The 230,084-nt window shown below is 72.5% G+C and carries 192 protein-coding genes, 1 tRNA gene and 10 pseudogenes (2 of these 203 only partly in view); 115 read left to right on the forward strand and 88 right to left on the reverse strand.

Going from position 1 to position 230,084, the window contains the following annotated elements; genetic code table 11:
* From O7599_RS04260 to O7599_RS04300, 9 genes are all read right to left on the reverse strand, one after another.
* A protein-coding gene (locus O7599_RS04260) for an ABC transporter permease (protein ID WP_281620733.1) crosses the window boundary here: on the reverse strand, window positions 1-1,087 show its 5' portion. The gene continues 17 nt to the left of window position 1, outside the view; the window shows 1,087 of its 1,104 coding nt (coding positions 1-1,087); the start codon lies at window positions 1,085-1,087; the stop codon falls past the left edge of the window.
* A 9-nt stretch (window positions 1,088-1,096) separates the two neighbouring features.
* Complete coding sequence (locus tag O7599_RS04265) at window positions 1,097-2,089, reverse strand: ABC transporter permease (protein WP_281620734.1); 993 nt, start codon at window positions 2,087-2,089, stop codon at window positions 1,097-1,099.
* A gap of 30 nt (window positions 2,090-2,119) precedes the next feature.
* Entirely contained in the window at window positions 2,120-4,174 is a 2,055-nt protein-coding gene (locus tag O7599_RS04270) for an ABC transporter substrate-binding protein (RefSeq protein ID WP_281620735.1), read from the reverse strand.
* A gap of 24 nt (window positions 4,175-4,198) precedes the next feature.
* Window positions 4,199-5,791, reverse strand: a complete 1,593-nt coding sequence (locus O7599_RS04275) for an FAD-dependent oxidoreductase (protein WP_281623277.1) — start codon at window positions 5,789-5,791, stop codon at window positions 4,199-4,201.
* A 5-nt stretch (window positions 5,792-5,796) separates the two neighbouring features.
* Window positions 5,797-6,864, reverse strand: a complete 1,068-nt coding sequence (locus O7599_RS04280; protein WP_281620736.1) for a LacI family DNA-binding transcriptional regulator — start codon at window positions 6,862-6,864, stop codon at window positions 5,797-5,799.
* A gap of 146 nt (window positions 6,865-7,010) precedes the next feature.
* Window positions 7,011-8,189 (reverse strand): GntR family transcriptional regulator, encoded by a 1,179-nt coding sequence (locus O7599_RS04285; RefSeq protein WP_281620737.1) that lies wholly within the window; start codon window positions 8,187-8,189, stop codon window positions 7,011-7,013.
* An 84-nt stretch (window positions 8,190-8,273) separates the two neighbouring features.
* A complete protein-coding gene (locus O7599_RS04290; protein ID WP_281620738.1) occupies window positions 8,274-9,170 on the reverse strand; it encodes a carbohydrate ABC transporter permease in 897 nt (298 codons plus the stop codon).
* Complete coding sequence (locus O7599_RS04295; protein WP_281620739.1) at window positions 9,167-10,132, reverse strand: sugar ABC transporter permease; 966 nt, start codon at window positions 10,130-10,132, stop codon at window positions 9,167-9,169. Before O7599_RS04295 ends, O7599_RS04290 begins: the two co-directional genes overlap by 4 nt.
* A 2-nt stretch (window positions 10,133-10,134) precedes the next feature.
* Window positions 10,135-11,520 carry an extracellular solute-binding protein gene (locus O7599_RS04300; RefSeq protein WP_281620740.1) on the reverse strand — a complete coding sequence of 462 codons (1,386 nt, stop codon included), beginning with the start codon at window positions 11,518-11,520 and terminating at the stop codon, window positions 10,135-10,137.
* A gap of 163 nt (window positions 11,521-11,683) precedes the next feature.
* Here O7599_RS04300 and O7599_RS04305 point away from each other — a divergent pair, with 163 nt between their 5' ends.
* Together O7599_RS04305 and O7599_RS04310 are read left to right on the forward strand one after the other, a co-directional pair.
* The gene (locus O7599_RS04305; protein ID WP_281620741.1) at window positions 11,684-14,701 is read left to right on the forward strand and encodes a glycoside hydrolase family 38 C-terminal domain-containing protein; all 3,018 of its coding nucleotides are present in this window, start codon (window positions 11,684-11,686) and stop codon (window positions 14,699-14,701) included.
* 55 nt (window positions 14,702-14,756) lie between these two features.
* Window positions 14,757-17,996, forward strand: coding sequence for a sugar-binding protein (locus O7599_RS04310; protein WP_281620742.1), 3,240 nt, complete (start codon window positions 14,757-14,759; stop codon window positions 17,994-17,996).
* 67 nt (window positions 17,997-18,063) lie between these two features.
* On the opposite strand, the gene O7599_RS04315 is transcribed toward O7599_RS04310, so the two are convergent.
* Window positions 18,064-19,632 carry a glycoside hydrolase family 32 protein gene (locus O7599_RS04315; protein ID WP_281620743.1) on the reverse strand — a complete coding sequence of 523 codons (1,569 nt, stop codon included), beginning with the start codon at window positions 19,630-19,632 and terminating at the stop codon, window positions 18,064-18,066.
* Window positions 19,633-19,795: 163 nt separating this feature from the next.
* Between O7599_RS04315 and O7599_RS04320 the strand changes: the two genes are divergently transcribed.
* From O7599_RS04320 to O7599_RS04335, 4 genes are read left to right on the forward strand one after another with little or no spacing between them, the layout of a single operon-like run.
* Entirely contained in the window at window positions 19,796-21,205 is a 1,410-nt protein-coding gene (locus O7599_RS04320) for an extracellular solute-binding protein (RefSeq protein WP_281620744.1), read from the forward strand.
* Entirely contained in the window at window positions 21,202-22,218 is a 1,017-nt protein-coding gene (locus tag O7599_RS04325) for an ABC transporter permease subunit (protein WP_281620745.1), read from the forward strand. The genes O7599_RS04320 and O7599_RS04325 overlap by 4 nt, the downstream gene beginning before the upstream one ends.
* Before the next feature lie 13 nt (window positions 22,219-22,231).
* Window positions 22,232-23,083 (forward strand): carbohydrate ABC transporter permease, encoded by an 852-nt coding sequence (locus O7599_RS04330; protein ID WP_281620746.1) that lies wholly within the window; start codon window positions 22,232-22,234, stop codon window positions 23,081-23,083.
* The gene (locus tag O7599_RS04335) at window positions 23,080-24,573 is read left to right on the forward strand and encodes a glycoside hydrolase family 32 protein (protein ID WP_281620747.1); all 1,494 of its coding nucleotides are present in this window, start codon (window positions 23,080-23,082) and stop codon (window positions 24,571-24,573) included. The genes O7599_RS04330 and O7599_RS04335 overlap by 4 nt, the downstream gene beginning before the upstream one ends.
* On the opposite strand, the gene O7599_RS04340 is transcribed toward O7599_RS04335, so the two are convergent.
* Window positions 24,536-25,600, reverse strand: coding sequence for a LacI family DNA-binding transcriptional regulator (locus O7599_RS04340; protein ID WP_281620748.1), 1,065 nt, complete (start codon window positions 25,598-25,600; stop codon window positions 24,536-24,538). The genes O7599_RS04335 and O7599_RS04340 overlap by 38 nt on opposite strands.
* 227 nt (window positions 25,601-25,827) lie before the next feature.
* Between O7599_RS04340 and O7599_RS04345 the strand changes: the two genes are divergently transcribed.
* Complete coding sequence (locus tag O7599_RS04345) at window positions 25,828-26,811, forward strand: acetylxylan esterase (protein WP_281620749.1); 984 nt, start codon at window positions 25,828-25,830, stop codon at window positions 26,809-26,811.
* On the opposite strand, the gene O7599_RS04350 is transcribed toward O7599_RS04345, so the two are convergent.
* On the reverse strand, window positions 26,808-27,383 hold the full coding sequence (locus O7599_RS04350; protein ID WP_281620750.1) for a TetR/AcrR family transcriptional regulator: 576 nt from the start codon (window positions 27,381-27,383) through the stop codon (window positions 26,808-26,810). The genes O7599_RS04345 and O7599_RS04350 overlap by 4 nt on opposite strands.
* Before the next feature lie 101 nt (window positions 27,384-27,484).
* Between O7599_RS04350 and O7599_RS04355 the strand changes: the two genes are divergently transcribed.
* Window positions 27,485-28,087: a DUF2867 domain-containing protein gene (locus O7599_RS04355; RefSeq protein WP_281620751.1), complete on the forward strand. Its 603-nt coding sequence runs from the start codon at window positions 27,485-27,487 to the stop codon at window positions 28,085-28,087.
* A gap of 75 nt (window positions 28,088-28,162) precedes the next feature.
* On the opposite strand, the gene O7599_RS04360 is transcribed toward O7599_RS04355, so the two are convergent.
* Window positions 28,163-29,668, reverse strand: coding sequence for a sulfatase (locus tag O7599_RS04360; protein ID WP_281620752.1), 1,506 nt, complete (start codon window positions 29,666-29,668; stop codon window positions 28,163-28,165).
* Between the two features lie 259 nt (window positions 29,669-29,927).
* Here O7599_RS04360 and O7599_RS04365 point away from each other — a divergent pair, with 259 nt between their 5' ends.
* A complete protein-coding gene (locus tag O7599_RS04365) occupies window positions 29,928-30,824 on the forward strand; it encodes a peptidoglycan recognition protein (protein WP_281620753.1) in 897 nt (298 codons plus the stop codon).
* Window positions 30,825-30,838: 14 nt separating this feature from the next.
* Window positions 30,839-31,936 carry a PP2C family protein-serine/threonine phosphatase gene (locus O7599_RS04370; protein WP_281620754.1) on the forward strand — a complete coding sequence of 366 codons (1,098 nt, stop codon included), beginning with the start codon at window positions 30,839-30,841 and terminating at the stop codon, window positions 31,934-31,936.
* A 29-nt stretch (window positions 31,937-31,965) separates the two neighbouring features.
* Here the strand turns inward: O7599_RS04370 and O7599_RS04375 are convergent, their stop codons facing one another.
* Window positions 31,966-32,109 (reverse strand): helix-turn-helix transcriptional regulator, encoded by a 144-nt coding sequence (locus O7599_RS04375; RefSeq protein ID WP_281620755.1) that lies wholly within the window; start codon window positions 32,107-32,109, stop codon window positions 31,966-31,968.
* A 72-nt stretch (window positions 32,110-32,181) separates the two neighbouring features.
* Complete coding sequence (locus tag O7599_RS04380; protein ID WP_281620756.1) at window positions 32,182-33,276, reverse strand: helix-turn-helix domain-containing protein; 1,095 nt, start codon at window positions 33,274-33,276, stop codon at window positions 32,182-32,184.
* 70 nt (window positions 33,277-33,346) lie between these two features.
* Here O7599_RS04380 and O7599_RS04385 point away from each other — a divergent pair, with 70 nt between their 5' ends.
* On the forward strand, window positions 33,347-34,102 hold the full coding sequence (locus tag O7599_RS04385; protein WP_281620757.1) for a DJ-1/PfpI family protein: 756 nt from the start codon (window positions 33,347-33,349) through the stop codon (window positions 34,100-34,102).
* A 198-nt stretch (window positions 34,103-34,300) separates the two neighbouring features.
* Here the strand turns inward: O7599_RS04385 and O7599_RS04390 are convergent, their stop codons facing one another.
* Entirely contained in the window at window positions 34,301-35,098 is a 798-nt protein-coding gene (locus O7599_RS04390; RefSeq protein ID WP_281620758.1) for a TauD/TfdA family dioxygenase, read from the reverse strand.
* Window positions 35,099-35,327: 229 nt separating this feature from the next.
* Between O7599_RS04390 and O7599_RS04395 the strand changes: the two genes are divergently transcribed.
* The 5 genes from O7599_RS04395 to O7599_RS04415 are packed head-to-tail and all read left to right on the forward strand — an operon-like array spanning window position 35,328 to window position 41,217.
* Window positions 35,328-36,761, forward strand: coding sequence for a radical SAM domain-containing protein (locus O7599_RS04395; RefSeq protein ID WP_281620759.1), 1,434 nt, complete (start codon window positions 35,328-35,330; stop codon window positions 36,759-36,761).
* Window positions 36,746-37,534: an MTAP family purine nucleoside phosphorylase gene (locus O7599_RS04400; RefSeq protein WP_281620760.1), complete on the forward strand. Its 789-nt coding sequence runs from the start codon at window positions 36,746-36,748 to the stop codon at window positions 37,532-37,534. Before O7599_RS04395 ends, O7599_RS04400 begins: the two co-directional genes overlap by 16 nt.
* 8 nt (window positions 37,535-37,542) lie before the next feature.
* Window positions 37,543-38,262 (forward strand): TIGR04283 family arsenosugar biosynthesis glycosyltransferase, encoded by a 720-nt coding sequence (locus tag O7599_RS04405; RefSeq protein ID WP_281620761.1) that lies wholly within the window; start codon window positions 37,543-37,545, stop codon window positions 38,260-38,262.
* A 23-nt stretch (window positions 38,263-38,285) separates the two neighbouring features.
* Window positions 38,286-39,989, forward strand: coding sequence for a radical SAM protein (locus O7599_RS04410; protein WP_281620762.1), 1,704 nt, complete (start codon window positions 38,286-38,288; stop codon window positions 39,987-39,989).
* A gap of 46 nt (window positions 39,990-40,035) precedes the next feature.
* The gene (locus tag O7599_RS04415) at window positions 40,036-41,217 is read left to right on the forward strand and encodes a hypothetical protein (protein ID WP_281620763.1); all 1,182 of its coding nucleotides are present in this window, start codon (window positions 40,036-40,038) and stop codon (window positions 41,215-41,217) included.
* Between the two features lie 34 nt (window positions 41,218-41,251).
* On the opposite strand, the gene O7599_RS04420 is transcribed toward O7599_RS04415, so the two are convergent.
* A complete protein-coding gene (locus tag O7599_RS04420; RefSeq protein WP_281620764.1) occupies window positions 41,252-42,661 on the reverse strand; it encodes an FAD-dependent oxidoreductase in 1,410 nt (469 codons plus the stop codon).
* 177 nt (window positions 42,662-42,838) lie between these two features.
* Between O7599_RS04420 and O7599_RS04425 the strand changes: the two genes are divergently transcribed.
* Both O7599_RS04425 and O7599_RS04430 read left to right on the forward strand, forming a co-directional pair.
* On the forward strand, window positions 42,839-43,618 hold the full coding sequence (locus tag O7599_RS04425) for a class I SAM-dependent methyltransferase (RefSeq protein WP_281620765.1): 780 nt from the start codon (window positions 42,839-42,841) through the stop codon (window positions 43,616-43,618).
* Complete coding sequence (locus O7599_RS04430; RefSeq protein ID WP_281620766.1) at window positions 43,615-44,346, forward strand: TVP38/TMEM64 family protein; 732 nt, start codon at window positions 43,615-43,617, stop codon at window positions 44,344-44,346. Before O7599_RS04425 ends, O7599_RS04430 begins: the two co-directional genes overlap by 4 nt.
* On the opposite strand, the gene O7599_RS04435 is transcribed toward O7599_RS04430, so the two are convergent.
* Window positions 44,321-44,938, reverse strand: coding sequence for a CDP-alcohol phosphatidyltransferase family protein (locus O7599_RS04435; protein ID WP_281620767.1), 618 nt, complete (start codon window positions 44,936-44,938; stop codon window positions 44,321-44,323). The two genes, O7599_RS04430 and O7599_RS04435, sit on opposite strands and share 26 nt — an antisense overlap.
* Window positions 44,939-45,103: 165 nt before the next feature.
* Here O7599_RS04435 and O7599_RS04440 point away from each other — a divergent pair, with 165 nt between their 5' ends.
* The 4 genes from O7599_RS04440 to O7599_RS04455 are packed head-to-tail and all read left to right on the forward strand — an operon-like array spanning window position 45,104 to window position 49,132.
* Window positions 45,104-46,363, forward strand: a complete 1,260-nt coding sequence (locus O7599_RS04440; protein WP_281620768.1) for an ABC transporter substrate-binding protein — start codon at window positions 45,104-45,106, stop codon at window positions 46,361-46,363.
* Window positions 46,333-47,226, forward strand: coding sequence for an ABC transporter permease subunit (locus O7599_RS04445; RefSeq protein ID WP_281620769.1), 894 nt, complete (start codon window positions 46,333-46,335; stop codon window positions 47,224-47,226). The genes O7599_RS04440 and O7599_RS04445 overlap by 31 nt, the downstream gene beginning before the upstream one ends.
* The gene (locus tag O7599_RS04450; RefSeq protein ID WP_281620770.1) at window positions 47,223-48,068 is read left to right on the forward strand and encodes an ABC transporter permease subunit; all 846 of its coding nucleotides are present in this window, start codon (window positions 47,223-47,225) and stop codon (window positions 48,066-48,068) included. Before O7599_RS04445 ends, O7599_RS04450 begins: the two co-directional genes overlap by 4 nt.
* Window positions 48,065-49,132, forward strand: coding sequence for an ABC transporter ATP-binding protein (locus O7599_RS04455; RefSeq protein WP_281620771.1), 1,068 nt, complete (start codon window positions 48,065-48,067; stop codon window positions 49,130-49,132). Before O7599_RS04450 ends, O7599_RS04455 begins: the two co-directional genes overlap by 4 nt.
* Before the next feature lie 27 nt (window positions 49,133-49,159).
* Here the strand turns inward: O7599_RS04455 and O7599_RS04460 are convergent, their stop codons facing one another.
* The 3 genes from O7599_RS04460 to O7599_RS04470 form a co-directional block, all read right to left on the reverse strand.
* Window positions 49,160-50,980 carry a SelB C-terminal domain-containing protein gene (locus O7599_RS04460; RefSeq protein WP_281620772.1) on the reverse strand — a complete coding sequence of 607 codons (1,821 nt, stop codon included), beginning with the start codon at window positions 50,978-50,980 and terminating at the stop codon, window positions 49,160-49,162.
* Window positions 50,977-52,284: an L-seryl-tRNA(Sec) selenium transferase gene (gene selA / locus O7599_RS04465; protein WP_281620773.1), complete on the reverse strand. Its 1,308-nt coding sequence runs from the start codon at window positions 52,282-52,284 to the stop codon at window positions 50,977-50,979. Before selA ends, O7599_RS04460 begins: the two co-directional genes overlap by 4 nt.
* A gap of 58 nt (window positions 52,285-52,342) precedes the next feature.
* A tRNA-Sec gene (locus tag O7599_RS04470) sits at window positions 52,343-52,435 on the reverse strand.
* 76 nt (window positions 52,436-52,511) lie between these two features.
* Between O7599_RS04470 and selD the strand changes: the two genes are divergently transcribed.
* The 7 genes from selD (at window position 52,512) to O7599_RS04505 (ending at window position 57,096) form a co-directional block, all read left to right on the forward strand.
* Window positions 52,512-53,516 carry a selenide, water dikinase SelD gene (gene selD, locus O7599_RS04475; protein WP_281620774.1) on the forward strand — a complete coding sequence of 335 codons (1,005 nt, stop codon included), beginning with the start codon at window positions 52,512-52,514 and terminating at the stop codon, window positions 53,514-53,516.
* A 108-nt stretch (window positions 53,517-53,624) separates the two neighbouring features.
* The gene (locus O7599_RS04480) at window positions 53,625-54,329 is read left to right on the forward strand and encodes a hypothetical protein (RefSeq protein ID WP_281620775.1); all 705 of its coding nucleotides are present in this window, start codon (window positions 53,625-53,627) and stop codon (window positions 54,327-54,329) included.
* A complete protein-coding gene (locus O7599_RS04485; RefSeq protein ID WP_281620776.1) occupies window positions 54,326-54,910 on the forward strand; it encodes a MauE/DoxX family redox-associated membrane protein in 585 nt (194 codons plus the stop codon). Before O7599_RS04480 ends, O7599_RS04485 begins: the two co-directional genes overlap by 4 nt.
* A gap of 2 nt (window positions 54,911-54,912) precedes the next feature.
* Complete coding sequence (locus tag O7599_RS04490) at window positions 54,913-55,419, forward strand: hypothetical protein (RefSeq protein ID WP_281620777.1); 507 nt, start codon at window positions 54,913-54,915, stop codon at window positions 55,417-55,419.
* Window positions 55,419-56,339 carry a peptidoglycan-binding protein gene (locus O7599_RS04495; RefSeq protein ID WP_281620778.1) on the forward strand — a complete coding sequence of 307 codons (921 nt, stop codon included), beginning with the start codon at window positions 55,419-55,421 and terminating at the stop codon, window positions 56,337-56,339. Before O7599_RS04490 ends, O7599_RS04495 begins: the two co-directional genes overlap by 1 nt.
* Window position 56,340: 1 nt before the next feature.
* Window positions 56,341-56,517, forward strand: a complete 177-nt coding sequence (locus O7599_RS04500) for a hypothetical protein (protein ID WP_281620779.1) — start codon at window positions 56,341-56,343, stop codon at window positions 56,515-56,517.
* A gap of 63 nt (window positions 56,518-56,580) precedes the next feature.
* Window positions 56,581-57,096, forward strand: a complete 516-nt coding sequence (locus O7599_RS04505; RefSeq protein WP_281620780.1) for a hypothetical protein — start codon at window positions 56,581-56,583, stop codon at window positions 57,094-57,096.
* A gap of 6 nt (window positions 57,097-57,102) precedes the next feature.
* Here O7599_RS04505 and O7599_RS04510 read toward each other — a convergent pair whose 3' ends face one another.
* From O7599_RS04510 to O7599_RS04520, 3 genes are all read right to left on the reverse strand, one after another.
* Window positions 57,103-58,029 (reverse strand): NADP-dependent oxidoreductase, encoded by a 927-nt coding sequence (locus O7599_RS04510; RefSeq protein ID WP_281620781.1) that lies wholly within the window; start codon window positions 58,027-58,029, stop codon window positions 57,103-57,105.
* Between the two features lie 192 nt (window positions 58,030-58,221).
* A complete protein-coding gene (locus O7599_RS04515; RefSeq protein ID WP_281620782.1) occupies window positions 58,222-59,256 on the reverse strand; it encodes a LacI family DNA-binding transcriptional regulator in 1,035 nt (344 codons plus the stop codon).
* The gene (locus tag O7599_RS04520; protein ID WP_281620783.1) at window positions 59,253-61,715 is read right to left on the reverse strand and encodes a glycoside hydrolase family 2 protein; all 2,463 of its coding nucleotides are present in this window, start codon (window positions 61,713-61,715) and stop codon (window positions 59,253-59,255) included. Before O7599_RS04520 ends, O7599_RS04515 begins: the two co-directional genes overlap by 4 nt.
* Window positions 61,716-61,909: 194 nt before the next feature.
* Between O7599_RS04520 and O7599_RS04525 the strand changes: the two genes are divergently transcribed.
* From O7599_RS04525 to O7599_RS04560, 8 genes and pseudogenes are all read left to right on the forward strand, one after another.
* Window positions 61,910-63,229 carry an ABC transporter substrate-binding protein gene (locus tag O7599_RS04525; protein ID WP_281620784.1) on the forward strand — a complete coding sequence of 440 codons (1,320 nt, stop codon included), beginning with the start codon at window positions 61,910-61,912 and terminating at the stop codon, window positions 63,227-63,229.
* On the forward strand, window positions 63,226-64,110 hold the full coding sequence (locus O7599_RS04530) for a sugar ABC transporter permease (RefSeq protein ID WP_281620785.1): 885 nt from the start codon (window positions 63,226-63,228) through the stop codon (window positions 64,108-64,110). Before O7599_RS04525 ends, O7599_RS04530 begins: the two co-directional genes overlap by 4 nt.
* Window positions 64,107-64,938 (forward strand): annotated as a pseudogene (locus O7599_RS04535) (carbohydrate ABC transporter permease). Before O7599_RS04530 ends, O7599_RS04535 begins: the two are co-directional and overlap by 4 nt.
* A gap of 228 nt (window positions 64,939-65,166) precedes the next feature.
* The gene (locus O7599_RS04540) at window positions 65,167-66,678 is read left to right on the forward strand and encodes an alpha/beta hydrolase (protein WP_281620786.1); all 1,512 of its coding nucleotides are present in this window, start codon (window positions 65,167-65,169) and stop codon (window positions 66,676-66,678) included.
* Window positions 66,679-66,859: 181 nt separating this feature from the next.
* Window positions 66,860-68,389 (forward strand): alpha-N-arabinofuranosidase, encoded by a 1,530-nt coding sequence (locus tag O7599_RS04545; RefSeq protein ID WP_281620787.1) that lies wholly within the window; start codon window positions 66,860-66,862, stop codon window positions 68,387-68,389.
* Between the two features lie 36 nt (window positions 68,390-68,425).
* Entirely contained in the window at window positions 68,426-69,790 is a 1,365-nt protein-coding gene (locus O7599_RS04550) for an extracellular solute-binding protein (protein WP_281620788.1), read from the forward strand.
* On the forward strand, window positions 69,787-70,737 hold the full coding sequence (locus O7599_RS04555; RefSeq protein WP_281620789.1) for a sugar ABC transporter permease: 951 nt from the start codon (window positions 69,787-69,789) through the stop codon (window positions 70,735-70,737). Before O7599_RS04550 ends, O7599_RS04555 begins: the two co-directional genes overlap by 4 nt.
* Window positions 70,734-71,591, forward strand: a complete 858-nt coding sequence (locus O7599_RS04560) for a carbohydrate ABC transporter permease (protein WP_281620790.1) — start codon at window positions 70,734-70,736, stop codon at window positions 71,589-71,591. The genes O7599_RS04555 and O7599_RS04560 overlap by 4 nt, the downstream gene beginning before the upstream one ends.
* Before the next feature lie 109 nt (window positions 71,592-71,700).
* Here the strand turns inward: O7599_RS04560 and O7599_RS04565 are convergent, their stop codons facing one another.
* The 3 genes from O7599_RS04565 to O7599_RS04575 all read right to left on the reverse strand — a co-directional run bounded on the left by O7599_RS04565 (window position 71,701) and on the right by O7599_RS04575 (window position 75,336).
* Window positions 71,701-73,245, reverse strand: a complete 1,545-nt coding sequence (locus tag O7599_RS04565; RefSeq protein WP_281620791.1) for a glycoside hydrolase family 43 protein — start codon at window positions 73,243-73,245, stop codon at window positions 71,701-71,703.
* Between the two features lie 155 nt (window positions 73,246-73,400).
* Entirely contained in the window at window positions 73,401-74,615 is a 1,215-nt protein-coding gene (locus O7599_RS04570) for a DUF4185 domain-containing protein (protein ID WP_281620792.1), read from the reverse strand.
* A gap of 178 nt (window positions 74,616-74,793) precedes the next feature.
* Complete coding sequence (locus tag O7599_RS04575) at window positions 74,794-75,336, reverse strand: NADAR family protein (RefSeq protein ID WP_281623278.1); 543 nt, start codon at window positions 75,334-75,336, stop codon at window positions 74,794-74,796.
* Between the two features lie 292 nt (window positions 75,337-75,628).
* Between O7599_RS04575 and O7599_RS04580 the strand changes: the two genes are divergently transcribed.
* From O7599_RS04580 to O7599_RS04595, 4 genes and pseudogenes are all read left to right on the forward strand, one after another.
* Window positions 75,629-77,236, forward strand: coding sequence for a glycoside hydrolase 43 family protein (locus tag O7599_RS04580; protein ID WP_281620793.1), 1,608 nt, complete (start codon window positions 75,629-75,631; stop codon window positions 77,234-77,236).
* Window positions 77,237-77,514: 278 nt separating this feature from the next.
* Window positions 77,515-78,630: a non-reducing end alpha-L-arabinofuranosidase family hydrolase gene (locus O7599_RS04585; protein ID WP_281620794.1), complete on the forward strand. Its 1,116-nt coding sequence runs from the start codon at window positions 77,515-77,517 to the stop codon at window positions 78,628-78,630.
* A gap of 56 nt (window positions 78,631-78,686) precedes the next feature.
* The gene (locus O7599_RS04590) at window positions 78,687-79,616 is read left to right on the forward strand and encodes an alpha/beta hydrolase (RefSeq protein ID WP_281620795.1); all 930 of its coding nucleotides are present in this window, start codon (window positions 78,687-78,689) and stop codon (window positions 79,614-79,616) included.
* Window positions 79,617-79,722: 106 nt separating this feature from the next.
* A pseudogene (locus tag O7599_RS04595) lies at window positions 79,723-80,742 on the forward strand (endo-1,4-beta-xylanase); the annotation flags it as partial.
* Window positions 80,743-80,881: 139 nt separating this feature from the next.
* On the opposite strand, the gene O7599_RS04600 reads toward O7599_RS04595, so the two are convergent.
* Together O7599_RS04600 and O7599_RS04605 are read right to left on the reverse strand one after the other, a co-directional pair.
* Window positions 80,882-81,910: a LacI family DNA-binding transcriptional regulator gene (locus O7599_RS04600; RefSeq protein ID WP_281620796.1), complete on the reverse strand. Its 1,029-nt coding sequence runs from the start codon at window positions 81,908-81,910 to the stop codon at window positions 80,882-80,884.
* Window positions 81,894-84,314: a glycoside hydrolase family 3 N-terminal domain-containing protein gene (locus O7599_RS04605; RefSeq protein WP_281620797.1), complete on the reverse strand. Its 2,421-nt coding sequence runs from the start codon at window positions 84,312-84,314 to the stop codon at window positions 81,894-81,896. Before O7599_RS04605 ends, O7599_RS04600 begins: the two co-directional genes overlap by 17 nt.
* A 247-nt stretch (window positions 84,315-84,561) precedes the next feature.
* Here O7599_RS04605 and O7599_RS04610 point away from each other — a divergent pair, with 247 nt between their 5' ends.
* Genes O7599_RS04610 through O7599_RS04625 form a run of 4 tightly spaced genes read left to right on the forward strand, consistent with a single transcriptional unit; the run spans window position 84,562 to window position 89,238 of the window.
* Complete coding sequence (locus O7599_RS04610) at window positions 84,562-85,884, forward strand: extracellular solute-binding protein (protein WP_281620798.1); 1,323 nt, start codon at window positions 84,562-84,564, stop codon at window positions 85,882-85,884.
* The gene (locus tag O7599_RS04615) at window positions 85,881-86,783 is read left to right on the forward strand and encodes a sugar ABC transporter permease (protein WP_281620799.1); all 903 of its coding nucleotides are present in this window, start codon (window positions 85,881-85,883) and stop codon (window positions 86,781-86,783) included. Before O7599_RS04610 ends, O7599_RS04615 begins: the two co-directional genes overlap by 4 nt.
* A 1-nt stretch (window position 86,784) precedes the next feature.
* Window positions 86,785-87,678, forward strand: a complete 894-nt coding sequence (locus O7599_RS04620; RefSeq protein ID WP_281620800.1) for a carbohydrate ABC transporter permease — start codon at window positions 86,785-86,787, stop codon at window positions 87,676-87,678.
* 24 nt (window positions 87,679-87,702) lie between these two features.
* The gene (locus tag O7599_RS04625; RefSeq protein ID WP_281620801.1) at window positions 87,703-89,238 is read left to right on the forward strand and encodes a glycoside hydrolase family 43 protein; all 1,536 of its coding nucleotides are present in this window, start codon (window positions 87,703-87,705) and stop codon (window positions 89,236-89,238) included.
* Window positions 89,239-89,266: 28 nt separating this feature from the next.
* Here O7599_RS04625 and O7599_RS04630 read toward each other — a convergent pair whose 3' ends face one another.
* Window positions 89,267-89,428: a hypothetical protein gene (locus O7599_RS04630; RefSeq protein ID WP_281620802.1), complete on the reverse strand. Its 162-nt coding sequence runs from the start codon at window positions 89,426-89,428 to the stop codon at window positions 89,267-89,269.
* Between the two features lie 227 nt (window positions 89,429-89,655).
* On the opposite strand from O7599_RS04630, the gene O7599_RS04635 reads away from it, so the two are divergent.
* The gene (locus O7599_RS04635) at window positions 89,656-91,995 is read left to right on the forward strand and encodes a beta-L-arabinofuranosidase domain-containing protein (protein ID WP_281620803.1); all 2,340 of its coding nucleotides are present in this window, start codon (window positions 89,656-89,658) and stop codon (window positions 91,993-91,995) included.
* An 11-nt stretch (window positions 91,996-92,006) separates the two neighbouring features.
* Here O7599_RS04635 and O7599_RS04640 read toward each other — a convergent pair whose 3' ends face one another.
* From O7599_RS04640 to O7599_RS04655, 4 genes are read right to left on the reverse strand one after another with little or no spacing between them, the layout of a single operon-like run.
* Complete coding sequence (locus O7599_RS04640; RefSeq protein WP_281620804.1) at window positions 92,007-92,822, reverse strand: ABC transporter ATP-binding protein; 816 nt, start codon at window positions 92,820-92,822, stop codon at window positions 92,007-92,009.
* A 45-nt stretch (window positions 92,823-92,867) separates the two neighbouring features.
* On the reverse strand, window positions 92,868-93,644 hold the full coding sequence (locus tag O7599_RS04645) for an ABC transporter permease (RefSeq protein WP_281620805.1): 777 nt from the start codon (window positions 93,642-93,644) through the stop codon (window positions 92,868-92,870).
* Window positions 93,641-94,489 (reverse strand): ABC transporter permease, encoded by an 849-nt coding sequence (locus O7599_RS04650; RefSeq protein ID WP_281620806.1) that lies wholly within the window; start codon window positions 94,487-94,489, stop codon window positions 93,641-93,643. Before O7599_RS04650 ends, O7599_RS04645 begins: the two co-directional genes overlap by 4 nt.
* Entirely contained in the window at window positions 94,486-95,439 is a 954-nt protein-coding gene (locus O7599_RS04655) for an ABC transporter substrate-binding protein (protein ID WP_281623279.1), read from the reverse strand. Before O7599_RS04655 ends, O7599_RS04650 begins: the two co-directional genes overlap by 4 nt.
* A gap of 251 nt (window positions 95,440-95,690) precedes the next feature.
* On the opposite strand from O7599_RS04655, the gene O7599_RS04660 reads away from it, so the two are divergent.
* The 3 genes from O7599_RS04660 (at window position 95,691) to O7599_RS04670 (ending at window position 98,306) form a co-directional block, all read left to right on the forward strand.
* A complete protein-coding gene (locus O7599_RS04660) occupies window positions 95,691-96,521 on the forward strand; it encodes a CoA-transferase (protein WP_281620807.1) in 831 nt (276 codons plus the stop codon).
* A gap of 35 nt (window positions 96,522-96,556) precedes the next feature.
* Window positions 96,557-97,324: a CoA-transferase subunit beta gene (locus O7599_RS04665; RefSeq protein WP_348652620.1), complete on the forward strand. Its 768-nt coding sequence runs from the start codon at window positions 96,557-96,559 to the stop codon at window positions 97,322-97,324.
* A 169-nt stretch (window positions 97,325-97,493) separates the two neighbouring features.
* Complete coding sequence (locus O7599_RS04670) at window positions 97,494-98,306, forward strand: IclR family transcriptional regulator C-terminal domain-containing protein (RefSeq protein ID WP_281620809.1); 813 nt, start codon at window positions 97,494-97,496, stop codon at window positions 98,304-98,306.
* Window positions 98,307-98,423: 117 nt separating this feature from the next.
* On the opposite strand, the gene O7599_RS04675 is transcribed toward O7599_RS04670, so the two are convergent.
* Together O7599_RS04675 and O7599_RS04680 are read right to left on the reverse strand one after the other, a co-directional pair.
* Window positions 98,424-99,053 (reverse strand): hypothetical protein, encoded by a 630-nt coding sequence (locus O7599_RS04675; RefSeq protein WP_281620810.1) that lies wholly within the window; start codon window positions 99,051-99,053, stop codon window positions 98,424-98,426.
* Window positions 99,054-99,513: 460 nt separating this feature from the next.
* Complete coding sequence (locus O7599_RS04680; RefSeq protein WP_281620811.1) at window positions 99,514-101,193, reverse strand: IclR family transcriptional regulator C-terminal domain-containing protein; 1,680 nt, start codon at window positions 101,191-101,193, stop codon at window positions 99,514-99,516.
* A 221-nt stretch (window positions 101,194-101,414) separates the two neighbouring features.
* Between O7599_RS04680 and O7599_RS04685 the strand changes: the two genes are divergently transcribed.
* From O7599_RS04685 to pcaD, 4 genes are all read left to right on the forward strand, one after another.
* Window positions 101,415-102,614 (forward strand): 4-hydroxybenzoate 3-monooxygenase, encoded by a 1,200-nt coding sequence (locus O7599_RS04685; protein ID WP_281620812.1) that lies wholly within the window; start codon window positions 101,415-101,417, stop codon window positions 102,612-102,614.
* 185 nt (window positions 102,615-102,799) lie between these two features.
* Complete coding sequence (pcaH, locus tag O7599_RS04690; RefSeq protein ID WP_281620813.1) at window positions 102,800-103,579, forward strand: protocatechuate 3,4-dioxygenase subunit beta; 780 nt, start codon at window positions 102,800-102,802, stop codon at window positions 103,577-103,579.
* Window positions 103,576-104,169, forward strand: a complete 594-nt coding sequence (gene pcaG / locus O7599_RS04695; protein ID WP_281620814.1) for a protocatechuate 3,4-dioxygenase subunit alpha — start codon at window positions 103,576-103,578, stop codon at window positions 104,167-104,169. The genes pcaH and pcaG overlap by 4 nt, the downstream gene beginning before the upstream one ends.
* Window positions 104,170-104,225: 56 nt before the next feature.
* Window positions 104,226-105,368 (forward strand): 3-oxoadipate enol-lactonase, encoded by a 1,143-nt coding sequence (gene pcaD / locus O7599_RS04700; protein WP_281620815.1) that lies wholly within the window; start codon window positions 104,226-104,228, stop codon window positions 105,366-105,368.
* Between the two features lie 43 nt (window positions 105,369-105,411).
* On the opposite strand, the gene O7599_RS04705 is transcribed toward pcaD, so the two are convergent.
* Together O7599_RS04705 and O7599_RS04710 are read right to left on the reverse strand one after the other, a co-directional pair.
* Entirely contained in the window at window positions 105,412-107,874 is a 2,463-nt protein-coding gene (locus O7599_RS04705; RefSeq protein ID WP_281620816.1) for a glycoside hydrolase family 95 protein, read from the reverse strand.
* Between the two features lie 134 nt (window positions 107,875-108,008).
* Window positions 108,009-108,425 (reverse strand): MarR family transcriptional regulator, encoded by a 417-nt coding sequence (locus O7599_RS04710; RefSeq protein ID WP_281620817.1) that lies wholly within the window; start codon window positions 108,423-108,425, stop codon window positions 108,009-108,011.
* A gap of 108 nt (window positions 108,426-108,533) precedes the next feature.
* Between O7599_RS04710 and O7599_RS04715 the strand changes: the two genes are divergently transcribed.
* Both O7599_RS04715 and O7599_RS04720 read left to right on the forward strand, forming a co-directional pair.
* Window positions 108,534-109,448, forward strand: coding sequence for an alpha/beta hydrolase (locus tag O7599_RS04715; protein ID WP_281620818.1), 915 nt, complete (start codon window positions 108,534-108,536; stop codon window positions 109,446-109,448).
* A gap of 76 nt (window positions 109,449-109,524) precedes the next feature.
* Entirely contained in the window at window positions 109,525-110,769 is a 1,245-nt protein-coding gene (locus tag O7599_RS04720) for a hypothetical protein (RefSeq protein ID WP_281620819.1), read from the forward strand.
* Between the two features lie 60 nt (window positions 110,770-110,829).
* Here the strand turns inward: O7599_RS04720 and O7599_RS04725 are convergent, their stop codons facing one another.
* The gene (locus tag O7599_RS04725) at window positions 110,830-112,212 is read right to left on the reverse strand and encodes a Gfo/Idh/MocA family oxidoreductase (protein ID WP_281620820.1); all 1,383 of its coding nucleotides are present in this window, start codon (window positions 112,210-112,212) and stop codon (window positions 110,830-110,832) included.
* Window positions 112,213-112,542: 330 nt separating this feature from the next.
* Here O7599_RS04725 and O7599_RS04730 point away from each other — a divergent pair, with 330 nt between their 5' ends.
* Genes O7599_RS04730 through O7599_RS04745 form a run of 4 tightly spaced genes read left to right on the forward strand, consistent with a single transcriptional unit; the run spans window position 112,543 to window position 117,749 of the window.
* Window positions 112,543-113,829: an extracellular solute-binding protein gene (locus tag O7599_RS04730; protein ID WP_281620821.1), complete on the forward strand. Its 1,287-nt coding sequence runs from the start codon at window positions 112,543-112,545 to the stop codon at window positions 113,827-113,829.
* Window position 113,830: 1 nt separating this feature from the next.
* Window positions 113,831-114,850, forward strand: a complete 1,020-nt coding sequence (locus O7599_RS04735) for a sugar ABC transporter permease (RefSeq protein WP_281620822.1) — start codon at window positions 113,831-113,833, stop codon at window positions 114,848-114,850.
* A gap of 52 nt (window positions 114,851-114,902) precedes the next feature.
* Entirely contained in the window at window positions 114,903-115,691 is a 789-nt protein-coding gene (locus O7599_RS04740) for a carbohydrate ABC transporter permease (RefSeq protein ID WP_281623280.1), read from the forward strand.
* A 36-nt stretch (window positions 115,692-115,727) separates the two neighbouring features.
* The gene (locus O7599_RS04745) at window positions 115,728-117,749 is read left to right on the forward strand and encodes an aldo/keto reductase (protein WP_281620823.1); all 2,022 of its coding nucleotides are present in this window, start codon (window positions 115,728-115,730) and stop codon (window positions 117,747-117,749) included.
* Window positions 117,750-117,794: 45 nt separating this feature from the next.
* Here the strand turns inward: O7599_RS04745 and O7599_RS04750 are convergent, their stop codons facing one another.
* On the reverse strand, window positions 117,795-119,780 hold the full coding sequence (locus O7599_RS04750) for a glycosyl hydrolase 53 family protein (protein ID WP_281620824.1): 1,986 nt from the start codon (window positions 119,778-119,780) through the stop codon (window positions 117,795-117,797).
* Between the two features lie 84 nt (window positions 119,781-119,864).
* Complete coding sequence (locus tag O7599_RS04755) at window positions 119,865-122,102, reverse strand: carbohydrate-binding protein (RefSeq protein ID WP_281620825.1); 2,238 nt, start codon at window positions 122,100-122,102, stop codon at window positions 119,865-119,867.
* A 201-nt stretch (window positions 122,103-122,303) separates the two neighbouring features.
* Here O7599_RS04755 and O7599_RS04760 point away from each other — a divergent pair, with 201 nt between their 5' ends.
* The gene (locus O7599_RS04760) at window positions 122,304-123,284 is read left to right on the forward strand and encodes a PaaX family transcriptional regulator C-terminal domain-containing protein (RefSeq protein WP_281620826.1); all 981 of its coding nucleotides are present in this window, start codon (window positions 122,304-122,306) and stop codon (window positions 123,282-123,284) included.
* Window position 123,285: 1 nt separating this feature from the next.
* Here O7599_RS04760 and O7599_RS04765 read toward each other — a convergent pair whose 3' ends face one another.
* Window positions 123,286-124,575: an amidohydrolase family protein gene (locus O7599_RS04765; protein ID WP_281620827.1), complete on the reverse strand. Its 1,290-nt coding sequence runs from the start codon at window positions 124,573-124,575 to the stop codon at window positions 123,286-123,288.
* Between the two features lie 71 nt (window positions 124,576-124,646).
* Window positions 124,647-125,825: an aminotransferase class I/II-fold pyridoxal phosphate-dependent enzyme gene (locus O7599_RS04770; protein ID WP_281620828.1), complete on the reverse strand. Its 1,179-nt coding sequence runs from the start codon at window positions 125,823-125,825 to the stop codon at window positions 124,647-124,649.
* Between the two features lie 156 nt (window positions 125,826-125,981).
* Between O7599_RS04770 and O7599_RS04775 the strand changes: the two genes are divergently transcribed.
* The gene (locus tag O7599_RS04775; RefSeq protein ID WP_281620829.1) at window positions 125,982-126,419 is read left to right on the forward strand and encodes an Lrp/AsnC family transcriptional regulator; all 438 of its coding nucleotides are present in this window, start codon (window positions 125,982-125,984) and stop codon (window positions 126,417-126,419) included.
* 23 nt (window positions 126,420-126,442) lie between these two features.
* Here the strand turns inward: O7599_RS04775 and O7599_RS04780 are convergent, their stop codons facing one another.
* The 4 genes and pseudogenes from O7599_RS04780 to O7599_RS04795 all read right to left on the reverse strand — a co-directional run bounded on the left by O7599_RS04780 (window position 126,443) and on the right by O7599_RS04795 (window position 132,773).
* Entirely contained in the window at window positions 126,443-127,285 is an 843-nt protein-coding gene (locus tag O7599_RS04780; protein WP_281620830.1) for a PhzF family phenazine biosynthesis protein, read from the reverse strand.
* Window positions 127,286-127,483: 198 nt separating this feature from the next.
* Window positions 127,484-128,002, reverse strand: a pseudogene (locus O7599_RS04785) (MFS transporter); the annotation flags it as partial.
* An 88-nt stretch (window positions 128,003-128,090) separates the two neighbouring features.
* The gene (locus O7599_RS04790; RefSeq protein WP_281620831.1) at window positions 128,091-129,701 is read right to left on the reverse strand and encodes a DUF6851 domain-containing protein; all 1,611 of its coding nucleotides are present in this window, start codon (window positions 129,699-129,701) and stop codon (window positions 128,091-128,093) included.
* 1,470 nt (window positions 129,702-131,171) lie between these two features.
* Window positions 131,172-132,773 (reverse strand): MFS transporter, encoded by a 1,602-nt coding sequence (locus O7599_RS04795; protein ID WP_281620832.1) that lies wholly within the window; start codon window positions 132,771-132,773, stop codon window positions 131,172-131,174.
* A 400-nt stretch (window positions 132,774-133,173) separates the two neighbouring features.
* Here O7599_RS04795 and mptB point away from each other — a divergent pair, with 400 nt between their 5' ends.
* On the forward strand, window positions 133,174-134,607 hold the full coding sequence (gene mptB / locus O7599_RS04800; RefSeq protein ID WP_281620833.1) for a polyprenol phosphomannose-dependent alpha 1,6 mannosyltransferase MptB: 1,434 nt from the start codon (window positions 133,174-133,176) through the stop codon (window positions 134,605-134,607).
* 275 nt (window positions 134,608-134,882) lie between these two features.
* Window positions 134,883-135,503, forward strand: a pseudogene (locus O7599_RS36840) (glycosyltransferase family 87 protein); the annotation flags it as partial.
* A 342-nt stretch (window positions 135,504-135,845) separates the two neighbouring features.
* Here O7599_RS36840 and O7599_RS04810 read toward each other — a convergent pair.
* The 3 genes from O7599_RS04810 to O7599_RS04820 all read right to left on the reverse strand — a co-directional run bounded on the left by O7599_RS04810 (window position 135,846) and on the right by O7599_RS04820 (window position 138,282).
* Window positions 135,846-136,808 carry a lysylphosphatidylglycerol synthase transmembrane domain-containing protein gene (locus O7599_RS04810; RefSeq protein WP_281620834.1) on the reverse strand — a complete coding sequence of 321 codons (963 nt, stop codon included), beginning with the start codon at window positions 136,806-136,808 and terminating at the stop codon, window positions 135,846-135,848.
* A 221-nt stretch (window positions 136,809-137,029) separates the two neighbouring features.
* The gene (locus O7599_RS04815) at window positions 137,030-137,506 is read right to left on the reverse strand and encodes a nitroreductase/quinone reductase family protein (protein WP_281620835.1); all 477 of its coding nucleotides are present in this window, start codon (window positions 137,504-137,506) and stop codon (window positions 137,030-137,032) included.
* The gene (locus tag O7599_RS04820; RefSeq protein ID WP_281620836.1) at window positions 137,503-138,282 is read right to left on the reverse strand and encodes a glucose 1-dehydrogenase; all 780 of its coding nucleotides are present in this window, start codon (window positions 138,280-138,282) and stop codon (window positions 137,503-137,505) included. Before O7599_RS04820 ends, O7599_RS04815 begins: the two co-directional genes overlap by 4 nt.
* Before the next feature lie 144 nt (window positions 138,283-138,426).
* Between O7599_RS04820 and O7599_RS04825 the strand changes: the two genes are divergently transcribed.
* Window positions 138,427-139,071, forward strand: coding sequence for a TetR/AcrR family transcriptional regulator (locus tag O7599_RS04825; protein ID WP_281620837.1), 645 nt, complete (start codon window positions 138,427-138,429; stop codon window positions 139,069-139,071).
* A gap of 547 nt (window positions 139,072-139,618) precedes the next feature.
* On the opposite strand, the gene O7599_RS04830 is transcribed toward O7599_RS04825, so the two are convergent.
* Entirely contained in the window at window positions 139,619-140,863 is a 1,245-nt protein-coding gene (locus tag O7599_RS04830; RefSeq protein ID WP_281620838.1) for a glycoside hydrolase family 5 protein, read from the reverse strand.
* Between the two features lie 213 nt (window positions 140,864-141,076).
* Between O7599_RS04830 and O7599_RS04835 the strand changes: the two genes are divergently transcribed.
* The 3 genes from O7599_RS04835 (at window position 141,077) to O7599_RS04845 (ending at window position 144,049) form a co-directional block, all read left to right on the forward strand.
* Window positions 141,077-141,241: a hypothetical protein gene (locus tag O7599_RS04835; protein WP_281620839.1), complete on the forward strand. Its 165-nt coding sequence runs from the start codon at window positions 141,077-141,079 to the stop codon at window positions 141,239-141,241.
* Between the two features lie 177 nt (window positions 141,242-141,418).
* Window positions 141,419-142,783: a glycoside hydrolase family 43 protein gene (locus O7599_RS04840; protein ID WP_281620840.1), complete on the forward strand. Its 1,365-nt coding sequence runs from the start codon at window positions 141,419-141,421 to the stop codon at window positions 142,781-142,783.
* A 183-nt stretch (window positions 142,784-142,966) separates the two neighbouring features.
* Window positions 142,967-144,049: a hypothetical protein gene (locus O7599_RS04845; RefSeq protein WP_281620841.1), complete on the forward strand. Its 1,083-nt coding sequence runs from the start codon at window positions 142,967-142,969 to the stop codon at window positions 144,047-144,049.
* 73 nt (window positions 144,050-144,122) lie between these two features.
* Here O7599_RS04845 and O7599_RS04850 read toward each other — a convergent pair whose 3' ends face one another.
* The 7 genes from O7599_RS04850 to rpmB form a co-directional block, all read right to left on the reverse strand.
* Window positions 144,123-145,151, reverse strand: coding sequence for an NAD(P)/FAD-dependent oxidoreductase (locus O7599_RS04850; protein WP_281620842.1), 1,029 nt, complete (start codon window positions 145,149-145,151; stop codon window positions 144,123-144,125).
* A gap of 10 nt (window positions 145,152-145,161) precedes the next feature.
* Window positions 145,162-145,680: an isoprenylcysteine carboxyl methyltransferase family protein gene (locus O7599_RS04855; RefSeq protein ID WP_281620843.1), complete on the reverse strand. Its 519-nt coding sequence runs from the start codon at window positions 145,678-145,680 to the stop codon at window positions 145,162-145,164.
* Window positions 145,677-146,765, reverse strand: coding sequence for a 3-oxoacyl-[acyl-carrier-protein] synthase III C-terminal domain-containing protein (locus O7599_RS04860; protein ID WP_281620844.1), 1,089 nt, complete (start codon window positions 146,763-146,765; stop codon window positions 145,677-145,679). Before O7599_RS04860 ends, O7599_RS04855 begins: the two co-directional genes overlap by 4 nt.
* Window positions 146,762-147,943, reverse strand: a complete 1,182-nt coding sequence (locus tag O7599_RS04865; protein WP_281620845.1) for a geranylgeranyl reductase family protein — start codon at window positions 147,941-147,943, stop codon at window positions 146,762-146,764. The genes O7599_RS04860 and O7599_RS04865 overlap by 4 nt, the downstream gene beginning before the upstream one ends.
* Window positions 147,943-148,776, reverse strand: coding sequence for a UbiA family prenyltransferase (locus O7599_RS04870; protein ID WP_281620846.1), 834 nt, complete (start codon window positions 148,774-148,776; stop codon window positions 147,943-147,945). Before O7599_RS04870 ends, O7599_RS04865 begins: the two co-directional genes overlap by 1 nt.
* Window positions 148,773-149,027, reverse strand: a complete 255-nt coding sequence (locus O7599_RS04875) for a hypothetical protein (protein WP_281620847.1) — start codon at window positions 149,025-149,027, stop codon at window positions 148,773-148,775. The genes O7599_RS04870 and O7599_RS04875 overlap by 4 nt, the downstream gene beginning before the upstream one ends.
* A gap of 207 nt (window positions 149,028-149,234) precedes the next feature.
* The gene (rpmB, locus tag O7599_RS04880) at window positions 149,235-149,471 is read right to left on the reverse strand and encodes a 50S ribosomal protein L28 (RefSeq protein ID WP_281620848.1); all 237 of its coding nucleotides are present in this window, start codon (window positions 149,469-149,471) and stop codon (window positions 149,235-149,237) included.
* A gap of 79 nt (window positions 149,472-149,550) precedes the next feature.
* Here rpmB and rpmG point away from each other — a divergent pair, with 79 nt between their 5' ends.
* The 5 genes from rpmG to rpmF are packed head-to-tail and all read left to right on the forward strand — an operon-like array spanning window position 149,551 to window position 151,604.
* Window positions 149,551-149,715 carry a 50S ribosomal protein L33 gene (gene rpmG, locus O7599_RS04885; protein ID WP_281620849.1) on the forward strand — a complete coding sequence of 55 codons (165 nt, stop codon included), beginning with the start codon at window positions 149,551-149,553 and terminating at the stop codon, window positions 149,713-149,715.
* 15 nt (window positions 149,716-149,730) lie between these two features.
* Window positions 149,731-149,985 (forward strand): type B 50S ribosomal protein L31, encoded by a 255-nt coding sequence (locus tag O7599_RS04890; protein WP_281620850.1) that lies wholly within the window; start codon window positions 149,731-149,733, stop codon window positions 149,983-149,985.
* Between the two features lies 1 nt (window position 149,986).
* A complete protein-coding gene (locus O7599_RS04895) occupies window positions 149,987-151,141 on the forward strand; it encodes a GTP-binding protein (protein ID WP_281620851.1) in 1,155 nt (384 codons plus the stop codon).
* A gap of 33 nt (window positions 151,142-151,174) precedes the next feature.
* Window positions 151,175-151,414 carry a 30S ribosomal protein S18 gene (gene rpsR, locus O7599_RS04900; protein WP_281620852.1) on the forward strand — a complete coding sequence of 80 codons (240 nt, stop codon included), beginning with the start codon at window positions 151,175-151,177 and terminating at the stop codon, window positions 151,412-151,414.
* Window positions 151,415-151,433: 19 nt separating this feature from the next.
* Complete coding sequence (rpmF, locus tag O7599_RS04905; RefSeq protein WP_281620853.1) at window positions 151,434-151,604, forward strand: 50S ribosomal protein L32; 171 nt, start codon at window positions 151,434-151,436, stop codon at window positions 151,602-151,604.
* Between the two features lie 79 nt (window positions 151,605-151,683).
* On the opposite strand, the pseudogene O7599_RS04910 reads toward rpmF, so the two are convergent.
* Window positions 151,684-151,952: pseudogene (locus O7599_RS04910) on the reverse strand (heavy metal translocating P-type ATPase); the annotation flags it as partial.
* Between the two features lie 283 nt (window positions 151,953-152,235).
* Entirely contained in the window at window positions 152,236-152,703 is a 468-nt protein-coding gene (locus O7599_RS04915) for a Fur family transcriptional regulator (protein ID WP_281620854.1), read from the reverse strand.
* 217 nt (window positions 152,704-152,920) lie between these two features.
* Between O7599_RS04915 and O7599_RS04920 the strand changes: the two genes are divergently transcribed.
* From O7599_RS04920 to O7599_RS04945, 6 genes are read left to right on the forward strand one after another with little or no spacing between them, the layout of a single operon-like run.
* Window positions 152,921-153,925 carry an iron ABC transporter permease gene (locus tag O7599_RS04920; protein WP_281620855.1) on the forward strand — a complete coding sequence of 335 codons (1,005 nt, stop codon included), beginning with the start codon at window positions 152,921-152,923 and terminating at the stop codon, window positions 153,923-153,925.
* Window positions 153,918-154,751 carry a heme ABC transporter ATP-binding protein gene (locus tag O7599_RS04925; RefSeq protein WP_281620856.1) on the forward strand — a complete coding sequence of 278 codons (834 nt, stop codon included), beginning with the start codon at window positions 153,918-153,920 and terminating at the stop codon, window positions 154,749-154,751. The genes O7599_RS04920 and O7599_RS04925 overlap by 8 nt, the downstream gene beginning before the upstream one ends.
* Window positions 154,748-155,683, forward strand: coding sequence for an ABC transporter substrate-binding protein (locus tag O7599_RS04930; protein ID WP_281620857.1), 936 nt, complete (start codon window positions 154,748-154,750; stop codon window positions 155,681-155,683). The genes O7599_RS04925 and O7599_RS04930 overlap by 4 nt, the downstream gene beginning before the upstream one ends.
* Window positions 155,668-159,207, forward strand: coding sequence for a cobaltochelatase subunit CobN (locus O7599_RS04935; RefSeq protein ID WP_281620858.1), 3,540 nt, complete (start codon window positions 155,668-155,670; stop codon window positions 159,205-159,207). The genes O7599_RS04930 and O7599_RS04935 overlap by 16 nt, the downstream gene beginning before the upstream one ends.
* Window positions 159,204-160,136: an AAA family ATPase gene (locus tag O7599_RS04940; RefSeq protein WP_281620859.1), complete on the forward strand. Its 933-nt coding sequence runs from the start codon at window positions 159,204-159,206 to the stop codon at window positions 160,134-160,136. The genes O7599_RS04935 and O7599_RS04940 overlap by 4 nt, the downstream gene beginning before the upstream one ends.
* 31 nt (window positions 160,137-160,167) lie before the next feature.
* On the forward strand, window positions 160,168-161,823 hold the full coding sequence (locus tag O7599_RS04945; RefSeq protein WP_281620860.1) for a VWA domain-containing protein: 1,656 nt from the start codon (window positions 160,168-160,170) through the stop codon (window positions 161,821-161,823).
* Between the two features lie 51 nt (window positions 161,824-161,874).
* Here the strand turns inward: O7599_RS04945 and O7599_RS04950 are convergent, their stop codons facing one another.
* The 3 genes from O7599_RS04950 to O7599_RS04960 all read right to left on the reverse strand — a co-directional run bounded on the left by O7599_RS04950 (window position 161,875) and on the right by O7599_RS04960 (window position 165,134).
* Window positions 161,875-162,591, reverse strand: a complete 717-nt coding sequence (locus O7599_RS04950) for a TIGR03943 family protein (protein ID WP_281620861.1) — start codon at window positions 162,589-162,591, stop codon at window positions 161,875-161,877.
* 8 nt (window positions 162,592-162,599) lie between these two features.
* Window positions 162,600-163,493: a permease gene (locus O7599_RS04955; RefSeq protein ID WP_281623281.1), complete on the reverse strand. Its 894-nt coding sequence runs from the start codon at window positions 163,491-163,493 to the stop codon at window positions 162,600-162,602.
* A gap of 210 nt (window positions 163,494-163,703) precedes the next feature.
* Window positions 163,704-165,134 (reverse strand): DHA2 family efflux MFS transporter permease subunit, encoded by a 1,431-nt coding sequence (locus O7599_RS04960; RefSeq protein WP_281620862.1) that lies wholly within the window; start codon window positions 165,132-165,134, stop codon window positions 163,704-163,706.
* Between the two features lie 64 nt (window positions 165,135-165,198).
* On the opposite strand from O7599_RS04960, the gene O7599_RS04965 reads away from it, so the two are divergent.
* Complete coding sequence (locus tag O7599_RS04965) at window positions 165,199-165,636, forward strand: MerR family transcriptional regulator (protein ID WP_281620863.1); 438 nt, start codon at window positions 165,199-165,201, stop codon at window positions 165,634-165,636.
* Here the strand turns inward: O7599_RS04965 and O7599_RS04970 are convergent.
* Window positions 165,620-165,772, reverse strand: a complete 153-nt coding sequence (locus O7599_RS04970) for a hypothetical protein (protein ID WP_281620864.1) — start codon at window positions 165,770-165,772, stop codon at window positions 165,620-165,622. The two genes, O7599_RS04965 and O7599_RS04970, sit on opposite strands and share 17 nt — an antisense overlap.
* Here O7599_RS04970 and O7599_RS04975 point away from each other — a divergent pair.
* The 3 genes from O7599_RS04975 to O7599_RS04985 are packed head-to-tail and all read left to right on the forward strand — an operon-like array spanning window position 165,756 to window position 167,410.
* Complete coding sequence (locus O7599_RS04975; RefSeq protein ID WP_281620865.1) at window positions 165,756-165,908, forward strand: hypothetical protein; 153 nt, start codon at window positions 165,756-165,758, stop codon at window positions 165,906-165,908. The two genes, O7599_RS04970 and O7599_RS04975, sit on opposite strands and share 17 nt — an antisense overlap.
* Window positions 165,905-166,615 (forward strand): class I SAM-dependent methyltransferase, encoded by a 711-nt coding sequence (locus O7599_RS04980; protein ID WP_281620866.1) that lies wholly within the window; start codon window positions 165,905-165,907, stop codon window positions 166,613-166,615. Before O7599_RS04975 ends, O7599_RS04980 begins: the two co-directional genes overlap by 4 nt.
* A 3-nt stretch (window positions 166,616-166,618) precedes the next feature.
* A complete protein-coding gene (locus O7599_RS04985) occupies window positions 166,619-167,410 on the forward strand; it encodes an ABC transporter ATP-binding protein (RefSeq protein ID WP_281620867.1) in 792 nt (263 codons plus the stop codon).
* 71 nt (window positions 167,411-167,481) lie between these two features.
* On the opposite strand, the pseudogene O7599_RS04990 reads toward O7599_RS04985, so the two are convergent.
* Window positions 167,482-167,667, reverse strand: a pseudogene (locus O7599_RS04990) (IS5/IS1182 family transposase); the annotation flags it as partial.
* 130 nt (window positions 167,668-167,797) lie between these two features.
* Between O7599_RS04990 and O7599_RS04995 the strand changes: the two are divergent.
* Window positions 167,798-168,112 (forward strand): hypothetical protein, encoded by a 315-nt coding sequence (locus tag O7599_RS04995; RefSeq protein ID WP_281620868.1) that lies wholly within the window; start codon window positions 167,798-167,800, stop codon window positions 168,110-168,112.
* Window positions 168,113-168,646: 534 nt separating this feature from the next.
* Here the strand turns inward: O7599_RS04995 and O7599_RS05000 are convergent.
* Window positions 168,647-170,806: a 3-hydroxyacyl-CoA dehydrogenase NAD-binding domain-containing protein gene (locus O7599_RS05000; protein WP_281620869.1), complete on the reverse strand. Its 2,160-nt coding sequence runs from the start codon at window positions 170,804-170,806 to the stop codon at window positions 168,647-168,649.
* A 34-nt stretch (window positions 170,807-170,840) separates the two neighbouring features.
* Window positions 170,841-172,049 carry an acetyl-CoA C-acetyltransferase gene (locus O7599_RS05005; RefSeq protein WP_281620870.1) on the reverse strand — a complete coding sequence of 403 codons (1,209 nt, stop codon included), beginning with the start codon at window positions 172,047-172,049 and terminating at the stop codon, window positions 170,841-170,843.
* 800 nt (window positions 172,050-172,849) lie between these two features.
* On the opposite strand from O7599_RS05005, the gene O7599_RS05010 reads away from it, so the two are divergent.
* From O7599_RS05010 to O7599_RS05025, 4 genes and pseudogenes are all read left to right on the forward strand, one after another.
* A complete protein-coding gene (locus O7599_RS05010) occupies window positions 172,850-173,473 on the forward strand; it encodes a TetR/AcrR family transcriptional regulator (RefSeq protein WP_281620871.1) in 624 nt (207 codons plus the stop codon).
* A 36-nt stretch (window positions 173,474-173,509) separates the two neighbouring features.
* Complete coding sequence (locus tag O7599_RS05015) at window positions 173,510-174,652, forward strand: acyl-CoA dehydrogenase family protein (protein ID WP_281620872.1); 1,143 nt, start codon at window positions 173,510-173,512, stop codon at window positions 174,650-174,652.
* Between the two features lie 8 nt (window positions 174,653-174,660).
* Window positions 174,661-175,635, forward strand: a complete 975-nt coding sequence (locus tag O7599_RS05020) for a nitronate monooxygenase family protein (RefSeq protein WP_281620873.1) — start codon at window positions 174,661-174,663, stop codon at window positions 175,633-175,635.
* A gap of 176 nt (window positions 175,636-175,811) precedes the next feature.
* Window positions 175,812-176,042, forward strand: a pseudogene (locus tag O7599_RS05025) (XdhC/CoxI family protein); the annotation flags it as partial.
* Window positions 176,043-176,133: 91 nt separating this feature from the next.
* On the opposite strand, the gene O7599_RS05030 reads toward O7599_RS05025, so the two are convergent.
* From O7599_RS05030 to O7599_RS05055, 6 genes are all read right to left on the reverse strand, one after another.
* Window positions 176,134-177,627 carry an aldehyde dehydrogenase family protein gene (locus O7599_RS05030; RefSeq protein ID WP_281620874.1) on the reverse strand — a complete coding sequence of 498 codons (1,494 nt, stop codon included), beginning with the start codon at window positions 177,625-177,627 and terminating at the stop codon, window positions 176,134-176,136.
* 43 nt (window positions 177,628-177,670) lie between these two features.
* Window positions 177,671-178,735 carry a porin PorA family protein gene (locus O7599_RS05035; protein WP_281620875.1) on the reverse strand — a complete coding sequence of 355 codons (1,065 nt, stop codon included), beginning with the start codon at window positions 178,733-178,735 and terminating at the stop codon, window positions 177,671-177,673.
* Between the two features lie 85 nt (window positions 178,736-178,820).
* Window positions 178,821-179,297, reverse strand: a complete 477-nt coding sequence (locus O7599_RS05040; protein WP_281620876.1) for a (2Fe-2S)-binding protein — start codon at window positions 179,295-179,297, stop codon at window positions 178,821-178,823.
* A 19-nt stretch (window positions 179,298-179,316) separates the two neighbouring features.
* Window positions 179,317-181,623 (reverse strand): molybdopterin cofactor-binding domain-containing protein, encoded by a 2,307-nt coding sequence (locus O7599_RS05045; RefSeq protein WP_281620877.1) that lies wholly within the window; start codon window positions 181,621-181,623, stop codon window positions 179,317-179,319.
* A gap of 22 nt (window positions 181,624-181,645) precedes the next feature.
* The gene (locus tag O7599_RS05050; protein ID WP_281620878.1) at window positions 181,646-182,869 is read right to left on the reverse strand and encodes an oxygenase MpaB family protein; all 1,224 of its coding nucleotides are present in this window, start codon (window positions 182,867-182,869) and stop codon (window positions 181,646-181,648) included.
* Window positions 182,870-182,913: 44 nt separating this feature from the next.
* The gene (locus tag O7599_RS05055; RefSeq protein ID WP_281620879.1) at window positions 182,914-184,146 is read right to left on the reverse strand and encodes an oxygenase MpaB family protein; all 1,233 of its coding nucleotides are present in this window, start codon (window positions 184,144-184,146) and stop codon (window positions 182,914-182,916) included.
* A 220-nt stretch (window positions 184,147-184,366) separates the two neighbouring features.
* Here O7599_RS05055 and O7599_RS05060 point away from each other — a divergent pair, with 220 nt between their 5' ends.
* On the forward strand, window positions 184,367-185,050 hold the full coding sequence (locus tag O7599_RS05060) for a TetR/AcrR family transcriptional regulator (RefSeq protein ID WP_281620880.1): 684 nt from the start codon (window positions 184,367-184,369) through the stop codon (window positions 185,048-185,050).
* Between the two features lie 36 nt (window positions 185,051-185,086).
* Here the strand turns inward: O7599_RS05060 and O7599_RS05065 are convergent.
* Window positions 185,087-186,791 (reverse strand): annotated as a pseudogene (locus tag O7599_RS05065) (3-hydroxyacyl-CoA dehydrogenase family protein); the annotation flags it as partial.
* Between the two features lie 73 nt (window positions 186,792-186,864).
* On the opposite strand from O7599_RS05065, the gene O7599_RS05070 reads away from it, so the two are divergent.
* Window positions 186,865-189,363 (forward strand): Tn3 family transposase, encoded by a 2,499-nt coding sequence (locus tag O7599_RS05070; protein ID WP_281620881.1) that lies wholly within the window; start codon window positions 186,865-186,867, stop codon window positions 189,361-189,363.
* Between the two features lie 17 nt (window positions 189,364-189,380).
* Here the strand turns inward: O7599_RS05070 and O7599_RS05075 are convergent, their stop codons facing one another.
* On the reverse strand, window positions 189,381-190,169 hold the full coding sequence (locus O7599_RS05075) for a transposase family protein (RefSeq protein ID WP_281617744.1): 789 nt from the start codon (window positions 190,167-190,169) through the stop codon (window positions 189,381-189,383).
* Window positions 190,170-190,355: 186 nt separating this feature from the next.
* On the opposite strand from O7599_RS05075, the gene O7599_RS05080 reads away from it, so the two are divergent.
* On the forward strand, window positions 190,356-191,099 hold the full coding sequence (locus O7599_RS05080; protein ID WP_281620882.1) for a Tn3 family transposase: 744 nt from the start codon (window positions 190,356-190,358) through the stop codon (window positions 191,097-191,099).
* An 84-nt stretch (window positions 191,100-191,183) separates the two neighbouring features.
* On the opposite strand, the gene O7599_RS05085 is transcribed toward O7599_RS05080, so the two are convergent.
* Window positions 191,184-192,188 (reverse strand): metallophosphoesterase family protein, encoded by a 1,005-nt coding sequence (locus tag O7599_RS05085; RefSeq protein ID WP_281620883.1) that lies wholly within the window; start codon window positions 192,186-192,188, stop codon window positions 191,184-191,186.
* A gap of 220 nt (window positions 192,189-192,408) precedes the next feature.
* Between O7599_RS05085 and O7599_RS05090 the strand changes: the two genes are divergently transcribed.
* The gene (locus O7599_RS05090) at window positions 192,409-193,287 is read left to right on the forward strand and encodes a recombinase family protein (protein WP_281620884.1); all 879 of its coding nucleotides are present in this window, start codon (window positions 192,409-192,411) and stop codon (window positions 193,285-193,287) included.
* Between the two features lie 65 nt (window positions 193,288-193,352).
* Here O7599_RS05090 and O7599_RS05095 read toward each other — a convergent pair.
* A pseudogene (locus O7599_RS05095) lies at window positions 193,353-193,844 on the reverse strand (enoyl-CoA hydratase-related protein); the annotation flags it as partial.
* 473 nt (window positions 193,845-194,317) lie between these two features.
* On the opposite strand from O7599_RS05095, the gene O7599_RS05100 reads away from it, so the two are divergent.
* The 4 genes and pseudogenes from O7599_RS05100 (at window position 194,318) to O7599_RS05115 (ending at window position 198,598) form a co-directional block, all read left to right on the forward strand.
* Window positions 194,318-196,135 carry an AMP-dependent synthetase/ligase gene (locus tag O7599_RS05100; RefSeq protein ID WP_281620885.1) on the forward strand — a complete coding sequence of 606 codons (1,818 nt, stop codon included), beginning with the start codon at window positions 194,318-194,320 and terminating at the stop codon, window positions 196,133-196,135.
* Window positions 196,136-196,248: 113 nt separating this feature from the next.
* Window positions 196,249-196,515 (forward strand): annotated as a pseudogene (locus O7599_RS05105) (transposase family protein); the annotation flags it as partial.
* A 1,101-nt stretch (window positions 196,516-197,616) separates the two neighbouring features.
* Window positions 197,617-198,057 carry a nucleotidyl transferase AbiEii/AbiGii toxin family protein gene (locus O7599_RS05110; protein ID WP_281620886.1) on the forward strand — a complete coding sequence of 147 codons (441 nt, stop codon included), beginning with the start codon at window positions 197,617-197,619 and terminating at the stop codon, window positions 198,055-198,057.
* Between the two features lie 352 nt (window positions 198,058-198,409).
* On the forward strand, window positions 198,410-198,598 hold the full coding sequence (locus O7599_RS05115) for a hypothetical protein (RefSeq protein ID WP_281620887.1): 189 nt from the start codon (window positions 198,410-198,412) through the stop codon (window positions 198,596-198,598).
* A gap of 438 nt (window positions 198,599-199,036) precedes the next feature.
* On the opposite strand, the gene O7599_RS05120 is transcribed toward O7599_RS05115, so the two are convergent.
* The gene (locus O7599_RS05120) at window positions 199,037-201,067 is read right to left on the reverse strand and encodes a sialidase family protein (protein ID WP_281620888.1); all 2,031 of its coding nucleotides are present in this window, start codon (window positions 201,065-201,067) and stop codon (window positions 199,037-199,039) included.
* Window positions 201,068-201,256: 189 nt separating this feature from the next.
* Between O7599_RS05120 and O7599_RS05125 the strand changes: the two genes are divergently transcribed.
* The 3 genes from O7599_RS05125 (at window position 201,257) to O7599_RS05135 (ending at window position 202,959) form a co-directional block, all read left to right on the forward strand.
* Window positions 201,257-201,742, forward strand: coding sequence for an RNaseH domain-containing protein (locus tag O7599_RS05125; RefSeq protein WP_281620889.1), 486 nt, complete (start codon window positions 201,257-201,259; stop codon window positions 201,740-201,742).
* Between the two features lie 573 nt (window positions 201,743-202,315).
* Complete coding sequence (locus O7599_RS05130; protein WP_281620890.1) at window positions 202,316-202,771, forward strand: hypothetical protein; 456 nt, start codon at window positions 202,316-202,318, stop codon at window positions 202,769-202,771.
* Entirely contained in the window at window positions 202,771-202,959 is a 189-nt protein-coding gene (locus tag O7599_RS05135; protein WP_281620891.1) for a hypothetical protein, read from the forward strand. Before O7599_RS05130 ends, O7599_RS05135 begins: the two co-directional genes overlap by 1 nt.
* Here O7599_RS05135 and O7599_RS05140 read toward each other — a convergent pair.
* Window positions 202,956-203,750: an FAD/NAD(P)-binding oxidoreductase gene (locus O7599_RS05140; protein ID WP_281620892.1), complete on the reverse strand. Its 795-nt coding sequence runs from the start codon at window positions 203,748-203,750 to the stop codon at window positions 202,956-202,958. The two genes, O7599_RS05135 and O7599_RS05140, sit on opposite strands and share 4 nt — an antisense overlap.
* A gap of 226 nt (window positions 203,751-203,976) precedes the next feature.
* Here O7599_RS05140 and O7599_RS05145 point away from each other — a divergent pair, with 226 nt between their 5' ends.
* From O7599_RS05145 to O7599_RS05170, 6 genes are all read left to right on the forward strand, one after another.
* Window positions 203,977-205,188, forward strand: coding sequence for a PAS domain S-box protein (locus O7599_RS05145; protein WP_281620893.1), 1,212 nt, complete (start codon window positions 203,977-203,979; stop codon window positions 205,186-205,188).
* 20 nt (window positions 205,189-205,208) lie between these two features.
* Entirely contained in the window at window positions 205,209-205,568 is a 360-nt protein-coding gene (locus O7599_RS05150) for an STAS domain-containing protein (protein WP_281620894.1), read from the forward strand.
* 13 nt (window positions 205,569-205,581) lie between these two features.
* Entirely contained in the window at window positions 205,582-205,989 is a 408-nt protein-coding gene (locus tag O7599_RS05155) for an anti-sigma regulatory factor (protein ID WP_281620895.1), read from the forward strand.
* Entirely contained in the window at window positions 205,977-207,056 is a 1,080-nt protein-coding gene (locus tag O7599_RS05160; RefSeq protein WP_281620896.1) for a SpoIIE family protein phosphatase, read from the forward strand. Before O7599_RS05155 ends, O7599_RS05160 begins: the two co-directional genes overlap by 13 nt.
* Window positions 207,053-208,237 carry a PAS domain S-box protein gene (locus O7599_RS05165; RefSeq protein ID WP_281620897.1) on the forward strand — a complete coding sequence of 395 codons (1,185 nt, stop codon included), beginning with the start codon at window positions 207,053-207,055 and terminating at the stop codon, window positions 208,235-208,237. The genes O7599_RS05160 and O7599_RS05165 overlap by 4 nt, the downstream gene beginning before the upstream one ends.
* A 273-nt stretch (window positions 208,238-208,510) precedes the next feature.
* Window positions 208,511-209,422, forward strand: coding sequence for a universal stress protein (locus tag O7599_RS05170; RefSeq protein ID WP_281620898.1), 912 nt, complete (start codon window positions 208,511-208,513; stop codon window positions 209,420-209,422).
* A 151-nt stretch (window positions 209,423-209,573) separates the two neighbouring features.
* Here the strand turns inward: O7599_RS05170 and O7599_RS05175 are convergent, their stop codons facing one another.
* Together O7599_RS05175 and O7599_RS05180 are read right to left on the reverse strand one after the other, a co-directional pair.
* A complete protein-coding gene (locus O7599_RS05175) occupies window positions 209,574-210,560 on the reverse strand; it encodes a nitroreductase family protein (protein WP_281620899.1) in 987 nt (328 codons plus the stop codon).
* 132 nt (window positions 210,561-210,692) lie between these two features.
* A complete protein-coding gene (locus O7599_RS05180; protein WP_281620900.1) occupies window positions 210,693-211,397 on the reverse strand; it encodes a response regulator transcription factor in 705 nt (234 codons plus the stop codon).
* Between the two features lie 259 nt (window positions 211,398-211,656).
* Between O7599_RS05180 and O7599_RS05185 the strand changes: the two genes are divergently transcribed.
* The 5 genes from O7599_RS05185 to O7599_RS05205 all read left to right on the forward strand — a co-directional run bounded on the left by O7599_RS05185 (window position 211,657) and on the right by O7599_RS05205 (window position 218,688).
* A complete protein-coding gene (locus tag O7599_RS05185) occupies window positions 211,657-212,247 on the forward strand; it encodes a hypothetical protein (RefSeq protein WP_281620901.1) in 591 nt (196 codons plus the stop codon).
* Between the two features lie 209 nt (window positions 212,248-212,456).
* Entirely contained in the window at window positions 212,457-214,841 is a 2,385-nt protein-coding gene (locus O7599_RS05190; protein ID WP_281620902.1) for a phosphoketolase family protein, read from the forward strand.
* A gap of 28 nt (window positions 214,842-214,869) precedes the next feature.
* Window positions 214,870-215,886 (forward strand): type I glyceraldehyde-3-phosphate dehydrogenase, encoded by a 1,017-nt coding sequence (gene gap / locus O7599_RS05195; RefSeq protein ID WP_281620903.1) that lies wholly within the window; start codon window positions 214,870-214,872, stop codon window positions 215,884-215,886.
* 12 nt (window positions 215,887-215,898) lie between these two features.
* On the forward strand, window positions 215,899-216,819 hold the full coding sequence (locus O7599_RS05200) for a universal stress protein (RefSeq protein WP_281620904.1): 921 nt from the start codon (window positions 215,899-215,901) through the stop codon (window positions 216,817-216,819).
* Window positions 216,820-216,915: 96 nt separating this feature from the next.
* Complete coding sequence (locus O7599_RS05205; protein WP_281620905.1) at window positions 216,916-218,688, forward strand: GAF domain-containing sensor histidine kinase; 1,773 nt, start codon at window positions 216,916-216,918, stop codon at window positions 218,686-218,688.
* Window positions 218,689-218,700: 12 nt separating this feature from the next.
* Here O7599_RS05205 and O7599_RS05210 read toward each other — a convergent pair whose 3' ends face one another.
* The 3 genes from O7599_RS05210 to O7599_RS05220 all read right to left on the reverse strand — a co-directional run bounded on the left by O7599_RS05210 (window position 218,701) and on the right by O7599_RS05220 (window position 220,782).
* Window positions 218,701-219,408: a CBS domain-containing protein gene (locus O7599_RS05210; RefSeq protein WP_281620906.1), complete on the reverse strand. Its 708-nt coding sequence runs from the start codon at window positions 219,406-219,408 to the stop codon at window positions 218,701-218,703.
* An 85-nt stretch (window positions 219,409-219,493) separates the two neighbouring features.
* A complete protein-coding gene (locus O7599_RS05215) occupies window positions 219,494-220,324 on the reverse strand; it encodes an FAD/NAD(P)-binding protein (protein ID WP_281620907.1) in 831 nt (276 codons plus the stop codon).
* Complete coding sequence (locus O7599_RS05220) at window positions 220,321-220,782, reverse strand: cyclic nucleotide-binding domain-containing protein (protein WP_281620908.1); 462 nt, start codon at window positions 220,780-220,782, stop codon at window positions 220,321-220,323. The genes O7599_RS05215 and O7599_RS05220 overlap by 4 nt, the downstream gene beginning before the upstream one ends.
* Before the next feature lie 281 nt (window positions 220,783-221,063).
* Between O7599_RS05220 and O7599_RS05225 the strand changes: the two genes are divergently transcribed.
* Window positions 221,064-221,525 carry an OsmC family protein gene (locus O7599_RS05225; protein WP_281620909.1) on the forward strand — a complete coding sequence of 154 codons (462 nt, stop codon included), beginning with the start codon at window positions 221,064-221,066 and terminating at the stop codon, window positions 221,523-221,525.
* 123 nt (window positions 221,526-221,648) lie between these two features.
* Here the strand turns inward: O7599_RS05225 and O7599_RS05230 are convergent, their stop codons facing one another.
* Genes O7599_RS05230 through O7599_RS05240 form a run of 3 tightly spaced genes read right to left on the reverse strand, consistent with a single transcriptional unit; the run spans window position 221,649 to window position 225,628 of the window.
* Entirely contained in the window at window positions 221,649-222,161 is a 513-nt protein-coding gene (locus O7599_RS05230) for a flavodoxin domain-containing protein (RefSeq protein ID WP_281620910.1), read from the reverse strand.
* A gap of 16 nt (window positions 222,162-222,177) precedes the next feature.
* Window positions 222,178-222,909: a CBS domain-containing protein gene (locus O7599_RS05235; RefSeq protein WP_281620911.1), complete on the reverse strand. Its 732-nt coding sequence runs from the start codon at window positions 222,907-222,909 to the stop codon at window positions 222,178-222,180.
* A gap of 31 nt (window positions 222,910-222,940) precedes the next feature.
* Window positions 222,941-225,628: a GNAT family N-acetyltransferase gene (locus O7599_RS05240; RefSeq protein ID WP_281620912.1), complete on the reverse strand. Its 2,688-nt coding sequence runs from the start codon at window positions 225,626-225,628 to the stop codon at window positions 222,941-222,943.
* A gap of 305 nt (window positions 225,629-225,933) precedes the next feature.
* Here O7599_RS05240 and O7599_RS05245 point away from each other — a divergent pair, with 305 nt between their 5' ends.
* The 3 genes from O7599_RS05245 to O7599_RS05255 all read left to right on the forward strand — a co-directional run bounded on the left by O7599_RS05245 (window position 225,934) and on the right by O7599_RS05255 (window position 228,506).
* Window positions 225,934-226,692, forward strand: a complete 759-nt coding sequence (locus O7599_RS05245) for a universal stress protein (RefSeq protein WP_281620913.1) — start codon at window positions 225,934-225,936, stop codon at window positions 226,690-226,692.
* Window positions 226,693-226,989: 297 nt separating this feature from the next.
* The gene (locus tag O7599_RS05250; protein WP_281620914.1) at window positions 226,990-227,622 is read left to right on the forward strand and encodes a DoxX family membrane protein; all 633 of its coding nucleotides are present in this window, start codon (window positions 226,990-226,992) and stop codon (window positions 227,620-227,622) included.
* Window positions 227,623-227,708: 86 nt separating this feature from the next.
* Window positions 227,709-228,506: an HAD-IA family hydrolase gene (locus O7599_RS05255; protein ID WP_281620915.1), complete on the forward strand. Its 798-nt coding sequence runs from the start codon at window positions 227,709-227,711 to the stop codon at window positions 228,504-228,506.
* Window positions 228,507-228,689: 183 nt separating this feature from the next.
* On the opposite strand, the gene O7599_RS36845 is transcribed toward O7599_RS05255, so the two are convergent.
* On the reverse strand, window positions 228,690-228,851 hold the full coding sequence (locus tag O7599_RS36845) for a hypothetical protein (RefSeq protein ID WP_348652645.1): 162 nt from the start codon (window positions 228,849-228,851) through the stop codon (window positions 228,690-228,692).
* Window positions 228,852-229,086: 235 nt separating this feature from the next.
* On the opposite strand from O7599_RS36845, the gene O7599_RS36850 reads away from it, so the two are divergent.
* Together O7599_RS36850 and O7599_RS05265 are read left to right on the forward strand one after the other, a co-directional pair.
* Window positions 229,087-229,350 carry a hypothetical protein gene (locus O7599_RS36850; protein ID WP_348652621.1) on the forward strand — a complete coding sequence of 88 codons (264 nt, stop codon included), beginning with the start codon at window positions 229,087-229,089 and terminating at the stop codon, window positions 229,348-229,350.
* 35 nt (window positions 229,351-229,385) lie between these two features.
* Window positions 229,386-230,084, forward strand: the 5' portion of a protein-coding gene (locus O7599_RS05265) for a universal stress protein (RefSeq protein ID WP_281620916.1). It continues 186 nt past the right edge of the window; only the first 699 of its 885 coding nucleotides appear in the window; it begins with the start codon at window positions 229,386-229,388; its stop codon lies off the right edge, out of view.

Consider the following 230,084-nt stretch of genomic DNA (forward strand, 5'->3'; position numbering starts at 1 on the left):
CCGCCGCGTCGCGCAGCCCGTCGCCGGCGAAGTTGAGCGCCAGCACCGCCGTGACGACGGCGAGGCCGGGGAGCATCAGCCACGGGGCGGACGAGAGCACGCGGATGTTCTGCGCGTCCTGCAGCAGGACGCCCCAGCTCACGACGGGGGCCTGCAGACCGAGGCCGAGGAAGCTCAGCGCGGTCTCGGCCAGGATCATCGCCGGGATGGACAGCGAGAGCTGGGCGATGAGGTGGCTGCTGGTGGAGGGCAGCAGGTGCCGGAAGATCACCCGGCTCCGGCTGCAGCCGTCCAGCCGGGCCGCCGTGACGAACTCCTCCTGGCGCAGGGCGAGGAACCGGCCGCGTACCTCCCGGGCCAGATGCGTCCAGCCGATCATGGCCAGCACCACGGTGATGGCGAAGTAGCGCTTGAGCGGCCCCCAGTCGGGCGGCAGGGCCGCGGCCAGGCCCAGCCACAGCGGCAGGTGGGGCAGCGACATGAAGAACTCCACGACCCGCTGGATCGCGGTGTCGGTTCTGCCGCCGACGTAGCCGGAGATCCCGCCCAGCACCACCCCGAGCACGAAGGCCACCACGACGCCGACCAGGCCGATGGTCATGGACACCCGGGTGCCGTGGATGAGTTCGGAGAGCAGGTCGTGGCCGTTGCGGTCGGCGCCCAGCAGGAACATCGGGGCGCCCGGCTCCTCGGGGCCGATGAGGTGGCGGTCCCAGGGGATGAGGCCGAAGAGGCGGTACTCGTCGCCCTTGACGAAGAAGCCGATGGGGACATCCGCCGACGGGTCGGTGGTGAAGGTCTGCTCGTACGTCTCGTCGTCCACGGTCGTCTTGTAGCCGTCGACGTGCAGGCCCCCGCTGAACCGGATGGTCTGCGGCGGGGCGTACGGGTGGTCGTCGTCGAGGTAGTCCGTGCCGTAGGGCGCCAGGAACTCGGCGAACAGCGCGACGAAGTAGAAGGCGAGGGTGACGATCAGGCCGGCCATGGCGAGCTTGTGCCGGCGGAACCGCCCCCAGATCAGCCGCCACTGGGACATGCCGTGCCGCTGCGGTGCGGCGGCCGGCCCGGACCGGGTGCGCATGAGCATGGTCGTCCCTCATCCCTGGGCCAGCCGGACCCGCGGGTCCAGCCAGGCCAGCAGTACGTCGGAGAGCAGGGTGCCGACCACGGTCAGCACGCTGACGAGGAGAATGATCGAGCTGGCCAGGTACATGTCCTGGCTGCGCAGCGCACCCAGCAGCAGCGGCCCGGTGGTGGGCAGCGACAGCACCTGGGAGACGATGACCTCGCCAGAGACGAGCGCCGGCAGCACGTAGCCGACGTTGGAGACGAACGGGTTGAGCGCGACCCGCAGCGGATACTTCAGGACCAGCCTGCGCTCCGGCATGCCGCGTGCCCGGGCCGCCACGACGTACGGCTTGCGCAGCTCGTCCAGCAGGTTGGCGCGCAGCACCCGCACCAGTCCCGCCGTACCGGCGGCGCCCAGCACCAGGACCGGCACCCACAGGTGGGCGAGGAGGTCGAGGAACTTGCCGAGGTTCCAGGCGGCGTTCTCGTACTCGGGCGAGAAGAGCCCGCCGACGCTCATGCCGAAGACGCTGTGGCCGAGGTACATCAGGACGAGCGCGATCATGAAGTTGGGGACGGCGAGGCCCAGGAACCCCACCGTGGTGGCGAGGTAGTCGCCGGCCGAGTACTGCCGGACGGCCGAGTACAGGCCGACGGGGAAGGCCAGCAGCCAGGTCGCCAGCAGGGTGGAGACCGCCAGCACCACGGTGAGCGGCAGCCGGTCCATGACGAGGCTGGAGACGGACTTGCCGTACTCGAAGGACTCCCCGAAGTCGCCGTGCAGCGCGATCGCGGAGACCCACTTCAGGTACTGCTCGTGCACCGGCTCGCCGAGTCCGTAGCGCTCGCGCAGCGCGGCCATCTGCGCCTCGTCCATCCGGTCGCCCTGGTTCTCCAGCCGGGCGGCGAGCGTGGTCAGGAAGTCTCCCGGGGGGAGCTGGATGATGGCGAAGGCCACCACGGAGATCCCGAAGAGCGTGGGGATCATGTACAGGCACCGGCGCGCCAGGTAGCTCAGCACTGCAAGACCGTCCCGTCCGGCTCGTGGCCGCTACTCGCCGATGTGGAACTGCTCGGGGTTCACCGCGCCGGGCAGGGGGAACGTGGCCGAGAAGAAGGTCTTCTCCGGCACGTTGCGGAAGGTCTCGCCGACCACGCCGTAGCCGGGCAGCGGCGTGCTGATCCCGATGGTGTAGAACTGCTCCTTCGCGATGGCCAGGACCTGCTTCATCATCGCCCGGCGCTTCTTCTCGTCGGTCTCGGCCGAGATCTCCTCGTGGTAGATCCGGTACTGCTCGCGGGCGTGGTCCGGCGGCTCCATGCCGTCCTCGCCGCCGGTGGCCAGCCAGGTGAACCACTCCGGGCAGAAGGCGTTGCTCTCCCCCCACTGCGGCATGAAGAAGTCGGGGGTGCTGACCGGGTCGAGCGAGCCGTCGCCGTCCCAGACCAGCGCCTCGTGGCCGTTGCCCTGGAGGAGCTTGATGCGCAGGGACTCGTCCTCGGACTGCACGCTCATCCGCACGCCGACGGCCTCCCACATCGGCTTGATGATCTCCAGCGCGTCGGCCAGCTCGGGCTTGCCGGCGCCGGCGCTGACGAGGATGCGGAAGGAGAACGGCTGCCCGTCGGGGCCGAGCCGCCGTCCCGAGGAGTCCTTCTCCAGGCCCGCCAGGTCCAGGTGCCGCTCGGCGGCGGCGACGTCGTACGCGGTGTACTGCTTGGCCATCTCCTCGTCGTAGTAGGCGGAGCCGCGCCCCGGCGCCGCCTGCCACGGCTCGCCCTGCCGGGCGTGCACGGCCTTGATGACCTTCTCCCGGTCGATGGCGTGGGACAGTGCGATGCGGAAGTCACGGTTGCCGAAGACCTCCCGCTTGACCTCGTCCTTGCAGGTGAGGTTGAACATGATCACCAGGGTGTTCAGCTTGTCCGTGGCCAGGTCGTAGAAGCGGTAGCCGCCCCTGGCCCGGTCCTTGGCCAGCACCGGCTTGTTCCTGGTGGTGGTCACGTTGCGCTCGATCATGTCGATGTCGCCCTGGAGCACGTTGAGCAGCACGACCTCCGCGTCCTGGACCATGGCGAAGTCGACGCGGTCCAGGTAGGGCAGTTGGTTTCCCCCGGGGTCGACCTTGAAGTAGTACGGGTTGCGGGTGAAGCGCATCGTCGTGCCCTCGCCGAGGGCGCCCTCGGGCAGCCAGGCGTGCAGCCGGGGCAGTTGCGCGTCCTTCCAGAGCATGCCGGCGTACAGCGCGTCCTGGAGCAGCTCCATCGGGCCGGCGTAGTCCAGTTCCCTGGCGGCCTGTTCGGCGTCGGGGTTGTGGTCCGGGTGGAAGCGGGAGAGGTAGTGCCTCGGCAGCCGGGTGAGCATGTCGTACACCTCGTTGGCCATGCCCGTCAGATAGAGGGCGTTGGGCCCGGCGAAGGTGAACTCGACGGTGTACGCGTCGATCTTGCGCAGCTTCGCCGGGCCGCCGCCGACGAGGTACTGGCCCGGGGTGTCCGGGATGATCTCCGCGTTCATGATGATGTCCCGGAAGGCGAACTCGATGTCGTCCGCGGTGAACGGCTCGCCGTCGGACCACTTCAGGCCCTTGCGGAGGCGGAAGGTCACCTTCGTGGCGTCCTCGTTCTCGGTGAAGGACGCGGCCACGTTGGGGATGATCTTCTTCCAGTCGCGGTCCCAGCGCACCAGGTTCTCGTACGCGAAGGCGGTGCCGAGCCGGCCGGCGTCGCCGGCGCCGATCAGGGCGTTGCGCCAGACGCCGCCGTAGCGGCCGGTGCGGTCCACCGGCCGGACCACCACCGGCTCGGCGGGCAGCCGTTCCGCCAGGGCCGGCAGCTTGCCCTCGTCGACGAGCCGCTGCAGTTCGGGGGCCTGGCCGTCGCCCTCGACGGGGTCGGAGCCGGCGCCGCCCGCGGGGTCGGTGCTGAAGTCGCAGGCGGCCAGGGCCGGCGTGCCGAGGGCGCCGGCGGCCACCAGCGAGCCGCCGGTCAGGAGCAGCCGCCTCCTGCCGATGGCGCCGGCGCCGGTCCCGGAGGGGTGGGTGGTGCCGGTGCCGGCGGCGGCCGTACCGGCGGTGCTCGCCGTTCTGTCGGTGCGTCCCGTCATCGTCTCGTCGCTCCCTCGTGAAGGTCAGTAACCGCGGACGTCGGGCCAGGCGAGTTCGACGCCGTGGCCGGTCAACGCGCTCTGGTAGTCCGCGAGTCGGGCAGGCTCGGCGCGGACCTGGTGCGGGGTGGTGCGGTGGCGCAGGCAGTACGCGGCGAGCAGCCCGGCGGCCTCGCCGGCGTTCCACTCGACCGGGTGCAGCCGGTAGCAGCCGTTGGTGAGGTGGGTGGTGCCGATGTTCTTGGCGGCGGGCAGCAGGTTGCGCATCCGCTCGGGCAGAAGTGCGCCCAGCGGGAGGCGAAAGGGCGAGGAGCCCACGTCGATGTAGTTGTCGCCACCGGTGGAGGGGTGCAGGTCGATGCGGTACGAGCCGATGCCGACCGAGTCCTCGTACGGCACGGCCCCCCGATCGCCCCGCACGGCCAGCGACACGTCCTGCTCGGTCACCGTGTACACGGCCCGGATGCGCCGGGACTCGCGGATGTACGGGCCCTTGCACAGCCCGTCCGCCGTGCCCACCACGTCGCCGCGCGGCCGCAGCCCCGGCAGGCCGGTGCCGCCGTCGGGGCGGGGCATCTCCGTCTGCATCCAGTACAGGAAGGACAGGCTCATCTGCCGCGCCCCGGCCAGGTGGCGCGCGGCCTCGTCGGCCCCGGTCCCGTACAGCGGCCCCTCGACGTAGTCGATCATCGGCCAGTTGACGACGGTGACATCGCTGGCGAGCGTGCCCTCCTCGAAGGAGGACCGGGCCAGGACGCGGCGGAAGGACCACAGGTCGAGGTCGCCCGCGAGGCCCTGGGTGGCGGGCTCGCCGGGCGCCGGGTTGGGGACCAGCACCCGGGTCGCCGGCCGCAGCGTCTGCGGTTTGGGGGCGACCATGCTGAACATCCGGTCGGGCCAGTAGGGGGGCCGGTAGTCGCGCCAGAAGCCGTAGTCGTCCGGCTTGTCGATGGTGTGGTCCTCGCCGGCCCGGTGCTCGACGGCGAAGCACCAGGAGGCCGCCTGCATGTTGAGCGGCTGCCGCCGCTCGGGGGCGCTCGGCTCCCCCGTGTCGGCCCGTGACTCGAACCCCGTGACGTACTCGGTGCCGGTCAGGGGCAGCAGCTCGCCGGTCTCGGTGGCGTCGAGGAAGTACCGGGCGGTCACGGTGACGTCGGCATCGGAGTCGAGGTCGCGGAGCGTCACGCCGGTGACCGCGTCGCCGTCGGTGGTCGCCGCCACCGGGCGGTGCCTGAGCCGCAGGTCCAGCAGGCCGCTCGCGCGGTACGGGGCGAGCATGGCCCGCAGCACGGCGTGCGCCGCACTCGGCTCGGCGCACAACGCGCTCACCCGGCCGGCGCCGGGGTTGAGCGCCGGGTGCCGGCGCGCCGCCGACGTCAGCGGGTACCACCGCCGGTAGTAGTCGCGGATGCCGTCCCGGAGCCGGCGGTAGCTCGCGGTGCAGCCGAACTGCTCGATCCACGGGTGCTCGTCGGGCGGCGTGCCCTGGACGGTGAGCTGGCCGCCGACCCAGTCGTACTCCTCGGTGAGGAGCACCCTGAGGCCCGAGCCGGCGGCGGCCAGCGCGGCGGCCACGCCGCCGAGCCCGCCCCCGACGACGGCTACGTCGGTGTGCAGCTCCGTCACCGCGTCCCCCCGCGGGCCGGGCCCGGGGCCGCGGCGACGGTCTCGTCGCCGGGCGGCGCGCAGGGCAGCAGGATCTGGTCCTCGCGCGCGGCCTCCGGGTCCTCCAGCAGCCGCAGGAGCAGCCGCACGGCCTCGCGGCCGATCTCCCGGCGGGGGATCTCCACGCAGCTCCAGCCCGTGCCGGGGTACGGGCCCGTCTCCGTACTCCGCAGCACGACGAGGGAGAGCCGCGCGGGTATCGCCAGGTCCCGGGCGCCGGCGAACGCGGCGATCCGGCCGGCGAACGACTCGTCCTCGGCGACGAACGCGGTCATCCCGGACGCGAGCGCGAGGTCGAACCACTCCTGGGTGAGGTCGGCGGCGTTCATCAGCAGGGGCAACTGCGGGATGCCGGCGGCCTCGCAGGCGGCGCGGTAGCCGGCCTCGCGGTCGACGACGGCCTCGACCCGGTGCGTGATGCCGAGGTAGCCGACCCGGCGGTGGCCGAGCGCGACCAGCGCCGCGACCGCGTCCCGGGTCGCGGCGGCGTAGTCCGCACTGACCCAGGCGATGTGGGCGCCCGGCACCTCGCGGCGGCCGATGTGCACGAAGGGGTAGCCCTCGCGGCTGAGCCGGGCCAGGTCGGAGTGGTCGTGGGCGACGCCGAGCAGCACGCTGCCGTCGGCGACGTTGAGCCGGTTCGAGCCGTCCCGGTAGAGCTGGCGCTGCCCGTCGGGGCCCTCCGTCGAGGTGAACAGCACCAGGTCGTGGCCTTCGGCGACGGCCTGCTCCTCCACGCCGACCAGGAACTCGTGGTAGAAGTCGCGGCTGGCGATCGGGAAGACCGACTCGAAGGTGTGCACCCCGATCATCCGGTTGCGCTTGCCCTTGAGGCTGCGCGCGGCCGGGTTGGCCGCGTACCCCAGCTCGCGGACCGCGTCGCGGACCAGTTGCTCGGTCTCCGGGGGGATCCGGTGGTCGGTGGCGCGACCGTTGACGACGGCGGAGACCGTCGCCTGCGAGACCCCCGCGCGGCGCGCCACGTCTGCCTGGGTCGGTGCCCCCTGACGGCGTTTGACTGACAAGAGCTCCCCTTGCTGTTTCGTATCAGCAACCTATTAGCAGGACTTGAGGTCCCTTTGCTGATTCGTTGCAGCAACATAGGGGCGGCGTTCGAACGCGTCAACGGGCGGGAGCGGACGAGTTTTTCAGCCGGGGCGCCGGCGGAGCGTCAGCCGGTCACCGGGGCACGAGCCGGACCGGCACCGTCCTCCGCCGGGCCGAGAGGGCCGAGCCGGGCGTGGGCGGAGTCGTGGACACGGACGTCCACCGGGAGCACGTGGTGCTGCGGCGTGCGGTACGGGTCGTCGGTGCCGACGCGGTCGATGACGAGCCGCGCCGCGCGCGCGCCGATCTCGCGCGAGGGCGGGACGACCGCCACCCGGGCGAGCGGGAAGGGCTCGAAGGGGCCCGCCTCCTCCGCGCCCGCCAGCTCGACGTCCTCCGGGATCCGCAGTCCCAGGTCGACGAGGTCGTGGGCGGCGGTCGCCAGGACGGGGCCGTTGGCGCACAGCAGCACGGTGGGCGGGTCGGGCAGCCGGAGCAGGCCGGCGAGGAAGGCGCGGCGCTCGGCGTCGTCCAGGTCCAGGTAGGAGCGCAGCGCCATGAGGTCCGGGCGTACCGGGACGTCGTGGTCGCGCAGCGCCTGGAGGCAGCCGACCGACCGCTCCTGGACGCTGGTGCAGTCGTACTCGCCGTAGAGGGTGGCGATGTTCCGGTGGCCGCGGGCGACCAGCTCTTCCGTGAGGCGGTAGCCGGTCCCGTAGTGGTCGGGGTGGACGGTGTCGGCGGGGAAGCCGGGCAGGTACCGGTCGAGGAGCACCACCGGCACCCGGTGGCGGCGCAGCTCGGCGAGCGCGGCGAGCGGGCCCGGGCCCTGCCGGGCGTACAGCAGCACGCCGCCGGCGCCGGCGGCCAGCGCCTGCCGCAGTGCCCGGTCCTCGTGCCCGGCCGAGGGCGTGCTGTCGGAGACGAACAGCCGGTAGCCCCGCTCGTCGCAGACCGCGCCGGCGCCCCGGAGGATCTCCGACTGCTGCGGCCCCTCGCCGTGCAGCACCAGCGCGATGGTGGCGCCCCCCGACGGCGGCGGCTGCGGCGCCGGCTGGGGATGCACCGCCGCTTCCGCGACGAACGTGCCCCGCCCGCGCTGGCGTACGAGGACGCCCTCGCGGACCAGCTCGTTGAGCGCGCGCACCGCCGTGCCCATGCTGACCCCGAACCGGTCGCAGATCTCCCGCTGGGTGGTGAACGGCACGTCGTGCCGGTACTCGCCGCGCGCGATCATCTCGCGCAGCTCCTGCATGATCCGCTGGTACGCGGGCGCCGCCGCCCCGTCCTGCTCCGTGGCCACCGACGCCCCTCCCGGCGATACGAACCGACACGGCCAGCATCTCATCCCGGATGACTGATTAACCAGCCGCACAAGGAACGGGCCTCACCCCTTGATCGCGCCGCTCTGGCTCGCGGCCCGCAGGAACTGCCGCTGGAAGACCAGGAACAGCGCCATCGGGATCAGCACCGAGATGAAGAGCCCGGCCATCAGCAGGCTCATCTCCGCCGTCTCCGACAGCCGCGGCAGCGCCACCGACAGCGGCTGCTTCTCCGCGTCGGTGAGCACCAGCAGCGGCCACAGGAACTCCTTCCAGCCGGTGACGAAGGTGAGCAGCACGGCGACCCCGACGACCGGCCGCGACATCGGCAGCACGAGGTGCCAGAAGATCCGGAACGGGCCTGCGCCGTCCACCTTCGCCACCTCGAACAGCTCGCGCGGCAGCCGGTCGAAGAACTGCTTGACGACCAGCACGACGAAGGAGTTCGCGGCGGCGGGCAGCCACACCGCCCAGAAGGAGTTGAGCAGGTTGACGCCGACGACCGGCACGTCCAGCACGGTGAGGTAGAGCGGGACGAGGACGACGACGCTCGGCACGAAGAGCGTGGCGAGCACGACGCCGGTCAGCGCCTTGGCGTACCGGGGCCGCAGCACCGACAGCGTGTAGCCCCCGGTGACCGCGACGAAGACGCCGAGGACGCTGGAGCCGCCGGCCACCCAGAAGGTGTTGGCGAGGTACGTGTCGATCCCGACCGTGTTCCAGGCCCGGTCCAGGTTGCCCCACTGCACGCCGCCGGGCCACAGCGCGAAGGGGTCGCGCAGCGTGTCCCGGGTGGTGGACACCGCGGCCTTCGCCAGCCACAGCACCGGGCCGACCGCGGCCACGACGAGGGCGAGGAGCACGGCGGTGCGGCCGGCCGCGAGGCCGGCCCGCAGGCCCGGGCGGGCGAGGTCGTGCGGGGAGAGGATGCCGCGCTCGGCGGGTTCGTCGTCGCGGCTCATGTCGAACTCCAGCTCCTCGTGGCCCGGAAGTAGGCGGCGGACAGCAGGGACAGGGCGGCGGCGAGCAGCAGGCTCAGCGCCGCGGCGGCGCCGAAGTCGCCGGAGCGGAAGGCGTAGTTGTAGATCAGCAGCAGCAGGGTGGTGGTGGAGTTCTCCGGCCCCCCGCCGGTGAGCAGGAAGGGCTCGGTGAAGAGCTGGAACGTGCCGACGATCTGCAGCAGCAGCATGATCAGGACGACGCCGCGGAGCTGCGGCAGGGTGATGTGCCAGACCCGGCGCCGCACCGAGGCGCCGTCCAGCTCGGCCGACTCGTACAGCTCGCCCCGCACGGAGGCCAGCGCGGCGAGATAGATGATCGTGGCGGTGCCGAACTGCGCCCAGGTCACGTGCAGCACGATGCTGGGCATGGCCCAGTCCGGGTCCTGCAGCCACGGGTACGGGCCGAGCCCGGCCCAGCCGGCGACGGTGTTGAACAGACCGTCGGGCCCGGGGGCGTAGAAGAGCCGCCAGAGCAGCACCGCCACCACCGGGGGCACGATCACGGGGAGGTAGGCGAGCATGCTGAACAGCGCCCGGCCGCGCCGCAGTTCCCCGATGAGGACGGCGAGGAGCAGCGGCACGGGGAAGCCGACGACGAGGGCGAGCAGGACGAACCAGCCGGTGTTGGCGGTGGCGGTCCACAGCAGCGGGTCGTTCAGGACCCGCTCGAAGTTGTCCGGGCCCACCCACTCGGCGGCCTGGACGAAGTTGGTGCGCTGGAAGGCGAGGACGAGCCCGCGGGCCATCGGCCACCAGGCGAAGAGGCCGAAGACCACCAGCAGCGGCAGCACGAAGAGCGCGGCGGCCGGACCGTCCCCGCGCCACCAGCGCGCCGCGCGCCGGCCGAGCCGCCGGCGGGCGGTCGGCCGGGGCGGCGGCGCCTCCGCCGTGCGCGGCGCGGGCCGGAGGGTTTCCGTGCCCATCCTCAGCCCGCCTGCAGAAGCTGGTCGATCTTGGCTTCGGCGTCGGCGAGCAGGCCGGCGGGGTCGGCGTCGCGCCGCGTCAGCGCGGCCTGGACGACGGTGTCCAGCACCGCGTACGTCTCCTGCGCCTTGTCCGGCGGCTCGGGGATGACCGGGAGTGCGTCGACGGTCTCGGTGTACGGCGCGAAGTTCTCGCGGGGCGCGTCGATGTGCCGCTCGATCCAGGTCAGGTACGTCTCGTCCTGCGCGGTGTCGACGACCGGGAGCTTCGGTCCGCCCACGGGCAGTCCGTCGGCCCGCTGCGCCTCGGCCTCGGAGACGGCGACGCCCTTGTCGAACCACTTGCGGTACTCGCGGAAGTCGATCCACTTCATCGCGGCGAGCTGCTGCTCGGGGGTGGCGTCCGGGCGGACCACGGCCACCGCGCCGCCGCCGAGCGTGCCGTGCCGGCCGCCCTGCTGGGGCAGCGCCGTGACGCCGAAGACGTCCGGGTCCAGGTCGAGGTTCTCGACCATCGGCTTGTAGGAGTCGCCGCCGTCGATGTACATCCCGACCTGTCCGGCCGCGAACTTCTCCTGTGCGTCCGGCTGGTTGAGCAGCACGTCGCCGCCCATGCTCCCGTCGTCCCAGCGCAGCGTGCGCAGGAACTCCAGCGCCTGCCGGGCCTGCGGGTTGTCGACGGCCGCCCGCTGGTCCTTGCCGTCGGGCTCCTGGACCGTCCCGCCGAAGGAGTAGGTGAGCGCGGAGAACATCCAGCCGCCGGTGTTGTCGTTCGTCATCTGCTGGAAGCCGACGGCATCGGTCTCCGCGCTGATGGTGCGGGCCGCCTCGCGCACCTGGTCCCAGGTCCGCGGCGGCCTGTCGGGGTCGAGCCCGGCCTGCTCGAACAGCTCGCGGTTGTAGACCAGGGCCAGGCTGTACGCCTCGACGGGCACGCCGTAGACGCGGCCCCGGTCGTCCTGGGTGTTGCGCAGCAGGTTCTCGCGGATGGAGGAGAAGTTCCGGATCTTCTCGACCTCGTCGGTGAGGTCGGCCGCCTGCCCCCGGGCGATGAGGGCCTGCGGCTCGGTGTACGGCACCCGCATCACCGTGGGCATCGTGCCGCCGGCGAGCATGGCGCCCCAGGTCTCCTGCTGCCAGACGTCCTCCTTCGGCTCGACGGTGATGTGGGGGTTGGCCTTCTCGAACGCCTCGACGTCGGCGAGGAACTCCCCCCGCGTCTCGGCCTGGTCGGTGGGCGGCAGGTCGCCCACGCTGATGGTGACCTCGGCGTCGGGGTCGGCGGGGCCGTCGGTGGCGCCGCCGTCGCCGCCGCACGCCGCCGTGGCGGCCAGCGCGAGCACGGCGGCCCCGGCCGCCGCCGTGCGCAGATGTCTGTTCAGGTGCATCGTCGCTCCGTTCGTCCGGCCACCCCGGTAGCAGGGAGGCACCGCGAACGTAGAAACAGATAGTTAATAAGTCAATACAGCGGAAGCAAACTGCACTTGAGTCTTGTCGGGCCCGCGAGGCATGGCTAGCTTAACTAGCCAATCTCGACGAGATGGAGAGCGGATGCACGACGAACGCGCGTTGCGGGAACAGCGGTTGCACCGGGTGCTGCGGGAGCGGCTGCTGCCCGCGGTCCACCCGCGGCGGCTCCCGCTGTCCCTGGCCGCCTGGCACGCCGGCGGCGAACCGGTGCCCGCCGCCACGGGCCTGGCGGCCGAGTACCGGCCGGCCAAGGTCGGCGACCGCTGGGGACCGCCGTGGGGCACGACCTGGTTCCGGCTGTCCGCCGCCGTGCCCCCGGAGTGGGCCGGCGCCGAGGTGGAGGCCGTCGTCGACCTCGGCTTCGGCCGGACCGTGCCCGGCTTCTCCGCCGAGGGCCTGGTGCACCGTCCCGACGGCACACCCGTCAAGGGACTCCATCCCCGCAACCACTGGGTGCCCGTCGCCTCCCCCGCCGCCGGCGGCGAGGACGTGCTGTTCTACGTCGAGGCCGCCGCCAACCCCCTCATCGAGGGCCCGGTGACCCCGCTCGGCGACCCCGCCACCGCCGGTGACGAACCCCTGTACCAACTGGCGCAGGCCGACCTGGCCGTCTTCGACCGCACCGTGTGGGAGCTCGTGCAGGACCTGGAGGTGCTCGACCAGCTCATGGCCGAGCTGCCCGTCGACCAGCCGCGCCGCTGGGAGATCCTGCAGGCCGTCACCCGGGCCCTCGACGCGCTCGACCTGACCGACGTCGCCGGCACCGCCGCCGCGGCGCGCGCCCTGGTCGCCCCCGCCCTCGCCGCGCCCGCGCACGCCTCCGCGCACCGCGTCAGCGCCGTGGGCCACGCCCACATCGACTCCGCCTGGCTGTGGCCGCTGCGGGAGACGGTGCGCAAGGTGGCCCGTACCACCGCGAACACCGTCGCGCTGATGGACGACCACCCCGAGTACGTCTTCGCCATGTCGCAGGCGCAGCAGTTCGCCTGGCTCAGGGACCACCGCCCGGAACTGTACGAACGGGTCAAGAAGAAGGCCGCGGCCGGGCAGTTCGTGCCGGTGGGCGGCATGTGGGTGGAGTCGGACACGAACATGCCCGGCGGCGAGGCCCTGGCCCGCCAGCTCGTGCACGGCAAGCGGTTCTTCCTTCACGAGTTCGGCGTCGAGTGCGAGGAGGTGTGGCTGCCGGACTCCTTCGGCTACTCCGCCGCGCTGCCGCAGCTCGTCGCGCTGGCCGGGGCCCGCTGGTTCCTCACCCAGAAGATCTCCTGGAACCAGACGAACCCCTTCCCGCACCACACCTTCTGGTGGGAGGGCATCGACGGCACCCGGATCTTCACCCACTTCCCGCCCGTGGACACGTACAACAGCGAGCTGTCCGGCGCCGAACTGGCCCACGCCGTACGCGTCTTCCGCGACAAGGGCCCGGCCACCCGCTCCCTCGTCCCCTTCGGGTACGGCGACGGCGGCGGCGGCGCGACCCGCGAGATGCTCGCCCGCGCCGCGCGGCTGCGCGACCTGGAGGGCGCGCCCCGGGTGGCGGTCGAGCCGCCGAAGCGGTTCTTCGCCGCGGCCGAGAGCGAGTACGCGGACACCGCCCCGGTGTGGGTCGGCGAGCTGTACCTGGAGCTGCACCGCGGCACGTACACCTCGCAGGCCGCGACGAAGCAGGGCAACCGGCGCGCCGAGCACCTGCTGCGGGAGGCCGAGCTGTGGGCGGCGACCGCGGCGGTGCGCGTGCCGGATCACCCGTACCCGTACGAAGCGCTCGACCGGCTCTGGAAGACGGTGCTGCTGCACCAGTTCCACGACATCCTGCCCGGCTCGTCCATCGCGTGGGTGCACCGCGAGGCGGCCCGGACGTACGCCGCCGTCGCCGCCGAACTGACCGGCCTCGTCGCGGGCGCGCAGCGGGCGCTGGCCGGCGAGGGCGAGCGGCGCGTGGTCTTCAACGCCGCCCCGCACGCCCGCGCCGGTGTGCCCGCGGGCGGCGCGGCCACCGCGGCCGACGAGCCGCAGACACCCCCCGCCACCGCGACCGCGCTCGACGGCGGCTGGCTCCTCGACAACGGGCTGCTGCGCGTCACCGTCGACGCCCGCGGCCTCGTCACCTCCGTCGTCGAGCACGCCTCGGGGCGCGAGGCCCTCGCCCCCGGCGCCGCCGCGGGGCTGCTCCAGCTCCACCCCGACCTGCCCAACCGGTGGGACGCCTGGGACGTCGACGCGCACTACCGCAACACCCGCACCGACCTGACGACCGCCCGCCGCGTCGCGCTCGCCGACCCGGGACCCGGCGCCGTCGCCGTGCGGGTCGAGCGCGGCTTCCGGAACTCGACCGCCGTCCAGACCGTCACCCTGACGGCGGGCCGGGCGGCGGTCGACTTCACCACCGAGGTCGACTGGCAGGAGCGGGAGACCTTCCTCAAGGCCGCCTTCCCGCTCGACGTACGCGCCGACCACTCCGCCGCCGAGACCCAGTTCGGCCACGTCCGGCGGCCCACCCACACCAACACCGCCTGGGAGGCGGCGAAGTTCGAGGTCTGCGCCCACCGCTTCCTGCACGTGGCCGAGCCCGGCTGGGGTGCCGCCGTCGTCAACGACTCGACGTACGGCCACGACGTCACCCGCACCGTACGCCCCGACGGCGGCACGACCACCACCGTGCGCCTCTCCCTGCTGCGCGCACCGCGCTTCCCCGACCCCGAGACCGACCGCGGCACGCACCGCTTCCGCTACGCCCTCGTCCCCGGCGCGGCCCTCGGCGACGCGGTGCGCGAGGGCTACCGCATCAACCTGCCGCCGCGCGAGGTGGCCGGCGCACGCGGCGTCGCGCCGCTCGTCGCCTGCGACACCGACCAGGTCGTCGTGGAGTCCGTCAAGCTCGCCGACGACCGCTCCGGCGACGTTGTGGTGCGGCTGTACGAGTCGGCGGGCGGCCGGGCCGCCGCCCGGCTGACCGCGGGCTTCCCGCTCGCCGGCGGCGTACGGACCGACCTGCTGGAGCGCCCGCTGCCCGGGGCGGTCCCGGTGGACGACCGGGAGATCCGCCTCGCCCTGCGCCCCTTCGAGATCGTCACGCTGCGCCTCACGCGCCGCTGAGACCAGAAGACGTTCACGCACCACGTCCGAGAGCCGCTAGCAGAAAGGCGCTGCGATGAACGCTCCACCACCACCCCCCACCGGCCGGACACGGCGGCTGCGCAGAACCGCGGCCGCCCTCGTCGCGGCCACCGCCGTCCTCCTCGGCACCCTGACCGCGGCGACGCACACCGCGGCCGCGGCCGAGCCCGACCTGTCCTCGGCGTTCGACGGCTGGGCGCAGGCCCGTCCCGGGGGCGCCGACGTGACCTTCGGCGCCGACGCCGCCGACCCGCGGGAGGGCACGACGGCGCTGAAGATCGTCAACCGGACGCCGCGCAAGCCGGAGACCTTCGCCACCCTCACCCGGTCGGTGCCGGTCGAGCCGTCCACGACGTACGAGTTCAGCGCCTGGACGAGGTCCGAGGGCCTCCCCGACCTCGGCGTCCAGATCACGCTCAGCCCCGACTGGAGCGAGCGTCACACCTTCCCCGGCGGCGCGTACGGCTGGACCGAGCGCACCTGGACCTACACCACGAAGGCCGACCAGAAGACGCTGGACTACCGGATCATCACCCAGGACGAGACACCCGGCTTCTGGCTGGACGGCCTCACGATGACGGCCCCCGGCAGCGACGAGAACCTGCTGGGCAACGCGGGCTTCGAGCGGCACGCCCCGCCCAACCTCATCACCTCCCCCGCCCTCGTCTTCACCGAGGGCGAGGCCGCCGTACGGCTGCGGACCCTGCCCGGGATCACCGGCCCCGCGCGCTGGTCGGTCGCGGACGAGCAGCACCGCCCGGTCGACTCCGGCGAGGTCGGCTACGCCGACGGCGAGGCCGTCCTCGACCTCGGCCACCTGCGCCCCGGCTACTACCACCTGGAGGTCACCCTCCGGGGAAGCTCGCAGCCCGCCGTGACCCGCACCCGGCTCGCGGTCCTCGACCCGCTGCCGCCCGCGGCGCAGCGCCCGTCCTCGCCGTTCGGCGTCGCCGTCCACCTCGGCGACGGCAACGCGGTCAACGGCCGGCTCGCGGAGCTGGCCGGGCAGGCGGGCATCGCGCACGCGCGCAGCGACGTCACCTGGGACCGGGTCGAGAAGTCGCCCGGCGCGTACACCTTCCCCGAGGGCTACGACCTCGACTGGCAGCGCTTCGCCGCCAACAAGGTCCGCCCGCTGCCGCTGTCCACGTACCGGAACCCGCTGTACGACGGCGGCAGGACCCCGTCCACCCCCGGAGGGCTGGCCGCGTACGCCGCGTACACGAGCGCGATCCTGGACCAGTACGGCGGGCTGTCGAAGGACGTCGAGGTCTACAACGAGTTCAACATCCACTTCAACGACGGCGCCTGCGGCCGCACCCCCGCCTGCTACTACGACATGCTGCGCGCCACCGCGCAGCGGGTGAAGGCCGACCACCCGGACGCCACCGTCGCGGGTCCCGCCACCTCCGGGCTCGCCCTCGACTGGGTCCGGGAGCTGCTGCGCCTCGGCGGGGCGGAGTACCTGGACGCCGTCTCCGTGCACCCGTACCGCCACCCCAACGCCCCCGAGGGGATCGACGACGAGATGGCCGCGCTCGGCAAGGCCATCCGGGACCACAGCGGCGGGAAGGACCTGCCGGTCTGGCTGACCGAGCTGGGCTGGCCCACGCCGGAGGGCGGCACCACGCGCCTGGCGCAGGCCGACTACCTCGTCCGGTCCCAGGCCCTCGCGCTCGGCGGCGGCGTCGAGCGCTTCTACTGGTACGACCTGCTGAACGACGGCACCGATCCACACGACAACGAGCACAACTTCGGCCTGCTGGACTGGCCGTCGAAGGGCGTGACGACGGCGCTGGCGCCCAAGGAGTCGTACGTGGCGCAGTCGGTGACGGCCCGGCAGCTCGCCGGCCGGTCCTTCGCGGGCAAGGACCCCGTCGCCGAGCCGGCGTACTCGTACCGCTTCGGCACGGGCCGCGACACCGTCCGCGTGATGTGGGCGGCGCCCGGGCCGCGGCCGGCGACGCTGCGGGCCGCCGGGCCGGTCGAGGTGACCGACGCCTACGGCAGGTCCACGACGCTCCGGCCGTCCGGCGGAGTCGTACGCCTCGACCTCGACGGACAGCCGGTGTTCGTGTCCGGCCCGGTCCGGGACGTGTCCCTCGCCGCCGCGCCTCCGCTCTCCCTCGCGGCGCCGGAGAAGGCCGCCACCGGCGACACCCTGCCCGTCACGCTCACGGTCGACCGCACCGGCGACGCCGGCCGGTCCGTGCCCGGCACGCTCAGGGTGGACGTCGAGGGCGTGAGCGAGCGGGTCCGCGCCCCCGCGGGCGAGGTCACGAAGACGACGGTCGAGGTACCCGCGGGCGACCGCCTGCAGGAGCGGCACCTCGTCGCCGACGTCGCCGCGGGCGCGCGTCCGCTGGCCCGGCTGACGGCGCGGACCGAGGTGAAGGAGCCCACCACGCTGACGGCCGACCCCGTGGTCACCGCCGCGGACCCGACCGCGGGCGAGGTGCGGATCACCCTGGCCAACAACCGCCTGGGCGCCGAACTGCCCGTCGAGGGCGTCGACTGGTCGATCGGCGGCGCGACCGGCTCCGAGACCGGGATCGGCGCCGTGCCGCCCGGCTCCTCGCGCACCGTCACGGTGCCGGTGGCGGACGCCGTGCCCTGGCGGGCGTACGAGCAGCGGGTCACCGCCCGGCTCCCCGGCCGGGAGCCGCTCACGCTCTCCGGCACCACGGGCTTCAACCCGGTGCAGCGGGACGGCGCGACGACGACGGCACCCGTCGACCTCGCCGAGGACGCGGAGTGGTCGGAGTACACCGAGCCGTGGGGCGGCGCCGCGGACCTGTCCGGTCCGCTGCGGTTCGCGTACACGGACGACGCCCTCGTGCTGCGGGCCGACGTCACCGACGACACGCACGCGCAGGACAACCCCGCGTCCACCATGTACAACGGCGACTCGGTCCAGTTCGCCGTCAGCCCGCGGCTGCCGGGCCGGTCCGCGGAGCTGACCGAGATCGGCGTGGCGGGGCTGGAGGACGGGCCGGTGGCGTACACCTTCCTGGCCTTCGGCGGCGCGCAGACCGGAGGGCCGACGCCCGGCGCGGAGACCACGGTCACCCGGGCCGGCGGCACGACCTCGTACGAGGTCCGCGTGCCGTGGACGTCGCTCGGCCTCAAGGGGCGGCCCACCGCGCCGATCGGCCTGTCCGTCATGGTCAACGACGACGACGGGCAGGGCCGCACCGGGTTCCTGGAGTGGGGCTCGGGGATCGGGCGTACGAAGGACACCGCGCTGTTCCGGCCGGTGCAGTTGATGGACTGAGGAACGAAAGTCCGCGCGGACCCCGGGCGATCCGCCCGGGGTCCGCGTGTCCCCGGGCGGACCGGCGTCAGACCGCGAACTCCCGGATCACGGTGTTCCGGAAGACCGCCGTGCCGTCGAGGGTGAACAGCGCGAGGCCGGTGTCGGCCGGGTTGGGGAACGCCTCCGCCGAGTGGGTGTAGCGGCCGTCGTCGAAGAACACCTCGACCGAGGTGCGGTCGACGAGGACGCGCATCGTCACCCGGCGGGCGGCGGGGTCGAGCGGTGTCCTGCTCTCCTGCCACCGGCCGCTGGCGTCGGGGTTGGGCACGCCGCCGCGGTTGACGAAGGCGTAGGTGCCGTAGACGCCGGCGTCGACGTGCCGGGCGCCGTCTGCGGAGCGGCGCATTTGCAGGCCGGCGCCGGTGACCTGGTCCCAGGTGAGCTCGGTGGTGAGTTCGTACGCGGTCCCGGTGTAGTCCAGGACGCGGTGGCCGGTGACGTCGAGGTCGCCGAGGGGGACGGTGCGGGAGACGTGGGCGTCCAGGCCGGCGGTCGGGCGGGAGGCGAGGTAGAGGGTGCCGCCGGCGTCGCGCCTGAGCGTGATCTCGCGGACGATCGAGTCGGTGCCGTTGAAGCCGTCGGCCTCGATGGTGGGAGTGACGTTCGCGTACTCCCAGTTGTTCAGCCAGCCGACGGCGTAGCGGGTGCGCGGGTCGATCGAGCCGCCCGCGCTGCGGCGTTCGAAGGTGACGGCGGCGTACCAGTCGAAGCCGTGGTCGAGCCACTGCGGGTCGGCCGCGTCGGGGGTGAAGGCGGTGCCGTCGAAGGCGCCGGTCCAGTAGGCGTACGTGTTCGGCAGCCCGGCGCCCTTGCCGTTGGCGCTCACGCCGAGCACCCAGCGGCCGGTGCCGTCGTCCGCGGTGAGGTGGAAGAGGTCGGGGCACTCGAAGACGCCGAGCCCTTCGCGGACGAAGCCGCCCGCGTACGTCCACCGCTTGAGGTCGTCGGAGTGGTAGAAGCCGACCTTGGTGTGCTCGGCGAGCGCCATGACCCAGCGCCCGCGCTCCTCGTCGCGGATCACCTTGGGGTCGCGGAAGTCCTTCACGCCCGGGTTGGCGAGCACCGGGTCGGTGCCGTGGGGGGTGAAGGTGCGGCCGCCGTCGGTGGAGTAGTAGAGGTACTGGGCCTGGGTGTGCGCGTTCGGGTCGGGCTCCATGGTGGCCAGGACGACGACGGCGCCCGCGCCGAAGCCGGCGGTGTTCGCGGTGTCCACGACCGCGCAGCCGGACCAGACGTCGCCGTTCGCCGTGGTGTCCTTCGGCACGGCGATGCCGCGGTCCTCGAAGGCGGCCAGGTCAGTGCTCGTGGCCAGCCGCCAGGCGGTGCCCGCGGTGGTGCCGCCGGTGAGGTAGTCGGCGTTGTAGAGGTAGTAGTAGAGGTACTCGCCGTTCACCCAGACCGGCCGCTGCGGGTCGTTCTTCCACTGGTCGGGGACCGTGAGGTGGTACTCGGCGCGGTAGCCGTCGGCGGCGGCGGGCGCCGGACGCGGCGCCCTCGTGAGCGCCGGCGCCGCGGCGGGGACCGCCACGGCGGCGGCCCCGAGTCCGGTGGCCCTGAGCAGGGTTCTCCTGGTCGTCCCGCGTTCTCCAGGCATGCTGGGTTCCTCCTCCTATGGGGGTGGTGAGGTCGGCGGTGCGCCGCTGCGGAACTGTATTACTAACTCGTTAAAGGTCAATGCTTCCCGCCCCTTGACAGCCCTGCAGCAGGGTCCACATCATCTGGATGCCACCTTCGGCTAACACGAGTTAGGCCCTTCGATGACCCACCCGTACCTCAACCGCCGCAGCCTGCTGCGGTACGGCGCCTACGGCGCGGGGGCCGCCGCCCTCGGCGGCACCGCCGCGAACTGGGACCGCCTCACGGGTGCCGACATCCCCGCCCGCGACGACGGTGCGCTCGTCGTGGCCACCCTCGGCACCGCCGTCGACCCGGCGACGCGGAGCGCGCTGAGCGAGGGATTCGGCAGGCTCCACCCCGACATCCAACTCCGGCTGGTCGCCGTTCAGGCCACCGACTGGTCGGACTTCTTCGCCAAGATCCTCACCCAGATCGCCGCGGGGCGCGCACCCGACGTCGTCTACGTGGCCACCGAGGGCGTGCAGCTCTTCGCCCGCCGGCTCGGCGTGCCGCTGGACGGCTGGCTGCGGCGCGACGCCGACGAACTGCGCGCGTACTTCGCCGACGTCCACCCCTCGCTGGTCGAGTCGATGATGTACGAGGGCAGCCTCTACCAGCTCCCGCTGGAGTTCAACGCCGCCGACGTGTACCTCAACACCGGCGTGCTGAAGCGGGCCGGCGCCCCGCTGCCCCCGGCCGACTGGACCCGCGACGACTTCACCGCGCTGCTGCGCGCCATGAAGGACTCGGCCGGCTCCGGCTTCACGCCGTACTTCTGGACCAACCGGCTGTGGGGCGGCGTCGTCCCCTGGCTCTTCGCCAACGACACCAACCTGCTCGCCGAGTCGAAGGCCCCCGGCGGCGCCTGGCTGTGGGACACCTTCTACCCGCCCGAGCAGCGCCACGGCCGGGGCGGCGGCTACCGCTGGCGCACCCCGCAGGCCACCGCGGACCGCGTCGAGGAGGTCTACGACCACCTCGCCGAGCTGATCCAGCAGCGCCTCTGCTCCCGGCCCGAGGCGGGCGGCGGCAACAACCTCGTCGGCGTCTTCTCCACCGGCCGGGTCGGCGTCACCCCCGCGGGCGGCTTCTGGGCCGGCGGCCTCGCCGCCGCCGGGATGAAGGCGAGCGCGTACGACGTCCAGCACTTCCCGCGCTGGCGCACCCAGCGCCACCAGTACGGCGCCGCGGGCTACGCCCTGCTGCGCACCTCGAAGAAGCAGGACGCCGCCTGGGAGTTCATCAAGTACACCGCGACCACCGAGGCGATGGAGAAGCTGTTCCAGGCGAACCAGACGACGCCCGCCCGCCGCTCCATGGTCGACGCCGCCCGCTACCGCGAGACGGGACCGGCCAACTGGCGGGTCTTCTACGACACCCTCGACGACTACCCCGCGACCGGGCCGATCCCGGCGCCGCCGCAGTCGGCCGAGGTCGAGCAGTTGCTGATCCAGCACACCGGCACCGCGCTGTCCCACCCGCGCGCGGTGCGCGGCGCGCTGCGCCGGCTCCAGTCCGACCTGGAACAGGCCATGGAGCGTGAGATATGAGCGCCGACTCCCAGCCGACGACACAGCCGTCGGCGCAACCGGCAACGCAGCCGGCCCCGCAGCAGGCGACCCGGCCGGCGAAGGCGCCGCCGGACCGTACCCCCGGACACGCCGCGCCGCGCCGCACCTCGTCCGCCCGCGGCCGCGGCACGCGGCTGCTGGCCGCCCTGTTCCTGGCGCCCACAGTCGTCGGCATCGCCGTCTTCACCGTGGTGCCGATCGCCGGCTCCGTCGTCCTCAGCTTCTTCCACTGGGACGTGATCGACTCCCCGCGGTACGCCGGCGCGGCAAACTACCGCGAGGTGTTCACCGACGACACCGTCCTCGTCTCCTTCCGCAACACCCTGATCTTCATGGTGTTCGCGGTCGGGCTGCAGTTGCTGCTCGCCCTGGTCCTGGCGATCGCGGTCGACGGCAGGATGCCGGGCTGGCTCCGCTCGGCGTTCCGCTCGGCCTTCTTCTTCCCGCTGATCCTCTCCGCCGCCTCGGTCTCGGTGGTGATGAAGTACCTGTTCAACCAGGACTTCGGGGCCGTCAACTGGCTGCTCGGCCACGTCGGCGTCGATCCGGTGCCGTGGCTGACGTCGGAGAACTCGGCGATGGCCGCCGTCGTCCTGGCGTACGTCTGGCAGCAGTTCGGCTTCTCCTTCCTCCTCTTCGTCGGCGGGCTCAACAACATCCCCCGGGAGATCCACGAGGCCGCGGCCCTGGACGGCGCCACCGGGCTGCGCCGGCACCTCGGCGTCACGCTGCCGCTGCTCTCGCCCACGCTGCTGGTCGCCTCGGTCGTCGGGATCATCAACGCGCTGCAGGTCTTCGAGCAGCCGTACGTCCTGACCGACGGCGGCCCCGGGGACTCCACCCGCACCGTCGTGATGGTCATCTACCAGACCGCCTTCGAGCAGCTCCGCTTCGGGGAGGCGTCCGCCGTCGGCGTGCTGCTCTTCGCCCTGATCATGGCGATCACCGCCCTGCAGTTCCGGCTCAGCCGGCGATTCGTCCACTACCAGTGAGCCGGGAGAACCCATGAGTTCCGCCCCCACCGCACCCCGGCTGAGGCACGGCTTCGCGCCGTGGGCCAGGATCACCGGCCTGGTGGTCTGCGCCCTGCTGACCCTCGGCCCGGTCCTGTGGACCGTCTCCACCTCGCTCCGCGCCCCGGCCGAGTCCTTCGACCTGCCGCCGCAGATCGTTCCCACGGAGCCCACGGCCGACGCCTACCGGCAGGTCTTCGACCAGGTCGACGTGTGGCTGCTGGCCCTGAACTCCACCCTGGTGACCGGGCTGATCGCGGCCGGCCAGATGCTCACCGCCGGGCTCGCCGGCTACGCCTTCGCCCGGCTGGAGTTCCGCTTCAAGAGGACGCTGTTCGCCGTCGTGCTGGCCACCATGATGGTGCCGCTCCAGGTCACGATCGTGCCGGTGTTCCTGGTGCTCAAGGAGATGAGCCTGACCGACACCCTGCTCGGTCTCATCATCCCCGCCTTCCCCACCGCGTTCGGCACCTTCCTCATGCGCCAGTACTTCCTCGGCATGCCGCGGGACCTGGGCGAGGCCGCGATGATCGACGGCGCCGGGCCGTGGCGGATCTTCCGCTCCGTGTACGCGCCGCTGGCCGCACCGGGCCTCGCGATCGTCGGCGTGCTGGCCTTCAACTACCACTGGAACGAGTTCTTCCGCCCGCTGATCCTGGAGACCTCCACGGAGAACCACACGCTGCCGCTCGGCCTCGTCTCGCTCCAGGGCAACCTCGGCACCGGCTCCATCTCGGTCGTCCTCGCCGGCGTCGTGCTGTCCATGATCCCCGCCATCGCCGTCTTCGTCGTCGGCCAGCGCCCTCTGCGCGAGGGCATCACGTCCGCAGGAGTCAACCGTTGAGCCACGCCCCCGGGTCCGCCGGTCCGCACGCCCCCGGTACCACCGACCCGCATGGCGCGGGGTCCACCGACCCGCACGCCCCCCGGCACCACGTACGACCGCCCGCCAACTGGGCCAACGACCCCAACGGGCCGTTCCGCTGGCGCGGCCGCTACCACCTCTTCTACCAGCACAACCCGTACGCGCCCACGCACACCGACATGCACTGGGGCCACGCCTCCAGCCCCGACCTCGCCCGCTGGACCCACCACCCGATCGCCCTCACCCCGACGCCCGGCGGCCCGGACGAGGCCGGCTGCTGGTCCGGCTGCGTCGTCGACGACGCCGGCGTGCCCACCGCCGTCTACACCGGCATCGACCACCGCCACACGGGCCTCGGCACCCTCTGCCTGGCCCGGGCCGCCGACCCGGAGGACCGGCACCTGGAGCGCTGGCGGCCCGAGCCCGGGCCCGTGGTGGCGGGTCCGCCGGACGGCCTGGAGGTGACGATGTTCCGCGACCCGTTCGTCTTCTCCCACGCCGGCCGCCGCTGGTCCCTCGTCGGTGCCGGCCACGCCGACGGCACCCCCTCGGTGCTGCTGTACGACTGCACGGACCTGACCTCCTGGCGCTTCGCCGGCATCCTCCTCGACGGCCGCGATCCGGTGGCCGCCGACGCGTTCGGCGACAAGGCCGTCGGCTGGGAGTGCCCGCAGTTGCTGCGCACGCGCGGCGGCGGATGGGTGCTGGCGGTCGCCCTCTGGGACGGCGACCCCCGCGCCACCGGCTACCTCGCCGGCACCCTGGAGCCGGACGCCGCGGGCGGGCTCGCCTTCGCGCCCCGCACCGGCGGGCGCCTTGACCACGGCCGCGACTTCTACGCGCCCGCCGTGCTGCAGGACGACGCCGCGGGGCGGGCCCTGCTGTGGGGCTGGTCCTGGGAGTCCCGCGCGCGGGAGGAGACCGAGCGGGCCGGCTGGGCCGGCGTGCTCACCTCCCCCCGCGTCGTCGACCTCGGCCCCGACGGCACCCTGCGGACGGCGCCGGCTCCGGAGCTGGAACTGCTGCGCGCCGCCGCACCGTTCGTCACCGCGCCCGTACGCACCCCGCTGCCCGTCGCGTACGACCTGAGCGTCATTGCCCGTACGCCCACCACCGCGAGCCTGCTGCGGGCGGCGTCCGGCGCGGAGCTGACGCTCCGCCTGGACCCGGCCACCGGCACCGTGACGCTGGACCGCTCCGGCTGGCCCCGCGCGCGCGGCGACGGCGCCGCGCCCCTGGTGCTTCCCGCCGGCCCGCCCGGGGCGCCGGAGTTGGAGGTCCGCGTCCTCGTCGACGGCTCCCTGCTCGAAGTGTTCGCGGGCGACCGCGCGGTCGCCACGGAGCGGGTCTACCGCCGGCCCGACGACGTGGCCGAGCTGGCCGTCACGAGCGGCGGGGCCGGCCCGGGCGGCGCGGGCGACGGGGCCGCGGTCACCGGCTGGGCGCTGGTCCCACCGACGCCCGGCTGACCACCGGGCAGGTGAGCCTGCGGACGGTGGCGGGGGGCGCGGCGCCGGTGCCGATCGCGGTGAGCAGCAGCCGCGCCGCCTCCTCCCCCATCTCCCGGTGCGGCAGCCCGACCGTGGTCAGCGGCGGGTCGAGGTAGGCGGCCATGTGCTCCTGGTCGTCGTAGCCGACCACGGACAGCTCCCCTGGCACGGCGAGACGAAGCTGTGCCGCGGCGTGCAACACCCCCGCCGCGACCCGGTCGTTGTAGCAGACGATGCCGGTCGGCCGCCGGTCCGCGGCGGCCCCGGCGAGCAGCCGCGTCGCGCCGGTGCGTCCGGCGGTGATCTCCCCCCCGGCGCGTACGACCCACTCCTTCGGCACGGTCACGCCCGCGCCGCGCAGGGCGTCCCGGAAACCGCGCAGCCGCTCGGCCGTCGCGATGTCGTCGAGGCCGCCGACCATGGCGATCCTCCTGTGCCCCGCGTCCAGCAGCAGCCTGGCGGCCGCCCGGCCGCCGGCCCGCTCCGCCGGGATCACGGCGGGCAGCGAGTCGTCCTCCGCCAGGCAGTTGGCGAGCACGGCGGGGGTGTGGTGCAGCCCGGCGGGCACCCGGACGCGGCGCAGGGACATGGCCGCGTAGATGATCCCGTCCACCCGCCGGTCCGTCAGTTCGGCGACCGCCGCGTCCTCCTTGGCCCCGTCCCCGCCGGAGTCCACGGTCAGCACGAGGTGCTCGCTGTCCCAGGCGGCTTCCATCGCCCCGCGCAGCAGCCGGCCCGCGAACGGCGACGAGGCGATCTCGTCGGTGACCAGTCCGAGCACGGCCGTACGACGCCGGCGCAGCCCGCGGGCCACGGCGTTGGGCCGGTAGCCGAGCCGCTCGGCGGCGCGGCGGATCCGCTCCTGCGTCTCGGCCGAAAGGTTGCCCTCCGCGCGGCCGTTGAAGACGAACGAGACCGCGGTGTGCGAAACGCCAGCGAGCCGGGCGACGTCGCGCGACGTGGGGCGCGCGAGGCCCGCCGGATCCCCGTTCCCGTCCCTGCTCATGCCCGTCGGCCCGTCCTTGCCGCCCGCCACCGCTCTGCTCGATCGCCCCACCCTAACCCGGGAAAGGCCGGGCCCGGACCGCGGACCGGGGAGCCGTCGGCCCGGGGTGACGCGCCGTCCGGTGTGTGCGCGGTTCTCCGGCCCGGCGCCGTGTACAGACCGGCGGCGCGCGCGTTGAATCGGCACGGACGGGACCGTACTTCGCTCAGTGACGACCAGGAGGACGGGTGGCACCCACCCCCGAGCAGACCTTCGGCTTCGACCCCACACACGGCTACGACCTGGACAGCCTGCTCGCGGTCCCGGCCCCCGCCGCGCCCGCGGACTTCGACGGCTTCTGGCGCGGCCGGTACGAGCAGGCCCGGGCGGTGCGCGTGGCCCCCGCGACCGGCGCGCGCACCGTAACCGCGGGGGCCGGGGCGGCGGAGGTGTACGAGGTCGCGTACACCTCCGTGGGCGGGCTCCGCGTCGGCGGCTGGCTGACGCTGCCGGCGGACGGCGAGGTGCGGCAGGGCTGTGTCGTGACCCACGGCTACGGCGGCCGGCAGGCCCCGGACCCCGCGCTCCTGCCCCCGGGCACGGCGGCCGTCTGGCCGTGCCTGCGCGGCCTCGGCGCCCGCAGCCTGCACCCCGGCCTGCCGTCCGACGCCGCCGCGCACGTGCTGCACGGCATCGGCTCGCGCGCGTCGTACGTGCACGGCGGCTGCACCGCCGACGTGTGGTGCGCGGCGACGGCGCTGCTGGAGCTGGTACCGGCGGCGGCGCGCCGGCTGACGTACGCGGGCACGAGCTTCGGCGGCGGCATCGGCGCGCTCGCGCTCCCCTGGGACGACCGCTTCGCCGCCGCGGCCCTCACGGTGCCCAGCTTCGGCAACCACCCGCTGCGCCTGACCCTGCCCTGCACCGGCAGCGGCGAGTCCGTCCGCCGGTACCACGCCGCGCACCCCGAGGTCGCCTCCGTGCTGGCCTACTTCGACGCCGCCACGGCCGCCACCCGCATCACCGTCCCCACGCACGTCGCCCCCGCCCTCCTGGACCCGGCCGTCCCGCCCCCGGGCCAGTTCGCCGTCCACAACGCCCTGCGGGGCCCGAAGGAACTCCGCGTCCTCACCGCGGGCCACGTGGAGCCCTCCGACCCCGAGGAGGAGGCGGCTCTGCGCGACGCCCAGCGCGACTTCCTCGTGACGGCCTGCCCCCGGGAGCCGGGCTAGCGGCCGCCGTCCGCATCGGGGGCGCGGTCGAGGATCAGGTCGGCGGCGCGGGCGACGACCTGGGCGCGGGTGCGGTCGCCGTGGTCGGCGGCGAGGAAGTGGGCGCCGATCGCCACGCAGAAGGCGATCAGGCTGCGGGCCTCGACCTCGTCGGGGTCGGAGCAGAAGGTTCCGATCATGTCGCGCAGCAGGTCCATGCGCACGTTGTCGACGCGGCGCAGGCGCGCGGCGACCGCCTCGTCGCGGCGCGCCCAGTCGCGGACCGCGAGATCGATGGGGCGCAGGCGGTCGTCGGAGAAGGTGAGCCGGCCCGCGCGGTGGATCTTGGTCTTCGGGTCGCCGCCCTCGCGTTCGACGCGCCCGATGACCTCGTCGGTGCTCTCCCGCTCCCAGGTGTCGAGCATCGCCTCCAGCAGGGCGTTGCGGTCGGCGAAGTAGCCGTAGAACCCGCCCTTGGTGACGCCGAGGTTCTTCGCCAGTGCCTCGACGCGGACGGCGTCCGGGCCGCCGGCGGCGAGCGTCCGCAGCCCTTCCTCGATCCATCTGTCACGCGGCGTGCGAGCCGTGGCCACGACGTGTCCCACCTCACTCTTCTCCGGTTATACGCTGCCGTATAAATGGGCTAGCCTGGGCTTATACGCTACCGTATAGATGAACGGAGGACGTGGTGACCATGAGGCTCTCCGCAAGCGCGCACACCGCACGCCCGTGGCGGATCCACGAGATCGCCGGCGACTTCCGCGTGGAGGACGTGTGGGCGCTGCCCACCCCCGGCGGGCCCGACGACCTGGCGGTGCTGGTGCGCCAGATCGCCGACGGCATCAGGGGCGGGGTGAAGGGAGAGGACTTCGTCTCCCGCGTGCTCTTCGCCGTCCGCTGGAAGCTCGGGGCGCTGCTGGGCTGGGACAAGGCCGAGAACGGCGTCGGCACCCGGGTCGCCTCGCTGCGCGAACGGCTGCCGGCGGACCTCCGCGGCGGTCCCCCGGGCCCGGACCTCGGCTCGTCACCGTTCACCTCCCTCTACCAGAGGGACGACGAGTGGGCCGCCGAGATGGGCAACAAGACCGTGCACGCGGTCATGCACATCGGCTGGGTCCCGGACGGGGCCGGCGGCTACCGCGGCCAGATGGCGGTCCTGGTCAAGCCGAACGGGCTGTTCGGCGCCGTCTACATGGCCGCCATCAAGTCCTTCCGGTACATCGGGGTGTACCCGGCGCTGATGCGCTCGATCGGCCGCGAGTGGCGGGAGAACGCCGCCGTACGCAGCGTGCGCTGACCGGCCCCACGGTTCGATCCGGCCACGCGGGGGCCGGGCGCCGCACCCGGCCCCCACCCGCCTGCCGCCGCCGCGTCAGGCGGCCTGGGCGGGTGCGGGTTCGTCGCCGTAGCGGCGCTGCAGCCGGGCCAGTTCCCGTTCGAGGCCCGCCCGCACGCGCGCGTACGCCGGGTCGTCGTGCACGCTGTGCAGTTCGTCGGGGTCCTTCTCCAGGTCGAACAGCTCCCACTCCGGCGCGAAGACCCGGTCGGAGGCGCCGGGGACGCCCAGGCCCTCGCCGTAGTAGAAGATCAGCTTGTACCGCTCGGTGCGCACGCCGTAGTGCGCGCGGACGTGGTGGGCCGAGTCGTCGTGCATCCAGTAGCGGTAGTAGACCGAACGCCGCCAGCCCTCCGGGACCCGGCCGCGGAACAGCGGGGTGAGGCTCCGTCCCTGCATCCGCCCGGGCACGGCGGCGTCCGCGACGCCGGCGAGTTCGAGAAGGGTCTGCGCGTAGTCGATGTTGAGCACCATCGCGTCGCTGACGGAGCCGGCGGCTATGCGGCGCGGGAAGCGGATGAGCAGCGGGTTCCGCAGGGACTGCTCGTACATGAACCGCTTGTCGAACCAGCCGTGGTCGCCGAGGAAGAAGCCCTGGTCGGAGGTGTAGACGACGACGGTGTCCTCGGTCAGCCCGTGGGCGTCGAGGTGGTCGAGGAGCCGGCCGACGTTGTCGTCGACCGACGCGACGCAGCGCAGGTAGTCCTCCATGTAGCGCTGGTACTTCCAGGCCAGTTCCTCGTCCGGGGTGAGGCCGTCCGGCACCGGCTCCTTCAGATCCGTGGCGGTCAGGTCCCGCGCCACCCGCATGGTGGCCGCGGCCGCCGCTTCGGACCGGTCGGAGTAGTCGTCGCGCAGGGTCGCGGGCCGCGCGATGTCGACGCCTTCGTACATGTCCCCGTGCGCCTCGTCCGGCTGCCACGGCCGGTGCGGCGCCTTCTGGTGCACCAGCAGGCAGAACGGGCGGTTCGGGTCCCGGCGGTCCAGCCAGTCCAGGGACACGTCGGTGATGACGTCGGTGGTGTAACCCGTGTGGTCGACGGGGCCGGCGGGAGTGAGGAGCCGCGGGTTGACGTACGGGCCCTGCCCCTGCAGCACGGCCCAGTCGTCGAAGCCGCGCGGATCGTGGACGCCGCCGTGGCCCAGGTGCCACTTGCCGAACAGCGCGGTCTGATAACCGGCCGCCTGCAGCAGTGCCGGAAACGCGGCCTGGGTGGCGTCGAACGGCGTGTTCAGGGTGGTGACGCCGTTGACGTGGCTGTACGTGCCGGTGAGGATCGCGGCACGGCTCGGGCTGCAGATGGCGTTGGTGCAGAAGGCGTTGTCGAACCGCATGCCCTCGCGCGCCAGCCGGTCGATGTGCGGGGTCTCGTTGACCGCGCTGCCGTACGCCGACACCGCGTGCGCGGCGTGGTCGTCGGTCATGACGAACACGATGTTCGGCCGCGAGCCGGCGCTCGCCCGGCCCGGCAGCAGGCTGAGCGCCGCCGCGCCGGCCGCGCCGGACACCACCGTCCGCCTGCTCACTGCGTGATCACTCATCTTCTGTGCGCTCCCGTCGCGGTACGGCTGACGTGCGGGACTTCCCCTCCAGGCTAGGAGGCAGGCCGCGTACGGCTGTCCGATTTCTCGGCACATGCCGGAACAGCCGCAACGAGGCGTTCAGGAAGCCGCAACAGTCTGCCCCGCCGGCGGCCCCGCCATGCCGGTGGACGGGCTGCCCGGCCGGCCCGGCGCGGGGGCCTCCGTCCAGAGCAGTCCAACCGGCGGGCCGGGCCGGGAGCCCTCAGGCTGGACACATATGAAAGGGGCCCGAGGTTCCGAAAAGCGGCGGCACACGCTGCGCTGGGCGGCCACCGGCGCCGCTGCCGCGGTCGCGGCTGCCCTGAGCGCGCTGGTCCTCGCCGAGGTCCCGCCCTTCGGCGCCGACGACCCGGGTCCGCGCGTACGGTCGCCGCACACCCCGGCCGCCCCGCTCTCCCCGGCCGACGCACTGCAGCCTCCCATCGTGACCCGCAAGGAGTGGGGCGCCGATCCGCGTCTCCTCGATCAGAAACCGCGCTACGCGGACGCCGTGCACGCCGTGGTCATCCACCACACCGGCGACTCCCACGACTACGACTGCTCCGACAGCCCGCACCTCGTCCGCGAGATGTACGCGACGCACGCCGTAGGCAACGACTGGGGCGACCTCGGCTACAACTTCCTGGTCGACAGGTGCGGCACGATCTTCGAGGGCCGGCTGGGCGGCGTGGAACGCCCGGTGGTCGGGGCGCACGCCCTCGGCCTCAACAGGGGCACGACCGGGATCGCCGCGATCGGCGCGTACCCGGAGGGCGTGCCCGTACCGAAGCCGCTGCGGAAGTCCCTGGAGATGCTCATCGCCTGGAAACTCGGGCTCACCGGGGTCGCGCCCGGCGCCCGCGCCCAGCTCGTCTCCACCAGCAGTCTGGGCCGGTTCCCGGAGGACAGCACGGTGAACGTGCCGACGGTCCTCGGCCACATCGACGCGTACGAGACGACCTGCCCCGGGGAGAGCCTCCTGCGGCTGCTGCCCGCCCTCCGCAAGGAGGCCGCACGCCTGCAGAGCAAGGCGAAGGTGCTGGTCAAGGGGGACAGCGGACGGCCCGGAGGCCGGGAGGCACAGGACCGGGGCCCGGTCGGCGCAGACCCGGAGGCCCCGCGGACGGGTCGATGAGGACGATCAGGAGTATGGGGGTAGAGGCCGGCGTGCGGGGGGCCGTGGTGGTCGTGCTGCTCGTGGCGGGCGCGGTGGCGAATCTGCTGGGGCCCGAGCCGTTCGTGGGCCTGCCCCTGCTGGCGGCCGTTCCGCTCGTCGCCGGTGCGGTGCTGAGCCTGCGCCTGACCGCCGTGTTCGCCGTGCTGACGCTTCTGGTCGCCGCCGCGCTGGACCTGCAGAACGGTCGTTCGGCGGTCCCTTGGGCGGTCGACATGACGATGGTGACCGTGACCGGTTCCCTGGGCGTGCTGATCAACCGTCTGCTGACGCGGGAGCGGCGCAGCGTCGCCCAGGCCCGGGACGTCGCCGAGGCGGTGCAGCGGGCGGTGCTGCCCGACCCGCCGGCCCGGGCGGGGGCGCTCATGGTGGCCGCCCGGTACGAAACCGCACACACCGAGGCGCGGATCGGCGGTGACCTGTACGCGGTCCAGGACGGGCCCTGGGGCACCCGCGTGCTCATCGGCGACGTCCGGGGCAAGGGGCTGCAGGCGGTGGCCAGTGTGTCCGTGGCCATCGGCGCCTTCCGCCAGGAGGCCGAGAAGGCACCCACGCTGGCCGATCTGGCGTGGCGCCTGGACGAGGCGCTGCGCCGGGAGAACGAACGCCGCGGCCCCGCCGCCGCGGAGGACTTCATGACCGCGGTGCTGGCGGAGGTCTCGCCGGACGGCGCCAGCGTACGGACGGTCAACTGCGGGCACCCGTCGCCGTACCTCGTCCACGACGGCGCCGTCGTACGGCTCGACCCCACCCGGCACGAACTGCCGCTGGGTGTCGGCCTGCGAACGCCCCCGGAACCCGGGGACGAGTCACTGGCCACGGACACCTTCACCCTCCCGGAAGAGGCGGCCCTGCTCCTGGTCACCGACGGCGTGACCGAGGCCCGCGACCCGCGCGGCACCTTCTACGACGCGCGGTCCGCCGGCTGTCTCACCGCCCGCCCGTTCCCCCGGCCCGACCTGCTGCTGGACGCTCTCCTCGACGACGTCGCCGCATGGACAGGCGGCGAGAACCAGGACGACATGGCCGTGGTCGCCCTGTCCCGCGTGCGGCGGACCGGCCGGACGGGATGACCGGTCGCCCCGCGCTCCGGCCGCTTCCCTCAGCCGTGGCCGGGCCCTGGTGGGGGCTGCGCGCCCGGCGGCGGCGCGGGGGCGGTCCGGGTGAGCGCCGCGTGCCGGTACTCGCGGGGCGTCATGCCGTAGGCGGCGCCGAACGCCCGGCGCAGCGCACGGTCCCCGTCCACCGGACGCCTGTTCGCGCCAGGCCTCCGCACGGTCGGCCGCCGGCACGTCCTCGGTGCGGAACAACGTCTCGATCACCGCGTCACCCCCCTTGACTGACGCAGATGCTGGCCACCCCCGGCGGCCCGGGTTCCCGGTGCCGGCCGCGCGGCGGCAGGCCCCGGAGCGCGCGGGCCCCTCGGCCGTGGCGGATCACGACCCTCTTGCCCGTCGCGGAAGGTGCGCCGGTACGCCGAGGGGGGTGCGCCCACGCGCCGGCAGAAGTGGGTGCGGAGGGAGACCGGCGAGCCGAAGCCGGTGAGGCGCGCTATCTCCTCCACCGACAGGTCGGTGGTCTCCAGCAGCTCGCGGGCCCGCTCCACCCGGGCCCACACCAGCCACCGCAGCGGCGTGGTGCCCGTCTGCGCCCGGAAGAGGCGGTGCAGGTGGCGCACGCTCACCCCGGTCCTGCGGGCGATGTCGGCGAGGGTGAGCCGCCGGTGGAGGTTGCGGTACAGCCACTCCACCGTCGCGTGCAGCGGATCGCCGGCGGTGGCGGGGCGGCGCGGCACCTGCGCCATCCCACCCTCCCGCCGCGGCGGGACCACCAACGCGCTTGCGGTGCGCGCCGCCACCGCCGCGCCGTGGTCCCGGCTGATCAGGTGCAGGCACAGGTCGAGGCCGGCGGCCAGCCCGGCGGAGGTCAGCACCTGCCCGTTGTCCACGTACAGCACCCCGGGATCCACCCGCACGGCCGGGTACTCGGCGGCCAGTTGCCCGGCCGCCAGCCAGTGCGTCGTCGCCCGCCCGCCGTCCAGGAGCCCCGCCTCGGCCAGCAGGAACGCGCCGGTGCAGATCGAGGCGACCCTGATGCCCCGCCCGTGCGCGGCGCGCAGCAGCGCCGGCACGGCCGGGTCGGGTGCGGTGCCGCGGCCGACGCCGGGGACCACGATGGTGCCCGCCGCCAGCGCCGCGGCCAGCGGGTGGGAGGGGACCAGCCCGAAGCTGGCGGTGCCGGCCACCGTGGTCGTCACCGGCCCGTCGCCGCACACCCGGACCTCGTAGGGCGGCGTGCCGTCGGGGAGGCGGGCGATGCCGAACGCCTGACAGGCCGCAGTGACGTCGAACCCCACCGCGCCCGGCGGCGCGAGCACGGCCACCGTGTGCCGGGCCGTCGACGGCGTCAGCATGGCACGAACCCGTCGATGCGCGTCACGGCCGGTGATGTCGCTTCCCGTACCCGCTTGCCATTCTCACCGCATGACAGTCGACAGCCACCACAGCCGCAGAACCTTCCTCCGCACCACGACCGCCGCGGGCGTCGGCGCCACCGCCGTCGGAGCGACCGGCACGGCCTCCGCCTCCTCGCCGCAACGGCGCACGGGACCGCTGCGCGTGCACGTCGTGCTCTTCGACGGCGTGGAGGAGATGGACTTCGCCGCCCCGTACTACGTCCTCGGGATAGCGGACATGCACAGCCCGCACGGGGTGTCGGTCCGTTACGTCACCGCCGACGGTTCCCGGACCGTCACCGCCTCCCAGGGCACCCGCGTGCGCGTCGCCCACGGCTGGGCGCCGGACGAGGCCGACGTGCTCGTCGTGCCGGGCGGCGGATTCGCCGACGCGGACGGGCCGGGTGTCGGCCGGGAGATCCGCCGCGGCGTCCTGCCCCGCGCCCTGGCCGGGGCCCCGCGCCCGGGCCTGACCCTCACGTCCGTCTGCACCGGCGCGATCCTCCTCGGTGCGGCCGGCCTGGTGAAGGGCCGTCCCTGCACCACGCACCACGGCGCCGTCGAGGCACTGGAGTCCTACGGCGGCGTCCTGACCCGCGCCCGGGTCGTGGACGACGGCGACCTCGTCACGTCCGGCGGCATCACCTCCGGCCTGGAACTCGGCCTCTGGCTGGTCCGGCGCGAGTTCGGCCCGGCCGCCGCGCTGGACGTGGAGCGCATGCTGGAGTACGAGGCGCGCGGCACGGTGTGGACCGGGCCCGCGGCCCGCTCCGGGAGTCGCTGACCGCCTCGCGCACCCCCCGCCCGCCCCGGGGCACCCGGCCCCGTCGCCGCGCGCCCACGCCCCCCGCGCACGCGCACCTCCGGCCCGCGCCATGCCGCCTCCTCGCCGCACTCGCCGTCCCGGCTTCCCGAAGAGAAGTCGGCGGAGGCGCGCGGTGCGTTCCCGGCGATCGCCGGGCGCGGCCGTCCACGGCCCGGGTCAGCGGGCGTCGGTACTGCGCAGGGTGAGGATGCGTACGCTGCGCTCGCCGGTGTGGGCGTCGCGGCCGTGCCAGCAGCGGTAGTTGTCCAGGACGAGGATGTCGCCTTCGTCGAGGCGGAAGCGCGGCAGCGCCGGCTCCATGGCGCGGACGGCCCGGTCGAGGCGGGCGAGCATGGCCTGTACGCGGTCGGCGTCGGGATCGCGGTGCAAGGGGGCGGCGCCGTCGGTGCGGCGGACGATGCGACGGCCGGTGCGGGTGTACTCGACGTGCCGGCCGACGCGCGGGACGGCCGGCAGGCCGCGGAGCCCGGCCCAGACGCCGTACAGGTCGACGTCGACGCCCGTGAGGAAGGCGTGCAGCTCGGGATCGCCGGACGCGAGGTCGTCGACGACACGGTGGGCGTCGACGGCGAAGGAGTCGCCGCCGGCGGGTGCGGGGCGCACGCACTGGACGAGGACGAAGTCCTCGTCGGGGTCGCGCCGGCGGCGCTGCACGCCGCCGACGTCGACGGTCAGGTCGAAGCTGTCGGCGTGCAGGTGGACGGGTTCGCCGTCGCGGGAGGTCCGCAGGCGCTGCGGGTACAGCTCGGCCAGGCGGCTGCCGAGGACTTCGGCCGCCGCGACGACGAGGGCGTCGGCGGTGGCGTCGCGGCCGAGGAGGACGGCGGCGCCGGTACGGGCCAGCGAGGCGCCGGCCTCGTGCGCGCGGGCGGCGGGGAACCGGTCGGGGACGACGCCGGGGCCGTCCGCGTGGAGGGACACGTCGGCCGGCTGCTGCCGGAGGTCGTTGCTCATCTGTCCTTGCTCACGGTGGGTGCGGGCCGGCGGGTGAAGATCCGGGCCCTCGTTGCATTTAATGCGTTACTGCTTGCGAGTGGCAACAATCCGGGGGTGGCGCCGAGTCGGTCAGGACAGCCTCGGCAGGCCCGCCCTCGCCCAGGTTGCGGCGAATGCCCCGGCGGGTTTCCGTGACCCACCGCCGGTGGAAGCCATCCCGCGGGAGATCCGCGACGGAGGGTGAGATATGGGGCTGTCGGCGCGGCTACGGGCCGCCGAGCGGGCGAGTCGGCCGTACGATCCGGAGTTCACCGCGGCCATGGCCCGCCGGTGGGACGGGCTGCCGGCGCACGTGAGGACTCCGGGGCAGGTCCTGGGGCGGCACGGCGTCGGCTGTGAGGGCACCCACGGTGTCTTCCCCAAGTGCAACCTGGCCTGCACTCCCTGCTATCACTCCAGGGACGCCAACGCCGTGCGCGTCGACGGCCAGCACACCCGCGAGCAGGTCGACGCGCAACTCGCCCTGCTGCGGCGGGTGCGCGGGCCGCGGGCGCACGCCCAGCTCATCGGGGGCGAGGTGAGCCTGCTGCCCCCGGAGGACCACGCCGCCTGCCTTCAGATCATGCGCGGGCACGGCCGGGAGCCGATGAGCTTCACCCACGGCGACTTCGACGACGACTACCTGCGGGCGCTCGCGCTCGGTCCGGACGGCCGGCGGCGCTTCGACCGGCTGTCGTTCGCCGCGCACTTCGACAGGTTCATGTACGGGCGGCGCGGCATCGCCCGGCCGCCGAGCGAACGGGCGCTGAACCCGCACCGGAAGCGGTTCGCACAGATGTTCGCGCGGCTGCGCCGGGAACACGGGGTGCGGTTCTTCCTGGCGCACAACATGACCGTCACCCCCGGCAATCTGGACGAGGTCGCCGACGTCGTCCGCGACACCCGCGCGATGGGCTACGGCATGCTCTCCTTCCAGCCCGCCGCCTTCCTCGGTGACGACCGGCGCTGGAAGGAGTCGTACCGCGAGGCGACGCCGGACGCGGTGTGGGCGGAGATCGAGCGCGGCGCGGGCACGACGCTGGACTACCGCGTGTTCGAGCACGGCGACGTCCGCTGCAACCGCGCCGCCTACGGCTTCTACGTCGGCGAGCGCTGGTATCCGTACCTCGACGGCGCCGATCCCCGCGACCTGGCCGTCCGGGACGCCTTCTTCCGCCACCTCGGCCGCGTCAGCTTCTCCGGCACCCCGCCCGCGCTGCTCGCCGTCCGGCTCGCCCGGATCGCCGCCCGCCACCCGTCCCTCGTGCTCACCGCCGTGCGCTGGCTCGCCCGCACGGTGCGCCGCGTCGGGCCGGCGCGCCTGCTCCGGCACCGGCTGCGGGCCCGCTCGGTATCGTTCCTCATGCACACCTTCATGGACGCCGAGCACGTCGCGCCCGCCTGGGAGCTGATGCGGCGCGGCGAGACCAGCGCGGACCCGAAGCTGCGCGAGACGCAGGAGCGGCTGGCCGCCTGCCACTACGCCATGGCCCACCCCGAAGACGGCACCCTGGTGCCGGCCTGCGTCCAGCACGCCGTGCTCGACCCGGCCGAGAACGCCGCACTGCGCACCCTGCTGCCGCTCGTCGAGGTCCGCACCTCCGACGCCCCGGGAAGGAACACCTCATGCGCATCGGCGTGATCACCGGCTCCGGCAGCTACGACTGGCCGCACCTCGCCGAGGCGGTCCACCGCACGGTCCGTACCGGGCACGGCGACGTGCCGGTGACCGAGGGCCGCCTGGCCGGCGCCGAGGTCGTGCAGTTGTCCCGGCACGGGGCGGGCCACCGGCGGCTGTCCCACCACGTCGAGCACCGGGCGAACCTCGCCGCGCTGCTCGCCTGCGAGGTGCGGGCCGTGGTCTCCTTCACGGTCTGCGGAGCCGTCGACCCCGCGGCCGAGCCCGGTTCGCTGGTGGTCTTCGACGACCTGTACTTCCCGGCCAACCGGCTCCCGGACGGCTCGCCGTGCACCTGGTACGACACCCCGGGCGGCGCGGGCCGCGGCCACTGGATCTTCGACCGGCCGTTCTCCGGACCGCTGCGCGAGGCGCTGGTACGCGCCGCCGCGGGCGCGGGGATGCCGGTGCTGGACCGCGGCACGTACGGGCACGTCGACGGACCCCGCTTCAACTCCCGCAGCGAGATCGCCGCTCTGGCCGCGGCCGGCGTGACCGCCGTCAGCCAGACCGCGGGCCCCGAGGTGGTGCTGGCCGGTGAGCGGGAACTGCCGCTGGCCCTGGTGGGCTACGTCACCGACTACGCCAACGGCGTGGCCGCCGAGCCCGAGCCGGTCGAGGCGCTGCTGGCGCGTCTGGAGACGAGCAAGCGGGTCTTCGCGGAGCTCGCCGAGCACGCCCTGCCCGGCCTGGAGCCGCCACCGCCCGCCGGCGTCGTCCACCGGTTCGGCGGATGAGCGGTGCCGTGACCCGACCGCCCGCCGTCTCCATCGTCATGCCGGTGCTCGACGAGGCCGCCACCGTCGGGCCCGCCCTGGCCCGGCTGCGCCGCGACTTCCCCGGCTGCGAGTTGATCGTCGTCGACGGCGGCAGCGCCGACGGCACCGCCGGCCTCGCCGCCGCTTACGCCACCGTGGTACCCAGCGCGCGGGGCCGCGCCGTCCAGATGAACACCGGGGCGCGCCTCGCGACCGGCGACGTGCTGTGGTTCGTGCACGCCGACACCGCGATCCACCCCGGCGCGCTGGGCCAGATCCGTACCGCGCTCGCGGACCCCGCCGTCGTCGGCGGCGGGCTCACCCTGCGCTTCGACCGCCGCGGCCCGGGTCTTGAGTACCTCGCCCGGGCGTCCAACGCCCGCGCCCGCCGCCTGCACCACATCTTCGGCGACCAGGCGATGTTCGTCCGCCGCAGCGTCTTCGAGGCGCTCGGCGGCTTCCCGGAGCTGGCCATCATGGAGGACCTGGAGCTGTCGCGGCGGCTGCACCGGCGCGGCAGGCTGGCGGTCCTGCCGGCCACCTCCACCGCCTCCGCGCGTCGCTTCACCGAACACGGCACCTGGCGGATGATCTTCTTCATGCAGTACCTCAAGGTGCTGTACTTCGCCGGCGTCGATCCGGAGCGCATCCGCCGCCGCTACGCCCGCGGCCCGCGGCTGACGCGCCGCCGGCCCCCCGCCCCCTGACCCTCCGGCCCCCGGGAGTTCCCATGCGCATCGCCGTCTGCGGCGGCCCCTACGGCAATCCCCACGCCCTGGCCGCCTTCGTCCGCGACGCCCGCGACCGCGGCGCCGAGCGGCTGTACTGCCTGGGCGACCTCGGCGGCTTCGGCCCCGGGGTCGACGCCCTGCGGCCGATCCTCACGGCCGGCGGCGTCGAGTGCATCGCGGGCAACTACGACGTGGCGCTCGCCCGCGGCGACACGGACTGCGGGTGCGGCTACCGCGACGCGAAGGACAACGAGTACGCCCAGCTCATCTACGACCACACCCTGGCCACCACCGACCGGGACTTCGCCGCCTGGATGGGCCGGCTGCCCACCGAGCGCCGCGAGCGGATCGGCGGTCTCGACGTGCACATGGTGCACGGCTCGCCCCTCGCCCTGAACGACTTCTGGTGGGAGTCCCTGCCCGAGGACGCGCACCGGCAGCGCGCCGAGGCCAGCGGCGGCGACGTGGTGCTGTGCACGCACAGCGGCCTCCCCTGGCAGCGCCGGCTCGAAGACGCCTCCGCCGGCGGCCTCGCCGGCACCCTCGTCGTGAACGTGGGCGTCATCGGCAAGCCCGCCAACGACGGCCGCCGCGAGGTCTGGTACGCGCTGCTCGATCTGGCGGACGGCCGGGCGAGCGCCGAACTGGTGCCGCTGGCGTACGACTGGCGGGCGCAGGCCACCGACATGCGCGCCGCCGGGCTGCCGGAGCCGTTCGCCGAGACCATCGAGACCGGCTGGTGGACCACCTGCCTGGAGATCCTGCCGCCGGCCGAGCGCGCCCGCGGGCGCTACCACCTCTACCGCAGCAGCCTGCCCAGCGGCTTCACCCCCGCCGACGACGGGTGGGGAACGGCCGCCGCCGAGGCGCGGGACGACGCCGACCGCCCGGTCGTCCCGCTCTTCGGCAGCCCGTACTTCCCCACCCGGCTGTGGCTCTACACCAACTTCCACTGCAACCTGGCCTGCGACTACTGCGCCGTCGCCTCCTCCCCCACGGCCGACCCGCGCACCCTGCCGCCCGCCACCGTGCGCGCCCTGGTCGACGAGGCCGCCGACGAGGGCTTCACCGAGCTGTACGTCACGGGAGGCGAGCCCTTCCTCCACCCCGACATCGTCGGCCTGCTCGACCACGCCTGCGCCCGGCTGCCCACCGTCGTCATGACCAACGCCATGCTGCTGCGCGGCCGTCGCGCCCGCCGGCTCGCGCAGCTCGCCGGCCGCAAGCTCACCGTCCAGACCTCCCTGGACGGCGCCACCCCCGAAGCCCACGACGCCCATCGCGGGCCCGGCTCCTGGGCCCGCACCATGGACGGCATCCGCCACCTCATCGACATCGGTCTGCCCCCGCGCGTCGCGCTCACCGAAACCCCGGAGAACACCCGCGAGATCCCCGCCGTCGGCGACCTCCTCGCCGGACTCGGCCTGCCGGCCGAGCACTTCGCCGTACGCCCCCTGCTGCGCCGCGGCTTCGCCGAGACCGGCCTGGCCATCGGCACCGACTCCTCCGTCCCCGAACTCACCGCCTCCGCCGGAGGACTGCACTGGCACCCCGCCGGCGCCGACGCCGGCACCAGCCCCGACATGCACCTCGCCGCGGCGGGCACCCCGCTGTGGCGGGGAAAGCAACTGGTGACCGAGCGCTTCTTCGCCGCCCGCCTGCGGGACGGCAGCCTGCCCCGCCCCGTCAACTGCGCCATCTGACCGCGCCATCCGAACGATCGCGCCATCCGACCCAAGGAGAGCCGCCATGGCCACCTCGCCCGGGCACGTCGCCGTCCTCGGGGCGGGCCCCGTCGGCCTCGACGCCGCGCTGGCCGCCACCGACGCCGGCCTGTCCGTCACCGTCTACGAAGCCGGCGCCGCCGTCGGCGCCCACGTACGCGCCTGGGGCCACGTCCGCCTCTTCACCCCGTGGCGCCTCAACGCCTCCGCCCGCATGCGCACCCACCTGGCCGGCGCCGGCCGCGACCTGCCCGAGGACGCCGCGTACCCCACCGGCACCGAACTCGCCGACCACCTGCTCGGGCCCCTGGCCGGCCTGCCCGCCCTCGCGGGCCGGGTCCGCCTCGGCCACCGGGTCGCCGCCGTGGCCCGCGCGAGCCTGCTCAAGCACGAGCACATCGGCAGCAGTACGCGCGCCGCCGCCCCCTTCCGCCTCCTGGTCGACGGCCCGGACGGCGAGTACGAGGACCACGCCGGCCTCGTCCTCGACTGCACCGGCACCTACGCCACGCCCAACTCCCTCGGCGACGGCGGCATCGCCGCCCGGGGAGAGCGCGCCCTGGCCCACCGCATCACCCGCACCCTGCCGCCCCTGACCGCGGAGCCGGACCGCTGGGCGGGCACCGTCCTGCTCGTCGGCGCCGGCAAGTCCGCCCAGACCGCCGCGCGCGGCCTCGCCGAACTCCCCGGCACCCGCCTGGAGTGGCTCGTGCGCAGCCCCGACCCCGACTGGGGCGAGGTGCCGGACGACTCCCTGCCCGAGCGGCAGCGCCTGGTGGACGTCTCCCGTGACCTGGCCGCCGGCGGCCACGAGCGCGTCACCGTGCGGACCGGCGCCCGCGTCACCGCCCTCGCCCCGGACGCCGGCGGTCGCGTCCGCGCCGCCGTGTCCACCGCCACCGGCCCGCACGAGATCGTCGCCGACCACGTCGTCGCGCTCACCGGCTACGCCGCGGACTCCGCCCTCTACCGGCAGTTGCAGGTGCACGAGTGCTACGCCACCGGCGCCCCGATGAACGTCTCCGCCGCCCTGCTCGGATCCGCCGGCGGCGACTGCCTCGCCCAGCCGGCCGTCGGCCTGGAGACCCTGCGCAACCCCGAACCGGGGTTCTACATCCTGGGCGCCAAGTCCTACGGCCGGCTGAACACCTTCCTGCTGCGCGGCGGCTACGCCCAGGTCGACGAGGTCGCCGCCGCGTGGGCGTAGAACTGCCGCCTGGCCGGGTGGTGGGCTCGAAGGGTCACCGCCGCAGTCCGCGGCGCAGTGCCAGCAGCGCGCCGGTCGCGCCCCTGGCCCGCGCCAGCAGGCCGTAGACGTCGGCGAGGGCGGCGTGCCAGGGGCCGTCGGCGTACGTGGGATAGGGGTGGATCGTCCTGGCGTACTGCGCGGCCGTCCAGCCGAGCCGGACACCGGCGGCCAGGTGGGCGATGGTCTCCCCGGCGCGTGGCGAGACGACCGTGGCGCCGACGATGCGCCCGCGTGGACCGAGGACGAGGGTGGTGAAGCCGTCGGTGCGGCCCTCGGTCACGGCGCGGTCGACCCGGTCGTGGGTCAGGGTGTGCACGCGTACGGCCTCGCCGTGCTCGGCCCGTGCCTCCGCCGCGGTGCGGCCGACACGGGCCACTTCGGGGTCCGTGAACGTCACCCACGGCACCGCGGCGCCGTCGATGCGGCGGCGCACGCCGAGGAGCGCGTCGGCGGCGGCGGCGCCGCCCTGGGCGCCGCCGAGGTGGGTGAAGGCGGAGCGGCCGGTGACGTCCCCGGCCGCGTAGATGCGCGGATTGCCGGTACGCAACCGGGCGTCGACCCGGACGTCGCCGCGCTCGGTGAGCCGCACGCCGGCCGTCGCCAGGCCGAGTCCCGCGGTGTTGGCGCGGCGCCCGGTGACGGCCAGGAGCGCGTCGTACGGCAGCGGGCCGCCCGGCCCGTGCACCGCGCCGCCGGTGACCTTCTCGGCGGGGTACCCGGTCAGGACGGTGGCACCCGCCGCCTCCAGCGCCCGCCGGACCGCCGCGGAGGCGTCCGGTTCCTCCTGCGGAAGCAGCCGCTCCGCCGCCTCCGCCACGGTCACCCGCGCCCCCAGCCGGGCGAGGGCCTGCCCCAGTTCGCACCCGGCGGACCCGCCGCCCAGTACCACCAGCCGGTCGGGCAGCCGGTCGAGACCCCACACGGAGTCGGTGGTCAGCGGTGCTGCCTCGGCCAGGCCGGGCACGGGCGCCAGGGCCGGGGAGGAGCCGGTGGCGATCACCGCGTAGCGGAAGCGGACTTCCCGGCCGGCCGCGGTCAGGGTCCGGCCGCCGGTGAACACGGCCCGGCCGTGGGCCACTTCCACCCCGAGCGGGCGCAGCGACTCGGCGGAGTCGTGCGGCTCGATCGCCGTGATCGCCTCCCGCACATGGTCCATGGCGGCGGCGAGGTCGACGGGGCCGGTCGCGGCGGCGAGCCCGTAACGGTCCGCGCGGCGGGCGGTCGCGACCTCCCCCGCCACGTGCAGCAGCGCCTTGCTGGGGACGCATCCCGTCCACAGGCAGTCCCCGCCCAGCCGGTCGCCCTCGACCAGCAGGGTGCGGGCGCCGAGGCGGCCGGCGGTACGGGCTGCGGTGAGTCCGGCGCTCCCGCCGCCGACGACCACCATGTCGTATGCGCTCATGGTGCAGTATGGCTCCTCCGGGTGTGACAGAGCCGGCACCGTGCGTGGACGGGCGCTCGGTCCGGGAAGATGACACCCGGGGCCTCCCGCGGACCTGCCCGCGTACCGCGTCGGTTGCGGCGCGAGCGGCGGTGCCGGGGCGGGGCCGGGCGGTCGGCGAGCGGCACGGGAGACGGGATGGACGCAGACGAGTGGCGGCGCTACGTCACCACCTACCACGACGCCCGACCCGGCATCACCGAGCGGCTCTTCGCACTCGCCGAGGCGTCCCCGTACACCTGGCTGGCCGAACCGCTGCGCGGCGGCCCGGGCCCGGTGCTCGACCTGGCCTGCGGCTCGGCGCCCACCCGCGACCTGCTGCCGGACACCGCCTGGCTCGGCGTCGACAGCTCGCGCGGTGAACTCGGCGAGGCGGCCCGCCGGGGGCGCGGCCCGCTGGTGCGGGCGCGCGCGGACGCCCTGCCGGTGCGCGCGGGCAGCGTCGGCGCGGTGTGCGCGGCGATGTGCCTGCCGGTGGTGACCCCCTTGCCGCGCGTGCTCGGCGAGATCCGCCGGGTGCTGCGCCCGGGCGGGCGGCTCGCGGCGCTCGTACCGGCGTCCTCGGGGCTGACGGTGGCCGGCGCGGCCGGCTGGGCCCGGGTGATGGGCGCGCTGCGGGCGGTCCGCCAGCCCTGGCCCAACCCGGACGCCCGCGACGGCCTCGCCGGGCTGCTGCGGGCCGCGGGCTTCCTCGTCCGCTCCGACGAGCGGCAGGTCTTCACGCTCGCCGTGGAGACACCCCGGGCGGCCGGCCTGCTGGCCGACGCGCTCTACCTCCCGGGTCTGACCGCGCGGCGGGCGGCATCCGCCAAGCGGTCGCTCGCCCGCTGGGCGCGCCCCGGCCGCCTGCTGCCGTTGCCTCTGCGCCGCATCGTGGCCGAGAGCCCGGCCCCGCACCCCGGCAGGGCGGGCTCATGAATCCCGGCGACGACAGCCCGCCGCCCGGGGAGGCGCCCGGGGCGCCCGGCCGCGGCTCCTCCCGCGGCGCCCTCGTCAAGCTGCTCGTCCTGCTCGCGCTGCTGGCCGGGACAGCCTGCTGGGTCGTCCTGGGCGGGGCCGAGTTGCTGGATGACGTACGCCGCTGGGTGGACGGCCTGGGCGTGTGGGGGCCGGTCGTCTTCGTCCTCTGCTACGCCCTGGCCGTGACCGTGCTGCTGCCCGGTTCCGTGCTGACGGCGTCCGCGGGGGCGCTGTTCGGGATGGCGGTCGGCGTGGTGGTCGTGCTGGCGGGCGCCACCGCGAGCGCCGTCGTCTCGTTCGGCCTGGCCCGGTGGCTCGGCCGGCCGGCGGTCGCCCGCTGGACCGGCTCGGGACGGCTGGCGCGGCTGGACGTCTACCTCGCCCGCCGCGGCTTCGTCGCCATCCTGCTGCTGCGCATGGTCGCGCTCTTCCCCTTCGCCGCCGTCAACTACGGCGCGGGGGTGGCCGGGGTGCGGTTCGCCCCGTACGTGGCGGCCACCGCGCTGGGCATCGTGCCGGCCACGGTGGTGTACACGGGGCTGGGCGGGGCGCTGGGCGACCCGGGCTCGCCGCTGCTGTGGCTCGCGCCTGCGGGCCTGCTGGTGCTGAGCGCCGCCGGCTGGTGGGCGACGAAGCTGCTGCGCGCCCGTACCGCGGACGTCAGCGAAGCAGCCGGTAACCGGTGACGACCCGGTGGGCCGCGGTGACGGCCACGACCGCCGCCCACGCCCACGCGACGGCGTGGGCGTGGCCCGGCAGCAGGCACCACAGGGTGTGGACCGCGATGGTCTCCGCGCCCTCGGCCAGACCGCCGAGGAAGTTCAGCGAGCGACCGCGGGAGAGCCGGTCGGCGCTCCGCCCGCGGCCGGTGCGCTCGGCGATCGAGGAGAAGGCGAGGAAGGCCGTGCCGTTGACGTAGTAGGCGAGCAGCACCAGCAGGAACGGCAGCGCGCCGCCGCCCGCCCCGACCGCGACGCCGACGACGAACGCCCCGTAGCAGAGGAAGTCGGCCGCGATGTCGAGGAATCCGCCCGCCCCGCCGGCGGCGGTGCCGCGGCGCCGGGCGAGCGGGCCGTCCAGGCCGTCGGCCAGCCGGGAGACCAGCCACAGCACGGCGGCCGTCGTCCACCAGCCGCAGGCCGCCGCCCCGGCGCCCGCCAGGCCGAGGGCGGCGCCGAGTGCGGTGAGCCGGTTCGGTGTGACGGCCGGGCGGTCCAGCCGGGCGGCGAGCCTGCCCATCGGGCCGGCCAGCACCGCCCGCGCCCGCGCGTCCAGCATCAGGGTCCCCCTCCGTACTCCCGCGGCGCGTGCCCGCCGTACCCGCGCACGGTTCCGCGCCCGCCGTCGTGTCCCATCTCAGCACGGGCGGCGGGCCCGGCGATCTCCGCCGGGTCGTTTCCGCGGATCTGGGTAAGGCAGGGACGACGACAAGGAGTTGCCCGGATGCGGATACGGACTCGGCGGCCCGCCCTGATGCGCGGCCGGAGAGGTGCGGTGGCCTGGACGGGGGCCGCCGCGATGCTGCTGGCGGCCTGCTCGGGCGGCACAGACCAGGAGGCGCTGCTGCGGGACTGGTCCGAGCTGCGTGCCGCCGCCCGCGGCCAGACGGTGAACCTCTTCATGTACGGCGGCGACCAGGGGGCCAACGCCTACGTCGACGACGAGGTCGTACCGGCGGCGAAGAAGCTCGGCATCGGCGTCAAGCGGGTGCCGGTCGCCGACACCCAGGACGCCGTGCAGAAGGTTCTGGGCGACGTGCGGGCGGGCAAGGACGGCGGCGGCGCCGTCGACCTGGTGTGGGTCAACGGCGAGAACTTCCGCACCGGCAAGCAGGCCGGCCTGTGGCTGTGCGGCTACACCGACCTGATGCCCCACCAGAAGTACGTCGACCACTCCGACCCGACCGTCTCCCGGGACTTCGGCACCCCGGTGGACGACTGCGAAACCCCCTGGAGCAGGGCCCAGTTCGCGTTCGTCTACGACTCCGCCCGGCTGGCGGACCCGCCGCGTACGACGGCCGGGCTCCTCGCCTGGGCCGAGGAGAACCCCGGGCGCTTCACCTACCCCGCGCCCCCGGACTTCACCGGCTCCGCCTTCGTCCGCCACCTGCTCTACGCCACCGCCCCGGACGGCGACGCGGTCCCGCAGTCCTACAGCCCGAGCGCGTACGAGCAGGCGACGCCCGCGCTGTGGGAGCGACTCGTCCGGCTGAAGCCGCACCTGTGGCGCGACGGCACCACCTACCCGAAGGACGCCGCCGCCCAGGGCGATCTGTTCGCCAACGGCGAGGTGGACGTGACGATGACCTACGGCCCCGCCGAGGTGCCCGGCCTGGTCGCCAGGGGCCACTACCCCGAGAGCACCCGGGTGTTCGTGCCCGCGGACGGCACGCTGGGCAACACCAGCTACCTCGCCGTGCCGAAGAACGCCGCGCACCGCGAGGCGGCGCTGGTGCTGTCCGACCTGATGCTCTCGCCCGCCCTGCAGTACGCCAAGGCGCGGCCCGGCGGCTGGGGCGCGTACACCGTCCTCGACCACGAGCGGCTGCCCGCGCGCTGGCGGGAGAGGTTCGCCGCCCTCGACACCCCCGCCACGACGCTGCCGATCGAGGAGCTCTCCCGCAACGCCCGGCCGGAGCCGAGCGGCGACTGGGTGGCCCCGCTGGACAAGGGGTGGAAGCAGCACGTGCCGACGGGCTCATGACCCGGCGGCGCACCCGGGGGCTGCTGCTGGTGCTCCCCGCGCTCTCCGTCGTGGCCCTGGCCGTCTGCGGTCTCGCCCTGGCCGTGCGCGGCAGCCTGGCCGACGGCCTCGGCGAGGGCTGGAGCCCCTCCGCGTACGCCGGGCTGCCCGGCGACCCGGTCCTCGTCGACTCCCTGCTGCTCAGCCTGAAGATCGCCGCGGCCGCCACGGCGGGATCCGCGGTCCTCGCGCTCGCGGTGGTCGGCGCGGTCAGCACCGGCCGGCGCTCCCGGGGCGCCGTGGAGGCGGTGGCCCGGGCCACGCTCGCCGTGCCGCACGCCCTGGCCGCCGCCGCCTTCGCCCTGCTGCTGGCCGGCTCGGGACTCGTCTCCCGCCTCGCCCGGGCCGCCGGCTGGACCGACGAGCCGGCCGACTTCCCCGCGCTCGTCGCCGGCGAGGGCCAGATCGCCATCGTCCTCGGCTACGTCTGGAAAGAAGCGCCGTTCGTCATCCTGATGCTGCTGGCCGCGCACACACCCGCCGTACGCGACCTGGAGACCGCGGTACGCACCCTGGGCGCCGGCCGCCGGCAGCGGCTGCGGCACGTCACCTGGCCGCTGCTGGCGCCCGCCCTGCTGGAGGCGTGCCTGCTGGTCTTCGCGTTCACCTTCGCCGCCTACGAGATACCCGCCCTGCTCGGCGCGACCGCACCCCGCGCGCTGCCGGTGGAGGCGGTGGAGCTGTACCGCTCGGTCGAACTGGCGGACCGGCCGCGCGCCCTGGCGCTCGCCGTGGTCATCGGCGCGGTCGTCGCGCTGGCCGCCCTCGCCGCCGCGGTGATCTCCCGGCGGCTGCTGCGCGCACGGGTCGGGGCCGGCCGGTGAACGGGCTGAACAGGGTGGGGCGGGCCGCCGGCTTCGCGGTCCTCGCGGTCTGGGTGGCGGCCCCCCTGCTGCCGCTGCTGGTGTGGGCGTTCGCCGGCCGCTGGGTGTATCCGGCGCTGCTGCCGCAGGACTTCTCCACCCGGGCCTGGACCCGGGTGGCGGACCCGCAGCAGCACGTCCTCGAAGCGCTCGGCACCTCCCTGGCGCTGGCCTCCTGCACCGCCCTCGCCGGTACCGCGCTCGGCGCGCTCGCCGCCCGCGGCCTGGTGCTGTACGCGCCGCCGGCCGCGGGGCTGCTGCGGGTGGTGCTGCTGGCGCCGGTGCTGGTGCCGCCCTTCGCGCTCGCCGTGGGCGTGCAGGAGATGTTCGTACGCGCCGGCCTCGCCGACCACGCCGTCGGGGTGGCGCTGGTGCACCTGGTGCCCGCGCTGCCGTACACGGTGCTCGTGATGACCGGGGCCTACGCCACCTACGACGTCCGGACGGAGCAGGCGGCGCGGACGCTCGGCGCGTCGCGCACCGCCGTGCTGCGCCACGTCACCCTGCCGACGCTGGCCCCGGCGCTGCTGGCCGCGGCCACGCTGGCCTTCCTGGTGTCCTGGAGCGAGTACCTGATGACCGTGCTCGTCGGCGGCGGGCTGGTGACCACGCTGCCGCTGCTGCTGTTCTCCACCGCGGCCGGCGGCGGCAACCAGCCGCTGACCGCGGTGCTGGGCATCCTCGTCGCCGTACCCCCGGTCCTGCTGTTCGGCCTGGCCGCCGCGCTCCTGCGGCGCCACCGTGCACCCTGGGCCGAGGCCGTCCCGCCGTCACCGCGCACCGGAAGGGCCGCCGCCTCGTGACCTCGACCCCGCCCGCCCCGGCCGGCGGCCTGCGCCTGTCCGGCGTCACCGTCACCCACCCCGGCCCGCACGGGCGCCGGGCCACCGTCCTCGACGGCCTCGACCTGGCCGTCGCGGACGGCCGGCTGCTCGCCCTGCTGGGCCCGTCCGGCTGCGGCAAGACCACCACCGTGCAGGTGATATCCGGGCTGCTGCCGCCCGACCACGGCACCGTCCACGTCGACGGCCGGGACGTCACCCGAACACCCCCCGAGCGCCGCGGCGCCGCCGTCGTCTTCCAGCAGCCGATGCTGCTGCCGCACCGCACCGCGCTCGACAACGTGGCCCTCCCGGCCCGGCTGCGCGGGCAGCGCCGCGGCGCGGCCCGTACGGCCGCCCGCGAGGAACTGGCGCGCGTCGGCCTGACGGAGCTGGCCGACCGCTACCCGCGCCAGCTCTCCGGCGGCCAGGCCCAGCGGGTCGCGCTGGCCCGCGCGCTGGCCGCCCGGCCCCGGGTGCTGCTGCTCGACGAACCCTTCAGCGCCCTGGACACCGGGCTGCGGCACGACATGCGCGACCTGCTCACCTCGGTGCAGCGGCAACTGCGCCTGACCACCGTGCTCGTCACCCACGACCGGTCCGAGGCCGCCGCCGTCGCCGACACCGTCGCCCTCCTGCACGGCGGCGGCGTGCTGCAGCACGCACCGGCCGCCGACCTCCACGCCCGCCCCGCCTCCCGCACGGTGGCCCGCTTCCTCGGCGCCCCCACCGCACTCCCCGGCACGGTCACCGGCACCGGACACTTCGCCTGCGCACTCGGCCGTCTGACGCTGCCCGCCGCGGTCCGCCACCGCGGCCCGGGCTACCTCGTCATCAGGCCCGAGACGGTCACGCTGAGCGAGGACCCCGACGCGGTTCCCGCCACGGTACGCACCGTGCGCCCGGACGGCGCCTTCACCGCCCTGGAGGCGGAGACGAAGGCCGGCCCCGTCCACGCCCTGCTCCCGCCGGGCCCGTCCCCGGCCGTCGGCGAACGTGTCCGGCTGCGGCTGCCCGTGGCACACCGCTGGGTGACGCCCGGCTGACGCCACCGGCACGGCGGGCGGCAGCCCTCACCCGCCGTCCGTGACGGTCCGGCGGCCGTCGGGGTGGCGGCGGGTGCGGCCGGTCGCGTCGAGGGTTTCCAGGAGGGGGATCGCGACGCGGCGGCTGACGGCGAGGGCGCGGGCGGCCTCGCCGACCGTGAACGGCTGGGGCACGGCGGCGAGTCGCCGGGCGGCGCGGCCCACGGACCCGGCGGGGAGGTGGACCGCGCCCACCCGCTCCAGCGCGCCGCGGCGCACCAGCAGACTCAACGCCTCGGGCGTGAGCCCCAGTTCGTCCAGCCGCCGCCGGGTGGGGGCCTGGAACGGGGCGGACCGCAGCTCGTCGAGCAGCCGCTGCCACGCGGCGGCGACCGCCGCGGGGAGCCCGTCCGCCTCGTCCGCGCGGTAGAGCCTGCCGTCGCGCTGGACCAGGTCGGCACCGGCCGCGGCGGCCAGGCGGTCCCAGGCGGTGTCCGGCGGCAACGCGAGGAGTCGACGGGCCTGGGCGACCGGGAGTCCCGGGTCGTCGGGGTGGGCCTCGGCGTGGTCCCGCACCGCCGCGGCCAGGGTGGCGCCCAGCCGTTCCGCGTGCCCTCCGTCGATCAGCCAGGGCGCGCCGTCCGCGTCGACGGCGTAGCCCTGCGCGGCGAGTCGGCGCCGTTCGTCCAGGCCGACGGCGGCCAGCCGCGCGGCGGGGTCGGTGGGCTCGGTGACGCCGGCCAGTTGGCGCGCGCGGGTGGCGGCGGCTCCCCGTCCCGACAGCGGGGGCGGCTCCGGATCCAGCACCGTCGCGCCGACCAGCAGTCGGGATCCCGGGTCGCGGAGCAGCAGCCGGTCGCCGACGTGGAGCGGCAGCGGGGTGCGCAGGGTGAGGCGTGCGGCCTCGTGACCCAGTGGCCGCAGCCGCGCGCTGGTTGCGGCGGTGCCGCAGTGGACGAGGGGTTCGGCCGGCAGGCGGGCAGGCTCACGGCCGCGGGCCGTCCGGCCCGTCGGTGCGTAACGGACGTCCACGCGGTCCGTGGTCCACCACCGCTCCGGCGTGAGGAGCGCGTTTCCCCTGCCGACCTGGTCGGCGGTGACGCGGCGGAGGTTGACGGCGACGCGGGCGGGGCCGGTCACCCGGGGAACGGCGTGGCCGAGGCTCTCCAGGCCGCGTACCTGAACGGTGCGACCGGCGGGGGCGAGGTGCAGGGTGTCGCCCTCGGCGAGGGTTCCGGCGGCGAGGGTGCCGGTGACGACCGTGCCGGCGCCCGCCACGCTGAACGCCCGGTCCAGCCACAGCCGTACGGGGGCCGCCGGATCGGGCGGCGGCCGGGCGGCGGCCAGCGCGTCGAGTTCGCCCAGGAGCAGGTCGAGCCCTTCGCCGGTGCGGGCGCTGACGGCGACGGCCGGGGTGCCGGCGAGGCCGGTGCCGGAGGTCCGTTCCACCGTCTCCGCGAGGGCCGGTGCGGGGTCGGCGAGGTCGGCGCGGGTGACGACCCGCAGCCCGGCGCGCACGCCGAACGCGTCGAGGGCGGCGAGGTGTTCGGCGGTCTGCCGGCGCCAGCCCTCCTCGGCGGAGACCACCAGCAGCACGGCGGGCGCGGTGGCGATTCCGGCGAAGGTGGTGGCCAGATAGCGGTGGTGGCCGGGCACGTCGACGAAGGCGAGGGTGCGCCCGCTGGGCGCGGTGGTCCAGGCGAAGCCCAGGTCGAGGGTGAGGCCGCGGCGGCGCTCCTCGGCGAGCCGGTCGGGGTCGGTGCCGGTGAGGGCGCGCACCAGCGTCGACTTGCCGTGGTCGACGTGGCCGGCGGTCGCGATCACCAGGCCGGGGGCGGCGGTCACGCCTTCCCCGGGGGCGGCGGTCACGCCTCCTCCGGCGGCGCGGTCACCGCGAGAACGGCGGCGAGCAGCGTCACGTCCTCCTCCTCGGGAACGGTCCGCAGGTCGAGCAGCAGCCGGTCGCCGTGGACGCGGCCGACGACGGCCGGGTCGCCGGAGCGCAGCGGCCCGGCGAGGGGGGCGGGCAGCGCGACGGCGGCGCTCGGCAGGGTGACGCCGGGCGCTCCCCCGCCGCCGACCCGGGCCTCGCTGGGCAGCGCCTCGGCGGCGACGCCCCGTTCGGTGAGCCGGGCCGCCAGCATCTCGGCGCGGGCGGCGAGTTCCGCCTTCCGTACCGCCAGGGCCCGTGCCACCGGAGGTGGGGGGCCGAGGACGGTGGCCTCCAGGGCGGCGAGGGTCAGTTTGTCGACGCGCAGTGCGCGGGCCAGCGGATGGGTGCGGAGCCGCTCGACGAGGTCGCGCCGGCCGAGCAGCAGGCCCGCCTGCGGACCGCCGAGCAGCTTGTCCGCGCTGGCGGTGACCAGGTCGGCGCCCTGGTCGAGGGAGGTCGCGGCGTCGGGCTCGTCGGGCAGCGCGGGATGTGGCCGCAAGAGCCCGGAGCCGATGTCGTGGACCAGCGGGACGCCCAGCGTGGCGAGGTGGGCGAGGGAAACGGAGGACACGAAGCCGGTGGTCAGGAAGTTGGAGGGGTGCACCTTGAGCACGAGGGCGGTGTCGGGGCCGACGGCGCGCGCGTAGTCGTCGAGGTGGGTGCGGTTGGTGGTGCCGACCTCGACCAGCCGGGCGCCGGTGCTCTCCACCAGCTCGGGGAGGCGGAACCCGTCGCCGATCTCTACCAGTTCGCCCCGGCTGATGAGGATTTCGCCGTTCCCGGCGAGGGCGGTGGCGGCGAGCACCAGTGCGGCGGCGTTGTTGTTGACCAGATGGACCGCCTCCGCGTTCGGGACTGCCGCGGCGAGGGCGGCAAGCGCGCCCCTCCCCCGCCGGGCCCGGCGCCCGTCGCTCAGGTCGAACTCCACGTCCGTGGGACCGGACGCGGCCCGCAACGCCTCGGTGGCGGCGGCGGAGAGCGGCGCGCGGCCGAGGTTGGTGTGCACGACGACGCCGGTGGCGTTCACCACCGGGCGCAGCGAGGTGGCGTGCCGGGGCAGGTCGGCGACGGCCGCGTCGGCGGCCTCTTCGGGGGCCACCAGGCCGGCGCGCACGCGGTGTTGGACCTCTGCGACGGCGCGACGGACCAGGGTGCGCCCCAACCGCAGGGCGGCGTCGGCGAGTCGGGGGTCGGCGAGCAGGGCGTCGGTGCGCGGAACACGGCGTCTGGCGTCCGTCAACGCCGGCCTCCCCGGTGGTGTGCGGAACGGACTCGGAGCTTCGAGGGGGCTGTGTCGGCGGAGGCGTATGGGAATCGAACCCACCCGGCCGGGGTTCCCGACCGCATCGGTGTTGAAGACCGTGGGGGCCACCAGGCACCCGCCCGCCTCCGGCAGGGAGTCTACGTCCACGAGCGAGGCACCCGTCCCCTGTCCGCGCACGGGCGTTCGGGCGTAACGTCCGGCGGATGACCGTGCGACTGACCCAGTACGCGGGCGGCGGTGGCTGCGCCTGCAAGATTCCTCCCGGCGAACTCGACGCCCTGGTCTCCTCCCTGGACCGGACGGGCAGCCGCCCGAAGGATCCGGCCGCGGAGTTGCTGGTGGGCCTGGAGGGCGGCGGAGACGACGCCGCCGTGGTCCGCCTCGACGGTGAGCGGGCGCTCGTCACCACGGCCGACTTCTTCACACCGGTGGTGGACGACGCGTACGACTGGGGCCGGATCGCGGCGGCCAACGCACTCTCCGACGTCTACGCGATGGGCGGCACGCCGTGGGCGGCGATCAACCTCCTCGCCTGGCCCAGGGACACGCTGCCGATGGAGTTGGCCGCCGAGGTGCTGCGGGGCGGCCGTGACGTGGCGCACGCGGCGGGCTGCCAGGTCTCGGGCGGCCACAGCGTGACCGATCCGGAGCCCAAGTACGGGATGTCGGTGATGGGGATGGTCCACCCCGAGCGGATGCTGCGGCTGGACGCGGCCGCGCCGGGGCGGGCGCTGACCCTCACGAAGCCGCTGGGCAGCGGGGTGCTCAACGCGCGGCACAAGGCGACCGGGGAGGTCTTTCCCGAGGCGGTGGCCGTCATGGCCGCGCTGAACCGGGACGCCTCGGTCGCGGCGGTGGCCGCGGGTGTCCGGGCGGGAACGGATGTCACGGGGTTCGGCCTGCTGGGCCACGCGTACAAGCTGGCGCGCGCCTCCGGTGTGACGCTGGCGATCGACGCGGCGGCCGTGCCGTTGCTGGCGGACACCCGGCCCGCGGCGGTCGACGGCTTCGTCAGCGGCGGCACCCGGCGGAATCTGGCGTGGGTCGAGCCGTGGGTGGAGTTCGGCGCCCTCCCCGAGGTCGACCGGTTGGTGCTGGCCGACGCGCAGACGTCGGGAGGGCTGCTGCTGGCCGGCGAGGTGCCGGGACACCCGGTGATCGGCGAGGTGCTGCCCCCCGGTGAGGCTCCGGTGGTGGTACGCGGCTGATACGCCCCCCGCAGGCGATCGGCTTGTATGTACACCGTCATTCTACCCGGGTAGAGTGAATCGCCGTTCAGCGCAACAGGTTCGGGACACCGTTCTCAGGAGGACCATGTGGCGTCATCCACTGCCGTCGAGCACCGCGCGTTGGACGGTATCGCCTACCGCCTCGCCGCCGACCTCGACCTGACGCGGCCCGCGACCTCCGTCGTCGAGGTGATCGCCGACGGCCGCCTGCACGAGCTCACCGCCGGGCCGGCCGACCTGGCCGAGTCGGTCGCCGCGTCCCTGGGGATCACCGCGTTCGACAGCGAACTCTCCTTCCGGGGCGGCACGTTGCGGACCGCCACCACCGGCGAGTACGACGCGCAGGCGCAGCAGGTGGAGAACCCGACGCTGGTGGTCTGGCAGGGCCGGCGGTTCAGCCTGGTCACCCGGCTCTACCGGGCCGCGCTCACCGACGTGTTGCTGCTCCTGCGCACCCTCGGCATCGCCGAGCACTCCGACGGCATCACGCTCACCCCCGACGCCTCCGCCGGCACCCGCCTGGCCCGTCCCGCCACGGTGCTCAAGGAAGTGCCGACGCTCGGCCTGGTCGAGATGGGCCGGCCCACCCGCGAGCACACCGTGCAGCTCCCGCCCTGGCACGGCGCGTCGGTGCCCTCGGGCGAGCTGTTCCGCGACTCGCTCTCCGACGGGCGCCCGTTCTTCGTACTCTCCGGCGAGGAGGTGTGGGCGACCATCGTGCCGCTGGCCGACACCACCACCGACGCCGTTCCCGCGCTGGTCGAAGCGCTCGACCTGCGGGCCGTGGGGTGACGTCCCTGAGCGCCGCCACGGCCACGGGCGTGGTGCTGCTGGCCCTGCTCGCGGGCGCCGCCGCCCACCTGAGCCGGCCCGGCGCGCTGCCCGAGGCGTTGACCGAGCACCGGCTGCTGCCGCGGCGCGCCGTGGTGCCGGCCGCGGTGGCGGCCACGGCGGCCGAGAGCCTGCTCGCCGTCGCCGGCGGCGCCGCGCTGCTCGCCGGCCACCGCGCCGCCCTCGCCGCCGTACTCAGCGCGGCTGCGACGGTGTTCGCCTGCTACGCCCTCTACACCGGACACGCCCTGGCGGCCGGGCGCGGCGGCCCCTGCGGGTGCTCACGCACCGACGTTCCGCTGAGTGCGTGGGTCGCCGGCCGGGCCTGGGCGTTGGCGGGACTGGCCGCCGTCGCCGCCACGCTCACCGCGGGGACCGGCGACCCGCCCGGGGGCGCGGCCGAGTGGACCACGGCGGCGCTGGCCGCCGTCACCCTGGCCGTGCTGCTCTGGGCGCTGCCGGCCGCCATGGGCCAACCGATGGCGACGGCGCGCCCGCCGGCCGGCGCCGGGACCGTCCCCGCCGTCAAAGGAGGCCGCTGACCGTGGACTTCACCACCAGCGCCCTGATCCTGTCCTGGGTCGCCATCGCCCTGCTCGCCCTCGTGGTGTCCGGGCTGGTGCGGCAGGTCCACCAGCTCTCGCGGGGCCAGGTGGTCCGCTCCCCCGGGCGGCTGGGCGTCACGCCGGGCAGCGCGGCGCCGCACGCGGACGAGCTGCTGGCCGGGGACCGCGAGACGCTGCTGCTCTTCCTCAGCGCCGAATGCCGCACCTGCGCCGAGGTGCTGGCGGCGGCCGGCCGCCTCAACGGGCAGCGCGCCGTACGCGCCGTCTACGCCGGTGACGCGCCTCCCGCCACGGAGACCGGCGTGCCGGTCACCGGGAACCGGCCCGACCTCTTCACCGCCTACGACGCGATCGCGACCCCGTTCGCCGTGCTCGTCGGCACCACCGGGCGCGTCGTGCGCAGCGCACCGCTCGGCTCCGCCGACGCGTTGGGCGACCTGGTCGCCGCAGCCCCCGACCACACCAGTCAGCCGAGGAGCGCGTGATGACCACCCTCGACGAGGTTCCCCAGTTGCGCCGCGCCGGCGCCGCCGACCGGCCCGTCCGCCGCCGCAGCACCTCCGCGCTGCCGAGCCTGGCACCCCGGCGGCGTACCGTGCTCCAGTCGGCGACGGTCGTGGGCTTCGCCGCCCTCGGCGTCTTCGGCGCGGCCCGGCAGGCGTACGCGGACGGCTACGACATCTGGGAGGGCGCGTGCCCCTCCTACGCCTCGGAGCACGACTGCTCCCCCGGCTGCGGCCCGAGCACCGTGCACGCCGCCGCCTGTGAGACGAGCGGCCCGCACGAGGGCTTCCACCGCAACGACGGCGTGACCTGGACCCTGCGGCCCAACCAGTGCTACTCCGGCTCCTACGACGGCTGGCTGTGGGCGTTCAGCGGCGCGTGCGGCGCCTGCGGCTGCGGCATCGAACGCCGGTGCCACGACGGGTACTTCAACTCCGGATCCGGCTGGGTGCGCTCCATCTGCCGCTGGACCACCGACTGCGGCTGCGAGGGCGCCGTCACCTGGCCGACGCTGCGCGACGGTTCGCGCGGCCCGGACGTCCGTACGGCCCAGCACCTCCTGGGCGTCCACGAGTTCCCCACCGAGCCGGACGGGATCTACGGGCCGAGCACCGAGACCGCGGTCAGCGGCTTCCAGGAGGCCAGGGGGCTGCAGCCGACCGGTACGGTCAACGCGACCACCTGGACCCACCTGGTGGTCACCGTCCGGCAGGGCGACTCCGGCGGCGCCGTCAGCGCTGCCCAGCGCCAACTCGTCAAGCACGGCTACCCGTTGACGGTGGACGGCGCGTTCGGCCCGCTCACGGCGGACGCGACCCGGGAGTTCCAGCGCGGCGCCGGGCTGACCGTCGACGGCGTCGTCGGCCAGCAGACCTGGCGCACCCTCGTCGGCGGGGCGTGACGTGGGGCAGGTCGGCACGGGCCCGGCCAGGCCGGCGTGGCGCGGCCGGCTGACCGACCCGGCGGTGCCGGCGCTCGTGCTCAGCTCCGGTGCGGTGGCGGCCAGTTGGTACGGCCCCCTGCTCACCTGGACGATCCTCGGCGGCCTGGCGGGCTACTCGCTCTCCGGCTCCGTCTGAACGCGGAACAGCGCGCACGCGCTTGCCTCGCCAGGTTGGCGGGCCGTTCACCGACAGACAACCGTGCTCGGGGTCTTCTCCACCGGGCTGCTGCTCGGCGCCCTGCTGTCGGCCACCGTGCTGTGGCTTGCCTCGGGGCTGGTCGCTCCGGTCTCCGCGGACTGGCGCGCGGGGGCGATCGTCGCCCTCGGGCTGCTCGCCGTCGCGCGCGACGCCGGGGTGCTGCGCCTGCGGCTGCCGCAGAACGCGCGGCAGGTCCCGCAGGACGTGCTCCAACGCCATCTGGCGCGCGGCGCACTGCAGTTCGGATTCGAGTTGGGCACCGGGGTGCGGACCTACGTGTCGGCGAGCCTGCCGTACGCCCTCGCCCTGGGCGTGCTGCTGGCCAACGACGCGGGCGTGGCGCTGCTGGCCGGCCTCGGCTTCGCGCTGGGCCGCGCGGCCACCCCGGCCCTGCGGTTCGCCTCCGGCACCGGCGAGGAGTGGGACGACCGGCTGCAGGCCCGCCTCCGCCTCCTCACGATCGGCGCCGCGACGGTCGCGACGGCGGCCTGGACGGTGCTGGCCCTGCGGGGGTAGGCACGGTCAGGGCACCAGCACGATCTTGCCGAGGGTGTGGCGGCGTTCGAGTTCCCGGTAGGCGTCACGGACCTGCTCCAGCGGGTAGGTACCGGCGATGGGCACCTCCAGATCGCCGTCGGCGATCCGGGCGCCCAGCTCCGCCAGCACGTCGGCACCGGCCCCCTCGGCGTTGGCGTCGCTCCTGGTTCCGTAGCGCTCGGCGTCGGTGTAGTTGATGATGGTGTCCACCCGGTCGGGCCGGACGCCCAGGTCCTCGACGGCCATCCGGACGTAGTCGGCGCCGAAGGTGTCGATGAACGCGTTCGGGCCGCCGTCCTCCGCGGCCCGGCGGATGCGGTCGGCGACCCCCTCGCCGTGGGCGACCGGGGTGATCCCGTGCGCGGCGAGCCAGTCGTGGTGGTGCGGGCCGGCCAGGCCGATCACGGTGGCGCCGGCGCCGCGGGCCAGTTGCGCGGCGAGCGAGCCGACGCCGCCGGCCGCGCCGGCGACCACGACGGTGTCGCCCGGTCCGGGGCCCACCGCCCGCACCGCGGCGTAGGCGGTGGAGCCGGCGACGGGCAGGGCGCCGGCGGCCTCCCACGGCACGCCGGGAGGCCGCGGGGTGACGTTGGCCGCGGGCACCGCGACGTACTCGGCGTGGCTCGCCCGGTCGTCGGTGTATCCGATGACCTCGTCTCCGACCGCGACGTTCCGTACCCGCTCGCCGCGTTCCTCGACGACGCCGGCCAGGTCGCTGCCCTGTCCCGAAGGGAACGTCGCCGGCCACATCGCGTCCATCAGGCCCTCCCGGATCACGCTCTCCCCCGGGTTGATTCCGGCGGCCCGTACCCGGACGAGCACCTCGTCCGGGCCGGGGACCGGGCGTTCGACGTCCACGACCCGCAGGACGTCCACATCGCCGTACTCGTCGAACCTCACCGCTCGGGGCATGCCGGGCTCCCTCGGTCAGCGACCGTCGTCGTGCGCACGGATGGCGCATACGGCCACTATGCGCCGACGGCTCCGGAACGACCACCCGGGGGCCCGCCCGGCCGTCACCTTCCTCCGATCGGCCGAACGAGCCGCTCCGTGCACGGCACGGGGGCGGACGGCACGGCACTGCCCCCGGACGTCCGCGGGAGGTCAGCCGCCCGGCGGACCCGTCGAGCCGCGCGGGGTGAGCTCCGGGGTCGGCACCTGCCGGGACTCGGCCGCCCCGGTGGTCATGCGGGTGAACAGCGCCCGCGCCACCTCGGCGCCGAAGCCGTGCACGTCGTGGCTCATGGCGGAGAGCGTGGGGTGCGTGAGCCGGCAGAGCTGGGAGTCGTCCCAGGCGAGCAGCGAGAGGTCGGCGGGCACCGACAGGCCCATCTCGGAGGCCACCGAAAGACCGGCGACGGCCATGATGTCGTTGTCGTACAGGATCGCCGTGGGCCGTTCCGCGGAGGCCAGCAGGGTACGGGTGGCGCGGGCACCGTCCTCGCCGGAGAACCCGGTGGGCGTCTGCGGGCCCGCGTCCAGGCCGAGTTCGCGGACGGTGGCCTCGAAGGCGGCGTTACGGATCGCGCTGTGGCCCAGCTCGGCGGCGCCGCCGACGTGCGCGACGCGCCGGTGGCCGAGGGCGGCCAGATAGCGCACGGCCTCCGTGACGGCGGTGGCGTCGTCCGTCCAGAGCGACGGGAAGCCGCCGGTCAGCGAGGGGTGGCCGACGGCGATCACCGGCATGCCGAGCGCGCCGACCGCCGCCACCCGCGGGTCGTCGGTGCGGAAGTCCACCAGGATCGACCCGGCGACCTGCTTCGACTTCCACCACCGCTCCTGCTGCGCGACTTCCTCGTCGAGGTCGCGGACCAGCCGCAGCAGCAGAGAGGACGACTGCTCGGCGAGCACGCTCTCGATGCCGGAGACGAACTCCATGTAGAACGGCTCCAGTCCGAGCAGCCGGGCCGGGCGGCAGATCGCCAGGCCCACGGCGTCGACCCGGGAGCTGGACAGCGAGCGGGCCGCGAGGTTCGGCGCCCAGCCCAGCTCGCGGGCGGCGGCGAAGATGCGGTCGCGGGTGGCGTCGGCGAGACCGGGGCGGTTGTTGAAGGCCAGCGAGACGGCCCCCTTGGAGACCCCGGCGCGGGCGGCGACGTCCTTGATCGTCACCTTGGCCGGCGGGCCGTCCGCGCTCACGCGGGCTCCACGCAGAAGAGCGCGGCGCGCACGGCGGCGACGGCGGGGTCGTCCCCGTCCGGCGTCCCGGGCGCCGCGGGCGCGGGCCAGCCGCGCACGGCGATGGTCGCGCGCTCGCCGGGCAGCAGCGTCAGCAGACCCCGGTCGGCCGTGGCGGCGGGGTCGAGCCGGTCGGGCTGCAGCAGCAGGTCGCGTACGAAGGTGTGGGCGGTGACCACGACGTCGACCCTATCCGGGTCCGCGGCCCCGGCACGCACCACCGCCACGCCGAACTCCGGGCGGGGGTACGCGAAGTCCTTGTCCCGCACCGGAAAGTGCAGCGCGCGCAGCCCGTCGGCCTCGGCGACCAGCAGTTCCTTCGCGGACGCGGCGGACGGCAGCAGCCCGTCGGGCACCGGCACGACGGCGACGGCCCGCGGCCCGGCGGCGAACGGCACCTCCGCCCGCGCGACCACGCCGCCGTCGACCGCGGTGCGGCGCAGCGCCAGGGTGCCGGACCAGAGCTCCGCGCCCTGGTTGACGACGGCCACCGCCGGGCCGCCCGCGTCCTGGCGTACGGTCAGCAGGCGGTCGGCGTAGAGCCGGCGCAGCTCGTGGTACAGCGGCTTCAGGCGGCCGTCGCCGTCGACGGCGGACCAGGAGGTGACCGGCCAGCAGTCGTTCAACTGCCAGACGACCGTGCCCGCGCACACCGGCCAGTGGGACCGCCAGTGCTCGACGCCGGCGGCGATCGCCCGCGCCTGGTTGACCTGCATCAGGTAGTGCCAGCGGGCGAAGTCGGCGGTCCCGTCCGGGACGTCGAAGTGGCGGGCGAGGCCGCGCTCCAGCTTGCCGTTGCCGTCGTCGGCCTTCTGGTGGTGGAGCATGGCCGGCGAGGCCGCGGCGAGCTGCGGGCCCTCACCCAGCGCGCGGCGCAGCGTGGCCCAGGCGGGGGGCGCCTGCCAGCCGAACTCGGCGACGAAGCGCGGGACGCCGGCGCGGTACTCGGTGTAGTCGGCGCGGTTCCACACCTCCCAGTCGTGGTGGACGCCGTGCGCGGGGTCGTTCGGGTGGTGCGCCCAGGAACCGGACCAGGGGCTGCCCGGCCAGTACGGGCGGACGGGGTCCAGCTCGGCGACGACCCGCGGGAGCACGCCGAGGTAGTAGCCCTCGCCCCAGGAGGCACCGGCGAGTTCCTCCTCCCACTCCCAGTCGCGAAAGCCCCACAGGTTCTCGTTGTTGCCGCACCAGAGCACCAGCGACGGGTGCGGCATGAGGCGGACGACGTTGTCGCGGGCCTCCTCCTCGACCTCGCCGCGCAGCGGCTGGTCCTCGGGGTAGGCGGCGCAGGCGAAGGGGAAGTCCTGCCAGACCATGAGGCCGAGTTCGTCGCAGGCGGCGTAGAAGTCGTCGCTCTCGTAGATGCCGCCGCCCCAGACGCGTACGAGGTCGACGCCCGCGTCCGCCGCCTGCCGCAGCCGCTCGCGGTAGCGGGCGGGGGTGATGCGGGCGGGCAGGGCGTCGTCGGGGATCCAGTTGACGCCGCGGGCGAAGAGGGGTTCGCCGTTGACGACGAGGGTGAAGCGGGAGCCGTGGGGGTCGGCGGCGGTGTCGAGGCGGACGGTGCGGAAGCCGACGCGGCGGGTCCAGGAGTCCAGGGGCGGGCCCGCGGCGGTGGCACCGTCGTGCAGGGTGACCTCCAGCGCGTAGAGTGGCTGGCCGCCGTAGCCGCGCGGCCACCACAGCTCGGGGCGGGCAAGCGTGAGTGGGACCACCCCCTCCGTGCCCTCCAGCACCGCCGTCGCCTCGGCGTCGCCGACCCGCGCGCGGACGGTGAGCGGGCGCCGCGCGCCGGCGGCGGTGCGCTCGACGTCCAGACGCACCTCGACGCGGCCGGTGCCGTCGGCGTCGACCGTCACCAGCGGACGGACCCGGGCCAGCCGCGCGGTGCTCCAGTGCTCCAGCCGCGCCGGGCGCCAGATGCCGGCGGTGACCAGCGTCGGGCCCCAGTCCCAGCCGAAGGAGCAGGCCATCTTGCGGATGAACGGGAAGGGTTCGGGATAGGCGTTGGGCCGGTCGCCCGTCCGGGCGCGTACCGCCTCGGCCTCGGTGTAGGCGGAGGTGAAGGCCACGGCGAGAGGGCCGGAGCGGCCGGTGACGTCGAAGCGGTAGCGGCGGTGCATGTTACGGGTGGTGCCGAGCGGTTCGCCGGCGAGCCGGAGCGCGGCGGCGGTGTCGAGGCCGTCGAAGACGAGGTCGGTGCGTTCGTGCGGGCCGTCGTAGGGCGCGATCTCCGTCTCGTACGTCCAGTCCCGCCGGCCGACCCAGGCGACGTCCGTCTCGTGGGTGCCGAGGTACGGGTCGGGGATGACGCCGGCGGCGAGCAGGTCCGTGTGGACGCAGCCCGGCACCTGCGCGGGCAACCGGTCCCCGTCGTGCCGCAGGGTCCAGCCCTCGGAGAGCGGGGTGACGTCCTTCATGGGTGCTCCAATCTCGGGTCTCGCGCCAAGGTAACCGCCTCTCAGGACCCCTGTCCATAAACCGGTCAAGTTCTTTCTGCGTCGGAGAGGTTGACGTCATCGCCGCTCTGAGGGAAGGTTCCTCGTCAAGAAAAGGGGCCTCGACTCGACCGGTTAAGTATCACGGGCCGGCTCAGCGAACGGAGATGGTGGAGATGAAGGGAAGGGCGCTCGCCGGTGCGCTGCTGGCCGCCGCGCTCGCGACGACCGCCGCCTGCACGGGCAGCGGGGCCTCGTCGGAGAAGGAGGAGGCGAAGGCGGTCGACGACCCGGACAAGGTGTCCGGCACGATCGAGGTCATCACCCATCGCACCGACCTCGTCGAGGACGGCACGATGGACGAGTACGCGGCCGAGTTCCGCAGGACGTACCCCAACGTCAAGGTGGAGTTCGACGGGGTCACCGACTACGAGGGCGAAGTCAAGACCCGGATGAACTCGGACGACTACGGCGACGTCCTCATGATCCCGGGCACGGTGAAGAAGAACGACTACCCCCGCTTCTTCGCCTCGCTGGGCAAGCAGTCCGCACGTAGCGAGAAGTTCCGCTTCACCGACTACTCCACGGTCGACGGCGAGGTCTACGGGGTCAGCATCTACGGCAGCGTCCCCGGCTTCGTCTACAACAAGCGCGTCTGGGAGCAGGCCGGCGTCACCGAATGGCCCACCACGCCGGCCGAGTTCCTCGACGACCTCAAGGCCGTCAAGGACGAGACCGACGCCGTCCCGTACTACACCAACTTCAAGGACGGCTGGCCGCTGGCCCAGTGGTGGCCCGCCCACTCCGCCGCCACCTGCGACGAACAGGCGGACGTCAAGGCCGTCGGGGGCGACCCCTTCGCCGAGGGCGGCACGGTACGCACCGTGGACACCCTCCTGTACGACATCGTGGACCGGGGCCTGGCGGAGAAGGACCCGACCACCACCAACTGGGAGGGCTCCAAGCCGAAGATCGCCAAGGGCGAGATCGCCACGATGTTCCTGGGCTCCTGGGCCGTCGTCCAGATGCGCGACGCCGCCGAGCAGGCCGGCACGGACCCGGACGACATCGGCTTCATGCCCTTCCCGCACCAGGTCGACGGCGCCTTCTGCGCCGGCCTCTCCCCCGACTACCAGCAGGCCGTGAGCATCCACTCCGCGCACAAGGAGGCCGCGCGCGCCTGGGTCGACTGGTTCGCGGAGAAGTCCGGCTACCCCGAGGACAACCTGAACGTCTCCACCCTGCGCGACGCCCCGCTGCCCGACGTGCTCGCCGAGTACGAGGAGCAGAACGTGCGGCTCATGGAGCTGGACCAGTCGAAGGGCGCGGAGCTGAAGGAGCTGGACGACGCCTCGGAGGTCGGCATCGACGACCCCGACTACCGCCAGGAGCTGGTCGACATCGCCCGCGGCGCCAAGGACGGCAGCCCGGACGACCTCTTCGCGGACCTCTCCGAGCGCTGGACCGGAGCCGCGGCGGAGCTGGGTTACCGGTGAGTGCCCTGAGGCGCCGGCTGCGGGGCGGCGTGGTGCCGTGGCTGTTCCTCGCCGCCCCGCTGGCGCTGCTGATCACGTTCACGTACGCGCCCGTCGCCAACATGGTCGCGTACAGCTTCACCGACTGGGACGGGCTGAGCCCGGAGCTGAACTACGTCGGCACGGAGAACTACTCCGACCTCTTCACCCGCTCCGAGCTGTTCGAGGTCTTCTTCGTCAGCGGCTACTACCTCGCCGCCTCGGCGGTGCAGATCGTGCTGGCGCTGTACTTCGCGACCGTGCTCAGCTTCCACGTCCGCTTCCGCAACCTCTTCAAGGGCATCCTGTTCTTCCCGTACCTGGTGAACGGCGTCGCCATCGGCTTCGTCTTCCTCTACTTCTTCCAGGACGGCGGCACCCTCGACGCGCTCGTCGGCCTCTTCGGCGACGAACCCGACCGCGCCTGGCTCGGCGACTCCACCTCCGCCAACGCCTCGCTGGCCGGGGTGTCCGTCTGGCGCTTCATGGGCCTGAACTTCGTGCTGTTCCTCGGCGCGATCCAGTCCATCCCCGGCGAGCTGTACGAGGCGGCCGAGCTGGACGGCGCCAACCGCTGGCAGCAGTTCCGGCACATCATCGCGCCCGGCATCCGGCCGGTGATCAGCCTCAGCGTGATCCTGGCCGTCTCCGGCTCGCTGGCGGTCTTCGAGATCCCGTACATCATGACGGGCGGCGCGACCGGCACCGAGACGTTCGTGATCCAGACGGTGGACCTGGCGTTCACGTTCAACAAGACCGGGCTGGCCTCGGCGGCGGCCGTGGTGCTGCTGCTGATCGTGCTCGCGGTGACCTGGGTGCAGCGGACGCTCGTACCGGACGAGAAGGCGGGTGACCTGGTATGAGAGCGGCCGTCGTCACACGCACGCTGACGTATCTGTCGCTGGTCGGGGCCGCCGCGGTGGTGGTGCTGCCGCTGCTGGTGGTCTTCCTCACCTCGCTGAAGACCCCGGAGGAGATGGCCGGCGACGGCGGGGCGCTCTCGCTCCCCGGCAACCTGCTCAACTTCGACAACTACGCGACCGCCTTCGAGGACGGCCGGATGCTCTCGGCCTTCGCCAACACCGCCGTCATCCTCCTCTGCGCGATCGCCGGCACCGTCGTCATCGGCTCGATGACGGCGTACGCCATCGACCGCTTCCGGTTCCGGTTCCGGAAGCTGGTCGTGGGGCTCTTCCTGGTCGCGGCGATGGTGCCCGGGGTGACCACCCAGGTGGCGACCTTCCAGATCGTCGACAGCTTCGGGCTGGTCAACAGCCGGCTCGCACCCATCGTGCTCTACATGGGCACCGACATCGTCTCGATCTACATCTTCCTGCAGTTCATCCGGTCCATCCCGGTCTCGCTCGACGAGTCCGCCCGGCTGGAGGGCGCCAACTCCTTCACGATCTACCGAAAGATCATCTTCCCGCTGCTCAAGCCGGCGATCGCGACGGTCGTCATCGTCAAGGGCGTCACGGTCTACAACGACTTCTACATCCCCTTTCCTGTACATGCCCTCCGACGACCTCGGGACGATGTCCACCGCCCTGTTCCGCTTCAAGGGCCCGTACGGGGCGCACTGGGAGACGATCTCGGCGGGCACGATCCTGGTCATCCTGCCGACCCTCGCCGTCTTCCTGTTCCTCCAGCGCTACATCTACAACGGCTTCATGAGGGGGGCGACGAAGTGAGCCGGGCCGGCCCCCGCCGATGAGTCCGGCCGGTCAGGACGACCCGCCCGCACGCCGGGGGGCAGGACCCGGGACGGACGTCCGCCCCGGGTCCACCGGTCGGTGGACCGGGGGTTCCACCGGATGCCGCTGCCGCCCGGGGGGCGCCGGCGGCCAGCATCGACGGCATGGCCCGCGGCCCGCGGCCACACGTCCTCGCCGACGTCACTGCAGCCGAAAGGCAGTCCGGTGTCCCGTATCCGACACGCCCTGCTCCTCGCCCTGTCCGTCGCCGCCGTCACCGCCGTCACCGCACCCGGGGCGCCCGCCGCCCCCGCGGGCGCCCCAGAAGGGCGGCGGGCGCCCGCCCTGTCCTGGGAGCCCTGCGCCCGGCCCGGCGGGCCCGCCGGCATGGAGTGCGCCGAGCTGGCCGTGCCGCTCGACTACGCGGATCCCGGCGGCCCGCGGCTCACCCTCGCCGTCTCCCGGCTGCGCAGCGAGGACCCCGCGGCGCGGCGCGGGACCCTGCTCGTCGTGCCGGGCGGGCCCGGCAGCTCCGGCGTGCAGCGGCTCGCCGAGAAGGGGGCGGCCCTGCGCGCCGAGACGGCCGGCGCGTACGACCTCGTCGGCTTCGACCCGCGGGGCGTGGGCGGCAGCACGCGGGCCGGCTGCGGACTCGCCGCGGACGACCGCCACCTGGTGAACGTCCGCCCCTGGCCGGGACCGGACGGCGGCATCGGCGCGAACGCCGCCCGCTCCGCGCGCGTCGCCGAGAGCTGCGCCCGCGCCGGCGGCGCGGTGCTCGCCAGCTTCTCCACCGCCAACGAGGTGCGGGACATGGAGCGGCTGCGACAGGCACTCGGCGAGGAGCGGCTCTCCGTGTGGGCGACGTCGTACGGCAGCTACGTGAGCGCCGTCTACGCCCAGCGGTATCCCCACCGCACCGACCGCTGGGTGCTGGACGGCAGCGGCGACCCGGACCCCGAGCGGGTCGGGCGCGGCTGGATGGCGAACTTCGCCGCCGGCGCGGAGGACCGCTTCCCCGACTTCGCCGCCTGGGCCGCCGACCCCGCCCGGGAGGCCGAGGGGCTGCGGCTGGCGGAGCGGCCCGAGGACGTCCGGCCGCTCTTCCTGCGCCTGGCCGCGAAGCTGGACCGCGAGCCGAGGGAGAGCACCACCGCGGGCGTCCCCCTCACCGGCAACCGGCTGCGGCAGGCGATGCACACCGCCCTGTACGCCGACGCGGGCTTCCCGGCGCTGGCCCGGCTGGTCCGGCAGGCGCGGGACCCGCAGACCACCCCTGTGCTCACCCCCGACGTGGCCGGCCCGATGAGTGACGAGGACGCGGCCGTGGCCCTCGCCGTCCTGTGCAACGACGTCCGCTGGCCGGCCCCTTCGGTCTCCGCCCACCAGCGGGCCGTGACCGCCGACCGGGCCCGGCACCCGCTGACCGCGGGCATGCCCGTGAACATCACCCCCTGCTCCTTCTGGAAGGACACCCCCGACGACGCCCCCACCCGGATCACCGACGAGGGCCCCTCCAACATCCTCATGCTGCAGAACCGGCGCGACCCCGCCACCCCGTACGCCGGCGCGCTGAAGATGCGCGAAGCCCTCGGCGACCGGGCCCGCCTCGTCACGGTCGACAGCGGCGGCCACGGCTCGTACCTCGCCAACGGCAACCCCTGTGGCGACCGCGCGGTCACGGCCTTCCTCACCACCGGCAACCGCCCCGGCACGGACGTGCACTGCGCGGACTGACCTCCGCGGCGCGGCGCCGGCCGGGGCCGCCAGGCGGGCGACGACCCGGCCGGCCGCCGCAACGCCCGGGCAGGGCGCGGGAGGTGACGTTGCGCCAGTCGTTGACGCGGTGCCGGTTCGATTCTACGGTCTCGTTCGAAGTTGCGAGCGATATTCGAAATTTCGAACCCACGGAGTACGCATGATCCCTGCCGCGGCCACGGCCCGTGTCACGCTCGACTCCGCCTTCGTCGTCGCCGACGCGAGTCCGCGGCTGTTCGGCTCCTTCGTCGAGCACCTCGGCCGCTGCGTCTACACCGGCATCTACGAGCCCGGCCACCCGGCCGCCGACGGGACGGGGCTGCGGGGCGACGTGCTCGGGCTGATCCGTGAGCTCGGGGTGACGACCGTCCGCTACCCCGGCGGCAACTTCGTCTCCGGGTACCGGTGGGAGGACTCGGTGGGGCCGGTGGAGCGGCGGCCGCGGCGGCTCGACCTCGCCTGGCGGTCCACGGAGACGAACCGCTTCGGGCTCGCGGAGTACGTGGCCTTCCTGCGCAGGCTCGGGCCGCAGGCCGAGCCCATGATGGCCCTCAACCTCGGCACCCGGGGCGTCGCCGAGGCGGTCGAGCTGCTGGAGTACGCCAACCACCCCGCCGGCACCGCGTTGTCGGAGCGTCGTGCCGCGCACGGCGACGCGGCCCCGTACGGCATCCGCCTGTGGTGCCTCGGCAACGAGCTGGACGGGCCGTGGCAGACCGGCCACAAGACGGCCGCCGAGTACGGGCGGCTGGCCGCCGAGACCGCCCGCGCCATGCGCCAGTTCGATCCGGGGCTGGAGCTGGTCGCCTGCGGCAGCTCCAGCCGGGCCATGCCGACGTTCGCCGCGTGGGAGGCGACCGTGCTCGCCGAGACCTACGACCTGGTCGACTACGTCTCCCTGCACGCCTACTACGAGGAGACCGACGGCGACCGCGACTCCTTCCTCGCCTCCGCCGCCGACATGGAGTCCTTCATCGAGAGCGTCGTCGCGACCTGCGACCACGTCGGCGCCCGGCTCAAGTCGGCCAAGCGCATCGGCCTCTCCTTCGACGAGTGGAACGTCTGGTACCAGTCGAGGTTCCGGGCTCAGGCCGAAGAACGCCCCCTCGACTGGCCCGAGGCCCCGCGCCTCCTGGAGGACAACTACAGCGTCGTCGACGCCGTCGTCTTCGGCTCACTGCTCATCGCCCTGCTGCGGCACGCCGACCGGGTCGGCGTCGCCTGCCTCGCCCAGTTGGTCAACGTCATCGCGCCGATCATGACCGAACCCGGCGGCCCGGCCTGGCGGCAGACCACCTTCCACCCGTTCGCGCAGACCGCGCGGTACGCCCGCGGCGGGCAGGTGCTGCACGTCGCCGCGGAGTCACCCACGCACGAGACCGCCAAGCACGGCGAGGTGCCGCTGCTGTACGCGACGGCCGTCCGCGACCCGGAGTCGGGTGCGGTCACCGTCTTCGCCGTCAACCGCGACCAGCGGCAGCCGCTGGGTCTTGAGGTGCTGCTGCGCGGCCTCGCGGTCTCCGAGGTGGTGGAGCACAGCGCGCTGGCCGACGCCGACCCGGAGGCACGCAACACCCTCCGGGACCCGGAGCGCGTCGTCCCGCACCCCGTGACCGGCGCGACGCTGCGGGACGGCACGCTCAGCGCCGTGCTGGAGCCGCTGTCCTGGAACGTCATCCGCCTCATCTGACGGTACGCACCGGACGTACCCGGGAGGAGCAGGGACATGGACCACGCACCGCCTCTCAGCCGGCGGCGGCTGCTGACGTCGGGGGCCGGCACGCTCGCGGCCCGCGGCCTGGCCGCCACCGGACTCGCCGCCACCGCCCCGGTCGCGGCCGGCTGCGCCGCGCCCTCGTTCACCGCCGCCGGCACGACCAGGCTGCGCTACTGGCACCTCTTCGGCGGCGGCGACGGCGTGAACATGTCCGCGATGGTCGACGCCTTCGCCGCGGAGCACCCGGACCTCGACGTGGAGGCCACCCAGCTCGAGTGGGGTCCCCCGTACTACACGAAGCTGGGCATGGCCGGTGCCGGCGGGCGCGCGCCCGAGGTGGCGGTGCTGCACCTCACCCGGCTCGCCGGCTTCGGCCCCGGAAAGCTGCTCGACCCCTTCGACCCGGGCCGGCTCAGGGAACTGGGCATCACCCCCGACCGCTTCCCGGCGGAGATCTGGCGGCGCGGACAGGTGGCGGGCGAGCAGTACGCGATCCCGCTCGACACCCATCCGATCGTGCTCTACTACCACACCGAGATCTGCGAGGAGGCCGGGCTGCTCGCCGACGACGGCGGCCTCCGGCCGATCAGCGGCGTCCGCGCGTTCACCGCGGCGCTGCGTGCCGCGAAGGAGGTCACCGGCGCGCCGCCGCTGGTCGCCGAGACGCTCGGCACCGACACCGTCACCCCCTGGCGGCTCTTCGCCACCTTCTACTCGCAGACCGGCGGCACCGTCCTGTCGGAGGACGGCCGGCGGATCACCCTCGACGACGCCAAGGCCCTCGAGGTCCTGGAGTTCATGGCGATGCTCACCGACGAGGGCCTGATGGTGCGGCGCGCCGACTACCCCGGCTCCGTCGGCGTGTTCGGCGCGGGCGAGACCGCCTTCTCCCTCAACGGCGAGTGGGAGGTGACCACGTACACCGCCGACAAGCTGCCGTTCTCCATGACCCGGGTGCCCGGGCTCTTCGGCCGGCCCACCGTGATGGCCGACTGCCACTCCTTCGTGCTGCCGCACCAGGGCGGCCGGTCCGGGGCGGCGAACGAGGCCGCGTACGCCTTCGTCGCCTGGATGCTGGAGCACTCCGTGGACTGGGCCAAGGGCGGCCACGTGCCGGCCTACCTGCCCACGCTCGACGACCCGGCGTATCTGGAGCTGCGGCCCCAGTCCGCGTACCGGTCCGTCATCGACGACGTCGTCCTCGACCCGCCCGCCTGGTTCGCGGGCTCCGCCTCGCTGCTGCAGGTCGAGCTGGGGGCCGTCTTCTCCACCGTGTTCACCGGATCCCGCAGCCCGCAGGGCGCGCTGCGCGAGGCGAAGTCGCGGCTGCAGAAGCTGCTGGACACCCCCGATCCGATAGGAGGCGCCGCATGACCGCCACCGCCACCGTCCCGGTGCCGCCCGGCGAGACCGCGGCGCCGGCCGGGCGGCCCGCCACCGTACGCCGCAAGTGGACAGAGCACGGCCTGGTGTTCATCGCGCCCTTCCTCGTCATGTACGCGATGTTCCTGCTCTGGCCGCTGGTCTACGGCGTCGGCCTGAGCCTGCGCAGCGACAACATCACCGGCGACGGCGGCGAGTACGTCGGCTTCGACAACTACACGGAGGCGTTCCGCGACGAGAACGTCTGGTCGTCGCTGTGGAACACCGTGTGGTTCACGGTCCTGTCCACGGTCCCGCTCGTCGTCATGGGCCTGGTCTTCGCCCTGCTGGCACACCATCTGCGCGTCGTGCAGTGGCTGTGGCGGCTGAGCTGGTTCGCGCCCTTCGTGCTGCCGTCGGGCGTCGTGGGGCTGCTCTTCCTCTGGGTGATCTACCCGTCCGACTTCGGCTTCGCCGACCAGATGCTCGCCGAGTTCGGGCTGCACCCGGGCATCGGCTGGCTGACGGACGAGCGGTACGCGATGCTGTCGATCGTCCTGACGACGGTGTGGTGGACGGTCGGCTTCAACTTCCTGCTCTACCTCGCCGCTCTCCAGTCGATACCGCAGCACCTGTACGAGGCCGCGGAGCTCGACGGCGCCGGCCCCTGGCACCGGCTGCGCCACGTCACGCTGCCGCTGCTGAGGCGCACCACGGGGGTGGTCCTGGTGCTCCAGATCCTCGCGTCCCTGAAGGTCTTCGACCAGGTCTACATCATGACCGGCGGCGGCCCCGACGACGCCACCCGGCCGATCCTGCAGTACGTCTACCAGTCGGGCTTCACCGGCTACCGGATCGGCTACGCGTCCGCCGTCTCGTACCTCTTCTTCGCCCTCATCGTGATCGTCTCGCTGATCCATCTGCGCCTGTCCCGCCGCAACGCCGAGGAGGCCCCGTGAGTGCACTGGCCGCGGATTCGGGCCGCAGGGCCCGCTGGACCCGCGGGCGCGTCGCGCTGTTCGCCGTGGCGCTGCTGCTGGTCGTGGTGTGGGTGCTGCCGCTCGCGTGGGCGCTGTCGGTCTCGCTCAAGCCGGACGCGGAGGCGGCGAAGACCCCGCTGGAGTGGGTGGGCTCGACGATCACCTTCGACGCCTACCGGGCGGTGTGGGAGACCGGTGACATCGGCCGCTGGCTGTTCAACACCGCGTACATCGCCTGCATGACCACCGTGCTGACCGTGGCGCTCTGCTCGATGGCCGCCTACGGCTTCGCGCGCACCGAGTTCCGGGGCCGCAAGGCGCTCTACGCGCTCGTCCTGGCCGGGATCATGGTGCCGCCGCAGGTGCTGATCGCGCCGCTGTTCGCGGAGATGGTGCAGCTCGGCCTGGTGGACACCTACTGGGGCGTGATCCTGCCTCAGGTGGCCGTGCCCGCGATGGTGTTCATTCTGGTGAAGTTCTTCGAGGGGGTGCCGCGCGAGCTGGAGGAGGCCGCGTTCGTCGACGGGGCGGGCCGGTGGCGGGTGTTCTTCACGATCGTCCTGCCCCTGTCGAGGCCCGTGCTCGCCGCGGTCGCGATCTTCACCTTCATCTCGACCTGGAACAACTTCCTCTGGCCGTTCCTCGTCACCACCGACCCGAACGGCATGACGCTGCCCGTCGGGCTCGTCAACGTCCAGTCGTCCTACGGCGTGCGCTACGCGCAGATGATGGCGTCCGTCGTCATCGCCGGGCTGCCGCTGCTGGTGGTCTTCGCGATCTTCCAGCGGCAGATCGTGCGCGGCATCGCCCACACGGGGCTGGCCGGGCAGTGACGTGCCCGGGCTCCGTCCCGGCGGAGCCCGGGCACACGGCGTGGTGCACGCTTCCGCGAGTGGCGCGGCAGGGCGTGTTCCGGGGGCGGCGCTGTGTGCCGTATCCGGACTAGCGGACGGCCAGGTCGTCGAAGCTCGCCATCCGCTTCGCCGGCGCCACCGCGCCGCCCGCGGCGGCGCGCGGGCCCACGCGCACGCCGTGGGCGCCGGAGGCGTGAGCCGCGTCCGTGACACTGATCTTCGGGGTGGTCATGTCGTCCACGTACACCTTCAGCGACGGCCCGACGGCCTCGACCTTCAGCCTGTGGGTCTCGCCCACGCCGACGTCCACGGGTGCCCTGCCGAGCGTCCTTGCCTCCTCCCCCGCCGTGCGGAGCACCACGCCCTTCGGCGTGAGGCCGGCGTAGTAGCCGGTGAAGCCGTCCGGCCCGCTGCCGGGAGAGGTGGCGCGGAAGGCGAATCCGGCGTCGGCGGTGCCGTGGGTGAGGGTGACGTCGCCCTCGTAGACGAGGTCGGCGAAGTTCGTGTCCTGGAGGGACGCCCCGCCCTTCCCCGCGGCCCCGGTGTACGCGTCGCCGGCCGCGGACCACCGCGCGCCGCCGTGGTTCTTCCACCCGACGGCGTTGTCGTCGTCGAAGTTGTCCCGGACCCGCATCGTGACCGGGCGGATCGTGCCGTCCTCCGCGAACTCCATCCGGTCGTACGCCAGCGCCCTGCTGTTGCCGTCCGTCTCGCTGAGGGGCCGGCGGTGGTAGAAGATGTACCAGATGTCGGTGCCGGGGATGTTGAGCACCGAGTTGTGCCCGGAGCCCCGCGCGACCGCCGGGTCCTGCTGCAGCACCTTGCCGAGCCGCTCGAAGGGCCCGGTGGGCGAGTCGGCGACGGCGTACGAGACGGAGTAGTCGGGGCCGGTCCAGCCGCCCTCGGACCACATCATGTAGTACTTGCCGTTCCGCTTGAACATCAGTGAGCCCTCGGTGTAGTTCTCCGGCGTGATCTCCTTGAACGTGGTGCCGTCGTCGAACGTGCCGAGGCTGGTCATGTCGGGGTTGAGCTTCACGACGTTGGCGTGGTGCCAGCCGCCGTAGTACATGTACGCCTGCCCGTCGTCGTCGATGAAGACGTCCTGGTCGATGGGCTGCGCGCCGTTGTGGAACTGCGCGATCAGCGGCTTGCCGAGCGCGTCGCGGTACGGGCCCTCGGGGCGGTCGGCGACGGCGACGCCGATGCCGCCCAACTCGTCGTCGCCCTGGATGTCGTTGGCGGCGAAGTACAGGTAGTACCGGCCGTTCCGCTCGATCGGCGCGGGCGCCCACAACGCCCGTCGCGCCCACGGGATGTCGGCGATGTCCAGCACTCCCGGATGCTTCTTCCAGTGCACCAGGTCGGTGGAGGAGAACGCGTCCATGAACGTCTGCTCGTCGTAGCCGCGCGACGTGGTCGGGAAGACCCAGTAGCGGTCGCCGTAGACGGCCACGTCCGGGTCGGCGTACCACCCGTCGACGAACGGGTTGCCGGCCACGGCGGTGTCGTAGTCCGGCACGGCCGCCGCGGACGCGGCCGCGGCGGGCTCCCCCTCGGCGACGGCGGGGGCCGCGCCGCCGAGCAGCAGGGCGATCGAGGACAACACGGCGAACGTGCGGAGGCGGTGCATGTGAACTCCCTTTCCGTACGGTGACTGTGTGCGTCTGACCGGGTCCGCTGTACATCGTTGTTGACAACGTTGTCGCAGCGTGGAGTGTCCCGAGCCTCCCTCCCGGTGTCAAGACATCCCGTCGCGTCGCGGCCGGCTCCGCCGGCCGGCCGTGGCTAGCCGCCCGCGGAGGGCATCGCCGCGGTCGCGTTCCGCGCGGTGTCCGCCGGGCTGCCCAGGGAGTCGGGATCCAGCCTCAGGAACCGGGGACGGTAGTCGTTGGTGTTGCCGGCCCCGCCCATCCTGTTCACGTTGTAGGTGACGAGCAGTTCGCCCGGCTCCGACAGGCTGGGATGGGCCTTCGCGTTGTACGTGTACCGCTGGCCCGGCCCTGTCCCCTCGAACTCGGGCGCCGTGTAGAACCTGACGGGCTCGGAGAAGGGGCCCGCCGGGCTGTCCCCGAGGGCGTACATCATGTCGGGGCTCTGCACGTTGCGCGTGTACACGGCGAGGTACCTGCCCCTGTGCGGCCCGCTGGTGACGGGAGTGACGCTCGCCTCGGTGGAGACGTCGCGGACCAGCGGGGCCGAATCCTCGACGGCGCCGCTCCATCCGCTGCCGTCCCAGTACCTGAGGCCGCCGAGGTCGGGGAACTCCGCCCTCGGGACCCGGGAGACGATCAGGTCCTTCCGGTTCGCCTGGCCCCCGGTCAGGGCGTCCCGGTACCCGTAGAGGTAGAGGTACCCGTCCGGGTTCGGGGCGCCGGCCTCCGCGGAGTTGTTCAGCACGCCGATCCCGTAGTCGTACAGGTGGTCCGCGTTCCGGTGGTACATCTGCGGGAGCGCCGCCTTCCTGGTGAAGGCGGCGTAGTCGGGTGCGCCGCCGCGGACCGGGACCGTGATCAGGTCCACCTGCCGGGGCTTCCAGTCGCCGTCGAACGGGATCCCGAAGACGTACACGTTGTCGTCCACGGTCAGCGCCCCCTGCATCCAGGCGGTGTACCCGAACAGGTTGTCCCCCTGCGCCGTGCTCCCGCTCGCCTTGTGCCCGTACCGGAAGCCGATGCGGTCCGGGTCGGGGGTGTCTCCGGTCAGCACGGCGGAGGAGTGGTTCTGGTAGGCGGAGTTGCCGAGTGCGCCGGACGGCTCGGCGGATCCGAGGATCGTGTCGCTGAAGACGAAGAAGGTCCTGCTCGCGGCATCGGCACCGCCGAACGACTGCGCCTCGTTCAGCGGTGTCGAGTAGATGCCGTCGGCGCCCAGCCAGGTGTCGGACCGGCCGGCCCGGTCGAACAGGTGCGTCCAGTCGTCCGCCGGCGAGGCGGCCGCGTCCGTGGGGGTGCCGGCCCCCGGGCTCACCGCGGCCACGAGAAGCGCCAGCACCGTCGCCACGAGGGCGGCAACGGTGCCCGGACGCCGCGGTGTTGACGCCCCGGGGAGTCTTCGGCTCCGGACTCTGCTCATGGGAATCCCTTCCGTACCACGGGCGGCGTACGCGGACGCCGGACGGACTCCTGCCGTCGTACCCTTCCCCGCCCTGGCGAGCCCGCACACGGCCGGCCGGGCCTCATCAGCCGCGGCTGTCCTCTGCCGGCGCCTGCCGGGTGAGCAGGGTGCGTGCGTCCATCAGCGCGAAACCGAGCAGGTTCAGCCCCCGCCACGACTCCGGGTCGGCCACGTGGTCGTCCGTCGGCGCCAGGCCGATGCCCCAGATGCGGTCCACCGGACTCGCCTCCACCAGCACGCGGTCACCGGTTCCGCGGAGATACGCCGAGAGCGGGCCGCTCTGGCCGAACTTGGCCACGTTGCCCCGCACCACGAGGTCGTAGCGCTGAGCCGCCCAGACCGCCTCGTCGAAGCCCCGCACCTTCCGGCCCTCGGCCTTGGCCTCCCCCGGATGACGGGCCGCAAGGATGCGCTCCGCGGCCACGTCGTCGCCGAACAGCCGCGCCTTGGCGGCCATCATCCAGTGCTCCGCGCTGCGGTAGTCGACGCCGTCCACCGTGAACGCCGCCGGCCACCACTGACTCAGACAGGCCGCGTCCACCGCTCCCGGACGCCGGGCGCGGTGCCCCCAGAAGAAGAGGTACTTCAGCCTGCGCCCCCGCCGCACGGTCTCGCGCACCTCGGCCACCGAACGCGGCAGGTCACCCCCCTGCCCGGCGGCCCGCGCACCGATGTCCTGCTCCACCGTCCCCCGCTCCCCTCCCAGGCGATACGGCGCGGCGCCGGTCCCCCTCCGCGCGGCGCGCCTCCCGGCGTTCATCGTCGCCCATATCCGGGTGGCCGGCACCGCAATTGACGGTGGCGTTGCCCGTCGTTACGGTGCGCACCAAGGATTCGACTTATCGATCGCTGTTCGACATATCGAAGGAGAACTCCCGCCGCCGAGGAGGCTGACCCTCATGCCCGACCCACTGCACCCCTGGAGCCGCCGGACGTTACTCACGGCCGCCTCCGGCCTGGCCGCCGCGACCACGCTGCCGGCCGCGGCATCCGCCGCCGCGCCGGGCCCGCTCCAGGCGACGTACACGAATCCCGTCCTGTGGCAGGACTTCGCGGACATCGACATCATCCGCGTCGGCGACACGTACTACTACTCCGCCTCGACGATGCACTACTCGCCGGGCGCTCCCATCCTGCGCTCCTACGACCTGGTCAACTGGGAGTTCGCCGGGCACTCGGTGCCGGTGCTGGACTTCGGGAGCAAGTACGACCTGAACGGCGGCCGCGGCTACGTCCGCGGCATCTGGGCGTCCTCCCTGGGCTACCGGAACAGCAACCGCACCTTCTACTGGATCGGGCAGATCGACTTCGCCCGCACCTACCTCTACACCGCCCCGTCCGTCGAAGGGCCCTGGGCCAGGCACGCCTCGCTCGGCAGCGTCTACTACGACGCGGGCCTGCTGTTCGACGACGACGACACCCCGTACGTGGCCTACGGCAACACCGCCATCCACGTCGCCCAGCTCTCCCCGGACGCGCGCACCCAGGTCCGTTCCCAGCAGGTGTTCAGCACCCCGCCGAGCGTCGGCACCCTGGAGGGAGCCCGCTTCTACAAGATCAACGGAAACCACTACATCTTCCTGACCCGCCCGGCCAACGGCCAGTACATCCTGAAGTCCACCTCCGGCCCCTTCGGCCCGTACGAGATGCGGCAGGTGCTCCTCGACCTCCCGGGACCGATCGCCGGCGGCGGAGTGCCGCACCAGGGCGGACTGGTCAGCACCCCGGACGGCGGGTGGCACTACATGGCCTTCGTCGACGCCTATCCCGGCGGCCGCGTGCCCGCGCTCGCCCCGGTCACCTGGTCCGCGGACGGCTGGCCCACCCTGCAGCTCGTGAACGGCGCCTGGGGCCGGTCGTACACCGCACCGCTGCCCCTGCGCCCCGTCGCGCCGATGACCGGCACCGACACCTTCCAGGGCAGCGCGCTCGCCCCACGGTGGGAGTGGAACCACAACCCCGACACCGGCAGATTCTCCGTCGGCAACGGGCTGACCCTGCGCACCGCGACGGTGACCGGCGACCTGTACGCCGCCCGCAACACCCTCACCCACCGCATCCAGGGCCCCACCTCCACCGCCACCATCGAACTCGACTGTTCCGCGATGGCCGACGGCGACCGGGCGGGTCTCGCCGTGCTGCGGGACTCCTCCGCCTGGATCGGCCTCAAGCGCGACGGCGGCACCACGCGCGTGGTGATGGTCGACGGCCTGACCATGGACGGCAACTGGAACACCACCGGCACCGGCACCGAACGTGCGAGCGCGGCCTTCCCGGGCAACCGGATCTGGCTGCGCGCCCGCGCCGACATCCGGCCGGGCAGCGGGCGGCAGGCCGAGTTCTCCTACAGCACCGACGGCAGCGGCTTCAGCCGGCTGGGCCCCGCCTTCACGCTCAACAACGCCTGGCAGTTCTTCATGGGCTACCGCTACGCCGTCTTCAACCACGCCACCCGGGCGCTCGGCGGCAGCGTCCGGGTCGCACGCTTCGAACTGGCCACGCCCTAGCGAGGATTCCCTGCACCGACCAAGGCCGCTCTCGAAAATTTCGCCCTGGGAATCGAAATTCTTCCGCTGGCGGCATTGACGCCGCGCCCTCTCCCCTCAATCATCCCTGACTGAGAGTACGAACGACGTTCGAGATATCGAACTCGCACAACGGCCTTTCGCACCACTCGTTTTCGTTCCGGTGAGGCTCTCCACGCGGTTGTCCGGGCTCCCGGCCATCCGGGGAGGCACGCGACGCCGCGTGGCGGGCCCCGGCTGAGCCGCGATGGAGAACCCCCATGCCTCTGTCGAAACACCGCCCGTGCACGCGGTCGATACGGGCCGCCTCCGCCGTCCTCCTCGGTCTGGCCCTGGCGCTGTTCGCCGTGCCCGCCGAGTCCTCTCCCCTGCGCCCGTCCGCATCGGCGACGGGCCACCAGTCCGCCGCCGCACAGGAGTTGCCCGACAGCTTCCAGTGGTCATCCACCGGCCCGCTGATCTCACCTCAGCCGGGCCTCGACTCCGTCGCGGCCAAGGACCCCTCCGTCGTCCAGGACGAGGACGGCACCTGGCACGTCTTCTTCACCAGGGTCGACACGGCCGGCGACTGGGGCCTGGCGCACACCGGCTTCGACGACTGGTCCCAGGCCGCCGACGCCCAGCAGACCGACCTGGAGACCGCCTCCGCCATCGGCACCGGCTACCGGGCCGCACCGCACGCCTTCTACTTCGCCCCGAAGGACGAGTGGTACCTCGTCTACCAGACGGGCCTGCCCTCGTTCTCCACCACCACCGACCCCGACGACCCGACGAGTTGGTCGGCGCCGCGGAACTTCATGGACAGCATGCCGGACATCGTCGAGGAGAACATCGGCGACGGCTACTGGCTCGACTTCTACGTCATCTGCGACGAGACGGACTGCTACCTGTTCTCCGCCGACGACAACGGCCACGTCTACCGCTCCCAGACCACCGTGGCCGAGTTCCCGGGCGGCTTCGGCAACACCCAGATCGTCCTGTCGGACACCAAGAACAACCTCTTCGAAGGCGGCGCCGTCTACCGCGTCGAGGGCACCGACACCTACCTGCTGATCTGGGAGGCCATCGGCGGCGACGGCCGGCGCTGGTACCGCTCCTTCACCTCGCAGGGCCTGTCCGGCCAGTGGCAGCCGCTGGCCGACACCGAAGCCGACCCCTTCGCCCGCAGCAACAACGTCTCCTTCGAAGGCGGCAACGCCTGGACCCGGGACATCAGCCACGGCGAGCTGATCCGCACCACCCGCGACCAGACCATGACCCTGGACCCCTGCGACATCCGGCTCCTCTACCAGGGCATGGACCCGGCCGCCGGCGGCGAGTACTCCCAGCTCCCCTGGCGCCTGGCCCTGGCCACCAACACCGCCTCCGCCTGCTGAACCACCCGGGCGGCCACCGCAACGGATCCCCCTCCCCCACACAGGAGTGTCTTCGTATGTCCATGAACAGGCGCACCGCTCTGGGCGCCGTGCTGGGTCTGGGTATCGCCGGCACGACGGGCGCCGCCTCCCTGCTCGGCGCCGCACCCGCCGTCGGCAGCCCCACTCGCCGGCTTGCGCTCCCCCGGCAGGCACCGACCCAGGACTTCGCCATCGGAGTGCGGCAGTTCAACTGGAGCCGCGGCAACCGCTCGCTCTTCACCAAGATCTTCTACCCGGCCGCGGGGTCCCCCGGCGGCAACCCCGTGCCCGACGCCCCGCTCGCCGACGGCGTGTTCCCCGTCGCCCACTGGAACCACGGCATGTACGGCAACTCCGACTCCTACGCCTCCCAGACGCACGCGATAGCGTCCGCCGGCTTCATCTGCCCCGCCCCCTCGATCAGCGACAACACCAACATCGGCTCCGTGTACGGCGGCGAGTGGTCGAAGGACGTCTCCGAGGTCATCACCCGGACCCTGGCGCTGAACGACTCCTCGGGCAGCCCCTTCGCCGGACACATCGACACCGCGGCCGGCGTCGGCGTCTCCGGCCACTCGATGGGCGGCATGACCGTCCACGGCCTGCTGACCAACTGGCCGGACGACCGGATCAAAGCCGCCGTCCCGGTCGCCTGCGTGGACATGGGCAACCCGGCGGGGCTGGACACCAACGTGCTGTTCATCCACGGCGACCGGGACCCCACCTGCCAGTACGGCCTGGCCCGCCAGGCGTACGCGGAGCTGTCCGCCCCCAAGGCGTTCCTCACCCACGTCGGCGCGGACCACGCCGCGTATCTCAACCCGGGCTTCCCGACCTTCAACCAGACCCAGAACACCCTCGTGGACTGGTTCCGCTGGAGCCTGTACGGCGACACCGCCGCCCGCGACCGCCTCCCCGCGGGCGCCACCGCACCCGGCACCAACTGGGAAGCCGTCCTCGACTGAACCACCGGGCCCGGTGCGGCCCCCGGCCGCACCGGGCCCTCGGCACCGCTTCCGGACAGGGGCCGGACGGCCCCTGTCACCCTCCACCGGACATCAAGGAGCAGCCATGCTCAGCACTTCCCCCAAGCGGCGCGCACGCCGCCGGGCCCGGTCAGCAGTCGTCGCGGCCGCAACGTCCGCCGGGCTGGCGGCGGCAGGACTGCTGTCGTTCCCCGGCACCGCCCACGCGGCCGACACGCTCGGTGCCGCGGCGGCCGAGAGCGACCGCTACTACGGCGCCGCCGTGGCCCCCCACCTCCTCGGCGAAGCGAGCTACGCGTCCACGCTGAACCGCGAGTTCAACAGCATCGTCGCCGAGAACGTCATGAAGTGGGACGCCACCGAGCCCAACCGGGGGCAGTTCAGCTTCGGCGGCGGCGACCAGCTCGTCTCCCACGCGCAGAGCCACGGCATGTCCGTACGCGGCCACACCCTCGTCTGGCACGCCCAGCAGCCCGGCTGGGTACAAGGACTGACGGGCAACAACCTCCGCCAGGCGATGCTCGACCACATCGACGGAGTCGCCGGGCACTACGCCGGGAAGATCGACTCCTGGGACGTGGTCAACGAGGCGTTCGAATGGGACGGCAGCCGCCGCCAGTCCAACCTCCAGCAGCAGATCGGCAACGGCTGGATCGAAGACGCCTTCCGCGCCGCCGACGCCGCCGACCCCGGCGCCACGCTCTGCTACAACGACTACGGCACCGACGGCGTCAACGCCAAGAGCGACGCCATCTACCGCATGGTCCAGGACTTCCTCGCCCGCGGCGTACCCCTCGACTGCGTCGGCTTCCAGTCCCACCTCGACTCCAACTCCGACCTCGGCACCTACCGGCAGAACCTGCAGCGCTTCGCCGACCTCGGCGTCGACGTCCAGATCACCGAGCTGGACATCGGCGGCTCCGGCACCGCCCAGGCCAACGCCTACCGCACCGTCACCGAGGCATGCGTGGCGGTGTCCCGCTGCACCGGCATCACCACCTGGGGCATCACCGACAAGCACTCCTGGCGCGGCCAGGACACCCCACTACTCTTCGACGGCAACTACCAGAAGAAGCAGGCATACAACGCCGTACTGGAAGCGCTGAACAGCGCGCCCTGACGGCCGGCACACGCCGGCTCTCCGGATCGGGGCGGGGCGCCCGGGAGGGTTCCTGCCGCGCGCGGGCCGAGGGCGGCCCGCCCCGGTTCCTCCCTGTCGCGGCTCTTCCCCGCGCGTGTCCGGATCACGCGTGCGCCGCGGCACGCGGGCCGGGCGGTGCCGTCGACGTGCGTGCCACGAGTTCCGTGGCGAGTTCGATGTGGTGGGATTCCACGTTCTCGCCGGCGGCCAGGCGGAGGGCGGTGCGCAGGGCGACGCCGCCCATCTCGCGGAGCGGCTGGCGAACGGTCGTCAGCGGCGGCGAGGCCATCCGGGCGAGGAGCGTGTCGTCGAAGCCGACCACGCTCAGGTCCTCGGGGACGCGCAGACCGCGGGCCCGGGCGGTCTCGATGACGCCGAGGGCGATCTCGTCGTTGCCCGCGAAGATCGCCGTCGGCGGCTCTTCGAGGTCCAGCAGTGCCGCGGCGCCGGCCAGGCCGGTCTGGTACGTGAACTCTCCGGCCCGGACGTAGGCGGGGGGTACGGGTGCTCCCGCCGCCTCCATGGCGGCGCGGTAGCCGTGCGCGCGGGCCTGGTTGCACGCGGCCGTGGCCGGCCCGCCGAGATGGGCGACGCGGCGGTGGCCGAGGGAGAGCAGGTGCTCGGTCGCGGCCAGGCCGCCGGCGAAGTTGGTCGCTCCGACGCTGTTGATCCGGCTGTGCGGCAGGTGCAGCGGGTCGAGCACGACCGCCGGCAGGCCGGCCCGTGCCAGCGCTTCCAGGTGCGCGGCGGTGTAGACGCTGGTGACCCCGATGAGGGCGCGACGGCCGGCGGTGACCAGGTCCCGGGCCCAGTGCGGGTCATGGGAGGACTTGCCGATCACCACCGAGGCGCCCAGCTCGGCCGCCGCGTCGACGATGCCCTCCACCGCCTCGGCCACGTACGGCCTGAGGCCGCCCGCGAACTGCACCTCGATGGTCGCGCTCTGCGGCACCTCCGTGTGGCGGAACACGGGGGCGAAGTAGTCGTGCCGGTGGAGCAGTTCCAGGACCCGGGCGCGCGTCTGCGGAGCCACGTCGGTGCGGTCGTTAACCACTTTGGACACGGTCGCGACCGAGACCCCCGCCGCGCGGGCGATGGTCGCCAACGTGGTGCGTCTAGCGTCCGCCGGCATCGGCTTCCCCCTGCTGGATGTCCACCGGCGTGGTGAGCCGCCGGTCGTGGCCGACCACACGGGTGGGGCCGGTCAACCGTACGGCAACCCGGCACGGGAGTGCGGCCGAGGAGGTGCCGACGAGCACCTCGACCTCCCCGGGTTCGACGATCCGCCGCAGATCGCGGCCGGTGAACGCGGTCCGGTCGGCGTGCACGTGGAACCGGACCCGCGCGCTCTCCCCCGGCTCCAGCCGGACCGGCGCGAAGCCGGCCAACTGCCGGACCGGCCGGGTCACCTGGGCGACGACGTCGCGAAGATACAGTTGGACGACCTCGTGGCCGGCCCGGGCACCGGTGTTGCGCGCCCGCACGGACACGGCGAACTCACCGTCGGTGGGGATCTCCGTCGCGCTCGCGCGCGGGTCGTCGACCTCGAACGTGGTGTACGACCTGCCGTGTCCGAAGGGGAACAGCGGCGTCGGGTCGATGCTGCTGATGCCGTGGGTGTTCCCGCCGAGCGGCGGCTGCAGGTACGTGCCGGGCTGACCCCCGGGGCGGCGGGGAATCTGCACCGGCAGCTTGCCGGCGGGCTGGACCCGGCCGGAGAGCACACCGGCGATCGCCGCGGCGCCGCGCTGGCCGGGCATGAACGCCTGGACCAGACCGGCGGCGCGGGGATGCACCTCGCCCAGGGCGTACGGGCGGCCGGAGACCACGACCACCACCACGGGCGTCCCGGTGGCGAGGAGTTCCGCGAGCAGGTCGGCCTGCACGCCGGGCAGCCGCAGGTCCTCGGCGTCGCAGCCCTCACCGGACGTACCGTTGCCGAACATGCCCGCGCGGTCGCCCACCACCGCCACGCACAGATCCGCCTCGCGGACCGCGGCCGTCGCGGCGGCGAAGCCGGACCGGTCGTCGCCGGACACGTCGCACCCCGGCTCGTGGACGATCTCGGTCTCCGGCAGTTCGGCGCGCAGCGCGTCGAGGACGGTCGGTGCCGCCACGCCGAGGTCCAGGCCGGGGTGGCGGGGCAGGACGTGGTTGGGAAAGGCGTAGCAGCCCATGAGGGTGCGCGCGTCGGCGGCGCACGGCCCGACCACGGCGACCCGGCCGGGCGCCGCACGTCCGGCGCTGCGAAGGGGCAGTGCGCTGCCCTCGTCGAGCAGCACGACGGATCGCTCGGCCAGCTCCCGCGCGAGCTCCCCGTTCTCCGGTGAGTCCAGATCGACGGCGGCGGCGCCGGCGACCGAGCCCTCGGGCGTCCAGCCGGGATCGAGCAGCCCGAGCTCGACCTTCTGGGTGAGCAGCCGGCGCACCGCCCGGTCCAGCAGGGACTCGGGCAGCTCGCCCCGGCCGACCCGGGCCACGAGGTGGTCGCCGAAGCCGAGCGTGTCGGGCAGCTCCACGTCGATGCCGGCGCCGAGCGCCAGTACGCCCGCCTCCTCGGTGTCCGCGGCCACTCCGTGCATGCCGGCGAGGAACGCGACCGCCCCGTAGTCGGAGACCACGGTGCCGGTGAAGCCCCAGTCGCCGCGCAGCAGATCGGTCAGCAGCCAGGAGTCGGCGCCCGCCGGGACCCCGTCCACCTCGGCGTACGAGTTCATCACGGAACGGGCCCCGCCCACCGCGATCGCGGTCTCGAACGGCGGCAGCACGACGTCCGCCAGCTCGCGGCGGCCGATCGGCGCGGGCCCGTGGTTGCGGGCGGCGCGGGACGCGGCGTATCCGGCGAAGTGCTTCAGAGTGGCGATGACCCCGGCACCCTCCAGGCCGGCGACGTAGGCGGCGCCGAGCATCGAGACCAGGTACGGGTCCTCCCCCATGGTCTCCTCGACGCGGCCCCACCGGTGGTCGCGGACCACGTCGAGGACCGGGGCGAGACCCTGGTGGACGCCGACCGCCCGCATGTCCCGCCCGATCGCGGCACCCAGCCGCCGCACCAGACCGGGGTCGAACGTCGCCGCCCACGCGAGGGCCGCGGGGTAGACCGTGGCGCCGTAGGTGGTGAACCCGGTGAGGCACTCCTCGTGGACCAGCGCGGGGATGCCGAGCCGGGAGCCGCGCAGGACCGTGTGCTGCAGCCTGACCAGCTCGGCCGCCCCCTCCGCCGGGGTCACCGGCCGGCTGCCGTACACCCGGGTGAGGTGGCCGAGACCGTGCCGGCAGGCCTCGGCCGGCGGGACGCTCCCGGACTCGAACACCTCCTGGATCGGGGCCACTCGGTGGCCTCCGGCCCCCTCCTCGCCGTCGTCGCCCGCGCGCGCCCTGTCGTTGCCGAACCAGCGGCTGCCGAGCTGCGCGACCTTCTCCGCCACGGTCATCTCGGCCAGGAGGGCGTCGACCCGGTCCGGCACGGACAGCGCCGGGTCCTGCCAGCGGTGCGTGCCCCGGCCCGGGACCGGTGGTGATTCAGCCGTGGCCATTGCGCCCTCCTCCGTGCTCAAGCCGCATTTCCCGAAATATTTTCGAGCCCTGTCGAGCTCCTTCCGGGAGCCGTCTCCGCCTGAGATTACGGGTACAGCCCTTGTACGACAACGGACTTACGCCTCTCTTGACAGCCGTCCGCCCGATACCTAACTTGCACCCACGAGGTTTTGCGAGCGCAAGTTTCGAAAAGTTTTCATCCATGGTCCGCCGGAAGCTGACGGCCCTCAAGTGCGGAGAACACACATGGAGATCCCTCTCTCTCGTCGTAAGCTCCTCGGCCTGGCGGCCGGTCTGCCGGCCTCCGCGGCCCTCGCCGCCTGCGGCTCGTCCGGTCCCGGCAAGGGCGGCGACGGCGGCACGGCCACGTACTGGCATCTGAGCGGCCAGCCCCAGGAAGGCGTCAGGACCGGCGCGGTGGAACGGTTCAACGAGGCCAATCCCCAGGGGCGGATCGAGGTCACCACCTTCGAGAACGACGCCTACAAGACGAAGATCAAGACCGCCATCGGCGCCGGGCAGGCACCCACCGTCATCTGGGGGTGGGGCGGCGGCACGCTGCGCACCTACGCGGAGGCCGACCAGGTCGACGACCTCACCCCGTGGTTCGACGAGAACCCCGAGATCAAGGACCGGCTCTTCCCGTCCTCGTTCGGGGCGGCGACCGTCGACGGCAGGATCTACGCGATGCCGTTCGAGAGCGTGGAGCCGATCGTCCTGTTCTACAACAAGAGGGTCTTCGACGACGTCGGCGTGGAGCCGCCCCAGTCCTGGGACGACATCATGGCCCTGGTGCCCAGGTTCAACGCGGAGGGCATAGCGCCGTTCTCCCTCGGCGGCCAGTCCCGGTGGACGAACATGATGTGGCTGGAGTTCCTGTTCGACCGCATCGGCGGCCCCGAGGTGTTCCAGGCCGTCTTCGACGGCGAGAAGGACGCCTGGTCCCACCCGGCCGCCATCGACGCGCTGACCAAGGTGCAGGACCTGGTCAAGGCGGACGGGTTCACCAAGGGCTTCTCCTCGATCACCGCGGACTCCAACGCCGACCAGGCGCTGCTCTACACCGACAAGGCCGCGATGATGCTGCACGGCTCCTGGTCGTACGGCATCCAGCAGGCCGAGGGCGGAGACTTCGTCTCCGGCGGCGGCCTCGGTTTCATGAACTTCCCGCCCGTCGAGGGCGGCAAGGGTGATCCGGGCAACTCCGTCGGCAACCCCGCCCAGTACCTGTCCATCTCCTCGAAGGCCAGCGCCGAGCAGAAGAAGATCGCAAAGGACTTCTTCGCCACCGGCGTCCTCACCGACGAGGAGGTGAAGGAGTGGATCGACACCGGGGCGGTGCCGATCCGGAAGGGTTCGGAGAAGTTGCTGGCCGAATCCGAGAGCTCCGAGTTCCTGCAGTTCGTCTACGGGATCGCCAGCAACGCGAAGACGTTCGGCCAGTCCTGGGACCAGGCGCTCAGCCCGACGGCCGCCGAGACGCTGCTCGACAACATCGCCAGGCTCTTCCAGTTGTCCGTCTCGCCACAGCAGTTCACCGACAACCTCAACGAGGTCATCGGCAAGTGAGCACCCTCACCGGCGCTACGCGGCCGAGGGGCCGGCGCAGCATCCTGCCCTGGCTGGCCGTGCCGGCACTGCTGTTCTTCGTCGGCTTCGCCGTCGTCCCGCTCGTCGGCGTCTTCCTGCTGAGCTTCACGACGTGGGACGGGATCGGCGACATCCACCCGTCCGGACTGACCAGTTGGCGTGCGGTGCTCACCGACCCCGGGCTGCCGCACGCCCTCTGGGTGACGTTCCTGGTGATGGCCGTGTCCTGGGCGGTCCAGACACCGGCGAGCATTCTGCTCGGCACGTTCCTGGCCGGCCGCCAGCGCTACCGCGCGGTGCTGAGCCTGGTCTACTTCGTCCCGCTCCTGCTCAGCTCCGCGGCGATAGCCGTCGCGTACAAGGCGCTGCTGGACCCCAACTTCGGGCTGGGCGCCGGGCTGGGGTTCGAGTGGCTCAGCAAGGACTGGCTGGGGCGCCCCTGGCTCGCCTTCGGCGTCGTCGTCTTCGTCGTCTCCTGGCAGTTCGTCCCGTTCCACGCGCTGATCTACCAGGGGGGTGTCCAGCAGATCCCCCAGTCCCTGTACGAGGCCGCGCAACTGGACGGCGCCGGGCGGGTCCGCCAGTTCTTCAGCATCACGCTGCCCCAGCTCAAATACACCATCATCACCTCGTCGACGCTGATGGTGATCGGGTCGCTCACCTTCTTCGACCTCATCTTCGTCCTGACCGAGGGCGGCCCGGGAGACGCCACCCGCGTCCTCGCGCTGGACATGTACAAACGGGGCTTCCAGGCCAACCTGATGGGGCCGGCCAGCGCCATCGCGGTGATCCTGGTCCTGATGGGCCTCGCCCTCGCCCTGCTGCTGCGCCGGCTCGGAGGCCGGGACGCCGGCGCGAGCCAGCTTGAGGGAGTCTGACATGGCCACCACGCTGACCAAGCCGCAACCGCAGAAGACCGTCCACCGCGAGCGGCGCCACCGCCCCGGTCCGGCCGCCCGCCGGCGCAACTGGCTCGGCGGCCTGGCCGGATGGCTGTGGCTCGCCGTCGTCGTCGTACCCCTCTACTGGATTCTCATCACCAGCCTCAAGGCCCAGAGCAACTACTACGCGAGCAACCCGCTCGTGCCGCCGAGCGACCCCACGCTGGCCAACTACGAGCTGGTCATGGAGTCCGACTTCGTCAGCTACTTCGTGAACAGCGTCGTGGTCACCGTCGGCGCGGTGGTGCCGGCGGTCACGGTCTCCTTCATGGCCGCGTACGCGATCGTGCGCGGCTGGAGCCGGCGGTTCCTGCGCACGGTGAACGGGCTGTTCCTCATGGGCCTGGCCATCCCGCTGCAGGCGACGGCGATCCCGGTCTACCTGATCATCATCGAGCTGCACCTGTACGACAGCCTGCTGGCGCTGATCCTGCCCTCGATCGCCTTCGCCATCCCGCTGTCCGTGCTGATACTCGCCAACTTCATCCGGGACGTGCCCAAGGAGCTGTTCGACTCGATGCGGGTGGACGGGGCCACCGAGTGGGGGACGCTGTGGCGCCTGGCGGCGCCGCTCACCCGGCCGGCCATCCTCACCGTGACCATCTTCAACGCGCTGACCATCTGGAACGGATTCCTGCTGCCGCTGATCCTCACCCAGAGCCCGTCCCAGCGGACCCTGCCGCTCGCGCTGTGGACCTTCCAGGGCGAGTACGGGGTCAACGTCCCCGCCATCCTGGCCGCCGTCGTGCTCACCACGCTGCCTCTGCTCGTCCTGTACGCCATCGGCCGCCGCCAACTGCTCAGCGGACTGACGGCCGGATTCAGCCGGTGACCGACCGACCCGCGAAGGGATCCTGTGCGCACGTACGACAACCCCGTGATCGGCGGGTTCCACCCCGATCCCAGCGTGTGCCGGGTGGGTGACGACTACTACCTGGTGTGCTCCAGCTTCGAGTACTTCCCCGGGCTGCCGCTCTTCCACAGCAGGGACCTCGTGCACTGGGAGCAGATCGGCAACGTGCTCGACCGCCCCGGGCAACTGCCCCTGCCGCTGCCCGGCGCACAGGCGTCCGGCGGACTCTACGCGCCCACGATCCGCCACCACGGCGGCCGTTACCGGGTCATCAACACCAACGTCGACGGCGGCGGCAACTTCGTCGTCTCGGCCGAGCGGCCCGAGGGGCCGTGGAGCGACCCGGTATGGATCGACCTGCCCGGGATCGACCCCGATCTGGCGTGGGAGGAGGACGGCACCTGCTGGAGCGCCTTCTCCGGACCCGAGGGCGGCATCCACCTGGCCAGGATCGACCCGGTCCGGGGGAAGGTGCTGGAAGGGCCCTTCGCCACGTGGTCGGGCACCGGCCTCAAGTTCCCCGAGGCGCCGCACCTCCACCGCATCGGCGACTGGTGGTACCTGCTGATCGCGGAGGGCGGCACCGAACGCGGCCACAGCGTGTCCGTCGCCCGTGGCCGCTCGCCGCGCGGCCCCTGGGAAGGCGCCCCCGCCAACCCCCTGCTCTCCCACAGCGGTACCGCCCGGTCGATCCAGAACACCGGCCACGCCGACCTGGTGCAGGCGCCCGACGGCGACTGGTGGATGGTGCTGCTCGGCGTCCGGCCCGGCGGCTTCACACCCGACGTGCACGTGCTCGGCCGCGAGACGTTCCTGACCCCCGTGGAGTGGGACGAGGACGGCTGGCCCGTCGTCGCGCCCGTGCCCGAGAGCCATCCGGCACCGGGCGGTGCCTGGCACCCCGTTCCGGCCCTGCCCGCCCGCGACGACTTCGACGGCCCCGCTCTCGCGCCGCACTGGATCTCGCCGTTCGCCCGCCCGGAGGGCTCCTGGTCGCTCACCGAGCGCCCCGGCCGGCTGGCGCTCCGCGCCACCGGCGCCACCCTCGACCGCCCCGGGTACACGTTCGTCGGCCGCCGCCAGCAGCACCACGACTGCCGCGTCACCGCCGCGATCGACGCGGGAACGGGCCGCGGCGGCCTCAGCGTGCGTCTGGACGAGGCCCACCACTACGAGGTGGAGGTCGCGAACGAAGAGGCCCGCGTCGTCGCCCGGATCGGCCCGCTGCGCCAGACCGTGGCCCGCCGACCGGTTCCACCGGGACCGCTGACCCTCACCGTCACGATCCGCACGTCCGGCCTCGTGTCCGCGTCGCCCGAACTCACCGGCGGCCGGACCACCGGCCCCGACACCATCGCCTTCTGGCTCGGCGATCCGGGCGCCGCGGACGCCCGGCCACTCGCCGAGCTGGACGGACGCTACCTGTCCACGGAGGTCGCCTGCGGCTTCACCGGCCGCGTCATCGGCATGTACGCCACGGAAGGCACGGTCGCCTTCGACTGGTTCGAGTACGTCCCGGCCCCGGCGCCCTCCGCCTGAACTCGGCGGAGGCTCGCTCGGCGTCTCGTCATCCGCGGTTCTCGGCGACGGCCGCCACGGTCACCGTCCCCATCCGCCCGGTCCCGGTCCGGACGTGGCCGCCGAGCCCGAGGTCGGCGAGTACCGCCCCGGCGAGAACGTGGTAGTTCGTGTTCTCCCCGGCGGGGTGGCCATGCGGCCGTCCGGTCATCGCTGGTTCCCTTCTCGGTCCTTCATCGGGTCGGTGTACCGGGTGTAGCAGACGAGAGCGCTCCCATTGACACCCCTCCCGCGCCACCCTAGAGTCCCGTTCGACTTTCAGAACGTAGTTCGGCATCTCGAACTACGCCTCCGCGGGATCGCACTGTCCCGGACGGTCCTCGCGAGGCAAGTCAGCACGGACGTCTTCGCTTTCCTCCCTCACGGAAAGGACGGAACATGTCCTCCTTCGTCAGCAGGCGCCGGCTGCTGCAGGCCGCCGGCGCCGCGGCCGTCACCTCCGCCGCCGGCGCCGCCCTCGGCGGCTCGCCCGCCCGGGCGGCGACGGCCGCGGCCCGGGACGACATCGGGGTCTCCGCGTACCCCTTCGACTTCGGACAGGTGCGGCTGACCGCGAGCCGGTGGCTGGACAACCAGAACCGCACGCTGACCTACCTGCGGTTCGTCGACGTCGACCGGCTGCTCTACAACTTCCGGGCCAACCACCGGCTCTCCACCAACGGGGCCGCCGCCAACGGCGGCTGGGACGCGCCGACGTTCCCGTTCCGCACCCACATGCAGGGGCACTTCCTCACGGCCTGGGCGCAGGCGTACGCCGTGACCGGGGACACGACCTGCCGGGACAAGGCGGAGCACATGGTCGCGGGGCTGGCCGCGTGCCAGGCCAACAACGGCGCGGCCGGGTTCACCACCGGGTACCTGTGCGGCTTCCCCGAGTCCGACTTCACCGCGCTGGAGGACCGGACCCTGACCAACGGCAACGTGCCGTACTACGTGATCCACAAGACCCTGGCCGGGCTGCTGGACGTCTGGCGTCTCCTGGGCAGTACGCGGGCCCGCGATGTGCTGCTGAACCTCGCGGGATGGGTCGACTGGCGCACCGGCCGGCTGAGCCTGCAGCAGATGCAGGCCATGCTGGGAACCGAGTTCGGCGGCATGAACGCGGTGCTGACCGACCTCCACCGGCAGACGGGCGACGCGCGGTGGCTGACCGCCGCCCGGCGGTTCGACCACGCCGCGGTGTTCGACCCGCTGGCCGCCAACCAGGACCGGCTCAACGGGCTGCACGCCAACACCCAGGTCCCCAAGTGGATCGGCGCCGCCCGGGAGTACAAGGCCACCGGCACCACCCGCTACCGGGACATCGCCGCCAACGCCTGGAACATCTGCGTCGGCGCGCACACCTACGTCATCGGCGGCAACAGCCAGGCGGAGCACTTCCGCCCGCCCCACGCCATCGCGGGCCACCTCGCCGAGGACACCTGCGAGAGCTGCAACACGTACAACATGCTCGTGCTCACCCGGGAGCTGTTCACGCTGGACCCCGGCCGGGCCGAGTTGTTCGACTACTACGAACGGGCCTGGCTGAACCAGATGATCGGCCAGCAGAACCCGGCCGACGGCCACGGCCACGTCACCTACTTCACCCCGCTCAACCCCGGCGGCCGGCGCGGCGTCGGCCCGGCGTGGGGCGGCGGCACCTGGAGCACCGACTACCAGAGCTTCTGGTGCTGCCAGGGCACGGGCCTGGAGACGCACACCAGGCTGATGGACTCCGTCTACTTCCACAGCGACACCACGCTGATCGTGAACCTGTTCGTGCCCTCGGTGCTCGACTGGTCGCAGCGCGGGATCACCGTCACCCAGACCACGTCGTACCCCGTCGGCGACACCACCACCCTGCGGGTCACCGGCGACGCCGGCGGGACCTGGACGATGCGCGTCCGCATCCCCGCCTGGACCACGGGGGCCACCGTCAGCGTCAACGGCGCGGTGCAGGACATCGCCACCGCGCCCGGCAGCTACGCCGCCCTGACCCGCTCCTGGACCTCCGGCGACACCGTCACCGTCCGCCTGCCCATGCGGGTCGTCATGCGGCCGGCCAACGACGACGCGGACGTCGCCGCCGTCACCTACGGCCCGGTGGTGCTGTCCGGCGACTACGGAAACAGCTCGCTCGGCTCCCTCCCGTCGCTGGACACGTCCTCGATCACCAGGACCGGCGGCGACTCGCTCGCCTTCACCGCCACGGCCGACGGTTCCGCCGTCGACCTGGGTCCCTTCTACGACGCACACGGCCACAACTACACCGTCTACTGGAACACCGACGGCCGGGGCGGCGAAGCCACCGTCCGGCTGGTCAACGCCGCCAGCGGCCTCGTCCTCGGCATCCAGGACATGTCCACCGCCGACGGCGGCCTCGCCCTGCAGTGGCACGACTCGGGCACGGCGGACCACGACTGGGAGATGGTCCCCGACGGCGCGGCGGTCCGCTTCCGCAACGCCCACAGCGGCAAGGTGCTCGGCGTCCGGGACATGTCCACGGCGGACGGCGCGGCCGTCCTGCAGTGGGCGGACAACGGGACCGCCGACCACCGGTGGACGATGGCCGACCAGGGGGACGGCACGTACGAGATCCGCAACGAGCACAGCGGAAAGCTGCTCGGCATCCAGGGCAACTCCACCGCCGCCGGCGCGTTCGCCGTCCAGGACGCGGACGACGGCACGGCCGACAACAGGTGGCGCGTCGTAAGCAACGACCAGCGAACCGGTCGGTAGTCGTCGCCCGATCAGTGCGCTTGCGCGGACATCCCCCGAAGGCCGGCCGGCGTGGTCTCCCCGCTGCGTTTGGCCGCCTGGATCTGCTCGTACACGTGGGTACGCAGCCGGGTGAACTCGGTGTCCGCGCGGGTGTGCAGTTGGTCGCGTTCGCCGGGCAGCCCGATCGGCAGTTGTTCCCGCACCACCGTCGGAGAGGAGGAGAGGATCAGCACCCGCTGGCCGAGGTACACCGCCTCGTCGATGTCGTGAGTGATGAAGAGGATCGTCACCCCGAGCTTGTGCCAGAGGTCGCGGATGAGGTCTTCCAGCTCGGCGCGGGTCTGCGCGTCGACGGCGGCGAACGGCTCGTCCATCAGCAGCACCCGCGGCTGGTAGGCGATCGCCCGGGCTATCGCGACCCGTTGCTGCATACCGCCGGACAACTGCCACGGATACGCCTTGTCCACATCGGGCAGTCCGACGGCGGCCAGCGACTCGCGGACCAGCTCCCGCCGGCGCGCCTTGGGCACCTTCGTGTGGCGCAGGGGGAGGTCGACGTTGTCGTACGCGCTCATCCAGGGCAGCAGACTGCGGCCGTACTCCTGGAAGACCACGGCCACGCCCGGCGGGGGTCCTGTCACCGGCCGGCCGTCGAGCAGAACCTCGCCCGCGGTCGGCGGCAGCAGCCCGGCCACGCACTTGAGCATGGTCGTCTTGCCGCAGCCGGAAGGTCCGACCAGACAGGCGAACTCGCCTTCGCCGAGGGTGAAGGTGAGGTCGCGTACGGCCTCCACTCGCCGGCCCTGGCCCTCGTAGACCTTCTTCAGGCCGTGCACCTCAAGCATCTGTGTCCCTTCCGGGTACGGCCGCCGGGCGGGCGGCTTCGAAGGTCATGCCGAGCGCTGTGCCCTGCGCAGGCCGTGATACCAGGCCAGGGCGCGGCGTTCGGCGAGGCGGAAGACGATCGACAGGACGACACCGAGCAGGCCGAGCACGATGATGCCGCTCCACATCTCGGGTATGGCGAAGCTCCTCTGGAACTGCACGATGCTGAAGCCGAGGCCGTTGCTGGCGGCGAACATCTCGCTGATGACCATGAGGATGATGGCGATCGACAGTGCCTGGCGCATCCCCGCGAAGATCTGCGGGCTCGCGGAGCGCAGCACCAGATGGCGGAGGCGCGCCGGGCCCGTGATGCCGTAGGACCGGGTCGCCTCGTCGGTGACGCTGTCGACGGCGCGCACGCCCTCGACCGTGTTGAGCAGGATCGGCCAGACACTCCCGGAGACGATGACGGCGATCTTCATCCCGTCGCCGATGCCGGCGAACAGCATGATCACCGGGACCATGACCGGCGGCGGGATCGCGCGCAGAAACTCCAGCGTCGGCTCGGCCAGCGCCCGAAGCCCCGGTCGGGAGCCGATGAGGAGCCCGGTGGAGATGCCGAGCAGGCAGGCGGCCAGATAGCCGGCGGTCAGCCGGAGGACACTGGGCAGGACATCGTCCCCCAGCCGCGCGCCCGTCCACTCGTCGCCGAACGCCGTCAGGATCTGTTCCAGGGGTGGGAAGTACGGGCTCTGGCTCCCGGAGCTGGCGATCCACCAGACGGTGACGAGCACCGCCGGAAGGCCGAGAAGGAAGGCCGTCTGCCGGATCAGGCGGGTCATGCCACTACCTCCCCGCGGACGGACTGGTGCCAGGCCAGCACGCGGCGTTCGACCGCCCGCGCGCCGACGTTGATGGTCACGCCCAGCAGACCGGTGACGACCACCAGGGCGTAGATGTCCGGCACTGCCTGGGAGGTCTGCGCCACCGCGATCCGGGCGCCCAGGCCGGGCGAACCGATGATCAGCTCGGCGGTGATCGACAGGGCCAGGGCCACGGCGGCGGCCAGCCGGACGCCGGTCATGACGTACGGCAGCGCCGTCGGCCACATGACGTACCGCACCCGGGCCCAGCGGCCCAGACCGTAGGACCGCGCGGTCTCGTCCGCCACCGGGTCCACGTCCTGCACCCCGTAGAGCACCTGGATGAGGACCTGCCAGAAGGCCGCGTACACCACCAGCAGCAGGGTGGAGCGGAGGTCCGTTCCGTAGAGCAGCACGGCAAGGGGGATCAGTGCCACCGAAGGGATCGGTCTCAGGAACTCGATCGTCGACGCCGTGGCTTCCCGGGCCCAGGGGACGACCGAGATGAGGACGCCGATGACGACGGCGGCGCAGACGGCGATCAGCAGGCCCGTGATCCAACTGGTCAGCGTGTCTCCGACCGCGGTCCAGAACTCCGCTTCCGTGGCCTCGTCGGCGAGCGCGGAGGCGATGCGGCTGGTCGGCGGGAGATGGTCTGCGGACACCAGACCGGCTCTGGGCAGGATCTCCAGGGCGGTGAAGAAGCCGGCGAGACCGGCCGTGCCGAGCTGCCAGGTGGACCGCCGCCGGCCGGCGGCGGGGCGGGCACCGGTGCCGGGGCCGGCCTTCGGATCAGCGGCACCGGTGTCGGTCGTTGCCGTCATGGCACCAGCTTGCCCATGTCGGGGGCCTCCGTCAGGACGCCGTCCGCCACTCCGAGCTCGGCGAGGCGCTCAAGGGAAGCCTTGTCGGGTTCTGCGGGCCACTTGGGCAGGATCATCCCGTCCAGGATCTTGCCGTCGATCTCGGTGTACGTGGTGAGGATCTGGCGGACCTCGTCGGGGTGGGCGTCGGCGTAGGCGAGCGATTCCTTCATGGCCGCGGTGAACTCGGCCACCAGTTCCGGGTTCTCCTCGGCCAGCTTCTGTGAGGTGAAGTACATGGCCACGGTCAGATCGGGGGCGACGTCGACATAGTTGGACGCGATGACCCGGCCGCCCTCGGCCTTGATCGCCGCCTGTGCGGGTTCGACGACCCAGGCCGCGTCGACGTCCCCGTTGGCGAGCGCGGCGGGCATCTGCGGGAAACCGATCTCGGTGAACTCGACGCCCTCCGGGTCGCCGCCGGCCTTGCGGACTGATTCGCGCACCGACGTGTCGCCGATGTTCTTCAGGGTGTTGACGGCGACCTTCTTGCCGGCCAGGTCCCCGGCCGACCGGATCGGGCTGTCCTCGGACACCATGATGGCGCCGAAGTCCTCGCCCTGCTTGCCGGTCGAGGCGACTCCGTTGACCACGCCCTGAACCGGGATGTTCTGGTTCTGCGCGACCATCAGCGAGGTGGTGTTGCTGAAGCCGAACTGGAACTGGCCGCTGACGACACCGGGAACGATCGCCGCACCGCCCTGGCCGGCCTCCAGGGTCAGTTCGATACCGCGGCTCTTGAAGAACCCCTTCTTCTCGCCCAGGTAGATCGGTGCGACGTCGACGATCGGAATGACGCCCACCTTGACGCCGGTGGTCCCGTCTTCGGATCCCTCGTCTGCCGAGGAACCGCAGGCCGCGGCAGCCACGAGAGTCGCGGCTACCGCGAGGCCGGTGACGAAGCGACGCATGAATCCTCCCGGAGGGATACCTCGCCCAACAACAATGCTCACGTGGTTGTGCACTATACGTACGAGAGTTCTCATGCAGAACGTAGAGCGCCGCCAGGCTCCGGTCAACAGGCGACACAGGAGGCGTTACTCCTCACTCACTCCGGCCAGCCCACTCCGTTCTCGCGCACAGGTTTGACGGGTGGCTGATCAGCCGCATAACCTGTGCAAGTAGCGAACTTTCGTACGTATAGCGCACGGGAGGTGGACGGATGGCGGTGATCACCGCTCTCGGAGACGCGGTGAGGACACTTGTCCACGACGGCGACACCGTGGCGCTGGAAGGGTTCACTCACCTGATCCCGGTGGCCGCCGGGCAGGAGATCATCCGTCAGCGGCGGCGCGAGCTCACTCTCGCCCGGATGACGCCGGACATCGTCTACGACCAGATGATCGGGGCCGGATGCGCCCGCAAGCTGGTCTTCTCCTGGGCGGGCAACCCGGGCGTGGGATCGCTGCACCGGTTCCGTGACGCCGTCCAGAACGCCTGGCCTGCTCCGCTCGAGTTGGAAGAGCACAGTCACGCGGGGATGGCCAACCGCTACGTCGCCGGGGCCTCGGGGCTGCCGTTCGCCGTGCTGCGCGGCTACGCCGGCACCGACCTCGTCGGCCGGACCTCCACGATCAGACCCATCGTCTGCCCGTTCAGCGGTGAGCGGCTGACCGCGGTGGCCGCGCTCAACCCCGACGTGGGCATCGTGCACGCCCAGCACGCCGACCGGCGGGGCAATGTGCAGTTCTGGGGAATCACGGGGGTGCACAAGGAGGTCGTCCTGGCATCCAGGCGCTCCCTGGTGACCGTGGAGAGGATCGTCGACGAGCTTCGGCCGCGGCCGGGAGCCGTCGTCCTTCCGCACTGGACCGTGACGATGGTCGCCGAGGTCCCCGGTGGCGCACATCCGTCCTACGCGGACGGCCACAGCGACCGGGACAACGCCTACTACCGCGGCTGGGACGACGTCAGCCGCAGCCGTGAGGCGTTCACCGCCTGGCTCGACGACATCGTCCACGCGGACCCTGCGCGGACAGGAGCCCCGCGATGACGCTCGATGAGCCCGTGCTCCGCCCCACCGGGGCGGTGGACTGGACGGCCGAGGAGATGATGTCCGTTGCGGCCGCCCGGGAGCTGCCCGACGGCGCCCGCTGCTTCGTCGGCATCGGCCGCCCCAGCACTGCCGCCAACCTCGCCCGCGCCCTCCATGCCCCGGGCCTGGTGCTGATCTACGAGTCCGGAACCATCGGCTCCAAGCCCGCGCGGCTCCCGCTGTCGATCGGCGACGGCATGCTGGCCGAGACCGCCGACGCGGTCGTGTCGGTGCCCGAGATCTTCAACTACTGGCTGCAGCCCGGCCGTATCGACATCGGCTTCCTGGGCTGTGCGCAGATCGACCGGTACGGCAACATCAACACCACCGTCATCGGCTCCGACTACGACGACCCCACGGTCCGGCTGCCCGGCGCCGGCGGCGCACCGGAGATCGCCGCATCCTGCACGCAGGTGTTCGTCATCGCCGAACACACCCGGCGCACCTTTGTCGAGCAGGTCGACTTCGTCACCTCCGTCGGTTACGGCCGGACTCCGGAAGACCGGCGACGGCTGGGCCTGAAGGGCCGGGGCCCCACGCTGATCGTCACCGACCTGGGCATCCTCCAGCCCGATCCCGACACCTGCGAGCTGACCCTCACCCGTACCCATCCGGGGATCGACGCCGAGCAGGTACGTGCGCAGACCGGCTGGCCGTTGCGTACCGCCGATCCCGTCAGACCGACCCCCGCCCCCACCATCGAGGAACTGGCCGCACTGCGCGCCCTCACCGGCGGGGCCGGCACCGATCCCTCCGCGTGAGCCCGGCCCGGCCACCGCTGCTCCCCTCGGGCCCGGGGCAACGCCCCCGGCTCACGGCGGCGGGGCCACGCCACGCGCAGGGCCGGCACGCTGCGATACATCTCCGGCAGGGGGTGCCGCAACCCCGCCGCTAAGCTGGCGCTTCAGCCACGACAGGGAGGAAGGCCCGATGACGGACCCGGCGCGGGAACCGCACCACGTCCAGTCGCTGGAACGCGGCCTCGCGGTCATCCGGGCGTTCGACGCCGGGCACCCGCAGATGACCCTGAGCGAGGTGGCCAGGGCCTGCAACCTCACCCGCGCCGCCGCCCGCCGGTTCCTGCTGACCCTGGTGGACCTCGGCTACGTGCACACCGACGGGCGGCAGTTCCGGCTCAGCCCCCGGGTGCTGGAACTCGGCTACGCCTTCCTCTCCAGCGTCGCGCTGCCCCAGATCGCAGAGCCCCATCTGGAGCGTCTGGTGGCCGAGGTCCACGAGTCCTCCTCGATGTGCGTGCTGGACGGCGAGGACGTCGTCTACATCGCCCGCGTTCCCACCAGCCGGATCATGACCGTGTCGATCACCGTGGGGACGCGGTTTCCGGCGTACACGACGTCCGTCGGCCGCGTGCTCCTGGCCGCCCTGCCCGAGAACGAGATCGAGCGTCACCTGACGGAGATCACCCCCCGCAGGCAGACCAGCCGCACGATCACCACCTCCGCGGGCCTGCGGGCCGAGTTCACCCGCGTACGGGACCAGGGCTACGCCATCGTCGACCAGGAACTCGAGGAAGGTCTGCGATCGGTCGCCGCCCCGGTACGCGACCGCAACGGAAAGGTCGTGGCCGCCATCAACATCCCGGTGCACGCCAGCCGGAACTCCGTGGAGTCCATCCGACGGGACCTGGTCCCTCATCTGCTGGCGACGGCCGCCCGGATCGAAGCGGACCTGCGCGTCGTACCGGCCGACAACCTCCACCGCACCCCCACGTTCACCGGATAGGCTCCCCGCCGCCTGGCCACGACGCAGGGACGGCCCTCCGGGACCGCCCCCGCCGGTTCGGCAGTCGTCTGCCGCACGGCCTCCGCGGCCGAGCAGCGTGCACGAGGTGAAGGAAGGTCAGTTCCAGAACGCCTGGGCCTGCCTGCCGAGCGACTGCTGGCCCGCGGTGTTGGCGTGGCAGCCGTCAGCGACCTCGCTGCTCGCGAGGTGGAACGAGCCCGGGTAGATGACGTTCTGGGTCGGGTCGGCGGCCGCCTGCCGGGCGAGGCTGTCGGTGAGCTGCGGGCCGTCGGGGCCCGCCAGGAAGCACGTCTGGCCCTGGTCGTAGAGCGGCTGGCCGGTGATGTAGATCGTCGCGCCGGGCGAGGTGTGCTGGCGCGCGTTGGCGATGAGTCGCTTCACCTCGTCGTAGGTGGCGCCGTTCTGGGCGAAGACGCAGATCTGCACCCACACGGCCGTGGGGGTCCCGAACTGGCTCTTCTGCCGGTCGAACGACTGCCAGGCGCTGGAGTCGGGGTCGGTCCACGCCTGGACGACCATGCCGCCCGTCCCGTACGGGCCCCACATCCGCGTCCCGCCGACCGCGCGATAGCCCTGCGCGACGTTCTCCGCCATGGAACAGCCGATGAAGCCCATGTCGTTCTGGAGCGCCCGCGAGGAAGCGTGGCCGCTCGCGGTGGCGACCTCGGCCTCGCGGCCCGTCTGGGCGGTATCGCCTCGGGCGCTCGCCGTGCCTGTCGCGGCCATGCCAAGCATGAGGGCTGCGGCGGCGGTCGCCAACACGGCTCGCACGACGCGGGCGTTACGGATCGAGAACCGTCCCCTTGACCTCGTTCGGTGTCGGACAGACGAACCTGTCATCACTGTCACCCCTTCTCACGCCTTCGGTGAGCCGGCCGGCGGTTGTCGGTGGCCCGGAGATGAGGCCGACGCTAGGGAGGGTCATGTGGGCGGTCAACGACCCCATCCTTGAACGCGATGCGTTTCCGGACCGCGCTGAAACCGCTTCGAGCATGCCCTTCATCCACCTTCATCCGTTAATCGTTGACATGTTTCCCATGTCGCAAGTGAGAGGGAATTCCCGGCGGTCAGTCGTTGCGACGCCCCCAGGAGTCTCGTAATCCAGATCGAAACTTTCGGCCAAGCTCCTCTGTCGACTACACGAGATTGGCGAAAAAATATTCACCCTGCGAACACTCGCGGCTGCTCACGTGGCCGAGACGCGGGCGAACCGTCCGGCGATGCGCAGGTCTGCGGTGATCGCGTCGGCCGCGGCCCGCAGCTCCGGAAGTATCTGTGTGACGCACTCCTCCATGCTGCGACGGCCGGTGTGCATCGCGACGTTGACGGCGGCGACCGCACGGCCGGAGCCGTCCGCGACCGGGACTGCCATCGACCGCACCCCCTCCTCCAGTTCCTCGTCCACCAGTGCGTATCCCGTTTCGGCCACCCGGTCCAGCAGCGCCGCCAGCTTCTCGCGGTCGGTCACGGTGTGCCGGGTGAGGGCCTTGATGTCGGCGCGGTCCAGGTAGGCGAGGCGCTCCACCTCGGGAAGCCCCGCGAGCAGCACCCGGCCCATCGAGGTGGCGTAGGCGGGGAAGCGGGTCCCGACGGTGATCTCCACACTCATGATTCGCTTCGTCGCCTTCCGGGCGGTGTAGCGCACGTCGTCTCCGTCGAGGACCGCCACGGAGGTGGAGTCGTGCACCCGCTCGGTGAGCGCGGCCAGATGGGGCTGGGCGAGCTGAGGCAGCGTCAGGCGGGACAGCGGCGGATAGCCGAGTGACAGCACACGGGGGGTGAGCCGGAAGACCCCGGCGTCGTCCACCACGTATCCCAGGTGCGCAAGCGTGAGCAGGGCACGACGTGCCGTGGCCCGGGCCAGCCCGGTCGACCGGGCCACCGCGGCGAGCGTGAGCTCCTCGCGCCCCGCTCCGAAGGCGGTCAGGACGGTGAGGCCGCGGGCCATCGACTCGACGAAGCCCCGGCCGAGCTCCCGCTTGGCAACGGCGAGTGCGGGCGCCCGCCGCGGGCCTTCGGGAGCGGGCTCGGGGTGTGGAGCCTCGCGCAGCCGTCGCTGCATCTCGCCCACCGCGGCGCGCAGCGCGGGGTGGTGCAGCCGGTGCAGGTCCTCGGCGCTGTGCCTGCTGGTGTGACTGACCAGGCTGGCGACGCAGGCCAGGCCGCCGGCCGGATCGCGTACGGGTACGGAGAGCGCCACCAGGCCCGGCTCGACGAGCTGGTCGTCCAGCGCCCAGCCCTGCTCACCCGCCCGGCGCGCCCGGGCGGCGAACTCCGCCTGCGTGGCCAACTGCCCGGCCTCCCGCGGCGGGAGCGCGGGAAAGCCGCGGGCCAGCGGATCGGCGGATCGTCGGCGACGCCAGTGCGCCCAGTCGCGTTCGCTCCAGTCGGCAGCGGTCAGGAGGCCGGGCGCGGCGCACTCGGCCGGCAACAGGTCCCCGACACAGAAGCTGACGGACAGAGCGCGGCGGCGGGTGGTCTGGTGGATGAACCGGATGCCGTCGCCGTCGGGCACCGCGAGGGAGACGGACTCGTCCAGCTCGCGGGCCAGTTCGCGGGCGCACGGACCCAGGAGGTCCGGCAGCCGCAGCGCCGCGAGGTACGCGTTGCCCAGCTCCAGCAGCCGCGGGGCGAGATGGACGTCCCGGCCGTCCACGCCCAGATACCCGAGCCAGGCGAGGGTCCCGGTGATCCGGTCGAGGGTGGAGCGGACCAGTCCTGTCGCACGCTCCAGCTCCGGCAGGCTCAGCCCGCCGTCGCTGTCGGTGAGCCGGCGCAGCACGGCGATGCCGCGCATCAGGGGTTCGACCGCTTCGGCCGGGGGCGAGCCGGCGTGCGGCGCTGTCGCGGTGTGTGGCGGCGGCATGGGCTCTCCGTGCTCGTGGCGGGTCGGGAACACGCTACGGGCAAGGGCGGTCCACCCGGGCGAAGGGCCTGTTTCACGACCGTTGACACGGGCGCAGGCGGAGCCCAAACTGCGGGAAGCAGTGAACAATTATTCACCTGGTGAACACCGGTGACGTGGGCGCGAGGTACATGTCCGGCGATTCCGGGCCGCGGGCACGACCGAGCCGAAGGGCGGTGAGGATGTCTCACCCGAGCCGCACCCAGGTGGGCATCGTCGGCGCGGGTCCGGCAGGGCTGCTGCTGGCCCGGCAACTGCAGGTGCACGGCGTCGACTGCGTGGTGCTGGAGAGCAGGGATCGCGACTACGTCGAGCACCGCCAGCGCGCCGGCGTCCTGGAGCAGGGCACGGTGGACGCGCTGCGCGCGGCAGGCGCGGCGGACCGGCTGGAGCGTGAGGGGATGCCGCACGACGGCGTCGAGCTGCGCTTCGCCCGCCGCGGCCACCGCATCGACTTCCCCTCGCTGACCGGCGGCCGGCGGGTCTGGGTCTATGCCCAGACCGAAGTGGTCAAGGACCTGATCGCGCTCCAGGCGAAGGAAGGACCGCCGCTGCTCTTCGAGGCCGAGGTGCGGGCGGTCGAGGATGCGGACACCGAACGCCCCGTCATCCGCTACACCCGGGCGGGCCGCGAGCACACCCTGGCCTGTGACTGGGCGGTCGGCTGCGACGGTTACCACGGGGTGACCCGGTACGCGGCGCCCCAGGGCGCGCTGTCCACGTACGAGCGCGGCTACGCCTACTCGTGGTTCGGCATCCTGGCCGACGCTCCCCCCGCCTATGACGAGCTCGTCTACGCCCATTCGGAACGCGGCTTCGCCCTGGCCAGCATGCGCTCGGCGCAGATGAGCCGGCTGTATCTGCAGGTGCCGAACGGCACCGACCCGGAAGCGCTGCCAGACGAGCAGATCTGGGACGAGCTCGACGCCCGCTTCGCCGCCGATGGTGCCCGGCGGCTGAACCGCGGCCCGATCATCGCCAGGGCAGTGCTCCCGATGCGCAGCTCCGTCACCGAGCCGATGCGCCACGGTCGCGTCCTGCTGGCCGGCGACGCCGCCCACATCGTCCCGCCCACCGGCGCCAAGGGCCTCAACCTCGCCGCCGCCGACGTGGTCGTCCTCGCCCGCGCCTTCGCCCACCTGAAGGACACCGGCTCGGCCGACCTGCTCGACGCGTACTCCGACACGTGCCTGCGCCGCGTGTGGCGGGCCGAGCACTTCTCGCACTTCATGACCAGCACGCTGCACCGCGCCCCCGAACAGTCGGAGTTCGACACCCGGCTGCAGCTCTCCCAGCTCGAACGGATCGCGACCTCGCCGCACGCGGCGGCCGAACTCGCAGTCAACTACACGGGGCTGCTCCTGCCCGGAGAGGAGCGGTGAGCACGCGCATGGGCAACACGGGAGCGCACGGCTTCGCGTGCCAAGGCGGACATCACATGGCGGCGGCCGATGCGGGTACGGGCGTGGCGTCGCCGTGCATCGGGGCCGGACAGGGGCCGGCCCCCGTGCCGGAGCGCTGAACACCCGTGTCACCGGCCCACCGAGACGAAGGAGGCGACGCCGGCATGCCGCTCAGCCAGCAGGAAGTGGACCGTGAGATCGCGGCCGCACACGACGCGTACGCCAAGCGGCGCGCGGACGGAGTCCCCGCCGTCCACCACCCCGACCGGGCGTATCGCCCGTACCGCTCCACCGTGCTGCGCCACCCGGAGCAGTCACCGATCCCGGTGCCCGCCGACCGCGACCCGGAGGCTGTCGAGCTGTCCTCCCCCGCCTTCGGCGTCAGCGACGTCACCGAGCACGACAACGACCTGACCGTGCAGCACCGGGGCGAGCCACTGGGCGAGCGCATCACCGTCGAAGGACGGCTGCTGGACCGCGCCGGGCGGCCGGTGCGCGGCCAGTTGGTCGAGATCTGGCAGGCCAACGCCTCCGGCCGGTACGCGCATCAGCGAGACCGGCACCCCGCGCCGCTCGATCCCCACTTCACCGGCGTCGGGCGCACGCTGACCGACGACGAGGGACGCTGGCGGTTCACCACCGTCAAGCCCGGCGCGTACCCGTGGCGCAACCACACGAACGCCTGGCGGCCCGCCCACATCCACTTCTCGCTCTTCGGCGCCGCGTTCCTGCAGCGCCTGGTGACCCAGATGTACTTCCCGGGCGACCCGCTCTTCCCCTACGACCCGATCCTGCAGTCCGTCACCGACGACGACGCCCGGCAGCGGCTGGTGGCCACCTACGACCACGCGCTCTCGGAGCCCGAACTGTCCCTGGGCTACCGCTGGGACATCGTCCTCGACGGCCCGGCCGCCACCTGGATCGAGGAGGGCGGCAACCGATGACGCAGCCCCGGCATCCCCTGCCTCCCACCGCGTCGCAGACCGTGGGCCCGTTCTACGGCTACGCCCTGCCCTACCCCGGCGGCCCGGACATCGCCCCGGCCGGCCATCCGGACCGCATCACGGTGCACGGCTGCGTCTACGACGGCGAGGGCACCCCCGTATCCGACGCGCTGCTGGAGCTCTGGGGCCCCGACCCGGCCGGGCGCGTGCCGCGGACCTCCGGCTCCATGCGCCGCGACGAGACCACCGGCGGCTTCCCCGGCCGCAACGGGGTGGACTTCACCGGCTTCGGCCGCGTCGCCACCGACCGCGGCGGCCGCTGGGCCGCGCGCACCCTGCGCCCCGGCGCGCGCGGCGGCAGCGCCCCGTACCTGAGCGTGTGCGTCTTCGCCCGCGGGCTGCTCCACCACCTCTACACCCGCCTCTACTTCCCCGAGGACACCGCGGCGCACGCGGCAGACCCGCTGCTCGCCGCGCTCCCGCGGCAGCGGCGCGCCACGCTGATCGCCGTCGCGGGAGACAACCGCGGCTACCGTTTCGACATCCGTCTGCAAGGCGCCGCCGAGACGGTCTTCCTGGAGTTCGTGTGACGCACCGTGGCCCCTGCACCCTGCACCGCACGTGATCCCGTAAGGAACCTCTTCCGATGACCGGCGATCTGCTGCACCACACCGTCGAGGGTCCGCCCGCCGCGCCGGCCCTCCTGCTGGGCAACTCCCTGGGCACCTCCACCGCGCTGTGGGACGACGTGGCGCCCGGGCTGACCGCTGCCCGGCGCGTGGTGCGCTGGGACCTGCCGGGACACGGCGCTTCCCCGGCCCGTCTGGTCTCCCCCGGCGCCACCGTCGCCGACCTCGCCGACCGGGTGCTGGAGCTGGCCGACGGCCTGGGCCTCGACCGCTTCTGCTACGCCGGGGTCTCCCTCGGCGGCGCCATCGGCCTGCATCTGGCCGCCCACCACCCCGAGCGCGTCGACCGCCTGGCCGTCGTCTCCTCCTCAGCCCGGTTCTCCGCCCCCGAGCAGTGGCGCGAGCGAGCCGCCCTGGTCCGCCGCGCAGGCACGGGACCGGTCGCGGAGACCGCGGCCACCCGCTGGTTCACCCCCGGCTTCACCCACCCGCGGCTCCTCGCCGACCTCCGCGCCGCCGATCCCGCCGCCTACGCGGCGTGCTGCGACGCGCTTGCCGCATACGACCTGCGCCCGGCCCTGCCCGAGATCGCCGCCCCGCTGCTGGTCGTCTGCGGCCGGGAGGATCCCGTGACCCCACCGGCGCACAGCCGCGAACTCGCCGACGCCATCCCCGGCGCCACCCTCACCGAACTCCCCGGCGCCTCCCACCTCGCCCCGGCCGAGCGCCCCCGTGCCGTGCTCGCCGCCCTGCGCACCCACTTCGGGCACGACGAGGGCAACGGCACGACCGTACGCCGGGCCGTCCTCGGCGACGCACACGTCGACCGCGCCCAGGCCGGGACGACCGCCTTCACCGCCCGCTTCCAGGACTTCATCTCCCGCTACGCGTGGGCCGAGGTCTGGGCCGACCCCACACTCACCCGCCGCGAACGCAGCCTGATCACCCTCACCGCGCTCACCGCGCACGGCCACTGGGACGAGCTCGCCATGCACGTCCGCGCCGCCCGCACCAACGGTCTCCACGACCAGGAGATCGGCGCTGCACTGCTGCAGACGGCCGTCTACTGCGGCGTCCCCGCCGCCAACAAGGCGTTCAGGATCGCCCAACGCGAGCTGGCCGACGAGCCGCGGCACGAGGGCCCCGAGTCCCGCGGCTGACCGTACGACTCCGGCATCAGCCTCGGCTACGGGACGTCAGGCGTCATTTCGGGGCCCGCGGGACGATGCGGTACGTCGCCCCCGCTCTCGTCGGCAGCGTGAGGGCGTCACCGTCGGTGGAGAAGCGGGCGGGCCTGCCGTTGTCGCGGTAGACCCGGACCTCTCCGCGGAACGCCTCGTGGCGCAGCACGGCCTCCCCGCCCTTGGCCGAGGCGAGCCGGATCTCCGCGGGGTCGCCCGAGCGCCACGTCGCCCCCACGGTGAACGCACCGCGGGCCTTCAGCCCGTCCACGCTCCCGTCCTCCCAGGCACTCGGCAGAGCGGGCAGGAGGTCGATCGTGCCGAGGTGGCTCTGCAGCAGCATTTCGGCGATCCCGGCGGTGGCGCCGAAGTTGCCGTCGATCTGGTAGGGCGGGTGCGTGTCCCAGAGGTTGGGGAGCGTGCTGGTCTCAAGCTGCTGGGTGAGCAGCTTGTGCGCGCGGTCGCCGTCGAGCAGCCGCGCCCAGAAGTTGATCTTCCAAGCCTTGCTCCATCCGGTGCCGTCGTCTCCGCGGGCGTTCAGCGAGACCTTGGCGGCCTCGGCGAGGGCCGGCGTGGTGGTCGGAGAGATCTGCCTGCCGGGGTGGACGGCGAACAGGTGCGAGACGTGCCGGTGGTGCTCGTCCGGGTCGTCCCAGTCGGCCTTCCACTCCTGCAACTGCCCCCACGAGCCGACCCGCAGACCCGGGTCCAGCTTGCGCAGGACGGTCTTCGCCTTCCTGGCGAAGACCTTGTCGCCGGTCTTGGCGGCGGCTTCCGCCGTGTCCGTGAAGAGGTGCCAGAGGATCTGCTGGGACATCGACGCGCCGGCGGTCGCCGGGCCGATCTCCGGGGAGCGGCTGGGGGTGGCGACGAGGGTGCCGTCGGACGGGTCGGTGCGCAGGTTCCCGATCCAGAACTGCGCCGCCTCCTTCATCACCGGATAGGCGACCTCGGTGAGGTAGTCCTCGTCGAGGGTGAAGCGGTAGCGGTCGTAGAGCTGGTCCGCGAGCCAGGCGCCGGACTCGGGGAAGAAGTACGCCGGGTGGTCCCAGGCGCCGGTGTGCCCGTAGATGTTGGCGGCGTGGTGGGCGACCCATCCCCGTCCGACCCCGAACATCTGCTTCGCCGTCACCCGCCCGGGCTCCCGCAGACCGTCGACGTAGTCGGACAACGGCTCGGCGGTCTCGGCCAGGTTGGCGACGTCGGCCGGCCAGTAGTTCATCTGCAGGTTGATGTTGAGGTGGTAGTCGGCCTGCCAGGGCGGGGCCTCCATGTCGTTCCACACGCCCTGGAGGTTCGCGGGCAGGGAGCCCGGGCGGGAGGAGGCGGCCAGGAGGTAGCGGCCGTAGCGGAAGAACAGCTCCTCCAGCGCGCGGTCGGCGGCCTCCGGCCCCTCGCCGTACCGGCTAAGCAGCTCGTCGGTCGGCACGTCGGGCATCTCTCCGCCGAGGTCGAGCGTGACCCGGTCGAACAGCTCGGCGTGGTCGGCCTCGTGGTCGCGCAGCAGCGCGCCGTAGCCCTTGGCCGCCGCGTCGTCGGCCAGCTCGGTGACCCGGTCGTGCGGGTCCTCGCCCCGGTAGTCGGGGTAGTCGGCGGCGTAGTCGGTGCCGGCCGCCAGCACGAGTGTCACCTCGTCGGCGTCACGCACGCGCACCGTGCCGTCGGCCCCGTCGGTGCGCGAGCCGCCCTCGTTGAGCACCTGAAGCTGGGCCTCGTACGCCAGGCCGTTGCTGTCGAGCGCGCCGCTGACGGTGATCCGCCCGTCGTCGGCGCGGGCCGCGCTCGTCCGGTTGGGCGGGACGCCGATCCGGGAGGTGAGGTCCACCTGACCGGGTCGGTCGGCGCGGATGCGGGCGACGACGACGTCGTCTGCCGCGGTGGCGAAGTACTCGCGGGTGAACCGCACGTCGCCCGACCGGTAGGAGACCCCGGCGACGCCTCGGCCGATGTCCAGCTCCCGGCGGTACTCGGTCACCGGCGCCGCCTGGTCGGGGAAGTCGAGCCGCAGGTCGCCGAAGCTCTGGTAGGCCCCGAAGCGGCGGTGCCGGGGCGAGTCGGACGCGTGGCCGAGCATGTCCCGCACGTACTCCGGGGACACCTGGCCCTCGTCCCGGATCCGCTGCCTGACCTCCTCCAGCGCGCCCGGCCGGGGCTCGTCCCAGTTGCCGAAGTTGTAGTCGGACACGCCCGGCCCGCCGGTCCACAGCGTCTTCTCGTTGAACTGCAGGCGTTCGGCCTCGACCCCGCCGAACACCGACGCGCCCATCGCACCGTTGCCGATCGGCAGCGACCGCTGCTCCCAGCCGTCGTGCGTGTCCGGGGCGGGCTCGTCGTACCAGAGAACGGAACCGCGGTCGGACCCGGCCGCCGCGGCATGCGCGGCCGGGACGTCGGATGACGGTGAGGTATCGACGGCGGCTGAGGGGATGGTGAGTCCCGCGCACAGCGCAAGCATGCTCAGCCCGATCACGGTGCGTCTGCCCATCTGGCTGCTCCCCACACCCGGATACATCGGAGGTGTTTCGGGAGCGTAGCGAGAACGCAGGGGGCCGAACAGCCCCTGGCGCGGATGAGATCGGATGTCTGCGGTGCTGGACCCTCACCCCCTCGCACCCGGCCTCATGCGGGTGAGGCGAGCATCTCCTGGAGGATGCGCTTCAGCTCGCCACGGTCCCGCGGAGTGATCCGCGCCAGCCTGCGGTCGTACTCCGCCGCGAGGGCCGCAAGCGCGCGGTCCCGTACCTCCGCACCCTCCGTGGTCAGCACGAGCCGGTGACGCCGCAGGTCCGCTTCTTCGATCTCGCGCCGGATGAGCCCCTTGGCGACGAGGTTGCGGACGTAGACCGTCACGCTCGCCCTGGGCAGCAGCAGTGCCGCCGCGATCTCCGCCGGGTACGGCGACGCGGCCACCTCCGCCAGGACGAAGAACTCCTTCGTCTCCAGCCCGAGCGCGGCCAGCTCTTCCGCGCAGGCATCCATGACGACGCTCAGCAGCCGCTGGTTCAGCGTCCATAGCTGCGCCCCGTCGACCGTCATGCAAGCACCCCATCCAAGTGGTACGGTTCTGTATTAGTTCCATGCTGTACTAGTAGCGGTTCTGTACTGGGCAGCCAGGGAACCACAACCTCACGAAAGGCGCCATCCATGCTTCGGCACCTCACGATCCCGCGCGGACCGATCGAGCTCGCGGCCCACCTCCACCTGCCCGACGACGCCGACGCCGACGCGCCGCTGCGCACCGTGGTGCTCTCCACTCCCGGCAGCAGCGTGAAGGAGCAGATCGGCGCCACCTACGCGTCCCGCCTCGCCGCCCGCGGCATCGCGGCGCTCGTCTTCGACCCCGCCCACCAGGGGCAGAGCGGCGGCGAGCCACGCGACCTCGAAGACCCCTACCGCCGTGGTGAGGACATCTCCTACGCCATCGACGCACTCGTCACGACACCCGGCGTCGACCCGCGGCGCATCGGCGTCCTCGGCATCTGCGCCGGCGGCGGCTACGCCGTACACACGGCCCGCACCGACCACCGCATCAAGGCGGTCGGCACGGTCGTCCCCGGCAACATGGGTACCTCGTTCCGCAGCTTCCAGTCCGACGGGCCGGCCGCCGCACTGGACGCCCTCGCCGACGCGCGCGTCGAGGAGTCCCGCTCGGGCGAGCTCACCCGCGTGAACTGGCTGCCCGACACCCTGGAGGAAGCCGCAGCGGCCGGTCTGACCGATGTCGACACCACCCAGGCGATCACCTTCTACCGCACCGAGCGCGGCGGGAACGAGCACTCCACCAACCGCCGCCTCTCGCGCGGCGACTCGCTGCTGCTGGGCTACGACGCGTTCCACCTGGTCGACCAGCTCATGACGCAGCCACTCCAGGTCATCCTCGCCGGCCGCATCGGCAACACCGGCAGCTACGACGCCGGCATGCAGTTGTGGAAGCTGGCTCCCCACCCGGTCGACCTCATGGTGATCGACGGCGCCGGCCACTACGAGATGTACGACGAGCCCGAGTACGTCGACGCCGCCGTCGACCGGCTCACCGACTTCTACGTCGACAACCTGTAAGTCCGTCAACCGTAGGCAAATCCCCCGCGTACCCAGTACAAAGGCAGGACGACAACCACACCCCAGGGGGGCGGGGATGGCGCAGCTCGAGGACTTGGAACCGCAGCGGATCGGGGGCGTCTTCCAGTCCTCCGCACCCATAGGTGTCCGATGGGCGATGCGCCGGCTGCGCAGAGTGCCGCGGCCTTACCGGAGGGCGGCTCGCGCGTTACTCCGCCTGCTGTACCTGCGCCTCACGGCCAAGACCAAGATCCTGCTGATCAGCCTGGCGGCCTCGGTCGTACTGCTGGCCCTGGCCGAGGCCGACGGAGTGCTGGGGGCTCCGGCCGGCACGGACAAGCGGTGGGCCCTGGACTACCTGTTCTCCGACGACGCCGCACTGAGCGAGATCAGTCTGTCCCTGCTCCAGGACCTGGCCGGCCTGGTGGTGCTGGCGGTCATCTTCGTCACGCCCGTCTTCTGTTGCCAGCAAGTCCAGGCCATCGGCAACTTCGTGCGGATGAACGAGCGGAACGGAGGCGCGGCGCGGCTGTCTCCCGAACGGATCCGCCGTCTCAACCGGCTGGTCCGCAGGACCAACGCGTGGTTCGGTGTCCTCGGCCGCCGGGACACCTCGCTGGCCATCGTGGTCGTCATGGCGATCGGCACGGCCTCCCTGTACGCCTTCGTCGACGACAACGGGCTCATGGAGACCTGGAACCCGACCAGCCTCCCCGACTCGGTGTGGCGCTCCGAGGTCTACGCCGGCTGGTGGGCCAACTGGCACACCCATCCCGAGCTGGCGATCGCCTTATGCGCGGCGGGCACCTACGCCTTCTACTTCCTGGCCAAGCAACTGTTCATGGGCGTTGTCTTCACCGTCTACCTGTACCGGTCCGCGGCGCTCGGCTTCGGGGTGACCCCGAACATGCGGTTCGACAGCGACGGCTTCCACGGACTGCGCCCCCTGCGCCAGTTCATGCTGTGGACCTACGGCTCCGCCCTGGCCCATCTGGTCGGCCTGCTCATCGTCTTCATGGTCTGGCTGCCGGCCGCGCCGTGGATGGTCTTCCTGGTGCTGGCGGTGATGCTCGTGGACATCATCGTGATCGTCTACCCCTCCTCGATCGGCTACCACTCCGCCCTGGCCGTCAAGCAGGCCCACGTCGCCGCACTGTCCGAGAGCGAGCTTCCGCACGAGGAGCGTGACGCGGCGATAGCCCGGGTCTGGTCCGTTCCCGTGCTGCCGGTCACGACGCGCAAGGCCACGACCGGGATCATCCTCTACCTGCTGGTCCCCGCGGTGCCCGCGCTGATCCCCGTGCTGTTCCAGGGGATCTGACAGTCGCGCGACAGGCTTGGTGGCGGGCCCGCGCCGACGCGTCACGACCACCCCTCCGGCTCAGCCTTGCGGTATCGGGACCAGATCGGAGGTGACGACCCGGGCGCCGGTGGAGAAGGACTCGTTCGCGGCGAGGCCGGTGACGAGCGCGAGCGCACCGTCGACCGCGGTGGCGCACCGCGCCGCGGCGTCGCCCGGGTCGGTGCCGGCGGCGGTGTCGGCGGCGGTGCGGGGCGTGGCTGCCGGATGGACGGGGCCGTACAGAGCGGTGAGCATCCGCTCGTCGCCGCCGCCGTGCCCGGCGGGGTCGTGATCCGGCAGCGGTACTTCGTACGGTTCGCGCCACAGCGGGCGCAGCAGGATGCGCGGCCCGCCGGGCGGGGCCGCAGGCGTGCCGCCCTGGAGGGCGCCCGTGCCGGAGTCCGTCGGCAGCCGCGGCGGTTGCCAGCGGCTCTCCTCGACCTCCAGTTCCAGCCTGCCGCCGGTGCCGTTGAACGCCACCCGGTAGCCCTCCCACGGGGAGTAGGCGGTCAGGTGGTACGTCATGGCCGCGCCGGTGTCGTAGCGCACCAGCACCGCCATGTCGTCCTCGATGGTGATGCCGTCGCCGAAGACGTTGCGGTCGCGCACGTACCCGTCGTGCGGCTCGGCGTCGAGGTAGAGCGAGCGCAGCTCGTCGCCCTCGGTCAGGGGCAGTGCGAAGGGGTCGCCCCTGGCCTCGTCGGCTCCGTGGGCGCGCTCGTAGTCGCGCCGGTAGCCGGTGCGCTCGCCCGCCTCGCGGCCGTAGAAGGCAAGCCGGCCGTAGCCGCACACGTGCTGCGGGCGGGCGCCGAGCCACCAGTTGACGAGGTCGAAGTGGTGGCTCGCCTTGTGCACCATCAGCCCGCCGCTGAGGTACTTCTGGCGGTGCCAGCGGCGGAAGTAGTCGGCGCCGTGCCGGACGTCGAGCAGCCACTCGAAGTGGACGGACAGCACCTCGCCGATCGCGCCGGCGGCCAGTTGCCTGCGCACCTCCTCGTGCACCGGGTTGAAGCGGTAGTTGAACGCCACGGCCAGCTCACCGCCGGTGGCCTCGACGGTGCGCAGGATGCGCCGGCAGCGGCCCGCGTCGGTCGTCATCGGCTTCTCCGTCACCACCCGGCAGCCCGCTTCCAGCGCGGGCACGATGTACGCGTCGTGCAGGGCGTCGACGGTGGTGACGACCACCTCCTCGATGCCTTCGGTGCGCAGCCGTGCCCCGAACTCCTCCGGCGCCCAGGCCGCCGCCTCCGGCTCGCCCGCGTCCTTCAGGAGCCGCTGGTGGTGGGCTATCCGCACCGGGTTGGGGTCGCACAGCGCCGCCACCCGCAGGCCCGGGCGCCGGGCGAGCGCGGTGGTGTACATCTGGGCGCGCGAGCCGGTGCCCACGACGACGGCGCGGATCGGTGCTGCGGCGGGTGTCATGTCTGCCCTTTCCGGGGGTCAGCCGTCGGATGCATCGAGGCTACGGCTCATCGTCGTGCGTCCCCGGCTGCGTCGCGACGGGTGGTTCGCCGTACCGGAACCGAGAGGTCGCGGCACCGGGCGCAAGGTGTTGACGGAGCCCTCGGGCCTCCTTACCATCCACCAGCACTCAACAGGACCGCGCAAAGTCTTTCGTAGTCGAACGCGCTCTGCGTTCGATCAGTCGTCGCGGATCTCGCCGCATGTGCTGTGGCCGGGTGTACGTCCCGGCGCCGGCGGCCGCATCCACCTCAGGGGAGCCGCGACCCCGGGCAAGGTGGTGCACGCGTCATGGAAATGTCACGAAGGAGGCTGCTGGCGCTCGGCGCCGGGGCCGCCGCCGGCGGACTGGGGCTCGCGGGCTGCGGCTCGCAGCGCTCGCTCGGCGGCTCGGATGAGATCACGATGTGGACCTGGGACCGGTCGGTGAGCGACGAGTTGGTCGCCCGGGCCGAGACCGAGGGCATACCCGGAGCCGAGGGCTTCCGGGTCAGCCGCACCAAGGTCGGCGGCAACTACAACACCAAGGTGCGCACCACGCTCGCCGGCAAGTCCATGGTGCCGGACATCATCGGCGTCAACGCCGACGTGGCGACCTACTTTCCCAACCAGGACATGTTCGTCGACCTGAACGACTTCGGCGCGGCCGAACTGAAGGGCACGTACCTGGACTGGAAGTGGGAGCAGTGCATCACGCCCGAGGGCCGGATGATCGCGTTCCCCATGGACACCGGCCCCACCGGGCTGTACTACCGCACGGACCTGCTCAAGGAGGCCGGGATCACCACCGACCCGGAGGAGCTGGCCGCCCGGGCCCCGGACTGGGACGGCTTCATCGCCCTGGGCAAGGAGCTCCAGAAGTCCCAGGAGCGGGCGGTGATCTGCCCCCACCTCAGAAAGATCTTCGACGTCCGGATGGGGCAGCTCGGCGGCGACAGGTACATGACCGAGGACGACCGGTACGTCGGGGACCGCGACGAGGTCCGCGAGATCTTCGAGCTGGGCTACCGGGTGTCCAGGGAGGGCCTGTCGGCCGGTGCCCTGGACGGCTCCAACGACGTGGAGGGTGTGGTCACCAGCGGCCGCCAGCCGATCTCCATCGGCGCAAGCTGGTGGGGCCTTGCCTTTCCGGAGGCGGCCGCGCCGGACACCGAGGGCAAGTGGCGGGTGACCGCCCCGCCCGGCGGCGCCGGCAATGAGGGCGGCTCCTTCCTGGCGATCACGAAGTACTCCAAGAACCCCGAGGCGGCCTACGCCTTCGTCTCCTGGCTCCAGTCCCCGGAGAACCAGGTCACGGCGTTCACGGAGATGTCGCTGTTCCCGTCCTCGCCGCTCTCCTTCGAGATGCCGGAGATGCGTGAGCCGCGGCCCTTCTACGGCGGGCAGCGCACCATCGAGGTGTTCGGCCCGTCGGCGCGGGAGGTCAAGACCGCCTACCGGAGCCCGTACGACCGCGTGATCGACCCCGTCATGTTCGACGAGATGGCCAACATCGACGCCGGCAAGAGCGTCGAGGCGGCCTGGAAGGACGCCCAGGACGCCATCGAGCGCGAGCTGACCCGTGAGGGGGTGTTCTGACATGAGCCTCACCCCAACCCTGCGCGGGAGCGCCGGCAAGCTCCGCGGGAACGGCGTCAAGCCGCAGCCGGACGGGTCGAAGCCGCAGCCCCGCTGGCGCCGCTACTGGCCGATGTACGCGGCGGTGTCCCCGTTCTTCCTCCTCTTCGCCGTCTTCGGCGTCTTCCCGGTCGCCTTCTCCGTCTACCTGTCCTTCATGTCCTGGGACGGCATCGGGGACATGCAGTCGATCGGCTGGGAGAACTACGAGTACCTGATGACCGACTCCGACTTCTGGAAGTCGATCACCAACACCCTGATCATCTGGGTCCTGGCCACCGTCCCGATGGTCTTCCTGGCGCTGGTCATCGCCTACGCGCTGCACACCACCGTGCGGTTCAAGGCGTTCTACCGGGTGGCCTACTTCGTCCCCAACGTCACCTCGATCGTCGCGATGACCATCGTGCTCGGCTCGGTCTTCAGCGACAGCTCCGGGCTCCTCAACAGCGCGCTGCGGGCGATCAGCGCCGGCGAGGTCGGCTGGCTGTCCGACCCGTGGGCGATGAAGGTCTCCGTCGCCGCGATCACCATCTGGCGGTGGCTCGGCTACAACACCATCATCTGCCTGGCCGGCCTGCAGGCCATCTCCAGCGACGTCTACGAGGCGGCCAAGGTCGACGGCGCCGGCGCCCGCCAGACGTTCTTCCGGATCACCCTCCCGATGCTCCGCCCGGTGATCCTCTTCGTCGCCATCACCTCCACCATCGGCGGGCTGCAGCTCTTCACCGAGCCGCAGGTGATGTTCCCCGACGACAGCGGGAACGTCGGCGGGCCCGGCGGCGAGGCCACGACCATCGTGCTCTACCTCTACCAGCAGGCGTTCATCTTCAACCGGTTCGGCTACGGCGCGGCCATCGGCTGGGCGCTGTTCCTCCTCATCGCGGCGTTCTCCGTCATCAACTGGCGGCTGGTCGGCGGCCGCGACGAGGACACGGTCCGTACCCCCAGGCCCAGGAAGAAGGGGAAGTCCCGTGCGCGCTGAAACCGCCGCCCGAGTACGGGCCGCCCGAGTCCGGACGGTCCTGGGCCATGTCATGCTGATGTTCGGCGTGCTGGTCACGATCTTCCCGTTCTACTGGATGTTCGTGATGGCCTCGAACACCACCGCGGACATCTTCGCCTACCCGCCCAAGCTGGTCCCCGGCTCCCACCTGTGGGAGAACATGAACAAGGTCTTCGACGGGATCGACTTCTGGGGCTCCATGGGTCTCACCATCGTCGCGGCCACCTCCGTGACGTTCCTGGTGCTCCTCTTCGACTCGCTGGCGGCGTTCGCCTTCGCCAAGTACGAGTTCCCGGGGCGCCGGGTGCTGTTCTGGATCGTCCTGGCCACCTTCATGATCCCGATGCAGCTCGCGCTGGTGCCGCAGTTCGTCACCCTGGCCTGGCTCGGCTGGGTCGGCTCCCTCAAGGCACTGATCATCCCCGGTGCGGCCAACGCGTTCGGGATCTTCTGGATGCGGCAGTACGCGCAGGGGGCGATCGCCGACGAGCTGATCCACGCGTCGCGGGTGGACGGGGCCGGGTTCTTCCGCCAGTGGTGGACGGTGGGGCTGCCGGTGCTGCGCCCGGGTCTCGCGTTCCTGGGCATCTTCACCTTCTTCCACGTCTGGAACGACTACCTCTGGCCGCTGATCGTCATGACCGACCCGGGCAAGGTGACGCTCCAGGTCGCCGTGCAGCAGTTGAACGGCGTCTACACCACCGACCAGTCGATGGTGATCACGGGGGCGCTCATCTCGGTGATCCCCCTGATCGGGGTCTTCCTGATCGGCGCCCGGCACTTCATCGCCAACCTGGGCGCGGGCTCCATGAAGTTCTGAAGCCGGCTTCGCCCTTCACAGAGAGGTGTTCGCTCCATGCAGGACAGCACGCACCGGACTCCCCCGGCCGCCGGCACCGTCGGCTGGGGGATCCTGGGCACCGGCGGGATCGCCGCACGTTTCGCCGGCCAGTTGCCACGCTCCCGTACCGGCACCCTGGCGGCCGTCGGCAGCCGCTTCCCCGCCTCCGCCCGCGACTTCGCCCGGCGCTTCGCGGCGCCGCGGGCGCACGGTTCGTACCAGGACCTGCTGGACGACGACACCGTCGACGCGGTGTACGTCGCCACGCCCCACCCGCAGCACGTCGAGTGGGCGGTGCGCGCCGCCGAGTCCGGCAAGCACGTGCTGGTCGAGAAGCCGATGGCGGTGCGCAGGGCGTGGGCCACCGCCGTCGTCGAGGCCGCGGTACGGGCCGACGTGTTCCTGATGGAGGGGTACATGTACCGCTGCACCCCGCAGACCGCGAAGCTGGTGGAGCTGGTCGGGGACGGAGCCGTCGGCGACCTCCACCACATCCAGGCGCAGTTCTCCTTCGGCGGCCCCGGCTTCGACGCCGGGCACCGGCTGTTCGCCAACGCCCTGGCCGGCGGCGGCATCCTGGACGTCGGCGGCTATCCGGTCTCGATGGCCCGCCTGCTGGCCGGCGCCGCGGCGGGCGCGCCGTTCGCCGACCCGGAGCACACCACCGCCGCCGGAACCGTCGGCGGCACCGGCGTGGACGAGTGGGCCCTGGCCACCCTGCACTTCGCCGGCGGGCTGACCGCCCAGGTCGCCACCGGCGTCAGGCTGGCCGACGAGAACCGGGTCCGGGTCTACGGCTCCCGCGGCTTCCTCGACGTACCCGACCCCTGGTTCTGCGGCGACGGCGAGCCCACCAGCCTGATGCTGCACCGGGTCGGTGAGGACCCGCGGGAGATCCGGATCCCGCCGGCGCACCTCTACGCCGCCGAGGCCGACACCGTGGCCGACCACCTCGCCGACCGCCAGGCCCCGCAGATGAGCTGGGCCGACACCCTCGGCAACCTCGCCGTCCAGGACGCCTGGCGGGCGGCCCTCGGCCAGCGCTACGACAGCGAGCGCGACGACGCTCCCGTACCCACCGCCTCGGGCCGGCCGCTTGCCCGCCGTGCCGACGCGGCGATGTCCCACGCCCGCATCCCCGGTCTGGACAAGGACGTCTCCCGGCTGGTCATGGGCGTCGACAACCAGCCCGACCAGATCCACGCCTCGGTCGTCTTCGACGACTTCTTCGAGCACGGCGGCACCGCCTTCGACACCGCGTACCACTACGGCGGAGGGCGTCTCGAACGGCAGCTCGGGCGGTGGATGGCGGACCGCGGGGTCCGCGACGACGTCGTGGTCATCGGCAAGGGGGCGCACACGCCGGACTGCGACCCCGCCTCGCTCAGCCGCCAGCTCGCCGTCAGCCTGGAGCGGCTGGGCACCGGCCACGTCGACATCTACTTCCTGCACCGCGACAACCCCGACATACCGGCGGGTGAGTTCGTGGACGTCCTCGACGAGCACCGCCGAGCCGGCCGGATCGGCGTCTACGGCGGCTCCAACTGGAGCCCGCAGCGGGTCGACGAGGCCAACGCATGGGCACGCCGGAACGGGCGGCAGCCTTTCACCGTGCTCAGCAACCACCTGAGCCTGGCCCGCGCCCACGCCGTGCCGTGGGAGGGCTGCCTGCACGTCAGCGACCCGGACGCGCAGGAGTGGCTGCGCGCGGGTGAGGTGGCGCTGTTCCCGTGGTCCAGCCAGGCGCGCGGGTTCTTCACCGGCCGCGCCCGACCTGACGACACCGGCGACGCGGAGCTGGTGCGCTGCTTCTACTCGGACGAGAACTTCGCACGCCTGGACCGAGCGCGCGTACTCGCCCGCGAGCGCGGCGTCCACCCGACGGCGATCGCCCTGGCCTGGCTGCTCCACCAGCCGTACCCGGTCTTTCCGCTGATCGGTCCCCGGCAGGTCTCGGAGACCCGCACCTCCCTCGCCGGGCTGGGCGTGAGCCTCTCCGCGCAGGAGGTCGCCTGGCTGGACCTGCGCGCCGAGTAGGGCCGACCGCCGGGAACCGATGCCGTCCGCTTCAGTTCTGCGGTGCTACGGCGTCCACCTCACGTTCGGGTTGATCCTGCCGGACCAGTCGAATACGGCCATGTTGTCCCACTCGTTGCCGCTGTTGCCGATGTCGGCGGGATTCCAGCCGTTGCCGGGGATCGCATACCAGGTGGGTTCCCAGTAGAAGATGCCGACGGCGCCGGCGTTGCGGGCGGTGTTCTGCACGTGGGCGAAGTTGGTGGCCTGGCCGTTCCACGACGCGGGGTAGCCCGAGCAGGGTTGCGTCCCGGAGATCACGTTCGCCGTTCCGTCGGCGTTGTCCGCGGTGAACGGATAGGCGGTCTCGGCCAGGACGACCGGCTTGCCGTACCGGGTGCGCATGTCGGTGATCACGTTGTGCAGATTCGACATCGAACCGTGCCACACGCAGTAGTACGACAGGGCCGTGAGGTCCCACTGGACGCCCTGGGCCCGGATGCCGTCGTAGAACCAGCGGGCGCTGGACATGCTCTCCGCGTGTGCGGTGTGGATGATGACCTGCGTGCTGCTGTTGCATTCCTTGGTGGCGTCGTAGCCGGCCTTGAGCAGCCGGGCCAGGTTGGTGAAGTCGTTGTTGCTGACCCTGCCTTCGGGCCACAGCATGCCCGTGTTGATCTCATTGCCGATCTGGACGCTGTCGGGCGCTGTGCCCTGTGCCTTGAGGCTGGTGCAGACGTCGTGGGTGTAGTCGTGGACGTCGCTTTGCAGTTGACCGATGGTGTGACCCGCCCAGGCTGCCGGCTTGTACTGCTTGCCCGGGTCGGCCCAGGTGTCGGAGTAGTGGAAGTCGACCATGAGCTTGAGCCCGCGCTCCTTGACCTCCCTGGCGAACGCCAGCACCTTGGCCTTGTTGTTGTAGCCGCTGGCGGGATCGTTCCAGATGCGCAGGCGTGCATAGTTCACGCCGGCGTCCTTGAGGATGTCGAGGGCGTGCCGTTCGGTCCCGTCGGCGTCGTAGTAGCGCGCGCCGACATCGTAGGCACGCTGCAGAGTGGACACGTCGGCACCGAGCATGGTCATCGGGGCCGCCGTCGCGGACGGGTTTGTCCTGACCGCGTCCGGCAGGAGTGGGCAGGTGCTCTCGTAGGTCCTGATGCCGGTCCGGTCGAGCAGCGGGCACAGGAACTGGCTGTAGCGGGCGTCGTTGTCGAGGAAGATCTTCAGCCACGGGATGACCTTGCGCATCATCACCGAGTTGTTCGAGGTCGGGAAGCCGTGCCCGGCGCCCGACAGCTCCAGATAGGACTTCTCCGTGCCGGCGGCGACGCCGTTGTAGTTGGACTGGACCGCCGCCGGGGTGACCGTGCCGTCGTTCTGGCCGGCCATGAGCATGGCCGGGACGCGCACGTTGCCCATGTTCGCCGAGAAGACGGCCGGTGCCAGTCCGACCGTGGCCTTCAGCGACGGACGTTGCTGGGCCGCGTACATCGCGCCGCCGCCGCCCATCGAGTGGCCCATCACCGCGAGCCGGGACGGGTCGACGCGGTCCCGTACGGTGCTGCGCTGGGTCAGGTAGTCCAGGGCGGCCAGGAGCTGGGTGCCGCGGGCGTCGTCCCAGTCGTTGCGGCCGTTGGTGTCGATGCCGATGACGACGAAGCCGAACGAGGCCAGCCACTGCCCCATCCAGGCGCCTTCGGCCGCCCATGTGGCGGTGTAGCCGGGGACGATCGCGATCGCGCCGAACGTGCCCTGACCGGTGTCGGTCGGGTAGTAGACGACGCCGCCGCCGAACCCGTTGCCGGCGGGCACGTTGGTCTGCGCGGTGGCGAAGGTGCCCCTGGATGCGGCCACGCTCTCCCGGGTCGGGGCCGGCCCTCGCTCGTAGGGGTTCTCGGCGGCCTGTGCCGGGCCGGGCGCCAGCAGGGCCACGACGGTGCCGAGAATGACCGCGATCGCGGCGAGGAGCTGCTTCCACCTCTGCGCCGTCGTGATCTGCGGGGCAGGGTTCGTTCGTCGGTGCGTCGCCGTATCCACGATGTCTGAGTGCATTGCGGTTGGCCTCCTCTTCAGGGAGTCACCCGCCCCCGTGGTGCGGGCGGCGTCGTGCCGGCCGGCACCACGGGACGCGGGTTGTCAGCGGACGTCGATGCGGGGCTGCGACGGTGTGCTCATGCCGTTGCCGAGGAAGAAGCTCGGGTGCGGCGGCTGGTTGTAGGCGGTGTTCTGCCATGCGACGGCGACGCGGTACTGCGCGTCGTGCATCAGGGTGTGCATCCGCCGGTCCGTCTGGACGGGGGTGGCGTAGATGCGCAGCGCGGCGTTGTCGTCCCGCGGGAGGATGATCTCCTCGCGCCAGTCGCCGAACAGGTCGCCGGAGAGCGAGGGGGTTGCCTTGGTGCCGTTGACGGAGTGCGCGCCGGAGGCGGTGAGCAGGCGGGTGTCGCCGCCGGTGCCGTACTTGTCGACGTGGTTGCCGTCCAGCAGTTCCCGTACCGGGTCGGCGTCCCACCAGGCGAGGAAGTTGTAGCTGCCCGGATTGCGTCCGACGTTGCCGCCCGAGGCGTTGAGCAGGTTGCCCAGGCCGGTGCCCGAGCCCCAGAACTCGGCGCCCGCGTTGCCGGCGTAGACGTCGCCGGCCACGCCGCGGGCGGGGCCCTCGCAACCGCAACTGTTGTTCCGCTGCATCAGGATCGAGCCGCTGTTGGCGTCGCGCAGTGTGGCGGAGGCCCCGGAGCTCTGCTCGTGGATCTGCCAGATCTCCTTGCCGGTCCGGCCGGGCACGAAGTCGCCGACGTGCAGGGCGTCGCCGTGGGCGTAGAAGTTGGTGGTGTGGCGGCCGGTGCCGTTGGCGTTGATGGTCATGCCGCCGTAGACGACCTCGTCGGTGCCGTTGCCGTCGACGTCGGCGATGGACAGCGAGTGCGCGCCGCGGCCGGTCCACTGGTTGCCCGCGTTGCCGGAGTCGAACTTCCAGCGCATGGTGAGCTGGCCGCCGCGGAAGTCCCAGGCCGCGATGGCGCTCTTCTCGTAGTAGCCGCGGCCCATGATGACGCTGGGGCGCTGCCCGTCCAGGTACGCGGTTCCGGCCAGGAACCGGTCGCCGCGGTTGCCGTAGTCGTCGCCCCAGTCGTTGATGTTGCCGCGTGCGGGCTGGAAGTCCACGGTGGACATGGCGGCGCCGGTGAGTCCGTTGAACATGGTGAGGTATTCGGGTCCGGTGATGATGTAGCCGGAGGAGTTGCGGTGGTCGGCGCCGCCGTTTCCGATCACCTGCCCGGTGCCGGAGACGGTGCCGTCGCCTGTCTTGACCGCGAGTTCCGCGCGCCCGTCACCGTCGTAGTCGTAGACCTGGAACTGTGTGTAGTGCGCCCCGGCCCGGATGTTGCGGCCCAGGTCGACGCGCCACAGCCGTTGCCCGTCGAGCCGGTAGGCGTCGATGTAGACGTTGCTGGTGACGCCGGACTGCGAGTTGTCCTTCTGGTTGTCGGGATCCCACTTGAGGAAGATCTCGTACTGCCCGTCGCCGTCGACGTCACCGACGCTCGCGTCGCCGGCCGTGTAGGTGCTCCCCGGCCGGGAGATCGGCACGTCCAGGTGGTTGCCGCCGGTGAAGCGCAGCGACGGCTCCGACGCCGGCTGCTCCGCTCCGTCCACGATGGCACGTACCGTGTACGACGCGTCCGCTGGCGCTCCGGCGTCCAGGTGGTTGGTGGAGTTGGTGATCGGCGACGCGTTCAGCTTCGTCGAACCGCGGTAGACGTTGAAGCCCGTGGACGACGGCTCGGTCCCCAGCAGCCGCCACGAGACCAGGTTGCCGGACCCGGAACGGACGCTGACCAGGCCGCGGTTGAGGTCTTCCATCTGCTTGCCGGGCGGTGCGGTGCCGCCGGCCTCGAAGTCGAGGTAGTCCACGTTGGCGAGGCCCGCGGCGGTGGTGGGGGTGAGCCGGATCGTGTTGCTGCCGGCGTCGACGGAGACGGTCAGGGTCTGGGTGGCCCAGGTGCTCCAGGCGCCGGTGGAGCCGAAGGGGCTGCCCGCGTGGGCGATGTCGCCGTTGACGGACACGTCGGCGGGACGGTCCGCGGTGGTGCCGTTGGCGTAGCGGAGGGAGAGGGTGGCCGTGCCCGCGGCGGACGCGGTGACGGTGAACTCCGCTCCGGCGCTGACAACGTTGTCTGCGTTGCAGAATCCGCTGCCGGAGTATCCGGTGTGGTTGGACTCGATGAGCCCGTCGCAGGTGGCGGGTGCCGTTTCGGCCTCGTAGCGGGTCGGTGCCGCGGACGCCGTCGAGGAGGTGACGGCACCGGCGCCGGCTGACGCCAGGGTGATGCCGAGACAGAGCAGCACGGCTCGCAGTCGGGGTGCGCGCATGGGCTGTTCTCCAGGTGGTCTGGTCGGGTGCAGGGCAATTCGCAGTGCACTTTCCAGGCCCCTATGACACATAGGTTGCCGTCAGATCACACAAGTGTCAACCATGCCCGAGCACCACGCCCCTGCGCTGCCGTGATCCTCCCCGGGCCATTACAGTCAGGCCCCAATCCTTGTGACCGCGATCCGCACTGGAGTGCACAGTTGGCGCGCCTGTTCGACCTCGAAGAGATCTTCCTGGACGCGGATGCGGCGTCGGTGCGGCTCCCGCGCCGGCAGACCGGCTCGCCGCAGGGGCTCGGGACGACCCTGATCACCGACTACACCCTGAGCGCCCGCGCCTGGCTGCCGTCGGCGGCGATCGTGGATCTGCTGGGCGAGTTCGGGGTGTCCAGCGGAGCCGCCCGCACGACGATCAGCAGGCTGGCCCGCCGGGGCGTGCTGGAAGGCAGACGGGAGGGACGGCACAGCGCGTACCGCCTGACCGATGCCGCCGCCGCCCACCTGTACACCGGCGGGCGCGAGATCGCCGCGTTCGGCCGCGGCGGCGATTCCTGGGACGGCCGGTGGACGCTGGTCGCGTTCTCGATGCCGCAGGCGAAGAGCACGCAGCGGCGCGCCATGCGGGACCACCTGCGCTGGCGTGGGTACGCGCCGCTCTACGACGGCGTCTGGGTGTCGCCCCGCGGGTTGACCACTCGGGAACGGGCCGTCCTGGCGGAGCTGGCCTTCGGCGCGATGAGCGTGTTCCGGGCGCGCCACCTTGAGCTGGAGACCGGTGCGGCCCGCAACCCGGTCGACGCCTGGGACGTCGCGGGTATCGCCGAGCAGTACAGCGTCTTCATCCGGAGGTGGAGCCGCCGGCTTCCCCGCGTGGCGGCGGGGACGATCTCCGGCACCGCGGCGGTGCGACTGCGTACCGAGGTGATGGACACCTATCGCCGTTTCCCCGTTCTCGACCCGCTGCTGCCGGTCGAACTCCTGCCGCGCGGCTGGCCGCGTGCCCGTGCGAGAGAGGTGTTCGCGGCTGTGTACGACGGGCTCGCCGAACCGGCGCAGGACCATGTGAGAGCCCTCGTGTCGCGCGTGGGCGGGGGCACAGCCCCGCAGATCCGCGCCCACACCGTCGCCGACATGGGCGCCGGCGAGGGCCGTGAGGAGACGCCCCGCCGCGGAAGGGGGTGAGCTACGGCCGGGGGTTCCAGGTGCCGTCGAGCGGAACGCCGGCGGCCTGGGCGATCCGGTCACGTGACGCGAGCAGGCGGGCGCGCAGGGCGGGCAGGTCCACGCCGACCAGGGCGCCGTCGCGCTTGACGACGCGGCCCGCGACCAGAACGGTGTCGACCAGCCCGGGGTGTCCGGCGCTGACGAGGGAGCCGGCCGGGTCGGTGACGGGGAAGACGGTCACGTCGTCCGTACGCAGCAGGATGAGGTCGGCCTCCTTGCCGGGGGTGATACTGCCGGTGCGGGAGTCGAGGCCGCAGGAGGCGGCGGCGTCGAGGGTGGCGGACGCGATCAGGTCGCGGGCGTTGAGGGTGCCGTCGAGGCCGCGCTGGGCGGCGAGGGCGGCGCGCATCGCGGCGAACATGTCGCCGGCGACGGAGGGGACGACGTCGATGGACAGGGTGGGGCGCAGTCCGGCGGCCAGTGCCCGGCCGGTCATGGGTGCGCCGAAGCCCATCTTCAGTTCGACGTCGGGGCTGACGGACAACCAGCCGCCGGCGTCGGCGATCATGCGCAGCTCGTCGTCGCCGAGGCCGTTGCCGTGGACGAAGGTGGTGGTGTCGCGCAGGAGGCCGTGCCGGTGCATGTCGGCGATGGGGCGGGAGGTGCCGTCGGAGCCGGTGTGCAGGCTGGTGCGCAGGGCGAGTTCGTCGGCCAGCTTCAGTTCCCCGGCGAGGGTGTCGAGGCCGGTGTCGTCGGCGCCGCGCAGGCCGAAGGCCATGGTGACCAGCCCGTGGTCGGTCACGTCGGCGCGGACGCGGCGGATGTCGTCGTCGACGGGGTCTGCGGTGGCCCACCGGGCGCCGAGGCAGAAGACCGAACGTGCGGGGGCGTCGCGCAGGGCGGCGACGGCGGCGTCCTCGTGGGCGTGGTCCTGGGCGACGTGGTACCAGTCCAGCATGGTGGTGATGCCGGAGTGCAGGGCTTCCAGTCGGCCCAGCAGGGTGGTGACGTAGACGTCCTCGGGGGTGTAGTGGGCTTTGACGGTGCCGTGCATGGCGGCGGCCCACTGCGGGAAGGTCCAGTCCGCGCCGACGCCGCGGAACGCGGTCTGCCAGGTGTGCCGGTGGTTGTCGACGAAGCCGGGCAGGACGATCCGGTCACGGGCGTCGACCACGTCGGCGTCGGGTGCGTCGATGTGCTCCCCGACGGCGGTGATCACGCCGTCCTCGACGAGGACGTCACCGTGGTCGAGGTCGCCGACGGACGGGTCCATGCTGACCACGGTGCCGCCGCTGAGCAGCGTCTTCATGGGGGCTCCTGGCTTTCGGGGTGGTTCGCGCACACGTGCGGGGGCGGGTCGCCGGTTGTCCGGGCTGTTGTTCAGGCGGTCGTGCGGGCGGCCGTGTCGGCTGCGGCGAGGGCGTCGGCGACCAGGTCGGCGGTGTCCTCCGTGCCGGCCGCCAGCCGGACCAGGCCCGGGGGGACGGCGTCGGTGATCTGCTCGTCGCTGAGCATTCCGGCCCACATGGAGGCAGGGTGCACGGCGAGGGATTCCACGCCGCCGAGGCTGGCCGAGCGTCGCGGGTAGCGCAGGGCGCCGAGGAACGCGTCGGCCGTCTCGTAGCCGCCGGCGAACTCGACGCCGAGGACGCCGCCGAAGCCGTTCATCTGGTCCAGGGCCAGCTTGTGCTGGGGGTGGGTGGCCAGTCCGGGGTAGTGGACCCGGCTGACGGCCGGGTGCCGGCTCAGGGCCTCGGCCAGGGCCTGGCCGTTCTCGTTGTGCCGGGGCACACGCAGGGGCAGGGTGCGCAGGCCGCGCAGCAGCAGCCAGGCGTCGATCGGGCCGAGGGTGGCGCCGGTGAGGAGGCTGGTGTCCCAGATCCGGTCCAGGATCTCCGCCGGGCCGGCCAGCACTCCGGCGGAGACGTCGGTGTGCCCGTTGAGGTACTTCGTCGCGCTGTGCCAGACCACGTCGATGCCGAAATCGGCCGGGCGCTGGTTGAGGGGGGTGGCGAAGGTGTTGTCCGCCAGGGTCGGCACCCCGTGGGCGCGGGCCAGGTCGGCGACCGCGCGCAGGTCGGTGATCTGCAACAGCGGGTTGGACGGGGTCTCCACCAGGATCAGCCGGGTGGTGGGAACGAGGGCCTTCTCGAACACCTCGGGGTCACGCTGGTCCACCAGCGTGGTGTCCACGCCCAGGCGCGGCAGCAGGTTCAGCAGGACCGAGGCGGTGCCGCCGTACGTGGACTTCTGCCCGATGACGTGATCACCGGCGGAGACCAGGGCAAGCACCGCCGTGGTGACCGCGGCCATCCCGGACGCGGTGACCATCGCCGCCTCGGTGCCCTCCAGGTCCGCGATGACGGCGGCGACCTGGGCGTGGTTGGGGTTGCCGAAGCGGGTGTAGAAGTCCGTTCCCCGCGGCTCGACGGCGCCCGCGGCGAACGCGGGCGCGTCCTCGGCCGAGAACGCCGCCGTCTGGAAGATCGGCGGCGCCACCGCCCGGCCGGGGTGGATCTCACGGTCGGCGTGCACGGTGACGGTGCTCTTGCCCGGCATGGCCAGCCCTTCCGGAATTCGACGTTATGCCGCTGTCCAGCATGAGGGGAACCGAGGCGACCGGGATCCCGCTGGCGGCACATTGGGCAGCAAGTTGCGGAAACATTGCGCCACCCAGTTGTGCACGTGGGGGCTGCTCCGCAATATTCTGCCGGCATGGACGAGATGGATCGGTCGATCCTGGCCGTACTCGAACGCAACGGCAGGATCAACAACAACGAGCTCGCCGCGCGGGTCGGGCTGTCCCCGTCGCCGTGCCTGCGGCGGGTACGGCAACTGGAGGAGGCCGGGGTCATCCGCGGCTACCGAACAGTGATCGACCCGGCCGCGGTCGGCCGGGGGCTGCGGGTGTTCGCCGGGGTGCGGCTGATGCGGCACATCCGCGCGGACGTCGTCGCCTTCGAGACCGAGGTGATGAAGCTGCCCGAAGTGATCGCCTGCCACCACATCACCGGCAACTTCGACTACCTGCTGCACGTGGAAGTGGCCGACCTGCCCGCGTACGAGGACTTCCACGCCAACCATCTCGCCGCGCTGCCCGCCGTGGCCACGGTCAACAGCTTCGTCATCATGAAGACCCTCGACGCCACCTGACTCCGGCGCGCCGCTCCCGGGGTTCAGAGGGTGACGGTGCCACGGATACAGACGGTGGTCGCGCCGGCGACCCACACCGTGCCGTCCGCATCGGCGCTGATCCCGATGCTGGCGGCCCGCCCCAGCCGGGCTCCCTGGGAGACCCGGTAGGAGGACGGTGCGGCGCCGGTGGAGGTGAGCCACTGCCCGATCCCGGCGTTCATGCTGCCGCACGCGGGATCCTCGGCGACACCGGCTCCCGGGGCGAAGGTGCGCAGCTCGAAGTCGTGCCCGGACCCCTCGGGATGAGCGCCGATCGCGCCGACCATGGCGTCCGGGATCAGGGACAGGTCGGGCTCGAGGGCGAGGACCTCCCCGGCGGTGGCCAGCCGGACCACCGCCCAGCCGGGCCCGTTGTCCACCCACTGGTGGGACAGGACCCGCTCGCGCGGGATTCCGAACGCGGCCGCGATCTGCCGCACGTACGCCTCCTCCAGCGCACCCTCGCGGATCCGGGGCGGCGCGGCGAAGGCCAGCACATCCTGCTCGCGGCGCACGGTGACCAGGCCCGCGGCGCACTCCTGCACGACCTTCTCCGGGTGCCGGGGCGTGCCGCCCTCCTCCAGCCACGCGCGTGCGGCGCCGAGGGTGGGGTGCCCGGCGAAGGGCAGTTCGTTGTGCGGTGTGAAGATCCGCAGCCGGTAGTCCGCGCCCGCGGTGGTGGGAGGCAGGACGAACGTGGTCTCGGACAGGTTGGTCCAGCGGGCCAGGCCCTGCATGTCCTCGTCGCTCACGTCGGTGCCGTCCAGGACGACCGCGACCGGATTGCCGCGGAAGGCCGCCGCGGAGAACACGTCGACCTGGGCGAAGGAGCGGATACGGGGCATGAACCTCACGTCCTTTCACAGAGGCGGTCCGGCACCGGCCGGGGGCGGGCAACCGCTGCGTGCGCAGGGCCTTCATCGGACTCGCCGGCGTCGGCGCGTTCCGCCGCCCCCTTCCGCGGTCACCCTCCCGCAGGCCGATCAAGGTGCGAAACCCTACTGCGGCTCCGGCCACGAGGTCTTCCTGGCGCGGTGGTGGCATGCCGCGAACACGACGGAGGAAGCTTCGGGAGTGGGGGTGGCCTTCGCGAACCAGGTCTGCGAGCAGACCGGCACCACCCCGTAGGCGATGCCCCAGACGACCAGCAGGGCCACCGCACCCGGATCCCACTTGCCGAGCACCGGCAGCAGCAGGGTGACGAAAGCGATCATCGCCGTGGCGGTCGCGAAGGCGGCCTGCGGGAACCTGCCCGCGGCTGATCCGCCGAGGAAGTTGCCCACGATGCCGGCGACCCCGTAGACGAGGAGGTAGACCGTGATGAACGTGCCCGGGGGAACCCCGAGCACGGAGCCGAGGGGAACCGCGGCGAAGATGACCGAGGTGGTCCGGCCCACATGCTCCGTCGGTACGAGCCGGCCTGCCAGACCGGCGCCGATGGACCAGAAGCCGTCGATGGCGATGCCGACCATCACGCGCGATACCAGGATCATCCAGTAGCTCGACGCCGAACCGGCGAGGAAGTCGGCGAGCGCAAGGAGCAGGATGAACGCGCCCAGCATCGTTTCGCTGGCTTGGGTGCGGTGGAGGACGTCGCCCCCGGGACCACGGCTCCCTGCCGTGGTCCCGGTCCCGGCCCTGCTGCCGCCGTCAGTTCCCGGCGCGGTCCTTGACGTTGCCCGTGATGTGTCGCTGTACGTGCTCGTGGGCCAGGTCGCCGAACTGCTCACCGAAGACCATGGACCGCTCGACCGTCTCGCGGAAGTGGACACCGCCCCACACCCGGCTCTCCGCGCACGCCTTGTTGAGCTCGGACCACGTGGTGAAGTGCACCTTGAGGTCCCTGGCGGGGACGATCCCCGGCTCCGTCAAGGACTTGTGGGCCTTGAACTCGAGCGTCCAGTTCACCTCCTCGGAGTCGCAGTAGCGCCGCATCGCCTGCGACCCGGCGGCGCACATGGTGGTGGAGCCGGAGGGGTACTCCGGGTGGTCGCCGACCGGCAGGTAGCCGACCCACTCGTTGGCGGGCAGGTCGGTGACCGTGCCCCTGCCGGGACCGCCCCAGGCGGTGATCTTGCTGCGGCCGTACACGTGCCGCACCGCGCTGATCGGCCGCACGGCGTCGTACCTGCGCTTCTGGTGCCAGGCGGCGACCATCGCGCCGAAGGTCGCCAGGGAGTGCTGGAGCGACCACGCGACCCAGTCGAACACCCCCATCTCCCCGTGGTTCTTCTCGTAGTTCTGGGCGGCGGCGGTGGCGGAGTAGCCCAGGCCCCAGGACTTGTTGTCCATGACCTCGGCGAGCGCCTTACGCTCGTCGGTGAGCGTGGCCGACGCCTCGAGGATCTCGTCCACGGCCTGCTTGTAGGCCCGGGTCCTGCGGTGGTCGCTGAAGGTGGGCGGGGCGAGCCTGAACCGGGCCGGGTCGCTGTAGATGTGCGGCTGGGTCACCGCGGCCTGCGGGGTCACGAAGTGCTGGGCAACGTAGATGCCCAGGTCGCCGTGGCCACCACCGACGCGACGGCCCCTGTGGGCCTGGAGCTGCGGCTGCCAGCGTGAGGGGTTTCTCAGCTCGAAGGGGGTGTTCACCGGCCGGTAGCCGGTGTAGTCCGACCAGGGCAGCGGGTGGTACTTGCGGCCGCCCTCGTAGCCCAGGACGTTCATGCCGTCGTTCTTCAGGGCGTTCCAGACGGCCTTGGCCGCCACGTTGGCGATGCCGACCGGGCTGGTCAGGTTCTCCGAGGCGTCGTCCGGGTCCAGGCCGAGCGCCACCATCGTGTCCCGCAGGCCGCCCAGGGGGCCCTCCAGCCCGCCCAGCGGCATCTTCTCGAATATGCGGTACTGGGAGTGGAAGAGGGCGATGTTCATGTTCCGGTTGGTGGCGGACTCGCTGGAGGGGCGGCGCGGGATCCGGGCATGCGTACCGACCGCGGTCTCGTGGTACGGCGCCACCGCGTCGAACGCCGCCAGTGCCCCGACATGGGCCATCCAGAGGATGAGGGTGGCGTCCATCGAGCCGACGAACGCGTTGACGGACGGTATGGTGGCCTGCTCGTTCGTTGAGGGCCTGGCCCACCTGATGTAGTTGTCGGTGTCGAGGTCGAAGTCGACGGTGGGGTCCGGCTCCCCGTTGATGCCGGCGGCACCGGCGGTGTGGGGCAGGGCCAGCATGCTCATGGCGGCGGCCGTGGAGCCGCCGATCAGCAGCGACCTGCGGCCCAGCGTGAAGCCTGAATCCGACGTGTGGCTGGACGTGGTCATGATTTCCTCCGTTTTTTTGGGCGGCGGGCCTCTGGACCGGCCCGTTCGTGGGGGGGTTTGGATAGCGATGGCTGCTCCCTGGCCTTTCGACCTGCGCTGACAGCCGAGTGGGGGGGTGGGCGGACGAGCCCTCGGTCCGCGGTGGGAAGGTGGTCAGTTCATGACACACCGCTACGCGAACTCGTGGGCCGGGTCCTCAGACTGGGCATGAATGCGGGCACGCTTCCACGGCCATACGGGAATGCGCACCGGACTACACCCAGAACTCGGCGGAGTTCTTCTCAAGATCGGCCCGACTGGCCCACGTCAGCGTGCGGTCGCTGACCCGCGGGCGGGAGGTGAAGGACCGGTCGCGGGCATCTCACGAGCTGGGCACGTCGCCTCGCGGAAACGCGTCGTGCCAGACCTGCCACGCGAAAATGGGGCTTCGGCTAACGGGGTCACCCCGTCGACGGCCGAACAGCTCTGCTTCATCCCGAACTCCCCCGAATGTGCAGTGGCCCTCAGCATTCGCTGTCGCCACTGATTCCCCCGGTTAGGGTCGTCTCATGTGGTGATGGTGTGAGCTACGGCATGGTGTCTCTTGGTGAGCGCCGCTCTGTCGCTGGTTCCTGACGGACTGCGAGAGCTCGTCGCCCCGTGGGACTGACCCCGCGCATCGCCTGGCCGGGCATCGAGTCCGGTGAACGGCTCGGCCGGCGTCGCCGGAAGAGCGAAAGGGCTCCCATTTCCTCGCCTTCCTCGGCTGGCCGGTGCCCTGACTGCTACAAAAAGCTAGCGAAACTCACCACGTAAGACTACCTCTTAACGCTCCCTACGCTGCCAGTAGCCACTAGAGGATAACTTGAGGACCGACACTCAGGCGTGCCGCGTGATCAATTATCGCTGCCACTACGGTCATTATACGGAATCCAAGAAATGAATTAGTGGCTACTCGACGGCTCCCGGCGTAGTTCCTGAGAATCCTGGTCGGACGTCGGCCGGAAGAGGTCTTCGCCGTCCGGCATCGCCGCGGAGATGAGGAAGCGGAAGCTCCACTAGAGGTGTGGCCGGCCGACGGTCAAGTCGGTTCCCGGCCCCTCACAGCCGAGTGCGACCCCGCGGGCCGGCCGGCCCATCGGATGCCCCCGCGGAGTGAAGTATCTATTCCGCTTGGATGAGGACGGCAGCCTGATATTTGTTTGTTCGCGCTGAAAAAGGCGGTGAAATCAGCCGATGCGAAAGGGACTGTTACCCCGACACGGGAAACCACGTTCAGGCGGTTGCAGGGCGGCGCGCGCGGAAGATGCCGGCGTGGCCGCGGCCCGCGGCGGCCGCGCTGTCCGCGAAGAAGACCGGGTGACCGCCTTAGGGGCCGAGAGAGCGGGAGGGGGCCGGCCACTCGGTGACGAGTGCCCGGGCCCCTCCCGCTGGGTGTGCTTGCGGCGGGCCGTGCACCCTGCCGCACGGTTCGGGCGGTGGCGGGTGCGCTCAGAGGGCGGGCGCGGTCTCGGGGTCCTCCGTCTTGTCCTGGTCCTCCGTGGCCGCGGGGGCGGGCTTGTTCGGGCCGCGCAGGATGATGTAGACGAACAGCACGGCCATGACGGCGACGCCTACCCACAGGGCCTGCTGCCATCCGTCGATGTAGGACTGGCGGGCGACGTCGACCAGGTCCTTCGCGCCGGAGCCCGCGTTGGGCGCCGCCTCCAGGGCGGTGGCGATGCCTTCGCGGGCGGGGTCCGCGGCCTGCTCGGGGACGCCGTCCAGCTTGTCGTCGATGGTGTTGCGGTACCCGGCCGACAGGATCGCGCCGAGCATGGCGATGCCCAGGGCGGTACCGAACTCCCGGGTGACGTCGTTGAGTGCGGAGGCGACGCCCTGCTTCTCACGCGGCAGGGCGAGGGTGATGGCCTCGGTGGAGGGCACCATGGCCAGGCCCATGCCGAAGCCCATGACGATGATGCCGGGCAGGATCGACAGGTAGCCGTCTTCGACGGAGACGAACAGGGCCATCAGCGCCAGGCCGACGCCGGTCAGCGCGATACCCGCGGACATGGTCGCGCGGGGGCCGGCCTGCGTGGACAGCTTGGGGGCCAGGCCGGAGGCCATCATCATCGCGGCGGCCATGGGCATGAGCGCCGCCGCGGCCAGCAGTGCCGACCAGTCGAGCACGGCCTGGAAGAACGGGAAGAGGACCACGAAGATACCGGACTGGACACCGAAGACCACGAGCAGCGTGATCGAGCCGCCGCCCAGGCCGCGCTCCCGGAACAGGCGCACGTCCAGCAGCGAGGCGTCCCGGCGGCGCAGTTCCCAGACCACGAAGGCGGCTCCCGCGATGAGGCCGACGACGAGGCTGGCCAGGGTCAGGCCCGCGGTCCAGCCGCGCTCCGGCCCCTCCTGGAGGCAGAAGATGAGGGCAGCCACGGAGACGACGGATATCAGGGCGCCGGCGGTGTCGAAGTTGTGGCCGGAGCGCTCGTGGGAGTTGGGCACCGACTTCAGCGTCAGCGCCAGGGCCGCGACGACCAGGGCGATGGGCAGGGCGAACAGCCAGCGCCAGTCGGCGACGTCGACGAGGAAGGCGGACAGGAACATGCCCAGGATGCCGCCGGCCCCGGCCACACCGGTCCACACACCGATCGCCTTGCCGCGCCGCTCCTCGGGGAAGGTGGAGGTGATCACAGCCAGCGTGATGGGCATGATCGTGGCCGCGCCGACACCGCTGGCCACCCTTGCTGCGATCATCACCTCCGCGCTCGGGGCGGCGGCCGCCACCACGTTCGACACGCCGAAGACGAGCAGCGAGCCGATCAGCATGGGCTTGCGGCCCAGGCGGTCACCGATCGCGCCGAGCGGCAGCAGCAGCGCGGCGAGCGCGAGGGTGAAGATGTTGATGATCCACAGGACGGTGCGCTGCGAGGTCTCGAAGTCGACCGCCATCTCCGTCTGGGCGACGTTCAGCCCGGACACGGACGCGATGACAGCCATCAGCGCCATCGAGACGGTGATCAGGATCACGCGCAACTGACGCGCGTCCAGTAAACCCTCGCCGCTCCCGTCAGCGGGCGCCTGTGCAGGGTTCGTACTCATGGATTCCTCTCCAAGGCCGGGGCGGGGAGTGCGACGGGGGCGCCGACCGTCGGAACGGGCAGCGCCGACCGGCGACTTTTGACAGTCATAGGTAAATGGTAGCAACTTTCACTTGAGAGACCATAGGGATTGGGGACCCGCCCGGATATCGGCACGGTGTGTTCCCAGCGGGTGCGCCGGCGACGGAAGCCTGACGTGGGAGGACACCGTCGCCGGCATCGGGAACAGGAGTGTCCGCGTCGCCCTGCCCTGACGACCGGCGCGCCTGTGCGGCGCGTACGGCAGGCGTCGAACCGCCCCGGTCCGGATGCGATCCACCGTCGGGGACGACACGTGGCGGCCGTTGGGCGGTGGACGGGGCGTCACCTCGTCGTCATCGGCCGCGGGCAGGCTCCCCCGCGTGCCGGCCTCGGGGGACCTCGTCGACATCCGCCGCTGCCGCCTGCTCGGGCTCGTCGGATCGGCGGTGCTCGCGGCGGGCGGATCGAGCGCGGGGGCGCTGCCCGTGCGCGACGCGCTCCCGGCGTCGTCCGGCCGGGCCGCGCTCGGGCTGGCCGCCGCCTACTTCGGGCTCGTGCTGCTGGTCGCCGCCTGGCTGCGGCTGGGCCGGGCGGTCCGCGGGCCGGAGCCGCCGCCCCCGCGTGACCTGCTGCGCATCCTCGCGCTGTGGGTGGCGCCGCTGCTGTTCACCCCGCCGCTCTTCAGCCGGGACGTGTACAGCTACCTCGCCCAGGGCGCCATGGTGGACGAGCAGATCGACGTCTACACGCACGGCCCCGCCGAGCTCGGCGGGCCGCTGGCGGCGGAGGTGCCGGGGATCTGGCAGCACACGCCCACGCCGTACGGCCCGGTTTTCCTCGGCCTTGCGGCCGGGATCGCGGACCTGGCGCGCGTCGGCATGACCGCCGGGGTGCTCGGTATGCGGCTTGTCGCGCTGTCCGGGGTGGCGCTGATGGTGGTCTCGCTGCGGCTGCTGGCGCGCCGCCCGCAGACGCCGCAGAGCGCCGCGCTCTGGCTCGGCGCGCTGAACCCGTTGGTGCTGCTGCACCTGGTGGCCGGTGCGCACAACGACGCCGTGATGCTCGGCCTGCTCGGGCTCGGGCTCGCGGCGGCCCAGCACCGGTGGCCTCTGGTGGGCGCGGTGCTCGTCACGCTGGCCGCGCTGGTCAAGGCGCCCGCCGCGCTGGGGCTGCTGGCCGTCGCGGCGCTGCGGGCGGAGCGGTTGGACGGCCGGGCGCCGTGGGCACGCGCCGCGGCGGCCGTCGGCGGGGCCGCGCTGGTCACGACGGCGGCGGCGACGGCCGTCACCGGCACGGGCTACGGGTGGATCGCCTCGCTGCGCACCCCGGTCTCGCCCGGCAACTGGGCGCCGACCTCCCTGCTCGGCCGGCTGACGAGCGCGGTGCTCGACAGCGGCGGGAGCCACCTCGCGCCGCTCGCCGTGCCTGCCTGGCATCTGTTCGGGCTCGCCACGACCGCCGTCGTCGTCCTGGTCGTCTGGCTGCGCAGGCCACGCCTCACGCCCGTCCACGCCCTCGGGCTGAGCCTGGCGGCCGTCGCCGCCCTGGGTCCCGCGATCCGTCCGTGGTACGTGCTGTGGGGGGTGTTCCTCGTCGCGGCCACGGCGCCGCGGGGGCCCGTGGGCCGCGCCGTCGCCGCCGCCTGCGCGGTGCTCGCCCTCGTCGTCCTGCCGAGCGGATTCGCGCCGGACCGGGCACAGCTCGCGTTCGCCGTCGCCGGCGGGGCGTGTGCCGTACCGCTCGCACTGCTGTGGCAGACGCGCCGGTTGGGCCTGCCGCCGCGGCGGGGCACGCCGCCGGAGCGTCCGGCGTGAGCGGCGGGCGCGCGGGAGCGGCCGCGCGGCGCCGGCGCCCGAGGGACGGCGTGCCGGGACCGGTCACCGCGCCCGGCCGGGTGCTGCTCGCCGTCGTCGCGGTCGCCGCCGTAGCCCTGTTCCTCGCCGAGGTCCACTTCCACCGCGACTGGTTCGACCTGCGCGTCTACTACGAGACGGCCGGCTTCTGGGTCCACGGCGGCGGCAGGATCTACGACTACCGGGTGCCGGGGCACGAATACGGCTTCACCTACCCGCCGTTCGCGGCCGTCTGCATGCTGCCGCTGGCGCGGCTGAGCTGGCCGGCCGCCGTCACCGCCGACCTCCTGCTCAACGCGGCAGCGGCGGCCGTGCTGCTGGCCTGGCTGGCCGGGCCGGTCATCCGCCGCCGTAGCGGGCCGCGTTGGCACGCGTGGGTGGCGGCGGCCTGCCTGCTGGCGCTGCTGGAGCCGGTCCGGGACACCGTCAGCTTCGGGCAGGTCAACCTGGTGCTGCTGGCGCTCGTGCTCGCCGACGCCCGGCTGCTCGCCACGCGCGCCGCCCCGTTCGCCGGCGCCGGCATCGGGCTCGCCGCCGCGGTCAAGCTCACCCCGGCGATCTTCATCTGCTATCTGCTGGTCACCGGGCGCCGGCGCAACGCGGTCGTCGCCGCGGGCACGGCGGTGGCGGCGACGCTGCTGGCGGCGTGGGTGGCGCCGGACGCGTCGTGGACGTACTGGTCGGAGGCGCTGTGGGACACGGACCGCATCGGCGACCTCGCGTACGTCTCGAACCAGTCGTGGCAGGGGCTGGCGGCCAGGCTCGCCGGGGCTGAAGACGCCGGCCGGGCCGTGTGGGCGCTCGGGGCGGCCGTGTTCCTGGGCATCTGGGCGGCCAGGGCGCGCCGGGCGGCGGCCGGCGGAGACGACCTGGCCGGCTTCGCTCTGACCGGTGCCGCCGCCTGCGTCGTCAGCCCGGTGACCTGGGTGCACCACCTGGTCTGGCTCCTCCCGGCGCTGGCCGTGCTCGCCGACGCCGCCCTCCGGCTGCCGCGGGGGGACGTGCGGCGGCGCGAACTGCTCGTCGGGGCCGCGGTCGTGTACGTCGTCCTCTGCAGCAGCGTCGTGTTCCTGTGGCGCTTCGACGCCGGCGGCCCCGACGGGATCGCGGGCGGCAACACGTACCTCTGGATCGCCATCGGCCTGCTCCTCGCCCTCCCGGTGCGGGAGATGCTGCCGTCGCCGGGTCCCGCCGCCCGCTCACAGCACCTTGCGGCGCACCAGGAGGGCCAGCACCAGCGTGCCGGGCAGCAGCGGCAGCCAGACGGTGATGATGCGGAAGCCGAGGACCGCGGCGGTGGCCGCGCTGATCGACGCGCCCGCCGCGACGAGCGCGAGGGTCAGCGTCGCCTCGACGGAGCCGATGCCGCCGGGGCTGGGGACGATCCAGGCGACCATGCTCGACGCCAGGTACGCGATCACGATGTAGATCCAGGGCAGCGGCACCTCAAGGGCCAGCGCGACCGCGACCAGGACGCCGGCCTGCAGCACCGGGAAGGCCAGCGCGCCGCCCCACAGCGAAAGCGCCCGGCCGGGCCTGGTGTGCAGGGCACGGACGTCGGTCAGCGCGGTGCGCAGGAAGCCGCCGAGGAACCGCCGTAGCGGGCCCACGGCGAGGAGCGCGGCCGCCACCACGGCGAGGATTCCGGCCACGGCGAGGACCGTCGTGGCACCGTGTCCCTCCGGCGCCACCTCGTTCAGGCGCAGCGCGTTCGGGAAGGCCGTCAGCAGTACCAGCAACAGGACACCCCGGGCGACCGGCTCGGCCAGCGAGTACAGCGCGAGCGCCGCCGTCGAGCGGTCCAGCGGTATGCCGCAGGTGCGGTAGAAGCGCAGCGTGACGACGTGCGCGCCGAGCCCGGCCGGCAGCAGATGGTTGGCGGCGCCGGCGGCGAACTGCGAGGCGAGCAGCCGTCCCGGCGGCAGCCGTTCGAGGATCGTGCCCTGACGTACGAAGGACGCCGCGACCCAGCACGCCCCGGTGACGCAGACCGCGGCCAGCAGCCACCCGGGGTCGGCGGTGCGCAGGCGGTCGGCGCCGTCGGCGATGAGCGACCAGTGGTGGACGAGCCATGCCCCGACGAGGACCAGGGGGAGGAGACAGCAGATCTGGCGGAGCGGTAGCCGCTTCAGGGCGGCGATCCGGGGTGTGACCACGGTCACGGGTCGTCCTTCCACGAGGCGCTGAGCTGCGAATCCCCCCGCTCGGGTATGCCCACCGCACACGACGTCCCGGTGTCGTGGACACGACGGGTAGCGGATACGGCAGTGGCCGAAAGGAGTCGCCGGCATGCGAACCCGGTCACCGCACTCGAAGCGGCCGGCTGCGGCCTGAAGGACGTGCTGAAAAACGCTGTCAGGTCATCTGTCGAGGGAATCCGCGATCATGCCCGAGGGCGGAAGCTGATGCGCATCAGCCGGCTGTCAGCCCAGTCTTCGAGCCGCGTCGGCCGGATGGTGCCGGGGTCGTGGGGCTGATTGAGATCCGCCACGATCTCCGCCAGCACGGCCTGACGTTCGGCAGGGTCGGTGACAGGTGTGGCATGTGCAGGCAGATCTGCACGGATCCCGTTCTTGAGGTGGAATGTGAAGTGGGGATTGGCGAGCAGGTTCGCGTGCCAGTCGGTCGCGGCACCGCCGGCGCCGCTGCACAGGTAGGTGGTGCCCGCAGCTCGGTAGAAGAAGATCTCGATGCGGCGTGCCCGGCCGGTGCGGCGCCCCAGCGTCGTGATGTCGATGATCCGTTCTCTGGTGCCCGCGGCGGGGGTGATCTCGATGGCTCGGCGGATGTGGTGGGGCAGGTGGGAGAGGGACTCGTCCCGTGCGGAGTCGTGCGACCCGGTCGTGTCCGGAGTGCTCATGCGGTCTCGGCCTGAAGGGCGGGGCCGAGGAGGAGTCCACCGTCGATGACGTACTCCGACCCCGTGATGAACGACGCGTCCGATGACGTGAGGAACAGGAGAAGGCTGCTGACGTCGGTCGGCTCCCCGAGCCGGGGGACGGCGAACGGCTCGGGTGAGTAGAAGTCGGCGATTGCCGCGGTGGCGCCGGCAGCCGGTTCGAGGATGAAGGAGGTCGCGATCACGCCGGGGTGGATGGTGTTCACCCGGATGTGGTCGCGGCCGAGCTCGAGCGCTGCCGATTGCGTGAGGCCCCGCACGGCCCACTTGCTGGCGACGTACGGCGCGTAGTGAGCCGTGCCGCCCAGGCCCATGGTCGAGGCGACGTTGACGATGGCTCCCCCACCTGCGCGGCGCAGCGCGGGGGCTGCGGCCTTGATGCCGAGGAAGGTCCCTGTGAGGTTGATGTCGAGGATGCGCGACCACGTGGCCTGCTCCGTGTTCTCGATCGTCGCGGGCGGATTCTGCACCCCCGCGTTGTTGACGAGCACGTTCAGGGCGCCGAAGGCGCTCTCGGCGGCCAGCACAGCGGCGGACCACGAGCTCTCGTCGGTCACGTCGAGGCGGGCGAAGCGAGCGCGGGTCCCGAGTTCGTCGGCGAGAGCGGCGCCGCGTTCCGCGTCGATGTCGCCGATAACCACGTTCGCTCCCTCCGCATGAAAGGCGCGCACGTGGCTTGAGCCCTGGCCGCCGGTCCCACCGGTCACGAGCACGGTCTGGTCGTCGAAGCGGGGCATCAGATGTTCCTTCGGTACGTGGGCGAATGGCCGGGATCACCGGTGATGACCGGCGGCCAGAGGTGAGCCGGGCGACTCACCACCCCTCTGACACTAGGTCGGCGACAGTTGCGAGTCAAGCCACTCGCCTCGTATGCTCGGCCCATGAGCAAGGTCGTGCCGACGTATCACCAGCGCGTCGCCCAGGAGAAGCGCGCGCTGATCGTGACGGCCGCGACCGCACTGTTTCTCGAGTTGGGCTACGACCGGACGTCGCTGGCGCGGATCGCAGAGAGCTCGGGCGTTTCGCGGGCCACCTTGTTCAAGCAGTTTCCGAGCAAAGCTGCCCTGTTCGACGCCATCGTGACCGCGTCCTGGTCGACCGCTGACGAGGAGGATCCGCCGCCGGCAGGCAACGTCGTTGACGGGCTCGGCATCATCGGTCGCCGTTACGCCGAGCTGCTGGGCCGTCCCCAGATGACCGACCTGTTCAGGATTGTCATCGCCGAGCTGCCGCGGTTCCCCGAGCTGGCCCATGCGCAGTTCTCGCACGGGAAGATGCCCTACTTCGAGTCCGTACGCAGCTACCTCCTGGCTGAGCACGAGGCGGGAACGGTGCGGGTCGAGGACGTGGACCTCGCGGCCACCCAGTTCCTGGGCATGATCTCCAACTACGTCTTCTGGCCGACACTCCTGGTGCCGGGCTGGGAGGTGAGCGCCGAACGCGTCGCTCAGGTGGTCGACGAGGCCGTCCGCACCATCGCCGCCCGGTACGCCACGACCGGACCAGGGGCGTCCCCCGACGACTGAGTCCCGCCGAGCGCGACAGAGTCCCGCCGCCACCAGAGGAGCTGACCCCGACCAGCGGGCCCGAGTCGAGGACGACATGGAGCCGGTGCGCGCCGGGCTCATCAATGTCGAGGCGTGCGTCGAGAAGCGCATGAAGCGCCTGGAGCGGGGAGTTGACGGAGGCCGTCGAACCGCCCCACGCGAGCAGCGCTCGTTCCACAACCGAGGCCGCCTCTGCCGCTGCAACAGGGCGGCATTCGCGCGGCTCACGCAGCATCCGGCTCTCGGGTTCGATGACCGGAAACAGCCCGCTCTTCCTCACCCCGTCCGGAGTCAGCCCGGCGCCCTCCCGGTGCGCGTGTGCCCGCAGATCGGTGAGGATGGAGGGAGCACCGGAACCCGGCCGATGTCCCCGTCGGCCGGGCCGGTCACCGAGGACCACAACCACTGCTGGTGCTCCCCTACGAGCGGCGGAATGCGCACTCATTCAAGGTCGGTAACCGGCCCGCACGCGCCTGCCGCCGGGCTCTTGATCTTGCACATTCCGGACGCCCCGCCCGGGTTGCCGTCAATCGCCGCCGGTGCCGCTCATGATGGCACTGACGATGCCCTGCTGGGTCACGGCGTGAGAACCTCGGTCGAACAGACCGAACCCGTACTGTCCATTAAAACCGTTGTCCCAGTAGATGCTGACTGCTCCGTACTTCTTGGCCGTGGCCGCCATGGTGTGCGCAAAGTCGGCACGATACCGGTTGTTCGCGGAGTCGAACGACGACTTGTCGATCGATCCGTATTCACCGACGACGACCGGATATCCTTTCATGGCGAATCCGTCATGCATCTTCTTCAACTGCGCGTCCAGATGGTCCTCCTGCCCCCAGGTGGACGTCTTTGACGGGTTGGTCGCGGCCGGACCCCACTGCGTGATGGTTCCGTTTTCCTCTCCGGTGAAGTCCCAGGGATCGTAGTAGTGCACGGAGATCATGATCCGATGCTCATCGCCGGGTATGGAGGAAGATCGGTACTCGTCGGTCGGAATGGCGAAGCCGTAGTCGCCCGCGGTGTAGTCGATGTTCGTGTTCCAGCCGGGGACGAGCAGCCATCGTGAGCTGTTGTTGCCGCCGGTCTTCCGCACGGTGTCCACGAAGATCTGGTTGTAGTCGTTTATGTTCGAGTAGCACGGTTGAGTCGGTTGGCCGTACTGGCCGTCGAACTCCTCGTTCATGGATTCCAGAATCAGGTGCTCGTCGTAGCTCTGGAACTTCGACGCGATCTGTTGCCAGACCTTCTGGTACTTGTCCTTGATTTCCGTCTGAGAGGACGAGTCACAGATCAGCCAGGAGCCGTTGATCGTCTTGTAGCCGTCGCCGTGCATGTTGATCACCACGTACATGCCTCGGTTGTAGGCGTAGTCGACGACTTCCTGGACTCTGTTCAGCCAGGATGAGTTGACCGCGTAATCTGGGCCAGGTCCTATGTGGCGCAGGTAGGAGACCGGGATGCGGATGGTATCGAACCCCGCCCCCTGCACCTTGTCGATGAGAGCTTGCGTTACTGTCGGATTACCCCATGCCGTTTCGCTGGGATATCCGTCGATGTTGGCTTCGAGCTGGTTCCCGAGATTCCAGCCCGCGCCCATCTCGGCAACAATCTGCGAAGCATCCGACTGTGCCGTCGGGCTGGCAGATGCCTGAGTCGCTGAACCGCCGCACACGGATGCGAACACTGCCAGCATGGCGGCCGCGAGGAGGGCCTTGATCTTCATCGTTTTTGCGACCATTGGCGTTCTCTCTCTTCCGGTCTTGAAGGGCAAGAAACCAAGTGGAAGGTCAATCGAAATGGATTCGACGGTCGTGACGCGGTGAACCGCCCTCGGAGCAGGTGTGACCACGGTCGCCGCCGAAGTCCGGTCGTGACTGCGGCACGCGGCCCGCGGTGTCCGTCGAATTCTCAGTCGAAGCGCTTCGACGCGTATTCGACGATCCCACCCATTTCGCTGGGTCGAGAATAGAGTCATGCCGCGGTCATGACAACAAGCAACCACCGCACAGAGGCGCCGCAGGACTGGTTCGTCCCCCGCCGGCAAGCCCACCCGGCCCTGGGCAGCGAGGCCGACTCCGCCGCCGTCCAGGGCATGCGGGTCACCGCCGCCGCTCCGCCCTACCCAGGACACCGAGCCAGCGGACCATGAAGGCACAGCCGCAGCGCCGGATCGCCGGGACCGCACTGCCGCGCCGCAGCCCGTTGCCGGCTGTTCGGACCCGTGCTCGCACCCTTGACCGGTCCGGCGGACCCTTCTAGCGTGTGGCCGGCCTACCGACCGTTGTTCGGCATATCGAGCGATACTTCGTCGTCGAGAGGACCCGACGTGAAGCGCGTACGCGCCCGTTCCCGTGTCTGGATACCGTTCCTCCTGGCCCTCTCGGCGATCCAGGCGGCGATTCCCGGAGCCGCCGCCGACGCGCCGCCTTCCCGGGCTTTCGGCCCCACCCTCGACGAGCGGCTGGACAAGGCCGCCGACGCGCTCACCGTCTGGGACGCCGACGACGTCCGCGGCAACCTCACCCTGCCGGACCGGGGCCTCCACGGCGCCCGCGTCTCCTGGGAGTCCACCGCCCCCTCGACCGTCTCCCGGAGCGGCGAGGTGCGCCGCCCCGCCCACGGCGAGCGCTCCGCCCCGGTGACCCTCACGGCCGTGGTCAGGCTCGGGGACCACCGAACCGAGCGCCGCTTCGAGCTCACGGTGCGCCCGCTACCGGAGAAGCGAGCGCTGAAGGGCTACTTCTTCCCCTACTTCGCCGGGGAACAGTACGCAGACGGCGAGCAGATCTACTTCGCCGCCAGCCGCGGCAACGACCCGCTGCACTGGGACGACCTGAACGGCGGCCGGTCGGTCCTGACCTCCTCCCTGGGCGAGAAGGGCGTACGCGACCCGTTCGTCATCCGCTCTCCCGAGGGCGACAAGTTCTACCTCCTCGCCACCGACCTCCGGATCCACGGCGGGCAGGGCTGGGACCACGCGACGAGACACGGCAGCAAGCACCTCGAGGTCTGGGAGTCCACCGACCTGGTCCACTGGTCCGAGCAGCGCCACGTGCGGGTCTCCGCCGATACCGCGGGCATGACCTGGGCGCCCGAGGCCACGTACGACGATCGGCTCGGCGCCTACGTCGTCTACTGGGCGTCGAACCTCTACCGCGCCGACGACCCGGACCACGAGGAGACCGTCAACACCCGCCTGATGTACGCCACCACCCGCGACTTCCGCACGTTCTCCAAGCCGCGCGTCTGGAAGGACACCGGCGCCAACTCCATCGACGCCACCGTCGTCCGCGACGGGAGGCACTACTACCGCTTCAGCACGGACGACGGCGTCATCGGTTCCTGCACCGCCGACATCGTCCTCGAACGCTCCACGTCCCTCACCGCGGTCGACCTGCCCGGGACCGGGCAACGGAACTGGGAGCTGGTGGACGACTGCCTCAGGACCGATTTCGGCATGGGCTGGCTGGAGGGCCCGACGGCCTTCAAGTCGAACACCGAGGACCGCTGGTACGCCTTCATGGACGAGTCCTCCGGCCGCGGATACACGCCCTTCACCACCCGTGAACTGGACGATCCGGACTGGAGCATCCCCGACGACTACGACATGCCCGCCAGGCCCCGCCACGGCACGGTACTCCCGGTCACCAAGGCCGAACTGAACCGCATCCGAGCCGCGTTCCCGGAGTGAAGTCGCGTCGTCGAAGTACCGGGCGCAGAGGTCGCCGAGGCTCCCGGCTCCTTGAGCTGCCGCTGGTCGTCCGAGTTCCTGAGTCGTGACCACCCTGGACTTGCCGGGGTCCGCTCGGGTCGGAGGGTGCACTTGTTCACGCGACTGCGTGCGTTCCGAGTCAGGTCCGCACTGGCCCGGGCCGTGCGACAGGAGAGCGAGGGCGACCAGCGCGGGGCGCTGCGCGGCTTTCGCTGGGTGGTCGAGCACGGACGCGGCGTCGGCGGCATCGACACCCGGGTGGCAGCGACCGGCGGCGCGTACCGGGCGCTGCAGGCGATGCACTCGCGCGCCCCTGCCGCGGCGCGGGAGGGGCTGCAGGCGGAGCTGGACGAGGCGCGCACCGCGGCGCTGCGCGCCCTCCTCGGCCGGGGCGGGCTGTACCGCGAGTGGGGCCGGCTCGCCGAGGCCCAACGCGACTTCCGCAGCGTCGTCGACGAGCGCGCGGGCACCCTGTCCGGGGATGCCGCCCACCAACTCGCCGAGATGATCGACGACGCCCGCGGCAACCGGCGCCATGACCGCTACCCCGTCACCGCCCACGACCGCGGCCAGCCGCGCCGCATCCACACCCCCGCGGTCGGCCCCGACTCCGCCGCGAACCTCCGGGCGCTCGGCTACGCCACCGAGGCCGACGCCCGCACCGCCGCCATCCGCCTGTGCCTCACCGCCCTGCGCCACCCCACCGCGCTCTTCGAGCGCCACGGCGTCTCCGCACTCCTCGCCCAGCTCCTGGAGGACGACGGCGACGCCGCCGGCGCGACGGCAGCCCACGCCCACCGGGAGATACCGCTCCTGCTCGACGCGGCCCTGAGCGCCGCGGACCACAACTACGCGCATTCCCGGGCCCAGCAGTTCGCCCCGTACGTGATCGCCCGGCTGCGCCACGCCGAGACCGTCGAGCACCTGCGCTGGTCCACCCTCAGCCTGCCGCACCCGCCGGGCTCGTACTGGACGGGATACCTGCTGCGCACCGGCGAGCGGCTGCTCTTCCTGGAGGACTTCTTCTACCCGCACCTGCGAGACGATGACGGACAGCCGCCGGCGTACGAGGTGCTGGCGGTCGACCGCGCGCACGCGCGGGGCACGTTCTCCGCGAACGAGCACGGTGTCATCCGCTGGCACCTCACCTTCGGGACCGCCGCGGACGGCACGGCGGCCCGGCAGGGCGAGGTCTACGTGACCCTGGGCAAGGACGCCGGCCCGTGGCGCGAGGCGATCTCCTAGTCGTACCGGCCCACCGCCACGCCGCGGGTGGCCGGTGCGGACGAACACCGTGGCGAGCGTGCTGCCCACCGGGTCACGTCCCTGCCGGATGCGCGAGCGCGTCGACGGTCGCGGCGAACAACCACGGCATCCGCTGCGCCGCGGGCACCAGCGCCGCACGGACCGGGGGCATCCTCGTCGCACCGAGCAGCGCCCGGGTCAGCCAGCGATAGCGCCGAGTGATTCGCCGCCACTCCCGTTCGTAGGCCGTCAGGTCGCCGCTGACGACTGCCCGCACCGCCGCCGACGCCTGTGCGAGCGCCAGCGCGATGCCCTCGCCGGTCAGTGCGTCCACGTAGCCGGCCGCATCGCCGACGAGCAGCACCCGGCCGGCCGTGCGCGCGCTCGCGGCCTGGCGGAGCGGGCCCGCCCCGCGCACCGGCCCGGCGGTCCCGACTCCGGCCAGCCGCTCCCGCAACTCGGGGAAGGCGGCAAGGTGGTCGTCGTACGGTCCGCGGCCGGTGGTGAGCACCGCGACGCTCACGAGGTCGTCGGCCACCGGGGTCACATAGGCCTCCGCGTCACGGGCCCAGTGCACCTCGACGTAGTCGCTCCAGGGGGCGAGCCTGTAGTGACGCCGCAGCCCGTGCCTCAGGTGGGCTCGCTGCGGTCGGTGCAAACCCAGGGTCCGGCGGATCGGAGAGTGCAGGCCGTCGGCAGCGGCGAGGTGGCCGGTGCGGGTGCCGTCGACCACCACACCGTCGTCGTCCTGCTCGACGCGGCGCACGGTGCGCTGCTCGACCCGTACGCCCGCGGCCATCGTCACCTCGCGCAGCGCCGTGTGCAGCGCGGTACGACGCACTCCGAGACCCGGCCCCGCCCGGAAGTCGGCGTCGGCCCGGTGCGATCCGGCGACGTAGCGGATGCCCCGCAGGTCACGCCCCGGCGGGTGCACGCCGAGCGTTGCCAGGGCGGCGACGGCACCCGGCATCAGTCCCTCGCCGCACGCCTTGTCGACGGTGCCGGCGCGCTTCTCCCAGACGGCGACGTCAAGCCCCGCCCGGGCCGCGTGCAGGGCCGTGGCGAGACCCGCGGGTCCCGCGCCGGCGATGAGCAGGTCCATGCGCGCCTCCTCAGGTCAGCCGGGCCAGGGCGGCGTCCTCGCTGCGCATGCGGGTGGCGAGCAGGAACCCGTTCAGCACGGTGAAGACGACGGCCGTGATCCAGGCCGAGTGCACCAGCGGCAGCGCGAGCCCTTCGACGGCGACGGCCACGTAGTTCGGGTGCGACAGCCACCGGTAGGGGCCGCGGGTCACGCGTGGACTGCCGGGCACAACGATCACCCGGGTGTTCCACTGCCGGCCCAGGGTCGCGATGCACCACCAGCGCAGCGCCTGCGAGGCCGCGACGAGCACGAGCATGGCCCACGCGAGGACCGGTGCGGTGTCCGGCCGCCGCACCCACACCTCCACGAGCGCGCCGGCGAGCAGCCCCGTGTGCAGCACCACCATGAACGGGTAGTGGCCCCGCCCGGACTCCACGCCGCCGCGCGCGATGCTCCACGCGGCGTTGCGCTGGGACACGGCCAGTTCGGCGACCCGCTCCAGGCCGACGGCCAGGACCAGGGCGGTGAACAGGACCTCGCCGCTCACCTCTCACCTCCGGGGGCACGCAGGAGCACGAGTTCAGAGCAGAAGCCGGGGCCCATGGCCAGCATGAGCCCGTGGGATCCGGGCGGGGGCGGGCGGTGGGCGAGCGTGTCCGCCATGACGTGCAGCACCGAGGCGGAGGACAGGTTGCCTATCCGGCGCAGCGAGTCCCAGGTCACGCTGAGGGCATCCCGCTCGACGCCGAGGGCGCCCTGCAGAGCCTCCAGGACCTTGGGACCGCCGGGGTGTGCGACGTACCAGCCGAGGTCGTCGCCCGTCAGTCCGTGGTCGGCGAGGAAGCCGCGGACGTCCTCGCCGACGTACTGGCGCACCAGGTCGGGGACCGAGGAGTCGAGCACGATCCTGAAGCCGCCGGAACCGATGTCCCAGCCCATCGCACGCTCCGTTTCGGGGTAGAGACGGCTGCGCGAGGCGAGCACCTCGGGGCGGGCGGGGTCGTCGGACTGCGCCAGCGGGTGTTCGGGGCCGACGGCGACCACCGCCGCGGCACCGTCCCCGAACAGACCGCTTGCCACGAGGTTGGCGAACGAGGTGTCGTCACGCTGGAGCGTGAGCGAACACAGTTCGACCGACATCAGCACCGCGACCCCGTCCGGCCTGCCGCGCAGCAGGTCGTGCAGACGGGCGACGCCGGCTGCGCCGGCGACGCAGCCGAGGCCGACGAGGGGCAGGCGCACCACGTCGGGGCGCAGCCCGATCTCCGCCGCGACGCGGGCTTCGAGCGAGGGTACGGCCAGGCCGGTGACCGTGCACGACACGATGTAGTCGACGTCGGCCGAGGTGAGACCGACGTCCTTGAGCGCTTCGACCACCGCGCGACCGCCGAGTTCGACGCCGGCCCGGATGAAGACGTCGTTCGACCGGCCGAAGTCCCCGAGCCGGGCGTACTCCTCCAGCGGGAGCACGCTGTGCCGGAACTCGACGCAGGCGTTGCGGTGCAACCGCTCGACGACGCGGCGATCGAGCGTGCCCTCGACCAGCGTGGTGGCGAATGACTCGGTGATCTCCTCCTGCCGGTGGCGGTGCTCGGGCAGGACGCCGCGAACGCTGAGGACGCGCATGGTCATGCTGGCTCCCGGGTCAGGTCGGTCGGAGGAGCGGGGGCGACGAGCGCCCGGCCGAGGCCGAGCGCGACGGTGGGAGTGAGCCGGCCCCGGGCGAGACCCAGCTCCACGAGGTCGTCGAAGACACGCTGGTCGGCGGCCGAGGCGCGCAGCCCGGCCTCGATGATGCGCGCGCTGCGGGCGAGCCGGGCGGCCACGGCGGTGTGACGCAGGTGGGGCAGCAGGATCCGGCGGATGGTACGGGCGTGCCGCTCGCCCGCCCGTTGGGGTCGTCCGGCGGACAGGGCCGCGGCCGCGGCGCGACCGGCCGCGATGCCGGTGGCCACGGCGTAGTAGATGCCCTCGCCGGTCAGCGGGTTGACCAGGCCGGCGGCGTCGCCCGCGAGCAGCACGCGGCCGGTCAGGGGGCGCCGGCGCGCCGTCGAGAACGGCAGATGGTGCCCGACCCAGTCCCGACCGTTCCCGGCCGCGCCGGGCAGGAGTGCGTCCAAGCGTTCGAGCAACTGGCCGCGGGTCGGTGCCCTCCGGTCCGCGCGCAGCAGCTCGCCGTACCCGACGTTCGCGTGGCCGTCTCCGCGGTCGAAGGACCAGGCGTACGCCGGCAGATGGCAGGTGTCGAACTCGATGACCTGCGCGCCACGCCGCCCGGGGGCGACCGGGGCGTAACCTCGCAGTGCCAGGCCCACCGGACCGCGGGGCCGGCCGAGCGCGCGCCGGACGGCCGAGTGGGCGCCGTCGGCGCCGACGACGACCGCGGCGGAGATCTCGTCGTCCAGGACCACTGCGTCGGTGTGCTGCCGCAGCTCACGTACCCGGTGCCGCAGAAGCCGGGCGCCTGCGGCGATCGCGGCGTCGACCAGCCGGGCGTCGAGGACCCGGCGCGGTACCACCCACGCGGGTCGGTCCATCCGCCGCTCGACGGTCAAGCCTCCCCGGCCGAGGCGGAGGCGCTCGACCGGGACCCGGTCGTCGACGAGGCCGCTGACGCCTACCTCCGCGAGGAGGTCGAGGACGTGCGGGGCCACCCCGTCGCCGCAGGCCTTGTCCCGCGGGAAGTCCGCCCGGTCCAGGAGGGCGACGCGCAGCCTCGCGTCGGCGCGCAGTGCGCCCACGGCAGCGGCGGCGCCGGCCGGTCCCGCACCGACCACCGCGAGGTCCCAGTGAGTGGGTGCCGGCGCCATCAGCCGGCCACGAGCAGCACGACGTCGAGCAGGGCGACGGCCACCGCGGCCCGGAAGGGGCCGCGCCCCCGGGCGACCAGCGTGAGCACCGCGAGGACGATCACCACTGTAAGGGCCGCCCCCGCCCACGCCGGGGGGCTACCGGCGGGACCGAACACGGCGATCAGCGAGGCGGCGGGCAGCAACACGGCGGCCAGGACGCGGGAGAGGCGTCCGCCGAGCCTGTGCGGCAGGCTGTGGACGCCCGTGCGTGCGTCGTCGGCGAGGTCGGGCAGCGCGTTGAGCAGATGCGCCCCGACGCCGAGCACGGCCCCGGCAGCGGTCATCCACAGCGGTGCCCAGACCGGGGTGGGGCCGGCGAGGGTGACGATCGACGGCAGCGCCCCGAAGCCACTGGCGTAGGGCACCCAGGACCACGAGGTGGCCTTGAGCCCGAGGTTGTACACATGGCCCGCGCCGGTGCCGAGGGCGACGTTGACCAGCGCGCTGCGCCAGCCGGAGAGCGCGGACAGGACGAGGAGGGCGAGCGCGGCCGCGACCATGGCACGCACCACCCAGCCGACCGGGAGGGCGCCGGTGGCCAGGGGCTTGTCGGTGCGGCCGACGGCACGGTCGCGAAAGAGGTCACGCAGGTCGTTGCCCCAGCCGATCGTCAACTGACCGGTCAGCACCGCTCCGGTGACGACGACGGCGTCGAGCGGACGCAGGTCCTCGCGGAGCGCGAGCAGGCCCGCGACGGCGGTGACAGCCAGGGCGGGCCCGCCGTGAGCGGCGGCGAGCAGCGCGGACACGCGCGACTGTCCGGGGCGCGCCGGAGCGGCATGGGTGGTCACGGGAGACGCCGCACCACGAACGCGCCCCGGTGGACGGTGTCGCCGAGCGCGCCGAGTGCGTCGTGGCAGGCATCGGTGCTGAGGTCCACCGAGCGCCGGTCGGCTCCCCGGCTGTCGGGACCCTCGGGCAGCCGCCGGGCCAGGTCTGCGAGGTCGTGCGTACCCTCGGCATGCAGACGTTGTACGACGACGGAACCGAAGTTCCCGGTCGCCTCGGTAATCACGACGCGCATGCAGATCGGATGCCCCATCGCTCCTTGGCTCACACGGAACGCTCGGCATCCGGCGGACGTTGCGTCACCCGGCCGGTGTCCCGCGCACGGTACGTCGACCCGGCCGACACCGCCCTCGGCCACCGCGACATCGCCCGCTGGAACCCGCCGCAGGACTGCGCGCGGCGTAGCGGGCGACGACGGCCCGCCGCCGCTCGTTCTTCGCGATCTTGCTGGTCTTCGCCATCAGATCTTCTCCCCCCGGGCGCGCATCCGCGCCACCGCGCTCTCGATGCCCATGACGTCGATGGCCTTGATGCCCTTGGCACTCAGCGTCAGCCGGACGTACCGGCGCTCGCTGGGCAGCCAGTAGCGCTTGCGCTGGATGTTGGGGTCGAAGCGCCGGCGGGTGCGGCGGTGGGAGTGGGAGACGTTGTTACCTAAACCGGGCGTGCGCCCCGTCATCTGGCATCGGGCAGACATGGACGGCCCCTCCGATCGGTTGGGCCTGTGGTTGCGGGTTACATGAAAATGAAAACCGTTACGATGTATGCTGCAGGGCATGGCCAGCAACGAACTCCGCCCGGTGATCAAGCTCCGCTCCACCGCCGGCACCGGCTACACCTACGTCACCCGCAAGAACCGCCGGAACCACCCCGACCGGCTGCACCTGCGCAAGTACGACCCCGTCGTCCGCCGCCACGTGCTCTTCCGCGAAGAGCGCTGAAGGGAGCCACCCGGCATGCAGCCCGGCATCCACCCCTCCTACGGCCCCGTCGTCTTCCGCGACCGGGCCGCGAACTTCGCCTTCCTCACCCGCTCCACCGCCACCAGCGAGAAGACCGTCGAGTGGGAGGACGGCCACACCTACCCCGTCATCGACGTGGAGATCTCCTCCGCCAGCCACCCCTTCTACACCGGCCGGAGCAAGGTGCTGGACACCGCCGGCCGCGTCGAGCGGTTCGAGCGCCGCTACGCCCGCCACCAGGAGCGCTGAGATGACGAAGCCGACTCCCCTACCGGTCGTCGTCGCCGCCGGGCTGCACCGACAGGCGCGCACAGCGGCCGTCGAGTCCCTGCTGCGCGCCGTGCCCGGCGCCGTCGCCGTCCACCACGACCTGGACGCCATCGAGGACGACCGCATGCCCCGCACCGTGCGCGACGCCGACGGCGTACGGGACCGGGGCCGGCCCCGCATGTCCCAGCCCTGCGCCTGCTGCGCCGTCCGCGACGACCTCATACCCACACTGCTGTCCCTGGCCGTCGGCAGAGCACACCCACTCGCGGTGATCGACCTCTGGGACTCCGTCGAACCACAGGCCATCGCCGAACTCATCGCCGCCGCACCCGCCGAGGCCATCGAACTCACCGGCGTCCTCACCGCCCTCGACACCGACTCACTGGTGCCCTACCTCACCTGCGGCGACGACCTCACCGAACAGAACCTGGCACTGGCACCCACCGACCGGCGCACCGTCGCCGACACCTTCGCCCGCCAACTCGAATACCCCACCCTGCTGGCCCTCACCTGCACCGGCACCCCCGAACCCGCCGACATCGCACTGCTCGACCAACTCCACCACACCGCCCACCGGCTACCCCTTCACTCACCCGAACTGGCCCGCGCGGCGCTGACCGGCTTCGACGCCGACGCCGCCGCAGCCCGCCTCCAGCCGGCCAGCGCCCTGCTGCCCCAGGAAGCGGACGCACACGGCGTGGCCACCCTCGTGTGGCACCGCACCCGCCCCCTGCACCCCGGCCGGCTCTACACCGCCCTGGAAGACATCACCTGCGCCGCCCTACGCAGCCGCGGCCGCCTGTGGCTCGCCGACCGCCCAGACGCCCTCCTGTCCTGGGACGCCACCGGCGGCGCGCTGTGCATCGAACACGCCGGACCGTGGCTGGCCGCGCTGCCGGAGGCCGCCTGGGAACTGGAGCCCGCGGCGCGCCGCGTGGCCGCCGCCCTCGACTGGCACCCCGAACACGGCGACCGCGCCCAGCACCTCACCTTCACCACCCCCGACCTCGACCACAACACCCTCCGCCGAACCCTCGACTCCTGCCTCCTCACCGACGACGAATACACCGCAGGCCCCCACACCTGGCGCACACTGTCCACCGCCTTCGACGCCCTCCTCGGCGTCCCCGCCTGACCCACCCGCACCCGAACCCGGAAAGCTCTGTCCATGGCAGTCAGCGGTCCCCGCAAGCCGCCACGCAAGCGCAAGAACCCGCTGCTCACGGCCGGCATCACGTACATCGACTACAAGGACACCGACCTGCTGCGGAAATTCATCTCCGACCGCGGCAAGATCCGCAGCCGCCGCGTCACCGGCGTCACCGCCCAGCAGCAACGCGAAATCGCCCGCGCCATCAAGAACGCCCGCGAAATGGCCCTGCTCCCCTACACGTCCAAGCCCCACTGAGCCCCGTCCGGAGGATTCCATGGCCGTACCCAAGCGGAAGCTGTCCCGCAGCAACACCCGCCACCGCCGCGCCCGGTGGAAGGCCACCCCGCCCGATCTGGTCCCCGTGACCGTCAACGGCTCGGTCCACCGCGTGCCGCGCCACCTCGTCCGGGCCTACCAGCGCGGCCTGCTCCCGCCGCCGGACTGACCCGCCCGGCACAACCGGCGTACCGCACACGGCGGTTGTGCCGCGGCGCGCACCTGCCCGTCGCCACGGGGCCGACGAGACGCCACACCTTCTCGCGCGGCAGCCGCAGGCCGTTCAGCCCGTCGAGGACGGTGGGGCCCTCGTGCCCGCCACGCCGATCGGCAGAGGGTGTCCGGACAGGTCCCAGCCGACCTGTGCGGTGATGGACAGCCCGGAGACGGTCAGGTTGTGCATCACCGGCCTGCGGATGCGCCGGGAGAGCACCACGACGGCGGGTACGGCGGCGAGTTCGTCCCGTACGACGACGGCGTCGACGGTCTGCAGCGCCAGGTCGGTGCCGCTCTACCCATGGCGACGCCCATTGACGGCCTCATGAGCATGGAGCGTGCGCGGGGCGTCGCCGGAGAAGTCCCAGACGGTGACATGCGGGGTGCCCGGCGGCGACAAGGGAGGACGGTGTCGGCCTCGATGTCGACCTCACCGGGGTCGTTCTCGGTGACGTCGACGCGCAGCCGGTGAGGCCCGGTGCGGGTCCCGTTGCACAGGACGGTCGTGCCGGGTCCCGGGCGGCCGGTCGGCACGGTCACCGGCACCCGGTCCTCCGCAGGCCCTGCGCGGATGGTGGGATCGGTTACGGCGGTCGGTCTCCTTCCGGTACGGCGGCCGACGAGGCCGCTCCGTGTCTCCGGTCCGGTCGTCCCCCGTCCGGCAGGCAGCGGGCGCAGACGCCGCTGAGTTCGAGGGTGTGCTCGATGTCGGCGAAGCCGGTCGCGGCGGCGAGGCGGTCGGCCCAGCGCTCGACGACGTCGGTGTCGACGGCCCGGCTGAAGCCGCACAGGCGGCAGATCAGGTAGTGGCGGTGGCCTGCGTCCGGCCGGGGGCGGTAGAGCCGTTCGCCGGACTCGTCCCGAACGACGTCGACCTGCCCGGTGCGCTCCAACTCGCGCAGGGTGCGGTAGACCGTGGTCAGCCCGACGGCGACACCCGCCGTGGCCAGTTGCGCGTGCAACTGCTGGGCAGAGACGAAGTCGCCGCTGCGCTGCAGGGCGCCGAACACAGCGGCGCGCTGCCGCGTCCTGCGTAGCCGCGTCTCTGGCATGGCACGACTCTCCTGGTTGACCGGCGCGGGTGGTCTGAGCCATGCTAAATGAACATGGTTTTCATGTCTATCTGATGTCCTTGTGTCGTTGGGGAGGATTCGTGCACTGCTCCATGCGTGACGCCCGGGGCGTCGCCGGCGGCCCGGGGTGAAGAACGCACGCGGCACGCTGCCGCGCCGTCCGGTGGCCGGCGCCCCGGGAAGGGGGCGCCGGCGCGTGCTCCCGCCCGCCGCCCTGGCGGCGGTCACCGTGCTGGCCGTCGTCGTCGCCACCTCGCTCGGTCCGGTCACCGTCCCGTTCGGGGACACGGTGTCCGTCCTGCTCGGCCATCTCGGGCTGCCCGCCGGCGAGGTGGAGACTCGGCACGTTCTGGTCATCGATGACATCCGGTTGCCCCGCGTCACCACGGCGCTGCTCGCCGGGGCCGGTCTCGCCGTCGCCGGTGTGGTGCTGCAGGCGCTGTTCCGCAACCCGCTCGCGGACCCCGGCATCACCGGGGTCTCCAGCGGCGGCGCGGTCGGCGCAGTACTCGTGCTGGCCACCGGCGCGACCGCCGCCGGCACCTGGGTCCTGCCCGCCGCCGCCTTCGCCGGCGCGCTGGCCGCCGTCTGCCTGCTCCAACTCGCCGCCGCGCTGCGCCGCGACCACTCCCCCGCCACCCTGATCCTCGTCGGCATCGCGCTCAACGCCCTGCTGGGCGCGGTCGTCTCCGCGGTCGTCGCCAACGCCCCCGACGCCGACGCCGTGCTGTCCCTCACCTTCTGGCTGCAGGGCGACCTGGACGGCGCCGACTGGAGCGGGGTACGGATCCTGCTGCTGCCCGTGCTCATCGCCCTCGCCGTCACCGGGGCCTTCGCCCGGGACCTCAACGTGCTGCTGCTCGGCGAGGCCCAGGCGCGCTCCACAGGTCTGGACGTGGTGCGCGTACGCCGCTTCCTGCTGATCTGCGCCTCGCTGCTGACCGGCGTGTGCGTGTGCGTCACCGGCGTCATCGGCTTCGTCGGACTGGTCGTCCCGCACGCCGTCAGGCTCGCCATCGGCCCCGACCACCGGCGGCTGCTGCCCGCCGCGGCGCTGGCGGGCGGCGCCTTCCTGGTCCTCGCCGACCTCGGGGCGCGGATGCTGTTCGCCCCCGTGACGCTGCACACCGGGGTCGTCACCGCCTTCCTGGGCGCGCCCGCCTTCCTCTTCCTCGTGCTGCGCGGGCGGAAGCATGAGTGACGACTCCCGGCGCCGGGCCGTGGTACGCGCCTCGACGCTGCGCGTGGCCTACGGCGAGCGGGTGGTCCTCGACGACGTCTCCGTCGACGCCGTCCCCGGCGAGGTGCTCGGCCTCATCGGCCCCAACGGGGCGGGCAAGACCACCCTGCTGAAGACGCTCGCCGGTCTGCTGGCGCCGCAGGCGGGACGGGTGCTCCTCGACGGCCGCCCGGTGGCGCGGACGCGTCCGCGCGACATGGCCCGGCACCTGGCCCACGTACCGCAGGACACCGCGCTCGACTTCGGCTTCACCGCGTACGACGTGGCCCTCATGGGCCGCCACCCGCACGTGCGCCGGCTGCAGCCGCTCAGCGCGGACGACCACCGGATCACCGGCGAGGCGCTGCACACCGTCGGCGCCGCGCACCTGGCCGGCCAGCGGGTGCCGACCCTCTCCGGCGGCGAGCGGCAACTGGTCCACCTGGCCCGCGCGCTGGCGCAGCAGCCGCGGGCACTGCTGCTGGACGAGCCGGTCGCCGCCCTCGACCTGCGGCACCAGTTGCACGTCCTGCAACTGCTGCGCAGCCTCGCCGCCCACGGCACCGCCGTGGTGACCGTCCTGCACGACCTCGGGCAGGCGGCGCGCTTCTGCGACCGGCTCACGCTGCTGCACGCCGGGCGGATCGCCGCCGCCGGCACGCCCGCGGACGTGCTCACCGAGCCCCTGATCAGCGCCGCGTACGGGGTCCAGGCCGCCGTCCGCGCGGATGAGGACACAGGTGCACTGCGGGTCACACCGCTGCGCATCGCCAGCGCCGAGAACAACCGGAAAGAGAGCGTACGTTGACACCCCGCAAAGCCCTCAGAACCTCCCTGCCCGCCACCGTCCTCCTCGCCCTGCTCGCCGTCACCACCGCGGCCTGCGGCGACGACGCCTCCTCCGCGGACACCGGCGACACCGACACCGCCGCGGCCAAGCCGCGGCGCATCGCCGCCCTCTCCCCCGACGCGGCCGAGGCCGTCACCGAACTCGTCGGCGCCGAACGGCTGGTGGCCGTACCCCGGCAGTCGCTCAGCCCCACGCTCAGCAGCCACGCGGACCGGCTCGCCGACGTGCCGCACAAGATTCCGCCGGGCAACGATCCGGACCCCGAGCAGGTGCTGTCCTGGGACCCCGACCTGGTGGTGGTCACCGCCCGCCACGAGGGCGAGCAGCAGGCGTCGAAGACCCTGACGAAGGCGGGTGTCGACATTGTCACGCTGCCCGGCGACAAGGGCTCCCTGAAGCAGATCCGGGCCAACCTCACCCGGCTCGGCGAGAAGCTGGGCGCGGAGCAGAAGGCCGCGTCGCTGGTCAAGGCCATGAAGCGGCGTACGGCCGCCGTGAGGGAGGAGGTCCGGGGCCGGGACAGGCCCTCGGTGCTGGTCCTCAGCAACCAGGCGGCCACCCCCTTCGTCAACGCGCCCTCGGCGCTGGTCTCCGACCTGGTGGTCAAGGCCGGCGGCACGCTCGCCGCCGAAGAGGCCGGCGTCACCCGTACCCGCCCGGTCGATCCCGAAGTCGTCGTCAAGGCCGACCCCGACTTCCTCCTGCTCATCGACGTGACGGGCAAGGGGCGGGCGTCGTACGACACGCTGCTGAAGAACGAGGCGGTCGCCTCGCTCGACGCGGTCGCGGAGGACCGGGTCCGGCTCCTCGAGGCGAACACCACCTACGGCGTCGGCGGCACGGCCGCCGTCGACGGCCTGGAGGACATCGCGTCGTGGCTGCACCCGTGAGCCCGGCGGTGCCGGTGACCCCGGTGAAGGTCGTCACGGTGGGATTCGAGGCGCACAACGCCTTCGCGCTGCGTCAGGGTGCCGTGCGCGTGCCGGAGGTGCGCTGGGTGCCCGTCGAGCGGTACGAGGCCGCCCGTAGGCCCGAGCGGCTGGAGCGCGAACTGGCCGATGCCGACGCCCTGCTCGTCCACGGCGTGCACGACCACGAGGACGCCGCACGGATCGCAGCGCTCGCCGCACGGCATCCGCGGCTGCTGCTGGCTCCGGTCCCGCCCAACGCCCCGGAGCTGGCGCGCGCGAGCCGCCTGGAGCGGGACCGGCTCGTCCAGGTCGCCGAGGGCTTCCACCACCTGTCCGCCGACAACGCCGCGCACGGGCTGCGCGTCCTGCTTCATCTGCTGCGGCCCGCCGCCCACCCGGATCCCGGGCCCGCCGCGCGGCTGCCCCGGGGCGGCTTCTGGCACCCGGCGACGGGCTTCGTGGCGAGTTGGGCGGAGTACGAGGAGGGCCGGGCCGCCCGGTCCGCGGTGGAACGGCCCGCCGGCCGGGTGGTGCTGACCGTCTTCCCGGCGCAGGTCACCTCGGGCAACGACGCCCATCTGCGGGACCTCGTCGGCCGGCTGGAGGCCGAAGGGCTGGACGTCGTCGGCTGGGTGGGCACGCTGGACGCCCTCGGCGAGGAGGCGGCGGCCCGGGTGCCCGGGGTGGACCTGTGGCTGAACGCCACCGGCTTCACCCTCAGCGGCACGCACGGGCAGCCGAACACCGAGGGCGACGTGGCGCTGCTGGCCCGGCACGGCACCCCGCTGCTCGGTGCCGTGCCCCTCTTCCACCAGACCCTCCGGCAGTGGCGGGACGCACCCGCCGGCCTCACCCCCGTACAGGTCGCGATGCAGATCGCCGTCCCGGAACTGGAGGGCTCCACCGCCCCGCTGGTGCTGGCCGGGCGGGACGAGGCGACGGACGCGATGGTGCCCGTCCCCGAACACGCCGCCCGGCTCGCCCGGCTGGCCCGGCGGACCGTCGAGCTGCGGCACACCGCCCGTCGGGACAAGCGGATTGCGATCGTCCTCTTCGGCTACCCGCCCGGGCAGGGCGCCGCCGGATCTGCGGCCCACCTCGACGTCTGGGCCTCCCTGCACCACCTCCTCACACGGATGAGGAGGGCCGGCTACGTCGTCGACGGCCTGCCCGCCACCGCGGAAGAGCTGCTGGAGCTCATGCTGACCGACGAGGCCGGCGGAGCACGCACCGGCGTACGCGTCGAAGAGTCCTGGCCCGCCGCGGAGTACGTACGCGAAGCGGGCGAGGAGGCCGAGCGTGCGGCGCGCTTCTGGGGGCGGCCGCCCGGCGACCTCGACAGCGACGGGCGGTCGGTGGCCGTCAGAGGGCTGCGGCTGGGCAACGTCTTCGTCGGCCTGCAGCCTTCCTTCGGCTACGACGGCGACCCGATGCGGCTGCTCTTCGCCCCGGACGCCTCGCCCAGCCACAGCTTCACCGCCTTCTACACCTGGCTGCGCACCCGCTTCGCCCCGCACGCCCTGGTGCACTTCGGCACGCACGGCGCGCTGGAGTTCATGCCGGGCAAGCAGGCAGGGCTCGCCCCGCGGGACTGGGCGTCGCTGCTCGCCGGCGACGTGCCGCACCACTACCTCTACTGCGTGAACAACCCGTCCGAGGGCACCATCGCCAAACGCCGCTCGAACGCCGGCCTGATCTCGTACCTGACGCCGCCGCTGGACCGCGCGGGGCTCTATGGCGTCCTCGCCGACCTGGACGAGGAGGTGCGCGCGACCCTCGCCGAGGAGCCGCCGCCCGCGCCGGAGCGGGTGGCGGCGGTACGGTCCATGGCCGCCGAGGCCGGGCTCGACCCGCCACCGGATGACGGCGACCCGGTGGCGTGGCTGCGCGCGGTGCAGCGCGCCACCGACGAGGTCCGGCGCACGCTCATCCCCCTCGGCCTGCACCGCGTCGGCGAGGGCATCGACGGCGAGGCCGCCCTGGCCACCCTGCGCGCCGCGTGCGACCACGAACGGCCCGAGCACGGGCTGGCGTCGCTGACCGAGACGCTGGAGGCCGAACTGACCGCGGGAGTGCCGGTCACCGAGCTGCCGCCGGACGACCCGGGACGGCTCGCGGTCGAGCGTGTGCTGGACGAGCTGGTGCGCACCGGGACGGCGCCCGGCGTCCCCGGCGGCTGGGCGGTCTTCCTCGCCGACCTGCGAGCCCGGCTCGCCCTCGACGCCGAGACCGAGGCGTTCCTGCACGCGCTCGACGGCCGCTATCTGCACCCCTCCCCCGGCGGCGAGCCCTCCCGGCGCATCGAGGCGCTGCCCACCGGCCGCAACATGCACGCCCTCGACCCGCAGCGGGTACCCACCCCCGTCGCCTGGCGGCGCGGCCGGGCGACCGCCGAGGCGATGCTCGCCGCCTGCCTGGAGGCCGACGGCGCGCTGCCCGAGACCGTCGCGCTGGTGCTGTGGGGCGTCGACAACGTCAAGTCGGGCGGCGAGGGCATCGCCCAGGCGTTCGCGCTGCTCGGCGTCGAGCCCGTCGCCGGGCCCGGCGGCCGGGTCGACCGCTTCCGCGTCATCCCCGCCGGTGAGCTGAACCGGCCGCGTATCGACGTGGTCTGCACCCTCTCGGGCGTCTGCCGCGACGTCTTCCCCACCACGGTGGAGCTGCTGGACCGGGCGGTGCGGGCGGTGGCCGCGCTCGACGAGCCGGCGGAGTCCAACTTCGTACGCGCGCACGCCCTGCGGCAGGCCGCGGAGCTGGACCTGGCGCCGCGGCAGGCCGCGTTCCGGATCTTCTCGGCCGCGGCCGGCCGGTACGGCGCCGGGGTCAACCACGTCCTACAGGAGTCGGCCTGGGCGGAGGAAGGCGACCTGGGCGACGTCTACCTGCGGCGGATGGGCCACGCCTGGGGGCACGACCTGCGCGGCGAGCAGTGCGAACGGCTGCTGCGGGGCGCCCTGTCCACCGCGACCGTCACCTTCCAGAACATCGACTCGGCCGAGACCTCGCTGGCGGACGTCGACCACTACTACGAGTACCTCGGCGGAGTGACCGCGGCCGTCGCCCTCGCCGCCGGCACCCGTCCCCGCCCGCTGGTGGCCGACTCCTACGCCGCTCGCCCGGCCGTCCGCGGCCTCGACGACGCGCTGGCCCTGGAGGCGCGGACCCGGCTGCTCAACCCGCGCTGGTACGAGGCCCAGTTGGCGCACGGCCACCAGGGCGTGCACCACGTCGCCGTACGGCTGGAGAACACCTTCGGCATGCAGGCCACCACCGGCACCGTCGCCAACTGGATCTTCACCCGGGCGGCGCACACCTTCCTCTTCGACGCCGCGCTGCGCGAGCGGATGGCCCGGCTCAATCCGGGCGCGGTCAAGCGCCTCGCCGACCGGCTGGTCGAGGCGCGCGACCGCGGGCTGTGGGAGCCGGACGAGGCCGACGCACGGCGGCTGGACGAGGTCGCGGACCTCCTGGACGACGCGCTGGAGGGGGTGGCGCCGCGATGACGGTGTTCCCGTTCACCGCCGTGCTCGGTCAGAGCGAACTCAAGACGGCCCTGCTGCTGGGCGCCGTCGACCCGGGCACGGGCGGGCTGCTGGCGCTCGGCGACCGCGGCACCGGCAAGTCCACCACGGTGCGCGCGCTGGGTGCGCTGCTGGAGCAGGCCGGGATCCCCGCGCCCGTCGTGGATCTTCCGCTGGGCACGACCGAGGACCGGCTGGTCGGATCGCTGGACATCGAGGCGGCACTGACGCGCGGCGAGCGGCGGTTCGCCCCCGGGCTGCTCGCCGACGCGCACGGCGGCTTCCTCTACATCGACGAGGTCAACCTCCTCGACGACTACCTCGTGGACCTGCTGCTCGACGTCGCCGCGGGCGGCGTCAACCACGTCGAGCGGGACGGCATCAGCCACACCCACGACGCGCGTTTCGTGCTCGTCGGCTCCGGCAATCCGGAAGAGGGCGACCTGCGGCCGCAGTTGGAGGACCGCTTCGGCCTCGCCACCGTGGTACGCACCCTCGCCGACCCGGCGACGCGCACCCGGATCGTCCGGCGCCGGATGGCCTACGACGCCGATCCGGAGGGCTTCGCCGGCGAATGGAAGGCCGAGGAGGAGACGCTGGGCCGGCGGCTGGTCGCGGCGCGCGAGCGGGTGGCGGCGCTGCCGGTGCCGGACGAGCTGGTCGAGGCCGCCGTCCGGCTGTGCGTGGCGGCCGGCGCGGTCGGGCATCGGGCCGAGCTGGTGCTGACCCGTGCCGCCCGCGCCCACGCCGCCCTGCGCGGCGCGCCGGCGGCCGGCGGGCGGGACCTGCGCGCGGTGGCCCTTCCGGCGCTGCGCCACCGCGTCCCGCGGGAACCCTTCGACGAGCCGGAGAGCATCGACCGGCGGCTCCGGGAGCTGCTGGCCGGGCAGTCGCCGAAGGAGCGGCCGTGAGCGGGCGCCGCGGTATCCGTGGAGGGCGGCGGTGAGCGGGCACGAGCGCGCGGTCCTGGACGCCTGGCTGGCCGGCGGGAGGTTCGGCCTGCTGCTGGTCGGCGACTCCGTCTCGCGCGCGGAGGTCTGGCGGACGCTGCGCGGGGAGGTGGACCGACCGGTCACGTTCGGTCCGGGTACGGACCTGGCGGCCCTGCACGTGACGCCGGACCCGTGGGCGTCGCTGCACGGCGACGGGCCCCCACCGGGGCTGCTGACGCGGGCCGCCGGCTCGGCGCTGCTGCTGCCCGCCGCGGACCTGCTCGACTCCCCGCGCGCGGCGGCCGTGGCGGACGCCCCGCGCCTGCTCGCGCAGGCCCCGTCTCTCACGGACGTGCCGACGGCGCTCTCCGACCGGCTGACGGCCGTCATCGACGCGGATACCGTCGCCGCCGCCGGCGGCGGCCGTGGAGCCCGGGACGCCGCGCCGCCGGCCGCCGGGGACGTGGTGGCGCTGCTGCACGGTCACGGTCTGACGTGCCATCACCTGGACGTCGGCGCCACCCGGCTGGCGGTCTCCCTGGCCGTTGCCGGCTACCCGGACCCACTCGGAGCCGTCGAAGCGGCGGTCTGCACCCCCCGCTCCGGCACGCCCCCACGGCCGCGGTCCACGCCACCGGACGCCTCCCCTCCGGAGCCTCGCGACGACTCCGGCCCGGCGGAGCAGACACCGCCCGGCGACCAGGACGGGACCGCCGAGGGGACCGGGACCGCCGAGGACGCGTCCACCGGCGACGACGGCCGGGCTACGAGCCGAGGCCGGACGGGCGCCGCGGATTCCGGGGAACGTGCCGATGGCGGACCGGACGGTACGGGCGGAGGCGGACCGGACGGCCGCGACGGCGGCGGCACGCAACCGGCCGAGCCACCGGCGGCGGGCCCGCCGGCACGTACCCCCGAAGCCCTGCCCGGGCGCTTCCGTACCACCCGCGGCGTGCTCGACGGACGGCACGGCGCGCCTGGCGAGCACCCCCTGCGCGGACGGCCCCGGCGCACGGTGCCCGTCGCCCGCGCGGCCGGGCGCCCGGCGATCCTGCCGACCCTCGCCGCCGCCGCACCCTGGCAGCGCGCTCGGGGCGCCGCCGGCGGCATCGTCCTGCGCCCCGAGGATCTGCGCGGACGGCTCCGGGTGCGCCACGGCGGGCGGCTGGTCGTCATCGTCGTGGATGCCTCCGGTTCGATGGCGCGAAGCGCGATCCGTACCGCGAAGGCCCTTGCCCTGGCCGCCCTCGACACCGCCTACCGGGACCGCTCCACGGTCACCGTCGTCGTCGCCCGCGGTCCCCGCGCCGTCGTCGGCCTGCCGCCGACCCGGTCGACGGCCCGCGCCCGGACGGCTCTGCGCGCGCTTCCCACCGGCGGCGGCACCCCGCTCGCCTCGGCGCTGCTCCTGGCCGCCGAGACCGCGCGCCGCCACGATCCGTCCCAGGTCGAGGCCCTCGTCCTCACCGACGGCCGCGCCAACGTGCCCCTGCGTCCGGGCGGCGACCCGCGGGCGGACGCCGAGCGCGCGGCCCGCCGTCTGGCAGCCGCCTGCTCCCGTGTCGTCGTCGGCGACCCCGCACACCGCTTCACCCGTCCCCGGCCCCGCGCCGGCTGGCTGGAAGCGGCACTCGCCGTCGAAGCGCCCGTGCGCACCGGGCACTGAGCGCGGCCCCGCCGCCCGCAGGTGCACGCCGCAGGCCGAGCGCCACCGGGTTCAGGTCGACGGCGGCGGCAGGGCGTCCATGTACGGATTCGGCGGCTGGGCGATGCGCCGCAGCCGCTCGACGGCGAGCGATCCGCGGGGGCCCGGCATCCCGGTGACGGTCACCCAGGCGTCGGCGGGCGGTGCGGCGGCGCCGCGCACGGGCACCTGCAGCGCCTGCGAGTCGGCGGCGCAGCAGGTGACGACGAGCCGGGTGAGCCGCCAGCCGGCACCGCTCTTCTCCGGAGTGACGAACCCGACCAGTTGCACCGTGCGGCCGCGCATGCTCGCCGGGTCGGCGCCGGAGCGTTCGAGGAACTCGGTGAGCGTCAGGGGCACCACCGCGCCCTTCGGCAGCGGCGCGAAGTGCGGACCGCCGGCCTCGACACGCTTGGCACTCTCCCGGTTCGCGGTGTACGAGCCGAGCGCGGGAGGCGCGAAGGCGAGCATGGCGAGCGCGGGAGGCACCAGCAGCCAGGCGACGCGCGGAGCGGAGCCGTGGTCGTGCACGGCCCCGGCCCGCGGGTGCCCGTCGTGCGCGATCGGTGCGGAGGGGCAGCCCGCCGGGGTCCGCTTCCGCAGGCCGGCCAGCGCGGTCAGCACCAGCAGCACCCCGGAGGCGATGAGGAAGGGCCGCAGCCCTTCCTTCACGTAGCGCAGATAGACGTCGCCGAAGAGCGTGATACGCAACACCCCGGCGCCGGCAAGCAGCAGGATGAGCGCCTGCACCCGGCTCCTCACAGCAGCCACCACCCGGTCACGGCCGCGGCGCCCACCGCGACCACCATGGTCGCCGCCGAGAAGCGAAAGGCGAAGGCCCGGCCGAAGGTGCCCGCCTGCAGGGCGATCAGTTTCACGTCGACCATCGGGCCGACGACCATGAAGGCCAGCCTGGCGGTCGGCGAGAAGCCGGTGAGCGAGGCGGCCACGAACGCGTCCGCCTCGGAGCAGACGGCGAGGACGACGGCGAGGCCGGCGAGGAAGAGGACCGAGAGCCAGGCGTGGTCGGCGAAGGCGTCGAGCACGGACTGCGGGACGGCGACGTTGAAGGTGGCGGCGGCCGCCGCACCGAGCACGAGGAAGCCGCCGGCGTGCAGGAAGTCGTGCTGGAAGCCGAGCCGGAACGCGGTCAGCCGGCTCTCCCCCTCCCGGTGCCCGGCGTGCCGCGCGGGCATCCGCAGCCACCGCTCCCGGCCCCAGCGCAGCCACAGCCACCCCATCGCCGCGGAGGTGGCGAGCGAGGCGAGCAGCCGGGCGGCCACCATCTCCGGCGCGCCGGGGAAGGCGACCGCGGTGGCGACCAGCACCACGGGGTTGACCGCGGGCGCCGAGAGCAGGAACGCGAACGCCGCCGCCGGTGTCACCCCACGCCGGATCAGGCTCCCGGCGACCGGCACCGACGCGCACTCGCACCCGGGCAGCACCACCCCCGCGGCGCTCGCCACGGGCACGGCCAGCGCGGGCCGGCGCGGCAGCACGCGGGTGAAGACGTGCGCCGGCACGAGAGCGTTGATCGCGCCGGAGACCAGGGTGCCGAGAACCAGGAACGGCACCGCCTGCACGGCGATGGCCACGCAGACCGTCTGCCAGGCCCGGAACGCCGGATGCGTCAGCCAGCCCTCGGTCCCCACCGCCCAGAGGCCGGCGAAGGCCGCGCAGACGAGCCCGCCCGCGACGAGGACCGCCGGCGAGGCTCGCCGCCGCCGTACCGGCGCAGTGGTGACGGTCACGTCCTCGGCAATACCCACCAGAGCACCATAACCAGCAAATATGCCTTAATCGGCCACGTACCGGCAGAGCATGTCGCGCGACCACGCCCCCGCGAGCGCCCGAAAGGCCGGTCACACGCCTGCCGCACGCACCGAGGGGCCGGCGGGGTCCGCGACCGGACCCCGCCGGCCACGGGCCGAGCCGGCGATCAGGCCCGCGGCGGCAAGGGTCGCCGCGCCGGTGGCCAGACCGGCGATGTGCAGCCCGCGCACGAAGCCGTGAGCGTACTGTTCGCTGCCCACACTGGACCCCGCCTGGGCGGCGACGATCAGGCCGAGTACAGCCACGCCCAGCGCCGTGCCCACTTGCCGCGTGGTGCTGATGCAGGCAGCGCCGAGCCCGGAGCGCTGCACCGGCAGCGCCGCCACCCCGGCCAGTTGGGTGGGGCCGATGGACGCCCCCATGCCGGCGCCGAGCAGGACGGACAAGGCGGCGAACGGCCAGAAGCCCGTGTCCGGCGCAAGCAGCGCCAAGCCGGCGAGGGCCGCACCCGAGAGCGCGTAGCCGGCGGTCATCACGGTTGTCGTACGGAAGCGGGCGCACAGCCTGGTGGCGAACGGGGAGACGGCGCTGAGACTGAGGGTCAGCGGCAGGAAGCGCAGCCCCGTCGACATGGCGGAGTGCCCCTGGACCTGCTGGAGATAGAGCGAGAGCAGGAAGAACACGGCGCTGGTGCCGAAGCCCAGGACGAACGAGGCGACGTTGGGCACCGTGAACCGGGCGTCGCGGAAGAGCCGCAGGGGCAGCATCGGCGGGGCGCCGTGCCGTTCGGCCAGCACGAAGCCCGCGGCGGCGACCGCCGCCACGGCCAGCGAGGTGAGGGTCTGCGCGGAGGACCAGCCGTACTCCCGGCTCTCGATCAGCCCGTACGTGAGCGTGCCCAGCATCACCAGCCCCAGGACCTGCCCCGCGGGGTCGAATGCCGCGTGCTCCGGGTCGGAACTCTCGGGGATGGCGCGGACGCCGAGCCACAACGCGGCCAGGCCCACCGGCAGGTTGATGACGAAGATGCCGCGCCAGCCCACCGCGTCCACCAGAAGACCGCCGAGCAACGGCCCTGCGACGATCGCGGCCCCGGCGACGGCGCCGTTGATCCCGAGCATCCGCGCCCGCGCATGCGGCTCCGGAAACGCCTGGACGAGATTCGACAGCGTTCCGGTGAACACCAGGGCCGCGGCCGCGCCCTGCACCGCCCGCGCGGCGATGAGCCCTCCGCTGGTGGGCGCGGCGGCGCAGGCGATCGAGGCGAGGGTGAAGACGGCCACGCCCGCGAGGTAGGCGCGCTTACGGCCCCAGCGGTCGCCGACCGCGCCGCTGGACAGCAGCAGCGCGGACAGCGGCAGGGTGTAGGCGTCGACGATCCATTGCATGCCCGACGTCCCGGTGTCCAGATCAGCGCCGATGTCGGGCAGGGCGACGGTCACGATCGAGACGTCGAGCAGGGCGATGAACGCGCCGAGCATCAGTCCGAGGGGTAGCCGCCAACCAGGGCGTGCGGGCATGAGCGGTCCTTTCGACAACGGTTTTCATTGCGGCGGGACCACGGTGCTACCTAAAGTCGACTTGATGTCAAACAACAACCGCAACGGCGATGGCACGGCGTCGTATGGCGTCGGCGAGGTGGCGACCCGTTTCCAGGTCGCCGTCTCCACCCTGCACTGGTGGGAGAAGCAGGGACTTCTCACGCCGGCCCGCCACGCGGGGCGGCGGGTGTACGGCGACACCGACCTCCGCCGCATCGCACTGATCCAACTCCTGCAGGGCACGGCGATGATGAGCCTGCCCGAGATCGCCGCCCTCCTCGCGGGCGGCACCGCCGACCGCGACTGGCGCACCGCGGTGGGGCAACGACTGGCCGTGTGCGACGAGCAGTTGGCACGGCTCACCTCGGCTCGCGCCTACCTGGCCCACATGCTCACCTGCCCGAGCGAGCATCCCGTGGACACGTGCCCCTATCTTGCGGAGGAGATCGACGCCTACCTGGCGATCACGCCGGACGGCTGAGGAAGGGCACCGACACCAACTGGGCGTTCGAGGCCGAGGACACGTACACCCTCACCTTCCATGCGGGCGGCACGAACGCGCCGGTGGCGACGAGGACGATGAGGCCGCCGGCGGCGAGGTTGCGGTGGTACGACACCGCCGGGCACACCCCGGTGCTCCTGACGGGCGGCCTGCTGACCGTGGCCGCCTCCCTGGCCGCGCTGGCCGTGCCCGGAGCACACCGGCTCTCCGACCCCCGGCCGCGCGGGCGGGCGGAGGTGACGAAGCCGTGAGCGGCGCCCCGGATCCGGCCGCCGTGGCCTCGGTCACCCGCACCTGGGAGGGGCGGGCCGCGCGCTACGACCGCTACTACCGTGCCTACGCGGAGGCGGGCCGGGACGTATGGCGAGCGCTGTACCGCGACGCGATCGCCGCGCTGCTCGGCCCGGCTGAGCCGCCCCTGCGGGTGCTGGACGTGGGCACCGGCACCGGCTTCGCCGCGGTGTTGCTCGCCGAACTGGGCCACGAGGTCACCGGCATGGACGCCTCGGAACGCATGCTGACGGGAGCCCGCGCCGAAGCCGCACGGCGCGGCGTCACCATCCGATGGCGCCACGGCGACGGACACACCCCGCCGGAAGGCCCGTACGACCTTGTGACCTGCCGGTACGTGCTGTGGACCCTGCCGACGCCCGAGGCGGCCCTTGCGGCATGGGCCCGGGCGCTGCGCCCCGCCGGCGCGGTGCTGATCGCCGACGGCCTGTGGCACACCGCCCGCCAGCTACTCCGCTTCCCCCGGCTGCTCCCCGGAGCCGCGCGCGACTACCTGGGCATGGGACGGACCCTCCCGTACTGGCGCGGCATCACGGCCCCCCAGACGGCCGCGCTGCTGCGGCCGGCCGGGTTCGGCCCGCCGCGACACTTCGAGCACCTGATGCCCCCTCGCCAGCACCGCGACAGCAGGGACTTCTTCATCATCGGTGCAGGACGGGAGAAATAGGACATGATCAGTGCGGCTGACGTGACCTTCGCGTACGACGGAACACCGGTGCTCGCCGGCGTGGGCCTCGAAGCCCGCTCCGGCGTCGTCGGACTCATCGGCCCCAACGGCAGCGGCAAGACCACGTTGCTGCGCATCCTGTACGCGGCGCTCGCCCCGCGCGGCGGCAGCGTGCTGGTCGACGAACAGCCGGTCACTTCCGTCCCCCACCGCGAGCTGCCCCGGCGGATCGCCGTGGTGGCCCAGGAGGCCCCGCCCGAACTCCCGGTCACCGTCGCCGACATGGTGCTGCTCGGCCGCGCGCCCCACCGCTCGGCCTTCCAGGCGTACACCGCCGAGGACCACCGCATCGCCGCCGCCGCACTGCGCCGGGTCGGCATGCGCGACCTCGCCGACCGCAACGTCGCCACCCTCTCCGGCGGCGAGAAACAGCGCACCCTCATCGCCCGCGCACTCGCCCAGCAAGCCCACCACCTGCTGCTCGACGAGCCCACCAACCACCTGGACATCCACTACCAGCACGAGGTCCTGCACCTGGTGCGCAGCCTGGACGTCACCACCGTCGTCGTCCTGCACGACCTCAACCTGGCCGCCCGCTACTGCGACCACCTGGTGCTGCTCGACGAGGGCACCGTGGCCAGCGCCGGACCCACGGCCGAGGTCCTGACCCCCGAGGTACTCGAACCCGTCTACCGGGTGTCCGTCCGCACCCTCCAGGACGAGGACTGCGTGCAACTCGTCTTCCGCCCCCGGGCTCCGGCCACCGCCACGCTCCAGGAAGACGGTCAGCGATGACCCACCTGGCCCGTGCCACACGGGCAGGTCGGCGGCGCTGCGGCCGGGGGGTGGGCCGAGAAGGACTCAGATCACCGGGCGAGGACGAGGTTGTGCAGCGGGGCGATGCCGAGCATGACGTGGTGAACGCCGTCGCCTTTCGGCCGGCAGTCGCGAAGGATCTTCCAGCCCTTCAACCGGGCGGAGACGTGCTCTACGCGGGCACGGACCCTGCGGCGCGAGGCGTTGTGTTCCTCCTTCCAGGCCGGTACCCCGGTAGTTCGCAAGGGCATACCCGAGTACTCCGATGTCGATGCCGGCCCGCACCCGAACCGGGCCTGGGCGCGCCGCGGCGCCCGCGCCCAGCGCCTGGAAGCCGACCCCACCACTGCACCGGTGGCCTCCTGGATGTTCGCGCAACGCCGCGCAGGCAACAGCAACGCGCGCATCGCCCGCTGGAACCCGGCCCACCGCTGCCGCCACGGCCGCACCAGCGCCACCGGCCCCGGCACGGACCTGCCCCGCAACACCTACATCCGTGAGGACCGCATCCTGGGCCGCCTGCCCGCCCTGCTGCTCCGCCTCACCGAAGGCGACGAGCCGACAGATCCCGAAGCGGCTGCCGCCCGGCTGCGGGCCGGGAACGTGACGTTGACCTACGACCCGGCGGACCAGACCCTGACCGCCGGCACCCCGACGAGAGAAAGGATCCGCATCTGCTGAGCAGCGCCCCCTCCACCACCGGGGACGGGCTCAGCAAAATGCACCCGTCCCTCACTCCAGGTGAGGTCCGGGTGCCGATCACGCCTGCCCCCGAATCCGCGATCATGGGGCGATTATGTGTCCGAGGGGCAAGTTGACCACTACACCCACGCCCTCGCCCAGAGAGCACGGCTACCGTTGGGTTGATCGACCCGCGACGCCGAGGCGGTGGGCCGTGAGACGAGAACCCACAACCAACGAATATGAGTCCACCCGCAGCCGTTCCGACGGTGACGCAGAATCCCAGTGTGCCCCCGTCCGTCCAGGTGCGGCCGGGGCCGCATGACGTGCGGTCCCAGCCTGACCCACCCCATCCGCAGTCGTCCGTTCACTCAAGACCCACGCAAAGCGAAGACCGGGGACCCGCGCACTCCCCTGAGACATGGGCACGCACTCCGTGAATGACGGGACGATCGCAAGACGAATTCGGTGTGCGGCCCCCTCTGCGGTGGCCCGGCGCTTCCTGACGACGCGGTTCGGACCACCGCACTGCGCTCACTCGTAACGCTCGCCCTTCTCCGCCTTGGCCAGCAGCGAGGCGGGGGGCTCGAACCGCTTCCCGTACCTGTCGGCAAGTTCCCGGGCGCGGGCGGCGAACCCGGCCGGGCCGCCGCGGTATCCGTTGATGTACTGCAGCACACCGCCGGTCCATGCGGGGAAGCCGATGCCCAGGATCGAGCCGACGTTCGCGTCCGCCACCGACCGCAGCACGCCCTCGTCCAGGCAGCGGACCGAATCCAGCGCTTCCGCGAAGAGCATCCTCTCCTGCATGTCCTCGAACGGGATCTCGCGGTCCCGTGCGGTGAAGTGCTCGTGCAGTCCGGGCCACAGACCGGTGCGCTTGCCGTCCTCGTACGCGTAGAAGCCGGCGCCGGTGGAGCGTCCGCCGCGCTCGAACTCGTCGATCATGCGGTCGACGACTGCCTCCGAGCCGTGCGGGCTCCACTTCCCCCCCTCGGCCAGGGTCGCTGCCTTCGTCTCCTCGCGGATCTTGCGCGGCAGGGTCAGGGTGAGTTCGTCGAGGAGCTGCAGGGGCGGTGCCGGGTAGCCCGCCTGCGATCCCGCCTGCTCGATCGAGGCGGGCTGGAGCCCTTCGCCGACCATCGCCACCGCTTCGTCGATGAACTTGCCGATGACGCGGCTGGTGAAGAAGCCGCGACTGTCATTGACGACGATGGGCGTCTTGCCGATCTGCCGCGCGATGTCGATGGCCTTCGCGACCGTGGCGGCACCGGTCTTCTCACCGGTGATGATCTCCAGGAGCGGCATCTTGTCGACGGGCGAGAAGAAGTGCAGGCCGATGAAGTCCTCCGGGCGCCCGACGCCTTCGGCAAGTCCGGTGATCGGCAGCGTGGACGTGTTCGACCCCAGGACCGCGTCCGGCGCCACAACGTCCTCGATCTCCGCGAAGACGCGGTGCTTGAGCTCCGGGTCCTCGAAGACCGCTTCGATGACCAGATCGCAGTCGGCGAGGTCCGCGGGTTCGGCGGTCGGCGTGATGCGGGCGAGGACCTGGTCGGCCTTCTCGCGGGACATCCGCCCCCGGGCCACGGCCTTGCCGAGCACCTTCTCGGAGTACTGCCTGCCCTTGGCAGCCGCTTCGGGCGAGACGTCCTTGACGACGACCTCGAGACCGCCACGGGCGCAGGAGTAGGCGATCCCGGCGCCCATCATGCCGGCGCCGAGCACGGCCACCTTGCGGGCGGTGTGCGGCGCGTGGCCCTCGGGGCGGCTGCCGCCGGAGTTGATGTGCTGCATGTCGTAGAAGAACGCCTGCATCATGTTCTTCGCGACCTGGCCCGTCATCAGCTCGACGAGGTAGCCGGTCTCGATCTCCAGGCCCGACTCCAGGTCGACCTGGGCGCTCTCGACTGCCGCGGAGAGGATGTTGCGCGGTGCCGGCATGTTCGCGCCCTTGAGCTGCCTGCGCAGATTCGCCGGGTAGGCCGGGAGGCTGGCGGCGACCTTCGGGTGAGAGGGGGTTCCGCCGGGGATGCGGTACCCCCTTTCGTCCCACGGCTGCGCGGCTTCCGGATTGGCCTTGATCCATTCACGGGCCTTGGCCAGGAGCTCCTCCGGCGTCTCGGCGAGCTCATGCACGAGGCCCTTGGCCAGCGCGTCCTGGGGCCGGTACTTCTGGCCCTGGAGGAGGACGTTCGTCAGTGCGCCTTCCAGGCCGAGCAGCCGGACGGTCCGGCTCACGCCGCCGCAGCCGGGCAGCAGCCCCAGGGTCACCTCGGGCAGGCCGATGCGGCTGTCCGGTGCGTCCAGGGCGATACGGAGATGGCAGGCGAGCGCGACCTCGTAGCCGCCGCCCAGTGCAGAGCCGTTCATGGCGGCGACGACCGGCTTGCCGAGCGTTTCGAGACGGCGCAGTTGCGACTTCAGGACCCGGCAGAGGTCGGTGACATCCTCGGGGTTCTCGGCCTTGCTCATGAATCCGACGTCACCGCCGGCGAAGAAACTCTTCTTGGCCGAGGTGACCACCACGCCCGTGATGCTGTCCTGCTCTGCCGCGAGCCGGGTGACGGTGGCCTCCATGGAGTCCACGTAGGTCTGGTTCATCGTGTTGACCGACTGATCCGGGTCGTCCATGGTCAACACAACGATCCCGTCGGGGCCTTGCTCCCACCTGATCATGCGGTTTTCCTGCATGGGTACGGCGTTCCTTCCGGGTCGGTGCGGGATCTCAGAGGCGTTCGATGACGGTGGCGATGCCCATGCCACCGCCGGCGCACAGGGTCACCACGGCCCGGCGGGCGGAGCGGCGCTCCAGCTCGTCCACGACGGTGCCGACGAGCATCGCCCCGGTGGCACCGAGTGGATGGCCCATGGCGATCGCTCCCCCGTTGACGTTGACCTTGTCCCAGGGCAGCCGCAGATCCTTGACGTACCTGAGCACCACCGCGGCGAACGCTTCGTTGAGCTCGAACAGATCGATGTCGTCGACCGTCAGCCCGGCGAGGTCCAGCGCCTTGCGGGTGGCCGGGGCGGGGCCGGTGAACATGATCGTGGGATCGCCCCCGCTGACCGCCGCGGACACGATGCGGGCACGGGGCGTGAGGCCGGACTCGGCACCGGCCTGCTCCGTGCCGACCAGAACCAGCGCCGCCCCGTCGACGACTCCCGAGGAGTTGCCCGGGGTGTGGACGTGGTCGATGCGTTCGAGCCAGTGGTACTTCTGCAGGGCCACCGCATCGAAGCCCCCCAGGTCACCGATGCCCGCGAAGGAGGGCTTCAGCTTGCCGAGCGCCTCGATCGTCGTGTCCGGACGCGGGTGCTCGTCCTCGGCGAGTACGGTGACCCCGTTTCGGTCGCGGACGGGCACCACGGACTTCGCGAAGTGGCCGCCCGACCAGGCCGCCGCCGTCCGTCCCTGCGAACGCAGCGCGTAGGCGTCGACGTCGTCCCGGGTAAAGCCCTCAACGGTCGCGAGCAGGTCGGCACTGATCCCCTGGGGAACGAAGTCAGTGGCGTAGGCCGTCTCCGGGTCCGCGGCGATCGCTCCGCCGTCGCTGCCCATCGGCACGCGCGACATCGACTCCACGCCGCCCGCGATCACCATCTGCTCCCATCCGGAACGGACCTTCTGCGCGGCGAAGTTCACCGCCTCCAGGCCGGAGGCGCAGAACCGGTTGAGCTGGACCCCGGCCACGTGGTGGGGCAGTCCGGCGGCGAGCGCCGCGGTCTTGGCAAGGTCCATCCCCTGGTCGCCCACCGGTGAGACGACGCCGAGAACCACGTCGTCGAGCCTTTCGGGGTCCAGCTTCGGTTGGCGCCGGCCGAGTTCACCGATCAACCCGGTGACCAGCGACACCGGCTTCACGTGATGCAGCGAGCCGTTCCTGCCACGGCCGCGCGGGGTGCGGATCGCGTCGTAGATAAAGGCCTCGGTCACTGTCCTCTGCTTCCTGTGCGCGTGGACGTCTCCCCTTGGCCCGACCGCCGACGGGCCGCACACGCGGCTCGTGGACAGTCGGCGGGGCCAGGTAACCGTCTCTATTGGCGTTATGTCAACAGTGTGTCTCACATCGTTCCGCAGCATCTAGCATCCGCAGGCCTGGCGACTTGACCGGCAGGGCTGGCCCTATGTACAACCTATTGACAGTTCGACAATACTGAGTTCATCGTGAGGTCCGCTCAACGAGTACGTTTGCGGATCGCGATGAAAGGAGTCCGCCGTGGTCACCGCAGAGCGGCTGCACGAGTCCACCGCGGGGTTGACGATCGCATGCCTGCTGCGACGCAGCGCCCGGGAGTTCGCGGACCGGCCCGCGCTCACCTCCGGGATCGGGCCGGATGCGACGACGCTGTCCTGGTCGCGGCTGCGGGCCGAGGTCGCCGCCGTCACCCGTGGGCTGGCGTCGCTCGGCCTGGGCCGGGGCGAGAAGCTGCTCATCGCGATGTCCATCACGGCCGCCGGGCCGGACGAGCTGGCGCTCCACCCCGTGGTGCCGGCCGCTCTCGACAAGGCGGTCGCGGAAACAAACGGCGTCCTGGCCCGCGTCGAGCAGGTCGAGAAGCACCAGGTCATCGCCGGGCCCCGGACGCTGGAGACCGGTGAGCTGACGCCCAGGCTGAGCGTGCGGCGCAAGGTCATCGACCGGATGCACGCCGGGACGATCGAGACCCTGTACACCTGGATCCACCCTTCGGGCAGCAACCAGCAGCCACCGGCACGACGACAAGGAAGACGGCATGGGCGGTCAGCGCCAGACACCGCGACGCAGGATGGAGCCGGACGCCCGGCGCGCCGAGATCCTCAGCGTCGCCCGCAGGCTCTTCGGGGCGAACGGCTACAACGCCGTTTCCACCTCCGACATCGCGGCCGGGGCGGGCGTGGCCAGAGCGCTGATCAACCACTACTTCGGGGGGAAGCGGCAGCTCTACCTCGAGGTGGTGCGGCAGATGATGGTCGTGCCGGCCTCGGTGTCCGAGCGGCTGCCCCCGACCAGCCCCGAAGAACGCCTGTCGATCTGCGTCGACCGGTGGCTCGAAGTCGTCGAGCGCAACCGCGAGATGTGGCTGTCCGCCATCGGCCTCGAAGCCCTCAACGACCCGGAGATCGACCGGATCATGCTCGAGGCGGATGAGGTCGCGACCGACCGCATCCTCGAGGCCGCGATGATGACCGACATCACGGAGGGACGGCAGAAGCTCCGGGCGATGATCCGCGCGCACAGCGCCATGCTCAAGGCCGCCTCCCGGGAATGGCTGGTGCGCGGCACTCTCAGCCGCAGCGACCTGCACGTCATTCTGACCCGCACCGTGCTCCACCTGCTGAACACGGTCTTCCCCGCGCTACTGAGCGACGAAGAGTAGTGCGCCATTGACACTTTCCGCGGAGGAATACACACCATGCCCCGAGTCCTGACGGACGAGCGCCGCGACCTGGTCAAGGCGATAGCCGACTTCTGCCGCCGCGAGTGCGGCACCAAGGAGCAGCGGGACAAGCTGACCGACGGCGGCCAGGAGCCGCACAACCAGAAGCTGTACGAGAAGATGGCGGACCTGGGCTGGCTGGGCATCGTCATCCCCGAGGAGTACGGCGGCGCGGGCCTGGGCATGACGGATCTCTGCCTCTTCCTTGAAGAGACCGCCTACGGTCTCGCCCCGATCAGCGGCTTCGGGACCACGATCATCTCTGCGGCGGCGTACGAGAAGTTCGGCACCGAGCAGCAGAAGCGCAAGGTGCTCGAGGGCGTGGTGGCCGGCCGCGTCGAGGCGATCTCGATGTCCGAGCCGGGGGCGGGCTCCGACATCGGCGCGCTGGCCTGCCGGGCGGAGCGCGTGGACGGCGGCTATGTGATCAACGGGCAGAAGACCTGGTGCTCCAACGCCCACTTCGCCGACCACATCCTCCTCATCGCGCGCACCTCACGCGAGGAGTCCAAGCACAAGGGACTCACCCAGTTCATGGTGCCGGCCGACGCCGACGGTCTGGTGGTCAAGGGCATCGAGACGATGGGCGGCCGCGAGGTCAACGACCTGTATTTCACCGACTGCTTCGTCCCCGACTCGGCGGTCGTCGGCACGCCGGGCGAGGCCTGGCCACAGTTGATGGCCGGACTGAACCTGGAGCGGATGATCCTCGCCGCGCTCATGCTCGGCACCGCCCGCCGGGCTTTCGGCGACACCCTCGCATACGTGCGGGAGCGCGAGCAGTTCGGCCGGCCGATCGGCTCCTTCCAGGTGCTCAAGCACCGCATCGCCGACATGGCGACCGAGCTGGAGTGCGCTCGTCTGCTGCTGGACGATGTGGCGGCGCAGATCGACGCCGAGCCGGACAAGGTCTTCGCCCGCGAGGCGTCGATGGCGAAGCTGAAGTGCACCGAACTCGCCAAGCACGTCGCCCTCGAAGGCATGCAGATGATGGGCGGCTACGGCTACGCCACCGAGTACGGCATGGAGGCGCTGCTGCGCGCCACGGTGGTCTCCACCGTCTACGGCGGCACGAGCGAGATCCAGCGCGACATCATCGGCAAGACCTACGGGCTGTAGGGGGCGGCGTGCTGACGACACGGTTCTGCGAGACGTTCGGGGTCGAGCACCCCATCGTCCAGGGCGGGATGCAGTGGGTGGGCCGGGCCGAGCTGGTCGCCGCGGTGGCGAACGCGGGCGCCCTCGGCTTCCTCACCGCTCTCACCCAGCCCACCCCCGAGGCCCTGGTGAAGGAGATCGAGCGCTGCCGGGGGCTGACGGACAAGCCGTTCGGCGTGAACCTCACCATCCTGCCGTCGATCAACCCGCCGCCCTACGACGAGTACCGGCGCGCGATCATCGAATCCGGGATCAAGGTCGTCGAGACGGCCGGCTTCAATCCGCAGGAGCACCTGCCCGAATTCGCCGCCCACGGCGTCAGGGTGCTGCACAAGTGCACCAGCGTCCGGCACGCGGTGAAGGCGGAGGAGATCGGCGTCGACGGCGTGAGCATCGACGGCTTCGAGTGCGCGGGGCACCCCGGGGAGGACGACGTCCCCGGCCTGATCCTGATCCCCGCGGCCACCCAGCGCCTGACCGTACCGGTGATCGCCTCCGGCGGCTTCACGGACGGGCGGGGCCTCGTCGCCGCGCTCGCGCTGGGCGCCGAGGGCGTCAACATGGGCACCCGCTTCCTGTGCACCCAGGAGGCCCCGGTGCACCAGAGGGTCAAGGACCAGATCGTGGCCAACAGCGAGCTGGACACCGAGCTGATCTTCCGCCCGCTGCGCAACACCGCCCGGGTGGCCAGCAACACCGTCAGCCGCAAGGTCGTCGAGATCCTCCACGAGGGCGGCCAGTTCCCCGATGTGCGAGATCTGGTCGCCGGCGCGCGCGGGCGCAGGGTATTCGCGGAGGGCGACCTTGAGGCCGGCATCTGGAGCGCGGGCCTGGCCCAGGGCCTCATCAACGACGTCCCGACGGTCGCCGAGGCCGTGGCACGCATCGTGGCGGAAGCCGAGGAGCTGATCGCCGGACGGCTGACGGACGCGTTGCGACGCTGACCCGGGACGCGAGGCCCGACCGGCCGGACGATCCTGCGCCCGGCCGACCCCACCGGTGCCGGCGCCCGGTAACCCCGTTCCGCCGCACGGATGAGGCGCGAGCGACCCTGCTGACCGTGCTGGACACCGTCGCCGACCGACACGCCCTCGCGCTGGTACGCGTCATCGGCGACACAGCGGAGCCGCTGTCCCGCGGCGCCCTCGCGGTTCGTCCCGACGGTTCGTACGAAGGCACTCTGCAGGTCACCGAGGCACTGGCCGTCGACTTCGCCGCCGCGCTCGTACGCGCAAGGCGGTTCCTCGACTGCCACGTCACCGTGTGCGATGCGCGCCCGGTCTTCACCACGGCCGAACGGTTTCCCGAAGCACAGGAAATCATCGTGGACTGGCCACACCGCTACGGCCGCGGGTGCACGCCGGCGCGAGCCGCCGGGGTACGACTTGCGCGCAGATCCTCACCGTTCACCCGTTGCCAGACCGGTGACGCATTCCCTCTCGTCAGCGCAGTGCGTGCAGCCGCCGGGCGAACTCCACGGCCCGGGCCGCTCGTGCGCGCGGGGTGGCGAACGAGGTGAGGTCCGCGTACGGGTGGAAGCGGCGCACGGTGACCGACGCGGGCGCAGCGAACGCGCGCAGCCCTTCGGCGCCGTGGATGCGCCCGTATCCGGACAGGCCGCTGCCGCCGAAGGGCAGCGCGGGGACGCCGGCGTAGCCGAGGACCGAGCCGACCGAGACGGCGCCGGCGCGCAGCCGGGCGGCCACCGCCAGGCCCTCGCGGCGGGTGCGTGTGAAGACGGCGGCGCCGAGGGCGTACGGGGAGGCGTTGGTGCGCCGGACGGCTTCGTCCAGGTCGGCCACGGCGTTGACGGCGACGACCGGGCCGAAGGTCTCCTCGCGCATGGCTGGTGAGTCCTCCGGGACGTCGACGAGCAGGACGGGACGGACGTAGGGCGGCTGAACGGACTCGGGTCCGCCCAGGGGTGTGCGGGCGCCCGCGGTCACGGCCTCCTTGACGTGGTATTCGACGGTGCCGAACTGCGAGGGAAGCGTCATGGCGCCGTAGTCGGGGGCTACGTCGCGGCCGGAGGTGCCGGGTTCGAGCCGGCGGGCGCGGCGGGTGATGAGCTGTACGAGCCGCTCGTGCACCTCCTCGACCGCGTACACCCGCTCCACGCCGGCGCAGGTCTGTCCGGCGTTGGACATCGCGCCCCACACGATCGCCTCCGCGGCCCGCTCCAGCGCGGCCGGGCCGAGGCCGGGTCCCACGATCGCCGCGTCCTTGCCACCGCCCTCGACGAGGACCGGGGTGAGGGTCTCGGCGCAGACGGCGGCGACCTTGCGGGCGGTGCTGGGCGAGCCGGTGAAGGCGACCTTGTCCACTCCGGCACGGGCCAGCGCCTCGCCGGTCCGCGCCAGGCCTGTGACGGTGCGGAGCAGGCCCGCGTGGGCGGGGACGGCGGCGTCGAAGACGCGGGAGAGGCGGACGGCGGCGCCGGGGGCGAGTTCGGAGGGTTTGACGACGACGCCGTTGCCCGCGGCGAGGGCGTAGCCGATGGCGCCCATGGGGGTGTAGAGGGGGTAGTTCCAGGGGCCGATGACGCCGATCACGCCCAGCGGGCGGTGGCCCACGAGCGCCCGCTCGTGTACGGCGAGGGCACCGGAGGGCACGCGGCGGCGGCGCAGGACGCGGTGGGCGTTGCGGCCCGCCCAGTCGAGGTGGTGGAGGGTGAGGACCACCTCGGTGCGGGCGTCGTGCACCGGCTTGCCCGTCTCCGCGGCGATGATCCCGGCGAGTTCGCCGGTCTCGCGGGCAAGGGCGTGCTTGAAGGCGAGCAGCGCGGCACGGCGCCCGCGCGGGCCGGCCCGCCGCCACCCGGCGGCCGCTTCGCGGGCGCCGGCGACGGCGGTGCGTACCTCGGCCTCCGTGGCCACGGGGTACTCGGCGACCTGCTCGCCGGACGACGGCGACAGGCAGGCGAAGGAGCTGGTCATCGGGGGTTCCTCCGGGTGCTGGAGCAGGGCGGCCGGACGTGGGCTACACCGGTTCGGACTGTTCCTCTGGTACGTCCCGCCCCCTCCGAGACGCACCCGGCGCCGCGGGTTCGGAGCCGCCGCGCCGGGCCGTCCACACCGCTGCCGTCGCGAGCAGGGCCCCGGCCAGGACCAGGGCGAGCGGAATCACGTTCTCGGCCAGCGACAGCAACCGGGCCGCGTCCGAGGCGTCCTGGACACGCTCGTCCACCGACTCCGGAGTCGACTCCAGGTCGTAGCTCAGGATGTCGAACAGCGGCGTCGTACCCTCGGGACCGTCGATGTTCGCGGTGACCTTCTGGGACTTGACGGTGTGCAGCGGTACGCCGGTGGCGGTGTCGACGGTGAACGTGGTGTCGGCCTCGGCGGTGTAGGTCAGCGACACCGGGTCGGCGAGTCCGGGGAGCGCCGCCGTCACCTCCTCCCGGCCGGCGGCGGGCAGGCCGGCGGCGAGGCCCTGCACCGCGGTCTTCGGCAGTGCCTCGGGCAGCGCTTCCAGCGTCGCCGGGTCGGCGACGGCGCCGGACTGGTGGAACTCGTAGACGTACGTCTCGCGGCCCTCGGTGGACGTCGTCTCGCGGTACTTCGCGGGCGCGGTGTCCTGGGTCGTGGCGTCCCAGAACGGGTAGTCGGTCTTCTCCGGCGTCAGCGGGAAGCCCACGGAGAGGCCGTCGTGCGTCTCCGCGTCGCTGCCGTCGGGGGGCTGTTTCGCGTCCAGGTCCCTGCGGTCGACGGCGTACACGTGGTGGGTGTCGCGGATCTTCTTCCCCTCCGGGTCGCGCATGGCGAGGTCTTCGGAGGCCACTGCCGTCCCGCCGTCGGTGTCGACGACCTGGACTCGCTGGGAGGCGGTGATGGGGAGGTCCTGGATGAAGAGGTTCTCGGAGTCGCCGTTTTCGAGGGCGGTCGTGTCGAGCAGGGAGGCGGTGCCGGCGTAGCGCGCGGTGGCGTCGAGGTCGGACGGGACCTGCGCGATCACCGGGACGACAGCGAACCGCAGGACGGCCGCGGCGGCGACCAGGATCACGGCCCCGGCGCCGAGGGCGATGGTGCTCTTCTTTCTTCGCATGAGGGTGCTCCTGTGTGCGGACGGGGTGAGGGCCGGTGGACCGCGGGTGAGGGCGGGCTGTCGGCCGGTTCGGCAGGCGAGTGCCTCACATGCTCTGGGCGCCGGTTTCGATGGCTTCGCGGATGCGGGTGTAGGTGCCGCAGCGGCAGATGTTGCGGATGCCGTCGAGGTCGTCGTCGGTGATCTCGCGGCCCTCCGCGGCGACCCGGCGGACGAGGGCCACCGCGGCCATGATCTGGCCGGGCTGGCAGTAGCCGCACTGGACGACGTCGTGGTCGAGCCACGCCTGCTGCATGGGGTGGAGATCCTTGCCGACGGTGGCGGGCAGGCCCTCGATGGTGGTGACCTCGTCGGCCGGCCGCAGGTCGCCCACGGGGATCGCGCAGGGGTTGGCCGCCTTGCCGTTGAGGTGGCTCGTGCATGCCTTGCAGACGTTGATGCCGCAGCCGTACTTCGGTCCGTTGACGCCGAGGATGTCGCGCAGCACCCACAGCAGGCGCTCGTCGTCGGCCGCGTCGACGGTGACGTGTTCGCCGTTGAGGCGGAAGGTGTGTTCGGGCACGGGGAGGCTCCCAGCGGGGTCAGCGGACGTGGTCCAGGCCGTCGGTGGGCGAGGCGGGGATGGGCGGCACGGTCGGCTTGGGTTCGAAGGAGAGGGTGCCGTGGTTGACCGGGAAGCTGGTGGGCATGGTGCCCGTGGCCCGGCCGTACGCGCAGGCGACGGCGGCCATCGACGCGGCGACCCCCAGCTCCCCGGCGCCGCCGGGTTCGTCGGAGGTGTCGGGCATGACGATGATCCGCAGCTCGGGCGGGGTGTTCCACTGCCGGGTGTAGAAGTAGTTGTCCCAGCTCGCCTCCAGGAAGTGCCCGTCCCGCAGGTGCAGGCTGGAGGTCAGCGTCTGGGCGATCCCGTCCATGAGGCAGCCCGCCATCTGGGCTTCGAGTCCGCGCGGGTTGACCGCGAGGCCGGCGTCCACGGCGAGAACGGCCTTGGTGACACGCGGCCCGGTGACGCCGCGGCTGATGGGGCGGTTCACGGTCTCGGGCCGGCAGTCGATCTCCACGAGCACCGCGTTGACCGCGTGGTACTCGGTGTGGAGAGCGATTCCCTGCGCGGTGCCGTCGGGCATCGTACGGCCCCAGTCGCCCGCTTCGGCGACCTTCTCCAGGGCGGCCCGGGCGCGGTCGTCGCGGAGGAACTCGTGGCGGAAGCGGTACGGGTCCTTACCCATCCTCGCTGCGAGCTGGTCGACGACGAGTTCCCGGGCGCAGACGACGTCGGGCGAGTAGACGTTGCGCATGCTGCCGGTGTTGAAGCCCTTGTCGGTCTCGTTGAGCAGGCGGCTGTGGGCGCCGAAGGCGTAGGGCATCGACTGGGAGAGCTGGAAGAAGATCTGCGAGAAGCCGGCGTCGCCCACCGGCAGGCTCGCGGCCATCGCGGTAAACAGCTCGCCGAGGCCGTGGCTGAGGTCGGTGGCGACGGAGGTGTGCCGCTGCTGGTAGCTGAGCACGGTGGTGCCGAGGTAGGCGGCGCGCACCCGCGAGGTGGCCATGGGGTGGGTGCGTCCCTGGCGGGAGTCGTCGGCCCGGTGCCACATGAGCTTGACGGGCTTGCCGATCTGCTGGGATATCTCGGCGGCCTCCTGCGCGGCGTCGAAGAACAGCTTGCGCCCGAAGGAGCCGCCGCCCTCGGTGACGTGCACGGTGACCCTGCTCGGCGGGAGCCCCAGCCGGGCGGCGATGACCTGCTTGGCGACGATCGGGGACTTCAGGCCCGACCAGATCTCCGCGCGGTCGGCCCGTACGTCCGCGATGGCGCAGTTGGGTTCGAGCGCGCTGTTACTGCGGAAGTGGAAGGTGAACGTGGCGTCCACCGACGGCGTCACCGGGGGAAGCCCCATCGGCAGCTCGGCCCGGCGCAGTTCCTCGCGTACCGTGTCGTCCGACTTCCCCTCCGCCGTGCCGGGTTTCCACGACACCCGCAGGGCCCGTACCGCGTCGATGCACTGGCCGAAGGTCTGCGCGCGCACCGCCACCCCGGTGGAGATCACCGCGACGTCGGTGACGCCGTTCATGGCGCGGACCTCGTCCAGGTTGGCCACCGGGCCGGGCTTGCCGTTGATGGTCGGGGGGCGGCACACCATCGTCGGCCTGGCGTCAGGGACGTCGAGGTCCATCGCGAACTTCTTGCGTCCGGTCACCGCGTCCAGCGCGTCGATACGGCTGTGCGGCCGGCCGATCACGGTGAACCGCCCGGCGTCCTTCAGCGCGACGGAGACCTGCCGCGGCTCGACGGCGGCCGCCTTCTCGGCGAGCGCACCGATGCCGACGCTCCGGCCTGCCGAGTCGGTGACGACGCCGGCCTCCAGGGTGAGGTCGCCGGCCGCCGCGCCGAGTTCGGCCGCCGCCGCCCGCAGCAGGCGGGCGCGGGCGACGGCGGCGGCGACCCTGATCGGGGTGTAGGTCGAGATGGTGGTGTTGGACGCGCCGGTGAGCTGGTTGAACACCAGCTCCGGCCGGGCGTCGGCCAGCGTGACCCGTACCCGGTCGACCGGCACGTCCAGCTCCTCGGCGATCAGCATGGCCGTCGAGGTGGTGATGCCCTGCCCGACCTCGGCCCGCGGCAGCGCGAACGACACGGTGCCGTCCGTATGGACCTCGACCCTGATCAGGCCGGCGGTCGGCAGGGCCGCCGCGGTCATCACGTCGTTGAGGTCGACCAGTTCGGTGATCTCCCCGGACGGGATCCCGGCGGCCCCGGCAGCCCGCGCCGGGACGAGTTCGGCGGCCGTCACCAGGGTCGGCGCGGCAAGCACGTAGCCGAGGAAGCGGCGCCGCCCGGGGGCGTGTCGTCCGGACGCGTTCGGCGGCGGGTCGGGATGCGTCATCGGTGTCCTCTGCGGCTCTGGTTCAGGACGGACGGTTCGCGTCGGGGATCTCGATGTGGATGCCCCGGCCCTCGGACAGGAAGACCAGCACGACCTTGCGGATGACCTCCTCGATCGTCCAGGCGGCCTCGGGGACCAGCGGCAGCGGGATCAGGCCCTCGCGGAAGGCGACCAGCAGCGGCCAGACGGTCTCGATGGTCGGCTTCCAGAAGGGCTCCCGGGACAGCCCGATCCAGTTGCCGATCTGGTCGCCCAGGGTGTACCGGGAGAAGGCCGAGATCAGCGGGCGGGTCAGGCCGGCGTCCAGCTCGGCGACGATGTCCAGGAGGATCTCGCAGAGCTTGAGGCCTTCCTCCGTGGGGCCCAGGACGGGGTCGAGGAGCTGCTTGGACTGGGCGTTGGCCGCGGCCCAGGTGGCGGGGATGTACTCGTCCCGCACACCGAGCATGTGCGCGGTCACCTGCCACACGTGCAGGTACGCCTCGGAGTCGGCGGCGCTGATCCGGACCTTCCACTCGATCATCTTGCGCATGACAAACGTAGCCAGGCTGTGCCAGGTGACCATCACGTCCGCCTGGCTGATCGGGATGGTCTGGCCGCCGCTGGTGTCGGTCCAGCCCGGGGACTGCGGCAGCAGGTTCCGTACGGCCGCGTGCACCATGCGGGTCTTCACCGCGGTCACGATCATCTCGCCCCGGGGCTGGAAGGCGTCCAGGTCCCCGACGTCGTAGCCGAGCTTCGCGGTCTTGGCGATGCGGTCCTTCATGTCGGCGCCGCCCTTGGAGTAGTACACGGCGCGAGACTCCCGGGGGATGGCGGTGCTCATCAGGCCGCTGCCGAGCCCGTACAGGGCACCGACGTAGATCCCCTTGGTCTTGTTGAACTCGGCGGCGGTGTCGAGCTTGCCCTGGTCGGCCCAGGCCGGCAGCCTGCGTGCGTTCTCCATGAACTGCCGCAGGTCCTGCGGCAGTCCGTCGGGAAGCGGCTGGTCGTTACGGGTCCACGTGCGCAGCAGCTCGTTGACGCGGGGCACCTCGCCCCGGGCGAGGACGGCCCCGAGAACCTCGTCGGCCTCGTCGTCCCACACCCACTCCGGGTCGCTGCCCGCCCCCGAGCCGGCCACCGAACCCCCGGGTGCCCACGTCCAGGCGGGCTTCGCGTGCGCGGGCGCCGCTGCGCCGAGCACGCCGAGTGCTCCCAGCGCTCCGCCGGCGAGCAGCATCTTGCGCCTGCTGAGTTCGTCCATTCTCGCGACTCCTCCTCGGGTCTCCTGCGGATGAGAACGTGCGCTCAGGTGGGACGGTTGGCGTCCGGGATCTCGATGTGGATCTCCTCGCCCTTGGTGAGGTAGAAGAGGATGTACTGGCGGGCCACCTCGTCGATCGTCCAGGCGATCTCCGGCACCAGGGGCAGGTCGATCACGCCCTCGCGGAACTTCACCAGCAGCGGCCAGACGCTTTCGATCGTGTTCTGCCAGAACGGCTCGCGGCGGATGCCGTTCCAGTCGGCGACCTGGTCGCCCACGAGATACCGTGCGAACGCGTTGACCAGGGGCCGGGTGATGTGGGTGCCCAGGCTGGTCTGCTCGGCGAGCTGACGCAGCAGGATGTCGGTCAGCTCGACACCCTCGGGCGTGCGTCCGAGGACGGGGTCGAGGAGCTGGTCGGACTGGGCGTTGGCCGCGGCCCAGGTGGCGGGGATGTACTCGTCGCGGACGCCGAGCATGTGCACCGTCACCTGCCACACGTGCAGATACGCCTCGGACTCGGCCGAGCTCATCGGGACTTCCCACTCGATCATCTTGCGCATGGTGTAGGTGGCCAGGCTGTGCCAGGTGACCAGCATGTCCCCCAGGCTGATGGGGATCTTCTGACCGCCGCTGGTGTCGGTCCAGCCCCCGGACTGCGGCAGCAGGTTCCGCACGGCCGCGTGCACCATGCGGGTCTTCACCGCCTCCACCATGCAGATGCCCTCCGGCCGGTACGCGTCCAGGGCGCCGACGGCGAAGCCCAGCTTGCTCGTCTTGGCGACCCGGTCCTCCATGTCGGCACCGCCCTTGGAGTAGTAGACGGCGCGCGCCTCGCGGGGGATGGCGGTGCTCAGCATGCCGCCGCCAAGACCGTTGAGGATGTTGTGGTAGATGCTCCTTCTCTTGCTGAACCGGGCGGCGGTCTCCAGCTTGTCCCGGTCCGCCCACGAGGGCAGCTTGCGCGCCTTCTCCATGAAGGCCCGTACGTCCCCGGGCAGTGCGTCCGGCACCGGCTGGTCGTTGTGGGTCCAGGTACGCAGCGCCGCGTTGACCCTGGGCACGTCGCCCCGCCTGAGCACCTCGCCGAGGAGGTAGTCGGCTTCGTCGTCCCACGCCTCGTGCGGGTCCGTGCCCGTCCCGTGGCCCGCCACCGAGCCGCTGGCCGCCCACGTCCACGTGGACCTCGCATGCGCCGGCACCGCCGCACCGAGCACTCCGAGTGCTCCCAGCGCTCCGCCGGCGAGCAGCATCTTGCGCCTGCTGAGTTCGTCCATGGGGCTCGTACTCCTCCTAGAGACACCGGAACCCGGTTGGTAACCTGATGCCTAGATACGGTGATACGAATCATGTAGCGTCGTATCACCGAGGGAAGCGCAGGCCGGGTCGAAGCACAAGCCTTGGGAACCAACTTCTTTGCCACCGCCGATAATCAACGGAGACCCGGGGCCCCCGGTCCCGGCTCAGACACCGCACCTTGTCCCGAGAAAGGCGACCGTGGAACCTGCATTCACCTTCCTGGCCGCGCCCCAGGACTCCGATTCGGTGCTGGAGCGCGCGTTCGCCGAAGCCGCCGAACAGGCCGACGAGAGCGACGAGACGACCACGCGCATGCTCGACGCCGCGTACGAGCAGCTCTGCCGCATGGGTATACGGCGGTCCACGATGGAAGACGTGGCCCGCCGGGCAGGCGTCTCCCGGATCACGGTCTACCGGCGCTTCGCCTCCAAGGAGGCACTGGTCCAGCAGGTCGTACAGCGCGAGTTCCGGCGGTACTTCGACCAGTTCATCGTCGACGTCCAGGAAGCCGAGACGGTCGCCGACCGCGTGGTGCTGGGCTTCGCCAGCTCGCTGCGGGCGATCCGCAGCAACCCCCTCATCGGCGGCCTGATGGACGCGGAGCCGGACGCCGTCGTGCCGTCCATGACCGGCGACGGGGGACGCACTCTCGCCGTGGTGCAGCAGTTCGTGGCGGGCAGGCTGCGCCAGGAGCAGCAGGCGGGCAACGTCGCCCGCGACGTGGACGTCGGCGTCGTGGCCGAGATGATGGTCCGGGTGTCGGCCTCCTTCCTGGTGATCCCCAGCCAGATCATCGACCTCGACGACGAGGAGCAGGTGCGTGCGGTGGCCCGGCAGTTCCTCGTCCCGATGCTGAGCGCCTCCGGCGAGGCCCGGCGCTGACCCGCGCCGGAGGCGCTCAGGACTACCCCGCACCGCTCATGCGTATCGTTCGCCCTTCTCCACCCGGGCCACCAGCGAGGCGGGCGGCCCGAACCGTTCCCCGTACCGTTCGGCGAGTTGCCTGGCCCGGTCGGCGAAGCCGGCCGGGCCGCCCCGGTAGCCGTTGATGTACTGCAGTACGCCGCCGGTCCACGCGGGGAAGCCGATGCCGAGGATCGAGCCGACGTTCGCGTCGGCCACAGAACGCAGGACGCCTTCGTCGAGGCAGCGGACCGCGTCGAGCGCTTCCGCGAAGAGCATCCGCTCCCTGACGTCCTCGAACGGGATCTCGCGTCCGGTCACGGTGAAGTGCTCGGACAGGCCCGGCCACAGTCCCGTGCGCCGGCCGTCCTCGTACGCGTAGAACCCGGCGCCCGAGGAGCGTCCGGTGCGGCCGAACTCGTCGATCATGCGGTCCACGACCGCCTCGGACCCGTGCGGGCGCCACTGCCCGCCCTCGGCCAGCACCGCCGCCTTGGTCTCCTCGCGGATCTTGCGGGCCAGGGTCAGGGTCAGCTCGTCCAGCAGTTGCAGCGGCGGCGCCGGGTAGCCGGCCTGGGAGCCGGCCTGCTCGATCGAGGCGGGTGGCAGGCCCTCGCCGACCATCGCCACCGCCTCGTCGATGAACTTGCCGATCACGCGGCTGGTGAAGAAGCCCCGGCCGTCGCCCACGACGATCGGCGTCTTGCCGATCTGCCGCGCGATGTCCACGGCCTTCGCCACGGTGCGGTCGGCGGTGTTCTCGCCGGCGATGATCTCCAGCAGCTTCGTCTTGTCGACCGGCGAGAAGAAGTGCAGGCCGATGAAGTCCTGCGGGCGTGTGACGCCTTCGGCCAGCCCTGCGATGGGCAGCGTGGACGTGTTCGAGCCCAGGACCGCGTCCGGCGCCACGACGCTCTCGATCCCGGCGAAGACCCGGTGTTTCAGCTCGGGGTCCTCGAAGACCGCTTCGATCACCAGATCGCAGCCGGCGAGGTCGGCGGTCTCGGCGGTCGGTGTGATCCGTGCGAGGATCTCGTCGGCCTTCTCCCAGGACATCCGGCCGCGGATCACGGCCTTGGCGAGCAGCTTCTCGGAATACCGCCTGCCCTTCACCGCGGCTTCGCGGGTGACGTCCTTGAGGACGACGTCGAGTCCGCCCCGGGCACAGGAGTACGCGATCCCGGCGCCCATCGTGCCGGCGCCCAGCACGGCGACCTTGCGCGCGCGGTGCGGGGGGGTGGCCCTCCGGGCGGTTGCCGCCAGAGGCGATGTGCTGCATGTCGTAGCAGAACGCCTGCATCATGTTCTTCGCGACCTGACCGGTCATCAGCTCGACGAGATAGCCGGTCTCGACCTTCTGCCCGGTGTCGAGGTCGACCTGGGCGCTCTCGACGGCCGCGGCGAGGATGCTACGCGGGGCAGGCACGTCCGCGCCCTTCAGCCGCCTGCGCAGGTTCGCCGGGTACGCCGGGAGGCTTGCCGCCAGCTTCGGGTGGGAGGGAGTGCCGCCGGGAATCCGGTAGCTCTCGGCGTCCCAGGGCTGTACGGATCCGGGGTTGGCCAGGACCCACGCACGGGCGGCGGCCAACAACTCCTGGGGCGACCGGGCCAGTTCGTGTACCAGCCCCTTGGCCAGCGCCTCGGCGGGGCGGTACTGCTGCCCCTGGAGCAGGACGTCGCTCAGCGCGCGCTCCAGGGGTGTGACCCAGATACGGGTCAAAGGGGCAATGAGTTGATCTTGAAGCTCTGAAGAGCTCAGCCGTCACCCGTTCGGCCGAGTGTCGTTGGTGGTGATGTTGACCATCGTCTGGTGCCTGGGGTGGGTTGTGACCTCGATCGAGTGGACCGCGTATCCGCGGTTCAAGCGGCTGATCACCGCGCATGAGCTGCATCTGTTCTTCTCGCCGACTCGCGATGAGCTGGAGTGGGCGGCCGGGGCGACGGACGGGGATGAGCATCTGCTGGTGCTTCTGCTGATGCTGAAGTCGTATCAGCGCATGGGGTGTTTCCCGGCGCTGGAGGACGTGCCGGAGCAGGTGGTGGAGTTCGTGCGGCGTCAGGTGGAGCTGCCGGAGGGCACGCTGCCGATGTACCGGGCTGAGCGGACCGCGAAGCATCACCGGGGCCTGGTGCGCAAGCGGGTCGGTGTGGCGTACAACCAGGCGGAGGCCCGGCGGGTCGCCGAGCAGGCGATCCGCAAGGAGGCCGCGGCGAAGAACCGCCCGGCAGATCTGATCAACATCGCGTTGGAGAAGGTCGTGGAGGCCGGGCTGGAGCTGCCGGGGTTCTCCACCTTCGACAAGATGGCCGCGAAGATCCGCACCGAGGTGAACGCTTCGATCTGCGCTGGCATCCACGACCGCATGGGCCCCCTTCAGCGGGCGGAGGTGCTGCGGCTGCTGGAGGAGCGCGACGCGGACGGGACGACGCTGTTCAACCGGCTGAAGAAGCCCGCCAAGGGGCCGAGCTGGTCGCATTTCAAGAACCTGACCAAGCGCATGGAGTGGGTGGACGGCCTCGGCGACAGCGCGGTGTGGATGGACGGCGTCGCCGCGCGGAAGATCACCGACTTCGCCGGGGAAGCGGACGCGGCCGACGCCCCGGCGCTGCGGGACTACGCGCCGGTCAAACGCCTCGCGCTGATCGCGTGCCTGGTGCACAAGGCACGGATGCGGGTCCGCGACGACCTGGCGACGATGTTCTGTAAGCGAGTCGGCACGAAGGCCAAGAAGGCCAAGGCGGAGCTGGAGGAGATCCGACTGCGCCAGCAGGAGCTGGTCGAGGCCCTGATCAGGAACTACCGCGTGGTCCTCAAGGACATCGAGGCCGACGGCCCGGCCCAGCTGGCCCTCGCGAAGGCCGACCAGATAACGGCCGAGGCCCGGGAGGCCCTGGCCGGGCTGGACGAGGAGGCGTCGGCCGACGAGCTCGCCCGGCGACTGGGCGGGAAGGTCTCCCCGGCCCTGCTTGCCCTGCTGAAGGCCCTGGTGGTGCAGGCCGGCGGGCTCGGCGCGGTCGCCCGGACTGTAGAGGGCTTTGGCGGGTTCGCCAAGCAGTACGAGCAGATCGAGAAGGTCTCTGCCCACCACGGCAACCTCTGGGAGCCGCTGCTGTACGGGCAGATCGGCCGGGACCGGGCGGTGATGTTCGACCTGGCCGAGAAGCTGGAGTTCACCGTCACTTCGGAGGACGGGCGGGTGCTGGACGCGCTCGCACACGCCCAACGGAACCAGGCAGCGCGTGGAGAGTACATCACTGCCTTCGACGAGGAGGGCAAGGAGGTGGACATCTCCTTCGCTACCCAGAACTGGCGCAAGGTGGTGGTCGACAAGCCCCGCACCGGTCAGTACGTCCGCAAGTACTTCGAGGCGATGGTCTTCACCTACCTCGCCGAGGAACTGCGCTGCGGCGACGTCGCCGTGGTCGGCTCGGAGGAGTACGCCGACTGGTCCCAGCAACTGCTGGAATGGGAGGCCGTCCAGGAGAAGCTGGCCGACTACCTGGTGGAAGTCGGGCTGTGCGAGGTCGACGAGACCGCCGAGTTCGACGCACGGTTCTTCCGCCGGCAGCTGGAGGACAAGCTCCGCAGTGCCGCTGCGGCGGCGGATGCCGGGTATCCGGACAACGAGGGCCTAGTCATCGACCCGGAGACGGGTATCCCATCGCTGAAGCCGCACCGCTCGGAGGGGCTCACGCCCTCGGCGAAGCGGCTGGAGCAGGAGATCAAAGCTCGGATGCCGGAGCGCACGCTGATCGGGATTCTGTCGAGGACCGCGTACTGGGTGGACTGGTGGCGCCGCTTCGGCCCGGCCTCCGGCAACGAGCCGAAGCTTCAGGACCCGTTCGGCCGCTACGTCATCACCACCTTCGTCAAGGGCACCAACATGGGCCCGTACGAGGCAGCCCGCCACATCCCCGGCGTCTCCGGCCACGAGCTGTCGTACACGGCGAACCGGCACTTCTCCATCGTGCTGCTGAACGAGGCCATCGCCGACCTGGTCAACGCGCACGCCCGCCTGGACATCTCCCGCGCGTGGGGCGACGGCACCACGGTGGCCGCGGACGGCACCCATATGGACACCTATCTCGACAACCTGCTCGCCGAGACCTCCGTCCGGTACGGCAAGCCGGGCGGCATCGCCTACCACCACATCTCCGACACCTACATCGCCCTGTTCACTCACTTCATCCCGTGCGGGGTGTGGGAGGCCGTCTACATCATCGAAGGCCTGCTCAAGAACACCTCCGAGGTCAAGCCGACCACTGTCCACGCTGATACACAGGGCCAGTGACGGTTTCTCAACGTCATTCATTTCCATGTGTTGTTGAGGGTGAGGGCGGCCTGGGCGATGTGTCCGATGCGGCTTGGGCTGAGGGTGACGTGCTGGAGGGCACGCCAGCGTTGTTTGAGTTCGGCGGCGGCGCGTTCGCCCAGGGCGCGGATGCCGCGCAGGAGCCGGTTGTGGGCGCGGGTGTCGGTGGCGAGCGGGGAGGTGATGTCGGGGTGGGGGCGGAAGGGGGTGTGCACGCCGATGCCGGCGCCGGTGTAGCCGACGTCGGCCAGGGTGGGCACGCCGTCGCGGGCCGCCGGGTAGAGGGCCGGCAGGGCATGGATCCGGGCGGCACGCAGGTCGTGGACCGAGCCGGGCTCGACGTCGGAGACCCACAGCGGGGTGCCGTCCGGGGCGGCGAGGAACTGGACGTTCCCGGCGAAGTGTTTCGCTTTGCCGGAGTACCACAGGTCGTTGCCGTTCTCGGTGGTGCCGGCGACCCGGTCACAGGAGATCAGGGTGCCGTCCAGGACCACATGGCTCATGCCCTGCATGCGGCAGCGGGCAAGGACGTCGTGGAGGTCGGGCGCGCGTTCGGCCAGGACATCGATGGCTTCGTGAAGGTAGCGGTAGCCGGTGGCCTGGGAGATGCCGGCGTCGCGGGCCAGGCAGTGCACGCAGCCGGCCTCGCGGAACCAGCGCAGTACGAACACGGCCTGGCGGAACGGGCCCAGTGCACGTGAGCCCTTCGGGGTGCCGATCTGGCGGCGGTGGGCGGCCAGTAAGCGGGCGGTGTACTCGACCACGTGGCGCGGGACGTCGAGCATGGCAGCATAGGGGACCAACGTGAAGCCTCTGGTGACGTGGACGATCTTGTGGTGAGAACCGTCCTACCAGGGGCTTCACGTCCGTCTGCACTCGGGGGCACCACTGTCCGGCCTGACCCAAGGGCGCACCCCACATCAACCCGCTTCACGAAAACCAACTCGCTGAGAAAACGTCAGTCCCAGCCGGTGTTCGCGCTCGCGCACCTGCTGGGTTTCGACCTGATGCCCAGGATCAGGAACTGGAAGGGCATGACCTTCTACCGGCCCAGTAAGCAGAGCGAGTACGTACACATCGACGTGCTGTTCGGCGAGGCCGGGAAGAACGTCATCGACTGGGACCTGATCGAGTCCCAGTTCCGGCACCTGATGCGGGTGGCCATCTCCGTAAGGGAGGGGGCGATCTCCTCATCCACGCTGCTCAAGCGGCTGCGCTCCGGCTCGCGGAAGAACGCCACCTACGCCGCTTTCCGCGAGGTCGGCCGCGTGATCCGCACCGTGCAGCTGCTGCGCTACCTCTCGGACGCCCCGCTGCGTCGGCGGGTGACCGCGGCGACCAACAAGGTCGAGGCGTTCAACGGCTTCTCCCAGTGGCTCGGCTTCGGCAACCGCGGTGTCATCGCCGACAACGACCCCGTCGAGCAGGAGAAGGCAATGAAATTCAACGCCCTGCTCACGAACGCGGTGATCTTCCACAACGCCCTCGACATCGCCGAGATCGTCCGGCAGCTGCTGGAAGAGGGCTGGGAGATCACCCCGGAGGACCTAGCCCACATCTCGCCCTACCTGACCGAGCACATCAACCGGTTCGGCGAGTACAGCACACACGAACTCGGCATCCAGCCAGAGGCATACGACCCGAAGCTGGACGTCGACTTCACCCCGCTGGGCGACCAGGACCTGGCCACCGCCGGCTTCGGTCAGGCCGCCTAACCGGCCAGGTCGGCACCGTGAGAGCCATGGAACGACGCGGAAGTTGGCGGCGCCAAGCTGGCCTGTGACCGTGCCCTTGACGGTTCAGTTGGGCAGATCGTCCAGTATCAGCCCCAGTGCGGCTGCCAGTTCGATTGCCCTGCGCGGTGTCGGGCACTGTCTGGCCAGACCGGTCTGGTTGAGACGGCCGTTTCGGGCTTGGAAGAGAACCTTCGCAGCAGGATGCTGGCGCATTTCGTCTGGAGTGAGCTCGTCGGCGACTCGATGCGCTGTGGCGACCAGAGTGGGGAACGTCGACTGCACACCCGTGGCCCACTCTTGGAGCGCCTCCAGCCACCGGCGCGCCACTGGGTCAGATGTTGAGGAGAACCGCTCTACCGCCTGAGCCAGCTCCAGCCAGGTGGAGTCGTGCCAGGGTCTGGTCTTCAGGACGGGCAACTGCCACTGGCGCTTGACGGCCGACCAGTGATCCGCTTGCGCCTTCACCGAGTGGACCGTGAATCCTGGAAGACACAGTGCGGTCAGGTTCCAGCCGTGGCAGGCACCGGTGTCGAGACCGAAGATCCTGCCATCGCGGATCATCGGTTCCTGGCCGGTTACGTGATGGCCGAACACCACCGGCTTGTCATCGGTGTAGTGCTCGTGCCAATAGCTGTCCGGGAACAGCGCTGTGAGCTCTCGTTCACCCCTCGTCGAGCCACAAAGGATCTCCTCCCGCTGGTCGGACAGAGGAATCCCGGACAGCATCGCGGCGTGGACAACACGGACGTGCTCGTTCTCGAAGTAGTACGGCAGAGTCCGCATCCAGTCGACCGTTTCGGCGTAGTGGTCGCCAAGTTGCAGGCGCGTGATCTCCTGCGCGTAGGAGAGGATCCCGCGCACGTGCTTTCGCTCATGGTTGCCCATGACCACGACCGAGTTCGGGCGTTCACGGAAAAGCCTGACCACCGCACCGGGCGCTGGACCGCGGTCGACCAGATCACCGACGCTGACCAGTAGGTCGTCTGGTTGAATGTCAACTTCATCAAGCAGTTCGAGCAACTCGTCGAAGCAGCCATGGATGTCGCCGATGATGATCGTCCGCCGCATGCGGGCGATCCTAGGGAGGCAGCGGTGCGGTGCACAAAGGATTTTGTGCGACAAGAGGTCTCCCTTGGTGAAGGTCGCCTGCATCACACTCGCAGAAATGAGTAGTTCTGAGAGGCCGGAGACCCCCGCCGGATCATGTCCGGTTTGCCTCTGATCCCCGCTCTCACAACCTCTCGCAAAACAGCCTTCGCACAATGCTCCTCGCGATAGGTTCTGCGACATGCCAGAGCTCACCGAACCGGCCGCCGTCGTCGAACAGTTCGACTGCCCCACCTGTGAAGCGCCCGCCGGAAGCACCTGCCGCACCCGCGGCGGCAAGGTCGCCCCGAAGTATCACACCCCACGCTTCATGCTCGTCTCCCAGCTCCGCGCGGAACTCGAAGTCCGCACCCCTGCCAACCGCAGCCCCGGCCGCGTGTGGGAGATGGGCCCGGCGATCGCCGCCGCCGTGCCGGAGGGCGCGACCAAGCCCACGAGGGTGGGCTACGCGCGTTGCAGTACTGCTCAGCAAGAACTTCAGAGCCAGCTCGACGCTCTGGATGAGGCGGGCTGTGATCCGGTTTTCTCGGAGAAGATCAGCACCCGGGTCAAGGTGAGGCCGGAGTTCGTCAAGGCCATGGACTTCGCCCGCACCATCAAGAAGGCCGTCCCGCACCAACGGGTGATCTTCACCGTGCACGAGATGAAGCGCCTGGGCCGCGGCGCCGCCGAGTTGCTGGCCATCGCCGAGGACCTGCGCCACCACGACATCCAGCTCGAACTCCTCACCGGACCCCTCCAGGGGGTCTACGACCCGTCCGGGCACGGCGCCGCCCTGTTCGCGTTCTTCGCCGGCATGGCGGAGTCCGAGCGCGAGTACATCCGGGAGAAGTCCCTGGAGGGCCAGGCGTCCGCTCGTGAGCGGGGCCGACATGGCGGACGCCCGAAGGTCGTCGACGACGACATGGCCGCGTTCGCCCGCAGCCTGCGGGTCAACGGGGTCCCCGTCCCTGAGATCGCAAGCAAGCTGGTCATCACCTCGGGCAAGAACAAGGGCAAGCGGCCCTCAGTCGCCACCGTCTACCGCATCCTCGCCGAGGACACCGACAGCACCGACTGACTGGACGCCTTCAGGGCTTCAAGATCAACTGATTGCCCCTTTGACGCGTATCTGGGTCATACCCCCTCCAGGCCCAGCAGCCGGACGGTCCGGCTGACCCCGCCGCAGCCGGGCAGCAGTCCCAGGGTCACCTCCGGCAGGCCGATGCGGCTGTCCTGCGCGTCCAGCGCGATGCGGCGGTGGCAGGCGAGCGCGATCTCGTAGCCGCCGCCGAGCGCCGTGCCGTTCATGGCCGCGGCGACCGGCCTGCCGAGGGTCTCGAGGCGCCGCAGCTGCGACTTCAGAGTCGTACAGAGGTCGCTCAGCTCGGCGGCGTTCTCCGGCCTCGCCGTCCTCAGGAAACCGACGTCGCCGCCAGCGACGAAGCTCTTCTTGGCGGAGGTGAGCACCACGCCGGCGATGCTCTCCCGCTCGGCTTCGAGCCGGTCGACGGCGGCTCCCATCGAGTCGGCGTAGGTCTGGTTCATCGTGTTGACGTCCTGCCCGAGGTCGTCCATGGTCAGCATGACGATCCCGTCCGGATCCTGCTCCCACCTGATCATGCTTTTCTCCGGCATGGGGTACGGCGTTCCTTCCGGGTGCGTGCGGGTTCAGAGGCGTTCGAGACGGTGGCGATGCCCATGCCGCCGCCGGCGCAGAGGGTGACGGCCGGTCGGCACGCGCGGCATCGACTCGACGCCGCCCGCGACCACGAGTTGCTCCCAACCGGAACGGACCTTCTGCGCGGCAACGTTGCGGCGCGCCGTTCTTGCCGCGGCCGCGCGGGGTGCGCACCGCGTCGTACATGAAGGCTTCGGTCATCGTCATCTGCTCCGTCGTGCGCCCGTGGAGGAAGACAGGTAACTCCGTTATTGTCATTGCGTCAATAATGCTACGACACCCTCCCCTGTGAAGCGGCCGGGACCCTCAACAAGGGCGACGTGCCCGCGTTGACGTGGTGCACCGATCTATTGACATCCAGACAACAGTTGGTCCATCGTGAGGGCCGCGCGATGAGTCCGCTGATGGTCCGCGATGAGGGGAGTCCGCCGTGGTCACCGCAGAGCATCTGCACCAGTCCGCAGCAGAGCTGACGATCACCCGCCTGCTGCGCCGCAACTCCCGGGAGTTTCCCGACCGTCCCGCGCTCACGAGCGGGATCGGGCGGGACGCGACGACGCTGTCCTGGGCGCAACTGCGCGCCGAGGTCGCCGCCCTGACCCGCGGTCTGGCCGCGCTCGGCCTGAGCCGGGGCGACCGGATGCTGATCGCCATGTCGAAGCGGCCGGAGCACTGGATCGCCGACCTGGCCGCGATCCACCTGGGGGCACTGGCCTGCAGCCTGTACGACACGCTCAGCACCGAGCAGTTGCGCTTCGTCGCCCGGCACAGCGGGGCCACCGCCCTCGTCCTGGAGGGCGAGGAGCAGATGCGGCGCTGGCAGCCGATCCTCAACGAGCTGCCGCACCTGCGCGCCGTCGTCGTCCTCGACCCGGAGGGCGTCCCGCCCGGCGGCCGGCTCGTCGTCCGCTACGCGGACGTGCCCCGCGAAGGGCCGCCCGGAGACGCCTCGTTCGAGGTGCTCACCGACACGGTCACCGCGGACCAGCCGCTGACCCTCGTCTACACCTCGGGCACCACCGGCGAGCCCAAAGGCGTGGTGCTCACCCACCGCAACGTGATCTACGAGTCCCTGATGCAGGACCACCTCGTCGCCGTGCCCGAACATCCCCGCACGGTGGCATACCTGCCGATGGCGCACGTCGCCGAGCGGGTGCTCGGGATCTACATGCCGGTCTGCAACGCCGGCCACGTCACCATCTGCCCCGACCCGGCGGGGCTGCTGCCGGCGCTGCTCGCCGTGCGGCCGCACGGCTTCTTCGGCGTCCCCCGGGTGTGGGAGAAGCTCGCCGCCGGCCTGCGGGCGAAGCTCGCCGCGCTCCCCGCGGAGCAGTCCGCGGCGGTGAAGCAGGCACAGGAGGCGGCCTGGGGGGCATTCCACCTGCGGTCCGCCGGCCAGGACGTGCCGGACCAGCTCGCGGCAAAGCTGGAGCAGCTCGACGCGCAGGTGCTGCGGCCGGTCCGGGCAGCCATCGGGTTCGACGACTGCCACCGGGCGTTCAGCGGCGCGGCGCCGATCCCCACCGCGGTCCTGGAGTTCCTGGCCGGCCTCGGGCTCCCCGTGTACGAGGTCTGGGGCCTGAGCGAGACCACCGGGGCGGCGACGGTGAGCACCCCAGAGGCGTTCGCCCTGGGCGCGGTCGGTGCACAGGGTCCGGGTATCGAGGTGAAGGCCGCCGCCGACGGCGAGCTGTTCGTCCGCGGCCCCGTCGTCTTCCCCGGCTACCTGACGGCCGACGGCCGTATCGAGGCGGCCACCGACCAGGACGGCTGGCTGCCCACCGGCGACGTCGGCGCGATCGACGAGCGCGGCCTGGTCCGGATCACGGACCGCAAGAAGGAGATCATCATCACCGACGGCGGAAAGAACATCGCCCCGACGAAGATCGAGTCCCTGCTGCGGGCGCATCCCCTCGTCGCCCAGGCCGTGGCGATCGGCGACGGACGCCGCTTCGTCACCGCGCTGCTCGTCCTCGACGAGGAAGTGGCTCCGCTCTGGGCGCAGGCCAACGGGATCGCTGCCGCCGGCCCCGGCGAGCTGGCGCGCCACCCCGAGGTGCTCAGCGCCCTCGACAAGGCCGTCGCGGAGGCCAACGCCGCGCTCTCCCGCGCGGAACAGGTGAAGAAGTACGAGGTCCTGGCCGGGCCGTGGACTCCGGAGTCCGGCGAGCTGACACCGAAGCTGAGCCTGCGGCGCAGGGCGATCGACCGGCTGCACGCCGCGACGATCGAATCGATGTACACGTAGATCCGGTAGAACAGCGGTCAGCAGACTGCGGTCAGCACGACGACAAGGACCTCGGCATGGGCAGTCAACGCCACCTGCTGGTCACACGGTCGCCAGGCCTACCGCTGCCGCCACACTGCCGCGGCGTGACGGTGCTGGGCGACGGCGCCTACCTCAACACCGGCCTGATCGTGCCGCACCGCAGACGCCCCGGGCGGGCCCTGCTACCGGGCGAGGAGGAGGACAACGCCGAGCATCGCCGGGTACGCGCCCGCGACGAGCACACCTTCGCGGCGATGAAGAACTACAAGATCCTCCGAGACTGCCGTCAACGCCACCACGGACTCCACCACGCCATCCAGGCCGTCGCACACGTGCACAACCTCGCCCTCGCGTCATGACCAGAAATCCACGCTCACCAAACCTGACCTGCCTGAACGCCGCCTTTTGCCACACGCTTCAGCCGCGGTCTGCGACCACCGCAGCCTCTCCACCGCCGAATGCACGTACGCCGAACTTGTCGCCGCCGACCTGCGGCCCTGACCGGGACGGGACAGCGGCCACCGGGGCATCGGCGCTCACCCCCGAGGTCGCCAGAGCACTGCTGTCCCTCCTGGTGAACGCGCACGAGCGCTCCAGGGACAGCGCCCCGATCCCTCGCACTCCCGCTCCACCGGGAAAGTCAACTGCTCACCAAATGGGCAACTCGGGCAAACGGGGGACTTGAACCCCCACGCTTGGCCGTTCGAAAAATCCACTGGTCAGAGCGCCACCCGGCAGCATCTTGACCTACCGCCGCCATCGGTCGCCAAAGGCGTCCACACGACAAACGGCCTGGTCAACAGGCGGACCAAAGCCGATTCTGAAGTGTCCGAGGGGCGAGTTGACCACTACACCCACGCACTCGCACGGAGAACTCGGCTTCCGTTGGGTTGATCGGCCCAGCGACGCCGAGGCGGTGGGGCGCAAGACGAGAACCCACAGCAGTGAATACCCATCCATCCAGGTCAGGCCGGGGCCGCATGCCGTGCGGTCTCGGCCGATCCCATCTCATCCGCAGGCGTCCGTTCATGTAAGCCTCACGCATAGCGGAGACCGGGGGCCTGCGTACTCACCGTCTTTGAGACTACGCACGGGACGGGCGATAGCGCGACTGCTGTGGATAATGGCCTCATGGATGTGACCGCGGCCGCCCTCCCTCCACGGTGGGCACACCTGGACGCCCGCCTTCCCTCCTCCCTGGAGGACCTACACGGACCGGACCAGGGCCTAGTCACTCTGCCCCTGCACCTCGCCTGGTCCGGCTCCCGAACCTTCGACGTCGCCGACCCCAGGGCCCGGCTGCTGCTGTACTCCATCGTGCTGACCGAGGGCCGACGCGAGGACGCTGAGTCTTACCTCGACGCCACCCTGTTGCGGCACGCCTGGCCTCAGCTCCGACGCCTGATCGGCCGTCCCATCCGCCAGGCATGGGAAGACCACCTCCTCTTGCCTACCGTCGCGTGAGCCTCGAGTCACTGCCGGCATCTCATGCCCGTGCCCTGCGTGACGGCAGCACCGTCCTCGAGCGGCTCGGCCTGCTGATCGCCGGCGGCTACGCGCTGCGCGCCCATCAGGTCATCAGCCGCCCCTCGCAGGATCTCGACCTCGCCACCAGCGCCGCACAGCCCCTGACACACATCGCCGACGAACTCGCTGGTGCATACCGCGACGCGGGCTACCAGGTGAGCATCCTGGAGGGCAGCGAACGATCCGTGCGCATGCTGCTGACCCTGCCAGACGGCATCGAGCAGCTTGAGGTCGATCTGCTGAAGGAGGCTCTCTCCCCGAACCATCTGGCCATCACCGGCCCCTCCGGAGAACACCTCCAAGCCATCTCCTTCGACGACGCCGTCGGTCTCAAGGTCCGCGCGCTGCACGACCGCTCCTACCCCGCGACCTGATCGACCTGCACGCGCTGCGCGAGCAGTTCTCCTACATCGAGCTGGAGAACCTCGGCCGCCGCCACGAACCGGACTTCGATCCCGAAACCATCATCGACCACCTCGGGGCCGCCACCCTCTTCGCCGACGAGGATTTCGTCGCCTACGGACTCACCGCCGAGACCGTCGGCGACCTACGCCGCTGGGCCAACAACTGGCATACACATCTCGTCGAGCGCCTCTTCGAGAACCGCGATGTAGACGAGATTCCCTGATCACCGAGCCTCCGGATCATTGCGCTGCAAGGGGTTCGCGTTGCGGCGCCCGGGTGTTCCCACGGAGGCTGCCGTTGCTCGGCGGGCGGAGCGTGCCGATGCGCACCGTGGTGGGCGCGGCGGCGTGCGGCGCGGTGCTACTCATGCTGCTCTCCGCGTACGCCGTCGTCAACGCGGCCTTCGACGTCACGGGCAACGGCCCGGTCCTCGTCGGCGAGGAGCAACCTGACCGGGAGCTGGACCTTGGTGTCGTCGGCACGCTGTGCTACACGCCGCTCACCGCCTGAGGCCCCCTGATAGCCGCTGTCACCCTCGACTACCACCGGCGCCGCACCCGGAGGACGGGCGCGGCTGAGACAGTGTCTTGATCGGCGTTGGCCTACGAGGGAACCCCACGCGCCTGACGCGGCACATGACCGCTCACGCGGTCCACTTGGCTGACTGGCCCTCCGAGCGTTCGTCGATCCGTTTCAGGCGGCCTTGCCCGTGAGAAGACCTGCCCCCGAGCATCAGCAAGCAGCCGGGACCAGTAGGTGGGGCCGGGAGCCGGTTTTCGCAGGATCTTTCTGCCATCCGCGTACCCGCTGCACGGAGAACGTGTCGCGAGCGGTGCGCTGCAGGGTGCAGATGTGGCCCGCGCCGGCCAACACCACATCCACGACCTGGCTGGCCGTCCGATCAGGCCCGTCCGGCCCGCGGTTTGGTCCCGGGCCGGACGGAGCGCCTCAGGAAAGGGTGCCCAGGGGCAGGTGCGCTACGAGTTCTGTGCCGCTCGTCTCGTTCGTGTCGCGCAGGCTGGTGATCTCGGCCGCGGTCAGGGCGCGGTCGTAGATGCGGAACTCGTCCATGGTGCCCTGGAAGCGCTGTGCTCCGTCCATGCGCTGCCCGAGGTGGACGGGGGCGGGATCGCTGCCCATGACGTCGCCGGCCGCCCCGGTCGCCGAGCCGGCTTCGGTGCCGTCGACGAACACGGTCAGGGTGTCGCCGCTGCGGCGCAGCACGACGTGGTGCCAGGCGTTGTCGGCGTAGGCGCGGGAGGTGGTGACACTGACGGCCGGGTCGGTGGCGTCGTTGAGGCGGGCGAGCAGCCGGCCGTCGTCCGGCTCCGCGCGCAGCCACAACTGCGGTGCGTCGTTCATGCCGTTCGCCCAGAAGACGGCCTGGCCGGTGCGTTTGTCGCCATATTTGATCCAGGTGGAGACGGTGAAGTCCCCGGTGCCGAGGAGCGGCTCCGGGGCGTAGGGCAGTTGGACGCGGCCGGTCTGGCCGTCGAAGACCAGGCCGTTGCCGAACCGCCCGTCGACCGTCCTCCTGGTGCCGTCGAAGGCCAGCGCGTCGGCGGACCGCGCGGTGTCGGGGGTGGTCGCGGGGGCGGGCAGGTCATCCGGCTCGAGCCGGACGAAGGCGATCTCCTCGTAGACGGAGGTGCTGCCGCGCTCGTAGAGCAGGCCGATGTCGCCGTCGGGCAGCTCGACCAGGTCGGAGTAGCCGGCGTAGCAGGCGCACTCGTCCTTCGGCAGGCCGCGGTTCTTGCTGCCCCAGACCTGGACGCCCTCGTCGGTGGAGTCGCTGGCGACGGTGTCGACGCCCTGCCAGGTCGCCGTCTCGTCGAAGGAGGAGCGGACGGTCATGGCCCGGCGGGAGTTGTTCCAGGCCGGCGCGGAGGTGAGGATGCGGTTGTACGGGTTGCCCTCGTCGGTGGCGTCCATCCGCAGCACCGCCGACTGCGCCCGCGGCGCCTCGTAGCCCTCGACGGGCTGGAAGCCGGCGGCGGTGAAGCTCGCCCCGCCGTCCTTGCTGACCGCGGCCAGCCGGTGCGGGCGCGCGGTGACGTCGGCATCGTTGCCGTCGTCCCGGAAGTGGTTCTGCCGGGTCCAGACGTAGACGTCGCCGTTGGCGAGCTCGACCAGGCTCAGCTCCTGCGGCTGGATCGTGGAGCTGTCCGACGGGTAGGTGCGGCGGGCGCCCTCCCGCCAAGTGGTGCCGCCGTCGTCGCTGTAGACGATCATCGCGCCGTACACCGGAGTGCCGGAGTCGTCGCGGAAGTTGTAGTTGACGCCCGCCATCAGCCGGCCCACGTGCTCGCCGCGGGTGAGCTGGACGGCGTGCACGGGCCCGGTGGCGTAGTGCCCCCACTCCGGGTCGTCGATCTGCTCGTAGAGGCTCTTCGGCCTGGTCCAGCTCTGCCCGTCGTCGGTGCTGTACTGCACGTACGGGGTGCGGGGCGCACCCGAGTTGGTCTCGCCGGGCGCCGCGGGGTCGACCGGGTTGAAGGTGCTCAGCAGCACGATCCGGCCGTCGGGCTGGCCGGTGGCGGGGGCGCCGTCGAGGGTGCGGTAGACCACGGGGGCGGCGTTGCCGCGGGTCGCCGGGGCGTCCGCGTCGGCGTCGGTGCCCTCGGCGACGGTCTTCCTGGACTCCCAGGTGCCGCTGCCCGCGGGCAGCCGACGGGAGACGAGGCGGATGTTGGACTTGTCCTCGCAGGAGTTCACCCGCTGCTCGGCGAAGGCCAGCAGCGACCCGCTCGCGGTGCGGACGACGGCGGGGATGCGGTAGCAGCCGGGGCCCGAGGCGGTGAAGAGGGTCGTGGTCTGCGCCTCGAAGGGGTCGACGGTGGCCGCGGGAGCGGCACCGGCGGACTCGGCCCCGGGCCGCGCCAGGTACACGCTGAGGCCGCCGAGCGCCACCAACAACGCCCCGGACAGGCGCAGGACGCGTCGGCGGAAGCGAGGAGTTCGATGGGAAGCGGCTGTCATGGATCTGCAAGATATCCTACAAATACCGGCGTGTCAGCGGGAGTAGCGAGACGCGAGTGAGCCGTGCCCTGGCGGCCCGGAGTTCCGCGGCGGATCAGCCGTCTGCTGGACACACCCGCGCATCGCGCTGTACGGCAAGCAGCTGCGCATCCTCCGTATCGCCGACGGCACCCGAGATGAGACCGCCGAATGGTGGCCCCGAAGGAGCAGCTCGACGAGGAACGCCACCGCGGCAAGCAGCGCGCCGGCATCGCCAAGGGGCTGTGGGTACCCGAATCGGAAGAGGCCGGGCAGGACAACCGGGTCTTCTACAGCACCGCCGACAAAGACAGCAAACACACAGGCATCAGCGTGGAGGCCGCCAAGCTCACCCCACACGTCAACGAGAACGGCAAGAACGAATACCGCCCCACCAAGAACGCCTCGAACCCCGACGTACTGGAGATCACCGCAGCCTGCCTCCAACCCCAGGACGACGCGGAGACTTGGGCCATGTTCGCCCACCTGCAGCGTATGTGCGACGACGACTATCGCGACGTCCTCGGCCTGCCGCTCGTACTGCACCTCGCCAGCCTCGCCGACGAATACGGCATTCCCCACGACGGCGACGAAGTAGTGGAACCCGACGAAGAGGAACAGCTCACCTTCGACTTCAGTGGCTTCAGCCTCGACTGATGCACCGCGAGTCGTCTGCTCCGCAGTAGCTAAAGCGTGTTGTCCGGATCATGCGTGGCATCGGCCTGATAGGCGTGCGGCTGCGGCGCCGGGTCCTCACCACCCTGGCCGGCGCTCGGGCCCCGGCAGGCCGCCCATCTGGGCGTTCAGGCTTATCGAGGTCAGCGGCACAGGCGTGTACCCCGACAGCTGGGTACTTCACGCGCCCGCCGACGCCTGGAGAACGGCCACTTCGCCGAACTGGATGCCTGCACAAGCTGGCCCGGGGGAAGGAGCCTGACGCGGAGCCTGGGGAACCCCGGCCGCACCCGACGACGACACGACGTAGACGGATTCCCCGACACGGACATCAATCCCTGAGACTCCACCACCACGGCTCGCGGCATGCATCAGAACGAGCCCGGAGGGTCGATCACGGAGACTTGTCAATACCCCTCCACCCGAACGAGTGACTTCCGTTTCCCTTCGTCGGCTGCGCGTGCGACGGTCGCAATGGCGTACCCGAGCATTCCGATCCCCTTGGGCTGGCGGGTAGCGCCTGCAGGGAGGTTCGACATGGCTTCGACGCGTACATTGCAGCTGTTCGACCTGCCTGCCGACCCGGGCGCGCTGGGCACATGGGTGGGCAGCCAGGCGACCGCGCCGAAGGCCCAGGCTGGGGTGCGGTTTGCGTTTTACGGGCGGGTGTCGACGGAGGACTTCCAGGACCCGGCCACCTCCCGGGGCTGGCAGTTGCTGCGTGCGCAGGCGCTGGTCGCCGGGCACGGGCGGGTCACCGCCGAGTTCTTCGACATCGGGCACAGCCGGGTGCTGCCCTGGCCCCGCCGCCCGGAAGCCGCCCGCCTGATCGACGCACTGGCCGATCCCGGCCGCGCCTTCGACGCGGTGGTAATCGGCTCCAGCGAGCGGGCCTTCTACGGCAGCCAGTTCGCCGCCATGGCCCCGCTCTTCGAACACCACGGCGTCCGGTTGTGGCTGCCCGAACTGGGCAGCCCGGTCGACCCGGGCTGGCCGGGCACGAGGAGCTGATGATCCTGCTGGGCATCCTGTCCAAGCGGGAGATCGCCCGCGCCCGGCTGCGCGCCCGGACCGCCATGACCGTCCAGGCCCGCGAACAGGGACGCTACCTCGGCGGCCGGCCACCCTACGGCTACCGGCTCACCGACGCCGGCCCCCACCCGAACCGGGCCTGGGCACGCCGCGGCGCCCGCGCCTAGCGACTGGAAAGCTGGAGCGGCGCACCTCTGTGCGGCGGGTTCACGACCGCCAGGTCGAAGCGCACCTCTCGCTTGTCGTACGAGTCGAGCCTGCGGCCGGCGCCGTCGACCTCGCCGGTGGCGAAGTCCGGCACGAACTCGATGTTTGCGTCCGCGAGCACGTCGCCCACTGACCGGGCGACGACCGGCCGGGCGGATGCCTCCTCCGGTGGGGTTACATAGGCGAGCTGTACGCGGTGGCGGATACCGCGCCTGCGGAAGTACTCGTCGGCCATGAGGACGAACTCCAGCGACGCGACCGGGCACGCGGCCGGCAGGCCGGCCGGCGCGACCACCAGCCGGCCGTCTTCGAACCGATCCAGCGCCGGTCGCAGGGCGGCCGCGCCCTCCGCGGTGGAGAAGGTGAAGACGTTCTCCTGCCAGCCGGTCCCGGTCAAGCCCTCGACCTCGTCGAACTGCGGCATCGCGCCGGTGGCTACCACGAGCACGTCGTAGTGCAGCAGGGTGCCGTCGGCGACGTAGACGGAACGCGCGGCCGTGTCCACGTACGTCACTTCGTGGCGTCGGCGGTGGATCCCGTCACGCAACCGCCGGGGGCGGGGCCGGACGACGCCGGACACCGTGACCTGTCCGAAGGGGGCGAACAACAGGCCCGGCTGGTCGACGTGATCGTCGTCTTCGTCGACCACGGTGATCTCGGCCTCGTGCCAGGGGCAGGAGCGCCGCAACCGGTTCGCCACCAGTGTGCCGCCGGTGCCTGCGCCCAATATCACGATCAGTTTCCGCGTCATGTCCGTACCGTCCACCCGCGCCCTTACCGGTACGCAGGGCTGCTGGGGCCGGACCCGGGCGCCGGCCGGGCCGTTCCGCAGGCCGCTCGGCCCTCGCCCGCCAAGTCCTGCCCCGCGGTGGCGAGATCGCTGCCCGGCACCAGGGCGCAAGAGCACCGGCGGAGGTAGCATCCGCGCACGGGCTTGGGAGGGCCTGACGATCCCGAGGGGAAGGAAGGGACGGGAGATGACGGAGCCCGCACCGGAGGACCGGGAGCCGAATGTACGACTGCGCGATCTGCAGTCGCTGCTGGACGCGATCACCGACTACGCAATCGTCAGGTTCGACGCCGAGGGCCGGATAGCCGGCTGGGGCCGTGGTGCCCGGCTGTTGCACGGCTACGAAGAGGACGAGGCACTGGGCCACCCCGCGGCCATGCTCTACCCGGCCGACGACCGGGCGGCCGGTCGGGCAGAGCAGGCGCTCGCCACCGCGCGGGAGAGCGGCCGGTACGAGTCCGAGGGCTGGCGGCAGCGCAAGAACGGCGAGCGGTACTGGGCCAGTTCGGTGCTCACCGCGATTCGGGACGCCGGCGGCGAGGTGTTCGGCTTCGCCGAGGTCGTCAAGGACGCCAGTGACCAGCGGCGCGCGGACTCCCTGTTCCACGGCCTGCTGGAGTCGGCGCCGGACGCGATGGTCATCATCGGGGCCGACGGCCGGATCAGGCTCGCCAACCGGCAGACGGACCTGCTGTTCGGCTACGACCGCGAGGAGTTGATAGGCCAGGAGATAGAGGTCCTGGTCCCGCCCCGGTTCCGCAAGCAGCACTACGGACACCGAACCGGCTTCCTCTCCGACCCCCGGATGCGCCCGATGGGTGTGGGGCTGGAGCTGTACGGACTGCGCCGCGACGGCTCCGAGTTCCCCGTCGAGATCAGCCTGAGCCCGCTGGAGACCGACGAGGGAGTCCTGGTCTCGGCCGCCATCCGGGACGTCACCGACCGCCGCGAGACCGAGCAGCGCCTGATGCGGCAGCGCGATGAGATCATGGAACTGTCCACCCCCGTGATCCAGGTGTGGGACAAGGTCCTCGCCCTGCCCCTCATCGGCACCCTCGACACCGGCCGCGCGGCCCGGCTCACCGAAGGGCTGCTGCAGCGGATCGCCGAGACCGAGGCCGAGGTGGCGATCCTCGACATCAGCGGCGTGCCGACGATCGACACCCAGGTCGCGCAGCACCTGCTGCGCACCGTCCAGGCGGCCGCGTTGATGGGCACGGAGAGCATCATGAGCGGGGTGCGGCCGGAGACGGCCCAGTCCATGGTTCACCTGGGCATCGACATGGGGCGGCTGCGTTCCCGCAACACACTGCGCGACGCACTCCAACTGGCGCTGGCGGTCCTTGAGGAGCGCAACTCCGCGCCGGGAGCGACGGACCCGCTGGACGGCACCCTGTGAACGGCGAGGCGGGGCCGGTCATGCGGATCGGCGACACGCTGCTGGTCTCGCTGCATGGCGACCTCGACGACGACACGGTCGTCGGGATCGAGGAGCACCTGACGCGCGAGGTCGCCCGCACCGGTGCCGGCGGCATGCTGATCGACGTCAGCGGGTTGAGCGTGGTCGACACGTTCATCGCACGGGTGCTGACCCGCATGGTGAGCATGGTGCGGCTGCTCGGCGCGGAGGTGGCGATCGTCGGGATCCAGCCCGCCGTGGCGATCACCCTGGTGGACCTCGGCGTTCCGATGGGCGGTCTCGACACCGCCCTCAACGCGGAGAAGGGACTGGCGCTGCTGGCACGGCTGCGCCGCCACGGCAGTCGCCGTGCGGACTGACACGGGACCGGCCATGGACGGCACGGACGACATCGTCATCTCCGACCAGACGGATCTGATACGGGTGCGCAAGACGCTGCGCGCGCAGGCCCGGAGTGCTGGCCTGGGCCTGGTGGACGAGACCAAGCTGATCACCGCCGGCAGCGAACTGGCCCGCAACATCCTCAAGTACGCCGTCGGAGCCCGCGGCCGGCTGTGCGCGGAGCGGGTCACCGCCGACGGCCGGCAGGGCGTCCGGGCTACGTTCACCGACGAGGGCCCGGGCATCGAGGACGTCGACGCCGCGCTCGACGACGGGTTCAGCACCAGCGGCAGCCTGGGACTCGGTCTGCCCGGCGCGCGCCGCCTGGTGGACGAGATGACCGTCACCTCGGCCCCGGGCTCAGGCACCACGGTGGTGATCGAGAAGTGGCGACGCTGACCGGCCAGGCGCCGCACCGCCGCTTCCCCGTCGACACCGAGGAGGACGTCGGAGCCCTGCGCCGGGCCGTCGCCCGCACCGCCGCCGGACGAGCCGGACTGCGTACGGGAGAAGCCGAACTCGCCGCAACGGAACTCGGCACCAACCTGCTGCGCCACGCGCACCCCGGCGGCTACGTCCTGTTCCGGCCGGCCGGCGACGGCATCGAAATGATCTCCGTCGACCACGGCCCCGGGATCCCGCCGGAGCGCATCCCGCCCCGGCCGTACGCCGGGCACACCCCCGCCGTCCCCGAGCCTCCTCCCCGTGCCGCCGGAGGGCTGGGCGCCGGGCTCGCCGCCGTCCACCGCCTGGCCCGCGACTTCGACTGCCACAGCACCCCGGACGGCACCGTCGTGCTGGCCCGACTCGATCGCGCAGCCCGGCCGATGACGTCCCGCTGGCGCCACGGCGGCGTCAACGTCCCCTTCCCCGGCGAGGACGAATCCGGCGACGGCTGGGCGGTACGCCCCGGCAACGACAGGCTGGAGGCCGCCGTCGTCGACGGCCTGGGCCACGGGCCCCCCGCCGCCGCGGCGGCGCGTGCGGCGCTGGCGGAGTTCGGGCGACAGCTGATGACCGACCCGGCCCGGTACCTGCGCCGGGCGCACGAGGCGATGCGGGCCACCCGCGGCGGCGTACTCGGCACCTGCCTGATCGACGCGGACAGCGGCGAGCTGACCTTCGCCGGAGTCGGCAACATCACCGGACGCGTCCTGCACGACGGCCGGCGCCACCCGCTCCTCGGCCGGCCCGGCACCCTCGGCACCCAGCTGTCCCCGCCGAAGCCGGATGTGCAGCGCGTCCCCTGGACGCCGGGCTCCACCCTGGTGCTGACGTCCGACGGAATCCGCAGCGGCTGGGACGTCACCCAGTACCGCGGCCTGCTCCGGCACGACCCCGCCGTGATCGCCGCCGTACTCCACCGCGACCACGGCCGGCTGACCGACGACGCCACCGTGCTGATCGTCACGGAGGTGCCATCATGGGAGCGAGGACAGACCAAGGGCCCGGGAGAGGCGACGTGAGGAGCACGCAGCCGCCGCGTACGCTCGCCGAGGCGCAGGAGGTGCTCCGGCGGCAAGAAACCGAACTGGACGAAGGCAGACGGCAGATCGCCGAACTCAGCCGTGAGCTGAGCGACGCCGACCATGGCCTCATCGCCCTGCACACCGAACTGGAGGAGGCCCGGGGCGCCGCCGCCCGGCTCGCCGCCATCGTCACCTCCTCCGGCGACGCCATGATCTCCATCAGCCCGCAGCGTACGATCCAGACCTGGAACCCCGGCGCCGCCCGCCTCCTCGGCCACGACGCCGACGCGATGGTCGGGCGCTCCGCCGACGAGCTCATTCCCGAGGGCGCGCTGCCGGCCTTCGAGGACGCGCTGGCCCGCACGGGCTCCGGGGAGCACGTCGAGCCGGTGGAGACCCGCTGGCGCAGCGCCGACGGCGGCCTCGTGGACGTCTCCGTCACCGTCTCGGCCATGCGCGACGGCGACGGCGCCCTCATCGGCTACTCCATCGTGGGCCAGGACATCGGCCGCCGCCTCGCCCTGCAGTCCGAACTGGCCGGCGCCCGCGCCGAGCGGGAGGTGATCGCCGACCGCGAGCGCATCGCACGCGACCTGCACGACATGGTCATCCAGCGCCTGTTCGCCGCCGGCCTGACCCTTCAGGGCGTCACCGCCTTCCTCGACCACGCCCAAGCGGTCAGCCGCATCAAGGGCGTCATCGGCGAACTCGACGCCACCATCCAGGAACTGCGCAACGCCATCTTCGACCTGCACCGCGCCCCGCAGCACACCACGAGCCTGCGTGCGCAGATCTTCGACGCCACCACCGCCGCGCGCCGCAACCTCGGCTTCGCACCCACGGTCGCCTTCGAAGGACCGGTCGACGCGGCCATCCCGGACGCGATCGCCGTTCATCTGCTGGCCGTGCTGCGCGAGTCCCTGTCCAACATCGGCAAGCACGCGCACGCCTCCGCCGCCGAGGTGAGCCTGCACACCGGCGAGGAGCTGCTGCTCACCGTCAGCGACAACGGCCGCGGCGTCGGCCCGAGCACCCGCCGCAGCGGCCTGGCCAACCTGCGCGAGCGCGCCGAGGAGCTGGGCGGTACCTTCGAGATCGCCGACCGCCCGAGCGGCGGCACCCGCCTGGCCTGGCGCATCCCCCTCGCCCGCCACCGGGACGGGACCGCCCGGAACTGAGCCGGACGAGAACGCCGGCCATCTTTCTTTGGGCCCTGGGCCGTCGGGCGACTTGCCCACGTATCGGGGACGGAGCCCGGCAACCGGCCTCTTCCGGCATGGGCTGATCGGCTGCGCCGACTGCCCGGACGGATGGACGCGACAGCCGCCCGGCCCCTGGGAGCGCGCCTGGGCTGCGATGAGGCTGAGAGGTGACGAAGGCCGGGCGGTCGCAAGCACCGCGATCGCCGGTCCTCCCCGCCGACCGCCCCCGACACCCCGGAAGAAGAAGCCATGACCGCCACAGACAAAAAACCCTCGCTGCACGGCCACGTCGTCATCGGCTACGACGGCTCCCGACACGCGGAACGAGCCCTGGAGTTCGCCGTCGAGGAGGCCGTACGCCGCCGCACCGGTCTGCAACTGCTGTGCGGCGTGCCGTGGCCGCCGCCGGCCTCGGCCGGTCTCGGGCTGTCCCCCGCCGAGCACAGCGAGCGCGAGCGGGTCACCCGCGAGCTGCTCGACGAGGCCGCCGAACGAGCCCGCAAGCTGGCCGCCGGTGAACTGGACGTGGTCACGACGGTGACCCGCGACCCGGCGGTTGAGGCACTGGTGCACCATGGTCGTACCGCGGCACTGACGGTGGTCGGCACCCGCGGGCACGGCGGCTTCGCCGGACTGCTGCTCGGCTCGGTCAGCCAGCGCGTGGCCGCCCACACCCATATGCCCCTGGCCGTCGTACGAGGCGACGCCGACGGCACCGGCGAACACGCCGACACCGTGCTCGTCGGCGTGCGGTCGAACAGCGAGACCGCGGCCGTCCGCTACGGCTTCGAAGAAGCCGCCCGCCGCGGCGCCCGGCTGCACGTCCTGCACGCCTGGAGCTACGCGCCCTTCACCGGCACCCTCACGAGGCCCGACTCCCCGCGCAGCCACGAGGAGACGGCCGAGGCCCGCAAGGCGGCCGAGGCCTTGCCGCGCTACGCCGTGGCACCGGTGCGCGACGAGTTCCCCGAGGTCGAGGTGACCACGGACCACGAGTGCCGCTCGCCCTCCGCCGCCCTCGTCGAGCGGACCAAGTCCGTCGAGCGGGTCGTGGTGACGGTGCACCGCCACACGCACCCGTTCGGCCGCCGTCTGGGCCCGGTCACCCACGCACTGCTGCACCACGCGCACTGCCCGGTGATTCTCGTTCCCGGCACGTGACGTGACGCGCACCCCGTCTGCCCCGGCCGACCGAGGTGCCACGCCAGCCCTTCCTCCGGGCCGTCCACGGCCGGCTCCGCCCTGGGCTGGGGCGACCCGTCGCCCCAGCTCTGGCGGGGCAGGTCGGCTCTGGACAGGCATCGCAGGCCCGTCAGCCGCGGACCGGTGCGCCGGCGGTCAGTACGTCGCCGGCCGGGCTGCGCGGTGTCGGCGGGCCCTGCGGGCCGTAGCCGAAGCGGATGAGCATCTGGACGTGGCCGCCTCCACCGCGGACGTCGCGCAGCGCTTCGCGGACGTCGGGCCACTCCATCCCCTGGTGGAGCAGCGAGTAGCGCAGTCCGTGGGCGGTCGCCACCAGCAGGACGTGCTCCAGCGCCTGGCCGGTGCGCAGCCAGTCCACGCGCCGGTCGTGGCCGGTGGTGAGCAGGGCGAGGGTCGGTTTCCTCTCGAAGACGGCGGCCGGGGTACGGGTGTCCGCCCGGTCCGCGAAGTCGCGCATCGGGATCCTCTCGGCCGCGTCCATCGGGCCGAGGGCCGCGGTCGGTATGCCGAGGACTCCTTCGTTGCGCAGCCAGCGGCGGCTCTCCATGCGCTTGAGCGCGTCGCCGGTGCTGCGGCGTTCCGCCTCGGCCGTCAGCTGCAGCAGGTGGGCGGTCTCCGCGGGGTCGGGCAGCTTGAGGTCGGTGCCGGCGGTGTGGGCTGCGGCGGACAGCTCGGTCAGCAGCTCCGCCGGCGGGCGGCGATCGGCGAAGGGATACCGGCTCGAGCGCCGGCGCCAGATGGCGGGGTAGAGGTCCGCGCGGTGTCCGTTGCGGGCGGGTGAGCCGCCGGCGAGGCGGACGGTGGCCAGCAGCCGCGGCTCCTTCGGGCGCGGCAGCAGACGCACGATCGGTGTCCAGCCGAAGTGCGCGACGCCGACGCAGAGGTTGAACACCGAGGCGCCCACGGACACGTGCAGGGCGCGGCCCGAGGGGTCGGTGTGGGGCAGGCCGCGCTCGGTGACCGCGTACGCCTCCAAGGTGACGGTGTCCGGGTCCAGGCGGTAGCGCCAGGGCTGGGTGTTGTGGATGGACGGTGCGGCGGCCGCGGCGGAGATCAGTGTCTCCAGGGTCTGCGCGTCGAGCGTCTTCACGGGCATGGTGGCGCTCCTCCCGGTGGCCGGTACGGGCGGGCCCGTTGCCGTGCGCCCGCCCGTGCGGTCAGGGTGCGTGGCGGAGCCGCGCCACCGCAGGAGCCGTGTGTGTCCCGCCGGTTGGGTCGGCCGGGCCCGTCAGCGACGGCCGTCCGGCCGCCGGTCGTCGCCCGCCGACTTGGCCTGGCTGGCCAGCATCGCGGCTTGGATGCGCCGCTCCACGCCGAGTTTCGACAGCAGGCGGGAGATGTGGTTCTTGACGGTCTTCTCCGAGAGGTAGAGCCGCTTGCCGATGTCGCGGTTGGTCAGGCCTTCGCCGATCAGCTCCAGGATGTCGCGCTCGCGGTCGGTCAGCGAGGCCAGCGCCGCGTCCTCGGGCTCCGGCTCCGCCTCGCTGCGCAGGCTGTCCATGAGCCGGGCGGTGGTCGCCGGGTCGAGCATCGACTTGCCCGAGGCGACGGTGCGTACGGCGTTGACGATCTCGTCGCCGCGTATCTGCTTCAGCACGTAACCGGAAGCGCCCGCCATGATGGCGTCGAGCAGCGCCTGGTCCTCGTCGAACGAGGTGAGCATCAGGCAGGCCAGCTCCGGCATGCGCGAGCGCAGCTCCCGGCAGACGCTGATCCCGTCGCCGTCGGGCAGGCGCACGTCCAGCACCGCCACGTCCGGACGCACCGCCGGGCCGCGGGCCACGGCCTCGGCTGCGGTGGCGGCGTCGCCGACGACTTCGATGTCCGGCTGGGCGTCGAGCAGGTCGTGCAGGCCGCGCCGCACCACCTCGTGGTCGTCGAGCAGGAAGACGCGGATCGGTCGCTCCGCGGCGGATGCCGGTGTCTCGGACATGACTGCTCCCTCGGGGTTGTTCGCACGCCCCCTGCCATACGGGTACGTGACGGCAGACCGATTATCCGTCGCGGGTGAGCCGGTGGAAGGGGCCGGACGGACCCGTGGGGCGATGCGGAACGGCCCCGCCCGTACCCCGGCGCGGGCCCCTCGCGGCCCTCCTTCGTCCCGACGGCGCGTGTGACGGTGCAAGCGGGAGTCCGGCGATCGTGTGCCCGGACCCCGCCGGCACGGAACGTGGTTGCGGGAGGTGGGGGCGATGACCTCGAGGAGATGGCTGTGGCGCTGGCGGCGTAATCCGCTCCGGCGGCGCCTGGACCGGGTCGAGGCGTGGACCCTGCTGGCGGCGGTGGTGCTGTTCACGGCCGGCGTGCCTGCCGTCGGCGCCACCGCTGCCTCCGCCTACCACGACCACCTGCAGGACGAACGCCGGGCGCGACAGCCCGTCCAGGCCGTCCTGGTCGAGGACGCAGAGCCCCTCTTCACGCGTTCGGCGCTCACCGGCGGACTCGCAGGCGGCGGCGACGGGCTGATCCGGACCAAAGTGCGCTGGACGGACGACGACGGCACGGTGCACACCGGAGGGGCGCGGGTGCCCGCGAGGCTCGACGTGGGGGCCACCGCGCGGATCTGGACCGCCGACGGCGGGAGCCGGGTCGTTCCGGCACCCCCGACGACGCAGCAGGTCGTCGGCGCGACGACCGCAGGTGTGTCGGTGGCGGGCGTCTTCGCCGCCCTGTCCCTGGCGGCGCTGCGTGGCGTACGCGTTCACTTCGACCGGCGCCGCGAGGAGCTGTGGGAGCAGGAGTGGGCGCGCGTCGGCCCCCGCTGGGGCCACCGCACGGCCTGACCCCGTCACACCGGCGGTCACCACGGCGGCGTGCGAGGCGGAGTCCCCCAGCGTCGCCCCCGGCCGGGCGGTGAGCCGCGGCGGTTCCTTCACGCCCCATCACCCGGAGCCGATGGTCCCGCCCTCCCGCCCCGTGCGGCCCTACGTGACGGGTGCCGCGGCGGCGGAGTCTGGCGGTAACCCCTTACACCACAGCAAAGGACGGACTCATGCAAGAGGTGACGACGCCCGAGCCGGCCGCCCCCGGCGACGACGAGCTCGCCGCACTGGATGCCCACTGGCGGGCCGCCAACTACCTGTCGGCCGGCCAGATCTACCTGATGGACAATCCGCTGCTGGCCGAACCGTTGCGGCCGGAGCACGTCAAGCCGCGGCTGCTCGGGCACTGGGGCACCTGCCCCGGGCTCAACCTCGTGCACACCCACCTCAACCGCGTGGTCAAAGCCCGCGGCCAGGACGCACTGTGTGTCTGGGGCCCGGGCCACGGCGGCCCGGCGGTGCTGGCGAACTCCTGGCTGGAGGGCTCGTACTCCGAGACGTACCCGGACGTCGGCCGGGACACGGCCGGCATGGCGCGGCTGTTCCGGCAGTTCTCCTTCCCCGGCGGGGTGCCCAGCCACGTCGCGCCGGAGACACCCGGCTCGATCCACGAAGGCGGAGAGCTCGGCTACGCCCTCAGCCACGCCTACGGCGCCGCGCTGGACAACCCCGATCTCCTCGTCGCCTGCGTCGTCGGCGACGGCGAGGCCGAGACGGGGCCGCTGGCCGCCTCCTGGCACTCCAACAAGTTCCTCGACCCGGTCCACGACGGCGCCGTGCTGCCGATCCTGCACCTGAACGGATACAAGATCGCCAATCCCGCGGTCTTGGCCCGCCTGCCCGAGACCGAACTCGACGAGCTGCTGCGCGGCTACGGCCACGCCCCCATCCACGTCACCGGCGACGACCCGATGACCGTCCACCGCGCCGTGGCCCGGGCGATGGACACCGCGCTCGACCGCATCGCCCTGATCCAGCGGACCGCCCGCGAAGACGGCGTCACCGAGCGCCCGCGCTGGCCGGTGATCGTGCTGCGCACACCCAAGGGCTGGACCGGCCCCGCCGAGGTCGACGGCCTGCCGGTCGAGGGCACCTGGCGCGCCCACCAGGTGCCACTGGCCGCGGTCCGCGACCACCCCGAGCACCTGCGGCAACTGGAGGCCTGGCTGCGCTCCTACCGCCCCCAGGAGCTGTTCGACCGCGACGGCCGTCCCACCGCCGAGGTGCTGGCATGCGTGCCGGACGGTGACCAGCGGCTCGGCGCCACCCCGTACGCCAACGGCGGGCTGCTGCTGCGCGAGCTGCCGCTGCCGCCGCTGGAGGGGCACGCGGTGAAGGTCGTCGAGCCGGGCGGGAGCACCCACGAACCCACCCGCGTGCTCGGCGACTTCCTCGCCGAGGTGATGCAGGCGACGGCCGGCCGCCGCGACTTCCGGCTCGTCGGCCCGGACGAGACCGCCTCCAACCGGCTCGACGCCGCCTACACCGCCACCGGCAAAGCCTGGCAGGCCGGCGTGACCGACACCGACGAGCACCTCGACCGGCACGGCCGGGTCATGGAGATCCTCTCCGAGCACACCTGCCAAGGCTGGCTGGAGGGCTACCTGCTCACCGGCAGGCACGGCATGTTCTCCTGCTACGAGGCGTTCGTGCACATCGTCGACTCGATGGTCAACCAGCACATCAAGTGGCTGCGCACCACCCGCCGGCTGCCCTGGCGGCGCCCTATCGCCTCCCTCAACTACCTGCTGACCTCGCACGTCTGGCGGCAGGACCACAACGGCTTCAGCCACCAGGACCCCGGCTTCGTCGACCACGTGATGAACAAGGCGCCCGAGGCCGTGCGCGTCTACCTGCCGCCGGACGCCAACACCCTGCTGTCCGTGGCCGACCACGCGCTGCGCAGCCGGGACTACGTCAACGTGATCGTCGCGGGCAAGCAGCCGAGCTTCGACTGGCTGTCGATGGAGCAGGCCCGCGTGCACTGCGCCCGCGGCGCCGGCATCTGGGAGTGGGCCGGCACCGAACGCGGGGTGCGCAGCCCCGACGTGGTGCTGGCCTGCGCCGGCGACGTGCCCACCCTGGAGATCCTGGCCGCGGCCCAGCTGATCCGCCGCCACCTGCCATACCTGGCCGTACGCGTGGTCAACGTCGTCGACCTGGCCCGGCTGCTGCCGCACGACGAGCATCCGCACGGCATGACCGACGCCGAGTTCGACGCGCTCTTCACCCGCGAGAGCCCGGTGATCTTCGCGTACCACGGCTACCCCTGGCTGATCCACCGGCTCGCCTACCGCCGCGCCGTCCACCCCCACCTGCACGTCCGTGGCTACAAGGAGATCGGCACCACCACGACCCCGTTCGACATGGTCGTCGGCAACGACCTCGACCGCTACCGCCTGGTCATGGACGTCATCGACCGCGTACCGGACCTGGCCGTGCGCGCCGCCCCGGTGCGCCAGGCCATGGAGGACGCCCGCGCCCGCCACGCGGTCTGGATCCGCGCCCACGGCACCGACATGCCGGAGGTCGCCGACTGGACCTGGACCCCCTGACCCGCACGTCGAAGGAGAGACACGCATCATGACCGTACGCGTCGGCATCAACGGCTTCGGCCGCATCGGCCGCAACTACCTGCGCAGCGCCCTCGGCCGGGACGGCCGCGACACCACCGCGGTGGAGGTCGTGGCGGTCAACGACATCACCTCCACCGCGACCCTGGCGCACCTGCTGCAGTACGACTCCACCTACGGCCGGCTCACCGCGGACATCACCGCGGACGACACCTCGATCACCCTCGACGGCCGACGTATCGCCGTCACCGCCGAGCGCGACCCGGCCGCCCTCGACTGGTCGGCCCACGGCGTCGACGTCGTCATCGAGTCCACCGGCCGCTTCCGCGCCCGCGACGACGCCGCGCTGCACCTGAAGTCCGGCGCCCGCAAGGTGCTGGTCTCCGCCCCGGGCAAGAACGCGGACGCCACCGTCGTGATGGGCGTCAACGAGTCCGACTACGACCCGGGCCGGCACCACGTCGTCTCCGGCGCCTCCTGCACGACCAACTGCGTGGCACCCATGGCGCACGTCCTGCACCAGCGCTTCGGCGTCGTCAAAGGCCTGATGACCACCATCCACGGCTACACCAACGACCAGGCCCTGCTGGACGGCCCGCACAAGGACCTGCGCCGCGCCCGCTCCGCCGCGGTCAATATCATCCCCACCTCCACCGGCGCTGCACGGGCGACCGGCCTGGTGATACCCGCGCTGGACGGCGCCCTTGACGGCATCGCCGTGCGCGTGCCCGTCGAGGACGGCTCCCTCACGGACCTCACCGTGATCCTGGACCGCCCCGCCGGCGCCGAGGAGATCAACGACGCCTTCGCCGACGCGGCCGACGGCCCGCTGCGCGGCGTCCTGCGCCACTCGACCGCGCCGATCGTCTCCCGCGACGTCATCGGCGACCCGGCGTCCTGCGTCTTCGACGCCGCCCTGACCCGGGCGAGCGGCGAACTGGTCAAGGTCTTCGGCTGGTACGACAACGAGTGGGGCTACAGCAACCGGCTGCTCGACCTCACCGAGTACGTCGCCGCACGGTTGTAAGGAGGATCCGCCATGTCCGACAACACACCCCGGTGTCCACCGCTGCACGGCCGCGTGGTCGTCGGCTACGACGGCTCGGCGCACGCGCAACGCGCGCTGGACCACGCCGTCGACGAAGCCGTGCGCCGGGACACCGCGCTGCAGATCATGTGCGGCGACCCCTGGGCGCCGCCGCCCCCACCGGCCGTCGGCCGGACACCGGAGGACTATCCGTCCCTGTACCGGGCCGCTCGCGGCGCCGTCGACCGCGGCGTTGAGCGCGCCCGCGGCCGCGCTTCCGGCCTGGACATCGTGCCGTCGGTGATCTCCGAGCCCGCAGCCGAGGCGCTGCTGGACGCCGGCCGCACGGCCGCGCTGACCGTCGTCGGCACCCGAGGGCACGGCGGCTTCGCCGGGCTGCTGCTCGGCTCGGTCAGCCTGCGGGTCGCGGCACATTGCACGGGGCCCCTGCTGGTCGTCCGGGGCGATGCGGACCTGGACACCGTGCCGCGCGGCCGGGTCGTCGTGGGCGTGCAGTCGGACGAGGACTCCGAGGCGGTGCGCTTCGGCTTCGAGGAGGCCCGACGCCGCGGCGCCGAGCTGCACGTGCTGCACACCTGGCTGTACCCCGCGGTGACGGGCGTGGTGGCGATGGCGCCGCCCGGTCCGTCCGGTCGGCAGCAGCTGGACGACGCCGCCCGGCGCCGGGCCGCCCAGGCGGTGCCGGGCCTGGCCGTGGCTGCGTACCGCGAGGTGTACCCGGACGTGCCGGTGGTGACCGACGACGAATGCGGCTCCGCCGCCGCGGTGCTGGCCGAGGCGAGCCGGCGGGCCGACGTCGTGGTGCTCACCGCACACCGCAACACGCACCGCATCGGCGCCCGCCTCGGCCCGGTGACGCACGCGCTGATGCATCACGCGCACTGCCCCGTGGTGCTGATCCCCTCGCCGTGACGCGCGGCAGCAGCAGCCCGACTCGTGGAAACGGTAAGAGAGCAGCGGGCGCCGCGAGCCGCCGGCAGGCGGCGGGGGCGTCGAAAGGGTGACCGGATGGAGCTGGAACACGCAGGCGGCGGCGGGCGGGCGCCGCGGCTGCAACTGGACGAGCTGCTCGACGAACTCCAGCTGCACGTCGACGAGGTCCGCGGCACCCGCGACCGGCTGCACAGCCTGCTGGACGCGGTGATGAACGTCGGCCGCGACCTGGATCTCAGCCATGTGCTGCGGCGCATCGTGGAGGCGGCGGTCGTGCTCGTCGACGCGGAGTACGGGGCGCTCGGCGCCCTCGGCGAAGCGCCGGAGGACCGGCAGCTCGCGCAGTTCCTGCCGGTGGGTATCGACGAGGAGAAGGCGGCCGCGATCGGCGCACCGCCGTGCGGCCGCGGCATCCTCGGCGTACTCATCCGCCACCCGGAACCGCTGCGGCTGCGGGAGATATCCGACCACCCCGACTCGCACGGCTTCCCCGCCCACCACCCCCCGATGCACTCCTTCCTCGGCGTCCCGGTCCGGGTCCGCGACGAGATCTTCGGCAACCTCTACCTCACCGACAAGCGCGACGCCGACGAGTTCGACGCCGAAGACGAGGCCGTGCTGTCCACGCTCGCCGCGGCCGCCGGCGTGGCCATCGAGAACGCCCGGCTGTACGAGGAGTCGCGCCGCCGGCAGCGGTGGATGGCCGCCTCCGCCGAAGTCACCGCGGCGCTGCTGTCCGGCGCCGCCGAAGACGCCGTGCTCGGACTCATCGTCGAGCGGGCCCGAGAACAACTCGGCGCGGAGCTGGGGTCGGTGGCGCTGCCCGTACCCGGCAGCGCTCGGCTGCGGGTGGCGCTTGCCCACGGCCCGGGCGCCGAGGAGCACGAAGAGCGGCTGCTGCCCGTCGACGACTCGCTGTCCGGCCTCGCCTACACCAGCGGTGAGCCGGTGCTCAGCGAGGACGTGCAGAGCGAGCCCCGCCTGCACGGCACCACGCTGCGCGACGCCGGACTCGGGCCCGCGGTCGCCGTGCCGATGGGCACCGAGGACGGCCGGCGGGGCGTGCTGCTGCTCGCCCGCGCCGCGGGCGCACCGGCGTTCACCCCCGAGGAGACCGCGCCGCTGCAGGGCTTCGCCGGCCAGGCGGCGCTGGCGATGGAACTGGCCCACCGCCGCCGCGACGCCGAGCAGCTGGCACTGTCGTCCGAGCGCGAACGCATCGCGCGCGACCTGCACGACCTGGCCATCCAGCGGCTCTTCGCCACCGGCATGACGCTGCAGAGTACCGTCCGCCTGGAGCGGACCGCGGAGGGCGAGGAGAAGCTGCTGCGCGCCGTGCGCGAACTCGACGAGACCATCAAGATCATCCGCACGACGATCTTCGGGCTGCGCGCCCACGAGGCGGGCGACCACGGCGCCGCCGGCCTGCGCCGCCGCCTCGTCGACACCGTCGAAACCGCCGCGACCACCCTCGGGTTCAGCCCGGCGCTGCGCACCGAAGGACTGCTCGACGTGAACGTGCCCCCCGACGTCGCCGACCACGCCCTGGCGGTCCTGGGCGAAGCGCTGACCAACGTCGCCCGCCACGCGCGCGCCCATTCGGTCGACGTCATCCTCGCCGTCGGCGGCGACGACCTCACCCTGACCGTCGCAGACGACGGCGTCGGCCTGCGCCCCGGCGGCCACCGCGGCGGCCTGGCCAACATCGCCGAGCGAGCCGAGGAACTCGGCGGCACGCTGAAGCTCACCACCCCGACCGGCGGCGGCACGCGCCTGGTCTGGCACGTCCCGCTGCACGGCGCGGACCGGACCGGTCCCGCCGGCGCCCCGCCGCGCGCCGGCGGCTGAATCTTCCGTACCTCACCGGGCGTTCGCGCCGTCCGGTCGCGTCGCGCGCTGCGGCCGCGGCGGCGGGGCGGCGAGGTCCATTCGGACGTCGACGACGCCCTCCACCGCCCGTACGAGCCGGGCCAGCACCGGGACGCGGGTGCGGTCGTCCAGCTGCCCGGTGAGGGTGACGACGCCCTCGTGCACCAGGGCCTCGACCTGCGGGGGATAGCCGAGGAAGAGGTGCGCCAGCACCTCGTCGCGTACCGCGGCGGCCAGTTCCTCGTCCGATCGCAGGAAGACCTTGAGCAGGTCGGCGCGGCTGACGACGCCCGCCAGCTTCCCCTCGGCGTCCGCCACGGGCAGCCGCTTGACGTGCCGCACCGCCATGATGCGGGCGGCTTCGGCAAGGGTGGCGTCGGCGTGCACCGTGACGGCGGGGGTGCTCATCAGCTCCCGGGCCGTGACGGCGCCTGCCTTGGCGAGGTCTTCCAGGCGCCGCAACTGCTCGAAGCGGGTGGGGTCGCTGTCCCGGAACTCCTCCTTGGGCAGCAGGTCCGCCTCGGAGACCACGCCGATCACCCGGCCGTCACCCGCCAGCACCGGCAGGGCGCTGACCTTCCACTGCTGGAGGATGGCGACGATCTCCTTGAACGGCGCGTCGCATCCGACGGCGACGACCGTGTGGGTCATCACGTCGCTCACCTGGTACGTGCCTTCCGAGCCGGTGGGGGCGGACATGGCGTTCTCCTTCGGATGTGCCCGACCGTGGGGTCGAGGATCGGGATAAGCGGGGAAGGAACGGGCCGGACTGCGCCCGGACATCTCACAGCTCCTTCACGGTGAGCAGGCCGGCCACCCGGTCGTAGCCGACGACGGGGCCCTCCCGGCACAGCCGCACCGGACCGAGCCGGCACCGGCCGCAGCGACCGGTGGCGCAGCGCACGTTCCGCTCCGGCGACACTCGGATGCGCTCGCCCGGTACGCCGCGGTGCAGCAGCTCGCGAGCGGTGTCCAGGGCCATCGCCTCGGGGCCGCAGACGAACGCCGTGGTGGCGGACGGGTCGAAGGGAACATGGTCCAGCTGCCGGGTCACCACGCCCACCCGACCGCGCCAGCCGGTGGCCGGACGGTCGACGGTGACGGTCACGTGCGCCGCGGACGCGTCGGCCAGGCACCGCAGTTCGTGCCGGTACAGCAGCTCGGCCGGGGTACGGGCGCCGACCAGCAGGCTGATCCGGTTGAACCGGTCGGCCTGCGCCAGGACCGAGCGCACGAGCGGACGCAGCGGGGCGAGGCCGTCTCCTCCCGCGACGACCAGCACGTCTTCGCCGTCGGCGGCCTCCGGCGCCCAGTCGGTGCCGTAGGGTCCGCGAACGCCCAGCACGGTGCCCGGCCGCGCGGCGTGCAGGACGGCGGGGACGGCGCCCCCGGTCCGTACGGTGTGCGTCAGCCGGCTCCGGTGCTCCAGGATCCCGCTGACCGCCACGGCGGCTTCTCCGGCACCCTCTCCGGCGCCGAAGCCCTGCAGCACCGCGAACTGGCCCGGCCGGAACGCCGGCAGCGCGGCGCCGTCCGGTTCGATCACGAGCGTGACCGTGCCGGCGCTCTCCTCGATGCGCCGCACCACCCGATACGGCACAGGGGGCGCGGTCACGGCATCGGTCCGCTGCCGTAGGGCCCGTACAGGTCGAGCAGTCGGGTACGGGCGGCCTGCAGCCGGTGGCCGATGATCTCGGCGACGCGGTGGGTGACCGCCCAGCCGGTCGCCGGGTCACGCTCGCACAGCTCCCGGACCACGGTGGCGTCGAACTCCAGGGCGCGCACCGGGCTCAGGGCCTGCGCTCCCAGGTGCCACTGGTGCGGCCGGAACAGCCAGGACCAGCCCAGCAGGTCGCCGGAGCCGAGGGTCTCGACGGTGGCGGCCTGCCGCCCGGGGACGTGCAGGTCGAGGGTGACCGAGCCGGTGCGCAGTACCCAGAAGCGGTCGGCGCGCTGCCCTTCGTTGAAGATCCGCTGCCCCGCCGCGAAGGACACCTCCACAGCGTTCGCCAGCAGTCGTTCCCGGGTCTCGGGCTGCAGGGCACCGAGCAGGCTGGTACTTGTGTTGATCATGATGTTCTCCGTCCGGTCGCTGGGCGGGTGCCTCGGCGTGCCCGGCCTCCACGGACTCGTGGGGGCCGTGACCGGAGAGGGCCGCCGCCGAGGTCTGCCATCGCTCCTCCTCCGTGTGGGGCTTCCACCTCCACCATCCGCTCCGGGCACCGCGGACGGCAGAGGCCGAGCGGCGCCCCGCGGCCATCCGGCCGGCCCGCTGACGTGCCCGAACGGCCCCAGCGGAGCAGCCAGGAGCGCGCTTGGCTGGAAGCGGGACCAGATGTGGAGAGGAGCCGGAGATGAAGGACGAGACCGCGCGGCGCGTGGTGCACACCGCGGCATTCGGCAACCCGGGCCCGAGGCAGGAGGGAACCGCCGACGTCGCCTACGTGTCGGGGGAGCTGTACCGGATCTCCGCGGGCGGCCACCGCCTCATGACCGACCAGCCGGGCAGTGCCGGTGGCGGGGACCTCGCCCCGACGCCGGTGGAGCTCTTCGTCACCTCGCTGGCGGCGTGCATGGCGTACTACGCGGGCCGCTACCTGCACCGGCACGGCAAGACCCGCGACGGGCTGCGGGTGGAGACCGCATACGCGATGGCGGAGGACCGGCCGGCCCGGGTGGCGCGGGTGACGATGCGCGTTGTCGTTCCCGCGGACCTCACGGAGCGGCAGCGTGAGGTCCTGCTGTCGGTGGTGCACCACTGCACCGTCCACAACTCGCTGCTCCGGCCGCCCAAGATCGAGATTGAGCTAGCCTGAACGGGAGCCGAGGGCCGGCCCGGCTCGGCCGGGCGGGCCCGGCCGGTTCTGCCGGTACGAGTCGATGTGAGCAGGCGGGGCGGCCTGAGCGGGATCAGGCCGCCCCGGAGTCGTCAGGCCGGTTCAGGCCGCCGCGTGCGTGCCGCGTATCTCCGCGGCGACCTCGGCGGCCCAGTCACGGATCTGCCTCCGGTCCCGGAAGTCGCCGCCCTTGCCGGACCGCACGATCCGCCTGGCGACGAAGCCCTCGGCGCTCTCGTCCAGCTTTCCGCCGAAGACGACGTGGGACTCGGCCCGCACCCGGTCGGCCAGGCGCTTCGTCGCCGGTGGGCTCACGGCCCGGCCCTCTTGCGCCGAGTCGTCCAGCGGGCCGCTGCTGAACAGCCACACGGGCCGGCGCAGCAGGGCGCGGCGGTGCCGGCGGGCGAAGCGGACCGCCTCGCGCCGCCAGTGCGCCGCGTACACCCCGGAGCCGAGGACGACCGCGCCGTACGGGCCGAGATCGCGCACCTGCCGGGCCGGCTGCACGTCTGCGTCGATGCCCTGCTCGCCGAGTTCGGCGGCGATCCAGTGGGCGATCTCCGCCGTGGAGCCGTTCTTCGAGCCGTACGCGACGAGCACACGGAGCGTACTCATGACCGCGTCACCTCCCTCACACCCTGCGCAGCCATTCGTCGGCCAAGCCGTGCCGGGCCTGCTCGACGGGGCGGATGCGGGAGTCGTCCATGCGGTAGGTCAGCCGGTTGTCCACGCCGACCACGCCGTCGACCTTCTCGGTCAGCGTCCCGGCGATCTCGACCTCGCTCTGCCGCTCCAGCTCGCCCTCCAGGACCACGATCCCTTCCTCGGCTCCGACGCGGACCTGGCCGGCGACCAGCCACAGGCCACGGGTGAGAACCTCGTCGAGCACCTCACGGCGGATGTCGGCGTCGCTGCGGACGAAGACCTGCAAAAGGTCGCGGCGGGTGACGATGCCGATCAGCCGGCTCTCGTCGTCGACCACCGGAAGCCGCTCCACGCGGTGCTCGGCCATGATGCGGGCCGCGTGCGTGACGGTGTCGTCGGCGCGCACGGTGATCGCGGGACGGGACATGAGCGCTTCGGCGGAGGTCGCCTGCGCCTTGCGGTGCTCGGCCCGCGCCCGGCGGGTCAGCCGGGGCAGCAGGCGGCGGCGCGGCGGCTCGTAGACGGGGCGCTGGGTGGCCTGACGCAGCATCAGGTCGGTCTCGGAGATGACTCCGAGGACGTTCTCGTCGTCGTCGACGACGGGCAGGCCGCTGATGCGGTGCTCGTGCAGCCGACGCGCGACCTCCTTGAACGGGGTGGCGGGCCCGACGGTGACCACGTCGTCGGTCATCACGTTGCCGATCTTGCGGTGTTTCATCGCTGTCTCCTCGTCAGATGCGCGGGTGCGCTCAGCGCAGTCGGCGCAGGTAGGGGTCGTGCTCCCGGCGCGGCAGCACACGGATGCGCACGTCCACGGCGGTGACGCCGTCCGGCCGCGCCAGCAGCGGGTTGAGGTCGGCCTCGGTGAGCTGCGGCAGGTCGTGGACCATCGCCGACAGCCGCAACAGGTGCTGCTCCAGACCCGCCAGGTCCACGGGTCCGGCGCCGCGGTGGCCGAACAGCAGCGGGGCGCAGCGCGGAGTGGTGATCAGGTCGTGAACGTCGCGGTCGGTGAGCGGCGCGAGCCGCGCCGCGTGGTCGGCCAGCAGTTCGGTGGCGGTGCCGCCGAGGCCGAAGAGGACCAGCGGGCCGAAGACGTCGTCGTCGGTGACACCGGCGAACAGCTCGGTGCCGCGCCCGGCCATGGGCTGCACGAGCACGCCGGTCATCGTCCCGGCGAAGCGGGCGGCGAGGTCGCGGCACGCGGCCCGCACCTGGGCATCGCCCTGCAGGTCCAGCACCACTGCGCCCTGCTCGCTCTTGTGCACCAGCCCCGGCCAGTACGCCTTGAGGGCCACCCGGCCGTCCGGGCCGGCCAGCCGGGCGGCCGCTTGGGCCGTGTCCTCCTCGTTCTCCGCCCAGGCCCAGGGCAGCCGCCGGATGCCGTAGCAGTCGAGCAACTCCGCGCAGCCGCGAGGGTCGAGCCAGCCGCCCTCCGGCCGATTCGCCAGGAAGCCGTCGACGAGGGCGCGGGCGCGCGCCGGGTCGATGCCGTCGAGGACGGGGTGGGCGCCTGGCGGGCGGGCCAGCCAGCGGGCCCGCTCGGCTGCGTGTGCCAGCGCCCGGGCGGCGGCGTCGGCGTCGGCGTAGGCCGGCACTGCGCCGCCCTGCGTGTGAGGCAGCAGCCGCACCTGCTCCGGCTGCCCGAGGACGACCGCGGCGACCGTTCGGGAGCAACGCCCGGCCAGCAGCCCGAGAACCGGGTCGTCGCCGGTCGCCGCGGCCAGCGCGGTGGGTGCCAGCGCCACCAGCACCGCGTCGACGGCGCCGTGCGCGGTCAGCCGTTCCACGCAGGCGCGCAGCGCCCGGGAGCCGACCGCGGCGGTGGCGTCGACGGGGTTGGCGGCGAACGCCCCTTCGGGCAGCACCCGCAGCAGGTCGTCGACCAGAGCCGCGGGCAACTCCGGTACCGTCAGGCCGGCTTCGGCGCAGGCGTCGGCCGCCAGGACGCCGACGCCGCCCGCGTTGGACACCACCGCCACCCGGCTGCCCGCGGGCAGCGGCTGAGACTGCAGGAGGGCTGCGGCGTCGAGCAGTTCGGACACCGACCGGGTGGCGGTGACCCCGGCCTGGGTGAACAGCGCCTGCCGGGTCATCGTCGGGGTGGCGGCGGCCGCCGTGTGCGAGGCGGCGGCCCGCCGTCCGGCGGCGGAGCGGCCGGCGTCGACGGTCAGCACCGGCATCCTGCGCGCCACCCGGCGGGCGGTGCGGGAGAAGGCGCGCGGGTTGCCGAAGGACTCCAGGTGCAGCAGCGCCAGCTCGGTCGTCTCGTCGGATTCCCACCACTGCAGCAGGTCGTTGCCGCTGACGTCGTACTTGTCGCCGAGCGAGACGAAGCTGGAGACGCCGATGCCGAGCCGGGTGAGCCCGTCGAGCAGCGCGATGCCCACCCCGCCGGACTGCACGGCGACCCCTGCGCGGCCGCGCGCCGGGCGGCGTGCGGCGAAGGTGGCGTCCAGACGTACCGCCTCGTCGGTGTTGGCGATGCCCAGGCAGTTGGGGCCCACCAGTCGCATCCCGTGGCTGCGGCAGGCGTTCAGCAGCGCGGCGCCCTGCTTCTCGTCGAGCCCGGAGGACAGGACCACCAGGGCCCGTGCCCCCGCCTTGCCGCACTCCTCTGCCGTCGCCGGCACCGCGGCTGCGGGGACGGCCAGCACGGCGAGATCAGGCACGGCGGGCAGGGCGCCGACGGACGGGTAGCTGGGGGTGCGCTCGACGGCGTGGGCGTGCGGATTGACCGCCAGCAGCCGGCCGGCGAAGCCGCCGCGCCGCAGATTGCGCAGCACCGCCCGGCCGACGGAGCCGGGGCTGCGCCCCGCGCCGACCACCGCGATGCAGTCGGGCCGCAGCAGCGGCTGCAGGCTGGCGGTGTCGGCCGTGCGCCCCCGTTCCTCGCAGGCTTCGAGGTAGCGCTCGTCCGGCTCCAGCTCCACCGTGCAGCGCAGCTCCGAACCGTCGAGCCGGCGGGTCACGCGCAGCCCCACATCGGTGAAGACCTGCTGCACCTCGTGGTTGTCGGCCAGCGCGTCGGCGGTGAAGACCCGCACGCCGTCGGTGCGTGCCGCGTGCACCAGGTGCTCGAGCAGCAGCGTGCCGATGCCGTGGTGGTGCAGGTCGTCGGCGACCGTGAGAGCGAGATCCGCGCTCGCGGAGCCCGGCTCGGCCTTCTCGTATTCGGCCACCCCGACGATCCGCTCGCCCAACTCGGCGAGCAGCGCGGTGTGCCCGGTCCGCCCCGGGTCGCACGCCCGCTCCGCCGCCCAGCGGCCCGGCCGCGCGGCGGAGCTGAAGAACCGCAACCGGAGGTTCTCCGGCGACATCCACCGGTACAGCTCCAGCAACCGGTCGTGGTCATCCGGCCGCGCAGGCCGGATCAGCACGGTCCTGCCGTCTGCCAGCAGCGCGTGTGCGGCCTTGTCCTGCACGACGTCCGTCATCGCGGATCCCCTCTCGGTACGAGTCCGCTTTCAGCATCCGGCGCCGCCCCCGTCCGCCTCAGGGGCTGCCCGGGGCCGACCGCGGGGCCGAGAGTCCCGGCCCGTGTCCGGTCGACCGGCCCGGTCAGAAGGGCTGGCAGGTAAGGCTTCACGAGGCTCGTACTCGACCGCGCCGGGCAGGGGGCCCGGTGGTGCATCCCCGTGAGGGCCGGTCGGTGTCGATCGGAGCCGAAGCGCCCTTCATCCCCGCCCGCGGCCGCGCTCATGCTCGGCGACGACGAGTCCCGCCGACGGAAGGCAGACAGATGAGCACAGGGCGAGTGCTGGTGGGTTTCGACGGCTCGGTCCCTGCGGTGCGGGCCCTCGACCTGGCGGCGGAAGAAGCGGTGCGGCGGGGAGCCGCGCTGGAGATCCTCTACGCGCTGCCGGATGTGGACGGCGCCGCGCCCGTCCTCGCGGTCGCCACCGACCGCGTACGCGAGCGGCACCCCGGGCTGGAGGTCGTCGCCGTGCCGGTGGCCGGTGACCCGGTGAGCGCCCTGGTGAGCCGCGGCGGTACGGCCGTGCTGACGGTGGTGGGCAGCCGAGAGCTCGGCGGGATCGCCGGCCTGGTGGCCGGCTCGGTGAGCCGGCGCACCGCGGGACGGGCCGAGGGGCCGGTGATGGTCGTACGCGGCGACCGGCCCGCCCGTACGTCCCCCGGGCAGGGCCACGTCCTGCTCGTCGTCTGCGGCGACGACGAGGTGGACGCCGCGGCGTTCGCCTTCGCCGAGGCCCAGCGGCGCGGCGTCGGACTCCGCGTCCGGCACGCGGGGACGTACGCGCCGACGACGGCCGAGGCCTCTGCCGCACCCCGGGCCTCCACCGCCACCGATCCGGACCGCCGGGCGTCCCGGTCACGCGATCCCCGAGCCCTCGTCACCACCTCCGCGGCGCAGGACGCGGAGACCGGCGGACCCGTGCTGGCCGTCGCCACCCGCGGCCGCCGCCACGGCGCGCCCCGCGCGGTGCGCAGCCTGCTCCGTGATGCCCGCTGCCCGGTCGTCCTGGTTCCGGCCCGCTAGGGAGACCGCGAACCCGGGGCCCCGCGCGCCCGGCCCTGCCGCGACCGGCCCGCCCTGTCCGCTACCGGGCGTGATCGCGACTCGGCGCCTCGACCGTCGCCGATCACCCCGGAGTGCTCCCGCGCCCGCGGCAGCGGGCCGGCCCTCGCCCTCGGGGCCGAACAGTCCCTTGGCTCGCCGACCTTCGGGCCGATGCGAAGGCCCTCTTCAGGCCATCCGCAAACAGCCCCCCGCACGGGAGATTGAAAGCGCACAGACCGAATCGGAATCGAGACTTCACCTCAAGGGAGCGCAACCATGGCAGTGCACCAGCAGCCCCGACGGCACTTCGCCCTCCGCCTGCCGCAGTGGCGTGCAGGGCGCACGGCGAACGGGACCGAGGCGGCCGACGCGACCGCAGCGGCGACCACCACCTCGGCAGTCGGCTACGTCCTCGCAGGCGTCCGGCTGATCACCGGCTTCGTCTTCCTGTGGGCCTTCCTGGACAAGACCTTCGGGTTCAGCTACGCGACCCCGGGCAACAACGCCTGGATCGACGGCGGCTCGCCCACCGAGGGCTTCCTCGGCGGCGTCGCCGTCGGCCCGATGGAGGACACCTTCCACTCCTGGGCCGGTGACGCCTGGGCCGACTGGCTGTTCATGCTCGGCCTGCTCGGCATCGGCCTCGCCCTCGTCCTCGGGGTGGCGCTGCGGTTCGCCGCGGTGGCGACCACCGTGATGATGGCCCTCATGTGGGTCGCGGAATGGCCGCCGGCCCAGCACCTCTCCGACGGCTCGCCGAGCATGTCGACCAACCCCATCGTCGACTACCACGTCATCTACGCCGTCGTGGCCATCGCCCTCGCCGTCACCTACGCCGGCAACACCTGGGGACTCGGGCGCATGTGGGAGAAGCTCCCCTTCGTCCGCGACCACCGCTCGCTCCTCTGACCACATGACCCCACGACACGGCAGTCCGGGTACCCGCCGCGGTGCCCGGACCGCCGTACGTCACGCAGCGAGAGGAGACGGCACCGATGAACACGGCCCCACCCGGCGAACCGATCGGCACACCCCACGACGGGCTGGTGCCGCGACTGCACGGACTCCACGCCGTGGTGTTCGGCACCGACGGCGTCATCACCGACTCCGCCCGCGTCCACGCCGCGGCCTGGAAACCCGCCTTCGACGCCGCCCTGCGCGCCCACCCGCCCGCAGACCCCGCGCTGCGCGGCCCGTTCGACCCCGTCGAGGACTACCGGCGCCACGTCGACGGCAAGTCCCGCATCGACGGCGCCGCCGACTTCCTCGCCGCCCGCGGGCTGTCGCTGCCCCCGGGCACCCCGGGGGACCCCGCGGGCACCGACACCGTGTGGGCTGTGGCCGCGGCCAAGGAAGCAGCCTTCACCGCCCACCTGGACGAGCACGGCGTCGAGGCCTATCCGGGCACCGTGCACCTGCTGGACCGGCTGCGCCGGGCCGACGTGCCCTGCGCCGCCGTCTCCGCCTCCCGGCACGCCCGGGAGCTGCTGCTCCGCGCCGGCGTGCGGGACTACTTCGCCTGCCTGGTGGACGGTGCCGACAGCGCCCGCCTGGACCTGAAGGGCAAGCCCGCGCCGGACCTGTTCCTCGAAGCCGCCCGCCGGCTGCGGACCGAGCCGTCCGCAGCCGCCGTGGTCGAGGACGCCCTCGCCGGCGTCGAGGCCGGCCGCCGCGGCGGCTTCGACCTGGTCATCGGCGTGGACCGGACCAGCACCCAGGAGAGCGAGGCGGACCTGCGACGACACGGCGCGGACATGGTGGTCCGCGACCTGGCGGAGCTGCTGGAGCCATGAGCGACGACTGGAGCTGGACCTACGAGGGCCACGACCCGGCACAGGTGCAGCTGCGCGAGGCGCTGTGCACCTGGGCAACGGCTACGTCGCCACCCACGGTGCGCCCCCGAGACCGACGCCGACGACACCCACCACCCGGGCACCTACGCCGCCGGCGTCTACAACCGGCTCACGGTCGGTACCCTACGACGGCGCGAGCATCGCCGGGCTGCTCACCCTACGCGCCGTCGCCGGCGAGCCCGTCACCGCGGAGAAGACCGCGGCGCTGTACACCTCGCGGGACCCCGCCATCAGCGACCCGCTCCAGGCCGCCCGGCCCCGGGCGCGGGAAGCACCGGACTTCACCGCTCTCCTGACCTCCCACACAGCTGCCTGGGAGCACCTGTGGCAGCGCACCGAGCCGCACGAGCCCGGCGAGGCCGGGAACATCCTGCGGCTGCACACCTTCCACCTGCTGCAGACCCTCTCCCCGCACACCGCCGGCTGCCCGCGGCCCGCCGCGCCGCCGCGGCCGTCGGGTATTGCGGCGCGATGTACCCCCTGGCAGAGCGGCAGCGACGGCCGCGAGGAGCCCCAGGAGCTGCACCTCAACCCGCGTTCCGGCCACTGGCCGCCGGACCAAAGCCGACTTCGGCACCACGTGGGCCTGGTCTGCGCCCGCCGCCCTCGCCTCGCGCCGCCGGCCTCTCCGGTGGGTACGCCGACGCGATCCGTCCCACCGGGGTTCCTCGATCGTCGCGGTCGTCCCGGGCCGCTCGGCGGGCGGGTGCGGGCCGGGCAGCCACGGCGGTGGGCACCGGGAGGCCCTGCCGCCTGTGACCGGCGAGGACGAGGCTCTGAGTAGGAGCACCACATGGCGCGGAGCCGAAGGAGTCCACCATGATCCGACCCGTCGTCGCCGGCATCGACGGCTCCCCGGAGAGCCTGGCCGCCGCCGACTGGGCGGCGCGGGAGGCCCAGCGTCGCGGGGCGCCGCTCTCGCTCGTGCAGTCGTGGGAGTGGCCGCCGCGCGGTGTACCCGAGCTCGCCCACGACGACAGCGCCCGCTACCACGCGGAGCGCGTCCTGCGCACCACCGAGGCATCTCTGCGGTCCAGCTACCCGGGGCTGGCCGTCGCGGCGGCACAGAGCCCCGACCTGGCGGTGCCGATGCTGCTGCGGGCCGCTGAGGAGGCGGAGGTGCTGGCCCTGGGCTCCCGCGGGCTCGGCGGCCTGGCCGGCTTCCTGCTCGGCTCGGTCGGACTGGCCACGGTCGCCCGTGCCGCCTGCCCCGTGGTGCTGGTCCGGTCGGACCAGCGGCGGGAGGACGAGCACGAGCAGGACGCCGACGGCCCCGGCTCCGCAGCCGGCCGGCACCGTCGGGTGGTGGTCGGCGTCGGCTTCCGGCGGCCCTGCGACCCGCTCCTGGAGTTCGCCTTCGACGCCGCCGCACGCCGGCGCACCTCGCTGCTGGCGGTCAACGGCTGGCGAACGCCCCTGCCGTACTCCATCCCGCTGTCGGGGCCCGCCACGCAGGCGGACGCCGCACGCATGCTCGCCGCCGCGGTCGCCCCCTGGCGCCGCAAGTACCCGGAGGTC

Source organism: Streptomyces sp. WMMC500, assembly GCF_027497195.1.
Taxonomy (GTDB): Bacteria; Actinomycetota; Actinomycetes; order Streptomycetales; family Streptomycetaceae; genus Streptomyces.

Bases quoted from the DNA above. Each gene is read 5' to 3' on its own strand.
- O7599_RS04270 (WP_281620735.1), bottom strand. From the start codon at position 4,174: ATGACGGGACGCACCGACAGAACGGCGAGCACCGCCGGTACGGCCGCC.
- O7599_RS04290 (WP_281620738.1), bottom strand. From the start codon at position 9,170: ATGAGCCGCGACGACGAACCCGCCGAGCGCGGCATCCTCTCCCCGCAC.
- O7599_RS04295 (WP_281620739.1), bottom strand. From the start codon at position 10,132: ATGGGCACGGAAACCCTCCGGCCCGCGCCGCGCACGGCGGAGGCGCCG.
- O7599_RS04300 (WP_281620740.1), bottom strand. From the start codon at position 11,520: ATGCACCTGAACAGACATCTGCGCACGGCGGCGGCCGGGGCCGCCGTG.
- O7599_RS04305 (WP_281620741.1), top strand. From the start codon at position 11,684: ATGCACGACGAACGCGCGTTGCGGGAACAGCGGTTGCACCGGGTGCTG.
- O7599_RS04310 (WP_281620742.1), top strand. From the start codon at position 14,757: ATGAACGCTCCACCACCACCCCCCACCGGCCGGACACGGCGGCTGCGC.
- O7599_RS04315 (WP_281620743.1), bottom strand. From the start codon at position 19,632: ATGCCTGGAGAACGCGGGACGACCAGGAGAACCCTGCTCAGGGCCACC.
- O7599_RS04320 (WP_281620744.1), top strand. From the start codon at position 19,796: ATGACCCACCCGTACCTCAACCGCCGCAGCCTGCTGCGGTACGGCGCC.
- O7599_RS04325 (WP_281620745.1), top strand. From the start codon at position 21,202: ATGAGCGCCGACTCCCAGCCGACGACACAGCCGTCGGCGCAACCGGCA.
- O7599_RS04330 (WP_281620746.1), top strand. From the start codon at position 22,232: ATGAGTTCCGCCCCCACCGCACCCCGGCTGAGGCACGGCTTCGCGCCG.
- O7599_RS04340 (WP_281620748.1), bottom strand. From the start codon at position 25,600: ATGAGCAGGGACGGGAACGGGGATCCGGCGGGCCTCGCGCGCCCCACG.
- O7599_RS04355 (WP_281620751.1), top strand. From the start codon at position 27,485: ATGAGGCTCTCCGCAAGCGCGCACACCGCACGCCCGTGGCGGATCCAC.
- O7599_RS04360 (WP_281620752.1), bottom strand. From the start codon at position 29,668: ATGAGTGATCACGCAGTGAGCAGGCGGACGGTGGTGTCCGGCGCGGCC.
- O7599_RS04365 (WP_281620753.1), top strand. From the start codon at position 29,928: ATGAAAGGGGCCCGAGGTTCCGAAAAGCGGCGGCACACGCTGCGCTGG.
- O7599_RS04370 (WP_281620754.1), top strand. From the start codon at position 30,839: ATGGGGGTAGAGGCCGGCGTGCGGGGGGCCGTGGTGGTCGTGCTGCTC.
- O7599_RS04380 (WP_281620756.1), bottom strand. From the start codon at position 33,276: ATGCTGACGCCGTCGACGGCCCGGCACACGGTGGCCGTGCTCGCGCCG.
- O7599_RS04385 (WP_281620757.1), top strand. From the start codon at position 33,347: ATGACAGTCGACAGCCACCACAGCCGCAGAACCTTCCTCCGCACCACG.
- O7599_RS04390 (WP_281620758.1), bottom strand. From the start codon at position 35,098: ATGAGCAACGACCTCCGGCAGCAGCCGGCCGACGTGTCCCTCCACGCG.
- O7599_RS04395 (WP_281620759.1), top strand. From the start codon at position 35,328: ATGGGGCTGTCGGCGCGGCTACGGGCCGCCGAGCGGGCGAGTCGGCCG.
- O7599_RS04400 (WP_281620760.1), top strand. From the start codon at position 36,746: ATGCGCATCGGCGTGATCACCGGCTCCGGCAGCTACGACTGGCCGCAC.
- O7599_RS04410 (WP_281620762.1), top strand. From the start codon at position 38,286: ATGCGCATCGCCGTCTGCGGCGGCCCCTACGGCAATCCCCACGCCCTG.
- O7599_RS04415 (WP_281620763.1), top strand. From the start codon at position 40,036: ATGGCCACCTCGCCCGGGCACGTCGCCGTCCTCGGGGCGGGCCCCGTC.
- O7599_RS04420 (WP_281620764.1), bottom strand. From the start codon at position 42,661: ATGAGCGCATACGACATGGTGGTCGTCGGCGGCGGGAGCGCCGGACTC.
- O7599_RS04425 (WP_281620765.1), top strand. From the start codon at position 42,839: ATGGACGCAGACGAGTGGCGGCGCTACGTCACCACCTACCACGACGCC.
- O7599_RS04430 (WP_281620766.1), top strand. From the start codon at position 43,615: ATGAATCCCGGCGACGACAGCCCGCCGCCCGGGGAGGCGCCCGGGGCG.
- O7599_RS04435 (WP_281620767.1), bottom strand. From the start codon at position 44,938: ATGCTGGACGCGCGGGCGCGGGCGGTGCTGGCCGGCCCGATGGGCAGG.
- O7599_RS04440 (WP_281620768.1), top strand. From the start codon at position 45,104: ATGCGGATACGGACTCGGCGGCCCGCCCTGATGCGCGGCCGGAGAGGT.
- selD (WP_281620774.1), top strand. From the start codon at position 52,512: ATGACCGTGCGACTGACCCAGTACGCGGGCGGCGGTGGCTGCGCCTGC.
- O7599_RS04495 (WP_281620778.1), top strand. From the start codon at position 55,419: ATGACCACCCTCGACGAGGTTCCCCAGTTGCGCCGCGCCGGCGCCGCC.
- O7599_RS04510 (WP_281620781.1), bottom strand. From the start codon at position 58,029: ATGCCCCGAGCGGTGAGGTTCGACGAGTACGGCGATGTGGACGTCCTG.
- O7599_RS04520 (WP_281620783.1), bottom strand. From the start codon at position 61,715: ATGAAGGACGTCACCCCGCTCTCCGAGGGCTGGACCCTGCGGCACGAC.
- O7599_RS04525 (WP_281620784.1), top strand. From the start codon at position 61,910: ATGAAGGGAAGGGCGCTCGCCGGTGCGCTGCTGGCCGCCGCGCTCGCG.
- O7599_RS04545 (WP_281620787.1), top strand. From the start codon at position 66,860: ATGATCCCTGCCGCGGCCACGGCCCGTGTCACGCTCGACTCCGCCTTC.
- O7599_RS04550 (WP_281620788.1), top strand. From the start codon at position 68,426: ATGGACCACGCACCGCCTCTCAGCCGGCGGCGGCTGCTGACGTCGGGG.
- O7599_RS04555 (WP_281620789.1), top strand. From the start codon at position 69,787: ATGACCGCCACCGCCACCGTCCCGGTGCCGCCCGGCGAGACCGCGGCG.
- O7599_RS04565 (WP_281620791.1), bottom strand. From the start codon at position 73,245: ATGCACCGCCTCCGCACGTTCGCCGTGTTGTCCTCGATCGCCCTGCTG.
- O7599_RS04580 (WP_281620793.1), top strand. From the start codon at position 75,629: ATGCCCGACCCACTGCACCCCTGGAGCCGCCGGACGTTACTCACGGCC.
- O7599_RS04585 (WP_281620794.1), top strand. From the start codon at position 77,515: ATGCCTCTGTCGAAACACCGCCCGTGCACGCGGTCGATACGGGCCGCC.
- O7599_RS04590 (WP_281620795.1), top strand. From the start codon at position 78,687: ATGTCCATGAACAGGCGCACCGCTCTGGGCGCCGTGCTGGGTCTGGGT.
- O7599_RS04600 (WP_281620796.1), bottom strand. From the start codon at position 81,910: ATGCCGGCGGACGCTAGACGCACCACGTTGGCGACCATCGCCCGCGCG.
- O7599_RS04605 (WP_281620797.1), bottom strand. From the start codon at position 84,314: ATGGCCACGGCTGAATCACCACCGGTCCCGGGCCGGGGCACGCACCGC.
- O7599_RS04610 (WP_281620798.1), top strand. From the start codon at position 84,562: ATGGAGATCCCTCTCTCTCGTCGTAAGCTCCTCGGCCTGGCGGCCGGT.
- O7599_RS04620 (WP_281620800.1), top strand. From the start codon at position 86,785: ATGGCCACCACGCTGACCAAGCCGCAACCGCAGAAGACCGTCCACCGC.
- O7599_RS04630 (WP_281620802.1), bottom strand. From the start codon at position 89,428: ATGACCGGACGGCCGCATGGCCACCCCGCCGGGGAGAACACGAACTAC.
- O7599_RS04635 (WP_281620803.1), top strand. From the start codon at position 89,656: ATGTCCTCCTTCGTCAGCAGGCGCCGGCTGCTGCAGGCCGCCGGCGCC.
- O7599_RS04640 (WP_281620804.1), bottom strand. From the start codon at position 92,822: ATGCTTGAGGTGCACGGCCTGAAGAAGGTCTACGAGGGCCAGGGCCGG.
- O7599_RS04645 (WP_281620805.1), bottom strand. From the start codon at position 93,644: ATGACCCGCCTGATCCGGCAGACGGCCTTCCTTCTCGGCCTTCCGGCG.
- O7599_RS04650 (WP_281620806.1), bottom strand. From the start codon at position 94,489: ATGACGGCAACGACCGACACCGGTGCCGCTGATCCGAAGGCCGGCCCC.
- O7599_RS04655 (WP_281623279.1), bottom strand. From the start codon at position 95,439: ATGCGTCGCTTCGTCACCGGCCTCGCGGTAGCCGCGACTCTCGTGGCT.
- O7599_RS04660 (WP_281620807.1), top strand. From the start codon at position 95,691: ATGGCGGTGATCACCGCTCTCGGAGACGCGGTGAGGACACTTGTCCAC.
- O7599_RS04670 (WP_281620809.1), top strand. From the start codon at position 97,494: ATGACGGACCCGGCGCGGGAACCGCACCACGTCCAGTCGCTGGAACGC.
- O7599_RS04675 (WP_281620810.1), bottom strand. From the start codon at position 99,053: ATGGCCGCGACAGGCACGGCGAGCGCCCGAGGCGATACCGCCCAGACG.
- O7599_RS04680 (WP_281620811.1), bottom strand. From the start codon at position 101,193: ATGCCGCCGCCACACACCGCGACAGCGCCGCACGCCGGCTCGCCCCCG.
- O7599_RS04685 (WP_281620812.1), top strand. From the start codon at position 101,415: ATGTCTCACCCGAGCCGCACCCAGGTGGGCATCGTCGGCGCGGGTCCG.
- pcaH (WP_281620813.1), top strand. From the start codon at position 102,800: ATGCCGCTCAGCCAGCAGGAAGTGGACCGTGAGATCGCGGCCGCACAC.
- pcaG (WP_281620814.1), top strand. From the start codon at position 103,576: ATGACGCAGCCCCGGCATCCCCTGCCTCCCACCGCGTCGCAGACCGTG.
- pcaD (WP_281620815.1), top strand. From the start codon at position 104,226: ATGACCGGCGATCTGCTGCACCACACCGTCGAGGGTCCGCCCGCCGCG.
- O7599_RS04705 (WP_281620816.1), bottom strand. From the start codon at position 107,874: ATGGGCAGACGCACCGTGATCGGGCTGAGCATGCTTGCGCTGTGCGCG.
- O7599_RS04710 (WP_281620817.1), bottom strand. From the start codon at position 108,425: ATGACGGTCGACGGGGCGCAGCTATGGACGCTGAACCAGCGGCTGCTG.
- O7599_RS04715 (WP_281620818.1), top strand. From the start codon at position 108,534: ATGCTTCGGCACCTCACGATCCCGCGCGGACCGATCGAGCTCGCGGCC.
- O7599_RS04720 (WP_281620819.1), top strand. From the start codon at position 109,525: ATGGCGCAGCTCGAGGACTTGGAACCGCAGCGGATCGGGGGCGTCTTC.
- O7599_RS04725 (WP_281620820.1), bottom strand. From the start codon at position 112,212: ATGACACCCGCCGCAGCACCGATCCGCGCCGTCGTCGTGGGCACCGGC.
- O7599_RS04730 (WP_281620821.1), top strand. From the start codon at position 112,543: ATGGAAATGTCACGAAGGAGGCTGCTGGCGCTCGGCGCCGGGGCCGCC.
- O7599_RS04735 (WP_281620822.1), top strand. From the start codon at position 113,831: ATGAGCCTCACCCCAACCCTGCGCGGGAGCGCCGGCAAGCTCCGCGGG.
- O7599_RS04740 (WP_281623280.1), top strand. From the start codon at position 114,903: ATGCTGATGTTCGGCGTGCTGGTCACGATCTTCCCGTTCTACTGGATG.
- O7599_RS04745 (WP_281620823.1), top strand. From the start codon at position 115,728: ATGCAGGACAGCACGCACCGGACTCCCCCGGCCGCCGGCACCGTCGGC.
- O7599_RS04750 (WP_281620824.1), bottom strand. From the start codon at position 119,780: ATGCACTCAGACATCGTGGATACGGCGACGCACCGACGAACGAACCCT.
- O7599_RS04755 (WP_281620825.1), bottom strand. From the start codon at position 122,102: ATGCGCGCACCCCGACTGCGAGCCGTGCTGCTCTGTCTCGGCATCACC.
- O7599_RS04765 (WP_281620827.1), bottom strand. From the start codon at position 124,575: ATGAAGACGCTGCTCAGCGGCGGCACCGTGGTCAGCATGGACCCGTCC.
- O7599_RS04770 (WP_281620828.1), bottom strand. From the start codon at position 125,825: ATGCCGGGCAAGAGCACCGTCACCGTGCACGCCGACCGTGAGATCCAC.
- O7599_RS04775 (WP_281620829.1), top strand. From the start codon at position 125,982: ATGGACGAGATGGATCGGTCGATCCTGGCCGTACTCGAACGCAACGGC.
- O7599_RS04780 (WP_281620830.1), bottom strand. From the start codon at position 127,285: ATGCCCCGTATCCGCTCCTTCGCCCAGGTCGACGTGTTCTCCGCGGCG.
- O7599_RS04790 (WP_281620831.1), bottom strand. From the start codon at position 129,701: ATGACCACGTCCAGCCACACGTCGGATTCAGGCTTCACGCTGGGCCGC.
- O7599_RS04795 (WP_281620832.1), bottom strand. From the start codon at position 132,773: ATGAGTACGAACCCTGCACAGGCGCCCGCTGACGGGAGCGGCGAGGGT.
- O7599_RS04815 (WP_281620835.1), bottom strand. From the start codon at position 137,506: ATGAGCACTCCGGACACGACCGGGTCGCACGACTCCGCACGGGACGAG.
- O7599_RS04820 (WP_281620836.1), bottom strand. From the start codon at position 138,282: ATGCCCCGCTTCGACGACCAGACCGTGCTCGTGACCGGTGGGACCGGC.
- O7599_RS04825 (WP_281620837.1), top strand. From the start codon at position 138,427: ATGAGCAAGGTCGTGCCGACGTATCACCAGCGCGTCGCCCAGGAGAAG.
- O7599_RS04835 (WP_281620839.1), top strand. From the start codon at position 141,077: ATGACAACAAGCAACCACCGCACAGAGGCGCCGCAGGACTGGTTCGTC.
- O7599_RS04850 (WP_281620842.1), bottom strand. From the start codon at position 145,151: ATGGACCTGCTCATCGCCGGCGCGGGACCCGCGGGTCTCGCCACGGCC.
- O7599_RS04860 (WP_281620844.1), bottom strand. From the start codon at position 146,765: ATGACCATGCGCGTCCTCAGCGTTCGCGGCGTCCTGCCCGAGCACCGC.
- O7599_RS04865 (WP_281620845.1), bottom strand. From the start codon at position 147,943: ATGGCGCCGGCACCCACTCACTGGGACCTCGCGGTGGTCGGTGCGGGA.
- O7599_RS04875 (WP_281620847.1), bottom strand. From the start codon at position 149,027: ATGGGGCATCCGATCTGCATGCGCGTCGTGATTACCGAGGCGACCGGG.
- rpmB (WP_281620848.1), bottom strand. From the start codon at position 149,471: ATGTCTGCCCGATGCCAGATGACGGGGCGCACGCCCGGTTTAGGTAAC.
- rpmG (WP_281620849.1), top strand. From the start codon at position 149,551: ATGGCCAGCAACGAACTCCGCCCGGTGATCAAGCTCCGCTCCACCGCC.
- O7599_RS04890 (WP_281620850.1), top strand. From the start codon at position 149,731: ATGCAGCCCGGCATCCACCCCTCCTACGGCCCCGTCGTCTTCCGCGAC.
- O7599_RS04895 (WP_281620851.1), top strand. From the start codon at position 149,987: ATGACGAAGCCGACTCCCCTACCGGTCGTCGTCGCCGCCGGGCTGCAC.
- rpsR (WP_281620852.1), top strand. From the start codon at position 151,175: ATGGCAGTCAGCGGTCCCCGCAAGCCGCCACGCAAGCGCAAGAACCCG.
- rpmF (WP_281620853.1), top strand. From the start codon at position 151,434: ATGGCCGTACCCAAGCGGAAGCTGTCCCGCAGCAACACCCGCCACCGC.
- O7599_RS04915 (WP_281620854.1), bottom strand. From the start codon at position 152,703: ATGCCAGAGACGCGGCTACGCAGGACGCGGCAGCGCGCCGCTGTGTTC.
- O7599_RS04925 (WP_281620856.1), top strand. From the start codon at position 153,918: ATGAGTGACGACTCCCGGCGCCGGGCCGTGGTACGCGCCTCGACGCTG.
- O7599_RS04940 (WP_281620859.1), top strand. From the start codon at position 159,204: ATGACGGTGTTCCCGTTCACCGCCGTGCTCGGTCAGAGCGAACTCAAG.
- O7599_RS04960 (WP_281620862.1), bottom strand. From the start codon at position 165,134: ATGCCCGCACGCCCTGGTTGGCGGCTACCCCTCGGACTGATGCTCGGC.
- O7599_RS04965 (WP_281620863.1), top strand. From the start codon at position 165,199: ATGTCAAACAACAACCGCAACGGCGATGGCACGGCGTCGTATGGCGTC.
- O7599_RS04985 (WP_281620867.1), top strand. From the start codon at position 166,619: ATGATCAGTGCGGCTGACGTGACCTTCGCGTACGACGGAACACCGGTG.
- O7599_RS04995 (WP_281620868.1), top strand. From the start codon at position 167,798: ATGTTCGCGCAACGCCGCGCAGGCAACAGCAACGCGCGCATCGCCCGC.
- O7599_RS05000 (WP_281620869.1), bottom strand. From the start codon at position 170,806: ATGCAGGAAAACCGCATGATCAGGTGGGAGCAAGGCCCCGACGGGATC.
- O7599_RS05010 (WP_281620871.1), top strand. From the start codon at position 172,850: ATGGGCGGTCAGCGCCAGACACCGCGACGCAGGATGGAGCCGGACGCC.
- O7599_RS05015 (WP_281620872.1), top strand. From the start codon at position 173,510: ATGCCCCGAGTCCTGACGGACGAGCGCCGCGACCTGGTCAAGGCGATA.
- O7599_RS05030 (WP_281620874.1), bottom strand. From the start codon at position 177,627: ATGACCAGCTCCTTCGCCTGCCTGTCGCCGTCGTCCGGCGAGCAGGTC.
- O7599_RS05035 (WP_281620875.1), bottom strand. From the start codon at position 178,735: ATGCGAAGAAAGAAGAGCACCATCGCCCTCGGCGCCGGGGCCGTGATC.
- O7599_RS05045 (WP_281620877.1), bottom strand. From the start codon at position 181,623: ATGACGCATCCCGACCCGCCGCCGAACGCGTCCGGACGACACGCCCCC.
- O7599_RS05050 (WP_281620878.1), bottom strand. From the start codon at position 182,869: ATGGACGAACTCAGCAGGCGCAAGATGCTGCTCGCCGGCGGAGCGCTG.
- O7599_RS05055 (WP_281620879.1), bottom strand. From the start codon at position 184,146: ATGGACGAACTCAGCAGGCGCAAGATGCTGCTCGCCGGCGGAGCGCTG.
- O7599_RS05070 (WP_281620881.1), top strand. From the start codon at position 186,865: ATGTTGACCATCGTCTGGTGCCTGGGGTGGGTTGTGACCTCGATCGAG.
- O7599_RS05075 (WP_281617744.1), bottom strand. From the start codon at position 190,169: ATGCTCGACGTCCCGCGCCACGTGGTCGAGTACACCGCCCGCTTACTG.
- O7599_RS05085 (WP_281620883.1), bottom strand. From the start codon at position 192,188: ATGCGGCGGACGATCATCATCGGCGACATCCATGGCTGCTTCGACGAG.
- O7599_RS05090 (WP_281620884.1), top strand. From the start codon at position 192,409: ATGCCAGAGCTCACCGAACCGGCCGCCGTCGTCGAACAGTTCGACTGC.
- O7599_RS05115 (WP_281620887.1), top strand. From the start codon at position 198,410: ATGCGCACCGTGGTGGGCGCGGCGGCGTGCGGCGCGGTGCTACTCATG.
- O7599_RS05120 (WP_281620888.1), bottom strand. From the start codon at position 201,067: ATGACAGCCGCTTCCCATCGAACTCCTCGCTTCCGCCGACGCGTCCTG.
- O7599_RS05125 (WP_281620889.1), top strand. From the start codon at position 201,257: ATGGTGGCCCCGAAGGAGCAGCTCGACGAGGAACGCCACCGCGGCAAG.
- O7599_RS05135 (WP_281620891.1), top strand. From the start codon at position 202,771: ATGATCCTGCTGGGCATCCTGTCCAAGCGGGAGATCGCCCGCGCCCGG.
- O7599_RS05140 (WP_281620892.1), bottom strand. From the start codon at position 203,750: ATGACGCGGAAACTGATCGTGATATTGGGCGCAGGCACCGGCGGCACA.
- O7599_RS05145 (WP_281620893.1), top strand. From the start codon at position 203,977: ATGACGGAGCCCGCACCGGAGGACCGGGAGCCGAATGTACGACTGCGC.
- O7599_RS05150 (WP_281620894.1), top strand. From the start codon at position 205,209: ATGCGGATCGGCGACACGCTGCTGGTCTCGCTGCATGGCGACCTCGAC.
- O7599_RS05155 (WP_281620895.1), top strand. From the start codon at position 205,582: ATGGACGGCACGGACGACATCGTCATCTCCGACCAGACGGATCTGATA.
- O7599_RS05170 (WP_281620898.1), top strand. From the start codon at position 208,511: ATGACCGCCACAGACAAAAAACCCTCGCTGCACGGCCACGTCGTCATC.
- O7599_RS05175 (WP_281620899.1), bottom strand. From the start codon at position 210,560: ATGCCCGTGAAGACGCTCGACGCGCAGACCCTGGAGACACTGATCTCC.
- O7599_RS05180 (WP_281620900.1), bottom strand. From the start codon at position 211,397: ATGTCCGAGACACCGGCATCCGCCGCGGAGCGACCGATCCGCGTCTTC.
- O7599_RS05185 (WP_281620901.1), top strand. From the start codon at position 211,657: ATGACCTCGAGGAGATGGCTGTGGCGCTGGCGGCGTAATCCGCTCCGG.
- O7599_RS05190 (WP_281620902.1), top strand. From the start codon at position 212,457: ATGCAAGAGGTGACGACGCCCGAGCCGGCCGCCCCCGGCGACGACGAG.
- gap (WP_281620903.1), top strand. From the start codon at position 214,870: ATGACCGTACGCGTCGGCATCAACGGCTTCGGCCGCATCGGCCGCAAC.
- O7599_RS05200 (WP_281620904.1), top strand. From the start codon at position 215,899: ATGTCCGACAACACACCCCGGTGTCCACCGCTGCACGGCCGCGTGGTC.
- O7599_RS05205 (WP_281620905.1), top strand. From the start codon at position 216,916: ATGGAGCTGGAACACGCAGGCGGCGGCGGGCGGGCGCCGCGGCTGCAA.
- O7599_RS05210 (WP_281620906.1), bottom strand. From the start codon at position 219,408: ATGTCCGCCCCCACCGGCTCGGAAGGCACGTACCAGGTGAGCGACGTG.
- O7599_RS05220 (WP_281620908.1), bottom strand. From the start codon at position 220,782: ATGATCAACACAAGTACCAGCCTGCTCGGTGCCCTGCAGCCCGAGACC.
- O7599_RS05225 (WP_281620909.1), top strand. From the start codon at position 221,064: ATGAAGGACGAGACCGCGCGGCGCGTGGTGCACACCGCGGCATTCGGC.
- O7599_RS05230 (WP_281620910.1), bottom strand. From the start codon at position 222,161: ATGAGTACGCTCCGTGTGCTCGTCGCGTACGGCTCGAAGAACGGCTCC.
- O7599_RS05235 (WP_281620911.1), bottom strand. From the start codon at position 222,909: ATGAAACACCGCAAGATCGGCAACGTGATGACCGACGACGTGGTCACC.
- O7599_RS05240 (WP_281620912.1), bottom strand. From the start codon at position 225,628: ATGACGGACGTCGTGCAGGACAAGGCCGCACACGCGCTGCTGGCAGAC.
- O7599_RS05245 (WP_281620913.1), top strand. From the start codon at position 225,934: ATGAGCACAGGGCGAGTGCTGGTGGGTTTCGACGGCTCGGTCCCTGCG.
- O7599_RS05250 (WP_281620914.1), top strand. From the start codon at position 226,990: ATGGCAGTGCACCAGCAGCCCCGACGGCACTTCGCCCTCCGCCTGCCG.
- O7599_RS05255 (WP_281620915.1), top strand. From the start codon at position 227,709: ATGAACACGGCCCCACCCGGCGAACCGATCGGCACACCCCACGACGGG.